Origin of the sequence: Staphylococcus sp. FSL W8-1268, assembly GCF_038003965.1 — a bacterium.
Lineage (GTDB): Bacteria > Bacillota > Bacilli > Staphylococcales > Staphylococcaceae > Staphylococcus > Staphylococcus hominis.
In genome coordinates, this window is sequence record NZ_JBBOQE010000001.1 from 115,343 (window position 1) to 346,028 (window position 230,686).

210 protein-coding genes, 10 pseudogenes and 5 riboswitches (2 of these 225 cut by a window edge) are annotated in these 230,686 nt (G+C 32.3%); of the genes and pseudogenes, 142 read left to right on the top strand and 78 right to left on the bottom strand.

Annotation, left to right across the window (positions count from 1 at the left end; genetic code table 11):
* Positions 1-372, top strand: the end of a protein-coding gene (locus NST64_RS00575) for a LysR family transcriptional regulator (protein WP_107622491.1). It extends 450 nt beyond the left edge of the window; 372 of the gene's 822 nt are visible here — the last part of the coding sequence; the start codon falls outside the window, past its left edge; the stop codon is at positions 370-372.
* 70 nt (positions 373-442) lie between these two features.
* Here the strand turns inward: NST64_RS00575 and NST64_RS00580 are convergent, their stop codons facing one another.
* Entirely contained in the window at positions 443-1,129 is a 687-nt protein-coding gene (locus NST64_RS00580) for a type 1 glutamine amidotransferase domain-containing protein (protein ID WP_049417476.1), read from the bottom strand.
* A 303-nt stretch (positions 1,130-1,432) separates the two neighbouring features.
* On the opposite strand from NST64_RS00580, the gene NST64_RS00585 reads away from it, so the two are divergent.
* The 3 genes from NST64_RS00585 (at position 1,433) to NST64_RS00595 (ending at position 3,743) form a co-directional block, all read left to right on the top strand.
* Entirely contained in the window at positions 1,433-1,945 is a 513-nt protein-coding gene (locus NST64_RS00585) for a DUF308 domain-containing protein (protein ID WP_002449269.1), read from the top strand.
* 177 nt (positions 1,946-2,122) lie between these two features.
* Positions 2,123-3,319, top strand: coding sequence for a 3M3SH-releasing C-S lyase (locus NST64_RS00590; protein ID WP_107632434.1), 1,197 nt, complete (start codon positions 2,123-2,125; stop codon positions 3,317-3,319).
* Between the two features lie 16 nt (positions 3,320-3,335).
* Complete coding sequence (locus NST64_RS00595; RefSeq protein ID WP_107632433.1) at positions 3,336-3,743, top strand: carboxymuconolactone decarboxylase family protein; 408 nt, start codon at positions 3,336-3,338, stop codon at positions 3,741-3,743.
* Positions 3,744-3,788: 45 nt separating this feature from the next.
* On the opposite strand, the gene NST64_RS00600 is transcribed toward NST64_RS00595, so the two are convergent.
* Positions 3,789-4,406, bottom strand: a complete 618-nt coding sequence (locus tag NST64_RS00600) for a CadD family cadmium resistance transporter (RefSeq protein WP_002454644.1) — start codon at positions 4,404-4,406, stop codon at positions 3,789-3,791.
* A gap of 260 nt (positions 4,407-4,666) precedes the next feature.
* Between NST64_RS00600 and lpdA the strand changes: the two genes are divergently transcribed.
* The 10 genes and pseudogenes from lpdA (at position 4,667) to rarD (ending at position 14,196) form a co-directional block, all read left to right on the top strand.
* Positions 4,667-6,019 carry a dihydrolipoyl dehydrogenase gene (gene lpdA / locus NST64_RS00605; RefSeq protein WP_107632453.1) on the top strand — a complete coding sequence of 451 codons (1,353 nt, stop codon included), beginning with the start codon at positions 4,667-4,669 and terminating at the stop codon, positions 6,017-6,019.
* A 41-nt stretch (positions 6,020-6,060) separates the two neighbouring features.
* Complete coding sequence (locus NST64_RS00610; RefSeq protein WP_002449327.1) at positions 6,061-7,014, top strand: thiamine pyrophosphate-dependent dehydrogenase E1 component subunit alpha; 954 nt, start codon at positions 6,061-6,063, stop codon at positions 7,012-7,014.
* A 69-nt stretch (positions 7,015-7,083) separates the two neighbouring features.
* On the top strand, positions 7,084-8,124 hold the full coding sequence (locus tag NST64_RS00615) for an alpha-ketoacid dehydrogenase subunit beta (protein WP_002454647.1): 1,041 nt from the start codon (positions 7,084-7,086) through the stop codon (positions 8,122-8,124).
* A 53-nt stretch (positions 8,125-8,177) separates the two neighbouring features.
* Positions 8,178-8,303, top strand: a pseudogene (locus tag NST64_RS11600) (biotin/lipoyl-containing protein); the annotation flags it as partial.
* 177 nt (positions 8,304-8,480) lie between these two features.
* Positions 8,481-9,422: pseudogene (locus NST64_RS00620) on the top strand (dihydrolipoamide acetyltransferase family protein); the annotation flags it as partial.
* Positions 9,423-9,575: 153 nt separating this feature from the next.
* Complete coding sequence (locus NST64_RS00625) at positions 9,576-9,914, top strand: PadR family transcriptional regulator (RefSeq protein WP_002449459.1); 339 nt, start codon at positions 9,576-9,578, stop codon at positions 9,912-9,914.
* Entirely contained in the window at positions 9,904-10,677 is a 774-nt protein-coding gene (locus NST64_RS00630; RefSeq protein ID WP_107632455.1) for a hypothetical protein, read from the top strand. The genes NST64_RS00625 and NST64_RS00630 overlap by 11 nt, the downstream gene beginning before the upstream one ends.
* Positions 10,678-10,683: 6 nt before the next feature.
* Positions 10,684-10,899, top strand: a complete 216-nt coding sequence (locus NST64_RS00635) for a zinc ribbon domain-containing protein (RefSeq protein ID WP_002449335.1) — start codon at positions 10,684-10,686, stop codon at positions 10,897-10,899.
* A gap of 188 nt (positions 10,900-11,087) precedes the next feature.
* Positions 11,088-11,191, top strand: a riboswitch (TPP riboswitch).
* Between the two features lie 204 nt (positions 11,192-11,395).
* Positions 11,396-13,138 carry a phosphomethylpyrimidine synthase ThiC gene (thiC, locus tag NST64_RS00640; RefSeq protein ID WP_107632456.1) on the top strand — a complete coding sequence of 581 codons (1,743 nt, stop codon included), beginning with the start codon at positions 11,396-11,398 and terminating at the stop codon, positions 13,136-13,138.
* 152 nt (positions 13,139-13,290) lie between these two features.
* Entirely contained in the window at positions 13,291-14,196 is a 906-nt protein-coding gene (gene rarD / locus NST64_RS00645) for an EamA family transporter RarD (RefSeq protein ID WP_002454651.1), read from the top strand.
* Between the two features lie 71 nt (positions 14,197-14,267).
* Here the strand turns inward: rarD and NST64_RS00650 are convergent, their stop codons facing one another.
* Complete coding sequence (locus NST64_RS00650) at positions 14,268-14,402, bottom strand: hypothetical protein (protein ID WP_260677455.1); 135 nt, start codon at positions 14,400-14,402, stop codon at positions 14,268-14,270.
* 754 nt (positions 14,403-15,156) lie between these two features.
* On the opposite strand from NST64_RS00650, the gene isaB (NST64_RS00655) reads away from it, so the two are divergent.
* Positions 15,157-15,675, top strand: a complete 519-nt coding sequence (isaB, locus tag NST64_RS00655) for an immunodominant staphylococcal antigen IsaB family protein (protein WP_002454653.1) — start codon at positions 15,157-15,159, stop codon at positions 15,673-15,675.
* Positions 15,676-15,723: 48 nt separating this feature from the next.
* Here isaB (NST64_RS00655) and NST64_RS00660 read toward each other — a convergent pair whose 3' ends face one another.
* Positions 15,724-15,888, bottom strand: coding sequence for a hypothetical protein (locus NST64_RS00660; RefSeq protein ID WP_002449328.1), 165 nt, complete (start codon positions 15,886-15,888; stop codon positions 15,724-15,726).
* A gap of 326 nt (positions 15,889-16,214) precedes the next feature.
* On the opposite strand from NST64_RS00660, the gene NST64_RS00665 reads away from it, so the two are divergent.
* Positions 16,215-16,403: a hypothetical protein gene (locus NST64_RS00665; protein ID WP_002454655.1), complete on the top strand. Its 189-nt coding sequence runs from the start codon at positions 16,215-16,217 to the stop codon at positions 16,401-16,403.
* A gap of 258 nt (positions 16,404-16,661) precedes the next feature.
* Positions 16,662-16,844, top strand: a complete 183-nt coding sequence (locus NST64_RS00670; protein ID WP_019835089.1) for a hypothetical protein — start codon at positions 16,662-16,664, stop codon at positions 16,842-16,844.
* 653 nt (positions 16,845-17,497) lie between these two features.
* Here the strand turns inward: NST64_RS00670 and NST64_RS00675 are convergent.
* Positions 17,498-18,106 carry a stage II sporulation protein M gene (locus NST64_RS00675; protein WP_002449494.1) on the bottom strand — a complete coding sequence of 203 codons (609 nt, stop codon included), beginning with the start codon at positions 18,104-18,106 and terminating at the stop codon, positions 17,498-17,500.
* A gap of 573 nt (positions 18,107-18,679) precedes the next feature.
* Between NST64_RS00675 and NST64_RS00680 the strand changes: the two genes are divergently transcribed.
* Positions 18,680-20,938, top strand: coding sequence for an ATP-binding cassette domain-containing protein (locus NST64_RS00680; protein WP_199184107.1), 2,259 nt, complete (start codon positions 18,680-18,682; stop codon positions 20,936-20,938).
* 80 nt (positions 20,939-21,018) lie between these two features.
* A pseudogene (locus NST64_RS00685) lies at positions 21,019-21,153 on the top strand (winged helix-turn-helix transcriptional regulator); the annotation flags it as partial.
* Positions 21,154-21,210: 57 nt separating this feature from the next.
* Here the strand turns inward: NST64_RS00685 and NST64_RS00690 are convergent.
* Positions 21,211-21,360 (bottom strand): annotated as a pseudogene (locus NST64_RS00690) (alcohol dehydrogenase); the annotation flags it as partial.
* A gap of 521 nt (positions 21,361-21,881) precedes the next feature.
* Here NST64_RS00690 and NST64_RS00695 point away from each other — a divergent pair.
* Positions 21,882-21,977 (top strand): type I toxin-antitoxin system Fst family toxin, encoded by a 96-nt coding sequence (locus NST64_RS00695; RefSeq protein ID WP_000493114.1) that lies wholly within the window; start codon positions 21,882-21,884, stop codon positions 21,975-21,977.
* A 310-nt stretch (positions 21,978-22,287) separates the two neighbouring features.
* Here NST64_RS00695 and NST64_RS00700 read toward each other — a convergent pair whose 3' ends face one another.
* Positions 22,288-23,109, bottom strand: a complete 822-nt coding sequence (locus NST64_RS00700; RefSeq protein ID WP_058714447.1) for a LysR family transcriptional regulator — start codon at positions 23,107-23,109, stop codon at positions 22,288-22,290.
* A gap of 124 nt (positions 23,110-23,233) precedes the next feature.
* Between NST64_RS00700 and NST64_RS00705 the strand changes: the two genes are divergently transcribed.
* Positions 23,234-24,229: a YeiH family protein gene (locus tag NST64_RS00705; RefSeq protein ID WP_070664406.1), complete on the top strand. Its 996-nt coding sequence runs from the start codon at positions 23,234-23,236 to the stop codon at positions 24,227-24,229.
* 81 nt (positions 24,230-24,310) lie between these two features.
* On the opposite strand, the gene NST64_RS00710 is transcribed toward NST64_RS00705, so the two are convergent.
* Positions 24,311-24,984 (bottom strand): IS6-like element IS257 family transposase gene (locus NST64_RS00710; protein ID WP_232164146.1). Its coding sequence is split into 2 segments (ribosomal slippage): positions 24,311-24,780 and positions 24,780-24,984, totalling 675 coding nucleotides; the frame shifts between segments, so codons are not numbered across the junction.
* A gap of 338 nt (positions 24,985-25,322) precedes the next feature.
* Here NST64_RS00710 and NST64_RS00715 point away from each other — a divergent pair.
* Complete coding sequence (locus tag NST64_RS00715; RefSeq protein ID WP_002470467.1) at positions 25,323-25,928, top strand: uracil-DNA glycosylase; 606 nt, start codon at positions 25,323-25,325, stop codon at positions 25,926-25,928.
* 543 nt (positions 25,929-26,471) lie between these two features.
* On the opposite strand, the gene NST64_RS00720 is transcribed toward NST64_RS00715, so the two are convergent.
* Entirely contained in the window at positions 26,472-27,146 is a 675-nt protein-coding gene (locus NST64_RS00720) for an IS6-like element IS257 family transposase (protein ID WP_340731012.1), read from the bottom strand.
* A 361-nt stretch (positions 27,147-27,507) separates the two neighbouring features.
* Here NST64_RS00720 and NST64_RS00725 point away from each other — a divergent pair.
* Positions 27,508-27,597: pseudogene (locus NST64_RS00725) on the top strand (recombinase family protein); the annotation flags it as partial.
* A 396-nt stretch (positions 27,598-27,993) separates the two neighbouring features.
* Here NST64_RS00725 and NST64_RS00730 read toward each other — a convergent pair.
* A complete protein-coding gene (locus NST64_RS00730) occupies positions 27,994-29,358 on the bottom strand; it encodes an FAD-dependent oxidoreductase (protein WP_145441975.1) in 1,365 nt (454 codons plus the stop codon).
* A gap of 610 nt (positions 29,359-29,968) precedes the next feature.
* On the opposite strand from NST64_RS00730, the gene NST64_RS00735 reads away from it, so the two are divergent.
* Entirely contained in the window at positions 29,969-33,160 is a 3,192-nt protein-coding gene (locus NST64_RS00735) for a choice-of-anchor I family protein (RefSeq protein ID WP_107632421.1), read from the top strand.
* A gap of 454 nt (positions 33,161-33,614) precedes the next feature.
* Here NST64_RS00735 and NST64_RS00740 read toward each other — a convergent pair.
* Positions 33,615-33,698 (bottom strand): annotated as a pseudogene (locus tag NST64_RS00740) (hypothetical protein); the annotation flags it as partial.
* Here NST64_RS00740 and NST64_RS00745 point away from each other — a divergent pair.
* From NST64_RS00745 to bioB, 4 genes are all read left to right on the top strand, one after another.
* On the top strand, positions 33,658-34,659 hold the full coding sequence (locus NST64_RS00745) for a PTS sugar transporter subunit IIC (protein ID WP_241961017.1): 1,002 nt from the start codon (positions 33,658-33,660) through the stop codon (positions 34,657-34,659). The pseudogene NST64_RS00740 and the gene NST64_RS00745 overlap by 41 nt on opposite strands.
* Positions 34,660-34,838: 179 nt before the next feature.
* A complete protein-coding gene (gene argF / locus NST64_RS00750; RefSeq protein ID WP_002454693.1) occupies positions 34,839-35,837 on the top strand; it encodes an ornithine carbamoyltransferase in 999 nt (332 codons plus the stop codon).
* Between the two features lie 20 nt (positions 35,838-35,857).
* On the top strand, positions 35,858-36,787 hold the full coding sequence (gene arcC, locus NST64_RS00755; RefSeq protein ID WP_049418097.1) for a carbamate kinase: 930 nt from the start codon (positions 35,858-35,860) through the stop codon (positions 36,785-36,787).
* Between the two features lie 249 nt (positions 36,788-37,036).
* Positions 37,037-38,002, top strand: coding sequence for a biotin synthase BioB (gene bioB / locus NST64_RS00760; protein ID WP_002454695.1), 966 nt, complete (start codon positions 37,037-37,039; stop codon positions 38,000-38,002).
* 116 nt (positions 38,003-38,118) lie between these two features.
* Here bioB and NST64_RS00765 read toward each other — a convergent pair whose 3' ends face one another.
* Positions 38,119-39,726, bottom strand: a complete 1,608-nt coding sequence (locus tag NST64_RS00765; RefSeq protein ID WP_049418096.1) for a BCCT family transporter — start codon at positions 39,724-39,726, stop codon at positions 38,119-38,121.
* Between the two features lie 220 nt (positions 39,727-39,946).
* On the opposite strand from NST64_RS00765, the gene nagA reads away from it, so the two are divergent.
* Together nagA and NST64_RS00775 are read left to right on the top strand one after the other, a co-directional pair.
* Positions 39,947-41,101, top strand: coding sequence for an N-acetylglucosamine-6-phosphate deacetylase (nagA, locus tag NST64_RS00770; protein WP_049418094.1), 1,155 nt, complete (start codon positions 39,947-39,949; stop codon positions 41,099-41,101).
* 131 nt (positions 41,102-41,232) lie between these two features.
* Positions 41,233-41,475 carry a hypothetical protein gene (locus NST64_RS00775; RefSeq protein WP_002449323.1) on the top strand — a complete coding sequence of 81 codons (243 nt, stop codon included), beginning with the start codon at positions 41,233-41,235 and terminating at the stop codon, positions 41,473-41,475.
* Between the two features lie 51 nt (positions 41,476-41,526).
* Here the strand turns inward: NST64_RS00775 and nagB are convergent, their stop codons facing one another.
* Together nagB and NST64_RS00785 are read right to left on the bottom strand one after the other, a co-directional pair.
* Entirely contained in the window at positions 41,527-42,258 is a 732-nt protein-coding gene (gene nagB / locus NST64_RS00780; protein WP_049418120.1) for a glucosamine-6-phosphate deaminase, read from the bottom strand.
* 21 nt (positions 42,259-42,279) lie between these two features.
* The gene (locus tag NST64_RS00785) at positions 42,280-42,954 is read right to left on the bottom strand and encodes an N-acetylmannosamine-6-phosphate 2-epimerase (RefSeq protein ID WP_002449363.1); all 675 of its coding nucleotides are present in this window, start codon (positions 42,952-42,954) and stop codon (positions 42,280-42,282) included.
* Positions 42,955-43,154: 200 nt separating this feature from the next.
* On the opposite strand from NST64_RS00785, the gene NST64_RS00790 reads away from it, so the two are divergent.
* Positions 43,155-43,961, top strand: a complete 807-nt coding sequence (locus NST64_RS00790; RefSeq protein WP_002449281.1) for a MurR/RpiR family transcriptional regulator — start codon at positions 43,155-43,157, stop codon at positions 43,959-43,961.
* A 41-nt stretch (positions 43,962-44,002) separates the two neighbouring features.
* Here NST64_RS00790 and NST64_RS00795 read toward each other — a convergent pair whose 3' ends face one another.
* Positions 44,003-44,863, bottom strand: coding sequence for an ROK family protein (locus NST64_RS00795; protein ID WP_049418091.1), 861 nt, complete (start codon positions 44,861-44,863; stop codon positions 44,003-44,005).
* Between the two features lie 229 nt (positions 44,864-45,092).
* On the opposite strand from NST64_RS00795, the gene NST64_RS00800 reads away from it, so the two are divergent.
* From NST64_RS00800 to NST64_RS00815, 4 genes are all read left to right on the top strand, one after another.
* Positions 45,093-45,974 carry an N-acetylneuraminate lyase gene (locus NST64_RS00800; RefSeq protein WP_340731015.1) on the top strand — a complete coding sequence of 294 codons (882 nt, stop codon included), beginning with the start codon at positions 45,093-45,095 and terminating at the stop codon, positions 45,972-45,974.
* Between the two features lie 46 nt (positions 45,975-46,020).
* Positions 46,021-47,553, top strand: coding sequence for a sodium:solute symporter (locus tag NST64_RS00805; RefSeq protein ID WP_002454702.1), 1,533 nt, complete (start codon positions 46,021-46,023; stop codon positions 47,551-47,553).
* 107 nt (positions 47,554-47,660) lie between these two features.
* A complete protein-coding gene (locus NST64_RS00810; protein ID WP_049418088.1) occupies positions 47,661-48,488 on the top strand; it encodes a CPBP family intramembrane glutamic endopeptidase in 828 nt (275 codons plus the stop codon).
* A 72-nt stretch (positions 48,489-48,560) separates the two neighbouring features.
* Positions 48,561-49,247, top strand: coding sequence for an NDxxF motif lipoprotein (locus tag NST64_RS00815; RefSeq protein ID WP_002449408.1), 687 nt, complete (start codon positions 48,561-48,563; stop codon positions 49,245-49,247).
* 104 nt (positions 49,248-49,351) lie between these two features.
* Here NST64_RS00815 and NST64_RS00820 read toward each other — a convergent pair whose 3' ends face one another.
* The 7 genes from NST64_RS00820 to pcp all read right to left on the bottom strand — a co-directional run bounded on the left by NST64_RS00820 (position 49,352) and on the right by pcp (position 55,734).
* Positions 49,352-50,155 (bottom strand): CPBP family intramembrane glutamic endopeptidase, encoded by an 804-nt coding sequence (locus NST64_RS00820; protein ID WP_002449357.1) that lies wholly within the window; start codon positions 50,153-50,155, stop codon positions 49,352-49,354.
* A 154-nt stretch (positions 50,156-50,309) separates the two neighbouring features.
* A complete protein-coding gene (locus tag NST64_RS00825; RefSeq protein WP_002449241.1) occupies positions 50,310-50,936 on the bottom strand; it encodes an ATP-binding cassette domain-containing protein in 627 nt (208 codons plus the stop codon).
* The gene (locus NST64_RS00830) at positions 50,923-51,696 is read right to left on the bottom strand and encodes an ATP-binding cassette domain-containing protein (RefSeq protein WP_017175528.1); all 774 of its coding nucleotides are present in this window, start codon (positions 51,694-51,696) and stop codon (positions 50,923-50,925) included. Before NST64_RS00830 ends, NST64_RS00825 begins: the two co-directional genes overlap by 14 nt.
* On the bottom strand, positions 51,663-52,430 hold the full coding sequence (locus NST64_RS00835; protein WP_002449346.1) for an ABC transporter permease: 768 nt from the start codon (positions 52,428-52,430) through the stop codon (positions 51,663-51,665). The genes NST64_RS00830 and NST64_RS00835 overlap by 34 nt, the downstream gene beginning before the upstream one ends.
* The gene (locus NST64_RS00840; RefSeq protein ID WP_340731016.1) at positions 52,420-53,379 is read right to left on the bottom strand and encodes an ABC transporter permease; all 960 of its coding nucleotides are present in this window, start codon (positions 53,377-53,379) and stop codon (positions 52,420-52,422) included. The genes NST64_RS00835 and NST64_RS00840 overlap by 11 nt, the downstream gene beginning before the upstream one ends.
* Positions 53,372-54,934 carry a nickel ABC transporter substrate-binding protein gene (locus NST64_RS00845; protein WP_039984114.1) on the bottom strand — a complete coding sequence of 521 codons (1,563 nt, stop codon included), beginning with the start codon at positions 54,932-54,934 and terminating at the stop codon, positions 53,372-53,374. Before NST64_RS00845 ends, NST64_RS00840 begins: the two co-directional genes overlap by 8 nt.
* A 161-nt stretch (positions 54,935-55,095) precedes the next feature.
* A complete protein-coding gene (gene pcp / locus NST64_RS00850; protein ID WP_002454706.1) occupies positions 55,096-55,734 on the bottom strand; it encodes a pyroglutamyl-peptidase I in 639 nt (212 codons plus the stop codon).
* Positions 55,735-55,916: 182 nt separating this feature from the next.
* On the opposite strand from pcp, the gene NST64_RS00855 reads away from it, so the two are divergent.
* On the top strand, positions 55,917-56,690 hold the full coding sequence (locus tag NST64_RS00855; RefSeq protein WP_002449443.1) for an acetoin reductase: 774 nt from the start codon (positions 55,917-55,919) through the stop codon (positions 56,688-56,690).
* 85 nt (positions 56,691-56,775) lie between these two features.
* Here the strand turns inward: NST64_RS00855 and NST64_RS00860 are convergent, their stop codons facing one another.
* From NST64_RS00860 to trhO, 3 genes are all read right to left on the bottom strand, one after another.
* On the bottom strand, positions 56,776-57,753 hold the full coding sequence (locus NST64_RS00860; protein WP_049415867.1) for a choloylglycine hydrolase family protein: 978 nt from the start codon (positions 57,751-57,753) through the stop codon (positions 56,776-56,778).
* Between the two features lie 19 nt (positions 57,754-57,772).
* Positions 57,773-58,963: an MFS transporter gene (locus NST64_RS00865; RefSeq protein WP_049418086.1), complete on the bottom strand. Its 1,191-nt coding sequence runs from the start codon at positions 58,961-58,963 to the stop codon at positions 57,773-57,775.
* 102 nt (positions 58,964-59,065) lie between these two features.
* Entirely contained in the window at positions 59,066-60,028 is a 963-nt protein-coding gene (trhO, locus tag NST64_RS00870; protein ID WP_019834741.1) for an oxygen-dependent tRNA uridine(34) hydroxylase TrhO, read from the bottom strand.
* A 259-nt stretch (positions 60,029-60,287) separates the two neighbouring features.
* Here trhO and NST64_RS00875 point away from each other — a divergent pair, with 259 nt between their 5' ends.
* Together NST64_RS00875 and NST64_RS00880 are read left to right on the top strand one after the other, a co-directional pair.
* Positions 60,288-61,268, top strand: coding sequence for an SMP-30/gluconolactonase/LRE family protein (locus NST64_RS00875; RefSeq protein WP_049418084.1), 981 nt, complete (start codon positions 60,288-60,290; stop codon positions 61,266-61,268).
* 179 nt (positions 61,269-61,447) lie between these two features.
* Positions 61,448-63,094, top strand: a complete 1,647-nt coding sequence (locus NST64_RS00880; protein ID WP_049418082.1) for a phospho-sugar mutase — start codon at positions 61,448-61,450, stop codon at positions 63,092-63,094.
* An 82-nt stretch (positions 63,095-63,176) separates the two neighbouring features.
* Here NST64_RS00880 and NST64_RS00885 read toward each other — a convergent pair whose 3' ends face one another.
* The 7 genes from NST64_RS00885 to NST64_RS00915 are packed head-to-tail and all read right to left on the bottom strand — an operon-like array spanning position 63,177 to position 68,242.
* Positions 63,177-64,031, bottom strand: a complete 855-nt coding sequence (locus tag NST64_RS00885; protein ID WP_049418080.1) for an urease accessory protein UreD — start codon at positions 64,029-64,031, stop codon at positions 63,177-63,179.
* A complete protein-coding gene (gene ureG, locus NST64_RS00890; protein WP_002449460.1) occupies positions 64,031-64,645 on the bottom strand; it encodes an urease accessory protein UreG in 615 nt (204 codons plus the stop codon). The genes NST64_RS00885 and ureG overlap by 1 nt, the downstream gene beginning before the upstream one ends.
* A gap of 12 nt (positions 64,646-64,657) precedes the next feature.
* Entirely contained in the window at positions 64,658-65,347 is a 690-nt protein-coding gene (locus NST64_RS00895) for an urease accessory protein UreF (protein ID WP_049418078.1), read from the bottom strand.
* Positions 65,340-65,792, bottom strand: a complete 453-nt coding sequence (gene ureE / locus NST64_RS00900) for an urease accessory protein UreE (RefSeq protein WP_002449547.1) — start codon at positions 65,790-65,792, stop codon at positions 65,340-65,342. Before ureE ends, NST64_RS00895 begins: the two co-directional genes overlap by 8 nt.
* A gap of 11 nt (positions 65,793-65,803) precedes the next feature.
* Positions 65,804-67,519, bottom strand: coding sequence for an urease subunit alpha (gene ureC, locus NST64_RS00905; RefSeq protein ID WP_002449517.1), 1,716 nt, complete (start codon positions 67,517-67,519; stop codon positions 65,804-65,806).
* A complete protein-coding gene (locus NST64_RS00910) occupies positions 67,519-67,926 on the bottom strand; it encodes an urease subunit beta (RefSeq protein ID WP_017175515.1) in 408 nt (135 codons plus the stop codon). The genes ureC and NST64_RS00910 overlap by 1 nt, the downstream gene beginning before the upstream one ends.
* Positions 67,927-67,939: 13 nt before the next feature.
* Positions 67,940-68,242, bottom strand: a complete 303-nt coding sequence (locus NST64_RS00915; RefSeq protein WP_002449337.1) for an urease subunit gamma — start codon at positions 68,240-68,242, stop codon at positions 67,940-67,942.
* A gap of 200 nt (positions 68,243-68,442) precedes the next feature.
* On the opposite strand from NST64_RS00915, the gene yut reads away from it, so the two are divergent.
* The 4 genes from yut (at position 68,443) to pbp4 (ending at position 72,937) form a co-directional block, all read left to right on the top strand.
* Complete coding sequence (gene yut, locus NST64_RS00920; protein ID WP_002449220.1) at positions 68,443-69,345, top strand: urea transporter; 903 nt, start codon at positions 68,443-68,445, stop codon at positions 69,343-69,345.
* A gap of 117 nt (positions 69,346-69,462) precedes the next feature.
* A complete protein-coding gene (locus NST64_RS00925) occupies positions 69,463-70,341 on the top strand; it encodes a ribokinase (RefSeq protein ID WP_049418076.1) in 879 nt (292 codons plus the stop codon).
* A 139-nt stretch (positions 70,342-70,480) separates the two neighbouring features.
* A complete protein-coding gene (locus tag NST64_RS00930) occupies positions 70,481-71,620 on the top strand; it encodes a polysaccharide deacetylase family protein (RefSeq protein ID WP_049418074.1) in 1,140 nt (379 codons plus the stop codon).
* A gap of 165 nt (positions 71,621-71,785) precedes the next feature.
* Positions 71,786-72,937 carry a penicillin-binding protein PBP4 gene (gene pbp4 / locus NST64_RS00935; protein WP_048683240.1) on the top strand — a complete coding sequence of 384 codons (1,152 nt, stop codon included), beginning with the start codon at positions 71,786-71,788 and terminating at the stop codon, positions 72,935-72,937.
* A 94-nt stretch (positions 72,938-73,031) separates the two neighbouring features.
* Here the strand turns inward: pbp4 and NST64_RS00940 are convergent, their stop codons facing one another.
* On the bottom strand, positions 73,032-73,616 hold the full coding sequence (locus NST64_RS00940) for a TetR/AcrR family transcriptional regulator (RefSeq protein ID WP_002449257.1): 585 nt from the start codon (positions 73,614-73,616) through the stop codon (positions 73,032-73,034).
* A gap of 192 nt (positions 73,617-73,808) precedes the next feature.
* Here NST64_RS00940 and NST64_RS00945 point away from each other — a divergent pair, with 192 nt between their 5' ends.
* Positions 73,809-75,584 (top strand): oleate hydratase, encoded by a 1,776-nt coding sequence (locus NST64_RS00945; protein ID WP_049418071.1) that lies wholly within the window; start codon positions 73,809-73,811, stop codon positions 75,582-75,584.
* A gap of 60 nt (positions 75,585-75,644) precedes the next feature.
* On the opposite strand, the pseudogene NST64_RS00950 reads toward NST64_RS00945, so the two are convergent.
* The 7 genes and pseudogenes from NST64_RS00950 to NST64_RS00980 all read right to left on the bottom strand — a co-directional run.
* A pseudogene (locus tag NST64_RS00950) lies at positions 75,645-75,914 on the bottom strand (ATP-binding cassette domain-containing protein); the annotation flags it as partial.
* Positions 75,915-76,004: 90 nt separating this feature from the next.
* Entirely contained in the window at positions 76,005-76,790 is a 786-nt protein-coding gene (locus NST64_RS00955; RefSeq protein ID WP_049418068.1) for an arylamine N-acetyltransferase, read from the bottom strand.
* An 80-nt stretch (positions 76,791-76,870) separates the two neighbouring features.
* Positions 76,871-77,506, bottom strand: coding sequence for an ABC-2 transporter permease (locus NST64_RS00960; protein ID WP_049418066.1), 636 nt, complete (start codon positions 77,504-77,506; stop codon positions 76,871-76,873).
* A complete protein-coding gene (locus tag NST64_RS00965) occupies positions 77,506-78,351 on the bottom strand; it encodes an ABC transporter ATP-binding protein (RefSeq protein WP_049418064.1) in 846 nt (281 codons plus the stop codon). The genes NST64_RS00960 and NST64_RS00965 overlap by 1 nt, the downstream gene beginning before the upstream one ends.
* A gap of 30 nt (positions 78,352-78,381) precedes the next feature.
* Positions 78,382-79,104: a DUF3169 family protein gene (locus NST64_RS00970; RefSeq protein WP_049418062.1), complete on the bottom strand. Its 723-nt coding sequence runs from the start codon at positions 79,102-79,104 to the stop codon at positions 78,382-78,384.
* Positions 79,101-79,304 (bottom strand): helix-turn-helix transcriptional regulator, encoded by a 204-nt coding sequence (locus tag NST64_RS00975; protein WP_002449521.1) that lies wholly within the window; start codon positions 79,302-79,304, stop codon positions 79,101-79,103. The genes NST64_RS00970 and NST64_RS00975 overlap by 4 nt, the downstream gene beginning before the upstream one ends.
* A 126-nt stretch (positions 79,305-79,430) precedes the next feature.
* On the bottom strand, positions 79,431-79,913 hold the full coding sequence (locus tag NST64_RS00980) for an RrF2 family transcriptional regulator (protein WP_002449396.1): 483 nt from the start codon (positions 79,911-79,913) through the stop codon (positions 79,431-79,433).
* Between the two features lie 135 nt (positions 79,914-80,048).
* Between NST64_RS00980 and NST64_RS00985 the strand changes: the two genes are divergently transcribed.
* Positions 80,049-80,969, top strand: a complete 921-nt coding sequence (locus NST64_RS00985; protein WP_049418060.1) for a DMT family transporter — start codon at positions 80,049-80,051, stop codon at positions 80,967-80,969.
* A gap of 237 nt (positions 80,970-81,206) precedes the next feature.
* Positions 81,207-82,376 (top strand): MFS transporter, encoded by a 1,170-nt coding sequence (locus tag NST64_RS00990; RefSeq protein WP_049418058.1) that lies wholly within the window; start codon positions 81,207-81,209, stop codon positions 82,374-82,376.
* 65 nt (positions 82,377-82,441) lie between these two features.
* Here the strand turns inward: NST64_RS00990 and NST64_RS00995 are convergent, their stop codons facing one another.
* Together NST64_RS00995 and NST64_RS01000 are read right to left on the bottom strand one after the other, a co-directional pair.
* Positions 82,442-83,983 carry a bifunctional metallophosphatase/5'-nucleotidase gene (locus NST64_RS00995; RefSeq protein WP_107632448.1) on the bottom strand — a complete coding sequence of 514 codons (1,542 nt, stop codon included), beginning with the start codon at positions 83,981-83,983 and terminating at the stop codon, positions 82,442-82,444.
* Between the two features lie 99 nt (positions 83,984-84,082).
* A complete protein-coding gene (locus NST64_RS01000; RefSeq protein ID WP_049418053.1) occupies positions 84,083-85,720 on the bottom strand; it encodes a DNA-binding protein in 1,638 nt (545 codons plus the stop codon).
* A 250-nt stretch (positions 85,721-85,970) separates the two neighbouring features.
* On the opposite strand from NST64_RS01000, the gene NST64_RS01005 reads away from it, so the two are divergent.
* From NST64_RS01005 to NST64_RS01030, 6 genes are all read left to right on the top strand, one after another.
* Positions 85,971-86,933 carry a phosphate/phosphite/phosphonate ABC transporter substrate-binding protein gene (locus NST64_RS01005; protein ID WP_002454719.1) on the top strand — a complete coding sequence of 321 codons (963 nt, stop codon included), beginning with the start codon at positions 85,971-85,973 and terminating at the stop codon, positions 86,931-86,933.
* 138 nt (positions 86,934-87,071) lie between these two features.
* Positions 87,072-87,845, top strand: a complete 774-nt coding sequence (phnC, locus tag NST64_RS01010; RefSeq protein WP_002454720.1) for a phosphonate ABC transporter ATP-binding protein — start codon at positions 87,072-87,074, stop codon at positions 87,843-87,845.
* A gap of 1 nt (position 87,846) precedes the next feature.
* Positions 87,847-88,647: a phosphonate ABC transporter, permease protein PhnE gene (gene phnE, locus NST64_RS01015; RefSeq protein WP_049418050.1), complete on the top strand. Its 801-nt coding sequence runs from the start codon at positions 87,847-87,849 to the stop codon at positions 88,645-88,647.
* Positions 88,644-89,471, top strand: coding sequence for a phosphonate ABC transporter, permease protein PhnE (gene phnE / locus NST64_RS01020; RefSeq protein WP_049418048.1), 828 nt, complete (start codon positions 88,644-88,646; stop codon positions 89,469-89,471). The genes phnE (NST64_RS01015) and phnE (NST64_RS01020) overlap by 4 nt, the downstream gene beginning before the upstream one ends.
* 1,072 nt (positions 89,472-90,543) lie before the next feature.
* On the top strand, positions 90,544-91,026 hold the full coding sequence (locus NST64_RS01025; protein ID WP_049418046.1) for a GNAT family N-acetyltransferase: 483 nt from the start codon (positions 90,544-90,546) through the stop codon (positions 91,024-91,026).
* A 16-nt stretch (positions 91,027-91,042) separates the two neighbouring features.
* Positions 91,043-91,519: a peptide-methionine (S)-S-oxide reductase gene (locus NST64_RS01030; protein WP_002449282.1), complete on the top strand. Its 477-nt coding sequence runs from the start codon at positions 91,043-91,045 to the stop codon at positions 91,517-91,519.
* A gap of 50 nt (positions 91,520-91,569) precedes the next feature.
* On the opposite strand, the gene NST64_RS01035 is transcribed toward NST64_RS01030, so the two are convergent.
* Both NST64_RS01035 and NST64_RS01040 read right to left on the bottom strand, forming a co-directional pair.
* Positions 91,570-91,923: a hypothetical protein gene (locus NST64_RS01035; RefSeq protein ID WP_049418044.1), complete on the bottom strand. Its 354-nt coding sequence runs from the start codon at positions 91,921-91,923 to the stop codon at positions 91,570-91,572.
* Between the two features lie 137 nt (positions 91,924-92,060).
* Positions 92,061-92,414 carry a DoxX family protein gene (locus NST64_RS01040; protein WP_107632447.1) on the bottom strand — a complete coding sequence of 118 codons (354 nt, stop codon included), beginning with the start codon at positions 92,412-92,414 and terminating at the stop codon, positions 92,061-92,063.
* Between the two features lie 212 nt (positions 92,415-92,626).
* Between NST64_RS01040 and NST64_RS01045 the strand changes: the two genes are divergently transcribed.
* Positions 92,627-93,805 (top strand): MFS transporter, encoded by a 1,179-nt coding sequence (locus NST64_RS01045; RefSeq protein ID WP_049418040.1) that lies wholly within the window; start codon positions 92,627-92,629, stop codon positions 93,803-93,805.
* A 321-nt stretch (positions 93,806-94,126) separates the two neighbouring features.
* Here the strand turns inward: NST64_RS01045 and NST64_RS01050 are convergent, their stop codons facing one another.
* The 5 genes and pseudogenes from NST64_RS01050 to NST64_RS01070 all read right to left on the bottom strand — a co-directional run bounded on the left by NST64_RS01050 (position 94,127) and on the right by NST64_RS01070 (position 99,902).
* Positions 94,127-94,687, bottom strand: coding sequence for a TetR/AcrR family transcriptional regulator (locus NST64_RS01050; RefSeq protein WP_107632363.1), 561 nt, complete (start codon positions 94,685-94,687; stop codon positions 94,127-94,129).
* Between the two features lie 183 nt (positions 94,688-94,870).
* On the bottom strand, positions 94,871-95,812 hold the full coding sequence (locus tag NST64_RS01055; protein WP_037554266.1) for a glycine betaine ABC transporter substrate-binding protein: 942 nt from the start codon (positions 95,810-95,812) through the stop codon (positions 94,871-94,873).
* A 397-nt stretch (positions 95,813-96,209) separates the two neighbouring features.
* A pseudogene (locus tag NST64_RS01060) lies at positions 96,210-98,355 on the bottom strand (MMPL family transporter); the annotation flags it as partial.
* A gap of 241 nt (positions 98,356-98,596) precedes the next feature.
* Positions 98,597-98,764, bottom strand: a complete 168-nt coding sequence (locus tag NST64_RS01065) for a hypothetical protein (RefSeq protein WP_002449294.1) — start codon at positions 98,762-98,764, stop codon at positions 98,597-98,599.
* 253 nt (positions 98,765-99,017) lie between these two features.
* Positions 99,018-99,902, bottom strand: a complete 885-nt coding sequence (locus NST64_RS01070; RefSeq protein WP_107632362.1) for a LysR family transcriptional regulator — start codon at positions 99,900-99,902, stop codon at positions 99,018-99,020.
* Between the two features lie 256 nt (positions 99,903-100,158).
* Here NST64_RS01070 and NST64_RS01075 point away from each other — a divergent pair, with 256 nt between their 5' ends.
* The 3 genes from NST64_RS01075 (at position 100,159) to NST64_RS01085 (ending at position 104,987) form a co-directional block, all read left to right on the top strand.
* Positions 100,159-100,770 (top strand): metallophosphoesterase, encoded by a 612-nt coding sequence (locus NST64_RS01075; RefSeq protein ID WP_019834763.1) that lies wholly within the window; start codon positions 100,159-100,161, stop codon positions 100,768-100,770.
* Positions 100,771-100,888: 118 nt separating this feature from the next.
* Positions 100,889-103,138: an LPXTG cell wall anchor domain-containing protein gene (locus NST64_RS01080; protein ID WP_049418034.1), complete on the top strand. Its 2,250-nt coding sequence runs from the start codon at positions 100,889-100,891 to the stop codon at positions 103,136-103,138.
* A gap of 271 nt (positions 103,139-103,409) precedes the next feature.
* Positions 103,410-104,987, top strand: a complete 1,578-nt coding sequence (locus NST64_RS01085; RefSeq protein WP_049415800.1) for a YfcC family protein — start codon at positions 103,410-103,412, stop codon at positions 104,985-104,987.
* Positions 104,988-105,039: 52 nt separating this feature from the next.
* Here the strand turns inward: NST64_RS01085 and NST64_RS01090 are convergent, their stop codons facing one another.
* A complete protein-coding gene (locus NST64_RS01090) occupies positions 105,040-107,241 on the bottom strand; it encodes an amidase domain-containing protein (RefSeq protein WP_049418032.1) in 2,202 nt (733 codons plus the stop codon).
* Between the two features lie 264 nt (positions 107,242-107,505).
* On the opposite strand from NST64_RS01090, the gene NST64_RS01095 reads away from it, so the two are divergent.
* Positions 107,506-110,334, top strand: coding sequence for a YhgE/Pip domain-containing protein (locus NST64_RS01095; RefSeq protein ID WP_002488243.1), 2,829 nt, complete (start codon positions 107,506-107,508; stop codon positions 110,332-110,334).
* A gap of 55 nt (positions 110,335-110,389) precedes the next feature.
* Here the strand turns inward: NST64_RS01095 and NST64_RS01100 are convergent, their stop codons facing one another.
* Entirely contained in the window at positions 110,390-110,890 is a 501-nt protein-coding gene (locus NST64_RS01100) for a hypothetical protein (RefSeq protein WP_049418028.1), read from the bottom strand.
* A 202-nt stretch (positions 110,891-111,092) separates the two neighbouring features.
* Between NST64_RS01100 and isaB (NST64_RS01105) the strand changes: the two genes are divergently transcribed.
* A complete protein-coding gene (isaB, locus tag NST64_RS01105) occupies positions 111,093-111,614 on the top strand; it encodes an immunodominant staphylococcal antigen IsaB family protein (RefSeq protein ID WP_107632359.1) in 522 nt (173 codons plus the stop codon).
* 45 nt (positions 111,615-111,659) lie between these two features.
* On the opposite strand, the gene NST64_RS01110 is transcribed toward isaB (NST64_RS01105), so the two are convergent.
* Positions 111,660-112,058 (bottom strand): YolD-like family protein, encoded by a 399-nt coding sequence (locus NST64_RS01110; RefSeq protein ID WP_049418024.1) that lies wholly within the window; start codon positions 112,056-112,058, stop codon positions 111,660-111,662.
* Between the two features lie 331 nt (positions 112,059-112,389).
* Between NST64_RS01110 and isaB (NST64_RS01115) the strand changes: the two genes are divergently transcribed.
* The 3 genes from isaB (NST64_RS01115) (at position 112,390) to NST64_RS01125 (ending at position 115,301) form a co-directional block, all read left to right on the top strand.
* A complete protein-coding gene (isaB, locus tag NST64_RS01115) occupies positions 112,390-112,914 on the top strand; it encodes an immunodominant staphylococcal antigen IsaB family protein (protein WP_049418022.1) in 525 nt (174 codons plus the stop codon).
* Positions 112,915-113,167: 253 nt separating this feature from the next.
* Positions 113,168-114,403 carry an arginine deiminase gene (gene arcA / locus NST64_RS01120; RefSeq protein ID WP_049418021.1) on the top strand — a complete coding sequence of 412 codons (1,236 nt, stop codon included), beginning with the start codon at positions 113,168-113,170 and terminating at the stop codon, positions 114,401-114,403.
* 136 nt (positions 114,404-114,539) lie between these two features.
* On the top strand, positions 114,540-115,301 hold the full coding sequence (locus NST64_RS01125) for an alpha/beta hydrolase (RefSeq protein ID WP_049418018.1): 762 nt from the start codon (positions 114,540-114,542) through the stop codon (positions 115,299-115,301).
* Between the two features lie 45 nt (positions 115,302-115,346).
* Here NST64_RS01125 and NST64_RS01130 read toward each other — a convergent pair.
* Positions 115,347-115,481, bottom strand: a pseudogene (locus tag NST64_RS01130) (DUF4870 domain-containing protein); the annotation flags it as partial.
* A 303-nt stretch (positions 115,482-115,784) separates the two neighbouring features.
* Between NST64_RS01130 and NST64_RS01135 the strand changes: the two are divergent.
* Positions 115,785-116,813 (top strand): CapA family protein, encoded by a 1,029-nt coding sequence (locus NST64_RS01135; protein ID WP_049418017.1) that lies wholly within the window; start codon positions 115,785-115,787, stop codon positions 116,811-116,813.
* Positions 116,814-116,915: 102 nt separating this feature from the next.
* Here the strand turns inward: NST64_RS01135 and NST64_RS01140 are convergent, their stop codons facing one another.
* Entirely contained in the window at positions 116,916-117,323 is a 408-nt protein-coding gene (locus tag NST64_RS01140; protein ID WP_049418119.1) for a serine O-acetyltransferase, read from the bottom strand.
* A gap of 221 nt (positions 117,324-117,544) precedes the next feature.
* Positions 117,545-119,185 carry an alpha-keto acid decarboxylase family protein gene (locus tag NST64_RS01145; protein ID WP_049418015.1) on the bottom strand — a complete coding sequence of 547 codons (1,641 nt, stop codon included), beginning with the start codon at positions 119,183-119,185 and terminating at the stop codon, positions 117,545-117,547.
* Positions 119,186-119,332: 147 nt separating this feature from the next.
* Between NST64_RS01145 and NST64_RS01150 the strand changes: the two genes are divergently transcribed.
* The 20 genes from NST64_RS01150 to NST64_RS01245 all read left to right on the top strand — a co-directional run bounded on the left by NST64_RS01150 (position 119,333) and on the right by NST64_RS01245 (position 137,957).
* Positions 119,333-119,788, top strand: a complete 456-nt coding sequence (locus NST64_RS01150) for a MarR family winged helix-turn-helix transcriptional regulator (protein WP_049418012.1) — start codon at positions 119,333-119,335, stop codon at positions 119,786-119,788.
* 465 nt (positions 119,789-120,253) lie between these two features.
* Positions 120,254-120,871: a DUF1361 domain-containing protein gene (locus NST64_RS01155; RefSeq protein WP_002449400.1), complete on the top strand. Its 618-nt coding sequence runs from the start codon at positions 120,254-120,256 to the stop codon at positions 120,869-120,871.
* Positions 120,868-121,146: a hypothetical protein gene (locus tag NST64_RS01160; protein WP_039984105.1), complete on the top strand. Its 279-nt coding sequence runs from the start codon at positions 120,868-120,870 to the stop codon at positions 121,144-121,146. Before NST64_RS01155 ends, NST64_RS01160 begins: the two co-directional genes overlap by 4 nt.
* Before the next feature lie 161 nt (positions 121,147-121,307).
* Positions 121,308-121,409 (top strand): SE2200 family small protein, encoded by a 102-nt coding sequence (locus NST64_RS01165; RefSeq protein ID WP_017175470.1) that lies wholly within the window; start codon positions 121,308-121,310, stop codon positions 121,407-121,409.
* A 366-nt stretch (positions 121,410-121,775) separates the two neighbouring features.
* The gene (locus NST64_RS01170) at positions 121,776-122,438 is read left to right on the top strand and encodes a Wzz/FepE/Etk N-terminal domain-containing protein (protein ID WP_049418009.1); all 663 of its coding nucleotides are present in this window, start codon (positions 121,776-121,778) and stop codon (positions 122,436-122,438) included.
* A gap of 12 nt (positions 122,439-122,450) precedes the next feature.
* Positions 122,451-123,161 carry a polysaccharide biosynthesis tyrosine autokinase gene (locus NST64_RS01175; RefSeq protein WP_049418007.1) on the top strand — a complete coding sequence of 237 codons (711 nt, stop codon included), beginning with the start codon at positions 122,451-122,453 and terminating at the stop codon, positions 123,159-123,161.
* Positions 123,158-123,925 (top strand): tyrosine-protein phosphatase, encoded by a 768-nt coding sequence (locus tag NST64_RS01180; RefSeq protein ID WP_049418005.1) that lies wholly within the window; start codon positions 123,158-123,160, stop codon positions 123,923-123,925. Before NST64_RS01175 ends, NST64_RS01180 begins: the two co-directional genes overlap by 4 nt.
* A 33-nt stretch (positions 123,926-123,958) precedes the next feature.
* The gene (locus NST64_RS01185) at positions 123,959-125,770 is read left to right on the top strand and encodes a polysaccharide biosynthesis protein (RefSeq protein WP_049418004.1); all 1,812 of its coding nucleotides are present in this window, start codon (positions 123,959-123,961) and stop codon (positions 125,768-125,770) included.
* Between the two features lie 155 nt (positions 125,771-125,925).
* Positions 125,926-127,143, top strand: coding sequence for an O-antigen polymerase (locus tag NST64_RS01190; RefSeq protein WP_198985414.1), 1,218 nt, complete (start codon positions 125,926-125,928; stop codon positions 127,141-127,143).
* Entirely contained in the window at positions 127,143-128,516 is a 1,374-nt protein-coding gene (gene wzx / locus NST64_RS01195) for an O-unit flippase-like protein (RefSeq protein ID WP_049418000.1), read from the top strand. The genes NST64_RS01190 and wzx overlap by 1 nt, the downstream gene beginning before the upstream one ends.
* A 69-nt stretch (positions 128,517-128,585) precedes the next feature.
* Positions 128,586-129,716, top strand: a complete 1,131-nt coding sequence (locus NST64_RS01200; RefSeq protein ID WP_340731018.1) for a glycosyltransferase — start codon at positions 128,586-128,588, stop codon at positions 129,714-129,716.
* A 4-nt stretch (positions 129,717-129,720) separates the two neighbouring features.
* A complete protein-coding gene (locus NST64_RS01205; protein WP_049417996.1) occupies positions 129,721-130,602 on the top strand; it encodes a glycosyltransferase family 2 protein in 882 nt (293 codons plus the stop codon).
* On the top strand, positions 130,595-131,155 hold the full coding sequence (locus tag NST64_RS01210; protein WP_049417994.1) for an acyltransferase: 561 nt from the start codon (positions 130,595-130,597) through the stop codon (positions 131,153-131,155). The genes NST64_RS01205 and NST64_RS01210 overlap by 8 nt, the downstream gene beginning before the upstream one ends.
* On the top strand, positions 131,155-132,159 hold the full coding sequence (locus NST64_RS01215; RefSeq protein WP_049417991.1) for an NAD-dependent epimerase: 1,005 nt from the start codon (positions 131,155-131,157) through the stop codon (positions 132,157-132,159). Before NST64_RS01210 ends, NST64_RS01215 begins: the two co-directional genes overlap by 1 nt.
* A gap of 37 nt (positions 132,160-132,196) precedes the next feature.
* Positions 132,197-133,468: a nucleotide sugar dehydrogenase gene (locus NST64_RS01220; protein WP_049417989.1), complete on the top strand. Its 1,272-nt coding sequence runs from the start codon at positions 132,197-132,199 to the stop codon at positions 133,466-133,468.
* Between the two features lie 28 nt (positions 133,469-133,496).
* Positions 133,497-134,633 (top strand): glycosyltransferase family 4 protein, encoded by a 1,137-nt coding sequence (locus tag NST64_RS01225; RefSeq protein WP_049334820.1) that lies wholly within the window; start codon positions 133,497-133,499, stop codon positions 134,631-134,633.
* A gap of 22 nt (positions 134,634-134,655) precedes the next feature.
* A complete protein-coding gene (locus NST64_RS01230) occupies positions 134,656-135,252 on the top strand; it encodes a sugar transferase (protein ID WP_049417987.1) in 597 nt (198 codons plus the stop codon).
* Entirely contained in the window at positions 135,249-135,869 is a 621-nt protein-coding gene (locus NST64_RS01235; RefSeq protein WP_049417985.1) for an acetyltransferase, read from the top strand. Before NST64_RS01230 ends, NST64_RS01235 begins: the two co-directional genes overlap by 4 nt.
* A 6-nt stretch (positions 135,870-135,875) precedes the next feature.
* Positions 135,876-137,015 (top strand): DegT/DnrJ/EryC1/StrS family aminotransferase, encoded by a 1,140-nt coding sequence (locus NST64_RS01240; protein ID WP_275043966.1) that lies wholly within the window; start codon positions 135,876-135,878, stop codon positions 137,013-137,015.
* A 6-nt stretch (positions 137,016-137,021) separates the two neighbouring features.
* The gene (locus NST64_RS01245; RefSeq protein ID WP_049417983.1) at positions 137,022-137,957 is read left to right on the top strand and encodes an LCP family protein; all 936 of its coding nucleotides are present in this window, start codon (positions 137,022-137,024) and stop codon (positions 137,955-137,957) included.
* Positions 137,958-138,066: 109 nt separating this feature from the next.
* Here NST64_RS01245 and NST64_RS01250 read toward each other — a convergent pair whose 3' ends face one another.
* Positions 138,067-139,542, bottom strand: coding sequence for an alkaline phosphatase (locus NST64_RS01250; RefSeq protein ID WP_049417981.1), 1,476 nt, complete (start codon positions 139,540-139,542; stop codon positions 138,067-138,069).
* 208 nt (positions 139,543-139,750) lie between these two features.
* A riboswitch (SAM riboswitch) is annotated at positions 139,751-139,852 on the top strand.
* Between the two features lie 70 nt (positions 139,853-139,922).
* On the opposite strand from NST64_RS01250, the gene NST64_RS01255 reads away from it, so the two are divergent.
* The 7 genes from NST64_RS01255 to NST64_RS01285 all read left to right on the top strand — a co-directional run bounded on the left by NST64_RS01255 (position 139,923) and on the right by NST64_RS01285 (position 145,706).
* Positions 139,923-140,096, top strand: a complete 174-nt coding sequence (locus NST64_RS01255; RefSeq protein WP_179108710.1) for a hypothetical protein — start codon at positions 139,923-139,925, stop codon at positions 140,094-140,096.
* A gap of 168 nt (positions 140,097-140,264) precedes the next feature.
* Positions 140,265-140,432 (top strand): hypothetical protein, encoded by a 168-nt coding sequence (locus tag NST64_RS01260; RefSeq protein ID WP_002454770.1) that lies wholly within the window; start codon positions 140,265-140,267, stop codon positions 140,430-140,432.
* Positions 140,433-140,444: 12 nt separating this feature from the next.
* Positions 140,445-141,110 (top strand): response regulator transcription factor, encoded by a 666-nt coding sequence (locus tag NST64_RS01265; RefSeq protein WP_002454771.1) that lies wholly within the window; start codon positions 140,445-140,447, stop codon positions 141,108-141,110.
* 5 nt (positions 141,111-141,115) lie between these two features.
* Complete coding sequence (locus NST64_RS01270; protein WP_049417980.1) at positions 141,116-142,012, top strand: sensor histidine kinase; 897 nt, start codon at positions 141,116-141,118, stop codon at positions 142,010-142,012.
* Between the two features lie 131 nt (positions 142,013-142,143).
* Positions 142,144-142,893: an ABC transporter ATP-binding protein gene (locus NST64_RS01275; protein WP_049417978.1), complete on the top strand. Its 750-nt coding sequence runs from the start codon at positions 142,144-142,146 to the stop codon at positions 142,891-142,893.
* A 1-nt stretch (position 142,894) separates the two neighbouring features.
* The gene (locus NST64_RS01280; protein WP_049417976.1) at positions 142,895-144,850 is read left to right on the top strand and encodes an FtsX-like permease family protein; all 1,956 of its coding nucleotides are present in this window, start codon (positions 142,895-142,897) and stop codon (positions 144,848-144,850) included.
* A 91-nt stretch (positions 144,851-144,941) separates the two neighbouring features.
* A complete protein-coding gene (locus tag NST64_RS01285) occupies positions 144,942-145,706 on the top strand; it encodes a DUF4064 domain-containing protein (protein ID WP_049417974.1) in 765 nt (254 codons plus the stop codon).
* 95 nt (positions 145,707-145,801) lie between these two features.
* Here NST64_RS01285 and NST64_RS01290 read toward each other — a convergent pair whose 3' ends face one another.
* Positions 145,802-147,094, bottom strand: a complete 1,293-nt coding sequence (locus NST64_RS01290; RefSeq protein WP_340731019.1) for an LLM class flavin-dependent oxidoreductase — start codon at positions 147,092-147,094, stop codon at positions 145,802-145,804.
* 63 nt (positions 147,095-147,157) lie between these two features.
* Positions 147,158-147,907 (bottom strand): 3-oxoacyl-ACP reductase, encoded by a 750-nt coding sequence (locus NST64_RS01295; RefSeq protein WP_049417970.1) that lies wholly within the window; start codon positions 147,905-147,907, stop codon positions 147,158-147,160.
* Between the two features lie 123 nt (positions 147,908-148,030).
* Positions 148,031-148,132, bottom strand: a riboswitch (TPP riboswitch).
* A gap of 285 nt (positions 148,133-148,417) precedes the next feature.
* Between NST64_RS01295 and NST64_RS01300 the strand changes: the two genes are divergently transcribed.
* The 3 genes from NST64_RS01300 to NST64_RS01310 all read left to right on the top strand — a co-directional run bounded on the left by NST64_RS01300 (position 148,418) and on the right by NST64_RS01310 (position 152,406).
* Entirely contained in the window at positions 148,418-150,010 is a 1,593-nt protein-coding gene (locus tag NST64_RS01300; protein WP_002454778.1) for a solute:sodium symporter family transporter, read from the top strand.
* Between the two features lie 90 nt (positions 150,011-150,100).
* Positions 150,101-151,303 (top strand): 5,10-methylene-tetrahydrofolate dehydrogenase, encoded by a 1,203-nt coding sequence (locus NST64_RS01305; RefSeq protein ID WP_002488245.1) that lies wholly within the window; start codon positions 150,101-150,103, stop codon positions 151,301-151,303.
* A complete protein-coding gene (locus NST64_RS01310) occupies positions 151,300-152,406 on the top strand; it encodes a hypothetical protein (RefSeq protein ID WP_049417968.1) in 1,107 nt (368 codons plus the stop codon). Before NST64_RS01305 ends, NST64_RS01310 begins: the two co-directional genes overlap by 4 nt.
* Before the next feature lie 412 nt (positions 152,407-152,818).
* On the opposite strand, the gene NST64_RS01315 is transcribed toward NST64_RS01310, so the two are convergent.
* Positions 152,819-154,504 carry a LysM peptidoglycan-binding domain-containing protein gene (locus NST64_RS01315; protein WP_340731020.1) on the bottom strand — a complete coding sequence of 562 codons (1,686 nt, stop codon included), beginning with the start codon at positions 154,502-154,504 and terminating at the stop codon, positions 152,819-152,821.
* A 423-nt stretch (positions 154,505-154,927) separates the two neighbouring features.
* Between NST64_RS01315 and NST64_RS01320 the strand changes: the two genes are divergently transcribed.
* The 12 genes from NST64_RS01320 (at position 154,928) to NST64_RS01375 (ending at position 168,783) form a co-directional block, all read left to right on the top strand.
* A complete protein-coding gene (locus NST64_RS01320) occupies positions 154,928-155,659 on the top strand; it encodes a phosphoadenylyl-sulfate reductase (RefSeq protein ID WP_049419102.1) in 732 nt (243 codons plus the stop codon).
* 163 nt (positions 155,660-155,822) lie between these two features.
* Complete coding sequence (locus NST64_RS01325; RefSeq protein ID WP_049419098.1) at positions 155,823-157,676, top strand: assimilatory sulfite reductase (NADPH) flavoprotein subunit; 1,854 nt, start codon at positions 155,823-155,825, stop codon at positions 157,674-157,676.
* Between the two features lie 18 nt (positions 157,677-157,694).
* Positions 157,695-159,416 carry an assimilatory sulfite reductase (NADPH) hemoprotein subunit gene (cysI, locus tag NST64_RS01330; RefSeq protein WP_049419096.1) on the top strand — a complete coding sequence of 574 codons (1,722 nt, stop codon included), beginning with the start codon at positions 157,695-157,697 and terminating at the stop codon, positions 159,414-159,416.
* Positions 159,417-159,451: 35 nt separating this feature from the next.
* Positions 159,452-160,216, top strand: a complete 765-nt coding sequence (gene cobA / locus NST64_RS01335; protein WP_019835187.1) for a uroporphyrinogen-III C-methyltransferase — start codon at positions 159,452-159,454, stop codon at positions 160,214-160,216.
* Between the two features lie 33 nt (positions 160,217-160,249).
* Positions 160,250-160,861, top strand: a complete 612-nt coding sequence (locus NST64_RS01340; protein WP_019835186.1) for an NAD(P)-binding protein — start codon at positions 160,250-160,252, stop codon at positions 160,859-160,861.
* Between the two features lie 21 nt (positions 160,862-160,882).
* A complete protein-coding gene (locus tag NST64_RS01345) occupies positions 160,883-161,758 on the top strand; it encodes a sulfite exporter TauE/SafE family protein (RefSeq protein ID WP_002449439.1) in 876 nt (291 codons plus the stop codon).
* Positions 161,759-161,803: 45 nt separating this feature from the next.
* Complete coding sequence (gene sat / locus NST64_RS01350) at positions 161,804-162,982, top strand: sulfate adenylyltransferase (protein ID WP_037555812.1); 1,179 nt, start codon at positions 161,804-161,806, stop codon at positions 162,980-162,982.
* A gap of 18 nt (positions 162,983-163,000) precedes the next feature.
* Positions 163,001-163,600, top strand: a complete 600-nt coding sequence (gene cysC / locus NST64_RS01355; protein WP_049419094.1) for an adenylyl-sulfate kinase — start codon at positions 163,001-163,003, stop codon at positions 163,598-163,600.
* A gap of 428 nt (positions 163,601-164,028) precedes the next feature.
* Complete coding sequence (locus NST64_RS01360; protein WP_002488240.1) at positions 164,029-164,811, top strand: CHAP domain-containing protein; 783 nt, start codon at positions 164,029-164,031, stop codon at positions 164,809-164,811.
* 220 nt (positions 164,812-165,031) lie between these two features.
* Complete coding sequence (locus tag NST64_RS01365; protein WP_002449304.1) at positions 165,032-165,274, top strand: hypothetical protein; 243 nt, start codon at positions 165,032-165,034, stop codon at positions 165,272-165,274.
* A gap of 165 nt (positions 165,275-165,439) precedes the next feature.
* On the top strand, positions 165,440-166,732 hold the full coding sequence (locus tag NST64_RS01370) for an anaerobic C4-dicarboxylate transporter family protein (RefSeq protein WP_002454790.1): 1,293 nt from the start codon (positions 165,440-165,442) through the stop codon (positions 166,730-166,732).
* 428 nt (positions 166,733-167,160) lie between these two features.
* Complete coding sequence (locus NST64_RS01375) at positions 167,161-168,783, top strand: BCCT family transporter (RefSeq protein WP_340731021.1); 1,623 nt, start codon at positions 167,161-167,163, stop codon at positions 168,781-168,783.
* Positions 168,784-168,875: 92 nt separating this feature from the next.
* On the opposite strand, the gene cudC is transcribed toward NST64_RS01375, so the two are convergent.
* Positions 168,876-169,430: a choline uptake/conversion transcriptional regulator CudC gene (gene cudC, locus NST64_RS01380; protein WP_049419091.1), complete on the bottom strand. Its 555-nt coding sequence runs from the start codon at positions 169,428-169,430 to the stop codon at positions 168,876-168,878.
* Between the two features lie 239 nt (positions 169,431-169,669).
* Here cudC and betB point away from each other — a divergent pair, with 239 nt between their 5' ends.
* The 9 genes from betB (at position 169,670) to lqo (ending at position 182,426) form a co-directional block, all read left to right on the top strand.
* Positions 169,670-171,160 carry a betaine-aldehyde dehydrogenase gene (gene betB, locus NST64_RS01385; protein ID WP_002449244.1) on the top strand — a complete coding sequence of 497 codons (1,491 nt, stop codon included), beginning with the start codon at positions 169,670-169,672 and terminating at the stop codon, positions 171,158-171,160.
* A 136-nt stretch (positions 171,161-171,296) separates the two neighbouring features.
* Positions 171,297-173,003, top strand: a complete 1,707-nt coding sequence (betA, locus tag NST64_RS01390; protein WP_002449442.1) for a choline dehydrogenase — start codon at positions 171,297-171,299, stop codon at positions 173,001-173,003.
* A gap of 174 nt (positions 173,004-173,177) precedes the next feature.
* Complete coding sequence (locus NST64_RS01395) at positions 173,178-174,314, top strand: amidohydrolase (RefSeq protein ID WP_423229175.1); 1,137 nt, start codon at positions 173,178-173,180, stop codon at positions 174,312-174,314.
* Positions 174,315-174,439: 125 nt separating this feature from the next.
* Positions 174,440-174,646 carry a YozE family protein gene (locus NST64_RS01400; RefSeq protein WP_002488219.1) on the top strand — a complete coding sequence of 69 codons (207 nt, stop codon included), beginning with the start codon at positions 174,440-174,442 and terminating at the stop codon, positions 174,644-174,646.
* Between the two features lie 63 nt (positions 174,647-174,709).
* Entirely contained in the window at positions 174,710-175,192 is a 483-nt protein-coding gene (locus tag NST64_RS01405; RefSeq protein ID WP_048762286.1) for an antibiotic biosynthesis monooxygenase family protein, read from the top strand.
* A 143-nt stretch (positions 175,193-175,335) separates the two neighbouring features.
* Complete coding sequence (gene mbcS, locus NST64_RS01410; protein ID WP_002449501.1) at positions 175,336-176,928, top strand: acyl-CoA synthetase MbcS; 1,593 nt, start codon at positions 175,336-175,338, stop codon at positions 176,926-176,928.
* A 213-nt stretch (positions 176,929-177,141) separates the two neighbouring features.
* The gene (gene ppdK / locus NST64_RS01415; protein WP_107632350.1) at positions 177,142-179,766 is read left to right on the top strand and encodes a pyruvate, phosphate dikinase; all 2,625 of its coding nucleotides are present in this window, start codon (positions 177,142-177,144) and stop codon (positions 179,764-179,766) included.
* A 6-nt stretch (positions 179,767-179,772) separates the two neighbouring features.
* A complete protein-coding gene (locus NST64_RS01420; RefSeq protein WP_002449455.1) occupies positions 179,773-180,603 on the top strand; it encodes a pyruvate, water dikinase regulatory protein in 831 nt (276 codons plus the stop codon).
* Positions 180,604-180,923: 320 nt separating this feature from the next.
* Positions 180,924-182,426, top strand: coding sequence for an L-lactate dehydrogenase (quinone) (lqo, locus tag NST64_RS01425; protein ID WP_002449218.1), 1,503 nt, complete (start codon positions 180,924-180,926; stop codon positions 182,424-182,426).
* Positions 182,427-182,567: 141 nt separating this feature from the next.
* Here the strand turns inward: lqo and NST64_RS01430 are convergent, their stop codons facing one another.
* Positions 182,568-183,458, bottom strand: a complete 891-nt coding sequence (locus NST64_RS01430) for a fructose bisphosphate aldolase (RefSeq protein ID WP_002454798.1) — start codon at positions 183,456-183,458, stop codon at positions 182,568-182,570.
* 176 nt (positions 183,459-183,634) lie between these two features.
* Here NST64_RS01430 and NST64_RS01435 point away from each other — a divergent pair, with 176 nt between their 5' ends.
* The gene (locus tag NST64_RS01435) at positions 183,635-184,126 is read left to right on the top strand and encodes a hypothetical protein (protein ID WP_002449448.1); all 492 of its coding nucleotides are present in this window, start codon (positions 183,635-183,637) and stop codon (positions 184,124-184,126) included.
* 215 nt (positions 184,127-184,341) lie between these two features.
* Entirely contained in the window at positions 184,342-185,676 is a 1,335-nt protein-coding gene (locus NST64_RS01440) for a putative glycoside hydrolase (RefSeq protein WP_002488281.1), read from the top strand.
* A gap of 122 nt (positions 185,677-185,798) precedes the next feature.
* On the opposite strand, the gene NST64_RS01445 is transcribed toward NST64_RS01440, so the two are convergent.
* Both NST64_RS01445 and NST64_RS01450 read right to left on the bottom strand, forming a co-directional pair.
* The gene (locus NST64_RS01445) at positions 185,799-186,437 is read right to left on the bottom strand and encodes an LPXTG cell wall anchor domain-containing protein (RefSeq protein ID WP_107632349.1); all 639 of its coding nucleotides are present in this window, start codon (positions 186,435-186,437) and stop codon (positions 185,799-185,801) included.
* 166 nt (positions 186,438-186,603) lie between these two features.
* A complete protein-coding gene (locus NST64_RS01450; protein ID WP_002449431.1) occupies positions 186,604-187,029 on the bottom strand; it encodes a hypothetical protein in 426 nt (141 codons plus the stop codon).
* A gap of 147 nt (positions 187,030-187,176) precedes the next feature.
* Positions 187,177-187,283, top strand: a riboswitch (SAM riboswitch).
* 108 nt (positions 187,284-187,391) lie between these two features.
* On the opposite strand from NST64_RS01450, the gene NST64_RS01455 reads away from it, so the two are divergent.
* Both NST64_RS01455 and NST64_RS01460 read left to right on the top strand, forming a co-directional pair.
* On the top strand, positions 187,392-188,207 hold the full coding sequence (locus tag NST64_RS01455) for a MetQ/NlpA family ABC transporter substrate-binding protein (RefSeq protein ID WP_002449288.1): 816 nt from the start codon (positions 187,392-187,394) through the stop codon (positions 188,205-188,207).
* Between the two features lie 201 nt (positions 188,208-188,408).
* The gene (locus NST64_RS01460; protein ID WP_002454801.1) at positions 188,409-189,746 is read left to right on the top strand and encodes an aspartate aminotransferase family protein; all 1,338 of its coding nucleotides are present in this window, start codon (positions 188,409-188,411) and stop codon (positions 189,744-189,746) included.
* Between the two features lie 128 nt (positions 189,747-189,874).
* On the opposite strand, the gene NST64_RS01465 is transcribed toward NST64_RS01460, so the two are convergent.
* On the bottom strand, positions 189,875-191,326 hold the full coding sequence (locus NST64_RS01465; RefSeq protein WP_002449465.1) for an APC family permease: 1,452 nt from the start codon (positions 191,324-191,326) through the stop codon (positions 189,875-189,877).
* Positions 191,327-192,065: 739 nt separating this feature from the next.
* On the opposite strand from NST64_RS01465, the gene alsS reads away from it, so the two are divergent.
* The 5 genes from alsS (at position 192,066) to NST64_RS01490 (ending at position 195,804) form a co-directional block, all read left to right on the top strand.
* Positions 192,066-193,730 carry an acetolactate synthase AlsS gene (gene alsS, locus NST64_RS01470; protein WP_002449412.1) on the top strand — a complete coding sequence of 555 codons (1,665 nt, stop codon included), beginning with the start codon at positions 192,066-192,068 and terminating at the stop codon, positions 193,728-193,730.
* A gap of 28 nt (positions 193,731-193,758) precedes the next feature.
* Complete coding sequence (budA, locus tag NST64_RS01475) at positions 193,759-194,463, top strand: acetolactate decarboxylase (protein ID WP_002449310.1); 705 nt, start codon at positions 193,759-193,761, stop codon at positions 194,461-194,463.
* A 126-nt stretch (positions 194,464-194,589) separates the two neighbouring features.
* Entirely contained in the window at positions 194,590-194,763 is a 174-nt protein-coding gene (locus NST64_RS01480; RefSeq protein ID WP_002449264.1) for a zinc ribbon domain-containing protein, read from the top strand.
* 50 nt (positions 194,764-194,813) lie between these two features.
* Positions 194,814-194,945, top strand: coding sequence for a hypothetical protein (locus tag NST64_RS01485; protein WP_275126703.1), 132 nt, complete (start codon positions 194,814-194,816; stop codon positions 194,943-194,945).
* A gap of 142 nt (positions 194,946-195,087) precedes the next feature.
* Positions 195,088-195,804, top strand: a complete 717-nt coding sequence (locus NST64_RS01490; protein WP_340731022.1) for an epoxyqueuosine reductase QueH — start codon at positions 195,088-195,090, stop codon at positions 195,802-195,804.
* Positions 195,805-195,857: 53 nt separating this feature from the next.
* Here the strand turns inward: NST64_RS01490 and NST64_RS01495 are convergent, their stop codons facing one another.
* Positions 195,858-196,133, bottom strand: coding sequence for a hypothetical protein (locus tag NST64_RS01495; protein ID WP_037554291.1), 276 nt, complete (start codon positions 196,131-196,133; stop codon positions 195,858-195,860).
* 73 nt (positions 196,134-196,206) lie between these two features.
* Entirely contained in the window at positions 196,207-197,277 is a 1,071-nt protein-coding gene (locus NST64_RS01500) for a quinone-dependent dihydroorotate dehydrogenase (RefSeq protein WP_002488261.1), read from the bottom strand.
* A 225-nt stretch (positions 197,278-197,502) separates the two neighbouring features.
* On the opposite strand from NST64_RS01500, the gene NST64_RS01505 reads away from it, so the two are divergent.
* Positions 197,503-198,357 carry a fructosamine kinase family protein gene (locus NST64_RS01505; RefSeq protein WP_107632451.1) on the top strand — a complete coding sequence of 285 codons (855 nt, stop codon included), beginning with the start codon at positions 197,503-197,505 and terminating at the stop codon, positions 198,355-198,357.
* A gap of 52 nt (positions 198,358-198,409) precedes the next feature.
* Positions 198,410-198,582: pseudogene (locus NST64_RS01510) on the top strand (VOC family protein); the annotation flags it as partial.
* 91 nt (positions 198,583-198,673) lie between these two features.
* On the opposite strand, the gene NST64_RS01515 reads toward NST64_RS01510, so the two are convergent.
* The 6 genes from NST64_RS01515 to NST64_RS01540 form a co-directional block, all read right to left on the bottom strand.
* Complete coding sequence (locus tag NST64_RS01515) at positions 198,674-199,543, bottom strand: DMT family transporter (RefSeq protein ID WP_107632450.1); 870 nt, start codon at positions 199,541-199,543, stop codon at positions 198,674-198,676.
* Positions 199,536-199,961 carry an NUDIX domain-containing protein gene (locus NST64_RS01520; RefSeq protein WP_049419063.1) on the bottom strand — a complete coding sequence of 142 codons (426 nt, stop codon included), beginning with the start codon at positions 199,959-199,961 and terminating at the stop codon, positions 199,536-199,538. Before NST64_RS01520 ends, NST64_RS01515 begins: the two co-directional genes overlap by 8 nt.
* Positions 199,930-200,697, bottom strand: a complete 768-nt coding sequence (locus NST64_RS01525; RefSeq protein ID WP_142805688.1) for a class I SAM-dependent methyltransferase — start codon at positions 200,695-200,697, stop codon at positions 199,930-199,932. Before NST64_RS01525 ends, NST64_RS01520 begins: the two co-directional genes overlap by 32 nt.
* A 391-nt stretch (positions 200,698-201,088) precedes the next feature.
* Complete coding sequence (locus NST64_RS01530) at positions 201,089-201,325, bottom strand: DUF896 domain-containing protein (protein ID WP_002449423.1); 237 nt, start codon at positions 201,323-201,325, stop codon at positions 201,089-201,091.
* A gap of 12 nt (positions 201,326-201,337) precedes the next feature.
* Positions 201,338-202,282, bottom strand: coding sequence for an LLM class oxidoreductase (locus NST64_RS01535; RefSeq protein ID WP_107632365.1), 945 nt, complete (start codon positions 202,280-202,282; stop codon positions 201,338-201,340).
* A 157-nt stretch (positions 202,283-202,439) separates the two neighbouring features.
* Positions 202,440-203,006, bottom strand: coding sequence for a TetR/AcrR family transcriptional regulator (locus tag NST64_RS01540; protein ID WP_107632366.1), 567 nt, complete (start codon positions 203,004-203,006; stop codon positions 202,440-202,442).
* Positions 203,007-203,295: 289 nt separating this feature from the next.
* On the opposite strand from NST64_RS01540, the gene NST64_RS01545 reads away from it, so the two are divergent.
* The 10 genes from NST64_RS01545 to NST64_RS01590 all read left to right on the top strand — a co-directional run bounded on the left by NST64_RS01545 (position 203,296) and on the right by NST64_RS01590 (position 215,220).
* Positions 203,296-204,354, top strand: a complete 1,059-nt coding sequence (locus NST64_RS01545) for a PTS transporter subunit IIC (RefSeq protein ID WP_049419053.1) — start codon at positions 203,296-203,298, stop codon at positions 204,352-204,354.
* 111 nt (positions 204,355-204,465) lie between these two features.
* Positions 204,466-205,890 carry a phosphate--AMP phosphotransferase gene (locus NST64_RS01550; protein ID WP_107632367.1) on the top strand — a complete coding sequence of 475 codons (1,425 nt, stop codon included), beginning with the start codon at positions 204,466-204,468 and terminating at the stop codon, positions 205,888-205,890.
* A 425-nt stretch (positions 205,891-206,315) separates the two neighbouring features.
* On the top strand, positions 206,316-207,044 hold the full coding sequence (locus tag NST64_RS01555; RefSeq protein WP_002449188.1) for a hypothetical protein: 729 nt from the start codon (positions 206,316-206,318) through the stop codon (positions 207,042-207,044).
* A 189-nt stretch (positions 207,045-207,233) separates the two neighbouring features.
* Entirely contained in the window at positions 207,234-207,731 is a 498-nt protein-coding gene (locus tag NST64_RS01560) for a glycosyl-4,4'-diaponeurosporenoate acyltransferase CrtO family protein (RefSeq protein ID WP_002449252.1), read from the top strand.
* Positions 207,721-209,229 (top strand): phytoene desaturase family protein, encoded by a 1,509-nt coding sequence (locus tag NST64_RS01565; protein ID WP_049437205.1) that lies wholly within the window; start codon positions 207,721-207,723, stop codon positions 209,227-209,229. Before NST64_RS01560 ends, NST64_RS01565 begins: the two co-directional genes overlap by 11 nt.
* Before the next feature lie 14 nt (positions 209,230-209,243).
* Positions 209,244-210,365: a glycosyltransferase family 2 protein gene (locus NST64_RS01570; RefSeq protein ID WP_186308215.1), complete on the top strand. Its 1,122-nt coding sequence runs from the start codon at positions 209,244-209,246 to the stop codon at positions 210,363-210,365.
* Positions 210,366-210,394: 29 nt separating this feature from the next.
* The gene (locus tag NST64_RS01575; protein ID WP_002449387.1) at positions 210,395-211,261 is read left to right on the top strand and encodes a phytoene/squalene synthase family protein; all 867 of its coding nucleotides are present in this window, start codon (positions 210,395-210,397) and stop codon (positions 211,259-211,261) included.
* Positions 211,262-211,272: 11 nt separating this feature from the next.
* Positions 211,273-212,778 carry a phytoene desaturase family protein gene (locus tag NST64_RS01580; RefSeq protein ID WP_049437208.1) on the top strand — a complete coding sequence of 502 codons (1,506 nt, stop codon included), beginning with the start codon at positions 211,273-211,275 and terminating at the stop codon, positions 212,776-212,778.
* 63 nt (positions 212,779-212,841) lie between these two features.
* A riboswitch (SAM riboswitch) is annotated at positions 212,842-212,956 on the top strand.
* Between the two features lie 68 nt (positions 212,957-213,024).
* Complete coding sequence (locus NST64_RS01585; protein ID WP_107632369.1) at positions 213,025-214,194, top strand: aminotransferase class I/II-fold pyridoxal phosphate-dependent enzyme; 1,170 nt, start codon at positions 213,025-213,027, stop codon at positions 214,192-214,194.
* 27 nt (positions 214,195-214,221) lie between these two features.
* On the top strand, positions 214,222-215,220 hold the full coding sequence (locus tag NST64_RS01590) for a D-lactate dehydrogenase (protein ID WP_002454817.1): 999 nt from the start codon (positions 214,222-214,224) through the stop codon (positions 215,218-215,220).
* A gap of 37 nt (positions 215,221-215,257) precedes the next feature.
* Here NST64_RS01590 and copZ read toward each other — a convergent pair whose 3' ends face one another.
* The 3 genes from copZ to NST64_RS01605 form a co-directional block, all read right to left on the bottom strand.
* Positions 215,258-215,467 carry a copper chaperone CopZ gene (gene copZ, locus NST64_RS01595; protein ID WP_002449345.1) on the bottom strand — a complete coding sequence of 70 codons (210 nt, stop codon included), beginning with the start codon at positions 215,465-215,467 and terminating at the stop codon, positions 215,258-215,260.
* Positions 215,468-215,555: 88 nt separating this feature from the next.
* A complete protein-coding gene (locus tag NST64_RS01600; protein WP_107632370.1) occupies positions 215,556-217,943 on the bottom strand; it encodes a heavy metal translocating P-type ATPase in 2,388 nt (795 codons plus the stop codon).
* A gap of 134 nt (positions 217,944-218,077) precedes the next feature.
* A complete protein-coding gene (locus tag NST64_RS01605) occupies positions 218,078-218,284 on the bottom strand; it encodes a hypothetical protein (RefSeq protein WP_049334771.1) in 207 nt (68 codons plus the stop codon).
* A gap of 196 nt (positions 218,285-218,480) precedes the next feature.
* On the opposite strand from NST64_RS01605, the gene NST64_RS01610 reads away from it, so the two are divergent.
* From NST64_RS01610 to NST64_RS01620, 3 genes are all read left to right on the top strand, one after another.
* Positions 218,481-219,350, top strand: a complete 870-nt coding sequence (locus NST64_RS01610; protein WP_002449495.1) for an SDR family oxidoreductase — start codon at positions 218,481-218,483, stop codon at positions 219,348-219,350.
* Positions 219,351-219,444: 94 nt separating this feature from the next.
* Positions 219,445-220,032 carry a sugar O-acetyltransferase gene (locus NST64_RS01615; protein WP_107632371.1) on the top strand — a complete coding sequence of 196 codons (588 nt, stop codon included), beginning with the start codon at positions 219,445-219,447 and terminating at the stop codon, positions 220,030-220,032.
* 220 nt (positions 220,033-220,252) lie between these two features.
* Positions 220,253-222,760, top strand: coding sequence for a glycosyltransferase (locus NST64_RS01620; RefSeq protein WP_340731023.1), 2,508 nt, complete (start codon positions 220,253-220,255; stop codon positions 222,758-222,760).
* Between the two features lie 43 nt (positions 222,761-222,803).
* Here NST64_RS01620 and NST64_RS01625 read toward each other — a convergent pair whose 3' ends face one another.
* Positions 222,804-223,754: an NAD-dependent epimerase/dehydratase family protein gene (locus tag NST64_RS01625; RefSeq protein WP_107632373.1), complete on the bottom strand. Its 951-nt coding sequence runs from the start codon at positions 223,752-223,754 to the stop codon at positions 222,804-222,806.
* A gap of 268 nt (positions 223,755-224,022) precedes the next feature.
* Between NST64_RS01625 and pruA the strand changes: the two genes are divergently transcribed.
* From pruA to NST64_RS01645, 4 genes are all read left to right on the top strand, one after another.
* The gene (pruA, locus tag NST64_RS01630; protein ID WP_049419029.1) at positions 224,023-225,567 is read left to right on the top strand and encodes an L-glutamate gamma-semialdehyde dehydrogenase; all 1,545 of its coding nucleotides are present in this window, start codon (positions 224,023-224,025) and stop codon (positions 225,565-225,567) included.
* A gap of 214 nt (positions 225,568-225,781) precedes the next feature.
* Positions 225,782-226,009, top strand: a complete 228-nt coding sequence (locus NST64_RS01635; protein ID WP_049414278.1) for a FeoA family protein — start codon at positions 225,782-225,784, stop codon at positions 226,007-226,009.
* A gap of 4 nt (positions 226,010-226,013) precedes the next feature.
* Entirely contained in the window at positions 226,014-228,008 is a 1,995-nt protein-coding gene (gene feoB, locus NST64_RS01640) for a ferrous iron transport protein B (RefSeq protein ID WP_049419026.1), read from the top strand.
* 11 nt (positions 228,009-228,019) lie between these two features.
* Positions 228,020-228,208 carry a FeoB-associated Cys-rich membrane protein gene (locus tag NST64_RS01645; protein ID WP_002449289.1) on the top strand — a complete coding sequence of 63 codons (189 nt, stop codon included), beginning with the start codon at positions 228,020-228,022 and terminating at the stop codon, positions 228,206-228,208.
* A 65-nt stretch (positions 228,209-228,273) separates the two neighbouring features.
* Here NST64_RS01645 and NST64_RS01650 read toward each other — a convergent pair whose 3' ends face one another.
* Complete coding sequence (locus tag NST64_RS01650) at positions 228,274-228,825, bottom strand: TetR/AcrR family transcriptional regulator (protein ID WP_107632374.1); 552 nt, start codon at positions 228,823-228,825, stop codon at positions 228,274-228,276.
* Between the two features lie 326 nt (positions 228,826-229,151).
* Here NST64_RS01650 and NST64_RS01655 point away from each other — a divergent pair, with 326 nt between their 5' ends.
* Both NST64_RS01655 and NST64_RS01660 read left to right on the top strand, forming a co-directional pair.
* A complete protein-coding gene (locus tag NST64_RS01655; protein ID WP_002449534.1) occupies positions 229,152-229,616 on the top strand; it encodes a hypothetical protein in 465 nt (154 codons plus the stop codon).
* Between the two features lie 152 nt (positions 229,617-229,768).
* A complete protein-coding gene (locus tag NST64_RS01660) occupies positions 229,769-230,290 on the top strand; it encodes a methylated-DNA--[protein]-cysteine S-methyltransferase (protein WP_107632480.1) in 522 nt (173 codons plus the stop codon).
* A gap of 120 nt (positions 230,291-230,410) precedes the next feature.
* Here the strand turns inward: NST64_RS01660 and NST64_RS01665 are convergent, their stop codons facing one another.
* A protein-coding gene (locus NST64_RS01665) for a hydroxymethylglutaryl-CoA synthase (protein ID WP_039984099.1) crosses the window boundary here: on the bottom strand, positions 230,411-230,686 show its 3' end. The gene runs 891 nt beyond the window's last position; the window shows 276 of its 1,167 coding nt (coding positions 892-1,167); its start codon lies beyond the right edge, outside the window; its stop codon occupies positions 230,411-230,413.

Consider the following 230,686-nt stretch of genomic DNA (forward strand, 5'->3'; position numbering starts at 1 on the left):
AATGCAATAGAATGTAAGAAAATAATGGAAGACGAAATGGTGTATATTTACAAAAAATCGGTTCAACCTAGAATGGATATATGTTTCGTTAGAGAAAAAGGGTCTGGAACAAGGTTTTATCAGGAAGTAGGTCTTTCTGAGTTAAAATTAAATCCATATTTGATAGAAATTAATAATATTAAGATTATCAAACAAATGGTAGAGGCTGGAAATGGGTTTGCGATTATTTCAAAATCAGCAATTCATCCCGAGGATTATGAAAAATTAATGATAACAACTTTAAATGTGAAACGTCACTATTACCTTGCTCAACATGTTGATAAATATATTGATAAAAATATTAGAGCTGTCATTGAAATGATTATGAAGTAGCGTATGTAAAAAAGCTGGATCTTTCTAAAGATTGAAAGGTCCAACTTTTTTATTAACACTGCGGGGTGTCTTATTTATTGTTTTTTAATTCAAAGAATTTTTCAGCTACAGCTTTACCAGATTGTGGGTTTTGACCTGTAATCACATGACCGTCAATAACAGCGAATTGACTCCAGTTGTCACCTTTTTCGTAATGTGCACCACGATTTTTAAGTTCATCTTCTGTTAAGTAAGGAACTTTATCTGCTAAGCCAACTGCTTCTTCTTCAGTATTAGAGAAACCAGTTACAGTTTTACCGTTAATAATAGAATTACCTTCACTATCTGTAACATTTAATAGGCCGATAGCACCATGACATACTGAAGAAACTGCACCATTATTTTCATAAATTTTACGTGTTAATTCTTGTAAATCTTTATTATCTTTGAAGTCCCAAATTGTTCCGTGACCACCTGCGTAATAGATAATATCATAATCTTCAGCACGTACGGCATCTGGTGTAAGTGTACTACCAAGACGTGTCATGAAGTCTTTATCTTGATAATATTTCCAATCTAATTCAGACATCATATCTTCTTGTAGACTTACAGGATCGATAGCTGTATAGCCACCTTCTGGACTAATATAGTCGATATCATAACCATTTTTGTATAATACATCTGCAAAGTGAACGACTTCACCCAACCATAATCCAGTTGGACGATTCATATCAGGATATTTTGAAATACTTGTAACTACAACTAATGCTTTACTCATTGTATACCTCCTAAATTGTTTACGTAATTCATACTTACCCATTTTTAAGGAAGAATAACACATACTAGGTATATTTTTTATATTAAAATTATAAATTAATGTGATTGAAAATAATTTTGCAAAAGTTGTTTGAAAAATCTTAATGGTGGTACATACTAATATACAATTTACCAATTCTATGAATTCGTAAAAGTATCCTCACTAGTCAATAGATTAGTGAGGTTTTTTGTGTTCTAATGATAGATAAATTATACTTGTAGTGATCTTTAAATATAATTTTAAGTATAAAAAGGAGAGATAATAATGGCCCAAGATAGTGGAAAATTAAATTGGTCAAGTTTAATCATTGGTACGCTATTACTGATTATTGCCGTGGTTATATTTAGTAATCCAGTTCAAAACTTCTATACACTTACTTGGCTGATTGGCTTACTCATTATGATAGGCGGTGTCATTCAACTTTTATTCCGTCGTACGGCAAAAAAACTCGTAGGTGTAAATACAAAATTAATTTTAATTAATGGTATTATCGATTTAATCTTTGGCATTCTAGTTGTATTTAATGTTGGAGCAAGTTCAGTATTCTTTGTATTTATGTTTGCGTTTTGGTTTATTTTCAGTTCGGTTATCGGTCTGTTTACACTATCACAACAACATCAATTACGTGGTTTATCAATTATCGTAAATATCCTAGGGATTATTTTAGGGATTATCTTATTATTTAATCCAATGATGGGTATGATTTTTGTTTCAACCTTAATCGCATTTACATTCGCAGTCCTAGGTGTGACATACGTCATTGATGGTCTAGCATAATATACGTATTCAAACATATTAAATTTTAAACTCTTCACTACTGTATTAGTGAGGAGTTTTTCGCTTAAAAAGCGTGTCTACTGCGTTGAATGAAAAGTAAAGTTAATATACAGAATATAGCGTAAGTATTAAAATGATAATTGATAAAACACATGAACATGTTTAGGAGGAAATCTTGTGAATTACAATTTTGATGAAATCATTGATCGTCGTTATACAAATGCAATGAATGTGGAAGGCTATAAAGGCTATCTTTTTAGTGATGCAGATACGTCAGATTTAAAAGATAATGATGAACTGATTCGTATGTGGGTAGCAGATATGGACTTTGGTACACCAGAAGTCGTATTAAATGCGATTCGTGAACGTTTAAATAAGAAAATTTTAGGTTACACAAACGTCTTCGGTTCTGAATATTATGAAGCTTTTGTATCTTGGACAAAGAAACGTTATGGTTTCACTTTCCCTCAAGAGCACCTCGTATTCTCTCACGGTATTGTAGCTGGATTAATTGAACTTGTAGGTTATATTTGTGATAAGGATGATAAAGCATTAATTGTTACGCCGAGTTATGGACCATTTAAAATGGCATGTGATAAAAATCATATTTCAACAGTATATTCTCCACTAATCAATCATCATGGATATTATGAGATTGATTTTGATGATGTACGTAAAAAAGTAGAAACAGAAAATATTAAATTATGCATTTTTGCGAATCCACATAATCCAACGGGACGTGTCTGGTCAGAAGAAGAGTTAGCCACATTAGGTCAAATTATGAAAGAGAATGATGTATGGCTCATTTCAGATGAAATCCATTGTGATATCAAACGTTCAGGTCAATCACATATCCCATTTGCCAAAGCTGTCCCGGATTACGACAAAATCATTACAACTATGTCTCAAAGTAAAGCCTTCAACATTGCAGGTTTAATGTTTTCAAATATCATTATTCAAAATGAATCACTTCTAAAAACTTGGAACACACATCACTTTGGTACGGAAAATCCTTTAAGTGTGGTTGCCACTCAAGCTGCTTATGAAAAAGGCGAAGGTTGGTTACAAGCAATGAATCATTATTTAGATGATAACTTTAACTATTTAGCAGATTTCCTAGAAAAAGAACTACCACATGCAGAGTTTAAAATTCCAGAGGCAACGTATTTAGCTTGGGTAGATTTAAGCTATTATATTAAAGAAAAAGATATTGATGAATCAATGGCGAAATTCTTTATTAAAAACGCTGGTGTTATCATTGAAGGCGCAGAGCAATTTGTTCATAACGCAGAGGGTCATATTAGAATTAATATTGCAGTTCCTAGAGAAGTGATGAAAAAGGGACTACAGAAAATAAAAGCGGTTTTAGTTTAAATAGGAGGGACATATCATGGCTATTATTGAACCCTCACACATAGGTCATACACCATTTCAACGATTATTAGGTCATCACGAAGACATTATGAAGACGTGGTCAGCATTGAGTGACACACTAGAAAATACTAGCGCGTTAAACGCAGAACTTAAAGAAGAGATACGCCGTATGCTAGCTCAGAAAAATGGTTGCCAATATTGTAAAGCAAAAGGCAAGCCTACCGGGAGTCTAACAGATGAAAAATTAGCAATATGTATAGGATTTACAGAAGTCTATATCAAACTGGGAGATCAAATACCTACAACGTACACAGAGATCTTAAAGTCTCATTTATCAGATAAAGAAATTATCGAACTTATTACATTCATTACATTTACAAATGCACAACAACAATTTGGTGCGATAATGAAATTACAACCCTAAATAAAAGGACTCTAGCTTAGGTTAGAGTCCTTTAATAATTTTCATTTAAAATAACATTCCCCAAATCGTCTGCAAGGTGTGGTTTTCGATAATAATAAATAAACCAAGTCCAATATAGACCACCGCCATAATCCAACGGCTGAACTTCTCTACTGTTTCTCCGATTTCAGGAATAGATGCAAGCTTCTGTGCAGTAAACACTAAGACATAGATTAAAACTAAAAAGACGATTAATGTCACAATGAGTTCAGAGACGCTTAATGTGACAAAGTAAGGGACAAATAATCCGATGTTATCTGCTCCGCAACTCGCGATCGTCACTAACGCAACCGTACCAATTAATTTAGTCAATCCGTGTTTGTCTAGTTCTTGTTTCGCTCTTTTTTCTCCTTCACAATCATCAAAAATAGCTACTTTTAATCCTAAATAGATAGGAATAAGACCAAGTAATCCTAAAATCCATTTTTCAGGCACATAATTTAAGACAAAGGCAAAGAATAAACTTACGACAATCAATGTCACAGATCCTACATATTGACCAATATAAATATTTCTATATTCTTTTTTTGTCTGTGCTCGCGCGAAAAAAATAAGCAAAATAACAAGTAAGTCGACTGCAGTTGCGATATACAATATCGCAGCAGTAATGATAGTTTGAATCATAGTTTAACTGTCCTTTTAAAAGTGATATTGAATTAAGTATAACGTATTTCAAATAAGAATTATATAGATTTTATTTTAAAATTTTCACCAAATTTTTAATGTCTACTTGCATGGAAAAAATAAAAAACAATAAATACTAAATAATTTGAAAATTTAAAATATAAGATGTAAAATAAATATAAAGAGATAAGAAAGCGCTTACAAATATCTCTTTGTATTAAAAATGATAAAAGTTCTCTTACGGAAGGAGGCGTTCATTCATGAGTGAATCATATGATTTGATTGTGATTGGTGCAGGACCTGGAGGGTATGTATCAGCCATTCGTGCCGCACAATTGGGTAAAAAGGTGGCAGTCATCGAAAAATTCAATGCTGGAGGCACTTGTTTAAATGTGGGTTGCATTCCATCTAAAACATTATTAGAACACGGGGAAAAAGCACATAGCATTCAAGTTGCTAATGACTGGGGAATGACGACGAAAGAATTAAATATCGATTTTCCTAAATTTGTACAACGTAAAAAGAAAGTGGTACAAACACTTACGGGTGGCGTTAAACAGTTACTAAAGAAAAATAAAGTAGCTTATATTGAGGGAGAAGCAAGCATTTCAAAAGACTTAAACGTAAAAGTAAATAATGAAACGTATCAAGGTAAAGATATTATTTTAGCGACAGGTAGTAAACCATTTGTACCACCTATTGATGGAATAGATAACGTCGATTATGAAACAACAGATACATTTTTCGATTTAAAACAACTACCTAAACAATTAGCAGTGATTGGCGGTGGTGTCATCGCAACAGAACTCGCTTCATCAATGGCTGATCTTGGCGTGAAAGTAACCATTGTTGAAGTGGCAGATGATATTTTACTTACTGAAATTGATGATACACGTGAGTTATTAAAAGCTCATTTAGAAAATCAAGGTATTAACATTATTACAAAGGCGAAAATTAAAACAGTAGATAAAACTAAAATTGTACTCGATGGTCAAGATGACGTCAGCTTTGACACGTTACTTGTCGCGACAGGTAGACAACCGAATACACAAGTGGCTAAAGATTTAAATTTAGAGATGGATGGCAAATTCTTTAAAGTGGATGACCATTATCAAACAAGTCAAAAACATGTCTATGCGATTGGTGATTTAGTCAAAGGTTATCAACTTGCACATGCTGCAAGTGCACATGGTATTCATGTAGCTGAAACACTTGCTGGAGAACACCCACCACTTGTTCGTCAAGAAAACATTACACGTTGTATTTATACACGACTTGAAGCGGCATCCATTGGCTTATCAGAAGAGCAAGCAAAAGAAGCTGGATATGATGTGAAAGTCACACAATCAGCGTTTCAAGGTAATGCGAAGGCGCTCATTAAAGGGGAAGACGAAGGATTTATAAAATTAGTTATTGATCAAACATATGGGGAAATACTCGGCGCCTTTATGGTAGGTCCTCATGTGACAGACTTAATTGGCGAAATCCTAGGAGTAAAAGCGTCAGAAGGTACCATCTATGAATTATCCGAAATAATTCAACCACATCCAGCATTATTAGAAGCGATTGGCGAAGGTGCGGATGCATACTTTGGTTCTGCAATTCACATGTAGTTATTACACTTATGCCCTATGAAAGATAGGAGGAATTGACAATGAAAATGGAAAAAGAACAAGCACGTTGGATTTATAAAACGATGAATGAAATTCGATTTTTTGAAGAGAAGGTACACAAAATTTTTAGTGATGGTCAAATCCCAGGATTTGTACATTTATATGTCGGTGAAGAAGCCGTTGCCACAGGTGTCATGTCACAACTGACTGACGATGATTATATTACAAGTACACACCGTGGTCATGGACATGCTATCGCAAAAGGGTGTGATTTAAACGGTATGATGGCAGAAATCATGGGTAAACGTGATGGTTTAGGTCATGGTAAAGGTGGCTCAATGCATGTTGCCGAAATTGACAAAGGGATGCTCGGTGCCAATGGTATCGTAGGTGGCGGTTTTGGTCTTGCGATTGGTGCAAGTATTTCAATTATTAACCAAGGTAAAGACAATGTCGCCGTATGCTTCTTTGGTGATGGTGCTGCAAATGAAGGGACATTCCATGAAGGTTTAAACTTCGCTTCAATTTTAAATTTGCCAGTTATCTTTGTCTGTGAGAATAACCAATTCGCTGAAGGTACGACACACGACTATGCAAGTGCATCTGAAACGATTGCTGAACGTGCTGCAGCTTATAATATGCCAGGCGTACGTGTAGATGGCATGGATGTCTTAGAGGTTTATAAAGCAACACAAGAAGCAGTAGACCGCGCTAAAAAAGGGGAAGGGCCTACATTAATCGAATGTGATACGTATCGTAAATATGGTCACTTTGAAGGTGACGAACAAAAAGTTAAATCACCAGATGATCGTAATGCAGATAAAAATGCCACTGTAGAATTCAGAAAACAAGCGATTGAAGAAGGTTGGTTAACTGAAGAAGAAGCAGATGATATTGAAAATACAGCTGAACAAGCCGTAGAAGATGCTGTGAAATTTGCGGACGAAAGTGAATTACCAGATGAAGATTCACTATACAAAGATGTTTTTGCATAACAAACCTTTAAAGCACTAAAACGAAGAAATAGATAAGAACGAACCTAACCAGACGAGGAGGTTTTTACAATGAGTGAAGAACGTAAACTAACATTTATGGGCGCGATTAATGAAGCGATTGATCAATCTATGGAGAAAGATGAAAATGTCATCTTAATTGGTACAGACGTTTCAGGTGGCGCAAAAGTAGAACATATTCAAGACGACGATACATTTGGTGGCGTATTCGGTGTTACAAAAGGACTGGCTAAAAAATATAGTCGTAAACGAGTGATTGATACACCTATTTCTGAACATATTACATTAAGTGCAGCTGTAGGATCAGCAGCTACCGGATTACGTCCAATCGCAGAACTCATGTTTAACGATTTTATTGGCTTTGGTTTAGACCCAATTTTAAACCAAGGTGCAAAAATGAGATATATGTTTGGTGGTAAAGCTAAAATTCCATTAGTGGTACGTACCGTTCATGGCGCTGGCGCAAGTGCGGCAGCACAACACTCTCAATCTCTATATAATATGTTCGCAACAATTCCAGGTGTTAAAGTAGTTGTACCATCAAATCCTTATGATGCAAAAGGATTATTAATGTCAGCGATTCAAGACGATAACTTAGTTGTCTTTTCAGAAGATAAAACATTACTTGGTCAAAAAAGTAATGTCCCTGAAGAACCTTATACGATTGAGATTGGTAAAGCCAATGTTACACGAGAAGGTGATGATTTAACTATTGTCGCAATTGGTAAAATGGTTGCAGTGGCTGAAGAAACAGCTGACCGACTTGAAGAAGATAACGTTTCAGTAGAAGTCATTGATTTACGTTCAGTGTCTCCATGGGATCAAGATACAGTGTTAGAATCAGTGAAAAAAACAGGTCGCTTAATTGTTATTGATGAATCAAGTCCACAATGTAACATTGCTGGCGACGTCGCTTCTGTCATCGGTGATATTGGATTCGATTATTTAGACGGTCCAATCAAAAAAGTAACAGCACCAGATACACCAGTACCATTTGCATCAAACTTAGAAGCGGCATATATTCCAAATGCAGATAAAGTATTAGACGTAGCATCTGAATTAGTTGATGACTTAAAAAAGGCTAACGCGTAGGGAGGTGTATCACAATGAGTGAAAATATTATTATGCCAAAGCTTGGTATGACAATGAAAGAAGGTACTGTAGAAGAGTGGTTTAAATCAGAAGGCGATACAGTAGAAGAAGGCGAAAGCATTGTCACAATTAGCTCTGAAAAATTAACAAACGATGTCGAAGCACCTACAAGTGGAACATTACTAAAAATCAAAGTACAAGCAGGCGAAGATGCAAAAGTAAAAGCAGTGCTTGGTATCATCGGAGAAGAAGGCGAAGACTTAGGAAGCGATGACGATGATTCTGGAGAAACTAACCAAGAGAATAAAGATAACGACACAACTTCTGAAAATCAACAAGCTTCTTCAAATGAAGAACAATCTGATAAAAAAGATACAGAAAAAGAAGCGAAGCCTGAACAACGAGAACGTATCTTTATCTCTCCATTAGCACGTAATATGGCTAAAGATAAGGACCTTGATATCACAAGAATTAAAGGTACAGGTGGAAATGATCGTATTACAAAATTAGATATTCAACGTGTAGACTCAGAAGGCTATGATTATGAAGGTGAAGCGGATACGTCTAACGAAAATGCATCTTCAACGCCACAAAACTTCGATGTGTCTAGCATTGGTGAAGGTCTGAATCCAATGCGTCAACGTATTGCTCAAAATATGCGACAAAGTCTTAATAATACTGCTCAATTAACATTACATCGCAAAGTCAATGCAGATCGCTTATTAGACTTTAAAGCTCGATTATCTGAAGAATTAAAAGATGCAGATCAAGATGTAAAATTGACAGTCACAGCTTTATTAGCTAAAGCAGTAGTCCTAGCACTTAAAGAATATGGCGCAATGAACGCTCGTTATGAAAACGGTGAATTAACAGAATATGATGATGTACATTTAGGTATTGCGACATCACTTGAAGATGGTCTTATGGTGCCAGTCATTGACAATGCAGATACTAAAAGTATTGGCACTTTAGCAAAAGAAATTAAAACATCAGCTGAAGCAGTACGGGAAGGAAATAAAGGTGACGTTCAACTTAGTGGCGCTACATTTACAATTACGAATATGGGTGCAAGTGGTATCGAATACTTCACACCAATTTTAAATTTAGGTGAAACAGGTATCTTAGGTGTCGGTGCTCTAGCTAAAGAACTTGTTCTTGAAGGAGATCATGTAAAACAAGTCTCTCGTATCCCATTAAGTTTAACATTCGATCATCAAATCTTAGATGGCGCAAGCGCAGCTGATTTCTTAAAAGTACTTGCTAAATATATTGAAAATCCATATCTATTGATGTTATAGATAATAAATAACTTTTTATCATGAAGACCCCCAGGAGTCTAAAGTACTTCTGGGGCTTTATTTATACTCAACTATCTTACATTATAAGTTAGTTGACGGAGCTATTATTTTATACTATCTTATATTATAAGATAGTTAGTAAAAGGTGAGCACATGACAATATCTAATCAAATAATGAAAGGACTTTTAGATGGAGCAATTTTAGGTCTTATTGCAAAAGGAGAAACGTATGGATATGAAATTCTTGAGAAATTAAAGGAACATCAATTTCCTGAAATTAGTGATGGCAGTATTTATCCAGTGCTCTTAAGACTAGATAAAAAAGGTTATGTACATACAACCATGCGTAAATCGGATAATGGTGGACCTAATCGTAAGTACTATACCATTTCAGAAAGTGGACTCAAAGAATTACAGCAATTTAAAGAAAAGTGGCAAGCGCTCAATAAAGGTATGAACCATATATTCAGGAGTGATAATGATGATAAGTAAAGAAAAAGAAGACTACTTATTTAAGTTAAAGGCTGAACTCTTATTTAGAGGTAAAGATGAACATGAGGTTAATGATATTATAGAAGAGTTAAGAGATCATTTCGAACTTGCCGAAAAGAATCATGATGATGTTAGTGATATTCTAAATACTCCAGTAAAAGATTATGCTGATCAGTTCTCAGAATATATAATTTTAACTAGGGGATTATTTAAATACTTAGCTTTATTTTCAGCATTTATGCTAGCTATTTTTATTATCCCAAACTTTTTTACAGAACAACTTAATGTAACAATTGGTTTTATTATTAATATTTTATTTATCTTTTGTATAACTACGATTTTACCTTTTTTCTTAATTAGAAAGGGTCTCGTAAAGTATGGAGAGCAACGACGAATATATATTTATGCTTTTATATGGGGAGCAGTTATTTTTGGTTTCATCCTATTAAGTACGTACCTTACAAAACACTATCCCATTTATTATATCATTACACTAACTGAATCAAAAAGTGTGATCATAGGACTGATTCTGTTGTTAATTGTAATGATTTTATGTTTTATTTTGAAACAACGTTTGTTCGCTTTAGTGATATTTATTGTTTGTTTGCCAGATATAATTGGATGGGTAGTTAAAATGTACAGTCGCTCAGAATCTCAATCTATTATTGTTTCACTGATCGTAGCCATTGCGTTATTGTTAATATTGAATATTGCGTTTTTCATCTCTACATTTAAAAAACGTAAAAATAAAGTGAAGGAGTGATTCATTATGTCAGAAAATCAAAATCAAGGTTGTATAAAATGTGGTCATACAGAAATAGAAGAAGGAACGTTATCTGCAACAGGATCAGGATTGTCTAAATTTTTAGATGTACAACATAATAATTTTAAGACGATAACTTGTAAAAATTGTGGATATACCGAATTTTATAAACAAGATAGAAACAGAAGTAGAGACTTTATTGATTTGTTCTTTGGAGGATAAGTCAAAAAAATAGGACAGCAGTAACCCTTGTGGTTGCTGCTTTTTCAATCTTTAAGTAAGACTTCGGGTTGTGTGAAGTTAGACTTTCGGATGTCTAAAAGTTATAAAAAATATTTAATATATTGACTTGATATTCTTGGAATTTTAAGTCATTGTATAAGTATAGGTTAAGTAACCTATAATTTAATAATCTCTGCTAGGGGTGCTTTATATTGCTGAAAGGAACATCATGTTCCAACCCTTTGAACCTGATCTAGTTAATACTAGCGTAGGGAAGCCAGTGAGTCACTTTACAATGACATATGGATGTTTTCATAATTTGATGAAAAGGTCAATTTAACGATGAATCATTTTCTTCATTATGATACTTACATATATTTTCGTATATATTCACTTATTCTTATGCATTCAGTATTAAGCTGAATGCTTTTTTTATGAATCATATAATCAGTGATATTTAGACCCTTCTAGTAACCTAACTTAGGAGGCATTGTTAATGAAACAAGAAAAAATCAATTTTAAAAGAACTTTTCCAGCAAGTAAACGTATTTTTAAAAAAGGCGAGGGTAAGGATAGTGATATCTTTGTGCCATTTCGAGAAATTGAACTTTCTGATACCCAATTAGAACAACGTAGTTTTCAAAATGAACCTGTCGTAGTGTACGATACAGCAGGTCCTTATCATGATGACAGTTATGAGGTTGATATCAATCACGGACTTCCAAAGGTTCGCGATGCATGGATTGAAGCACGTGAAGACGTTGAACATTATGAAGGTCGTCGTATTCAATCGATTGATAATGGTTTTTCAAAAGAAGGCCATAAAAACTATGTAGCTCATCCATTTGAATATCAACCAAGACGTAGCAGTAAAGAGACACCTGTGACACAAATGTACTACGCTAAACAAGGGATTATCACTAAAGAAATGAAATTTGTAGCAATTAGGGAACAAGTGGAACCAGAATTTGTAAGGGAAGAAATTGCGAGAGGACGCGCGATTATCCCTAATAATATCAATCATCCTGAATCTGAACCAATGATTATTGGTAAAAACTTCTCAGTAAAAATCAACGCAAACATTGGTAACTCTATTGTTTCATCATCTATTGAAGCAGAAATTGAAAAATTAGTTTGGGCCACACATTGGGGTGCAGATACGATTATGGATTTATCTACAGGAAAAAATATCCATACAACTCGTGAGTATCTCTTACGTAACTCACCTGTACCAGTAGGAACAGTGCCAATCTATCAAGCGTTAGAAAAAGTAAATGGGGTGGCAGAAGATTTAACATGGGAAGCGTATAGAGATACATTAATTGAACAAGCTGAACAAGGGGTCGATTATTTTACTATTCACGCAGGATTACGTCTTCATTATATTCCATTAACTGTTGATCGTTTGACTGGGATTGTTTCTCGTGGTGGCTCAATTATTGCACAATGGTGTCTTGCACATCACGAAGAAAGCTTTTTATATACACACTTCGATGAGATTTGTGAAATTTTAAGTAAGTATGATGTTGCTATTTCTCTAGGAGATGGTTTGCGTCCTGGTTCAATTTATGACGCTAACGATGAAAGTCAATTTGCGGAGTTGAAAACTTTAGGTGAGTTAACGGATATTGCTTGGAAATATAATGTGCAAGTTATGATTGAAGGTCCAGGGCATATTCCAATGCATAAAATTAAAGAAAACCAAGATTTAGCAGATTTCTATTGTAAAGAAGCACCATTTTATACATTAGGACCTCTTGTAACAGACATCGCACCAGCATATGACCATATTACGTCTGCCATTGGTGCTGCTCAAATTGCGAGCCATGGTACGGCAATGTTATGTTACGTGACACCTAAAGAACATTTAGGTTTACCAAATAAAGATGACGTACGTGAAGGTGTCGTCACTTATAAAATTGCTGCACATGCAGCAGATTTATCTAAAGGCTTACCAGGGGCAACAAAACGCGACGATGCAATTAGTAAAGCACGCTTTGAGTTTCGTTGGATTGATCAATTCAACCTTGCATTAGATCCTGATCGAGCAAGAGAATTTCACGATGAAACGTTACCCGCAGAATCAGCGAAAATTGCACATTTCTGTAGTATGTGCGGACCAAAATTCTGTTCAATGCGCTTATCACATGATATTCGCGATTCCTACAAAGAACAACTTGAAGGCATGAAAAAGAAAGCCGAAGAATTTAGAGAAGGCGGCAATAAAATTTATCATTAACTAGAAAATAGATAGATGATGAAGAAAGGTAGCGATTATATCTCGCTACCTTTTTAAATAGAAAAAACTCCTTAGATATACCCATTTCGTCTAACTACTGATACGATAGGGTTATACATATTTCCAGGGTAATATTGCTAGGAGGGTTTAGCATGGATAATCATGCAGAATTTAAAAAAGGAATTTTATTTGCGTTAGGGGCGCATTTATTATGGGGAATTCTACCTATTTATTGGAGATTCATTTACGGTATTAGCGCATTTGAAATTTTAGCGTATCGCATTATCCTTGCGATGGTTTTTATGATTCTAATGATTTTTGTATTAAAAAAATCACAAGCGCTTAAACATGATATCAATCAACTCGTAGCACATCCGATTCAACTGGTTGCGATTATCATTGCAGGTTATGTGATTACGATTAACTGGGGCACGTTCATTTGGGCAGTGTCTAATGGTCATGTGCTACAAACCAGTTTAGGTTATTACATTAATCCATTGGTGAGTGTCTTACTCGCATTTATTTTCTTAAAAGAGCGTTTCAATACATTTGAAACGTTAGCGATTGTATCAGCCGCAATTGGCGTCATTTACATGACAATGAAGATAGGAGAATTTCCAATTATTTCTTTAATGTTGGCATTCTCATTTGGAATTTATGGTTTACTAAAAAAATTGGTACGTGTTGAAGCGATGAGTGGGATTGCGATTGAATGTATTGTGACAGCACCAGCAGGACTGATTTATATCATTTATTTATGGCAAGCACACCAATCATCAGTCGGTTTGAATATGAGTACATTTTTACTCTTATTCTCTGGAGCGGTGACAGCTGTACCACTTATTTTATTCTCAGCGGGTGCTCGTCGCATTCCACTATCACTGACAGGATTTATTCAATACGTCAGTCCAACGATTATCTTTTTACTAGGGATCTTCGTATTTAAAGAGAAATTCGATATCCACCAATTCATTACATTTATCTTTATTTGGATTGGTATTGCGCTTTATAGTATCTCTCAATATATTAAAATGAAACGTAGTCCTAGACCAGAATAAAAAACAAGCCACCCCTCACTACTTAATGAGTGAAGGGTGGCTCTATTTATCATCTATAAAAATTATTTAAATTAGCCTAAAGAACCGTTACCAGTTTGGTTTTCATTTTTAAAATTTTTATAAAAAACGCTAGCAAATACTGCTACGATAGCAATAATGCCAATATATTCAGAAATTTTACGTCCTGGTGATTTATATCCAGCCATAATATGACCTCCATTTGTTAAGTTTTACGTAGTTAAAGCGTATAGTAAAGTATTCCCGTTTTTATAAAAAAAAAACATGTCCATCGTTAATTTTGATAAAGGTATTGTGGAGTGAACAAGATACATAGCTACACCAATGATCTTTATTATAGACAATACCTCCTTTACATCTAAGAAGTCTGCATATATCCATGCTACATATTTTTTATTATTTACATTTCTAGCAATTGATACCATGTCATGATGCTTTTTAATATTTCATAGGAATACTACTGATATAGAAAGAAGTACCGTTAATAGAATGAAGCAGAAGTATGATAAATAAACATAGGCATTATCTATTAAGTTTCTTCGCAAAGTAAGCAAAATAACTCATCATTATAGCGAAAATGACGGATGAAATGAAACAACGCACAATACCTAAATCTAATTTTAATAGTCGTTGTGCTAAGTAAAAGATTATAAAATAAACGATAAAAAAATATAGGAAATAACGTATTGTTTTCATTAGTAATCTCCTTATCAATTAAAATATGTATGATTTAAGGCTAACATGTATTAAATATAAATTAAAAATAATGAAAGAATAAAAAAGCAGAGTAATATTATAAGTATTATATAATTAATTAGTCTTTCAATTAATTATGTTTAAATAAAATTATATTTTAATTTATAAAAATTTTGAATGTATGAGTGTAATATTATATATTAAAGGTGGAAGTTCATTATAATTCTATAAGAGGAGTGATCCATAATGAAGAAATTTGCAAAAGCAATGGTCGTTGGTGGTATTACTTTAGGAACAGTATTAGGGTTTAATGTAACTGAGCATAACGGTGTATCAAATGAAGCACATGCACAAACACAAACGTCACAAGGTTATCATTATCATTATCAAGGTTATACAAAATCAGGTGGCGAATTCGTATTAAATCATACGTTCTATAATGCGTTAAAAGCTGGAAATGTGACATTTAACGGAATTAAAGTGAATGATCAGTATCAAAACGGTACATCAACAACAACGAAGTATGACCAAACATTTAATCAAGTCAAAGGCAACACAGCAGCAATGATTGATTTTAAGGTCGCACCTAAAAAAGTAAGCTTAGAACAAGTGAAAGACGTTTACGGAGATCATTATCAATATCAACAACCATTGTCTAAAAAACAAGCAGATAAAACAGAAGGATTATACGGTTACACAGTAGGTAAAGGTCATATTACATTCCATGTTACGGATGGCTACGTGGATCATGTTACTGTGTCATAATAGAAGATATAAAAGAGCAGCACCTCATTGTGAGGTGCTGTTTTTTTGTTAATCGAGTGTATTGATTAATGTCATAATGAAAGTCAATATACAAGCAATGATAATGACTAACTTTCCTTTTTCTGTTTTCTCATGTCCATGTTGGTATTCTCGTAAAACAAATAACCATGAAATGATAACTAGCAATCCTAAAACAATACTAATAAATTTCATGTAATGAACTCCTTGTACATCTAGAATTCTTGTTTCAAACATAACGTGATTTAAAATAACAATCAACTATCATTTTCGTGCAATTACAATAATGATAAAAGGCATTACGATTATTTATTATAGCTGAAATTTTAAAAGTATATTTAGAAAGCTACGTATATAATTTGTTAAAACTATAATTTAAACATACCTAAGACACTTATTTATATTCTAAATTTTTACATATGAGAATAAAATATAATGATACAAATAGTTTTAGAAATAGATTAATATAAAATGTTAACCTTAATATATGGATAAAAAAATATTATTAAAGGAGGATATTCATGAAAGATTCTATCTTTTGGAAAAAAGCATTTATTCCTGTGTATTTCATCGTGGCTTTCTTATTGTTTCTTCTTTTTAAATTTTACATACAGACTGATAACTTTTCTATATACATACTCATTTTTATTATAGCCAGTTTTGGAATAGCGTCTGTAATTTATAATTCTAAAAGTAAATATTGGAAATGATAAATAAAGAGATCATCTAAGAAGTTAAGTATCTTAGAAGGTTGGGATATTTTAATGATGAAAAAGTATTAAGTATAGCATTAATTAGTACTATATTATTAAGTGCATGGTCGATAAACATTAGTTGATGAAAATCGAGAGGATAAGAAACAGACACAAGAATCACATAATAATAAAAACCATAATCAAAATACTCTGCGAAAGGGATATTTAAAATTATGTTTGTGATAACGTTTTGTTGGAAAAGGAAGATTAATTTTGAAATTTGTTTTATATTTCGTATATTTCTTTGTTTCTTTTTTTATTTTAAATTTGCTACTTGATTTAGTGATACCCCTCCTTGATTTTGATGTATATCCAAGTCTTATTTCTGCATTGTTTTTTGCAATATTTATGACTTTATTTACTTATGTTTTAAAAGGAAATAAAAGTAAAAAATAAAATGCACATTTATGACAAGAAGATTTGTTTTGTGTTGAGAAGAACCCTTAACTAAACTTGCAAACGAATGTTGGCATAGCGTGACCTATTAAGTCGACCATTCGACAAGTTTTGGGTTTGTTATGGGTTCGGAGATTCAACGTCAATAAAGCAATTGGAATAAAGTAAAAATTTTGAAATAATATAAATATCAAGAGGTGATTTATTATTCAAAATAACAGAATTGATATTAATAAGCTCAGTACATTTCATCGTATTTCGTTTGTTATGAATATTTTCTTTTTAATTTTTATGGCTCCAATTTATAGTCTGGATAATGTCTACTTATCAGTTGCTTGGACTATTTTGGGTTTAATAAATGGTGTTTATTTATTAGTTAAACAAAGACATGGAAATACTAATAATCGTATGTGATGTACTGATAAAAAGAGCCTAAACACAGGCTCTTTTTTATTTTGAGCATTTTTCACATAAAACGTTTTGATTTTTAGCCCAACTTTTTAGATTTGTTACGCCATTAAGATTTTTTGAATTTGTGTGTATTGTTATATTTTCGTTTTTGTCGATTTCTTTTTCACAATGACTGCATTTTAATTTTTCAAGAAACATAAAATGACCTCACTTTTTGCGATTTTGTATTTTTTTGATTGTAGTTAATTCATTAAATTTGAGAGCATATCAGCTACATATGTTTCAGTAAATGCTGCTAATATAACCAATGGTAAACAGACGAATAAATATGCTTTTAATAAATTAATTAAACTTAATTTGAAAGAGTAGTTTTGCTTTTTTTCTTTTCTGAATAGATTGATTATTTTTCTTAAGATTGATTTATTTAGCATATAAAGACCACTAGTAAATATACAAAAACTCATAATTTCCAAAGTGTAATGGGGTATATAAGCGATTAAGCTAGTTAGACCTTTGTAAGTATCAAAATGGATGAAAAAACCGAATAGTATGCCAGGAATAATAAGTGATACTATTAAGTTTAGAGTATATAAAAATGGTATGGGTATTAAAGCTAACAAAAGCATTTGTATTGGTACATGAAAGCCATTATTTTGTATAAACCCCCAAACTTTTTTTAGACCTTGTGATTTACTAACGCTTTCAGGTGAATTGGATCCTAATTGTTTTATAAATTCTTCTGAAGGATGAAAAAATAAAGCGATTGGAATTGTCATTAGTAGTAGAATTGTTGATAGTATAAAGAAATTTAATGCTCTTTTAAAATAATTTTGGTCTTTAATATTTAGCATAATTAACCCTTTCTTTTTTGTTTTTTGAAACGAGTATCATGAGTTTCTTCCTGTCCAGATAATTAATAACTTTATAATAGAAAGTACTATATATTGAAGTGTATTTTATTTAAAAGTTCTATAAACATTTAAAGTACTGACATCTATCTTTTAATATTTGATATAACTCATTTTTACATAGCTCCTGTTTTTAAACAATACTGACAAATGAGTCATATTTTAAATTTTATAATTCTATTTATATCAATATGTTCGTAGATGACAAAAATTTCAGTATTAACAAAAATTAACGCTATTGATATAAATATAGTGTAATTGAATTTTGAAAACATTTTTATATTACTCGTTGATATTGTAAATGTATGAAAACAAGAACAGCCACAGTTTCCTAATTATGCCTCTGGAAGCTATGGACCTAAAGAAAGTGAAAAAATTATTTAGTGAAGACGGATTGAATTGGTGGAATAATTTGTAATATAAAAGACTTAAAGTTGTCGTCTTTTGAATGAGTAGTTAATCATTGATTAATATGCAATAATCAATGTTGTAAAGATTATAAAGGGAGGATACTTAATGGATTTTATTAATATTACAGGTGCTTCACAAAATAACTTGAAAAACATAGATGTAAATATCCCAAAACACTTAGTAACCGTATTTACAGGACGTTCTGGTTCAGGGAAATCATCTTTAGTGTTTAATACTATTGCTGCGGAATCTGAACAGCTACTAAATGAAAGTTATTCCAGTTATATCCAATTTCATTTAAATCAACAACCCAGACCGAAAGTGAAAAAAATTAAAAATCTTCCTGTAGCAATGACAATTAATCAGAAAAGATTCAATGGGAATTCTCGCTCTACGGTAGGAACAGTTTCGGATATATATGCCTCCGTTAGATTACTGTGGTCTAGAATAGGCGAACCGTTTGTTGGCTATTCAGATGCATATTCCTTCAATAGTCCTAAGGGCATGTGTAAAACTTGTGAAGGATTAGGATATATTGAAGACATTAACTTAGATGAATTGCTAGATTGGGATAAGTCTTTAAATGAAGGTGCAATAGACTTTCCTTCTTTTGGACCAGATAAAGAGCGTGGTAAAGCCTATCGAGATAGTGGTTTATTTGATAATAATAAAAAATTGAAAGACTATACAAAAGATGAATTAGAATTATTTTTATATCAAGAGCCAATGACGTTAAAAAATCCTCCTAAAGAATGGAGAAAGTCAGCTAAATATGTAGGACTAATACCTAGATTCAGTAGAATATTTTTAGGCGATAAAGAATTTAATAAGAAACGCTACGCCAAACATCTTAAAAATGTAGTAAATAATAAAATATGTCCCACATGTAAAGGTCAACGTTTAAACTCGAAAATATTAAGTTCTGAAATTATGAGTAAAAATATTTCTGATTTCACACAAATGACAATTAAAGAAAATTTAGAGTTTCTTAATAAATTAGAGGATCCAACAGCTAAATATATTATTGATCCTCTCAAAAAGCAGTTAGAAGCACTAGAATATATTGGATTAAGTTATTTAACGCTTAACCGTGTCACGACGACATTATCAGGCGGTGAAGCGCAACGTCTTAAATTAATACGTCATTTAAATAGTTCTTTATCGGATTTGGTTTACATTATAGATGAACCAAGTGTTGGCTTGCATCCGGAAGATATAGCTAAAATCAATGAAATTTTAAAATCTTTAAAAGACAAAGGCAATACTGTGTTAATTGTTGAACATGATCCCGATGTTATTAAAGAAGGAGACTATATCATAGATATGGGGCCAGGTTCAGGAAAAAATGGTGGTGAAATCACATTTGAAGGAACATATAATGAATTACTATCTTCAAATACTTCGACAGGTAACGCATTACGTAACAAACATAATTTAAAAGAGAATATTCGTGAATCGAACCATTTTTATAATATCGGTCCTGTGACACAAAACAATTTAAATAACGTAAAAACGTCTATACCTAAACACGTACTAACAGTCTTAACAGGCGTTGCTGGTTCAGGTAAGAGTACTCTTGTTAAAGCAGGTTTTGAAAATAATGACCATACCATCTTTATTGATCAAAAAGCAGTTCAAGGATCTAATAGATCTAATCTGTTAACGTATTTAGGTGTTTTTGATAGCGTAAGAAGCTTTTTCAGTAAAGAAACAGGCTTAAATAAAGCTATGTTTAGTTATAACTCAAAAGGTGCCTGTCCAAATTGTGGTGGAAAGGGCTATATTAAAACGGAACTTGCTTTTATGGGTGATTTTTCACAGACATGTGAAGTTTGTCATGGTAAACGTTATAAACAAGAAGTATTAGATGCTACCATAGATGGGTATTCAATCGCCGATGTTCTCGATTTGACGGTTGACGAAGGTATTATTTTCTTTGATAAAAAGAATGATATTAAGTCAAAATTACAATCTGTAAGTAAAACAGGTTTGAATTATATGTCACTTGGACAACCTTTATCGACTTTGTCTGGTGGAGAGATTCAACGTGTGAAACTAGCACAACATTTAGATGAAGAGATAAAAAATAGTATTTTTATTTTTGACGAACCAACCACAGGCCTACATGAATCGGATATCCCTATATTGATGGAGTGTTTTGATGATTTAATTGATCAAAACAATACAGTTATTTTGATTGAACATAATTTATCGATTATGTGTGAAGCAGATTGGATCATCGATGTCGGCCCAGGCCCTGGGTTGGATGGCGGAAAGGTCCAATTTAGTGGAACGCCTAAAAACTTTATTGATAGTTCAGAAACATTGACATCTAAACACTTGAAACGCTATATCAATCAATAGAAATAGAAGAGTTGGATGAGTTTATATTTATTATATTCATTCAACTCTTTTCTTATCATAGATTCTTTCAATATAGAAATATTGAAAGAATTGTCTATCCAGTAGTTCCACCAAAAGTTGAGTATAAGTTAACAAACATAGGAAAAACACTCGATAAAGTAGTTTATGCAATTTGTGATTGGGGGGATGAATTTCTGGAAGAAATTTCTAAATAGAAAAATATTAAAATTTAAATATATATGTAAAAAACGCCTCAACTTTGAACGAGTTATTCAAAGTAAGGCGTCTTTATCTATATGTTTTTGTGGTTTTAAAATAACTTTAATAGTATTATCTTTTTTCTGATCAAAGATATCATAAGCTTCTTTTACACCTTCTAACGGCATAGTATGAGTGATAATTTCTATTGGATCATTTACTTCACATACTTCCATATTTTTATATCCTTGATAAGTAACTGATTTCATACAATCATCCTCTTTTAGCCAATATGCTCCAGTTATTAAAATACAAACTCAAACGAGTAAATTAAGTAATTATTATTTTGCGTTAAATATACATATTTACATATAAATCACGTGAATTTATTGAATATAATCATCTTTTTAAAAAATAGTATCTATAACAAAAGGAGGATATTCCCCCATTCATTCCTCATCAATTTTATTTTCTTATACGCCACACTATCTCAGAATATCAATGTAACTTATTTTTCTATTACTTACCCCAAAATAAAGCTTAAAAGTAGATATATCAATATTACTCCAACAATGATTTTGAACCATATAGAAGAATTTGAAAAAATACAAGGAAAGAAAAAAACAGAAAATAATACATAATTTAACTTATCGGAAGTTATCTGTAACTCAATTATTAGAAATGATATAATACAAAAGTCGTCGTTCACTTCTGTGCTGTATTTAGCATGGAAGGAGGTGACATCATGTTCAGTACACTATTTGTAACTATTATAGCTCCTATCATAGTAGGAGTTATACTCACGTTATTTTCTCATTGGCTGAATAATCGTGAAAAGTAATTTAGCGACGACATATAGCTAATACACCAAAAAAGCCCGATAACTATTCGCAGTAGTTATCGGGCTCGGTGTTTATCATGTTAGTACACTATTTGTTAATCAAATTATAACACTGGTTAGTAGAGGAATGCAAAGCAAAGTGATATGTACGGTATTAGTTACAAGGTATCGTTTTAATATTTTTGACGCTAATTGTCAATAATTTAAAGGGTAAATTATGAATGTTATATATTGAGAATTTATCCTTTTTTAAATAGATTGTCATTAGAACATGCATTAAATTTAGAATAAATAATACAAAGATCAAAATTCATGAAACCAAATTTTTGATAACTTCATTAAGCTTCGTATCAATATACTTATCTTTATGTATGACTAAATAGAAATAGCGTGTGATGTCTAAGTTTGTTACTTCTAGCTTTTCTAAATCATAAGGTGTTAATGTTGATTTAGAAACAATAGAAAAGCCTTTATCAGCATGAACCATATTTTTAATTAGATTTGTGTTATTAATTTCTACTAAATAAGAGGATGAAGTCATTTGTGATAACGCATTTTCTTGATAGACTCTTGTACCTGATCCACGTTCTCTGATAAAACATATTGATTTATTTGAAGATGATGACTTTTTACGAATTAGTACTATTTCATCTTGAGCAATACGTCTACTGTGTATAATATTACTTTGAACCTCTTTTTCGATTATACCTAAATCGATAGTGTTATTCTTAATATGTTGTAATACTGTATCAGAATTATTTAAATACACATGAATGTATAATTCAGGATATTTTTTGGCTAAATCAGTAAGATGTTGTGACAATCGATATTCGCCATAAGTGTAACTACTCCCTATCGTTACATCTCCCGAAATTGTATCAGGTTGCATTTTCAAATCGTGTCTTAAGGTTTGTTCTAAACGCTCACGTTGTAAAGCATATTGAAATAGTTTCTCCCCATCACTTGTTAAAGACATTTTAGAATGTCTAAATTCGAAAATTTTTATATCATATTCCAGTTCTAATCGTTTAATATCACGACTTATTGATGGCTGTGAAGTATATAAATTTTCTGCAGCTTTAGTAAAACTTTGCGTTTTAACTACTTCATTTAGAACTTTTAATGAATCCATTAACTAGGTCTCCTAACATTTGAATACCTCTATTATAACAAAAATGTTATGAGTAATATACTAAATATTTATTTCACGTTATAACTATGCGATGCTAAGCTTTGGATAAAGGAGGAGTTAAAAAGTGAAGTCCTTAAAAAGCAAAGCCTTTATTTATGGTTTATTATTCACATTTATCATCGCAGTTATAAGTTTATTAGGATCAAAGTTACCATTTTTAGATAAGATAGGTGCTTTAACAATTGCTATACTGATTGCGATTTTATATAGACATTTTAAGGGTTATCCTGAAGCATATCGTTCAGGAATCGCATTTTCGTCTAAACGGTTACTGAAATTAGCTATTATATTATATGGATTAAAGTTAAATATTTATGATGTGATTGGAAAAGGTAGCGGTTTGTTATTAATCGATATTGGTGTCATCCTTTTTAGTATCGGGTTAATGTTGTTACTAAATAAATACATTAAAGGGGATAAACACCTCACGCTATTATTAGGTATTGGCACTGGGGTATGTGGCGCGGCGGCTATTGCAGCAATATCTCCAATATTAAAGTCCAGAGAAAAAGATTCTGCGATTAGTATCGGGATTGTCGCACTTATTGGCACTATATTTTCACTTGCATATACTGTGATATATTCTGTTTTTACAATATCTCCTGAAGTATTTGGAGTCTGGTCAGGCACAAGTTTACATGAAATTGCACATGTAATTCTTGCTGCGGATTTCTCAGGTCAAGCAGCTTTGAGTATTGGATTGTTAGGAAAACTGGGACGTGTGTTTTTATTAATACCTTTGAGTATTATTTTAATTCTAATTATGAGATTTAAATCACAGGGCGAGACCGAAAAAAAACGTATTGATGTACCTTACTTTTTACTTGGTTTTGTCATGATGGCACTGTTCCATACTTATGTGCCATTGCCACACATGGTTATGCAAATTATCGATAATGTCACGACTATATGCTTATTGATGGCAATGGTTGCATTAGGGTTAAATGTTTCATTTAAAGACTTAAAAGATCGTGCTTTCAAACCATTAATAGCTGTCATTATTGTATCTATTTGTTTATCAACTGTGACATTTATTGTTGCTAAGTACTTTTATAGTTAGACTATAAGTATATTAAAAAATTGGTTCTGTTGCAAAGTAAAAAAATATAGCTAACCACTAATTTATCATGTCAGTGTTCGCTTAACTTGCTAGCATGATGCTAATTTCGTGGCATAGCGAAAATCCGTAGATCTGAAGAGACCTGCGGTTCTTTTTATATAGAGCGTAAATACATTCAATACCTTTTAAAGTATTCTTTGCTGTATTGATACTTTGATACCTTGTCTTTCTTACTTTAATATGACGGTGATCTTGCTCAATGAGGTTATTCAGATATTTCGATGTACAATGACAGTCAGGTTTAAGTTTAAAAGCTTTAATTACTTTAGCCATTGCTACCTTCGTTGAAGGTGCCTGATCTGTAATTACCTTTTGAGGTTTACCAAATTGTTTAATGAGACGTTTGATAAACGCATATGCTGAATGATTATCTCGTTGCTTACGCAACCAAATATCTAATGTATGTCCCTCTGCATCAATGGCACGATATAAATAGCTCCATTTTCCTTTTATTTTGATGTACGTCTCATCAATACGCCATTTGTAATAAGCTTTTTATGCTTTTTCTTCCAAATTTGATACAAAATTGGGGCATATTCTTGAACCCAACGGTAGACCGTTGAATGATGAACGTTTACACCACGTTCCCTTAATATTTCAGATATATCACGATAACTCAATGCATATCTTAGATAGTAGCCAACGGCTACAGTGATAACATCCTTGTTAAATTGTTTATATCTGAAATAGTTCATACAGAAGACTCCTTTTTGTTAAAATTATACTATAAATTCAACTTTGCAACAGAACCGAGATACATTTGTTATATTATTTTCTGCTCCTTATTAATAATTACAGCAATTAATTTTGGTATTGGTGCTAGTACAACTAGCTAGCGTAGTTATTATTAGATAATGTAATAGGAATTTTTCAGTTTTGACAACTTACTTAGGACATCTATGATTAGGCTAGGGCTAAATGTCCTTTGTAAGTACTAAAATAAAGAGTATTCAAAGTTTTGTTAATTATGTTTGTTACTTCAATATTAGTTGCAATTATTTCTTTTATTATACTTTAAATTGGAGGGTTTAAAATGAGATATCCTAATGATATATTAAGATTGGTTAAACAAAGATCTAAGAACTTTGACCTAGAAGGGTTAGTAGAAGGATCAGGTGACAAAGAAGCAAATATTATGTTTATTGGTGAAGCTCCGGGAGTTAATGAAATAAAAACCAATGTACCTTTCTCTGGTAAATCTGGTCTAATATTAAATGAAAAGTTAAATGATGTAGGTTTGAAGAGGGAAAATATTTTTATATCGAGCATTGTAAGAAGTCGTCCTTACAATAGTAAAAATAAAAATAGAAAGCCTAATAAAAAAGAAATATTTGCTCAGGCTCCGCTAATAGATTGGGAAATCAAGAAAGTGGATCCTCGAATTATTGTGACTTTAGGTAAAACCTCATATGAAAGAATTACTGGTTTTTCAAAAAATTTAAGTGACTGTCATGGAAAAAAAATAATAACTAAAATAGTTGTTTTAGATAATAACTATAATAATTATACACGGTCAGAAAAAGAATATGTTGTTTTTCCTTTTTATCATCCTGCTTCAGTATTTTATAATAGTTCTTTAAAAAAAGTTATATTTGAAGATTGGCAAAATTTATTTAGATATATCCAATTTCAAGTATAAATATAATGTATGTAAATCATTTTTATTAAGATAGAATTTGATTTTTAAAATACTAAGAGACTCTTTATTGAATGAACTAATCTTAATTAGTGAGAATGAAAAAAGTAGCAAAATCAATAGAAATTTTAAAAGTAATAAAAATGGAAATTCAGGAGGAATGGAAATGAAATTTATAAGGTTTTTTAGAAAAGTGGTCGAACTATGTGAGATTCCTGATAAAAATGCAAGGTTAGCTAACCAATATACTTTATTAAGTTTATACGACCCATCTTCCAAGGTCGAAATCAATGAGAAGACTTTATGAAATTAGGTGAGAAGCGCAATAGTATGTTTTCTTTTCGTTCGGTAGGTTCTTTAATTATTTTAGTAGCTGTAGGAGTCTTCTTATTATGGATAAATTTCCATTTAAGTTTACCGTCACCTGCGGAAATGCGTAAGATTATACTTAGCTATGGATGGGCTGGTTGGTTGATATTTATAGGGGGGTTCTGTTGCAAAATAAAAAAATATAGCTAACCACTAATTTATCATGTCAGTGTTCGCTTAACTTGCTAGCATGATGCTAATTTCGTGGCATGGCGAAAATCCGTAGATCTGAAGAGACCTGCGGTTCTTTTTATATAGAGCGTAAATACATTCAATACCTTTTAAAGTATTCTTTGCTGTATTGATACTTTGATACCTTGTCTTTCTTACTTTAATATGACGGTGATCTTGCTCAATGAGGTTATTCAGATATTTCGATGTACAATGACAGTCAGGTTTAAGTTTAAAAGCTTTAATTACTTTAGCCATTGCTACCTTCGTTGAAGGTGCCTGATCTGTAATTACCTTTTGAGGTTTACCAAATTGTTTAATGAGACGTTTGATAAACGCATATGCTGAATGATTATCTCGTTGCTTACGCAACCAAATATCTAATGTATGTCCCTCTGCATCAATGGCACGATATAAATAGCTCCATTTTCCTTTTATTTTGATGTACGTCTCATCAATACGCCATTTGTAATAAGCTTTTTTATGCTTTTTCTTCCAAATTTGATACAAAATTGGGGCATATTCTTGAACCCAACGGTAGACCGTTGAATGATGAACGTTTACACCATGTTCCCTTAATATTTCAGATATATCACGATAACTCAATGCATATCTTAGATAGTAGCCAACGGCTACAGTGATAACATCCTTGTTAAATTGTTTATATCTGAAATAGTTCATACAGAAGACTTCTTTTTGTTAAAATTATACTATAAATTCAACTTTGCAACAGAACCAAAAAATTGATATAGATTCTCACAAACAAACACAACACATTGAAGGCATTCCATATTACTACGGTCAAAAAAAGATCAGCCTTTTTCTTACTAGGCCTATTCTTCTTTATTATTACTGACATATCAAGCTTTACAATGCATATTCCTACTTACCTTGACAGTTTAATTATAGTAAATTTCAATATTTCTATTAACTATGGAACAATATAATTTAGGGTACACCCTAATCATACAGATGTAGTTATTGAAGTTATAGTAACTAGAACGTATGGTTAGGGTGTATATTAATTTCGAGGTGGAAATCAATGATTGTTGGCTATGCGAGAGTATCATCACTTAATCAAAGTTTAGAAAAACAACTAGAAAATTTAAAAATATTTAGTGTTGAAAAAATTACTCACTGGTTTGTCTCAAATTTTAGTTGATGTACTTAAAATACATTTATTTGACTCATATTTGCGTTTTAAGAACTTATATAAAATTGCCTCTAAATCTTTAAAATACCCCTTAAATTTCAAAATAAAGGTATTTAAAATTTTAAAAATGAAAAAAGCTACTAGTGAAATCAAGCAAATCGTGAAGAATTGGAAAAAGAAAAGAAGGTTAATCAAACTCGCCACATTAAAGAAATGTATCTCTAAATAAAGTAAAAATCGATAAGTGGGTATGCAGACTTATCGATTCTTTTATATGCTTTCAAAGGGTTGGAGTCTCTTTAAAATGGTATTAAGCTCATTAAAAAGGTGCGTCTCTTCTCGAGGAGAGACGCACCTTTTTTTGTCCGTAAGGGTTTAGAAGAGTTGTTTGTCTTTAGGGAAGACATCGTCGCCTAATGCGCGTTGTGCTAGGATGTTCAAGTAGTTCCATGGACGGTTAAAGTCTGGTTGGAAGAAGAAGTCGACTAATGCGAGTTCTTCTAATGTCCAGCCTGCATTGATTGCAACCGATAGTGTATTGATAGATTCTACTAAGTCTTCCGTACTCATAATTTGTCCGCCTAGAATGCGATGTGTATCTTCATCGAACATGATTTTAAGGTGAACTGTTGTATCGTCTTGACGGAATTTAGGACGCACAGGCACTTCGATATATTTTGCTCCTAAGTTGCCGTCGTAACTGTCTTTTTCTGTTTCATGTACGCCTGTTTGCCCGAATTTGTAATCGAATAAAGAAAGACCAGATGTACCTGAAACGCGTGGCATCTTCATGTCTTTGCCTGCCATGTTGCGTGCTGCTACGTAACCTTGACGACGAGAGTTAGTTGCAAGTGCAATATAGCGGTCTTCGTTGATAGGCGCGAATGGAATAAGCGTTGCGTCGCCACTTGCATAAACGTCTTTTTCTGATGTTTCTAAGCGGTCGTTGATTTTGATAATGCCTTTTTTGCCGAGTTCAACTTTGCCGTCTAACCATTCTGTTGCAGGTTTAACGCCGACAGCAAATAATACTGTATCTGCTTCGTATTCGCCGTCATCTGTGACTACGGCTGTAACATTGTTGTTTTCGTCTGCTTTCAAGGCTTTAACGCTTGCATTTCCTTTAAATTTTAAACCGTGTTCGGCAATGTTTTTCTCTAGAATATCTGTAAATTCTTTATCTAAATAAGTGTTGATAATACGATCGTGGTCATCCATAAGTGTTGTATCAATGCCGGCTTTGGTAAAGGCTTCGGCTGCTTCGATACCGATATAACCGCCGCCGACTACAATGGCTTTCTTCGCATGTTGCATGCGTTCTTTGATTTTGCCAGCCCAATCTTCACCACGCATAAATAAGACATTATTGTAATCGTTGATGCCATTAATTGGTAGTTCGTTTGGTACAGCACCTGGGCTTAAGAATAATTTATCGTAAGAGACTTCTGAAGTATGGCCATCTTTTCTAATAGTCACGGTTTTATTTTGGGTATTTAAATCCGTTACCGTTGTTTGAAGATGCAAGTTCACGCCTTGTTCTTTTAATGATTCTGCATCTGCATAATGTAAGGATTGTAATGATGGTGCAACATCTTCTAAATAACTTTGAATACCGCAAGATAAGAATGAAGGTGCTTTGGCACTTTCAAATACTTCGATTTCCGCCTCTGGATCTGATATTAATAATGTTTCGATTACAGCATAACCAGCATGTGATGTTCCGACTACTACGTATTTCATAATAGTGAAGTCCTCCTTTGGTTGAGCATTTCCGCTTTTCTTTATCTATTTTAAAAGTTGATTTAATTTTCTTTATATTTGTATTTACCCTTCAGAAGGCATTTTATTCAATAGAGTAGGGTAATATGGGCAGTGTTAACAAAATTGTTATAATTGCGGTCGTTTTAGGATATTTGCTGTTTATTTTACTAACGGAATAACTATACAATATACTAAAGAATGAAAATAAATGAAAACGTGTCAAATCAATGATGTATAAAAAATGAATAAACGATAATCATAAGTAAAAGGCTTAAACGTTGATTTAAAAGTATTTAAGTTTTTTATCAGTATTAAACAAATATTTTTTGTAATAGTCCTTTAAATAATCATTTTTTCTAAAAAATCAATTTGAAGTAGACATTTTTATCAATATAATTATTAAAAAATTTAAAGTGTTTAGTTCTTATTAAAAAGATTGTTCAATATAATTATCATAAAAAATATTTTATGATAATTATATTGGCTATTTCTTATAGATTTACTCTATCTTAACTTTACACTTATATTTGTTAAACATTCTTTCTGTAAGATGAAAGTGTATTTATTTCATTTTACAGGGGGATTTTGTATGTCTAAGAAACAGTTATTTAATAAAAAAGAGTCGTTCTCGATTCGTAAATATTCTTTTGGGGCAGTGTCAATCTTAGTGGGAAGTTTATTATTTTTAGGTGGCGGTCATGCGTTTGCTGCTGAAACAACTGAAGCGACAACACATGAGACTACATCTATTGAACACATCCAATCAAAACAGGAATCAACGTCAACACAAGAAGGATCTAATACAAAAGAAATTTCTACTACACAGGAATCATTTACAACGGAAACAACTTCGAATACACAAGAGACGCCTTTAACACAAGAAGTAAAGTCAACAGAAGAAACACCTTCGTCTCAAGAAACTGCAAGCACAGAAGAGACGCCTTCATCGGAAGAAAGTCAATCTAATACTATGACAACAAGAGAAGAACTATCTACAGAACAAGCATCTTCAACAAAAGATATACATACTAAAGAAACATCCACAACTGAAACATCAAAAGCACCTGCAATACGACAAAGTATAAAAACTCAACCTGAAACGTCACAACAACAATCATCTTCAACAGACATTAAAGAACAATCATCTACGCCATCAAAATCAACAAGCACTAAAAAAGAAACAATACAATCTTCTACCAAAGAACCATCTACACAAGAACAACTTTCAACACAAGAAAATAAACCAACGTCACACAAGTCTGTTGTTCAAGATGCGAAAGAGGATAACGTAACGCCGGTACATGATAATATTTCAACTTACTCAAATCAAATATCTGTACACCCTGCTCCAAAAGTAGACACAACGTCTACAGTAGCGTCCACATCTGAAAGCAAAGTCAATATTCAAGACATCCCTAAGACGGAATTTAAGAACTTAACGTCTAATGAAAAAGAAGTATTGTATCAAGCGTTACAACAAGATGCGAATACACAAAATCAACAACCGAAAGCTTTTCTTTCAACAACACCAATGTGGACGTCTGCGCAACGTACAAAAAATGCATCTCGTACGGGACAAGATCAATTGAATGTGACACATACAGGACGTTATACAAGTGGTGCAGATTTCGGTAATGGTGGCACGGAAATTGTAAAATATAATCCTACAACGGGTGATGCATATTCAATTAATGGCGATAAAGAAGCGTTAGATATTATTGACGCAGCACATCCTAATGCGAACGGTACGATTAATCTGAAAAAACGTATTTACTTACAAGATAATGGCATTGAAGCTGGAGATGTGACAAGTGTAGCTGTTCATCCAAGTGGCGATTATTTTGCGGTGTCTGCGCCAGCAATTGATAAAACACAACCAGGTACCGTAGCATTCTATGATAAAAATGGAGCTTATCTAAATCATGTGACGGTAGGAAGTCTTCCCGACATGGTCACATTTTCTAAAGATGGTAAGTATGTACTTGTCGCAAATGAAGGTGAACCGAATGATGATTATACGGTAAATCCTGAAGGGTCTGTTTCTGTCATCGATGTGGCAAATGGCCCAAGTCATTTAAATACACAAGATATTCGTACAGTATCATTTACTAAAGAACATCAAAAAGGGCTACGTACATTAGGACCTAATGCAGAAGATACGTACTTAAATATTGAACCAGAATATATTGCAGTAGATAATCAAAGTAAATATGCGTATGTCACATTACAAGAAGTGAGTGCCATTGCGAAAATTGATATTGCGAATGCTTCCATTGTTGATGTAAAAGCGTTACCGTATAAAGATCATTCGTTCGTTCAAAATTCAATGGATACGTCTGATAAGGACGGTAAAACAGAATTACGTCGCGTACCGGTGTTAGGTTTACTGCAACCAGATGGTATCGAAACCTATGAATATAATGGTGAAACATATTTGGTAATTGCGAATGAAGGAGATTCACAAGATTATAAAGGATACTCTGAAGAAACACGTGTGAAGAAAATTAAAGATGATATTCAGTTAGATGCGACCTATTACCAAGGTTATACACAAGAAGAATTAGATAAGATGGTAAAAGATGGTTTATTTGATGATGACCAATTAGGTCGTTTAAAAGTGACAACCGATCAACCCTTTAAAGACGAAAATAGTACATACCACGCGTTAGTCTCTTATGGCGGTCGTTCGTTCTCAATTTTAAGAGGATCTGATTTAGAAATGATTTATGATAGTGGCAATGATATTGAACAACGTATTTTAGAATTATTACCTGAACGTTTTAATGCAGATTATAAAGATTACAATGATATTGAAGTTGATGGTCGTAGCGATGATAAAGGTCCAGAAGTTGAAAATGTGGTAGTTGGACAAGTAGGTCATCATTCATATGCGTTTGTTGGTTTAGAACGTGTGGGTGGTATTATGATTTATGATATTACTAACCCTTATGAACCATATTTTGTAAAATATTTATATGATCCAGATAATAAAGATATTTCACCAGAAGGCATTACTTTTGAAAGTGCAGAGGAAAGTCCAAATGGTAAACCATTGTTAATTGCCTCATTTGAAGTTTCTGGCACAACTTCAACTTGGGAATTAGATGATTTACTTAGTGAGAATGAAGATGAAACACCAAGTGATGATACAACAGATAATGACACGTCAAAAGAAAATGATGATACATCTAACATAGATGATAACCACGCAAGTAATGTAGATGGTAATCAGACCACAGGCGACACATCTTCAAAAGACAATGGCAAAACAGAAGATATGGCGTCTCCAGTTAAAAATGAGACAAATCAAAGCGACACAATAACTAAAGATAATACTCATTCACAAACATTAATTCATCATTCAGATGATATGAATCAAGGGATACATTCAAGTCGTCCACATGTAGAAGATAACACTCAACCTATGCGTCATCACGATATGAAATATGAATCAACTCAAAGTGGAGATACACATGAAATGAAAGGTGAATATGTTAACCGTCATATGAATAATGCTAAACATACGCATCATCATCAACATGAGTTACATCATGAACTTACACAACCTATGACAATACCTGGCCATACGATAGACGTAATAAATAACTCAACATCTGCAATGCATTCTATGAAACATGTAGCGCATAAAGATCATAAACATGTACAACACTTACCACAAACAGGGCAACACGATACAACAATGACATCATGGTCAGTATTAGTTGGTGGTTTAGGCTTAGCATTTTTAAGAAAACGTAAAACTTCAAAAATAGAAAAATAATATAGATGTCATTTAGCTGAGATGTTTAATCGTCTCAGCTTTTTGCATAATAAAAGAGTAGCTATAATCAATTGTTATTATGACAAATGTAATAGTTAAAGTCACACACATATTGTACTTAACACGTCATATTATAAAGAGTGGACACATATTTAAAAGAAAGTGAGTGACTTAATAAATATATTCAAAATAAGTTATAATTACAGATTATTTCATTTGTATATTTATATCATTTTGTCGATCATTTCATAATGTATAAGATAGATATATTTTGAAGTAATTAAGTAAAAAATAAACGGAATTTTCAATTTAATTTAAAAAATTAAAAAATTCCGTGAAATATATTTCGTTTTTTAGTAAACTGTCTACTAAGGAAGAAAGTAAGTAGTGAGATATTGTTCGATTTGAAGCCATACCTCACATCTAAATTAAATATAAGGGGATGACAGTAGATTATGGATTTATTAATTGGTACGTTGTTTTTAGTTTTAGTCTTAGTGATTTTTACGTTATTTACATATAAAGCACCTAGTGGTATGCGTGCAATGGGAGCTTTAGCCAACGCAGCTATTGCGACATTTTTAGTAGAAGCTTTTAACAAATATGTAGGTGGAGAAGTATTTGGTATTAAATTTTTAGAACAACTAGGTGACGCTGCGGGAGGTCTTGGTGGTGTCGCTGCTGCTGGGTTAACGGCCTTAGCTATTGGTGTTTCACCTGTGTATGCATTAGTTATCGGAGCTGCTTGTGGTGGTTTAGACTTACTTCCAGGCTTCTTTGCTGGTTATATTGTAGGTTATCTTATGAAATATACAGAAAAATATGTTCCAGATGGTGTAGATCTTATTGGTTCAATCGTTCTTCTTGCACCACTTGCACGTTTAATTGCGACGGGTTTAACGCCAGTAGTGAATAATACATTACTAAAAATTGGTGACATTATTAAAAGTAGTACGGACACAAATCCAATTATTATGGGGATTATTCTTGGAGGCATTATTACTGTTGTAGGTACAGCGCCGTTAAGTTCAATGGCTTTAACCGCCTTACTTGGTTTAACTGGCGTGCCAATGGCCATTGGTGCTATGGCTGCATTTAGTTCGGCATTTATGAATGGTACGATTTTCCATCGTTTAAAATTAGGAGATCGTAAGTCAACGATTTCAGTAAGTATTGAACCGTTATCTCAAGCTGATATTGTCTCTGCTAATCCGATACCAGTGTATGTGACAAACTTCTTTGGAGGAGCTGCTGCAGGTTTAATTATCGCTTTATCTGGTATGATCAATGATGCAACAGGGACAGCAACACCAATTGCAGGATTCTTAGTGATGTTTGGCTTTAATAGTCCAATGAAAGTGATTATCTATGGTGTTGTAATGGCCATTGTAGGTGGTTTAGCAGGCTTCCTTGGTTCTCTTGCATTCAAAAAATATCCAATTGTTACAAAACAAGATATGATAGATCGTGAAGCAAAAAGAAAAGTTAAAACAGCATAAATATGAGTGACTTCTTTGTCAAAATATGGCAAAGAAGTTTTTTTTGTTATATGTTTTGAATTTCTATCTTATATTTTTTATGTAATAATATAATAAAAAGTTACACATATTGTACTATCAATACACATTCTATGTATTGGGTTTTAAATGTTAAATCTCTGACAAAGGAGTGGCTCAAGATGCAAAATTTAAGAAATAGAAATTTTTTAACATTACTTGACTTTTCAAAAAAAGAAATGGAATTCTTACTTAATCTCTCTGAAGATTTAAAACGTGCAAAATATGCTGGTATTGAACAACAAAAACTTAAAGGTAAAACTATTGCTTTAATTTTCGAAAAAAATTCTACACGCACACGTTGTGCGTTTGAAACAGCCGCTTATGATCAAGGTGCTCATGTGACGTATCTTGGGCCGACAGGTACACAAATGGGAGTGAAAGAAACGGCTAAAGATACGGCTCGTGTTTTAGGTGGTATGTATGACGGTATCGAATATCGCGGATTTTCTCAACGTACTATTGAAGAAATTGCAGAATATGCGGGTGTGCCGGTTTGGAATGGTTTAACGAATGAAGATCATCCAACACAAGTGCTTGCTGATTTTTTAACTGCAAAAGAAGTATTAAAAAAACCTTATGAAGACATTCATTTCACATATATTGGTGATGGACGTAATAATATGGCAAATGCATTGATGCAAGGCGCAGCGATTATGGGGATGACTTTTCATCTTGTGTGTCCGAAAGAGTTAAGACCTAAAGATGAGTTACTAGAAACATGCCAGTCATTGGCTGATAAAAATGGCGGTACTATTTTAGTGACTGACAATATTGACCAAGGGGTGAAAGGATCGGATGTGATTGCTACAGATGTGTGGGTGTCGATGGGTGAGCCCGATGATATTTGGGAAGAACGTATTAAATTATTAGAACCTTATCGTGTAACAAAAGAATTAATAGAAAAAACAGGCAATCCACATACCATTTTTGAACACTGTTTACCTGCTTTCCATAATACAGAAACAGAAATTGGTAAACAAATTAAAGAAAAATATGGTTTGAATGAAATGGAAGTCACAGATGAGGTTTTCGAAAGTGATCGTTCTGTTGTCTTTCAAGAAGCCGAAAACAGAGCACATACGATTAAAGCAGTAATGGTGGCAACTTTAGGCGAATAGAGAAAAAGGGGGACCTATGGATGTCTAAAATCGTGGTCGCATTAGGTGGTAATGCTTTAGGAGAATCACCGAAAGAACAATTAGAGCTTGTAAAAGGAACAGCTCAATCATTAGTTGGTTTAATCAACAAAGGATATGAAGTTGTCATTAGTCATGGGAATGGACCACAAGTGGGAAGTATTAATTTAGGATTAAATTATGCAGCAGAACATGAACAAGGCCCGCCTTTTCCATTCCCTGAATGTGGCGCAATGAGTCAGGCGTATATCGGTTATCAAATGCAAGAAAGTTTACTTAACGAACTCCATACTTTAGGTATCAAGAAAGAAGTTGTAACACTCGTAACACAAGTCGAAGTCGCGAGTGATGATCCAGCGTTTCAATCACCAACAAAACCAATTGGACTATTCTATACTAAAGAACAAGCTGAAAAAACAAAAGAAGAAAAAGGATATACTTTTATGGAAGATGCAGGACGTGGGTACCGTCGCGTTGTGCCCTCTCCTCAACCTATTAATATTGTTGAACTTGATAGTATTGAAACACTCATTAAACATGGCACGCTTGTGATTGCAGCGGGTGGTGGCGGTATCCCAGTTGTTAAGGAACAAGATCGTTATCAAGGTGTCGATGCAGTCATTGATAAAGATAAGACAAGTGCATTACTTGCCGCTCATTTACAATCGGATCAATTAATTATTTTAACAGCCGTTGATTATGTTTATATTAATTACGGAAAAGACAATCAAGAAGGACTAGGTGACGTTACAGTCGATGATATGAAAGGATATATTGCCGATAATCAATTTGCGAAAGGCAGTATGTTGCCAAAAGTAGAAGCAGCCCTTCAATTTATTGAAAAGAATCCCAAAGGTAGTGTGTTGATTACTTCTTTATCAGGTTTAGATGATGCGTTAGAAGGTAAAATTGGTACACGTATTACAAAATAAATAGTTATATTAAATCGCTTGAGCCTAATATATGTATTTTACATATGTAGGCTCAAGTTTTTTTATGAGTTATTCAAATATCTAATAGTTACAAGTTCTACTTCGGATTGTCTGAGATTATATTCATAGACCATTTCATTTTAAAATATCCTTTGATTTAATCAAGGAATAATGTAAACTTATAATTATATAAAGTTTACAATTATGAGTTTTATTAGTGTATTTTAAAAGATAGGAGTGACAAACATCATGACATTAAATCTAGCAGAACGTGTATTGAATGGAGAAGCGTTAACTAAAGAAGAGTGTCTAAGTCTATTTCAAGACGAGACGATTGATACGTTTGAATTATTAAATGAAGCCTATATAGTAAGAAAGCATTATTATGGTAAAAAAGTAAAACTTAATATGATTCTCAATGCTAAAAGTGGCATTTGTCCGGAAGATTGTGGTTACTGTGGTCAATCTGTCAAAATGAAAGAAAAACAGCGTTATGCTTTGGTAGATCAAGAACAAATTAAAGCAGGGGCACAAGTCGCGACAGACCATAAAATTGGAACCTATTGTATTGTGATGAGTGGACGTGGTCCTTCGAATAAAGAAGTAAATCATATTTGTGATACGGTAGAAGATATTAAAGCTATTCATCCACAACTTAAAATTTGTGCGTGTTTAGGTTTGGTTGATGATGAACAAGCAACACAGTTAAAAGAAGCTGGTGTCGATCGGTATAATCATAATTTAAATACAAGTGAACGTTATCACGAGGAAGTTGTGACAACACATACATATGAAGACCGTGTGAATACAGTTGAAGTGATGAAAGCACATCACATTTCACCTTGTTCTGGCGTGATTTGTGGAATGGGAGAAACAGATGAAGATATTATCGATATGGCATTTGCGTTGAAAGAGATTGATGCAGATAGTATTCCAGTAAATTTCTTACATCCGATTAAAGGTACCAAGTTTGGTGGGTTAGACTTATTATCTCCAACAAAGTGTTTACGTATCTTAGCTCTGTTTAGACTGATTAATCCCACAAAAGAAATTCGAATTGCGGGTGGTCGTGAAGTCAATTTACGTTCACTTCAAGCAACTGCACTTCAAGCGGCTAACTCTATCTTTGTAGGCGATTACTTAGTGACAGGCGGACAGCCTAATGAACTCGATTACCAAATGATTGAAGATATGGGATTTGAGATAGATGGGTAATGATATATAGATAAAAGAAACGTTCTCACTAAAAAATAGGGAGAACGTTTTTATTTTTGTTATTAGAGTTTCATACTACATAGTAATGAGTCAATTAAATACATATAAATTTATGTTTATGATTTTTCCGAATGATCATTATTTAGAGTTTTACTATCCTTTTCGCGTTTTTCGAGTGGAATAGAGTAATCTTTATCATCCTTAACATATGACATTTGGAAATGTTTTGTATGTTCTCGTCGTAAGGCACGCATAATTGAAATAGTCATCAAAAGTAAAATGATTGAAAATGGTAAACCAGTAACGACAGAAGCTGTTTGTAAGCTTGTTAATCCCCCTGCTATAGTCATTGCTACTGAAATAGCCCCAATAAGTAAACCCCAAATGACTTTGTGTTTTATTTTTGGATTTTCACTGCCTCCAGTAGCCATTCCAGCAACAATATGCGTTGTTGAGTCAGCACTTGTGACAATGAATAAAAAGATTAACAAAATGGCAAGGCCACTTGTAATATCAGATAATGGAAATTTTGATAATAATTCAAATAAAGCAACCGTATAATCTTTATCTACAAGACTAGCAATTTTATCGCCACCCATAGCAATTTTGACAGCCATACCACCGAAGCCACAAATCCAAACGAATGAAATGAGTGGAGGTACTATAAGCACACACATAATAAATTCTCGAATGGTGCGACCGCGTGATACACGTGCAACGAAACCTCCAATAAATGGTGACCAAGAAATAACCCATGCCCAATAGAAGACAGTCCATTGTTGAATCCAAGCATTGTTATTTGTATACGGATCAATACGTAAACTATATTCGACAAAGTGTCTTATGTAGTCTCCGATAGCAAGTGTGTAAGATTCAAAGATAAATTTTAAATCCCCGAAGATAAGCATGAAAACAAGTAATAAAGCGCCTAATATAATATTAAGGTTACTCAGCCATTTTACGCCTCGTCCTAGACCTGTAATACCAGATCCAATGAAAATAATCATCATTAATACTGTAATCGAAATTTTAGTGATATTGTTATTTGGTACCTGGAAGACATGATTTAACCCCCCACTAATTTGCATAATACCCAGTCCAATTGATGTTGCTATCCCCATTACGGTAGCAATAATTGCTAAGATATCAATGATATTTCGAAAAGGACGTTTATAGGCTTCACCGAAGACAGGTTCCATAGCAGTAGAAATTAAACCATCTCGTTTTTTACGGAATTGAAAGTATGCGACGATAAGCCCAGCCATTGCAAAAATAGACCATTGTGAGATTCCCCAATGAAAAAAGGTATAACCCATAGCAAGACGTGCAGATTCTGGTGATTGATCTGGCACTTTTCCTGGGAAAGGAGAATGAAGATAGTGTGTCAGTGGTTCTGCAACTCCCCAAAAGACAATACCAACACCTAAGCCAGCAGAAAATAACATGCCAATCCATGACATGAAAGAAAATTCAGGTTCTTCATTATCGTCTCCTAATTTGAACCGACCATATCTAGAAGCAGCTAAAGAAATTAGAAAAATATCTAAAATAAATATAATAAGTAAGAAAAGCCAACCAAAAGTATTTGAAATAAAATCGTACATCGTTTGAGCGTGTGTACCAAATGTCTTAGGAAATATACCAGCAATTGCAGTGATAATAATAATAATAGACACTGAAATGATATAAACCAGTCTGTTATTTCTTTTACGTTTGTCATTCATGAATTAATTAAGTCATCCCTTTATAAAATAGTTGTTTTGATTATACATATAATTATGAATATTTTCAAAATTCATTTTAATCGTTTATAAATTAGTTTAAAGAAAGTTAACATTAAATTTGAAAATTTTTTCCAAAAGAAGAAATTGCCTAATGATGACAATATGAAATGATATAATATCTTTGAAATGATAAGAAATTTTATAGAAAAGAAGGGGTATCATGTCTCAATATGTCATTACAAATGGAAGAATTTATACGGAAGCACAAGTTATTGAAAAAGGGTATCTTGTCGTAGAAAATGGCAAAATTAGTGATATTCAAAAAGGTGATTATAAAGGTCATTTAAATCAAATAGATGTAGCAGGAAAGCATGTGTTACCAGGTTTTATCGATATTCATATTCATGGTGGCTATGGAGAAGATGCGATGGATGCATCGTATGACGGCTTAAATCATTTAGCTAAACAATTATTGTCTGAAGGGACAACAACATTTTTAGCAACAACGATGACGCAATCTGATGAGAATATTGAAAAAGCATTAAAAAATATTGTCGCATGTTATGAAAATCAAACGTTAGGTGAAGCAGCTGAAATCGGTGGTGTACATTTAGAAGGACCATTTATTTCTGAACATAAAGTGGGTGCTCAAAATCCTAAATATGTACAACGTCCCACTGTTGATAAAATTCGACATTTTCAAGAGGTAGCGAAAGGATTAATTAAAATCATTACTTTTGCGCCAGAAGTCGAAGGCGCTCATGACACGTTAAATGAATTGCGTGATGAGATTATTTTTTCAATGGGACATACTGTCGCCACATTTGAAGAAGCAAATGAAGCGGTAGAACGAGGTGCGAAACATGTAACGCATCTTTACAACGCTGCAACACCTTTTGAGCATCGTAATCCAGGTGTATTTGGTGCCGCTTGGACCAATCAAAGTTTAAACACTGAAATTATTGGTGATGGTATTCATTCACATCCTGCTGCTGTAGATATTGCATATAAGCAAAAAGGACCTACTCACATGTATTTAATTACAGATGCCATGCGTGCCAAAGGTATGAAAGATGGTGAGTATGATTTAGGTGGACAAAATGTGATTGTTAAAGGGAAAGAAGCACGTTTAGAAAATGGCGCACTTGCAGGCAGTATTTTAAAAATGAATGAAGGACTGCATAACTTAATTCAATTTACGCATGATAGTTTAGACCACTTATGGCGAGTGGCAAGTTTAAATCAAGCCATTGCGCTTAATATAGATAAGCAAAAAGGAAGCTTAAGCATAGGAAAAGATGCAGATATCGTAATTGTTGACGACCATATACAAGTGGATACAACAATTAAATCAGGTACCATTCATCATTTTTAAGACTCCCCGTATAGTGAAAAATGAATAATTTAGTATCTCTTTATCTTTTTAGGTTTATATATATGAAGTTTAGTGTATATACATAGTAAATCTACATAATATATGAAGTTGAAGTAAAGGAGGGATAGATAATGCAAAATGATTTGAGATTTCCAAGTGCAAAAAATTTCTTTACTACTTTAGGATGGTTATCGGTCATTGCTTTATTAGCAGTTGTGGTGGTCAATGCGCTTTATAATAGTTCTTTTAAAAGTTGGTCAGATATCAGTGTGAAATTCACTCAAACGGATTTAATTTTCTTAATTACTTTCGCAATTATTGCGATAGTTTGTATTATTATTTCATTGCTTTTAAAATTATTTAAACATCCATAGGAAGTAAAGTTATCATATTAAAAGGGACAGAACTCGAACGTTCTGTCCTTTTTAGTGGTTTAAATAATTAAATATGACATCATCAATGATAATATCTACATTCGGATGCGTTTGTAAAATAGAGGCAGGTAATGTTTCAGTTTTTGAACCATTCACTAAACGATCAATAGCTTCTTGTTTACGTTCTCCAAAAGCTAATAAAATGATACGTTTTGCGCGCATAATAGATTGTAATCCCATAGAAATGGCTTGTTTTGGAACATCATCAATCGTATCAAAATGAATACTATTTGCTTTAATCGTAGAATCAGTTAAATCTACAACTCGTGTTTGACTATCAAAAGATGTACCTGGTTCGTTGAAACCGATATGACCATTTTTTCCAATACCTAATAATTGAATATCGGGTTCTCCTATAGAGGATAGACGCTGTTCATAAGCATGTGCTTCGTCTTCAAGATCAGGTGCGTCTCCTCTTGGAATGTAGATATGATTTTCATTCCATTCGTTATGATTAAATAACAGCTCATGCATATATGTGTAGTAGCTTTGAGGGTGTGATGAATTAAGACCCACATACTCATCTAAGTTAAATGTTTTAATATCATTTAAATTCACACGATTTGCCGTTAATAATTCAGATAATCGTGGATAGATCTCTGTCATCGTATTACCTGTCGCTAATCCAAGAGTAGCTGTCGGCGTACTTTGTACTAACTTTAACAACTCAACTGCCACATAATCACTTGCGATAGATTTGTTTTTTAAATTGATCAATTTCATCATCTAAACGCCTCCATATGTTTATGAATGATTTTTTACTGCTTCAACAAATCGTTCGGTAATTTGTTTAGGTCGTGTAATCGCACCACCAACTACTGTACAATGAACACCAAGTTCGTTCACTTTTTTATACATGTCAGGTGTGATGACATTACCCTCTGCAATGACTTTTGTGTTTACTTGATTAAGTACTTCTTTTAAAAATTCAAAATCATTTTCATATAATATATGACCCTTTGTATAAGATGTATACCCTCTTAGAGTGGTTCCAATATAGTCAAAACCTAATTGATCTGCATAAATAGCTTCTTCAATCGTTGAGATATCAGCCATAATTTCAATATCAGGCGCTTTTTCTCTAATATATTTCACAAGTTCTTCAAGAGATTCTTTTGGACGTTTTTGTTTAGTAGCATCTAAAGCAATGACTTCACAACCGCTTTCAATGAGTTCATTTACCTCTTTTGAAGTTGCAGTTATAAATACACTTGAGTTAGTGTAATCTCGTTTAACAATTCCGATAACTGGTAAATTGATTTCCTTGCGAATAGCTACAATATCTTCTATAGAGTTAGCACGTATACCTACTGCACCGCCTTGATAAGCAGCTAAAGCCATTTTTGACATAATGAACGAAGAATGTAAAGGTTCTTCAGGTAAAGCTTGGCAAGAAACGATTAATCCTTGTGGTAACATATCATTCACTCCGTAACATTTATATTTATAAATAGAATATATCGAGTTTGTGGTTATTTATACAATACTGTTGAATTGATTTACTCATATCATAACATTAAGAAAATTATTATCAATTTAAAATTATAAATTGAAAAATATTTTCATTTATAATAAATTAGATATAAGCTATTTAATTGAGTAAAGAGGAGGATTGTAAAATGAAATTTGAAAATAGAGTTCAGCGTTGTCGTCATTTATTAACAAAAACAGATAAACGAATTATAGAATATATACAAAAGCATCCACTTGATGATAGTTTCTCAACAATTAATTCATTGGCTTATGCAATTGAAACATCGCCAGCTACAATAACGCGTTTCAGTAACAAATTAAATTACGATAATTTTCAAGATATGAAGTTTAGTTTGCAACATGAAAAATCAGAGAAATCTGTAGAAAATGCACCATTAATACAACTTATACATCGTTATCATCAAAATATTATTCAACAAACTGGAGAGTTTATTTCTGAGGAAAAAATTAAACGCTTAGCACATAATTTAAAAACATGTAGACAGGTGAATTTCGCAGGTTTAGGGAGTTCAGGTTTAACAGCAAGTGAATTTTATTATCGTGCCATGCGTATGGGTATAAAAGGTTTAGTATCCACAGATGCTCATCAAATGAAGATTTCTGCGTCATTATTATCATCGAATGATATGTTTGTAGCAATTTCAAATAGTGGGGAAACAAGTGAGCTTATCGATGCGACTAAAATAGCACGAAATCAAGGCGCTTATGTTGTTGTAATTACTAATTTTGAAGGAAGCACAATTACTAAAAATGCAGATTTAGTGCTGATTACGTCTGCGCAGTCCAATAATAATGATTCAAGATTTATTAATTCACAGATTGCAACTCACTTTTTATTAGATCTTGTGAGTTACATTCTTCTTGGAGATCCTTACATGCATAAACTCTATCAACAAACACGTCAAGTTGTTCTAAACCATGGGAGCAAATAAATAAGAGGACTAGAATGCGTAGTCCTCCATGTTTATAACTACTATTGTATTGCACCGTACAAAGCTGCATTATTACCACTTTGAGTTGTTTGAAGACGTGCTATTCCATAATGAGGCGGAAGGTAATAATGAATTTTAGGCTTAATATATTTTAATAGTGTATCTTTTTGAGAAGAGATACCTCCACCAATCAAGATAAGTTCAGGATCATAGATAATTTGTAATTGAGCGATACCTTCAGCTACTGAATGGCTCCACTCTTCTAAAATATTGATTGCTACAGTGTCATTTTCTTCAGCTAATTCAAATAATTTTGGTACGTTAGTGTCATACTTAAAGTGATGTAATAGCATTAAATCTTTTAGCGCTGAAGTTGAAGCTCTTTGTTCAAATGTTTTGTCATCGGAAGAACGATAAAGCAAATAACCAATTTCATTTGCTCGATGACGTGCACCTTGATAGATTCCAATAGATTTATTATAAAATGCACCGCCAATTCCTGTTCCTAAAGTAAGACAAAAGATGTTATTTTCTTCATAATTATGCAAAGAAAGCTCCCCAAGTAATGCTGCATCTACATCATTGTAAACAGTTATATTTGAGGACAATTCCTTGAAAACATTTAAAAAATTTGTGCCATCAAAATTTTGAATAGTTGGTCCAGTGTAAACAATTTCTCCACGAGTTGAATCTACAACGCCAGCACTTGAGATACCAATTTGAGGATTTTTAAGCTGATATTTTTTTATAAATGCATCAATGATTAAGTATATTTCGTTCGTTATTAAAATGTGAATATTGTCTGGAGTAGCAATAGTTTTATAATCAATAATGTTTAATTCATTGTTAATTACTGCAAGTTTTATATTAGTGCCCCCGATATCAACTGCAATTTTATACATATAAAAAACCTCCTTAGTTTTCTTTATAACTACTATAAATCATTTTTAGTCCTCTAGTTTTAATTTGAAAATTATTTTCATTAAATTTAGAATTATTTGTTAATATTTTTCATATAGTATTGTATAAAAATATGATAGCGTTTACAATTCGAAATATAAATAGAATATATTGCTGTTGAATTAATAATAAAATTATAAAAAATTCAGATCATATATTGGAGGATTTCGAATGGAAGAACAATTAAAAGGATTATATGCAGCATTACTTGTCCCATTTGATGAAAATGGTCAAGTTAAAGAAGAAGGATTAAAACAAATCGCAAAGAATGCAATAGAAGTTGAACAATTAGACGGTTTATATGTAAATGGAAGTTCTGGAGAAAATTTCTTAATTAGTAAAGAACAAAAGAAACAAATCTTTAAAGTTGTAAAAGAAGCGGTTGGAAATGATGTGAAATTAATTGCTCAAGTAGGTTCACTAGATTTAAATGAGGCCATCGAGCTTGGAAAGTATGCCACAAATTTAGGATATGATGCATTATCAGCAGTAACACCATTCTATTATCCGTTTTCTTTTGAAGAGATTAAGCAATATTACTTCGATATTATTGAAGCAACGCAAAATAAAATGATAATTTATGCCATTCCGGATTTGACTGGTGTAAATATTAGTATCAACCAATTTGAAGAATTGTTTAATAATGAAAAAATTGTAGGAGTAAAATATACTGCGCCAAATTTCTTCTTACTTGAAAGAATTAGAAAAGCATTTCCAGATAAGTTGATTTTGTCTGGATTTGATGAAATGTTAGTTCAAGCAGTTATTTCTGAAGTAGATGGTGCAATTGGTTCTACATATAATGTGAATGGCCGTCGTGCACGTCAAATTTATGATTTAGCTCGTGAAGGTAAAGTTGAAGAAGCTTATAAAATTCAACATGATACTAATAATATTATTGAAACAGTTTTAAGCATGGGTATTTACCCTACTTTAAAAGAAGTATTAAAAACACGAGGCATCGATGGTGGAGTACCTAAACGTCCATTTTCACCATTTAATGAAGCAAATCGTAAAGAATTAAATCAATTAATTGAAACTTATAACTTGTAATTACGACACAATTTAAACGACAGAATATAAACAAGGGGTGTTCCTTATGCAACATATAGGATTTGGGTTATGGAATTGGATAGCAGTTATCGTCTATCTTGTGGCAATGTTATTAGTAGGTGCCTATTTTACTAAACGTGCAAGCCAAGATACTGATAGTTTCTTTAAAGCAAGCGGACGTTTACCATCGTGGGCAATTGGTTTTTCTATTTATGCGACTACATTAAGTGCAATTACGTTTATGTCTACACCTGAAAAAGCTTTTTTAACTGATTGGGCCTATATAGCAGGAAATATTGCAATTGTAGCAATCATTCCAATATTAATTGCTTTTTATGTTCCATTCTTTAAAAAATTACATGTAACTTCAGCTTATGAGTATTTAGAAGCACGATTTGGACCAAGTATACGTTTAATTGGATCATTATTATTTATTATTTTTCACTTAGGACGTATTGCAATCGTTATTTATTTACCAACTTTAGCAATAACTGCTGTATCTGATATTAATCCATACATTGTAGCAAGTTTAGTAGGTATTTTATGTATTTTATATACATTTTTAGGTGGATTCGAAGGAGTCGTTTGGAGTGATTTTATCCAAGGTGTCATTTTACTTGGTGGAGCATTGCTTATCATTATCATCGGTGCTTTTGAAATAAAAGGTGGATTTGGCACAATTGTACATGATGCTATTGCGAATAAAAAAATTCTTAGCGCAGATAATTGGAAACTTAACTCAGCAGCAGCGGCGATCCCAATTATTTTCCTGGGAAATATTTTTAATAATTTACATCAATATACAGCGAGCCAAGATGTAGTACAACGTTATCAAGCATCAGAATCTATGGAAGAAACCAAAAAATCATTATGGACAAATGGTGTCTTAGCACTAATTTCAGCGCCTATTTTCTATGGCATGGGTACGATGATGTATTCATTTTATCAGCATCAAGAAACATTGCCTAAAGGTTTTAATACATCATCAATTGTTCCATATTTTATTTTGACTGAAATGCCCCCATTTATTGGTGGATTACTTATTGCAGCAATATTCGCTGCAGCACAATCAACAATTTCATCAAGTTTAAATTCAATTTCAGCATGTACTTCTGAAGATATTAAACATCGCTTCTTTGGAAAAAAGGATGATAAATCAGAAGTGAAATTTGCTCGATTAATTATTGTGATAGCAGGTTTATTAAGCTATGGTATTTCGATGTATTTAATTGCAGCAGATTCTAATAATTTATGGGATTTATTCTTACTTATTACTGGATTATTTGGTGTGCCGTTAGCTGGAATATTTGCAGTTGGGATATTCACAAGACGTGCAAATACATTTGGTGTCATTGTCGGACTATTTGCAGGAGTAATTATCGCTTATTTACTTCATGGAATAGGTGGAGGAAACTCACCATTTTACGTATCAATTATTTCATTTTTAGTTGCTTTTATTTTAGGTTATATCGTAAGCTTGCTTGTACCATCTAAAAATGTAAAAGATATTACTGGTTTAACGATTTACGACAAAAATAAAGCTTCTACATATATATCTAAAATAGCAAAAAGAAATTGATTTTTAATATTAAGAGAGTAGGAAAATGAATTCATTGTCAATTCAATCTTACTCTTTTTTCTATGCTATGATAAATTTATATACATCACTTATATTGGAGAATAACAATGAAAATAATAAAAATTATTGGTATGTTTCTTTTAGCGATAATCATTATGGGAATTTCTCAAATAATCTCGCTATTATTTGATATAATTATACCATTTTATGGAATCGGAACGATTTTATCGAGTATCACTTATATTTTACTTACATTTCTCGTCGTAAGATGGATAATTACTCATGTATTTAAAGAAACTCTATCTTCATATCGAATGACAAAACCTGTATTTCATCCGATTTATTTGATTTTAGGGATTGCATTACCGTGCGTAATATATGCGATTTATTTTATTTTTATACCGGGAGATTTTAAGGTACATCATTTTAATTCAATCAGTAAGACGATACACGACTTGAGTTACATTATTTTTATGCAAGCTGCAGCTGGTGCTATTGTCGAGGAAATGGTGTGTCGAGGTCTTTTAATGGGCTATATTGAAAAGAAAACAAACATTCGAATAGCAATCATCGTTACTTCACTGTTCTTTGGCGTCATTCATTTATTGAATGGTGCTCTAAATGTGACAAGTTTCTTTTTATTGTTAGTTAGTGGCACTTTAGTTGGTATGATGTTTGGTATAGCAACGTATCGATTTAACACCATTTGGGCGAGTATCACCTTGCATTTCTTTTGGAATGTCTTTCAAATCGTTTATATCACTACAAAAGAAACTGACTATAACGTCTTTCAATATGTTTTACGTTTTAAAAATATGGTGCTTACAGGAGGACAGTTTGGTTTTGAAACATCTATCGTCTCTACGATAGGCTATATCATTGTGATTATTGTTCTGTTAATGTGCCGTACGCCATATAAAGGTAGCAACTTATAACGCATTCAAAAGTAGTTGTAATTGTTCTATACTTAAAGTAAAGATAAATAAACGTCGTTAAGGAGAAAAGTTATGAAAAAGATAGTGATAGTGACACTTATTCTCATATTATCTATTGGCTTAGTGGGATGTCATCGATTGTCTAAAGAGGAGAGTGACCCTTCGGACAATGCGAAAACACAAGAAGAACATTCAACAGAAGAAAATAAGAGTTCTGATGATCAAGATATCAGTCTAGAACCAGATACAAAAATACCGGATCATGTTTTTGAAAAAACATCAGTACGACATGTACAGATTTCTGAAAAAACGATTAAAAAAGATATTAAAACGTATAGTAACATTGATAAAAAAATCAATGATACGATGAATACATATAAAATGAAATTATATTCCAATCAAAAGTTATCTAACACAGAAGCGAACAAATTAAAAAAGCTTGTTCAATTAGAGAATGAGAATGATACAAATTTTGCACAATACATTCAAAATAATCAGATGCCAAATAATGATTATGTGATCTATACTGATAAAATAAGTCGTTATATTTCAACAGCCAATCGCATAGAGCAAAAAAGTTTAGAAATCTCATTAAAATCGGATGATGATACATCTATTTTTAATGATATTGAGCAAGTGAATAAAGATCAAGACATTGTAAATGATCAAGAAAAACAAGATATTGCCAATTTCTTGGAAGATAAAAATATTAAAACTGAAACATTTAATGAGGATTCAAATCATATTGATATAGATTGATCGAATGAATTAAAAAAGGAGTGGACCGACGAATTCAAAATGAATTCCGTTCCACTCCTTTTTTGGCGAAATAGTTGTCGATTTCATTTAACAGGTATCCTTTTTTAGCTAAACATTGCGATAAAGTAACTCACAATAATCACAATACCCGTTACACCATTATGAATCATATGAACCATCATACTATCTCTAACGTTATGACGACGATGATAAGCGAGATAGAACACCATCCCCATTATGATATACATTAAGACCGCAACCCAATTTGAAATACCATGTTGGGAAGCAAAAATAAGTGAGGATAAAATAAATGGTAACCAGAAACTGCTACGTTTAAATAGCGTTTCTTTAAAGATACCTCGATAAATTAATTCTTCTAAATAGGGCGCTACAAACGTAAGGGTGAGTGCAAATACTATGACAGGAAACGCTTGTCCAAGTTGATCGGGAGAAGGTTTCGCGCCTTGAAAGTTACCCAGTAATGCCTTATCATTTTCTGTCTGTGCTTGACCTGTTATTGCCATCATTAGAAAACTCATTCCAATGACAATAACGCGAAGTAATAGTGCCCATCCGATATTAATCATAATATCTTTGCGTTTAAACGGTTTAATTGGCTCATATGTATGCCGTTGATAATAACGTCTAACCAGCCAAATAACGACAGCGGCTAACAGCATAAATAATAATGTTGCTAATGTTCCACTTGTAACATCCATTTTTGCAGAAAAATTAGTAATAAATAAAATAAGAACAATAGGAATCTGAGCAAGTAACATCCATCCTATAAAAATAAGAACATTTAAGAAGCGATTCCCTTTAGGATAATGTTCATCTTTTTTATGATAATGAGAGTCAAGATTTGAATCTGAATGCATACGTGTTTCTGTAATACCTTGTTGAGTCATGGTTGTATCACCTCTAATGTTTTTATTTGAACTACGTATACTGCAACTTGAACATAACATACTCTGATTTCAACCTACAACTTACTTTATAAAATATTTGAACTATTTATGAAAAGAGTGAGACAAAACTCGTTGTCCCACTCTTTATTTTGAATTAACCAATATTTAAATGTTTACCAGGTAAAGCTTTCAATAAATATGAATCATGTGTAATGATAATTAACTGTAAATGTTGAAATTCTCTTAACATTTGTAAGATGATATCTTCGTTCACCATATCTAAATTTGTTGTTGCTTCATCTAAAATCAAGACATCTGGTTCTACAAGCAAAGCTTTTGCTATCCATAGCCTTTGGAATTGGCCACCACTTAAAGTACTCACTTTTTTACCAAGTAATTGTGATTCTAACTTACATTGCGACATGACTTCTTTTATTCTGTCCTCATGTATAGCTTTAGGATAATGAAAATGAATTAAAGGTTGTTTTAATATCCAATGAACTGTTTTATTTGGATCAAGTGTACTCGAATGATATTGAGGCACATATTGGATATGTTTCATCCATTTGTGTTGTGAAATATGGCCAAGTTCTAAATCGTTATATATGAGTGTACCTTGATAATTTGAATCTAATCCTGCAATAATTTGAGCCAAAGTAGACTTTCCGCTTCCACTTACGCCACTTATCAATAAATGATCGTGTGTCTCTAATGTATAATTAAAATTTTTAAATATCTGTTTATTAGAAAAAGCTTTATTTAACTGTTTAATCTGTAACATATTGATATCTCCTATTAGCTAGTTCAATCAATTGCTTCGTGTAAGCATGCTGAGGATCACGTAAAATATCAGAAGCACGCCCTGTTTCTACAATGTTTCCGTTTAGCATGACACTGATATGTGTTGCATAGTTTAAGACTAAGTTTAAATCATGAGTTACAAATAGCACTGTCATATCATGTTCTGTCACTACATGATGCAGTAGAGCCATTAAACTATGACGATTGTGTTGATCTAGCGCACTAGTCGGTTCATCTGCAATTAAAAACTGTGCTTCTCTTACAATAGCCATGACAAGTGCAACTCGTTGTGCCATACCACCACTCAATTCAAAAGGATACTGATAATAAATGGATTCAGGTTGGTCCAATCCGAGATGTTTAAATTGACGTAATACAAATGCTTTTTGTTGATCACGTGTTAATGAAGATGACATAGAGTCAAACAATGCATCAAAGTGTCGCTTGATACGAACATTTTGGAAAAAATTACGATTCGCATCTTGGAACATTGCATCTGTTTGCGTTAAATCGAGATGAATCTCACCACGATAGGTTAAATCATCTTCTTTCATATTCAGTACAGTACGTGTAAGTAAAGATTTACCACTCCCACTTTCTCCAATTAAACAATGAAAGCTTCCTTTTTCAATCTTTAAATGTATCTGTTTAAGTAATGGTTCATGTTTGTGATAAACAGATACATCATTGATATAAAGGACTGTATCTAATGTAGGTGACGACGATTGAGTATTTGACATATGAGTGCGAACCCTCCTAATAAGACACCTGGAAAGATAAATAACCAGGGCGCAGAATAGAAATAACTTTTACCGTCATGTAAAATGGCGCCTAATTCAGGAATAGGGGGTTTTACTCCTAAACCAATAAAGGCGAGACCGGAAATACTTAACATTAACTTACCAAAATCTGCAGTAACAAGTGCCATAATGTCACTGATGAGATGTGGCACAATGTGATGTATTGTAACTTGGAACTTCGACATCCCACTAAGTGGCGCAAATTTAACGAACGGTTGTGTCATCGTGTCACGTGCTAAATTTCTGAAATACCGCAAATAGCGACCGAGCCAGCCGATGATGAGTGCAAGACATAATCCTACTACAGAATTATTAATAAAACCAAGGACGACAAGCGCGATAATGATAGCGGGTAAAGCGATTAACATATCTGCAAGTGCCATAATGATAGAATCTAACCATTTACCTACTATAGCTGAAATAAGACCAATGATCAGTCCAAGCACGATTGTCCCTATCATAATGAATGCAGTAAGACCAAGTGTAATCAAGCTACCTACAAATAGTCGTGTTAGAAAATCTCTACCCAAATCATCCGTACCAAGTAAATGATGTAAACTTGGGGGACGTAATGCTTGAGATTGATGAATTTGATTTGCTTTATCATATAGGGCATAAGCGAGTACAGCTAAAATGATTATTGCAATAGGCCATATGAAATGTTTAATCTTCATACGTTACTCGCCCTCCTAACGTTTTCGACATATTCAAACGAGGGTCACTTTTTTCTAGTAAAATATCACCCAGGAAATTCAATATCATAATGATTGTAATCATCATCATTAGAATACCTAGAATGAGTGGATAATCCCGAAGATTAATACTAATAATAAGCAATTTTCCTAACCCTGAAATACTAAAAATGACTTCTAAAATAATGACTCGACTGAATAAACGAATAAAATTATTAATTGTAATCGTAAGTAATGGCGCTAAGATGTCTTTAACTTGTACGTAAATACGATCTTTTAATTTAAACTGACGTAATGAGGCAAGTTGGTATGCTTCATTACGAAGTGTACGTTCAAATAGATGACTGCTGAGTAAAACCATATGACCCCCTTCAACTAAGACTAAAATAGCGATAGGTAGAATAAAGTATTCAAAGCTATAACTTCCAACAAATGGTAGAAGATGCCATTTCACACCGAAATAGTAAATAAAAATAATGGCTAACCAATATTCTGGTAGTGATGTCACCACTTGAGACGCACGTAATATGAATATAGACCACTTTTTCTTAGGATAATTCCCACAGAGATAGCCAATAATATAGCCAAGTGGAAATAAGATGATGGCTGAGATAAAAATAAGTTTCAAGGTAGGAGCAACGGCTTTAGCAATACGGTCAGTGACAGGCTCGCCGTTACTAAAGCTCGTGCCTAAATCGCCTGTAAATGCATGACCTAACCATTGTAAATAACGAATAGGCAATGCTTGGCTTAATCCAAGTTTATCTTGAGCCATCTTAATTCGTTCATCTGTGATTTGTGCGACACCATGTTCATGTAGATATTGAATCGCTGGATTTCCAGTTGTATGTTCAAGTAGCACAAATAAGATAAACGAAATAATAATGAAATATAATATAAGTTTAAGTAAATGTTTAATCATACTAATCATGATGAGATACCTTCAATTTATCGTAATTAATGGGTGCATCCGTTTGTCCTGAGAATTCGAATTGCTTAATTTTAGGACTTGTAACAAACACTTCGTTTGGATAAGCAATTGGCACTTCAAGATACTGTTGATTGATGCGATGTGAGATGTGATTAAATGCACGTTGTTGATCATCCTTATTGGTAATGGTTGAGAAGCGGTTAAGCATTGTTGTTAGCTGAACATCGTTTGCGAACATACCGGGCTTATCTCCGTCTTGCTTAAAGCGTGCATTTAAAAAGTTATATGGCATGAGCGCATTCGTATAAGAACGATAGAAAATAAGATCATAATCTTTTCGGATAGTGAGTGTTTCATAATACGTTTGGGCATCTAAAACGTTAATATCCAAATGAATACCTACGTTTTTCAAATCTTGTTGCATAATTTCTGCTTTTGTTTTCCATTCAGGAAATTCATCAGTTTGGAGCGCTAATTTTAAAGAAAGGTCACGTCCATTTTTTTCAAAGTAGCCCCGATCATTTTTTTTATAGCCTAATTGTTCTAATAAGCGTGTCGCTTGAGTAGGATTATATGAATGGGTGTGTTGATTTGTATCATTCACGAATTCTACGCCGTCTTGGAATAATCCTTTAAGCTGCTTATTTGATGATAAGTGATCAGTATTAATCGCTTTACTGATTGCTTCGCGCATCTTTTTATTTTGAAGTAATGAGACCTCTGGATTAAAGGCCATGAACTGTGTTTCTGTACTTGGATATTGTTTTACCTTTAAATCTTGATTACGGTATGATTCCTTGATTTGTTGAGGAGTCAAATGTCCTAGTGAACCCCCTGTAATATCAATAGAATGACTTTCCATTGCAAGATGTCTCGAATCGCTATCTTCAATTGTTTGAAAAATTAAATCGTAATCCAATGGATGATGGTTGTGATAATAAGGATTCGGTTTAAAAGTCACAGTCTCATTTGTTGAATCTGCTACTTTGAATGGTCCTGTACCAATCGCTTTTTCAAATTTTCCAGTGGTTTTACCATCTTTTACCGCATGTGGACTCATGATACGTAGCGGACGTATTTGTGACAATTCATTTAATACTTGATTTGATGGCATTTTCAAATGAATATCTACAGTATAGTTATCTTTAATAGTAACCGACTTCAGTTTATCTAATGTTTCCATAGGATTCGTTTTATCTGTCGCTTTCGCACGTTCAATTGAAAATTTGACTGCTTTCGCATCAAAGTTCGAACCATCATTAAATTTAATATGGTGTTTTAAGTGAAACGTATAATCTTTTCCGTTATTAGAGACTTTCCAAGATTTAGCCAAACCAGGCTCAATCTTTCCATTTTCTCCATATGTAACAAGAGGTTGGTATATTGCACTGTAGACAGGCATCGGAACATCAAACGCTTGTGCATCTAACTGGCTCGGGTTAAATTCTCGTGCAAGAGATACTTTCACCTCTTTGTGTTGATGATGATCATGTGTACATCCAGTTAATAGGAGAGACGCACACATCATGAATGACAAAAGCAGATGCTTTCTCAAATTTAAAACCTCTTTCAATTTATATTTGTCACTTATTAATAATACACGGTAATATTTATTTTGAAAATAAAAAACGTCTACAAAATTATATATTTTGTAGACAAAAAGAATCGTTTTAATTATAGAATTTGTATCTTATATATCACTAATTATCTTATTTTCTAATGTGTTTCTCCTAAAGCTACTTTAACATCAGGGAGGTCTGAAATCGCATTGATTGCTGCTGTAATTCCTTTTGTAATCGTATCTAAAGACAGCGAAGGTGTATTAGGTTTATCTATGACTTGTTCTGGAATAAAGGGAACATGGATAAAGCCAAATAGTAAGTTAGGATAAAACTTATCTGCAAGGTAGCCTAATTGATAAAGTACATGATTGCAGACAAATGTGCCTGCGGTATTCGATAAACTTGCTGGAACACCCGCTTTTTTAATCGCTTCTGTCATTGATTTTATAGGAAGATTTGAAAAGTAGGCTGGTGCACCATCTGGATGAATGGCAACATCAATGGGTTGATTTCCTTTATTATCCGCAATACGTGCATCATCAATATTAATGCCTACACGTTCAGGTGTAATATTAAAACGTCCCCCTGCTTGTCCAATCGATAATACCACGTCGTAATGATGATGTTCTAATTCATGTTGAATCACATCTTTTGATTTGTGAAATACAGTTGGGATTTCTAATGTTGTAATGGTATGTGCCCCAATAGTAGGGTCCAGTTGTCTAACCGCTTCTAATGCCGGATTTACCTTTTCTCCGCCAAACGGATCAAATGCAGTAACTAAAATATTCATAAGAAAACCTCTCCTTTAATTTTTTACAGTTTAATACGTAAGGTATAAACACTTATTTACATCATTAAACAGATGATGATATAAGGCAACGTAAAAGATATATGAACAGTTTGTGAATTATTTAAAATTAAGAATAAAATTAAACTAGAAGGGTAAAATAATTATGTAAAAGGAGTGGTATTATGACAAAAACAGCAGTCATTACAGGTTCAGCAGCAGGATTAGGAAAAGGAATTGCTCAACGTTTAGCCAATGATGGATTTAATATTGTGATTCAAGATATTAATCAAAAAGCTCTAGAAAAAACAGAACAAGAATTTAAAGAGAATGGATATAACGTGGTAGCATTTCATAGTGATGTTTCTAAGAAAAAAGAGCAAGAAGAATTAGTTCAATTTGCAGTGGCAGAATTTGGTCAAATTGATGTATTTGTAAATAATGCTGGTGTAGATGCGGTATCACCTATTTTAGATATTACAGAAGATGAATTGGATAAATTATTCCATATAAATGTATATGGCACGTTATTTGGAATTCAAGCGGCAGCAAAACAGTTTATTAAGCAAAATAGTAAAGGTAAAATCATTAACGCATGCAGTATTGCAGGACATGAATCTTATGAGGTATTAGGTACATACTGTGCTACTAAACATTCAGTACGTTCTCTCACTCAAACTGCAGCGAAAGAATTAGCTGAAAAAGGTATTACGGTGAATGCTTATTGTCCTGGAGTTGCTAAAACTGAAATGTGGGATCGTATTGATGCTGAAATGGTTAAACTAGACAGTAATCTAAAACCAGGTGAAGCATTTGAACAGTTCTCATCAGCAATTAAACTTGGACGTTATCAAGAACCACAAGATGTGGCTTCTTTAGTGTCATTCTTAGCATCATCAGATTCAGATTATATTACTGGACAAGCCATTTTAACTGATGGTGGACTAGTTTATAGATAAAATAAAGAATGATAAAAGTGAAAAAATAACAAGCCTCTCTTACAATTTAATGTAAGAGAGGTACTTTATTAGATTTAAAAATATGTTAGTCATTCACTTTTTCAGTATATAACCCTTTATTCTTTCTCGAAAAGACTACCAAATCGTCACGATTTATTAAGTCATCGGTAAGTTGTAATTCTGTAATGGTATTCGAGTCATAATATTTAATATAGAGTGTTTTTGTCGTTAAATTAAAAACAGTTTGATATAACGTATAATAAAATCCATTGTCTGAAGGGCGAACAGCGCCTTTTGGTACACTCACATGGTCTAAAATTCTAAATGCATCTAAGATAGGATGGTCATCGCTATTTGGTAATAAGTGATGAACAAGATAAGCTGCTCGAACAAAACGTTCGCCAGATGTATACCCTCCAGGTAAACCGAATGTGCCATTCGTATTCCCTAAGTTCAATTGTTTTGAAAATGTATTGTCAATGTTATATGGTGTCACATGCATATAGTGTTTCAAATTTTCATAATGCCAATTTAAATCTGGGTTATTTGTGAGTACGCCAATTGGATTATCAATCACGACGATACGTCCTTCAACAAATGTCACTTCCACAGTGCGCCCTGTCGCATCAGATAAATGATAATGTAATGGAGGAACTTCGTTAATATCACTATATGAATAGGCTACAACGTTAACTTGTTTCGCATTTTCAATAAGTTCTTCAATAGTTCTGTTATAGCCGAGCGCCCACACAAGGACTTCTGTTTGCGAAATATTGATATAGCCTTCACGAATGTCTGTCGCATATGACGCATATCCACGATCGTATTGATTTGACATGGCAAGTCCATGTTCATTGACGCCATCTCCAAAAACAAATCCCTCCATATCAGAACCAGCACCTGCAAAGGCATACAACGTTTCCCCTTCATAGTCGACATGCGATTTAAAGGAGTATCCTCGAGGTTGAACTGCAGGAAACCCGTTCAAAGGATAATCGTAATCCATCGTTCTTCCAAAAATAACATCTCCATTGCTGGCTTGAAATGTAATGCCTGTACACATATCGTCGTCTCCTCGTAAATTAATTTTTAATTGCTGTTTTAAAATATAAACCTAAAACAAATGTTAACACATAAGCAACGCTACTAATTACATATGCCCACATCACTCCTTGATTATCTACAACAAGAGAAATACCTAAAGTACCAAGTGAGAAAAATATACTGCTTAATAAATTATTCAGTATATAGGTGGATGTTAGGGCTTCTTTTGGTACTTCACGTTGTACAACTGAGTTTAAAGAAATATAGCGTGAATCTTCGAAAATTCCCATTAATAATGACATGAGTAAAGCAAGTAACACAGATTGATGTAGGATAAAGCTGGCATTAATAAAAGCTAATATGAGCGGAATATAAATAATAATAGGGTAACTTATTTTTGTGAAAAATTGATCTTTATCATTCATCCATAACCCAGCAATAATTGTCCCACTAAAGAAAGCAGCATTGATGAGTCCAAACCAAAAATCATCGACATGTAAAAATGTTCTCGTATATGTAAGAATAATTGCAGCAACCCAAATGGACGTTGCGACAGATTCGAAAATTATAGATAGATTTAGATATAAACTCAGTTTATTGGAATAGTTATGACGTAATACAGTTTTAAAGCTATTTAATATATTTTCTTTTTCATTATTATAAATATGCCGTTCTGAAAGTTGAATAATAAAGAAGTAGGATAGGATTTCTAGTACAAGCGCAAATAAAAATAAATATTTAGCGCCAATCAGACTCATCAGAAATCCACCTAATGCCCATGTCGACAATTGAACCATACTACTCATCATATTCATTAAAGCGTTCGCCGAAGTTATGTATTCTTTCTTTTCAATAAAAGGAATCATCGCGTTCTTAATTGGATTGGTAAATCCATCAAATAGAGCATTTATAAATAGTAGAATAAAAATAAATATTGGAGATTCCTCGAATATAAGTAGACTTGCGATGATGGATAGACTCACAAGTTTAAGCCCTTGGAAAATCCATAATACTTGTTTTTGAGTAAAATACTGATAAATATAATTTGAAATAAAGCTACTAACAAAGAGACCGGAAGTAAAAATAATTGGAATCATAGAAGCGGCAGTCGTTTTTGAGGTCATACTATATACTATCGAAATTAAGCCGACAACGGTTAACACGTCTCCAGTATTTGCGAATAGCTGACTATAAAAAAGATGGAAGTAATCTTTACTGTGCTTCTTCATAACAATCACCTTAGGTAAGTTTCAATTTAAGTTATTATAGCACAGTAATTATGTAAAAGTACCCTTTAAAAGTAGGTTGATACTTATAAAGGGTACATGTCATTATGCGTGAATATGTTCAGGAACATCTTTAAAGTTTTCTAAACGACGATTCCATTCCTCATCACTAATATGGTGTTTTGCAACGTAGCGATTACGTTCATGTTTGGCACAGTCATATGAACATGCGCCAAGATATTTTGCTTCATTTTTTTCGGATACTAAAATTTGTTTATTACATTCTGGATTTGCACAGTTAATATAACGTTCGCATGGAGTGCCATCAAAGTGTTCTTTACCAATCACTGTTTTATCTACATGGTTCACATCGACACTAATACGTTCATCGAAGACGTACATTTTGCCATCCCAGTACTCACCTTTTGTTTCTGGGTCTTTACCATACGTAGCAATACCGCCATGTAATTGTCCTACATTTTCAAAGCCTTCTTTTACAAGCCAGCCTGAGAATTTTTCACAACGGATGCCACCCGTACAATACGTCACAATGTTTTTACCATCTAATTTTTCTTTATTTTCACGAATCCAATCTGGTAAATCTCTGAAGCGTGTAATATCTGGGCGAATGGCGCCGCGGAAATGACCTAAGTCAAATTCATAATCATTACGTGCATCTAAAATAACAGTATCGTCATCTTCTAATGCAGCTTTAAACTCACTAGGTGAGTAATATTTACCAGTTGTCACACGTGGATCTACATCATCTTCTAAACCTAAAGCAACAATTTCTTTTCTAGGACGTACGTGCATTTTTTTGAATGCATGCCCCTCAGCTTCATCAATTTTGAAAGTCATATCTTTAAAACGTTCATCTGCATGCATATGTTCAATATATTGATCTGTATCTTCTTTTGTACCAGATAATGTACCGTTGATACCTTCTGTAGATACTAAGATTCTACCTTTTAAGTTATGCTCTTTACAAAATGCTAAATGTTCGGTAGCAAATGTGTCAGGGTCATCAATTGTTGTATATTTGTAATACAATAACACTCTATAATCCATTTTCTGATTCTCCTCTAAAAGTTAATTTATCTGTATGTTAAACGTATCTAAATTGTTATTTATATAAAAATCGACATTATAATATTTTAACAAAATTATAACTTCTTTCAATATTTGCGCTCATAAATCAGTCAATTGACCTATACAAGGAGAATCATTTTACTTATTGAAATCGATTACATATAGTAAGCTTAAGTTTAGAATGTTTCAAGCGTATAATAAACTATGTAAATGAATGACATAAGGAGGCTTATTTAATATGTTGGATAATAAATTACCTAAATTAACGTATAGTGGTAAATCTAAAAGTGTGGTTCCTATTGTTTCTGAAAGTGAATTACAAACAGTTACAGCTGAACCATGGTTAAAAATTTCAGATGAAGGACTTCAACTTGAAGGACTTATTTTTGATAGAGCACATAACTTATTTTTATGTGAAGTATTTGGTGGAAAGATTTTTAAAGTTAATCTGCCAAGTAAAGATATTTCTGTAGCGTTTCAATCAGAAAAACAAAATCCAGCCGCAGTAAAAATTCATAAAGATGGACGACTGTTTACATGTTACTTAGGTGACTTTGAATCTACAGGTGGTATTTTCGCAACAGATGAACATGGAGAACACTTTGAAGACATTATTTCAGACATCAATACAGATTATTGTATTGATGATATGGTATTTGATAGTAAAGGTGGTTTTTATTTCACCGACTTTAGAGGGTATTCAACGAATCCTAAAGGTGGCGTCTACTACGTTTCTCCTGATTTTAAAACGGTGACACCCGTGATACAAAATATTTCTGTTGCTAATGGTATCGCACTTAGTACCGATGAAAAAGTACTGTGGATAACTGAAACAACGACGAATCGACTTCACCGTATTCAATTAGAAGATGATGGTGTGACTATTGCACCGTTTGGAGCAACCATACCGTATTATTTCACTGGTCATGAAGGACCTGATTCTGTTTGTATTGATAGTGATGACAACTTATATGTTGCAATGTATGGACAGGGTCGTGTTCTGGTCTTTAATAAGAGAGGGTATCCTATTGGTCAAATCTTGATGCCAGGTCGTGATGAAGGGAAAATGTTGCGTTCTACACATCCACAATTTATTCCAGGTACAAATCAATTGTTAATATGTACCAATGATATTGAGAATAATTCAGAAGGTGGATCAATGATTTATACAGTTGAGGGATTCGCTAAAGGACATGAAAGCTATCAATTTCAATCGTAAATAGCTATAAATTACAATTAAAAACATCCTTACTTATCGTAGTGAGGGTGTTTTTGAATTGTATTATTGTGGATAGGATTTTAATTAAAAAAAAGATAAGTATCATGTGAAACATAAATAGATATCGATTATACTAAAGAAAAGAATATGACATACATCATGTATGAGAGGAGTATTGGATGAAAGACAATTGGATAAAACATAAAGCAGATAGTCTCGTAGGATCATTCTATGACCAACAATCATATCAATTTCAACAAGAAGGGTTTGAAACGACACTTTCCTTTGGAACAGCAGGTATTCGTGGTCAATTTGGTTTAGGTCCAGGACGTTTAAATCGATATACCATTCAACGTCTAGCTTTAGGAATTGCATATTATTTACAAGATAATATGACACAACCTTCCATTGTCATTCATTATGACATTCGTCATTTATCAGCAGAATTTGCAGACATTATTGCGCATATTTTAGCGTCTCATCATATTAAAGTATATGTATCGGATACATATCAAACGACTCCGCAGTTATCTTATGCAGTGAGATATCTTCAAACGTCTGCAGGCATTATGATTACAGCTAGTCACAATCCTAAAGATTATAATGGCATTAAAGTATATGGTGCTGATGGAGCACAGCTCGACGATGTCGCCTCACTTGAAGTGGCTAAGTATATTGAACAATTAGATGATCCACTTCATTTAGACATTGAATTAAATGAGACGTTAATTAAAGAAAATATTTTACCTTTACCAAAAGATATTAATCAGTACTATTTTGCGGAAATTAACCAATTGATTGGTGACATACCTCCATCAAACTTAAATGTGGTGTATACGAGTTTACATGGTACAGGAACACCTATTATTCCGAAGTTGCTAAGCCATCTTCACTTTAATAAGATTGAACTTGTTGACTCACAATGTAAAATTGATCCTGATTTTAGTTCTGTAAAAAGTGCCAATCCAGAAGAACATGAAGCGTTTGATTTAGCTATCAAACAAGCCCAATACTCTAAAGCGGATTTAATCATTGCGACAGACCCTGATGTGGATCGAATGGGATTCGTTGAACGAGATCATGATGGTCATATTCACTATTTTAATGGCAGTGAGATTGGTGCGTTAATGATTAAATATTTAGTCGATCATACGACGCTTCCTAAACATCCAATCATGATTCAATCCATTGTAAGTGGTGAACTAGGGAAACGTTTCGCAAAGCAACATGGGGTTACTGTGAAGGAAGTCTTAATTGGTTTTAAATTTATTGCTAAGGCGATTCGTGAATTACGTGAGGATGAAACATTTATTTTCGCTTATGAAGAAAGTTATGGTTACCTTGCGGGTGAATTTGTAAGAGATAAAGATGCGATTCAAGTTGTTCCGTTAGTCATTAAATATGCGTCTATTTTAAAAAATGAAGGTAAAACATTACACGATGCCTTAACGGATATATATGAGGAAGTAGGATATTATCGCGATCAACCTACATCTAAAATATTTGAAGGAAAAAAGGGGCAACAAGAAATTGCAACGTTAATGGAACACCTTCGTCAACACATTCCAGATACGTTGGGCGGATTAAAAGTGATCGCAGTTGAAGATTATCAAAGCCAAGAGAGAATAAATAAAGATGATGGTACTACTGAGTCGATAGCTTTACCAAAGTCAAATGTGATTCGGTTAATCTTTGATGAAGGATTTGTCGCATTACGTCCTTCAGGAACAGAGCCTAAACTCAAATTCTATCTTTCACTTAATGTTGATGATTTTGAACAAGTGTCGCATGATATCTATCAATATATATTTAATGATAATAAATAAAAATAGAAAAATAAGTGTAAAAGAATAACACCTTATATCGAGTCTTTATACTCAAGATATAAGGTGTATTTTAATTAATTTATTAATATTTTCTTAAAAAGTCGAGTTGGCGATGATACAATTTATCTGCAATATAAGCTTGGACGCGTGTAAGCACTTCTTCAATTTCTTGTGTCAGATTAGATAATACACGTACTGTAAAACCATGTGTAGGTAATTGTGTAATACCAATACGGCAATCGTATTGTTTTGTATAATCTTTAATTTCATCATACACATCTTCAATGAATTTTTGCGTTATATCAGGGTGTATACAATAAGCCGAACCAAGATGGGTATAATTTTCCATATAGCCAACCGAACTCATTTTTGTTTCACTTGGATGCATGCGTAAATTATCATAAGTGATAAGCGCATCGTCTACATAGATTTCATTAATTAAATGCATGTAGTCGTAAGTGAATGGTGTGTCTTTTTCAGAATAGCCTGGGGTTAAAATATCGGTATAGAACATGGATGCACATTTATCTAAATTAAAAATGTTATGTTGGAAAAACTTTGCTCTTTCATAAGCAATAATAGGGTCTCCTACATATTCCATATAACCATCTTTTGCTATATTGAATGTTTGATATTGTTTCACGCAATCGTTTAACGTCTTATAAATTTTAGTTGCACCTTGAGAGGTCAAAGTGACTTTAGCCTCTTCTTCGACATTAATATTCATACGATAACGATCGCCATCTAAATAACCACCGCCAACATTGACGATATAAAATGTTGGAATCTTAGAGAAATTTAAATAAACTGGACGAATAACCTTTAACGCTTTTTCGAAAAAGATATTACGGGCAACAGAACGCTCACCATTATTAAAAACAGTGAGATCCAATTGTCCAGTCCAAGAAGGTTTCGAATCGAATTGATGTTGTACCATTAAGCTAATCCTTTAAGTAATGCATCACGTTCAATCCATTCAATGACATTATCTAAACCATCGTCGGTTTTTAAATTTGTAAATGTGAAGGGACGATTGCCACGAAATGTTTTAGTATCTTCTGCCATTTGGTCAAGTGATGCGCCAACAAATTCTGCTAAATCTGTTTTATTAATGATAAAGTAATCAGATTTAATCATACCTTGTCCACCTTTACGTGGAATTTTTTCACCTTGAGCTACATCGATGATATAAATAGAGAAATCTACTAATTCAGGACTGAAAGTAGCAGCTAAGTTATCGCCACCTGATTCGATGAAAATAAGTTCAATATCCTCATGACGATCTAATAATTCATCGATTGCAGCAAAGTTCATTGATGCATCTTCACGAATTGCTGTATGTGGACAGCCACCCGTTTCCACACCGATAATTCTATCTTCTGGTAAAACACCAGTATTCACTAAGATTTTTTGGTCTTCTTTTGTGTAAATATCGTTTGTAATCACGCCAATACTCATATCTTTTGATAGACGACGTACAAGTTTTTCAATTAATTGTGTTTTACCTGCACCTACAGGACCGCCTACACCAATTTTAATTGGATTTGCCATGTATATTACCTCCTATGAAATAAAGATTCTCACGTTTACGTTTTCATGCTCCATTTGATTAAGCTCTAAACCAGGAGCTGTTAAACCAAAGTCTTCTTCGTTTAATGTGAGAATATGTTGTCGTGTACGCTCGATATATGGAATCATCTCCGTCACAACTTGTTGTCCTATTGTTTGACCTAAGGGAATTGCACGTACTGCATTTTGCGTTAAACTGGAAACGTTTTGATATAGATAGTAATCAATAATCGTTTCAATATTGACGTCTAAATAATGTCCTAGCATTGTAAAACAAATAGCTGGATGCAGTTTTGCACGTTTATCTTTCATCTGTTGATGGTACCATTTAATCCATGGACTATCATAAAGTTCCATGGCCAGTTTTACCATACGTGTACCCATTTGTTTTGCACCTATGCGTGTTTCTCTTGGTAAACTTTGGACATAAATTAATTGATCAAGTTGTAATACTTTTTCTGTATCACCATTATTTAAAGCGTTATAAACTAAACGCATTGCAAGTCCATCTGAATACGTTAATTGTTCATTTAAAAAGAGTTCTAACCATTCTTTAAATGAATTTGCATCGTGAACAGCTTGACGTTGAATATATGTTTCTAGTCCAAATGAATGACTAAATGCGCCAGTAGGGAATTGTGAATCACAGAACTGAAATAGTCGTAAATGTGAATGATCAATCATGTGAATGACCTATATGTCTGAAGGCTTTATTCACTTTTCGATCTTCATGGCTATAGGGAATACCTAGCGTTTTTAATAAATCTTCTACTAGGTAGTCATATTGTACAAGCATTTCAGTTTCTGTGAATTGCGCAGGTAAATGACGATTACCTAATTGATGCGCAATATCTCCCATTTCTTGTATGTTACGTGGCTTAATGACAAGTAAATCTTCCGAGTTTACATCTACTACAATCATATTGTTGTCATCTTGATATAAAATATCGCCATATTGTAAATCGATAGGTTGTTTTAAACGAATACCGATTTCATTACCGTGATCTGTTGTGACACGTTGAATACGTTTAACTAGATCAGAGTTTTCAAGATATACTTTTTCTACATGCTTTTGTTTTTCCTCTGCAGAAAGGTTAGCGATATTGCCTTGAATGTCTTCTACTATCATCTGAGTACCTCCTAGAATAAGAAGTATCTTTGTGCTAATGGTAATTCAGTTGCTGGTTCACTTGTGATTTTTTCACCATCTACAAATACTTCATATGTTTGTGGATCAACATCTAATTTAGGTGTTGCATCGTTATTTTTCATATCTTTTTTAGTAAGATTACGGATACCATGGACTGGTCGAACCATACGTTCTAAGTTTAGTTGGTTATAAATACCGTTTTCGTATGCTGTTTTAGAAACGAATGTAATCGCAGTGTGTTGTTTATTTGCACCATATTGACCATACATTTTACGATATTTCATAGGCTCTGATGTCGGAATAGAAGCATTTGCATCACCATTTACTGCTGAGTTAATCAATCCACCTTTAACAACAAGTTCAGGTTTTACACCGAAGAAAGCTGGATTCCATAGAACTAAGTCAGCTAATTTACCTTTTTCGATTGATCCAACATAGTCAGAAATACCATGTGTAATCGCAGGATTGATTGTGTATTTTGCGATATAACGTTTAATACGATTGTTATCGTTATAGTCAGTATCACCTTCTAAAGCACCACGTTGTTCTTTCATACGATGAGCTACTTGCCATGTACGTGTAATGACTTCACCCACACGTCCCATCGCTTGAGAGTCAGAACTTACCATGCTAAACACACCCATATCTTGTAATACGTCTTCAGCTGCAATTGTTTCTTTACGAATACGTGAGTCTGCGAAAGCAATATCTTCAGGGATAGATGCATTTAAATGGTGTGTAATCATAACCATATCTAAGTGTTCGTCTACAGTATTGTGTGTATAAGGTAAGGTTGGATTTGTAGATGACGGTAAAATATTAGGATATGAGGCAGATTTAATTAAATCTGGCGCATGTCCACCACCAGCACCTTCTGTATGGTACATGTGTAAAACACGGTCTTTTACAGCGGCCATTGTATCTTCCATGAACCCAGCTTCATTTAATGTATCAGCATGTAATGCAATTTGTACATCAAATTCATCTGCTACATCCAATGCATGACTTAACGCTGAAGGAGTTGCACCCCAGTCTTCATGTACTTTTAAACCGATCACACCAGCATGAATTTGTTCAATTAATGCAGTGTGGTTTACAGCTTGCCCTTTACCAGTGAAACCAACATTAATTGGTAAATCTTCAGCAGCTTCTAACATACGATGAATATACCATGGTCCAGGTGTAACGGTTGTAGCTTTAGCACCTTCTGATGCACCCGTACCACCACCGATATGTGTTGTCACACCACTTTCAAGCGCAACTTCTGCTTGTTCGGGGTTAATAAAGTGAACGTGTGTATCGATACCACCAGCTGTTACGATTTTACCTTCAGCAGAGATAATATCAGTTGTTGAACCAATAATAATATCTACGTTATCCATGATATCAGGGTTACCTGCTTTACCAATTGCAAAGATATAACCATTTTTAACACCGATATCTGCTTTAACAATTTTGTCATAATCTATAATTAATGCATTTGTTAATACTAAGTCAGCCACTTTGCGGTCATCACGTGTCACGTTAGGGTTTTGAGCCATGCCATCACGAATAGATTTACCGCCACCAAACGTTGCTTCTTCACCGTAATTTGCATAATCTTTTTCAACAGTTGCAAATAAGTTAGTGTCACCTAGTCGTACTGCATCGCCAACAGTTGGACCATATAAACTTGTATACTGAGATTGAGTCATTTTAAAGCTCATTACTGTTTACCTCCCATTTTGTTCACATTTTTTTCGCCATTATCACCTTTTGGCGCAGCATATTCATCATTTTCACCAGTTGGACGATAAACGCGATCTTCGTCAATTTCACCGTTAACTAAACCTCTGAAACCATAAATTTTACGGTTACCAGCATATTCAACGAGTTGAACTTTTTTCTCATCACCAGGTTCAAAACGAACAGCAGCACCAGCAGGAATATCTAAGTGTTTGCCATATGCTTTTTCCCGATCAAATTTTAAACCTTCATTGGCTTCAAAGAAATGAAAATGTGAACCAACTTGAATTGGACGATCTCCAGTATTTTTAACATTGATCACTGTTTCAAAATGACCTTGATTAATTTCAACTTCTGTATTTTTTATTTTAATTTCACCAGGTTTCATTTAAAAATCCTCCTTACACGATTGGATGATGAATAGTGATTAATTTAGTTCCATCTGGGAATGTTGCTTCAATTTCAATATCAGTCAACATGCTATCGACGCCTTCCATGACATCATCTTTATTTAAAATTTGTTTACCGTAACTCATTAAATCAGCTACAGTTTTACCATCACGTGCACCTTCTAGTAATTCATCACTAATAAGTGCTAATGCTTCTGGATAATTTAATTTTAAGCCACGTGCTTTGCGTCGACGCGCTACTTCAGCAGCTACGACAATCATTAATTTATCTTGTTCCCGTTGAGTAAAATGCACTGTTATTCCTTCTTTCTTTTAAAAATAAGTACTGCAACATTAATCATAAAACTGTAGAATATTTTTTACAAGTAGTTTATCTTTTAACTTTATTTAAAATTACTTTTTAAATTAAATTTCTATATATTTTTAATGTTACAAAAGTGTTTAAAAGGTATAATAATTAGAAAGGGAATGAATAAAATAATAAAGGTGAGCTTATGAAATATGTAGAGATTTTCTTAAAAAATATTGCTCAAGTCATATTTATGAATAATAAATGGTCAGGGCTGTGTATTCTGATAGGATTATTTATTGCAAATTGGAAGATTGGATTAGGAGCAACAGTGGGAAGTCTCATTGCACTTATTCTAGCGCCGCACTTTAATTATAGTGAGGATGAAGTCCATGATGGATTAGCTGGATACAATTCAGTATTAACAGCAATCGGGTTAGCGTTATTCTTAGAAGCATCTTTAGTGAATTGGATTGTACTTATTGTAGCGACCACTCTTACTTTACCAGTTGGAGCTGCAATCCGAGAAATTTTAAAACCATATGGTCTACCCATGTTAACTTTTCCATTTGTCTTTATGACTTGGTTAATTTTAGCAATGGGCATGCAATTTTCAAAAATGCATATCACAATAGATATTTTGCCTACTAAAATTAAACATCCAGACATCAGTCATTCACATGTGAATTTTATTAGCGGTATCATTACAAACTTTAGTGAAATTTTCTTAGTGACATCAATCATTGGTAGTCTGTTAATTATTATTGGTATTTTTATTGGTTCAGTAAAAGGCGGGATCTATGCAGTAGTATCAAGTATTTTAGCAGTGATATGTATCACATTACTAGGTGGAGACTATCCCACTATTACTGATGGATTGTACGGCTATAACTCAATATTAACGGGTATTGCGTTGGGTGCGACGTTTAAAACAAAATTCAATCCGATTCTTGCAGTGATTACTGGTTTATTATTAACAGTAGTGATGCATGGTGCATTAGCTACAACATTAGCCCCAATTGGTCTTCCTATTTTCACCGCTCCATTTATTTTTGCAACGTGGCTTGTGATGTTTGCAGGTAAAGAGCAACATGAAGTTAAAAGTTAGAACATATTAATGAGTGTGAGGCCGTATTTCTTTTTGAATATGTTGTCTCACTCTTTTTATATTATTTATGCTAATTTAGATATGATATAGATGAGAAAGAAGAAGGAGAGGGTTAATATGAAACGTATTTATGTTGTGGGAAGTATGTCGATGGATTTGGTTGTGTCGACTGACCAAGTGCCAAGTAAAGGTGAAACAGTATTAGGAAATACATTTTTCACTACACCAGGCGGTAAAGGCGCGAATCAAGCAGTGGCAGCAGCAAGATTAGGTGACCATGTTCACATGGTAGGGTGTATTGGCGATGATACGTTAGGTAAACAAATTCTTGAAAATCTAAAGCATAATCATGTAAATGTTGAATATGTAAAAAAAGTAAAAGGACCTTCAGGTACCGCACACATTACACTAGCTGATAATGACAATAGTATTATTGTTGTACCTTCAGCAAATCATAAAGTCACAGTCTCTTTGGTAGACTCAGCTTTATCAAAAGCAAATAAAGGAGATATTGTGTTACTTCAACAAGAGATTCCAGCTGATGTTGTTGCTCACACTGTTCATTATTGCTATGAACATGAACTTACTTCTATTTTAAATCCAGCTCCATATAGAGACATTTCAGATGATATATTGGAACAAGTAACATATTTAACACCAAATGAAACTGAAAGTGAAAATATGTTTGAAGGAGACATTGATCAAGCGTTAGAACGTTATCCTGATAAATTGATTGTGACACAAGGTGCATTAGGTGCTGTATTTTACGATGGTTTAGAACAAATTGAAATTCAAGGAATTGAACGAGAAGTAAAAGATACCACAGGCGCTGGAGATACATTTAATGGTGCACTTGCAGTCGGATTACAAAAAGACGATTCACTTGCTAAAGCTATTGCATTTGCTAATGTCGCCGCTAGTCATTCAGTTACAGCACTTGGCGCACAAGGTGGTATGCCCACAATAAATGATATAGCTCAAGATTTAGATATGTAGGTTTTGTATATAAACGTGTTAAGTCTATTTTAAAATAAGCGTATTCAAAAGTTGAAACACATCTATTATAAATAATATAAAATTATTATATAATGTTGGAAGGTATTATAATATTTCTATAACTTAAAGGAGTAACTATATGACTAAGACATATTTACTTAGCACGCTTATTGTTTTAATATCTATAGTTTTATGTGCATGTCAATTTTCAACATTGTCATCATCAAAGAAAGACACTAAAAAGGATAAAGAAAATATCGCAAATATATATGCGAAAAAAAGTACTCAGAATAAAAAAGATTGGCAAGTGTATCAAGGTGATATTGCACATGTATTTTATCATCCAGTGATTACTGAACCTAAAGTAGCTTTTACACAAGAGAAGAATCAAGCTAAGGGTAATTTTGATTGGATGATTACAGCTGATGAGTTTAAGCGTTCATTAAATGAACTCTATAAACACCATTACATATTAATAGATCCACATGAGGCTTATGATTTAAAAAGAAAGACAGTTACTAGAAAAGAATTAAAATTACCTAAAGGTAAGAAACCATTAATTTTATCCATTGATGATATGAATTATTATGAGTACATGAGAGGTCATGGATATGCAGATCGTTTAGTGTTAGATCAGAAACAACATGTCGTTTCTGAAACTAAAGATAAAAATGGTAAGGTAACAACAAGTGAAACAAATGATATTGTACCTATATTGAATCAATTCGTGAAAGACCATCCTGACTTTTCACTCAATGGTCAAAAAGGCGTCGTTGCGCTAACAGGATACAATGGCGTGTTAGGTTATCGAACAAATGAGTTAAATAATAAAGATTATCTAAAACGTAAAAGAGATGCTAAAAAAGTTGTCAAAGCAATGAAAAGAGATGGTTGGACATTTGCAAGTCATTCATGGGGACATATCGATTTTGCAAATAGTTCATATAATCAAATTATTCGTGATACGAAACGTTGGAAAAACGAAGTAGAGCCCATTATAGGCAAAACAGATGTATTTATCTATCCACACGGTGCTCAAGATAGAGGGTCTAAAGCATATCAATATCTTGTTCATGATGAAGGATTTAAATTTTTAGCAGGTGTAGGACCAAATAATTTTACAGATATCGGCAATGATAGTGTCTATCAAGATCGTGTTGCGATTGATGGATTAAATTTATATGATTTTAAGTATAAATTAAAACCATTTTTAGATCCGAGTAAGGTGTATAGTGAGAAAGATCGTCAATATTTTAAAGGAGATAAATCCTATCAATAGTATGCTATAAACAAAAGAGTTGGACAAAATTCATAAGACCATTTGTTCAACTCTTCTTTATTTTATAATTAAAGAATATATATTAGATACTTAGTTGTAATTCGCCTATAAAGTTGTTATAAAATATATTATACAATATTATAAAAATAAAAAGTAGGTAATATAATGTTTTTGAAAGTAACACAAAGTATTGGAATACTTAGTTTATTTACATTATTAGGAACTTCAATCTCTCATGCAGCAGAAACACCCGTTGATATTACAAATAAAGAAGGTAATGTCGCAGTAAGTTCAAATTATGAACCTGATGGTGTAACGCTTACGACACAACAAGGCCAAATATTATATAATTTCCAAGGAAATAAAGAAGCGGATCCTGCTTCTTTGTCTAAAATGATGACCCTCTATTTAACATTAGAAGCAGTTCATCAAGGAAAACTTAAGTTAGACGATAAAGTTAAAATCACGAGCGCGTATGATCAATTATCTAAAAAGCCAAATTTAACATCTGTCCCTTTAAATCAAGGTCAAATATATACTATTAAAGATTTATTAACACAGGCAGCCTTACCTTCAAGCAATTCAGCCGCAATGATTTTAGGAGAACAAGTGAGCGGCAATACGTCAACGTTCACAGACAAAATGAATGCACAAGCTAAGGCTTTTCATATGAAACATACACATTTTGTGAATCCAGCAGGTGCTGCTAATGATTTACTTGGACAACAAGCACCAAAGAAATATAGAAAAGATATTTATCCTAAAAGTACGTCAGAAGATATTGCGATATTATCTCATCACTTAATCGCCAAACATCCGAAAATTTTAAACATAACGCAACTTAGTCAAGATACTCAAAAAGGTTATACTTTTAACAATACTAATTTATCAATTAAACATGAGCCCCTTTACTTAAAAGGTACAGATGGATTGAAAACGGGTACGAGTGATAAAGGATATAATATTGCTTTAACTAACCAACAGAATCACCTTCGACTCAATGAAGTGGTTATGAATGTGGCACCGTATATGGATAATAATGCTAAATACAATCGTAATCGAATAGGGAATGCGATTTTTAAACATTATCGCAAAGAATATGAATACAAAAAAGTATTATCTAAAGGAGAACATAAGATTGGCGGTAAGACATATAAAGTAGATAAAAATTTATATGATACCGTTCCTAAAGATAATAAAAAATGGGATATACGAATCAATAAAGATGGAAAAGCCTATGTGCACTATAAACGTGATTTTTTACCAGAAACGACGTATCCACGAGTAAATGCTAAAAAAGTATGGAAATGGTTCTAAATAAAAGCGGGATACACTTTACCGTACTATTAAATGTGAGATGAATATCAAACAATTTAATAAATCATTACGATATTTGTTTCCCGCTCTCGTTTTATTTTAATAACTTTAAATGAACTTCTCTCGCTCCACAAATCATGGTAACGATATCTGAAGACACGTCATCAATGGATTGTTGACCATACTGAATCCAGTTTAGAATAACGCTTAAAATGCCTCCAGCTAGAAATTCTCCATAAATGAACTCATCTATGTAAAATTGTCCAATTTGTTTATCAAATTCAATTTGTCGTTTAACCACTGCATAAATTTGATTATATAAAATTTGATAAACTTCACTATAAATATTGATAGAAATGACACTTTTTACCATTGCTTTGTTATCACTAATGAAAAGTAAAATATCTTTCATAAATTTATTGAAAAATTGTCTCGGATCTTTTGGATCAATTTCAGGCAAATGTAACGTTCGAAAATATTCAATTAATGTACCAACAATATGATTAAGTAAATCATACTTATCATTGAAATGACGGTAAAATGTAGAACGACGTACATTTGCTTTTTCGCATAAATCTTGAATCGTGATATTGTCAAAAGATTTTGTTTCAAGCAAATCTGAGAATGTAGTAATGAGTGCTTTTTTTGTTCGTTGTACACGTAAATCTTGATTATTCATGTTGTTCACCTCTCATTTAGGACATTTTATCAAAAATGTCACTTAAGTTACATTTTCACTTAACTGACTCACAATAATATTTTATAAAATAACTATAATATAAGCGAAGGGTAGATTAATTTCTAAAGCATTTACTTATAGTTTACTACTTTTCATAGATAACTAAAAAATATAAATTGGGAAGTGAATCATATGTACTATAGTAATGGAAATTATGAAGCATTTGCACGTCCGAAGAAACCTGAACATGTAGAACAAAAGTCTGCTTATTTAATCGGCTCTGGATTGGCTTCTTTAGCTGCTGCATGTTTCTTGATTAGAGATGGGCAAATGGATGGGTCAAACATCCACATTTTAGAAGAATTACCTAAATCTGGTGGAAGTTTGGATGGAACTGAACTTCCAATGAAAGGCTATGTCATGCGTGGTGGCAGAGAAATGGAGAACCATTTCGAGTGTTTATGGGATTTATTTCGCTCCATCCCATCACTTGAAATTGAAGATGCTTCAGTTTTAGATGAGTTTTATTGGTTAAATAAAGAAGATCCAAACTACTCACGATGTCGTGTTATTGAAGAAAGGGGTCAACGCTTGCCTACAGACGGAGACTTTACTTTAACGAAACAAGCAATGAAAGACATACTTCAATTATGTTTGATGAAAGAAGAAGATTTAAATGATGTAACAATTTCAGATGTCTTGTCAGAGGATTTCATGAATTCGAACTTTTGGATTTATTGGAAAACGATGTTCGCATTTGAACCTTGGCATTCTGCGATGGAAATGCGTCGTTATTTAATGAGATTTGTGCATCACATTGGAGGATTAGCTGATTTTAGTGCTTTAAAATTTACTAAATATAATCAATACGAATCACTCGTACGCCCTATGGTTGCATACTTAACGTCCCATGGTGTGCAATTTGAATATAATGTCCAAGTGCTTGACGTTAAAGTAGATGTTACTACCAAAGACAAAGTTGCTAAAACAATTGAACTAAAACGAAATGGTAATAAAGAAACGATTCAGCTCACACCCGATAATCTCGTATTTATTACTAATGGTAGTATCACAGAAAGTTCAACATATGGTGATAATGACACACCCGCACCTCCTACAAAAGATATTGGCGGAAGTTGGAACTTATGGCGTAACTTAGCCAAACAAAGCCCTGAGTTTGGTAACCCTGAAAAGTTTTATAAAGATTTACCAGATAAAAGTTGGTTCGTCTCAGCAACGGTAACGACAAATAACAAGACGGTCATTGAAGCTATCGAACGTTTATGTAAACGGGATCCATTAGCTGGAAAAACAGTTACAGGTGGGATTATCACAGTGAACGATTCTAAATGGCAAATGAGTTTTACTGTGAATCGTCAACAACAATTCAAACAACAACCTAAAGATGAAGTGAGTGTATGGGTATACGCTTTATATTCAGATGAGAAGGGCGATTATATCCATAAACCGATTGTTGAATGTAGTGGTCATGAAATATGTCAAGAATGGTTATATCATATGGGATTACCTATTGATCAAATAGAATGCCTCGCAACACAACATTGTAATACGATTCCTGTATATATGCCTTATATTTGTTCATATTTCATGCCAAGAGCGATTGGCGATCGACCACTTGTTGTCCCTCAGCACTCTCGTAACTTAGCCTTCATTGGTAACTTCGCAGAGACAGAAAGAGATACAGTGTTTACTACAGAATATTCTGTAAGAACAGCGATGGAAGCAGTTTATCAATTACTGGACATAGATAGAGGTGTTCCAGAAGTCATGGCGACAGAATTTGATATTCGTGTCTTATTAGATGCGATGTATGAACTTAATGATCGTAAAGACTTGAAAACATTAGCCGAGCAAAATAAAATACAACAAGTTGCATTACACACGTTCTTGAAAAAAATAAAAGGTACGTTTGTAGAAGAACTCTTGACGCAACATAAATTATTATAATAGTGTGTAGGTAAATGTTAACCCCCGCGTGTTTGAGAGCATGCGGGGGTTAAATCATTATTATTCAATATATCGTCTTAAATGTTTTGCTGTAACAGAGTTGTTAATATCTAGGAGTCCTTTAGGTTCTCCAGCATACAATAATTGTCCTCCATGTTTACCAGCAAATGGTCCAATGTCAATAAACCCATCTGCTTCTGTCATCATTGTTAAATTATGTTCGATTAAAATGACAGTATTCCCTTCATCAATCAAATGATTAAAGTAGTCAACGAGAATAGGTAAATCGTCTTCATGAAGTTTTGTTGTAGGTTCATCAAAGATAAATATTTTTTAAGTTATTTTGTGTTGCTCAATAATTTCGATATCGGACATGGTTTTTACCTCATTGCTATTATTACGCGACAGTAGTAAATGTATTCACTTTTCTAAAGGAAGAATAGTAACGTCAAGATTAAAATAGGTTTTTAAAAAATCTTTATAATTTTCATGTGTGACAGCGAATTGCTCTTTTTTATATCTTTTAGTAAGGGTAAGGTGATGATAAGACATCGTAGCTCGACCAAAATTTTGTGGTTTTGTAATCATGAGTTGCTTTACAAATATAGATTCAGGATGTGAGGTATTGTAGTTAATCATTTCATCAAAATCATGAATATCATGAGAAATAAACTCTGCTTTGTAACGTGTTACCCACGTTGTTTCTTCCAGTTTTTGAAGAAGATACGTCGTAGGGGTTTCAAAAATGGCACGAAATTGACCTGTCTTTTCAAACACAATTTGTGTCGCTTCAATTGAAGTTATTGGGAGTGCTTGTAATGGTAAATCGCCAAATCCCACATCAGCAATATAGTAACCATTATTAATAAGCACAACTAGTGATAAATGAGAGCCTTTAGGGCTGTAGTTGCCATTAGGCTGATGAACGGTTGCTGACATTCGAAACACTTTAAAACCTTTAGCTTCTAAGTAGCTACCGAAGAAGTGATTCATTTCATAGCAAAACCCACCACGATGTTGATATATAAATTTATTAAATAAATAATCTAAATCAACTGAAATCTTTTCTTTATTTTGAACACTAATATTTTCAAAAGGAACGGTTAGCATAAAGCGTTCCATATAATAGTTAAGTGCATCTAAAGTAGGTTGAGGATAACGTTGAGACTCAATATTTAAATAATCTTCAATTGCTTTAATATCCATAGTTTCTCCTCCTTAATCAATATGTATCCAAAATATAAAATAGAGCAAACGTGTGTTCTTCAATGAACACACGTTGATGATTATAGTTCTTGTTTCTTAAAAATAGATAGTGATGAAAAATAAGAAATGACAAAAATAATAACACCAAGCAATGCATAACTACCAGTTGCTACTAAAACGAGGGGGTTTGAAGCGATTTTACTCATTGAACCTGCTTTTATGAGTATTGGCATAACTGCAAAGAACCACATGGATAAAAATAACGCAACAGCAACAACTGCTGTAGTAAGCATAATGACATTTGAATTCTCAGGACCAAATTTAAATGTGAGTGGAAACATTAATGCATACGTACAAGCCATCCCAATACCTATAAATGCTGAAAATAATGTAACCATAATATCTTGAGTCACGATAAGACAAATGATGGCGCCAATCATTAAACCAAGTAAAATGAGTAAACCATAAAAAGCAAAGTATGCTTTTACATAAGTATGTCTATGTGTAGGAAGGGTAGATACATAGTACATCCATTTAGAATCTTTTTCACGTTTTAAGTTATCTGATACGGGAGATAATAACATGACCATTAGCATGAAACAACACATCATTGGACTAAAAAACGCAAACACAATACTTAATACGATACCAATAATTAAATAGGTTATGAGCGGTTTTTTAGAAGCATAAAAACTACTAAGTATAAGTCCTTTCATTATTTGTCACCTCGCATAATTAATTTTGTAGCATCATCAATATTTTGAAGCGGGCGTGCTTGTTCAAAGTGTTGACGTTGCTTGACTAACGTTTGACGTTGACCATGACGTATTCGTGAAGCAATGATTACCTCTTGAGGTAAGTCTAAAGGGGATGTTTCATCTGTTTCGATAATGCCATAATCAGTTAGTAATATATGTTTGTCTTCTTGTAAAAGAATATGACCATCGCGCATAAAAATAAGTTTTGTAGCAAGTTGTTCCATATCCTCAGAAATATGAGATGAAAGTAAAATACCATGTCCTTTTGATACATAATCTTCGAGAATTTCTAACACTTCTTCTCGTCCTGAAACATCCATACCAGCTGTTGCTTCATCTAAGATTAATAATTTAGTATCATGCGAAAGGGCGATGGCTAATGCTGCTTTCATGCGCATCCCTCTAGAAAAAGTAGAAATTTGATTATTTTTAGGTAGTTCAAATGTTTGAATAAGATTGAAAAATTGATCACTATTCCAATGTTTAAAAATATTTAAAAATACTTTATCGATCTCTGTTATTGTCAATTTATTCGGTACACGTAAATCATCAAAAACTACACCTACGTGCTCTTTATAATTTTTATCTTTTTCGGAAATAATTTGATTAAAAAAAGAAATCTCTCCTGAATCTTTAAATCGATTACCCACTAATGTGTTAATAAGTGTGGATTTACCTGACCCATTTTTACCAATTAAGCCAATGACCTCTCCTGGATTTAAAGTGAATGAAATATCATTTAATTCGAAATTTGAATTCTTATACGATTTATTAAGTTGCTGTACTTGAAGTAAATGTGTCATCTAATGATCCTTTCTTTATAGAAGTGAAAACTATGAATGATAAAATTTATATGTTTTTAATAAATGACTAAATCCATTATAAATAAACAAAATGATTAAAATAAAGATTCCTAACGTTTGGGAATGACCAGTTTCTAACGAATAAAAACCTAAAAATATTGCACCAACCATAATTAAAGATAGGTTAATATAGAATGTTTTGAACAAGGAGTTAAAGTAAATATGTCGTTCTCCTTCATCTAAAATATTAATTAATTTCTCAGAATAATTTTTTTCCCCTAATTTGGGGTAGCGAGAATCAAATTTACGATAAAACAATCCTGTAATTACCGAGGAAATAATCGTTGTCATAAAAGGGAGTAAGGCCCAACTACTAGCACTAGAATTTCCATTTCCTAAGACAATGATAAAAAGAGCAATAAAGCTAATTGTTAATTCTAGATAATAAATAAATGAATTTTGCATATATGCTAAATTAGCTTTCTTATCATATGAATCTGCTTCATCTTCATCAATATGTGTTTCGGATAAACGTTTGTAATGAACGGCTTTTTTTTGAATCATAATTAAATACATACTTAAGACTAGGATAAGCGCCACACAGATTAATGAGATTAAAATGACATTTGAATGTGTAGCATAATGATAATTTCCAAAGAAGTGAAAGCTATGGTTGTAGTCAATGAATAAAGCTATACATCCTCCAATCAGTCCGCCAATTAACAAAGTGATTATAAAACGACCTATTTTCATAAATCTTCCTCCTCAATTATAAAGATAGATTCAACAGGTTCATTAAAAATACGAGCTATTTTTATAGCAGTTAAAATAGAAGGTGTAAAGTCATTTCTTTCAATGAGAGATACAGTTTGACGTGAGATGCCTGCTTTTTTAGCAAGTTGCGTTTGATTATAACCTTCTCTTGCTCGTAATTCTTTCAATCGATTTCGCAATCATCATCATCTCCTCACAATCAGTGTATATTATCATAGTCATTTTGACAAATATATTTGTCAAAAAGTATCTAAAGTAAATTATGGGTAAGACTAACGATTGTCTGATGTTAGACATCCGGATGTCTAAAGCGTCTTACTATTTAATCTTATCCACTGTGTAATGTCTTCAAGATTATAAAGCTTGATAATATCTTGATATATATCGTCTAAATTTATATTAGAAAGTGTAGAAATCAATGTATGTTCAATATGATTTAAAGCTATACTGATGTTACATTGTTGTGCTTTGTGTCCTTCTTTTTCTCCTAAAAAGTTGGTAAGTAAATGTTGACTTGAGAAGATATTGCCACGACCTTCAATAGCTAAAAAGACATCGTAAAAAGTAATATCTTTGAGTTTTTTTCTAAGTGTAAATCCTCCATTTTTACCAGTTGTTGAATATACCAAATTTTCTTTTACTAATGCTTTTACTATTTTTTTTAAGTAAGAATCAGAAACTTTAAGTCGCTTGCTTAAAGCGGTAGATGTCATTACTGACTGACGAGGGAGTTGGTTTAAAATTAATAAGACATATATTGCTTGTTCCCAACCGGTAGATAATTTCATATATAAGCCTCCTATCAAACCTATTATATAATATTTTTATATTATATTTAAAAAATAAAGTAGTTCCTATATAATTGTATTTAAAGACAAAATATATCTCAATTATCTTTAATTAAAAATAGGGAGACGACAGCAGTGAAAAAATATTTAAATACTTCAATAACATTTTATATGTCCATTCTTTTTACGACTATTTTTATGGGATCATCTTTTCCAACTGGCAAATATTTAATTTCAAATGAACATGTTCCACCTATGCTTCTTGGTGGATGGCGATTTGTTATCGCAGGATGTATGATGTTAATCCTTACATTTATGAGAAATGGGGAAAGGGGCATTCTACCCACAAGTAAAGGGAATAGTTATAAAGGATTTATATTAGTGTTCGTTATTGGATTTTTACAAACAGCAGGGACGATGGGATTATTAAATTTTGCAATGGCATTTGGCGTGTCTTCTTCTATATCATCTATTCTATTATTTACGAACCCGCTATGGCTGGCCTTTTTAGCACATTTTATTTTAGATGAAAGGTTAACAAAAATTAAAATTACTTCACTTATACTTGGTGTGTTTGGAGTAGGATTATGTCTCGGATTAGATGAAACATTATTTGGATGGGGGACGCTTTTTGCACTAGCTGGTTCATTATGTTGGTCAATCAATACAATAGTGACAAAAAAGGTAGTGTTTGATAAAGGGCCCTGGGTTTTAACAGGATGGCAACTATTATTCGGTGGTATGTTTATGCTGATAATGAGTCTCGTTTTAAAAGAACATTATACACTTAGTTCGCTTAATCATTGGGGATGGATATGGTTCTTTTGGCTTATTATTCCAGCTTCTGTAGGTTCATTTGGATTATGGTTTTATAGCTTAAGCCAACGAGGGGCAACTACGGCGAGTAGTTTCTTATTTTTAGTACCACTATTTTCGACACTATTTTCAATTATAGGATTAAGAGAGCCCTTCACGCTTCATTTAATTTTAGGAGGTTTATGCGTTGTTGTGGCATTAATGTTAATTCATCGTCAACCGAGGAAAAATGTTTTATAAAATACAATATTCAATACATTGAATATAAATACATATATTAATAGAAATTAGATTATATAAAACTTTAGTTAAGCCTTTTGAAATTGTCTTACTTTTAACATAATGAAAAAATATGAAAACTTGTCATTACTATATTTTTAAGAAATAAAAAATTTAAAAAAATCTCTTCACAGAGAATGTAATTTTGTGTAGTATATCTTTCATATGATTTTTAGAGAGAAAAAGGAGGAAACAATAATGAAAGATAACAGAATGATGTTCTTCATATTTATGTTAGGTACATTTACAGTTGGAATGGCAGAATATGTTGTTACTGGTTTATTAACTCAAATTGCAAGCGATATGAAAGTGCCTATTTCGAGTGCAGGGTTATTAATTAGTGTGTATGCAATTAGTGTTGCATTAATCGGTCCATTAATGCGTGTATTTACTTTAAAAGTGCGCGCACAACGTTTACTCCCAGTATTGATGGCCATTTTTATTATAAGTAATATAATAGGGATGTTAGCATCGAATTTTCCAATATTACTGTTATCTCGATTATTGTCAGCCTCTATGCACGCGCCTTTCTTTGGCGTATGTATGAGTGTGGCGGCAGCTGTTGCGCCTCGTGGTAAAAAACCACAAGCGATTGCTCTCGTTCAAGCCGGATTAACAATTGCAGTGATGATTGGCGTGCCATTCGGTTCATTTTTAGGTGGATTTGCGAATTGGCGCTTTGTCTTTGGCGTCATGATTTTGTTAGCTGTCATTACTATGTTAGGAATGATGAAGTTTGTACCTCATGTTGCATTGAGTACAGAAGCTAGTGTGAAAAAAGAATTAAAAGTATTTAAAAATCCACATATCTTAATTGTAATGGCAATTATTGTCTTTGGTTATTCAGGCGTATTCACAACTTATACGTTTATGGAACCAATGATTCATAAATATGCACCATTTGGAATTGTTGGTTTAACTGTATGTTTATTTATGTTTGGCCTTGGCGGTGTGGTTGGTAACTTGCTTACAGGTAATGTACCAGAACATAAACTTACACAGTACTTGTTCTATACCTTTGTGTTATTGTTTATAACGATTGTTTTATTTGTAACAGCAGTGCATAGTGCGATTTTAGCAATTATTATTTGTTTCTTATTTGGTTTCGGCACTTTCGGTACAACGCCTCTATTAAATAGTAAAGTGATTTTAAGTGCACATGAGGCACCGTTACTTGCAAGTACACTTGCAGCTTCAGTCTTTAATATTGCAAACTTTTTAGGTGCCATTGTGGGATCAATACTATTATCAATGGGATTCCCATATCTTACGATTACATTTGTATCAGGCGGGATCATTATCTTAGGAATTATAATTAATACAATTAATCATTTTTATGAAAAAAAGTATGTTACATTTGATCATTAATCAAAAGCGTTCTAAATTGAGTGAATTCAATTTAGAACGCTTTTTTACAAAATGTAAAATGAATGTTAAATAATTACCTTAAAATTGACAACTTGAGGAATATGAGATAAATCGTGTTGCGTCATATAATCAATTAATACTTGTGCGCCTTCCTCTTGAATATCTTTAACGACTGGCGCTTCTGCAAACATTTTATAATCTCCGCCTCCAACTGCACGATAGTTGTTCACACATATGGTATACGTTTTTGTGTCTTCTAAAGGTGAAGCGCCGACTTTAATATCTGAAACACGTTGTCCTACAGGTGCACCAGCATGAATGGTATAAGAGATTCCTCCATACATATCATAATTAAAATGTTGAGGTTTTGGAGATAAAAATGTGTCACTGACTGTGATTTCATTATTGTCATTTACACTAAAATAACTTGCTGATTTTTCTAAAGCGGCTTTAATTCCTTTGCCATTAAGTTCTAAAACTTGGAATGTGTTAGGAAAAGGATAGTTATTAATGATATCTCGCATTGTGACTTGTTGATTAAAGCCTTTAGCTGAATCAAATAGCGCAGTGCTTGCTATATCTGCACCACTTTTTTCTAACAAAATATAATTTATCAGATTAATAAGTGAATGAGGGTGTGTTCGAGCTTCGAACTGATGAGTGACTAGCATTGGTTCTGATAATGTTGTAATGTCCGTATCAAGCCAATCTTCAAGTTCATTTAAAAGTGAATGATCGTTGTTAGATAATGTTAATGAAAGATGAGAAGGTACAGATACAAGAGTGCTCTGTTTATCTGTAATTCGATGTTCATGATCTAAAGTTAATGTCACCTTACCAAATTCTGTACCTCGTGTACCTGGTTGGATAATGGCGGTGTCATTTTTTATCATTGCAATATCACGATGTTGGTGTCCTGTTATAAGCACGTCAATATCTTTATGGAAACGTTCTAGTATATCAGATCCTTCATTTTCTCCAATTAATTCTTCAGTAGGTATATCAGTATCAAGACTTCTTTCAAAACCGCCATGATAAGACACAACGACAACATCTGATTTTTTACGAACGTCTGGTAAAATACATTTTAATGTTTCAACTGCACTGTTGAACGTTAATCCTTTAATATGGGCAGGTTGTTCCCAATTTGGAATGAATTGTGTTGTTAATCCAATGACGCCAATAGTTATATCGCCACGTTTAAAATAATTTACGCCTTGACCAGTCAAAGGTGCGTTATTGTGATCAAAAATATTTGCACACAAGATAGGGTGATGAAGATGGTTTAAAGTATTTTGTAAATAAGGTAATCCATAATTAAATTCATGATTACCTAATGTACCAAAGTCAAAATTAAGACGATTATAAATATCAGTAAGAGGTTGACTTGATTGTTCTTCAGTTGCTAGGTAATGGCATAAAGGAGAACCTTGTAAAAAATCACCATTATCAATTTTAAAACTATAGTCATCGTGTTGACGTTCTTGTTCGATCAGTTGATTTACTTTTAATAATCCCATAGGAAGATTTTGATTTCTTTTTGAAAAATCAGTGGGAAAAATATAGCCATGTATATCACTTACGATATAAAAAGAGAGTTGTGTCATAAGTCATTTCCTTTCATAAATAAAGAGATAAAAAGGGAAGTAGTTTATTGAACGCCACATACCTTTATTATCTCTTACGTGTTGTATTACTATTATAAATTATTGAATTGAACCTGTAGCAAGCGTTTTACTACCTTGTTTTAAACGGATATTCGCACCTGAAATAGATTCAGATGTTTTAGCTGTAAAAGTTAATGTTGCGTTACCTTGGTCGTCAGTGGTTACACTTTGTTCTTGACTATAGCCTACCGTACCATAAGTTTGCCCATCTTGAGAAAAACGTGCAAGCTGTCTACCACCATCTTGATAAACACCTAATTTTAAATGATCAATAGTTGTATTTTTAGCCATGTTTGTTAATTCAACTTGAATATTAAATGGTTGATTTACTGATACATTATCTGGTAAATGGAATTGAACATTATTGCTAGAAATCATTGAATTAGAAGTAGTTGTATCTTGGGAAGACTGTGATGTATTCGTATCCTCTTGTGAATGATTGTTTTCAGTCGTATTGTCTTCTGTACTATTCGCTTTGTTATTATCATTATGGCTACCATGATTTCTATGTTTACTATTTAGTTGTGATGATGTACTGCCATAACTACCTAGTTTAAATGTTGAACGGTCATACCATTTATAACCAGTTGGAGGTTGTGACCATGGTTCTTTTTCAGGTTCAGTTGAATGTTGTGGTTGTTCGAAATTAAGAAGTGGCGTAGGTTGATCTAACTTAATACCTGTTTCTTTTAAATTCGGTGTATGATCTTGTTTTCCAAACCAAGTTGTAATATTTTCAAGTAATTTACTATTATCTTGTTCTTTAAACCCATCATACGTTTTCTTAGTTCTTCCATTATCTTCACGTACATATTTAGGTGTACTATCTTCGACTAATGATGAATCTCCAATGAAGGCTGCTTTTCCTTTGCCTACTTTTGAGATAGCAACATAAGGGCCCTCTGCTATACCACCGCCATTGTAAATACCTTGATCGACTGCATGAGACCAACGTTGTTTTTGAGATAAATGGTCTGGTAAGAAAATAATACCTTTTGCTTTTGTAGGATCTGTAATGGCAAGAGTTGAACCAGCATGCATTGATACAGAATGTACACCTTCAGTAATACCAAAGCTGTCACTAGATGACACAATATTTTGAGTGTTTAAATCACCTAAAGCGTTGTAACGGAAACGTACACCGAAGTGTTCAGAAAGCCAATCTGAACTTTTAACATTTCGCATAGCTTTAGAATGTTTTTCCTCATTTGTTAAATCTTTGGTGATATCTTGATATGCACCACGACGATAACCATTCATCACTTCTGAAGAATCGAAACGATTTAAGTTTCTGTCTGCATTATAATGATCAGCGATAAAGATGATATTGCCACCTTTTTCAACAAAATTAAGCATAGCTTGTTGTTCTCTCTTTTTAAAAGGAATATTGGCTTCTGGAAGAACGAGAATATTGATACCACGTAGTGTATTAGGTGTAATATTAGATTCTCCATCGATTTGTTTCACAGTATATCCTTGTTGACGCATTGAATCAGCATAATCAGAAAAGCCACCGTCAATGACCCAATCAGCAGCTCCTGCCGTTTGGCCGTGTGAAGCGTCAAAAGCGACAGTTTGAGTGGTAGTTTGATTTGGTGCAGCGTGACTGATTGGCGTTGCAGATAATGTAATTGCTGAAGCTAAAATAGTACTACTTAATACTTTTATCCATTTCATATTTTTATCTCCCAAATATATTTTTAAATGATTTATAGAAAAAGTATAATAAAAAAATAAGTTGATAATAGATTATTTAGAGAATGTTTAAATAAATTTTACAATTCTTTAACAGTGTAAAACAATTCTATAAAAAATTCACACATAATAAATGTTATTTTGGTTAATATTGTGCTACTCTTAATATTGTCAAATGAAATGCGTTGACAAATTACATGAATGTATACATAGCGAACGGGGGCAATAGGTTATGAAGCAATTGAAGTACCTTTTAGTATTAGCGCTATCAGTTATTATTTTTGCAGCAGCATGTGGAAATAATAGCTCGTTAGACAATAATAAAAGTAGTAATTCGGATGGTGGATCAGGTTCAAGTAAAGATGGCTATACACCTAAAGAATTAACTGTACAATTCGTACCATCACAAAATGCAGATACACTTGAAGCAAAAGCAAAACCGCTTGAAAAATTATTATCTAAGAAATTAGGTATCCCAGTAAAAGTGTCTGTATCAACAAATTACAATACAATTGTTGAAGCAATGAAATCTAAAAAAGTAGATGTTGGTTTCTTACCACCAACTGCATACACTTTAGCACATGATCAAAAAGCAGCTGATTTATTATTACAAGCACAACGTTATGGTGTGAATGAAGATGGTTCTAGTAACAAAAAACTTGTAAAAGATTATAAATCAGAAATCTTAGTTAAAAAGAATTCAGGTATTAATAGCTTAAAAGATTTAAAAGGTAAAAAAATCGCATTACAAGATGTAACTTCAACAGCAGGTTACACATTCCCAATTTCAACAATTAAAAAAGATACTGGTATTGACGCTACTAAAGATATGAAAATCGTAAACATGAAAGGTCATGACCAAGCTGTGATTTCATTATTAAATGGCGATGTTGACGCTGCAGCTGTATTCCAAGATGCACGTAACATTGTTAAAAAAGATCAACCCAACGTATTTAAAGATACTAAAATCCTTAAACTAACAAAACCAATTCCTAACGATACGATTTCAGTTCGTCCTGATATGAACAAAGACTTCCAAGATAAACTTAAAAAAGCATTTAAAGACATCTCTAAAACAAAAGAAGGACATAAAATTATTAGTGAAGTATACTCTCACGAAGGCTATACAGATGCTAAAGACTCAGACTTCGATATCGTAAGAAAATACGAAAAAGAAGTTCAAAATATGAAATAATTTTCACATAGACAGAACTAAATAAGTGATAAAGAGAAGAGGCTAGGGCAATTGAGTCATATAAGAAATGCATATATCATTTCTTATGATCTTGTCCCGACCTCTTTCTCTGTATTAAAAAGAAGGGTGTAAACATACATGAGTCAGATAGAGTTTAAAAATGTGAGCAAGATTTATCCTAATGGTCATGTGGGGTTAAAAGATATCAATTTAAACATTGAAAAAGGTGACTTTGCTGTTATCGTAGGTTTATCAGGTGCGGGGAAATCTACTTTATTAAGATCTGTCAATCGTCTACATGATATTACTTCGGGAGATATTACAATTGAAGGTAAATCGATTACTAAAGCTAAAGGTAAAGAATTATTAATGATGCGTCGTAATATAGGAATGATTTTCCAACATTTTAATTTAGTCAAACGATCTACTGTGTTGAGAAATGTATTAAGTGGTCGTGTCGGTTATCATCCAACTTGGAAAATGGTATTAGGATTATTTCCAAAAGAAGACAAAATTAAAGCAATGGATGCGTTAGAACGTGTGAATATTTTGGATAAATATGACCAACGTTCAGATGAACTGTCTGGAGGTCAACAGCAACGTATTTCAATTGCACGCGCCTTAGCACAAGAGCCAGCGATTATTTTAGCAGATGAGCCTGTTGCATCTTTAGACCCCCTCACTACTAAACAAGTTATGGATGACTTGAAAAAAATCAATGAAGAATTAGGTATTACCATTTTAATTAACCTACATTTTGTTGATTTAGCTTTAGAATATGGAACACGTATTATTGGTTTACGTGCAGGAGAACTGGTTTATGATGGTCCAGCAAGTGAAGCGAATGAAGATGTATTTAATGAAATTTATGGTCGTAAACTTAATGACGATGAGAAGCTAGGGGTGGAGTAATATGGCAACACCTACTACAGGTAAATATGATCAATATTTAAATAAAAAATTCTCTTTCAAAACTAGTTTAACCCTATTTTTAGTGATTGCGCTCGTAGTGTGGAGTTTTTTATATACGGGCTTTAACTTTAGTGACTTAATGGTAGGTATTCCACAAATCGGTTCTTTCTTTGGGCAAATGGTTCCACCAGATTGGAGTTACTTAAGTACCATTACAAAACCTATGTTAGACACAATTCGCATGGCGATTGTAGGAACATTCTTAGGATCCATCGCATCAATTCCAGTTGCATTGCTCTGTGCAAGTAATATTGTAAAAACAAAATGGATTACAGTTCCATCACGTTTTATTTTAAATATTGTACGTACCATTCCTGATTTATTATTAGCTGCTGTCTTTGTTGCAGTTTTTGGTATCGGACAAATTCCAGGGGTATTGGCATTATTTATTTTAACCATTTGTGTTATTGCGAAATTGTTCTATGAATCGCTTGAAACAATTGATCCAGGTCCAATGGAAGCGATGACGGCAGTAGGTGCAAATAAAACAAAATGGATTATGTTTGGAGTAGTTCCACAAACAATGTCTACATTTTTATCTTATGTATTATTTGCATTTGAGATTAATATTCGTGCCTCAGCAGTTCTTGGATTAGTAGGTGCTGGTGGTATCGGTTTATTCTACGATTCAACTTTAGGATTATTCCAATATCCAAAAACAGCGATGATTATTCTGTTCACTTTAGTCATTGTTGTCATTATTGACTATGTCAGCTCGAAAGTGAGGGAAAAACTCGCATGACACGAGAACAGCATCAGTTAGAAAAGAAATATCCAGTGAGATCAAAGGAACACAAACAAAGAATGATTAAACATTGGCTGATTGCCATTGTTGTTTTAGCTATCATTGTTTGGGGATTTGCAGGTATGCCTGCTTTAGAATTAAAATCTAAATCAATTGAAATTCTTAAATCTATTTTTAATGGATTATTCCATCCTGATTGGGGTTACGTTTATATTCCAGCTGGAGAAGACTTACTTCGTGGTTTACTTGAAACGTTTGCCATTGCTGTTATTGGTACATTTATTGCAGCAGTGATTTGCATACCATTCGTATTTTTAGGTGCCCGTAACTTAGTAAAAGTTCGACCAGTCACAGGGATTACTAAATTCATTCTTAGTGTCATTCGTGTATTCCCTGAAATTGTTATGGCGTTAATTTTTATAAAAGCAGTAGGTCCTGGTTCATTTTCAGGGGTACTTGCATTAGGTATTCATTCAGTAGGGATGTTAGGTAAATTATTTATAGAGGATATTGAAAGTTTAGACTTCTCTTCAGCCGAGGCTTTAAAAGCAAGTGGTGCGAATAAAACTAAAACACTTGTATTTGCGGTGATTCCTCAAATTTTACCTTCATTCTTATCCCTTATTTTATATCGTTTTGAATTAAACTTACGTTCAGCATCTATTTTAGGTTTAATCGGTGCTGGGGGTATTGGTACACCACTAATCTTTGCACTTCAAACACGTTCATGGGATCGAGTAGGGATTATCTTAATCGGCTTAGTGATTATGGTAGCCATTGTTGACTTTATCTCGGGAGCTATTCGTAAACGTATTGTGTAATAGAAAATATAATTTGAACATTTTTATAAACAAATAGAGCTATTGCCAGAACTTAGAAAACTGGACAATAGCTCTTTTATAATGCATGAAAGAAATGTTGTTACAGTATTAGTAACAGATACTTAGAAAAATACAGTTAATATTTTTTAGGAATAACGCGTCTAAAGCTAATACTTCTAAGGCTAGTATAAGAGTGAATATGCTAAAATCATTATATTTTGAAGTATTAGTGTCATATTCTTTAGTAAGGGGCGTTACTAAAGAATATGTAACGTTATTTAAGGGTTGTGAATGATGATAACTAAGTGTAGGTTCTGTTTTTAAATAATGCGGTGGTTCATGGATGTGTGATTCGATACATAAATCGTGTTGTCAGAATAACGTGTTGTTTGAATAGCATTTAATTTAGTATCATGGAGTTGAATCGTCGTTGTTCGCTGTTTCATTAAGTTCTGTTTTTCAACATAACTATTAAAATCGTTGTCATTATTTTCTAAGGTGTCTTTACTTCATCCATTTTCCTATGCAAGACTATTGAAACCGATACTTGTCTTCAGATAGATTTCACTGTGGGGCTGAAACATTATAAAAACATGTGTGTTGATTCTAACGGATGACGGGAATGTGATTCATGTTATAGTTAATACTCTGATTTATGTTGTAATCATTTCTAGGTGTAATGAGTCATTTGTTTTGGTCATGATTAATTAGTATTGTTCTTTGAAGCAATAAGCTGATGAGGTATATGATAATGATATTGTTAATCAATATTCTGCTAGGATGTGAAAAAATGAATGAAGTTGCTATAAGTGTTGTACCGAATACCTATTTAAAGTGATGTATAGTCAAAGGCAGTTAGTTCTTAGTAATGATCATTCTACATACATAAAGATAATGATTTTATTTTTCAAAAATAATCATACCTATGTACATTTATAAACTAACATATTCATAAAAAAACAACCTTAATATTCCCTATCATCTATATGACAGTTTTGTCATACACTTAAAAGTTGATAGGATAAATCGCTATTAAATAAAACTATATGATGATATTGAAAGGGTGTAGAACATGATTTTTCGAAATGTAGTGGCAGATGATTTAGAAAGTTTAATTCAATTAGAAAATGAAGGGTTTACTAAAGAAGAAGCAGCAACAACTCAAGCTTTAAAACAGCGTATTGAAATCATTCCAGATACGTTTATTGTTGCAGAAGAAAACAATCAAATCGTTGGCTATATTAATGGTCCAGCTATTTCGAATAAGTGTATTACAGATGATTTATTTGCATCGATTAGACCTAACCCCAATATGGGTGGTTATTTAAGTGTACTCGGTTTAGTTGTAGCGAAAGATTTTCAACATCAAGGCATTGCAGGACAACTGTTAAATGATTTTGAGAATATAGCAAGGCAACATGTACGTTTCGGAGTCACTCTCACTTGTCGTGATACTTTAGTAAGTTTTTATGAATCGCATGGATATATTAATAAAGGATTATCAGATTCTAATCATGCAAATGTAGCTTGGTATAATTTAGTAAAAGAATTATAAAAATAGGGGTGATACATTGGAAACAGTATATCTAGCTGGAGGGTGTTTGTGGGGTGTACAAGCATTTATTAAAACATTGCCAGGCGTTATAGCTACTGAAGCAGGACGTGCGAATGGAACGACGCAGCGACTTGATGATGAATATGATGGCTATGTAGAATGCGTTAAAACAGTTTTTAATCCTGACATCACTTCAATTCATGATTTAATGCATTATTTATTTGAAATCATAGACCCATACAGTCTGAATAAGCAAGGCGTAGATAAAGGACCTAAATATCGTACAGGTGTTTATAGTGAAAATGAGAACCATCTTAAAGAAGCACAACAATTCATTCAACAACGTTCAGATAGAGATAAAATCGTTGTGGAAGTACGTCCTTTAGAAAATTATGTTAAAAGTGCAGACGAACATCAAGATAGATTAGATAAACATCCTGAAGATATATCATTATGTCACATCTCTAAAAGTATATTAAATAAATACAACTAAAAGGAATGGGACAGCATTCATATCGTATTCGTTGTCCCATGTGCGCTTTATTATTTCTTAGAAAATGTATCGATAAGACTGAGTGCAGCTAAACCTAATAAATCTAAAGCATGTTGTGCGCCAACCTTACCATGACCTGCTTCCAGGCGTTTGTATACTGCAACACTTAATACACTAAACGTGACAAGTGATCCTAAGCGAGAGATATTTTTATGCAAGACACTTATGGCAAACAAACCCGATGCAATGAACTCAATCACACCTGCTAATTTCATTGCACGTTCCGATAATTTAAAATCTTGTGTAAATAGTTGTTTAGTATAAGGGTTACCGGTAAGTTTACGTTTTGAAGCGGCATACAAATCTTTAGCGAGTTTTAAATTGGTAGCATAACGTAATATCATTATCTAAACGCTCCTTTATATTATATTTTTTAGTTAAACTAAGTATAAAAGTCACGTTAAAAAAAGTTAAATAAAAACGTTCAGCATAAATGTGTAATGCATTCACGCTGAACGTTTTTATTTATATAGTTATTGAATTAGTTTTTACCGAATGTATCAGCAAAACTTAAAGCAGCTAAGCCAAGTAAATCTAAAGCGTGTTGTGCGCCTTCTTTACCGTGACCAGCTTCAAAGTGTTTGTAAACTGCAACGCCTAATACACCAAATGTTGCAATAGAACCTAAACGAGAAATATTTTTGTTTAAGAAACTTGCAGTAAATAATGCAGCAGCAGTAGCTTCTACTGTACCTGCTAATTTAACTGATTTTTCTGGTAAACCAAATACATTTTTAAATGTATCAATCATTTCTTGGCTACCTTGTAATTTTGGTTTTGATGAATCATATAATTCTTTTGCAAGTTTTAAATTTGCAGCATAACGTAAAATCATTAATAAGTACTCCTTTTTTAGTTAAATTATTTTATTATAAAATAAGTATAATTTTTATACTAGAAATTATATGCTGATTGGTACGTAAAGTCAATAAAAAGCGTTAGATAATTATCTTTTTATAAGAAAGTGTTAATCAGTACACTTTAGAAACTATATTGAACGTGTCATAATAATATTGTTGTGAAAAATTCTATGAAAGGAGTTATATTATGGAAACATCGATGAATTATAATCGAATGACTACAATTTTCTTTATTTCGGGTATTATTGTTATGGCAAGTTTATATACTGCTTTACCCCTTACCTCGGTATTCGCAAAAGATTTTGGCATTTCAAATGCTGTTGCCTCTCTAAATGGTGTGATCTTTTCAATTACGTATTCACTAAGTTGTCTATTTTATGGTACAATTTCTGAAAAATTTGGACGTATTCGTACGATTTTATTTGGACTTATTGGACTCGTCATCATATGTTTACTTATAGGCTTCATTCATTCGTTCACACTACTTATTATTCTTCGTGCAATTCAAGGTATATGCGCGGCAGCTTTTTCACCTGTATCTATTACTTATGTCACTGAAATGTATTCACCAGTAAAACGTGTGACTGCGATTAGTTTTATTAGTACAAGTTTTATGTTATCTGGTGTCATTGGCCAAAACTTGAGTGAAATTGTAGTGCGTTATTCTAATTGGCATATGGTTTATTTCATATTGACATTACTCTACATTCTTATAGCAATACTCATTTATAAATTCGTTCCAGAAAGTCCAGTGAAAAATCCTCAACTCAAACTAGTAGGTTTCTTCAAAAACTTTAAAGATTTTAAAGATAATAAAATAGTCATATTATGTTATCTTATTTCTTTATCCTTACTTACCATGTTCATTAGTATGTATACAATTTTTAATCATTATATTACTTCTGATATTGTGGGTGGCTCGGAAGCAACAGCAATTAATGCTAAACTCTTTGGTATTATTGGGATGTTACTTTCATTATTAGCAGGTCGTATGAGTGAGCGAATAGGAGTTAAACAAGTGATTGTAGGAGCATTAATTGTTAGTATCGTTTCTCTTATTTTAATGGGCTTCACTACAAACGTTATTTTATTGGTGATATGGAGTGTAATATTTGTAGGAGGTATTGCGTTTGCAATTCCATCGACGATTTCAAAAGTAGGCATGGTTGTTAATCGTAATCAAGGTTTCTTCTTATCCGTTAATACATTTATTCTGTTTTTAGGAACAGCCATTGCGCCATTATTGATGATTCTTATTCAACCATTATCTAATTTTACATTACAATTTATAATAATTGCGGCCATTGGAATCATCGCCCTTATAGTCGCTTTACTTTTACCACGTAGAAAAAATGTAATACGATGACATTGTGGGTGTCAAAAGCATTCAAATTCAAAATGAGTTTGGATGCTCATTTTTTATAAGTTGAGTTGTCAAATTAAGTGCAACAACTTAGAATTTAAAAGTTCATAGGACATCTTCCAATTAAGACACTTTCTAGGTCGATGGTTAATAGAGATGCCCACTATTCCTTTCCATTAAAAAATGAATTAAACAACGTGAAGCAACCTACTTGGCTAGATGTCTTCCATTGATAACTTATGTAGAAGTAGATGGACATGTGATGACAGGACAAAACACATAATCCGCTTTTCAAGTAGGACGCGAAGTCAAAGCATTATTAGACTATTTACAGTTTAAAGATATATCTAAAATGTCATGCAATGTAGCAAAAATCTCATCTACACTATAATTGTAATCATTTTCTACCCAACGTCTTAAGACCTCTATCATGCCACTGCTATAAAAATCTGCAATAATTTCAGGATGATGACTGTGTTTAATTTTTAAAGCAAGTGGATCATTTTGACTTTTTACGCTATCTAACATTAATTCACGACTTACATGCGTTAGATTACGAAAGACATCCGCTTGACGAGAAGAGGTCAGTAAATGTTTAAATACTTTCTTATGTTCTCCGATAAAATAGATGAATTGTTGAAAAGATTCTTCTGTAGAAAGAAAAGGTCGAGTATCTTCATGATGAAATTCAGTTGCCATATAGTCGGGTAAAGAGAATAGAAGGTCGTATTTATCTTGGAAATAACGATAAAATGTACTACGATTAATTTCTGCGTTATCACAAATTTTTTGAATTGTTATTTCGTCAAAATGATAATCATTTAATAATTTAAATACAGTTGCGTTTATATGTTTAATCATACGCTTTTGATTGGCAGTAGTCATAATCCGAAAATGCTCCTATTCATTTTTTCTAGTTCGAAAGTTTGACTTATTAAAAGTAAAGTATCATAAACTTTAGAATAATTCCAAATATATACCTTTAATATGATAGTAAAAAAGTGTGACGATAGAATATTTAATGTTCTTCGCCACACTTAATTGTCAAATAAAGTGTCAATTTAATATTTATTTAGTGTCGATATCTTTTAACCAATCATCGACGTTGTGATCATGATTGTCTACATAATCTTTTGCTACTTGTTCAGGATTTTTACTTTTAACAAAGATGTTTTTAGCTAAACGTTCCTCATCTTTTTGATCCCAATCTTTTGCCATACGTGTTGCAATGTCATATGCCGCTGGATGTTTTTCTTTAAAATTATGATTGAATACTAAATCAATATGTTGCTTATTATTTCCATAAATTTTGTCTGGATCTTTAAGCATTTTGACATCTAATTCTTTAGAGAACCAATTTGGTTCCATTGATGTGAAAAGAATAGGTTGTTGTTGTTGATATGCTTTTTGAATTTTTTTGAATTGTTCCTGATCGGAACTTTTATCTAGGCTATATTTACTCAAATCGTCTCTATCTAATTCATCATTCGTTTGTTGCATAACACCATTTCTGTTATCAGTACCTTGAATTGTCCAATCTACAGATTTACCAAAATCTTTATCATCTTTTAAATCTTTAATTGAATCAATGTTCTGAACATATTTAGGTACTGCTAATCCAACATTAACATGATCAATTAAATGTTTGTCATCATATAAAGTAAGTGTATCTTTAAATTTATCATAATATCTTTTATCTGTTTCTGGAAAAATACCTGAAGCATGAAATGCATCATCACTTGCAGACACTGTTGCATATAATGGTCCACTTGCTGGCACAGGTGTAGTTGTAACATCATAACCAGCTTTCTTTAATACTTCCGCAATCACAAGTGAACGTGCAGTTGAATTATCACTTGCAATATAAGGGATTTCAATCGTTTTGTCTCCTAATTCGGTTTTACTTTGTGTAGAGGAGTTGGATTGACTATTCCCACAGGCACTTAAAACTATGGCTAGTGTGAGTGTGGCTAATAGTACTAAAAATTTTGATACGCGTGATTTAAGCATCAATATCTTTCGCCTCCCTGATCATCTTTTCTATTGTCTGTATGACTCGTTTGATATTTATCGTAAACATGTTGATTATGTTCGCGGGCATAAAGCATCAATGCTTTAAATAATACATCCTGCTCCGTATTATTATCAGTTAAATTTTTGTATAGGTGTGTGGTTTTATCAAAATAAGTTGTAGTGTCATGCTGTTCTTGTCGCTTAGAATGAACCGTTTCAGGTGTACCTTCTTCGGTATATAAAGCTTCGTAATCAACATCATCATATGCATTATAATTATTAGAATGGGTAGCATAGCTGCGATTTTGATGTTGATAAGATACATCTTGTGTATCAACGAATTCTCTATAACGAGGGGTCTCTGAATGTTTGTAATTAGAAGTAGAAGATTCATGATGTTCTTCTAATGCTTTACCTTCAACATCAATTTTAGGTAATATAACACCTAACCATTTCGGTAAGTACCAAGATGCATTACCGAATAATTTAGTTAAAGCAGGAATTAATGTCATTCTGACAATAAAAGCATCAAATAATACACCAAATGCAAGAGAAAGACCCATTGATTTAATTGCAGTATCATCTTGGAAGATAAAGGCAATAAACACACTGAACATAATTAATGCAGCGGCAACGATAACTGGACCACTTTCTTTAATACCTACGCGAATAGAGTGATCATTATCTCCAGTTTTGCTGTATTCTTCATGAACACGTGTCATTAAGAATAATTCATAGTCAATGGCTAATCCGAATAATAAACCGATTGTAATAACAGGTAAAAAGGCAAGTAATGGACCTGTATTGTCTACACCAAATAGACTACTCATCACACCATCTTGCATGACTAAGGTTGTAAATCCAAGGGTTGCCATTAATGATAAGACAAATCCAAGTACTGCTTTTAATGGTACAAGGATAGATCTAAATACAATCATAAGTAAAATAAATGCTAGTATAACGATAACGCTAGCGAATACTGGGATAGCATCATTCAGTTTTTCTGACATATCGATATTAATGACGCTTTGACCAGAAATCTCAGTGTCATAATGATATTTATCTTCGGCATCTTTGTGATAATCTCTCAATTCATATATAAGATCTGTGGTAGATTTAGCGTTTGGACCTTCAGTTGGAATAATCGTAAAGATAGCATAGTGATTATTACCATTCAATTGTGCTTTAGATACTGTATCTACATTATCTAAATCTTCTATATCTCTACGCATATTACTTAAATCATTTTCAATTGATGTTTTACTTCCACCATCTTTAGTATTCACTAACATTACAATTTGTCCGTTATAGCCTTCACCAAAATTATCTGAAATCAGTTGATACGCTTTATGCTCAGAAGAATCGTTTGGTTTAAGACTATCATCAGGAATACCAAGACGCATGCCTGTGATTGGAATGATAGCTAGAATAAGAATCACTAAACTAATAATCGTTGCAAGCACAGGTTTACCTACAACGAATTTAGCCCATGGATGATGTTTAGGGTCTTTATTTTTAGTAGGCTTATTTTTAATTTTAATACTTTTATGGAAAATACTAATTAATGCAGGAAGTAATGTTAAGGCTGCTAAAACAGCGAATAACACACTAATAGCTGAAGCAAATCCCATAATTGCTAAGAAATCAATGCCTACTAGTGATAAACCACACACTGCCATCATTACTGTAATACCAGCAAAGATAACAGCACTACCTGCAGTACCTACTGCTTTACCAATTGCTTCTACCGTGGCAGTACCTGATTTTTTAATTTCTTTATATCTAAATAGAATAAATAAAGAATAGTCAATACCTACCGCTAAGCCAATCATTACAGCTAGTGTTAACGTGAAGTTTGGAATGTCAAACATAAATGTAAGTAATGAAATCATACCGACACTTGTTGCTAAACCAAGAATCGCACTAATAATTGGCATACCTGCTGCAATAAGAGAGCCAAATGTGATAAGTAAAATAATGAAAGCAACTATGATACCTACTATTTCAGAAACACCACCAGGTTCAGAGCCCATTGACATACCAGTTGTTTTTTCAATTTGAATGTTGTGATTATCTTTAATATCTTGAAGTGCTTTATTTACTATCTTTTTAGATGAATCTTGCATACTTGTTTGAGGAACAACATAGCTGATATTAGCAATAGCTGTATCGCCTTCACTATTGACCTGTCCCGACTCATATGGATTAGAAATGTTTTGTATATAATCATCATCTTGTTTAATATTATCTAAGGCATCCTCTATGTCTTTTTTCGTTGTTTTATCTTTCAATCCATCCTCTTTATTTGAATGAAAGACAATCTTCATGGACGCTTTTTCACTGTCTTGATGAAATTCTTTACTGATTTTATCATTCGTATCAATGGATTTTAATCCATTCATTTTGATATCACTATCAAATTTTGGTGAAGTAACTAATAGAGGCGCAATCACTACACCAAGTACGACTAACCATATAATAATACTTAGCCATTTATGCTTAGCGATAAATGTACCAAGTTTATATAATAGATTTGCCAATATAATACCTCCTTTTATTGTTAAAATAGCGTTGTTAGACAATGTACGTTAATAGAACGTATTTTATAATTTAACAAGAGTTTGATTATATGTGTACCATTAAAAAATTTAAGACGTTGGAAAATGCAACATTTTATTAAAATTGTTGTTTTTTTATAGAAGAAGTGAGGAGGAGCATAAAAAAGAGAAGGATAACATTCATTTAAAATTCGTTATCCTTCTCTTTATGATATGTATAAATTTAAGCTACGAAATATCCGATAAGACAAATTGCACCAATGAGTACAAATAAAACGCCAGGTAAATATATTTTTTCTCTAAGATCAATATCTTGTCTATATGCGACGAAGCTACTAATAGAGATGAGTATGATACCCACTACTAGTAAAATAATAGAAAGTATAAGCATCAACTCAGCCTCCTTCATATCAAAATTGATGAAAATGGTGTTCTCTTAATTTTATTATATTAGGAACAGACAAATTTTTATAGCGATTTATTAATATAATGTAAAAATGTTATCATTTTTATAGTTATTTATTAATAAAATTTATAATAAATTTACATTTAATAAAATAATTAAAAGGAGTAGAAAATGAATTCTACAAGAATTGTTTTCTACTCCTTTGGTTATATAAATGATCTTTTCATCTCATTGACGTCTAAATACTTTCATTTTTTAAAGAATAGATTAATGTCATAAAGTTTTGAATAAAAGCAGTGAGATGATGATCTGCCCGGTAAACGATAGAGATATAACTTGAAGGTGGGCCTTCTTTTAATGACTTGCCAATAATATTAGGATGATGGAATAAGGTGCTTTGACTTACAAGACTCAGATAATTAGAATCTTTAATAATGGTTAATATACTACTAATACTATTTGATTCCATATGAACATTTAAATCAATAAAATTGTTTTTTCGCCAATCATCAATACTTTCTCGTGTTGAACCACTACTATGAATAATGAAACGATACGCATTTAAATCTTCTAATGAAATATCTGTTTTTGAAGCCAAAGGATGTCTTTTATCCATTGCGATAACAAGTGGATTTTCTTGAAGACGTTTCACTTTCAATTCTTTTTCATTGAATCCTTTTTCTGAAATAACGCCGATATCAATCTCTCTATCTTTTATTTTCTTTAGTATCATAGGAGCAGTATCTACAATTAAATTCATATCAATATTTGGATAATCATGCATATATTTTTTTAAAGTGGTAGGAAGAATACTATAAATAGGTGCATGACTTGCTCCAACGCGTAAAGTCCCACGTTTAGATTGTTTGAATTCTTCAATCATATGTGTTGTTTCATCAATTAAATTTAGCATTTTATTAGAATTACGATAAAGTAAGTCTCCAGCATCTGTTAAATTGAAACATTTCCCTTTTTTAAAATATAAGGGTATTCCAAGTTCGTTATTTAAATTTTTTAGATGAAATGTTACAGTTGGTTGCGTTATCCCCAGTTTTTCAGCAACAGCATTTTCATTCTGCAATTCAACAAAATTTTTAAAAATCATCATTTGTTTTGTATTCATAAATTAATTCCCCAAAATATATAAATTTTTTCTATTCTATTGTTTATATTAAAGAAAGAATTTTGAGGTTACGTTAATAAATTGTTTAAAGTTAGTTAATGTTGATACATTATAATGGAATATACAGTATTATCAGTAGAGGATTGAATAAACATTTTGTTACGCTCTCATGTATTAAATTAAAAATTGAGGGTAATAACAATGTTGCTTAACAAATCTTACAACATAAAGCATTTACATTTAAGGAGAGATTTACATGTCAGAAAGGCTACTTGTGATTTCTGATATTCATGGACATCGAAAAGCCCTTTCCATACTTTTAAAACGAGCAAAATATAATCCCAAAAAAGATCAACTCGTACTTATGGGGGATTATGTCAATAATGGGCCGGATTCATTTGGAACATTAAAATTGGTTAAAAGGTTAAAACGACGTGGTGCGCTTGCTTTAGCAGGTAATCATGAAATGCGCTGGTTAAATAGTAAAGATAAAAAGATTAAGCGTTGGCATCCGTTCTTACGTGAATTATCTGCTGTTGAAGTGATTGGTAATTATATTTTTGCACATGCAGGAATAGATACCAATAAACCTTTGAATAAGCAGATTAAAGAATATACTACTGGACATTATTCACATTCGCTTAATCGTCAGATTCCTAAAAATAAATATTTAGTTCATGGTCATGTACCGAATGATCGCTATGGATTAAAGAAAGACGAGATTTATAAAAATAAAAATGAATTATCTATAGATACAGGCGCAGGACACAATAAGTTTTTATCGCTGATTGATTTAACAGGTCAATATCAGTATTCAGTAGAGGTAACGAATATTCGAAAAATGAATATAAAACGCTTAAAAATATAATAGTTAATGATGTTTAATCTTTGATTAAAACGAATAAATAAAAATATAATAAGACATTCAAGTTTTATGTAAAATGTTATATAATGAAATGGAATATCACTAAAAAAGGGTGGCATTAATGAATAAAAATACGCAAAACAAAAATCGTAAAATGTCGAAGCTAAGTTCGTATTTAAAAGTGTCATGTTCAGCTTTAATATTAAGTAGTTCACTTGTAGGTTACGGGTTTACTAAAGATGCATTTGCAGCAACACAAGATGCAGAAACAGCAACTTCTGAAACTACAACACATGTTCAAAAAGATTTACAAGATGCAATGAATAAAGCGAAAAAAGACATTAAGCAACTAAAACATTTAAGTGCAGTTGAGTTAAAAAGTTATAAAGAAGATATTGAAAGTGCTAAAAATCAGAATGAAATTAAAAATATAATCAAAGAAGCGAAAAAAGAAAATAAAGTAACAGCACAAGAAAACACAACTGACGTTTCAAACAAGGATAATAGCACTGAATCATCTAGCACTCAAGATGTTTCAACAGAAGAAGAAGAAAAGGCTACAACAAGTAACGACACTTCTGCTGATAATACATCTAATATATCAAATGAATTAGATAACATCGTATCAGATCTAGATACTTTATCTAATAAAGTTGATAGCGGTCAACAAAAAGATGCAACAACATCAAATGAATCTTCGTCTTCTGAATCAAATACTTCTGAAAACACAACTGATGAAGTAACGAAAGAGGAACCTACTACGGAAGAATCACCAAAAGAAATGCCAACAACAGAGAAACCTTCAAACCAAACAACCTCTTCTAAATCAGAAACGTCTATTGTTGATAAATTAGATAGTATTAAAAATGATATTGATAGTGCTAAAAAAGACATCGAAAGTTCAAAAGAAAACGATTCTAATCAATTACCAAGTGATGAAAATAGTACAGAAGAGGAGACAACTGAATCATCTAGTATTCAAGATGCGCCAACAACAGAAAATACAACACATTCTAATTCAAACCATCATATATTAGAGGGATTAGCTAAATTAAACGATACTCATAAAGATCAAGACTTAGATACAGATGCACGATATCATCAATTTGATAAAGTGAATCGCCAATTATCTGAAGCTGAAAAAATTAATCAAGCTATTGCTAAAATTGAAAATAATAAAGATGATGCCAGTCATTTATATATCAATCGTAAATTAGATCAATTATCTGATTTACGTGATAACATTCAACATCAAGCTGATTTAGCGAAAAAAGATAAACAAGCTATTGATAATGACATTGAAACCGTACGTAAAAATATAGAGAATAACCGTGATATTATTCTTAATCGCTTGCAACAAGTGTCTGACAAACAACGCGCAGCTGAAGATATATTAAACAGTGTGTTTAGTAAAAATGAAGCGCAACACATCTTGAAAAATATTAAAACAAAAGGGCAGTCTGACAAACAAATTGCAGATCAGATTATGAAACAAATTGATGGATTAACTTCAACAACAAGTGATGACATTTTAAAATCTATGTTAGAACAAGCTACTAATAAAGAGGATTTATTAAAAACAATTTTATCTACACGTTTAGGCCAAAATGAAGCGGCTACTATTGCGAAACGATTAGCCAATGACCATTTAACAAATTCACAAATTGTTGATCGCTTAAAACAAGCATTTAATCAACATGGGCTTGTGTCTAGTGATGATATTTTAAATGATATTTTAGATAAAACGTCTAATCGTAAACAAGCCATTGAAACAATGTTAGCAACAAAATTAAACCAAGCAAAAGCGAACGCTTTAGCTGATATTATTTCAAGAGTACAATCTGATAAAGCGAATGCTTTGGATTTAGTGAAAAGTACAATTAATGGTAAAGCCAATGACTTATTACAACTTCAAAATAGCTTAGGTCAAGCCAAAAATAGATTAAACTATATTCTTGATCCAATTGTAAATCGACCATCATTATTAGATCGTATTACGGGTAACACAAGTGGTTCCAATCTCGGTTCAAATCTATTAGGTAATGGATTAGATTTACTAGGTGGTTTAACTGGAAGTCATTTATTAGGCAATCTTCCTTCAGGTAGTAGTTTGCTTGATGGATTAACAAATGGAAACAGCTTACTTGACGGTATAAGTGATATTCCTAATCCAACACAAGGCTTATCATTAGGTCATTTAGGCGATGATGGTTTACTTAGCGGTTTATTTAATAGTGATGGAAATTTATCATTACCTGCAACAGGTGAAGCCATTAAGAAAAACTGGATTCCGATTGCAGCAGTGATTGCTATTGCAGGTGGGGCACTTGTATGGTTCAGTCGTCGTAAACATCACCAATCTAATAACTAAACCAAATAAATAGGAGTAAATAATTAATGCCATTGAACATTAATTATTTACTCTATTTTTATATGGTGAGTTGTTGCACTTAAATGGACAACTCAACATATGTAAAAGATGTATCCAAAGTATGAATAATAATCTATTTACTTTACATCATCATTGAATGTCATATGCATTAGACATAAACTTAAAGTATGAAAAAACAATTTGAAAATGACTCAATTGTAATTATGACGTAGTACATGTTGAAGTGATTAAGATTAAAGGGGTGGGGAGCATGGAACACAGTGAAGGTGTATCTCATACAGTATCTGATAACAAAGAGAAAAAACGGTTTCGATTAAAAATGCCTGGTGCATTTACAATTTTATTTATTTTAACCATTATTGCAGTGTTAGCAACTTGGATTGTGCCAGCAGGTGCGTATTCTAAGCTTTCTTATCATGCAGGAGCGCATGAATTTAAGATTGTCGATGCACATCATAAAACAACGACAGTCCCAGGGACACAAGATCAACTTGACAAATTAGGTGTCAAGATTGATGTGAACCAATTTAAATCAGGTGCTATCAATAAACCGGTATCGATTCCTGGAACTTACGAGCGCTTGAAACAAAAGCCAGCGGGTCCCGATCAAATTACGACAAGTATGGTAAATGGAACGATTGAAGCTGTCGATGTCATGGTATTTATTCTTGTGCTTGGTGGTTTAATAGGCGTCGTACAAACGAGTGGTGCTTTTGAATCGGGATTATTAGCATTAACTAAAAAAACTAAAGGACATGAATTTTTACTGGTCTTTATGGTATCCATCTTAATGATTTTAGGTGGAACGTTATGTGGCATTGAAGAAGAAGCGGTCGCTTTCTATCCAGTGTTGGTACCTATCTTTATAGCGATGGGCTATGATTCCATTATATGTGTAGGGTCTATTTTCCTGGCGAGTTCTATTGGGAGTACGTTTTCAACCGTTAACCCTTTTTCAGTAGTCATCGCCTCTAATGCTGCAGGAACAACCTTTGTAGATGGATTATATTGGCGTATTGCTGGACTTATTGTAGCAACCATCTTTACGATAGGATATTTATATTGGTATGCAAAACGCATTAAAAAAAATCCCAAACGATCATACACTTATGATGATAAAGTGAAGTTTGAACGACAATGGTCAGTGATTAAGAATAATAGTGAAGACAGTATCTTTACCTTACGTGAAAAAATTATTTTAATACTCTTTATCTTGCCATTCCCAATTATGGTTTGGGGCGTCATGACTCAGGGATGGTGGTTCCCGATTATGGCGTCTATGTTTTTAGCCTTTACCATTGTGATTATGCTTATTGTCGCATTAGGTAAGAATGGATTAGGTGAGAAAAAAGTGGTCGATGCATTTGTTAATGGTGCATCAAGCTTAGTAGGCGTATCATTAATCATTGGTCTTGCACGTGGTATTAATAGGATTATGAATGATGGACTGATTTCAGATACAGTGTTACATTTTTCATCATCACTCGTAAAACATGCGAATGGCCCACTGTTTATTCTTGTATTATTGATTATCTTTTTCTTCCTAGGATTTATTATTCCTTCATCATCAGGATTGGCTGTACTTGCCATGCCAATATTTGCACCACTTGCTGATACAGTAGGTATTCCTCGATTTGTGATTGTTACAGCGTATCAATTTGGACAATATGCGATGCTATTTTTAGCACCAACAGGATTGATTATGGCTACATTACAAATGTTGGATATGAAATATTCACATTGGTTTAAATTTGTATGGCCAATTGTCGTTTTTGTATTTATCTTTGGCGGTGGCTTATTAGTTGCCCAAGTATTAGTATATTCATAATAAAAAGCCATTGAGTTTCAAATTTTTGAAACTCAATGGCTTTTTTATGCATTTATTTAGGTTGAATGTAGTGTAAAGATGAGGCAGTATCCGCATCAATTTGACGATATGATACAATACCCAATCCTTTTACATTTGATTCTGAAATAATGATTGAGCCATCATCATTGACTTTTTCAACGAAAGCAACGTGGCCATATAACGCACTTGCTCCAGATTGGCCTGCTTCAAATACAACTGCTGTATGATTTTTAGGGGTTGTACTTACATTATACCCTGCGTCTTCAGCGCTATTATCCCAGTTATGTGCATCGCCCCAATGACCGCCTACATGTTTATCAAATTGTTGAACACGTTCGTACACATACCAAGTACATTGACCATATGGATACGGTGAAGCAACATCTGAAATTGAAAATGGCTTAAATGCACTTCCTGAAACATCTGTGCCACTACTTCCTGTTGATGTTGAGTATTTATCTAAATCAGGCATGTGTTTTTTATCAAAATCAGTTAAATTGTAATGTTCAATTAAGCTATTTAATTTCGTTGCATAGTTTGGATCAGTCGCATAAGTTTGGCTTAAATGACGTGTTGCTGAACGATAACTTGGTGCAATATTTTTCCAAGATGATTTATAAATTGTAGGATTACCGTCAATACCATGTTTGATTAAATCAGCATAATCTTTTAATGAAGCTTTAAGATTTGGATATTTACGGAAACTAGCATTAATACTAAAAATATTATTATTACTACTAGCTTCAAGTGTATTGAAGTTAACTGAAGCACCTTTATAACTACCTTTCATACCGAATAAATTGTAGTTTGGTGCTTGTGCAAGAGCGCTATTACCTGAACTTGATTCTAAAATAGCCTGCGCAATCATAACAGAAGCATAAATATCATTATCTTGCCCAATTTTATGCGCATCTTTGGCAATAGATGTAATAAATTCACGTGTTGCTTTATTTTCTACCACTGCCATGTTTCCATTAGTAACATTGTTCCCATCTAATTGTGGTACATCTTGGAATAAACTTATAGCGCGTGTATTACTTTGTTTAAAATCATTTTCAAATGATTGTGGTACTTCTTGTTTATGTTTTAGTTGTTTCTCCGTTGGCAATTGCGGATTGTCTTTATTTGTGTCTAGTTGGTCTTGAGTTGTTGATGTATCTTTTTTTGAATCTTCATTTTGTGATGCTTGAGATGTGCTGTCTTTTTTAGATGATGTATAGTCTTTATGTGTTTGTGTTGCTTTATCACTATATTTATCAAGAAGCGCATCTAGTACATCCTCTGATTGTTGACGATCTTTATTAGGTGTTGCTTGCTCTTCTTGAGAGGTTTGAGATGTTGTATTTTTTGTTGTTTGCTGTGATGTTGATTGATTGCCATTTTCAGATGTCGAGGACTCATTAGTATTAGAATCATTTAAATCTGAAGCTAATTGATTCAATGAATCTAAGGCTTTGCTTACGCTAGAATCATCAGTTGAATAATTGTTATTACTGTTACTATATTTAAATGATGACTCAGACGATTGATCTGACTGGTTATTTTCTGTTAGTACCTCAGATTGATTTGATGGTGTGGTATGACTATTTGACTTATCAGATGAGTCTTGAGGTGATGGATCAATTGTTGTGTGTTGATGTGATGATTCAGTACGATCTTCATCTGAAGAAGTTGTATTCGTTGCATTTTTGTCATCATTAGTATTAGATGAAGATGAATCACTTTCAACATGTTCATATTTAGAAATATCATCATCAAAATGGAATAAAGATGAAATCAAACTTGTTAAACTAAAGCCATTTTCAAAGTGACTAGGATCTAAAAAGTTTGATGAGAATGAATGATTTGAACCATTCATGTTAAATACAGATAATGGTGTATGATACGTGTCTTCATCTTTAGTATGAGATGAACGATTATTTTTCGAATGTGTTGATGATGGTTTAGAATGAGAAGCGGCATCTTCATTTGAAACTGTGTCTGATTGACTTTCTTTTGACTGAGAGTCTTGCTTTTTATTATTATCAGAGCTATCAGAAGTTGAATCTTCTGAAGATGGAGTTTCATTGCTTTCAGTACGTGTTGTTTCTGATGTAGAAGTTGAATCCTCATTATTTGATTCAGATGTTTTAGTTTGTTTTGTAGTCTCTTCAGCTTGAGCAACACTAGACGTAAATGTTGGTAAAACCAGAGTTGTAGTTAGCAAATATATCATGAATTTTTGCTTCGACATCAATAAACGCTCCTTACTTTTGTATAATATATTTTATAAATCCGTCTTAAGTCAGACGATTTCTATCGTATTTTAACGTAGCATTAGCTTTGTCGCTAAAATTATTTTCTGCTATAATGCATGAGTACCATTTTAATTGTTGATGTATATCAACTAATTATGGCATTCGTGATAAAAGTATTATACTAATTCTACGATATAAAAAACAATGTTTTAAATCATATTGATATAAATTCTTAATATTTCATTTTTAGGAGAGTGAAAATGAAGAACGCGTTTAAATTATTTTTGACAGACTTAAAGCGTGTCGCTAAAACACCTGCTGCTTGGGTAATTCTAGGCGGTTTGGCAATTTTACCTTCATTTTACGCATGGTTTAATTTATGGGCAATGTGGGATCCATATAGTAATACAGGTCATATTAAAGTGGCAGTTGTAAACGAAGACCAAGGCGATAAAATTCGAGGTAAGAAAATTAATGTAGGTAATACGCTCGAAGACACATTGAAGAACAATGATAAATTTGATTGGCAATTTGTCAGTCGGGAGAAAGCAGATCATGAAATACGAATGGGTAAATATTATGCAGGAATTTATATACCTAAGAAATTTACACATCAAATTACGGGAACACTTCGTAAACATCCAGAAAAAGCAGATATTACATATAAAGTGAACCAAAAAATTAATGCTGTCGCCCCTAAAATGACTGATACCGGTTCGACAATTATTGTTGATGAAGCCAATAAACAATTTAATACTACTGTAACGAAAGCATTATTGAAAGAAGCAAATAAAGTAGGTCTTCAAATTGAAGACGAAGTACCAACTATCGATAAAATTAAAAATGCAGTATATGCTGCCCATCAATCTTTACCTAAATTGAATAAAATTGCAGATAGAATTGTTTATCTTAATGATCATCAAGATCAGCTTGATCAATATGCGAATCAATTCCGTGATTTAGATAACTATAAAGATGATATTTTAAATGCTCAACAAAAATTAAATGATGTCAATGCAGCGATTCCTTCTTTAAATCAAAAAGCAAAACTAATTCTCGCATTGAATGAATATATGCCTAACATTCAGAAATTAGTGAATGTAGCAGCAGATGATATTCCTCAGACATTCCCTAAAATTAATAGAGGGGTAGAGATTGCGAGTCAAGGATTAGACTTAGCTAATCAACAACTTAATGATGCGCAAGGTTATTTAGGTATGGCTAAGCAACGTGTTGGTGATTATCAAGAGGCAACTAGGCGAGCACAAGCCGTTAATGGTAATGTGAATAATAATTTACGACAACAAAGTGCGACAACTAATGACAACGGTATGCCTCAATATACGATTCAAAAACTAAGTAATAGTTCGAATAATGATCAATTACCTAATGGTCAGATTCTTTCGAATGAAGATGTTAAATCAATGAATAGTGGACTTGCTGAAGCATTACTTGCATTATCTTCAAATGCGGATAAGCAAGCTAAGGCATCACAATCTGATGTAAAAGCATTAAGAGATATAACGTATGGTGTCATTGCCTCTAATCGTCCAACAGAATATAATGACATGCTTCGAAATATTAAAGGACGTTTAGAAAACACTTCAAAATACAATCAACAATTGATTGATGTATTAAAAGAATTACAACAACGTGAACATGTGAATTTAGCACCACAAATTAAACGAATCGAAAGTACCAATAACCGTATTAATGATACGTTACGTTCTACTAACCAATTGATTGATGCATTATCAAGTGGTGGTAAAGGTAGTGCGGAGTCTATTAATGTATTAAGAAGCTTGCCAGCTTTAAATTCTGGTTTAGGTAGTTATAGAGATTACATTAAAGATAATTTAAATCATCGTTTACTTGTAGTTTCTAATGATATTACAAAACAATTAAGTGAAGGCCAAGTTGTATTATCAGATGTGCAATCTAAATTAAATACGATTAATCAAGTGATTCAAGCAGGTCAAGATATTGTAGGTAATGGTCAAACTCGTATTGCAACACTTCAAAGTGAATTACCATCACTTGAAGCGGGATATATTGAAGCAACTCAAACTGCTAAAAATTACTTCCCAACAGTACGAAAAAATGTAGCAAAAGCTGCAGACTTTGTACGTAATGATTTACCTGATTTAGAACAACGTCTTGCGAATGCAACAGCTACTGTTAATGCTAACTTACCAACATTATTTGATAAGTATGATAATGCAGTAGATTTATTAGATGAGAATCAACCAAAAGCAAAAGAAGCTTTAGCGAATTTAGCGAACTTTGCACAAACAAAATTACCTGGTATCGAAAGAGATTTAAATAAGGCTAATGATATATTCAATCAATTGGACGATGACGATGCAGTAGATAAGCTTGTTAATAGTCTAAAAAATGATTTGAAAAAACAAGCAGATGTTATCGCAAACCCAATTAATAAGAAAACTGTGGATGTTTTCCCAGTCAGAGATTATGGTTCAGGGATGACACCATTCTATACAGCATTATCCATTTGGGTAGGCGCTTTATTATTAGTGAGTTTATTAACAGTGCATAACAAACATGAAGAATTAGCAGATCAGTTAACGAAACGGCAAGAATATCTTGGTAAAGGGATGTTCTTTATCTTGATGGGTGTATTACAAACCCTCATTGTTACAACAGGTGACTTATTCTTACTTCATGCGCAAGTAGAATCACCATTGCTCTTTGTACTCGTTGCATTATTTGGTGCAATTGTGTTTAATACCATTGTTTATACGTGTGTATCTATATTGGGTAACCCAGGTAAAGCGGTAGCCATCATTCTTTTAGTATTACAAATTGCAGGCGGTGGCGGTACCTTCCCAGTAGTTACACTACCTAAGTTCTTCCAAAACATTTCACCTTACTTACCATTTACGTACTTAATTGATTGTTTACGTGAAGTTGTAGGTGGTATTGTACCAGAAATTTTAATTACAAAATTAATTATATTTGGGCTCTTCGGTCTTGGTTTCTTCTTAATTGGATTTATTGCTAAACCATTCTTAGATCCAATTATGACTAAAATTGCAAAACGTGTAGAAGAAAGTAAAGTAACAGAATAGAAAATAAAATAGCCTGATTGATAATGAAACATCATTATCAGTCAGGCTATTATTTTTAATTAGATTTGTTATTAGATTCACTACTACGATGAGTGTGACTTTCAGTAGAAGACTGCGTACTTTGTTGCGATGAAGGTTTTTCTTCTGTTGAAGGTTGTTCAGTTGATGTTTGCTCTGAAGATGGTTTGTCTTCTGTGCTTTGAGATGTGGGTTGTTTTGATGTGTTACTTTCTGAACGATGTTGTGATGTGTTTGATGATTCACTTGTTTTTGGCTGTGTAGTCTGAACAGTAGAGGGACGTTGCGTCGTTTGTTGTTGTTCTTGTATTGATTGACTTGTTGACTCAGATTGCGCAGTGGTGCCATTGTCAGACTGACTTGTTTCATTAGATTGAACTGTATGACTTTCAGAAGTAGTTTCTTTTTTATCTTTCTTTTTAGTAGATTGTGTTTGATTTGGGTTAGATTGATTAGAATGAGTGGCTGCAAAAAAGACTGAAAATCCTAATGCCACAATAAGTAATATAATGACTATAGTTGCTAATATTTTTTTCAAATGATAGTCCTCCATTTTTAATTCATTTTTTTAGTTTATTATAATCAAAGTTCAACAAATAGGTAGTATGTATATAACCAAATCATATTACATTTTATTTACATAATTCTATGATAGATACATCTAAAGTACAGTGAATTAAGATAAAGAGTATGAGATAATAATAGTGAAATAAAAATCCATTAGAGAAAGAAGGACAATCATGAATAAAATAGTTAAATCTATAGCATCAGTTACTTTAGCATTTGGGACAGTATTAGGCGTAAGTACAGCTGTTTTACCAATCGAGGATACAGCGCATGCAGCTACAAAACCATATTATGTATATAACGGGTATGTAGATAAAGACGCAAAATTTGTAACCAATAAACATTTTATTAAAGCAGTTAAATATGGAAATGTAACAATGAATGGAATAAAATTTGAAAAAGTGCATAGTAATAAAAAACTTGAAAAATATAACCAAACATTTACTGGTGTAAGTAAAGATGGCAAAAAGGCGAATAAAGTTCAATTTAGTGTTAAAGGGGATCTGACATATAATCAATTGAAAAAAGCGTATGGCTCAGACTTTAAAAAAGTAAAGGGTACTCCAAGTGATAAAAAAAGTGGTATTTTCGAATATCAACCTAAGAAAGATGGATTAATTGTTTCTTTTGTTATCACACATGGAAGAACAGTAGAAGTAGATATTGGGTATGAAGGTGTCACAACAAGTAAATAAATGATAAATACGAGCGGAATTGAGTTCAATTTCCGCTCTTTTTTATTATTCAATGTGACATAATACTGCAAATTTGAGTTGCATTGTTTGTGAGCCATTTTCATTACTAATTGTAATATACCGCTTTAAAGTATCAATACGTTTAATATAAGCTGCAATAGAATGAATCGTACCATTTCTAAAATAACTAATCATAGCGAGTTGATGCGTTGTATATTTTTCAATTAATCGTCGATTCAGAATATTGAATTGATCATCCGACAAAGAGGGCATTGTTATTTTATTTTGATTTTTGATAAAAGCGTTTATGCGTTCATACTGTTCAGGCATCACTGCAAAAGGTGCCCACTTAATCATGCCACGTCCTTGTGGTATATTAGCGTCTAAATATTCTCTAGGAATGTTACGATAATCTGTTTCATGTTTGTATTGATCAGGAATCATTAAAATCACCTCGATAATATTATAGAACATATGTTCGTATTATTGAAGTGATTTCCTATAATATAAATAAATCTTATATTTAAAAATTAAAATAATGAATTTATATATCATAAGACCACAAGTTTAACAAAGGGGAAGTAAACTCGTGGCCTAGTATTGTTATGTAATATGACATTTTGTGAAGGAGTGAATAGGACTATTACTCCTAATTATAGTATACCACAATTTTATAAAAAAATATTTAAATAGATAGCTAATTACTATAAAGATTGTATAGATAAGAGTAATGAAGTATGATATGAGTAGTTTAAAGAGAAAGAGGAAGACGCATATGAAAAAGATAACAAAAGTATGTGTAGCTACGACAATAGCGTTTAGTACACTATTAGGTGCTAGCGTCACAGGTGCACTTGTTCAACAACCGACTGCCCACGCAGCAACGTCATCATATTACAACTATGATGGTTATGCTGGTCAAAATGCTTCATTCGTATTAGATAAACATTTTAAAAATGCGATTAAAGCTGAAAATGTTAAATTTAATGGCATTAAAATTAAATCGACAACATCAAATAAATCGGTATTGAAATATGATCAATACTTCAGAAATGTATCTAAAGATGGTAAAACTGCCTCGTTATTAGATATGGAAGTCAAAGGTCAACTTTCATTAACACAACTTAAAAAAGTATATAGTAAAGAGCTACAAAAAATTGATAATGGTAACAACAACACAACAGGTATTTATTACTATCAACCTAAACAAAATGGTATGACAGTTTGGTTTGATGTTAATAAAGGTAAAGTAGATAGAGTCGTATTAGGCTATAGTACAGTACAACAAGCAATGAATTAAATGGGTGATTGAAGTGAACGTATTCGCTTCAATCATTTTTTATACACATAGGCGAATAAATATTAAATGATTATATAAAGCTATTTCAAGTTGAAATTTTAAAATCCTCTTTTAATCAATAATTAAAAGGTTTTATTATTGGAAATTAACATTTAATGCTACGATAGAATTATATACATGAAATGTATATTTTGAATCGCTACTCCATGATAATGACATATCAATATACCATTTACTTGAAGGAGGAATACAAATGACAAAGGGGCCAATTCAAGTTAATAATGAAATCGGTACATTAAAAACAGTACTCTTAAAACGTCCAGGTAAAGAATTAGAAAATTTAGTGCCTGACCATTTAAGTGGACTATTATTCGATGATATTCCGTATTTAAAAGTGGCGCAAGAAGAGCATGATCAATTTGCAGAAACACTTAGAAATGAAGGGGTAGAAGTCGTTTATCTAGAACAACTTGCTGCTGAAGCAATTGAAAATGAAGATGTAAGACAGCAATTGATTGATGATATTTTATCAGAATCTCAAAAAACAATTTTAGGTCATGAGAAAGAAATTAAAACATATTTTTCAACATTATCAAATCAAGCATTAATTGAAACAATGATGTCTGGGATACGTAAAGAGGACATTCAACTTGAAACAACACATCTAGTGGAATATTTAGATGATCGTTATCCATTCTATTTAGATCCGATGCCCAATTTATATTTTACACGGGATCCACAAGCAAGTATTGGTAGAGGTATGTCGATCAATCGTATGTATTGGCGCGCAAGACGTCGTGAATCTATTTTTATGACATATATTCTAAAATATCATCCACGTTTTAAAGATGCAGATATACCGGTATGGCTTGATCGTACATCACCGTTTAACATCGAAGGTGGAGACGAGCTTGTGCTTTCTAAAGACGTATTAGCTATCGGTATTTCAGAACGTACATCAGCTGAAGCCATTGAGCGACTAGCAAGAAATATATTTAAAGACGACGATGCTACATTTAAAAAAGTACTTGCGATTGAAATACCCAATAGTCGTACATTTATGCATCTAGATACTGTATTTACAATGATTGATTATGATAAATTTACAGTGCATGCAGCTATTTTTAAAGAAGAGAATCATATGAATATCTTTACAATTGAGCAAGATGAAATGAAAGATGATATTAAAATTACACACTCTAGACAGCTACGAGAAACGTTAGCCAATGCATTAGGTGTAGATAACGTAGAATTTATACCTACTGGTAATGGAGATGTCATAGACGGCGCTAGAGAACAGTGGAACGATGGATCTAATACATTATGTATTCGCCCAGGCGTTGTGGTGACATACGATAGAAACTATGTCTCTAATCAATTATTACGTGATAAAGGTATTAAAGTGATTGAAATTAAAGGTAGTGAATTAGTACGTGGTCGTGGAGGTCCAAGATGTATGAGTCAACCTTTATTTAGAGAAGATATATAATGTTTTCACGTGAAACAATATATAGTCAAAAACGCTAGTCATTTGGCTAGCGTCTTTTTATATTAAAAAATATTCCATTAGTCTACAAAAAGTGTAAAATAGATATCATACTTATAAATTGGAAGGACGAAACAATATGGCATTTATGACTATTAATTATAAATCACCTACGATTGGGATGAATCAATCGTTTACAGCCATCGTTCCAGAAGACGATAGCTTTTTTAAACAACATGAACCTGTAAAACCTTTGAAAATGTTATTACTATTACATGGTTTATCAAGTGATGCGACATCGTATATGCGTTTCACAAGTATCGAACGTTATGCAGAAGCACATCAGTTGGCAGTGATTATGCCGAATGCAGATCACAGTGGTTATGCAAATATGGCTTTTGGTCATAACTACTATGACTATATATTAGAAATTTACAATTATGCACATCAAGTGTTACCAGTATCTAAAAAAAGAGAAGATAATTTTATTGCAGGTCATTCAATGGGAGGTTACGGAACCATAAAATTCGCTTTAACTCAAAGCCATTTATTCTCTAAAGCAGCGCCATTATCAGCAGTATTTGATGTACAATCATTACTCGATATTGAGTGGAATGACTTTGATCCCAAAGCCATTGCCGGTGAAGCTTTAAAAGTTAAAGGTACAGAGTTAGATACCTATCACTTAGTGGATGAAGCGGTTGATAAAGGCGCAACAGTTCCAGAACTCTTTATTCAATGTGGCACAGAAGACTTCTTATATGATGATAATCAACGATTTATGACATATTTAGATGAAAAAGGTATCAATTATAAATATGAAGAAAGACCTGGGGAACATGATTATGCTTTTTGGGACAAAGCAATTGAACGTACCATTGAATGGTTAGTAGAGGAATAAAAAAACATCCCTTTGTGATGAGACGTCGCAAAGGGATGTTTCGTTTTATTTAATGATTTCAATTGTAAATGGAACAACAAAATCTTCGCCCTTATTCATTGCAAGAATAGCTAAAATAGTATAGACAAAACCAGCAATACCTACAACGAATAAAGTTAAGTAACCAATTAACACTACAGTTAAAACTAAACTTTCAAATTAGCGAATGCCATCGATCAACCCATCAAACATGTTGATACATCTGGTAATAATAGATAACCAAAAATAAGAAATAGATACTTTTTCTATTTCTTATTTTTTAATTCATAAACTAATTTGAGTTATTATTTTGAGTATCTTAAAATAATGACAAGTATTAATTATTTTAGGTTTTTCGTAAATATAAAAGAAGCTACTCTAAATCAATAAGGAGCGTAAGTTTAGTGTACAGATAATTACATAACCTCGGTCGTTATTTTTCTAGTATTTTCGCTGATATGTGGCATGGCGCTTGTTGAGAACAATAGTACAAAAGTTTCCGTTGTGGCAGTAGGAGATAATTTAATTCATCCTGTGGTCTATCATGATGCACAACATTCTGATGGCACATTTAATTTTAAACCAATGTATTCTAATATAAAGAAAGACATAGCTAGGCCTGACTTAGCTTTTGTCAATCAAGAGTCTCCGCTTGGTGGGGATGATATTCCATTTTCAGGATTTAAACGATTCAACACACCTAGTCAAGTAGCAAGTGACATTGTTGCAACAGGGTTCGATGTGATTAATGGTGCAAATAATCACTCCTTAGATCAAGGGGATAGAGGGGTCACAAATCATATACAGACTTGGGAAAAATTTGATCATAACGTATTGTTTACAGGAATATACAATTCGAAAAAAAAGGCGAATCGTGTACATACCATTTCTAAAAATGGTGTGAAAATCAGTGTATTAAGTTATACATACGGAACAAATGATATGGTCTCAAACTATCCATATACAGTAAAAACGTTTGACGAGACTACTATTAAACATGATATACGAAAAGTCAAACAACAAAGTGACGTGGTCATGGTGTCGGCACATTGGGGAAATGAAAATCACCATACACCAAATAAAACACAGAAGAAGTACGCTCAATTATTTGCAAATGAGGGTGTAGACGTCGTCATTGGTACGCATCCACATGTGATTCAACCAGTAAAGTGGGTTAAAGCAAAAAACCATCATCATAAAACGTTGATAGCCTATTCTTTAGGTAATTTTTTAAATGGACAGTATAGTGGAGATGAAAATAATCAATTGTTAGGAAGGATAAACTTCGATGTAGTAAAAGAACCTAAAGGTGTACATTTAGAAAATGTTAAATGGACAAGCATGGTCAATCATTACGAACAAGCACGTCCTACCAACAAACAAACACGTCAACATTTTAATATTTACAATCTAGATGATTACACACCACAATTAGCACAGAAACATGGACTACAGTATGATTCAGACAGTGAATGGAATATCAAACATTTATAGGATATTACAAAAGATGTAATCGATCGAACATTTTTAAATGAAAAAAGTTTATAAAAAAGAGCGACTAAATATGTATTAATGACATATTTAGTCGCCTTTAACTCATTTATTCAAAATTGTCCCTTTTTGTGCGACAATTGTTTGATTATCTTGAACATCTTCCATTACTAAAGCTTGAGCACCAATTTTAACGTTATTACCTATTGTTATGCCACCTAATATTGTGGCTCCAGATCCTATAAGTACGTTATTACCAATTACAGGAGTACCATGTTTACTACGTCCACCAATTGTAACGTTTTGAAGAATTTTACAATTATCCCCAATTATAGCCCTCTCATGTATTACACATCCTAAACCACTATGTGCAAATTTTGTTCCTTTACCAATTTTAACTGTTCTAGGAACATCAGTAGCAAAAATTAAACGATTCATTTGTTGCATAAGTCTAGGAATAACTGGAATATTATGTTTTTGAAGCTTAGTCATTAGAAAAATAGATTTATTCATTAAAGACACAGTCTACGACCTCCTCTACTTTATGTAAATAATAAATAAATTTTCCAGAATAATCAATAATTAAAAAAAGAGTTTGAATAAAAATTAAACACGTGAAATTTAATTTTTATTTAAAATATTTATAATAGAACTTATTAAATAAAGCTACTATGTGTTTAATTATTGACATACATAGTAGCTTTCAATTTATTTAATTGTTCTCCCAATATCCATTATTTGTTTTGATTAGCGAATGATTTAGAGATATCACGTAGTGTTTGAGGTGCGTCATCCCATTTCATTGTGACTTCAGTGAAGTGCATGTGATTTGGATGGGTATTAATATCATCAAACGTTTCTTTTAAATCTTTTGAAGTTTTAACATCATGGACTTTCACGCTATCTCCACCAAATACGTTTGGTAATGCTTTGTAATCCCACATGTTGATATCATTATAGGGCTCTTCCATACCATGAATGAGACGTTCAACAGTATAACCATCATTATTAATTAAGAAAATCACAGGTTTAATATCTTGGCGAATCATTGTTGATAATTCTTGAACAGTCAATTGGAATGACCCATCACCAATTAATAAGATATGACGACGGTGTGGGTTAGCTAATTGGGAACCTAATGTAGCTGGTAATGTGTAACCAATTGAACCCCATAAAGGTTGACCGATAAATGACATATTTTTAGGTAAAGCTAAACTGTAAGCCCCAAAGAAGGATGATCCCTGTTCTGCGATTAATACATCATCGCCACCAATAAAGTCTTGCATCATTTTAAAGTAAATATCTTGAGTTAACGTATCATCAGTTAATTCATAGTCACCTGATTTTGGTTGTTGATAAGAAGGGAATGAATGTTTATTTGTATAATCTATCGTACTTAACGCTTCTAAGAATTCAGGCAATGCAATTTCTGTATCACTCGTATCGTTTAATTTAAATAGACGATGATTAATCATGACCACGTCGTTAATATCAAATTGATATGAAAAGCCTGCAGTAGCTGAGTCAGTTAATTTGGCACCAATATTTAGAATAGCATCGCTATGATTGACATAGTCTTTAATGTCATCTTTAGCAATTTCCCCATCATAAATACCCATATAGTGTGGGTTTTCTTCATTAAATGCCCCTTTACCTAACGATAATTGAACAACTGGAATATTCGTTTTATTGACAAATTGTTCTAATTCATCATGTAGATGAAAACTATTGATTTCATGACCTGCAATAATTAATGGTTGTTGAGCTGAACGTAATTTATCAGCCACCATATCTATATATTGAGATACATCTTGTTGAGGTGCGTTTTCAACTTTGAATGGTTGTTCAACTTCAATGTCTGACATAGCCACATCAATAGGTAAGTGAATGTGTACTGGACGACGTTCTTGAAGCGCTGCATTGATTACTCTAGGGATTTCAGTTGTTGCATTTTCAGGCGTGATATAGGCTTGTGCTGTTGTAATCGGTTCAAACATGTATCGATAGCTATCAAAGCGTCCTTCACCTAAAGAGTGATGCACATATTTGCCTGCCTTTTCAACAGCTCTTGTTGGTGCACCTGTGATAGCAATGACCGGAACACGTTCTGCATATGAGCCTGCAATACCATTGACGGCACTTAATTCTCCAACACCGAATGTTGTTACGAGTACGCCTAGTCCGTTCATACGTGCGTAACCATCAGCGGTATAAGCACCATTTAGTTCATTCGTTGTTCCAACCCATTCAACGCCTTCATGACTTACGATGTCATCTAAAAATGCTAGATTAAAATCTCCTGGTACACCAAATATTTTATTGACACCTGCTTCATGTACTGCATCCATTAAATATTGTCCTACACGTTGTTTCATATTCAATTCCACCTTTGTATTGCTTTTGTTTACATATATAGGATAAGCCTGGTTATAAATAAAGTCAACATTATTGACCTTTTGGTGAAAATCGTTAGAAAATTTACTATAATGATTAATAATGACTTTGAAAAGGAACGAATGAATATGGATCGAAATAAAAATGATTATGAGCACATGCTATTTTATTTCGCTTACAAAACGTTTGTGACGACTGCAGATGAAATTATCGAAAAATATGGTATGAGTCGACAACACCATCGCTTTTTATTTTTTATCAATAAATTGCCTGGTATTACGATTAAGCAGTTACTAAACATGTTAGAAATATCAAAGCAAGGGTCTCACGCAACATTGAAAAAGTTAAAAGAAGAAGCATTAATTATTGAACAGCAATCTGAAGAAGATCGAAGAGTAAAGCAATTATTTCCCACGCCTAAAGGAAGTAAACTAGTAGAGAAATTAAATAAAGCACAAGATGAATTAATGCAACAAACGTTCCAAAAAGTTGGAAAAGATTGGTATGCGATCATGGAAGAATTATCGAATTATCGTGAAGGGTTTCAAGATATTAAACATTTAAAAGATGAAAAAGAATCATAAAAAAGAAGCTAAACGGATGTACATCGACAGTTCAGCTGTTTCTATACAATTTTAAGGAAAAAATATACTGTCTATGATCAATAAAGATGAAAAGTTAATTCAACTTATTTCAAAAGAATTAAAGATATTTACATTTAATGTACAACGTACGATAGGATATTTGACTGTAATAAAACCAAATAATATTGCAGATTACAATATAAAATGTTAAGGGGTCAATTAGAATTAACACTAGATCTTCGAAAATCATTTTTTAGTAATGGTGATGATTCGTCAAAAGCACGTAAAAATGAAAAAATTGGACATCAACAATGGATCATTTTGCGATAGCCATAAATAATGCAATTCGAAAGTATATGTTTTAATATAGAAGAGGTTAGAGTAAAGTAGAATGTTAAGATATCACATGTTAGCGTTTTAATTTTCTAACCTTATTTCATTTATAGAAAGAAAGTAGTGTAAAATGTGGCACCACGTTATATCGCAAGAATTTATTTTATAGTGCTTTTTATTATTTCATTGTTTGTACCGCGAATACTTAACTTTATGACATTAAATCTATTCTTAGCCTATATTCCTCTAGAGCTTTGCTTGCTTTTAAAGTTATTTAAACCAAAGGAAACTAAAGAGTGGCCTTTATTTATTGTATTTGCACTTATTTTTATACTATTAGTTCCCAATACGTTCTATATGGTTACAGACTTAATCCATCTTAATAATTTTAAATTCAATTTCTTAGTCAGTTTAAATTTAATTGAATGGTTTGCGTTTGCGTATTTACTGGCAGGTGTCTTTTTTGCAATCTATTGTATGATCTTTATATTTATCAGCTTAGAACATTTTACTTCTAATATATGGCTTAATCGATGCTTAGTACTGAGTTTAATGTTTCTAAATGGGATAGGCATATATGTTGGACGTTTTTTAAGATTCCATACAGTTTATCTGATTACACGACCATTAACGATTACGCATCAAGTGTTTGATGCCATCGATTTAAAAAGTGTTATTTTTATTATGCTTATGGTATTATTACAAGCCATTCTTATATTATTTGTGAAAGGAGTACGATTAATAAAATGATTCGCATACTACTCCTCTTAGTCATTGTGATTATATTACAAGTAATAATTAAGCATTTTCTTAGTGACATAGAGTTAGATTCAAAGTATAAAAATATGATTACTTATGTACCATTAGGTTTAGGATTGTTTTTTGTTCAAAATGTATATTATGAACGTAAGTATCCACATTGGGAGGTACCACTTAAAGAAAAGCTAAATTTAAAATATATTTATCTTTTTACTTTCTTAGAGTTTGTTGCGATATATATTTGTTTATTTGTGATGAAAAATTAAATATTATTGTCAATACATTCTCTAAAATGACATAAATATAACGCAATTTGTTCGATTGACTTTAAAATTAATAGCAATTGAGTGTATAATAGATTTAGTCTAGACTTGTTTTTTGACAAAACAAATCTAATTTACGCTAAAAATTAAAAGGAGTGACAATAATGAAAAAACTTTTAGTTACAACTATTATTGGTTTTGTAGGCTATATTGCTTTCAAAAAATATCAAAACAAAGTAAACGAAATGCCAAATATTGAATATTAATAAATGCAGCCAAGAGGTTTTCTTCAAAGAAAATCTCTTGGCTTTTTATATGTCTTAAATATACATAACAATTATTAAATTTAAATAAATGAAGTTGAATATAATTTATTTAATGCGAAGCAAATCATTACTGAAGACAAATAATGTCTGATCTGTAATATATAATAGTTTTGATTGCCAAGAAAAATACAATCATTCATATGATACTTACATCATATTAAATATTTATTTAAATTAAAGTTATAATATGGAACGTAATGATTTATTTAAAAATTATGAAAAAATAGGAAAATACTTTTATATGATATTGTAAAAAGCTTTTTAAAAATATAAAATGATTAATGAATAAAAAAAATGGAGGATGTTATGGAAAATACATTAGATTTTACAAGAATATGGGAAATAATAAAAAAGAATTGGATGATATTTTTGATTTTACCAATAATTTTTTTGTTATTGAGTTTAACTTACACATTTTTGATAGCTCAACCGAAATATGAAGCTTCGACACAAGTACTTGTAAATCAAAAAGAAAAAGATAAAGATATAATGGCTCAACAAGTGCAAAGTAACATTCAATTAGTTAATACATATTCAGAAATTTTAAAAAGTCCAAGGATTCTAGATAAAGTTGCAAAAAAAGAAAAAGATTACTCGTCTACTAAATTAAGTAAGATGATTTCAGTTAATACGGAAGCAGAGTCGCAAATTTTAAATGTTAGTGTGAGAGCAAACAGTGAAAAGAAATCGGAAAAAATTGCTAATGATGTAGCTAATGTTTTCAAAAAAGAAATACCAAAAATTATGAGTGTTGATAATGTAACGATTCTTTCAAAAGCAAATGGAACTTCAAAGAAAGTATCTCCTAAAACGACTACTAATATAGTAGGTGGATTGTTATTAGGATTAGTTATAGCAATAGTAATAGTTATTTTAAAAGAAATATTAGATAAACGTATTAAATCTGAAGAAGATGTGGAAAAAGAATTGAATGTTCCTGTACTAGGTTCTATTCCAAAACTAAAATAAGGAGAAAGATTTATGGCTAAGCGAAAAGAAGAGAAAAGAAAGGCTTTAAATACACCTTTGTATGTTGAAGATAAACCTAAGTCGATTGTGAGTGAGAAATTAAGGGGTATACGTTCTAATATTATGTTCTCAAATGCTGAAGAAATAAAAAGTGTGCTGATTACTTCTGAAAAACCAGCAGCTGGGAAAAGTATTGTGACTACAAATATTGCGATTACTTATGCACAAGCGGGATATAAAACATTAATTATCGATGGAGATATGCGTAAACCTACGCAACATTATCACTTTCAAGAGTCAAATTATGATGGGTTATCAAATTTAATTATTGGCAACTCAGATTATGATAAATCAATTCGATCAACAAGGGTGAAGAATTTAGATTTATTGACATCTGGTCCTATTCCACCAAATCCTTCGGAGTTAATAGCTTCTGAAAGGTTTAAAAAGATTTTTGAACATTTACAAAAGGAATACGATTTTATTTTAATTGATACGCCACCAATCATTTCTGTTACAGATGCACAAGTATTTTTACAATATGTACCAAATTGTGTGTTAATTATTGATGCTCAGAAAAACAATCGAAATGAAGTTAAAAAGGCTAAACAACTCGTTGAACAGGCAGACGGACACGTTATTGGTGCAATTTTAAATAAAACCGCTCAAGAAAAATCTTCTAATTATTATTATTATTATTATGGAGAGGATTCTAAATCATGATTGATATACATAATCATATTCTTATAGGTTTAGATGATGGATCTCAAAGCAAAGAAGAGACACTTGCCTTATTAAAGCAGGCTAAAGATGAAGGGGTTACAGATATTATCGCAACTCCTCATCATTTAAGTCCACAATTTGATAATTATTATGAAGACATCGTACCTAAAATGGATGAAGTATTGAGTATCGATGAATTTAAAGATATAGGAATTAATATCTATCTTGGACAAGAGGTAAGAATAAGTGACCAAATTTTACCACAACTAGAGAATAACCAAATTATTGGTTTGAATCATTCTAAGTACGTACTCATCGAATTACCGTCAGGACATGTGCCTCATTATACTGGACGTTTATTCTTTGAATTACAATCGAAAGGCTATGTGCCAATCATTGCGCATCCTGAACGAAATAAAGAAATTAGTGCCAATTTAGATGTTCTTTACGAATTAATTAATGCAGGAGCGTTAAGTCAGTTAACAACGGCTTCACTAATGGGGCATCATGGGAAGAAGACGCAAAAAAAATGTATAGATATGATTGAAAATAACTTAACACATTTTGTTGCCTCAGATGCACACCATGTGGAAAAAAGACCTTTCATTATGAATCGTCTTTTTGAAGAAAGAAAGTTGAAAAAATATCATGAAGACATTCATAATTTAATGAATAATGCGAAATTTATTATAGATAATGAAGATGTACCAAAAAAACAGCCAACTCAAGAATATACACAGAAAAAATTTTTTAATTTATTTTAATCAAATTTCACATTCTAAGTGAGGAGAGTTAAGTTGGATAAATTAAGTGCAAGAGGACGGCTTTTAATTTTAATTATTATAGATTCAATTATTGTAACCCTGTCTGTATTTATTTGTTACAGCATATTAGAGCCATATTTTGAAGGCTATTCAAAGAAAATTTTAATATTCACTTCAATTATATTACTGATTTCACATCATGTATTTGCATACATATTTAACCTTTATCATCGTGCTTGGGAATATGCGAGCGTGAATGAATTATTGATTATTGTTGAAGCGGTAACGTGTTCTATTATTTCAACAATAATCATTGTACCTCTTTTTACAGGACATCCACCATTTTTTAGATTGTATTTAATTACATGGATGATGCATCTGATTCTTATAGGAGGATCAAGAATTTCATGGAGAATTGGGCGTGGTTTTTTAGTAGGAAAACGGAAAAAGAAAAAACCAACACTGATTGTAGGCGCAGGTCGCGGAGGATCACTATTAATAAGACAAATGTTACGAAGCCCAGATATGGGATTAGAACCTGTTTTAGCAGTAGATGATGATCCACAAAAGCGTAATTTAGCTATTACTGGAGGAGTTAAAGTCCAGGGCACAATTAAAGATATTCCTAATCTAGTAGAAAAGTATCGAATTAAAAGAATTATCATTGCTATACCTACACTTTCACCAGCTAGATTGAAAGAAATTACTGATTTATGTAACAGTACTGGGGTTGATATCTTCAAAATGCCAAGTATAGAGTCTGTATTATCTGGAGAATTAGAGGTTAACCAATTAAAACGTGTAGAAGTTGAAGATTTACTAGGAAGAGAACCAGTAGAGTTAGATATGGCCATGATTTCAAAAGAATTAACGCACAAAACCATATTAGTCACTGGAGCCGGAGGATCTATAGGATCTGAAATATGTCGTCAAGTATGTAAATTTGAACCAGAAAGAATCGTATTACTTGGACACGGCGAAAATAGTATCTATTTAATTCATCAAGAGTTAACGAAATTGTACAAGGATAAAATTGAAATTACTCCTGTTATTGCAGATGTACAAGATGGAGAACGTATTCAAGAAATAGTTAATAAATATCAACCATATGCAATCTATCATGCAGCTGCTCATAAACATGTACCACTTATGGAATATAATCCTACCGAAGCATTTAAAAATAATGTGCTTGGAACAAGAAATGTAGCAACAGCAGCTAAAAAAAATAGTGTAAGAAAGTTTGTAATGATTTCAACTGATAAAGCGGTTAACCCACCTAATGTCATGGGTGCATCTAAACGTATGGCTGAAATGGTCGTACAAAGTCTCAATGATGAAAATAGTAAGACAGATTTTGTAGCTGTACGATTTGGAAATGTTTTAGGTTCAAGAGGATCTGTTATTCCATTATTTAAAAAGCAAATTGCAGCAGGTGGACCTGTCACAGTGACGCATCCAGATATGACACGATACTTTATGACGATTCCTGAAGCCTCAAGACTGGTACTTCAAGCAGGAGCATTAGCACAAGGTGGAGAAGTATTTGTATTAGATATGGGAGAACCTGTTAAAATTGTTGATTTAGCACGTAATCTAATTAGGTTAAGTGGAAAAACTGAAGATGAGATTGGAATTAAATTTTCTGGAATTCGTCCAGGTGAAAAACTGTATGAAGAGTTATTAAATGACAATGAAATCCATTCAAAACAAGTTTATGAAAAAATTTATAGAGGGAAAACTACAATACCTCCTAAGGAAGAATTGGATAGAACTATTAATTATTTAAAATTTCATCATAGTGAAATTAAAGAAACTTTAATCCGTTTAGCGAATAGGAAATGTTAGTTATGATAAATATTTATAGAATAATAACTATAGTATTAGCCATTATAAGTATAACTGCAATATTAACCACTACAGTATCTATTCCAAACAATTTAATACTCATTCCTTTAGTTTTTTTATGTTTATTTATTGTTTTTCCGTCATTTAGTAAGTATATGTTTAATAATCTCGGTATTACAATAGTTAATTTAACTATGCTATTGCGATACGTTATTTCACCTTTACTTATATCGTTTTATGGATCAAATATTCAAATTGGAACAACTGTATTAAGATCTATACAAAATCAAGCAATAAATTTAATGTTATATGAAATGATTGTTTTATTTATAGTGTTCGCTGTATTTCATAAATACTTCTATTTTGAGAAGAGTTCATTTAATAAAATTAATGCAAAACCCAATTTGTTTGGCTGGATATTCGTGCTTTTAGCAATAGGTTTAGCGATACTTCAACCTTCATCTATAGGAAGATATTCATTTATTTGGTCTGCTTCTGAATTAAACAACAATGAGTTAGCTGATGTAAGCTTATTTGCTTTATTAGTTCAATTAGCTCAAGTTGTTCTAACAATTAATATATTAAATATAATTTTTAAATATTATAAAAAAAGACAAAGTATTTTTTATTTATATCTGTCAATAATAGTTATAGTCATATCTGCTTCATTTATTATAGGAACAAGTAGATCAAGTGTAATTTTGCCTTTAATTGCTGGGTTATTTACAATTTATATTTTATATAAAAACTATAGAAGGATTATTTCGTTTTTATCTACATGTTTAATTGTATTAATTATTGTAATTTCTACATTATTGAAACAAAACACAACTATATCTACTGGAAGAAGTTTATATCATTCAGCTGGTTTACTAGAAAATCTCAATACAGATATACAAATTTACTTGTCCGGAGTTACAAATATTGCACATTCAATTGAAACAGCCTATATGTATAAACCATTTCAATTTTATGGGATATTTGGAGAATTACTTCATTCGGTAGTATTTGTTAATCAATTATTTATTAACTATCAGAGTGCTATTGTTAGTTTTAATAATACATTTTATAAAAAAATAGGTGTTAATGATCAGATATTACCACTTCTTGGTCAAGGATATTTATACTTTGGAAGTATATTAGCACCAATATTTTCAGTTTTAGCTCTATTTATAGTAATGTTGCTAGATAAAAAAATTCACAAAAGTAGCTCTGTATTTAATTTGTATATATATATATATTTATGTGTGAAATTTTCATTATTCTTTATGTCAAATGCAACGATATTAATTTCATTCTTTACTAATTTCTTTATAGTATTATTTATTATTGCATTGTTAAATAGAAAATTTGTTATAAAAGGGAGAACATAATGAATATTGGAAAAAAAGATGTTTTGTGGGGATACATAAGTCTATTACTGGTGCAAGGTATTAATGTTATTTTACTACCAGTAATTGTGAGATATTTAAACTCTGCTGAATTAGGTGTTTGGTATACGTTTACTTCATTATATGGGTTAGCAATGCTTATCGATTTTGGTTTTCAAACGATTATAACTAGAAATATAAGTTATTTATGGTCGGGGGCACAGAGTATTAAAAGTACAGGTTTTGAAGTATTAGGAGATAAAAATGTTGAAGTAAATATTCCATATTTTATTAAAGTGATTTCAGCCGTAAGATTTATTTATACTTCAATGGGTACAATTATATTTACATTATTTATAACTGTTGGCACTTGGTATATGATTAGTATTAATAATGGAGAAATAAGTATGAAAACTATGCTTATTTCTTGGTTTTTTTACATGTTATCCATTGTTTTAAATATTAGCTTTTCATATTGGAATTCTGTTTTAAAAGGAATAGGTGCTATTAAAGTTTATAATCAAATATTAATAGCAACAAAAAGTACACAATTAGTATTATCAATAGTATTTTTAATACTTAATCTAGGATTGATAGGGGTTTCACTCGCGTATTTTGTTTCAGTCATAGTAAACCGTATATTACAATCAATAGCTTACTATAATTATTCAAAAGAGACGAAAAAAACAAAAAGAAAATTAAAAATCACATATGATAAAGAAATACTTAAAAATTTACTACCTAATACACTTAGAACGGGATCACTATCAATTTCTAATTATTTAATCATTAATTTCCCAATCATTTTAAGTTCGTACTTTTTATCTTTAAAAGTATCAGGGCAATTTGGGTTTATTAATCAAATTGTTACATTAATTATCATGTTATCTAATTCTTACTATAATACTTATCTAGCTAAGTTAAATTATCTAAGAGTTAAAAATAAATATGATGAGCTAATTCAACTATTCAAAAAAGCTATATTAACAAGTTCAATTTTTAATATTATTGCATTTACATTATTTATTTTACTTGGTAACTGGGCTCTTAGAATTATTGGCGCTGATTATAGATTACTAAGTTTAATACCATTGTTGATCATTATCATTTATAGATTTTTATATAATATCCAAATATTATTTACAAATTTCTTATCGACTAAGAATTTAATCCCACATCATAAGTCATTTTTGATTTCAGCGATTATAACCATATTAATACAAATTGTACTTTTAAAATTTATTGATAATAGATTAATTTATTTATTATTACCATTATTATTAGTCCAATTAATTCATAATAATTGGTACTGGATATGGTATGTAATAAAAGATATAAAAAAAGATAAAAAGCTATATCAATCAACTCAAATATAGATTAAGGAGTATATTATGAAAATATTATTTGTTGTCAATAACTTTAATTTTGGAGGTCCTCAAAAAAGTTTGTTGAACTTAATTTATGAATTGAAAGATACAAACACTGAAATTGACATAATTATATTAAACCAAGAAGACACCTTAACAAAATATTTACCTAAATATGTTAATGTAAAAACAATTAGTTCTAAATTTTCTATACTTATGTTGAACAAAAATAATTTAATTCAGAATATGCTTAAAAATTTAATTTCTCCTAAATTAGTTTTTAATGCTTTTATTTTTATGATTAAAAGTCAATTGAATTTGCATAATAATACGAAAGCCAAGCAAAAATTTTGGATAAATAATAAATGGCAAGAAATAGTTAATCAAGAGACTTATGATTATGCTATCGGCGTTTCAGGAGGTCATTCTGTCTACTTCATCGAAGACTATGTTAATGCAAAGAAAAAAATTGGTTGGATACGAACAGACTATAGAGTGCTAAAAAGAGATCTTTCAATTGATCGTTTTTATTTTAAAAAGATGAATGGTATGTTATCTGTTTCAAAAATGTGTTCTGATATTTTTGAAGATATATTTGATATAAAGCCAGTTACTTATTACAATAGTTTGCCAATAAAGCTGTATGAAAATATTCCAAGTGAAGAAATTAATTTAGATACTAATCACTTTAACTTATGCACTATTTGTCGATTGGATAATGGTAAAGGATTAGATTTAATGATTGAAGCCGCTAAAATTCTAAAATCTAAAAACTTAAATATTAAATGGTATTTAGTTGGCAAAGGTAAATTAGGTGAATGGTTACAAGATGAAATTATTAAAAATGACTTGCAAGATATGTTGATACCATTAGGATTTAAATTTAATACAGGAAGTATTGTGAAAAATATGGATGCATTAGTTCATCCATCAAGGTTTGAAGGTAAATCCAATACTATTGATGAAGCTTTACACTATAACATTCCAGTTGTTGCAACTAATTTTTCAACTGTATATGAACAGATAAAAGACAATGAAAATGGTTTTATTGTAAACATGAGTGGTAATGACATTGCTACTAAAATTGAGCATTTATATAACAATCGAGATGTTTATCATAAAATTCAAAAAAACTTAAAACGTGAGCATCAAGAAATAACAAATAAAGGTCAAGAATTTTTAGAAACTATACTAAATATTGGAGGTTAGTATAATGTTAACTATTTTTACTCCGACTTATAATAGAGCACATACATTACCGAGACTATATAACTCATTACTTGAACAAACTGATTATAATTTTGAGTGGCTTATTGTAGATGATGGATCCACTGATAATACATATCAAGTGATTGAAACATTTGATACAAAAAAATTTAATATCCGTTACATTAAACAAAAAAATGGCGGTAAGCATATAGCATCAAATGTAGGTTTAAAGGCAGCTAAAGGTGAGATATTTGTTGTTTTAGATAGTGATGATTGGTTTTATCCCAATGCTGTAGAAGTTTTTAATACAAAGTTTAAAGAAAACAAAGGTATGAAAGCTTTAATTACTTTAGATACATATGAAAATGGAGAAGTAATTGGAGAAAAATTACCAAATATTGAAAAGGTGAATTGGGTAGATTTAAGATATAAATATAAGGTTAGACACGATAAGTGTTATGTATTCTCAACAAGTATAATTAGAAATATGACTTTTCCACAATATGGTACATCAAAGCACATGCCTCCTTCATATCAGTGGTTTGAATTTAGTGAACTTTATGACTGCTACTTAGCTAATATTAATACTAAGTACGTAGAATACCAAGAGGATGGAATTAGTAGTAAAGTTAAAACTAATTACTTTAAATCTGCCGAGAATTATTGTGAGTATAGAAAATTAGCTCATAAACAATTACCGACTGTAAAAGATAAGTTAATTAATTATCTTTTATATGATATATCTTGGATTGATACAGGTCTAAATTCTAAATATAAATTTAAAAATATTGAAAATTTTTTAATTTCTGTAGTATTAACTCCTGTGGCTTCAATATTATATATATATTATAAATTGAAATTTAAAAGGAGGGGGTTAATTGAGTAATATAACGTTAAATAATTTTCTTAAACTTGTGCAAATTCCATATAAAATTGTACCTAAATCAATTTGTAATCTTATATGGGAAGTTTTCTCAGTAAGTGATTCTTTGTTAGCTATTATTTATAGAAGACTTTACATGCAAAAGTATGCGAAAAAAGTAGGATTAAATATTTATATTGGTAAATATGTTGTTATAAAAAATATTCACAATCTAATAATTGGAAATAATGTAAGTATTCATTCGTTTAGCTATGTTGATGCTCATGGTGAAATTGATATTGGCAATAATGTATCGATAGCAAATCATACTACGTTAATTTCTTCAGATCATACTTGGCAAGATAATGACAAACCTATCAAATATAATCAAGTGACACCTAAGAAAATTATAATAGAAGATGATATTTGGATAGCTGCTGGTGTTAGAGTGCTTGGTGGAAGTCATATTAGAAGACGTTGTGTTATTGGGGCAGGAGCAGTCGTTAATAAAGATACAGAAGCTAATAGTTTATATGTTGGTGTCCCAATAAAAAAAGTTAAGGAGGTAAATAGTTAATGAAAGTTTTAATCACAGGTGTTGCAGGATTTATTGGTTCAACATTAGCAAAGAAATTAATTAAGCAAGGTTATGAGGTAATAGGAATCGATAACATTAATGACTATTACTCTGTAGAATTAAAAGAAGATAGATTGAAATCAATTGATAAAGATCACTTTACTTTTTATAAAACAGACTTAGAAGATTATGAAAAAGTGAATCAAATTTTTGAAGATGAAAAACCAGAGGTTGTAGTCAATTTAGCTGCCCAAGCGGGCGTAAGATATAGTTTGGAAAATCCAAGAGCATACATTGACTCAAATATTGTTGGATTTATGAACATCTTAGAAGGTTGCCGTCACCATGAAGTAAAGCATTTAATTTATGCTTCTTCAAGTTCAGTCTATGGTGCAAATACAAATAAGCCATTTAAAACTTCAGATAATATTGACCATCCATTAAGCTTATATGCTGCCACTAAAAAATCAAACGAACTTATGGCGCATACTTATAGTCATCTTTATAATTTGCCAACAACGGGTTTACGTTTCTTTACAGTTTATGGTCCGTGGGGTAGACCAGACATGGCATTATTTAAATTCACTAAAGCAGTAGTAAATGATGAAACCATTGATGTATATAATCATGGTAACATGATGCGTGATTTCACGTATGTTGACGATATTGTAGAAGCAATTAGTCGCTTAATTCAAAAGCCAGCGCAACCAAATCCTGAATGGTCTGGTGCTAATCCAGATCCAAGTTCTTCATACGCACCATACAAAATTTATAACATTGGAAATAACAGTCCAGTTCGTCTAATGGAATTCGTAGAAGCAATTGAGAATAAACTTGGTAAAACAGCGAAGAAAAATTATATGGATTTACAACCTGGTGATGTACCAGAAACATATGCGAACGTAGATGATTTATTCAAAAATATTGATTTCAAACCCCAAACATCTATACAAGAGGGTGTGAATAAATTTATCGACTGGTATTTAGATTATTATAAACATTAAATTAATATAAAATTAAAATATAAAGGAGTAATTTACAATGGATAGAAATATAGCAGTTGTAGGTTTAGGATATGTAGGTTTACCAGTAGCAGTTACTTTTGGAAAAAAACATGAAGTCATTGGTTTTGATATTAATGAGAACAGAATTAAAGAATTAAAAGAACATCACGATAGAACAAATGAAGTTACATCAGAAGACTTAAAAGCAACACATATTAATTTCACTTCTAATTCAGAAGATTTGAAAAAAGCTGATTTTATCATCGTGGCAGTTCCAACACCAATTGATAAAAATAATAAGCCAGACTTAACACCACTACTTAAAGCGAGTGAAACGGTTGGTAAAGTGTTAACACCTGATACAATCATTGTATATGAATCAACTGTATATCCTGGAGCGACAGAAGAAGATTGTGTTCCAGTATTAGAAAGAGAGTCTGGCTTAACTTGTGGTAAGGATTTCTTCGTTGGTTATTCACCAGAAAGAATTAATCCAGGCGATAAAGTGCATACATTTGAAACGATAACTAAAGTTGTTTCAGGACAAACACCAGAAGTATTAGACATTGTTGCTGACGTATATGGTTCTGTAGTTACTGCAGGTGTGCATAAAGCATCATCAATTAAAGTAGCAGAAGCAGCTAAAGTAATTGAAAATACACAACGTGACGTAAATATCGCCCTAATGAATGAATTAGCATTAATTTTTGATAAATTAGATATCGATACAAATGAAGTATTACGTGCCTCAGGCACGAAATGGAATTTCTTGAATTTCAAACCAGGTTTAGTTGGTGGACACTGCATTGGTGTAGATCCATATTACTTAACACATAAAGCACAAGAAGTTGGTCATCATCCAGAAGTGATTTTAGCAGGTCGTCGTATTAATGATAATATGTCTAAATTTATTGCCTCTAATGTCATTAAAGGCTTACTAAAACAAGGTTTAGAAGTTCAAGGGGCAACAGTAAATGTATTAGGTTTAACATTTAAAGAAAATTGTCCAGATTTAAGAAATACAAAAGTAATTCATATCATTGAAGAACTAAAAGAGTATGGTTTAGATGTACACGTAAATGATGTAGAAGCAGATAAAGAAGAAGCGAAAAAATTCTATAATATCGACTTAGAAGATAAACAAAATTTACCTAAGGCTGATGCAATTATTTTTGCTGTAGCACATAAAGATTATGTAGAAAATAAAAAAGACTATCTAGATTTGGTGAAAGATAATGGTGTAGTACTTGATATTAAAGGTATTATTGAAGATGATGAAATCGGAAACAAAGGATTATGGAGACTATAAACTAAATGTGCTCTATAAATAAGGGTGAATGACATTGTCAAATAAAAAAATATTTCAATTAGTAACTGTTTCAAAGAGTATTCCATTAATGAAAGGGCAAATTGAATATTTAAGAAATAAGGGACTCGACGTGCATGTTGTATCTTCAGAGGGACCAGAACAAAACACATATTCTTCTGATATTACACATGTAGTTAACATGGAAAGAGAGATTTCTTTAAAGAATGATTTAAAATCATTAATGAATATGATTAGATTATTTAAAAAAGAAAAACCTCACATTGTTAACTCTGGAACTCCTAAAGCTGGATTAATAGGTACGTTAGCAGCTTTTATTACAAGAAGGCCGGTACGTATTTATACAGTAAGAGGTCTCAGATTAGAGACCGTTACTGGTCTCAAATACAAGATTCTATATGCTATGGAAAAATTAGCTATGTTTTGTGCTACAGATATAATAGCAATATCTGAAAGTTTAAAAGATAAAATTGTAGAATTAGGTTTAGAGAAAAAAGAACATATTAAAGTTCTAGGTCATGGAAGTTCTAACGGTATTAATCTTGATAATTTTACAAAAGACAAAACAATAATTCCCTATGAATTAAAAGAAAAACTGGCTGATCATTTTGTGATTGGTTATGTAGGACGAATTGTCAAAGATAAAGGGATTCATGAAATAATAGAAGCATTTAAAATAATACAAAAAAATTATAATAAAGTGAAATTATTAATTGTTGGTCCAATCGAAAAAGATGATTCAATTAGCGAAGAGGATTATCAATACTTACAAAATAATTTAAATATAATAATGACAGGTCATGTTAATGATACAGTAAATTATTATAATCATATGGATGTCTTAGTTTTTCCTACATATAGAGAAGGATTTGGAAATGTAAGTATCGAAGCACAAGCTGTTGAAGTACCAGTAATTGTCAATAATGTTACAGGTGCAAAAGATACTCTTATTAATAACGTTACTGGATATCTAGTCGAAAAAGGTAATTATAATCAAATTGCTCAAAAGTTAGAATTTTTGATTGATAATCCAGCGATAAAAAAACAACTCGGAATTAATGGTAGGGAAAATGTAGAAAGTAAATTTAGAAATGAAATTATTTGGAAACATTTAGAAACAATATATAAAAATAATCTTCCTATTTAAAAATAAAAAGGAGGGGTGTATAATGTTAAAACGCTTATTTGATATTGCAGTGAGCGCGACAGGATTAATTATTTCAGCGCCGATTACTTTAACTGCAGCCGCTGTTATTGCTAAAAGATTAGGCAAACCTGTACTTTTTAGACAAGTACGACCTGGTCAAGATGGTAAACCATTTGAAATCTATAAATTTCGGACAATGTCTGATAAAAGAGATGAAAATGGAGAGTTATTGCCAGATGATCAACGTATGACACCAGTAGGTACATTCATTAGAAAGTCTAGCATTGATGAATTACCGCAATTAATCAATGTATTAAAAGGTGATATCAGTTTAGTAGGGCCTAGACCATTATTAATGGAGTATTTACCTTTGTATAATGATGAACAGAAAAAAAGACATAACGTTAAACCAGGCATAACTGGATGGGCTCAAGTGAATGGACGTAATGCGATTAGTTGGGATGAAAAATTTAAATTAGATGTTTGGTATGCAGAGAATCAATCATTTAAATTAGATATGTATATTATCTATAAAACAATTATTAATATCTTACAACGTAAAGATATTAATGCGCCTAACCATGTCACAGCTGAGAAATTCAAGGGGAATGAAGTATGAGCTGCCCCATTGTTCTAATCGGAAAAGGCGGACATTCAAAAGTGATTAAAGATATTATAGAAGCGGATAAACAATACTATGTAGCTGGATATCTTGATCATGCAATTAATGAATATTACATGGATGAAGACAAATTTTATGATAATTTAGATAATATAGAGAAGTATAAAGATGAATGTTTCTTTGTCATTGCTATCGGTAACAATTATGTGCGCCAAAAATTATTTAACTCGCTAGATATTCCTGTTAATCAATACGCGACGTTAGTTCATCCATCGGCTATTGTAAGTTCTAGTGCAAAAATTGAATGTGGTACAGTTGTTATGCCACATGCAGTGATTAATGCCGATACCACAATAGGTAAACATGTCATTATTAACACAGGCGCAATTATTGAACATGATAATAACATTGCAGATTATGTTCATGTATCACCCAATGCCACTTTAGCGGGTGGCGTCACTGTAGGAGAAGCTTCTCATATTGCAATTAATGCTGGTGTATTACCATTAGTCGAAATAGGTAGTCATTGCATAGTAGGGGCAGGCGCTACAGTAATCAATCATGTAAAATCAGAATCAACAGTTATTGGAACACCAGCTAAAACTAAGGAGTGAATAAAAGTGGAAGAGGAAAGAATTTTCTTATCTAGACCACATATGGGCGGAACAGAATTGAATTATATTAATGATGCATTCGATAAGAACTGGATTGCACCATTAGGTGAAAATGTAACAGAGTTTGAGAATAGTATGAAAGATTATGTCGGCGTAGATGCAGCAGTTGCTGTCGGTAGTGGGACATCAGCAATACATTTAGCTTTAATTGAAAGTGGCGTTCAAAAAGATGATGTTGTTTTTTGTAGTTCATTAACATTCAGTGCTTCAGCCAATCCAATCATTTATCAAGGAGCAACTCCCGTTTTTATAGACTCAGAAATGAGCTCTTGGAATATGTCTCCAGATGCATTACGTAAAGCGTTCGAAACATATTCTGAAAAAGGTATTACACCTAAAGCAGTCGTGGCTGTTAATTTATATGGTCAATCAGCTAGAATGGATGAAATTAAAGACATTTGTGATCAATATGGTGTGACTTTAGTTGAAGATGCTGCAGAATCTTTAGGTGCTGAATATCATGGCCAAAAAAGTGGAACATTCGGTAAATTTGGAATCTTTTCATTTAATGGTAATAAAATTATTACTACCAGTGGTGGCGGTATGCTTATTTCTAATGATAAAGAACATATTGAACATGCCCTTTTCTTAGCAACACAAGCTCGAGATAAAGCGTTACATTATCAACATAGTCAATTAGGATATAATTATCGTTTGAGTAATATCTCTGCTGGTATTGGTAGAGGACAAATGGAAGTATTAGATCAACGTATTGAACGTCGCAGAGAAATCTTTGACCGATATAATCAAGAATTTGGTAATGTGGATGGATTTGATTTCCAACCAGAGCTACCAAATTCTAAATCAAATCGTTGGTTAACTGCTTTAACAATTGATGAAAATAAAACAGGCTTTACAGCATTAGATTTAATTGATGCACTACAAAAAAACAATATTGAAGCACGTCCAGTTTGGAAACCGATGCATTTACAACCGTTCTTTGAATCATATGATTATTTTAAAGAAAATGAAGATAATAGTGCTTATTTATTTGAACATGGTGTTTGCTTACCTTCTGGATCAGACATGACTGATGAACAACAAGCACGTGTAATCGAAATTATTAAAAGTTTACAGAATGAGTGATGATGAATGAAAAAGAAAAAATCAACGACATTTAAAATTATCATAACAATTTTAATTTTATTGTTAGTATTGATTATTGGGCTCGTTATCTTTGCATTTGCTAAATTCCATTCGCTGAACAATTCAATTAAAGAACCATTAGATAGAGATCACTCACAACTAAGACAAAAAAATTTAAAAGATGGCGATCCAATGACCGTTGTGTTATATGGTATTGACGATGATGCACAACGTCATCAAGAAAATTTAGGACAGCGTAGTGATTCGATTGTACTCATGTCGATTAATCCAAAAGATAACAAGACAGTAATGGTAAGTGTACCACGTGATACGAGAACTGAAATTGTGGGTCACGATTCAACGGAGAAAATCAATCATGCGTATGCGTATGGTGGCCCTAAAATGGCAGTGAATTCGCTTGAAAAATTAATGGATGTACCTGTTGATCACTATATTGCAATAAATATGGATGGGGTAAAAACCGTTGTAGATGAAATAGGTGGTGTAGATATTGTCAGTGATGCTACATTTAAATTCCATAATTATCAATTCGAAAAGGGTAAAAAATACCATATGGATGGAGATCAAGCTCTAACATATATGAGAAGTCGTAAAGAAGAAGGCGCTGGCGGTGATGGTGGACGTCAATTACGTCAGCAACAAGTCATTACTTCAGTTGCTAAAGAAGCCTTTTCAATGAATTCTGTTACAAAATTAAACGGCATATTCAAAGCAGCACAAGATAATCTAAAAACGGATTTAAGTTTCATGGAATTAAATAAATTTAGATCTGATTATAATAAAGCCGATAATAATGTAGAACGTTTAATCATTGATGGTCAAGATGACAAAGGTGACGACGGATTGTACTATTTCTATCCTAATAAAGATAGCTTAAATGAAGTAAAACAAAAAATTAAAGATAATTTAGAAATGAACTAATGATGTAATAAAAGCACTTTAGCAGGTCGTTACTTGCTAAAGTGCTTTTTCTGATCACAAAATAAGACGCTCTTCAATTATAGAGAGCGTCTTATCTATGAGCTACATATTATTGTTGATTTTGGTTAGACGTGACATCTTGACCAAAGAAATCGAAGATGTTTTTCGCACTATCCGTGTTATCAATGTTACCACGGAATTTATCAGATCCTGGACCATATGCATAAGTATTTACATCTTCACCAGTGTGACCATATGTTGTCCAACCAGTATGAGATGCATCGTTAATTGGTTTTTGAATTGCATCTTGTAATTGAGTTGTTGCTTCTGCAATTTTTGGATCATCGTCATTTTTAGCTTTATCTTTAACGTCTTTTAATTCTTTCGCTGCATCTTTAACTTTATCTAATTGTTTTTTAGGGAAGTCGACGCCATAACCTTCATTGATCACTGTTTCAGGGTCTTTACCTTTAGCAATTTGTTCAGTCATGTAACTGCCAGAATGTTTCATTTTATGAATAGCATCTGGATTCCATACATAATCTTTGCCTTTAGCGATGGATAAACCACCAGTTGAGTGGTCAGCAGTTGCTACAACTAATGTATCTTTATGATTTTTAGCATAGTCGATAGCGTTTTGGAATGCTTTATCGAAACCGCTCATTTCTGACATGACACCAGTGATATCATTAGGATGACCAGATTTATCAATTGAAGCGCCTTCTACCATTAAGAAGAATCCTTTATCATTTTTTTCTAATTTAGATAATGCACTCTCTTCCATATCCGCTAGTAATGGATTTTGTTGTGGTGCATCAATTTGTAACGGCATATTTTTCTCAGCGAATAAACCTAATACTTGGTCACTTTTTGAGTTAGCTAAGTCAGTCTTATTGGTTACATAGTCGTACCCATCTTTTTGAAATTTCTCAGTTAAATGACCATTTTCTTTACCGAAGTATTTAGAGCCTCCACCTAAGATAACGTCTACTTTATGTTGACCATTAATTTTATCATTATAAAATTGTTGGGCTATTTCATCTTTTTTATCACGATCATCTACATGTGCAGCATAAACAGCTGGTGTTGCATCAGTGACTTCTGCTGTTGTCACTAAACCAGTTGATTTACCTTGTTCTTTAGCATATTCTAATACTGATTTTAAAGGTTTTTTATCATTATCTACAGAGATTGAACCATTGTATGTTTTATGACCTGTAGCGAAAGCTGTGCCACCTGCAGCTGAGTCAGTGACATTTTCTTTAGGATCGTTAGGATTAGTACGGTTAGTCCCTTTTAAATATTTATCAAAAGCAGTTTGATCTAATTCTTTGGTATTAGGATTATCTGCATAATAACGGTAAGCTGAATTATAAGAAGGCCCCATACCATCTCCAACCATAAAAATCACATTTTTAGGATTTTTAGTGTTACCAATTGCCATATAATCGCCATCTTGGCCTTGTTGACCTTGAGCGCCTTGTCCTGCACCAGATGCAAATGACACGTGTGTTGTGCCTAATACTGAAGCAGCTAAAATTGAAGTTGCTACTGTCGTTTTTCCAAATTTATTGATGAAACTCATAATTAAAAAAGCCCCCTAATATGTAAAATATAGATTACTTACATGTTTATATTAAGAAACTTTATTTGATTTGAAGTAAGTATTTAGTAAACTTTAGTTTAAGGTATTGTAAAAAATTATTAACTTATCATATTCTATGATTTAATAAATTAATTTAATATAAAGAATTGAAAATGTATGCTATAATAGTATTAAATAAAATAGTTTAATCTTATTAAGAGTAAGTGGAGGGAATTGGCCCTATGAAACTTCAGCAACTGCGCTTTGCGTGAGGTGCTACATCCAACAGGATTTTCCTGAAAGATAAGAAGATGTCGACAAGCGCTTCTTATTTAAGGAGGGCTATTTTATTTATCCAAATTAAAAAAGGTGGTAAACATATGACAACATTACAAGAACTATTTAAAGAATTAGATAATTGGGAACAGCACAGTCCTAAAAGTTGGGCAGGAAGTATGGGAAGAACAGCAAAAATCAATGATATCCAAAGACAAATTAAAGAAGCAATTACCATAGAAGATATTAGAAAGTATATTTTAAATAAAGAAGATTAAAAGTAAAAGAAGTATAGGAGTGAGATGGTGTATTCAAAATGAATTCGAATCTCGCTCCTTATTTTTTTATGAAACAGTCAATCTCGAACATATTCAATTTAAAGAAAAAGCGTTAAAATAAAGTTAAAGAAATCATGTCATGAATAAATATATAGAGGTGAATCAATAATGATATTCGTAATGTTATCTCCTTTACTGATAATTGTATTTATCGCATTATCTATTATGGAAGAAAGAAAACGTAAGAAAGAAACGAAACATAAAGAAAATAAATTTGAACAAGAAAAAAATAAAATGTCTAATCCTAATGACAATAATGATCATGATGCAAAATAAAGGATGAAAAAAATGAAAGTATTGATTGTCGAAGATGATGTCGTCATTGCAGAAAGTCTAGGAAATGAACTCTCACATTGGAACTACGAGGTGAGTATTGCTAAGCAGTTTGATAATATTCTTGAAGAATTTAAAACTGCAGAACCTGAACTTGTGTTATTAGATATTAATTTACCTACATTTAATGGTTATCATTGGTGCCAAGAGATACGTAAAGTATCTAATGTCCCAATTATTTTCATTAGTTCGCGTACTGACAATATGGATCAAATTATGGCAATTCAAATGGGCGGAGATGACTTTATTGAAAAGCCATTTAATTTGTCACTTACTATAGCGAAAATTCAAGCATTGCTACGTAGAACATATGATTTAACGGTTTCAAATAATGAGATGACTGTTAAAGGGTGTAAACTCGTTGTTGATGAAGCCACACTATACTACAACAATGACTCTGTACAACTTTCGTTTACTGAACTACAAATTTTGAATAAATTATTTCAAAATGAAGGGAAATATGTCAATCGTACAGCAATCATCGAAAAATGTTGGGAATCAGAGAATTTTATTGATGATAATACGTTAGCAGTAAATATGACACGCCTACGTAAAAAGTTGCAATCTATCGGTATTGTTGATTTCATTGAGACAAAGAAAAATGTAGGATATAAGGTATAAATAGTATGTTAAAAGCGTTTATAAAATCGATACGTCATCAAATTATGATAGTAGCTTTATTTTTATTACTTTTCTTGGTGATTTTTTTTCTTTTTAATTTGCCTTTCAATGCCTTCTTTCTAGGTATGGCAATTATTCTTTTCATAATGATTATTTTTTGGTTGATTCAACTTAGTGGATTTCAAGAAGCAGTGTCTTTAAAAGAAGAAGTTGCTGACTTAGAAGATGAATTACAACGTGTAAAAAATGAACAAGCTGCATACCAAGTCAACGTTGAGAACTATTTTTTAACATGGGTGCATCAAATGAAGACACCTATTACCGCTTCAAAACTCCTTCTAGAAAGAAATGAAGATAATGTAGTAAATCGTGTGCGTCAAGAAATTATACAAATTGATAACTATACGAGTCTTGCACTCAGCTATTTAAAATTGATGAATCAAGAAACGGATATGTCCTTTTCAAAAGTGACCATTAACGATCTCGTTAAACCGCTTATTATGAAATATTCGATTCAATTCATCGATCAAAAAACAACTATTCATTACACACGTTGTGAAGATGAAGTACTGACTGATGTTCAATGGTGTACGATCATGATAGAACAAATTCTTAATAATGCTTTGAAATATGCAAGAGGTAAAGATATTTGGATTACGTTTAACAACGAAAATCATGTGCTATCTATACGAGATAACGGTGTAGGAATTAGTAAAGCCGATCTTCCCAAAATTTTCGATAAAGGGTACTCAGGCTATAACGGAAGACTTCATCAACATTCAAGTGGCATCGGATTATTTATTGTTAAACATATATCGGCACATTTACATCATAAAGTAGAAGTATCTTCAACGCTCCATGAAGGAACTACATTTGACATACATTTCCCAGAAAATAATTAAACTTTCAATAATGTAAGGATAGCTAGTAACATTTTTAAGAAATGATTAATGTTACTGGTTTCTTTTTGTTTTATGATAGAAGTAAGTGATAAATTAAAGAGTTTAATAAAAAGAAAGGAAGCATGGATATCATGTTGTTAGACGTGAATAATGTAAAAAAAATATTTGGAAGAGGCCTGAATGCTACTACCGCATTAAATGGCATTTCATTTAATGTGGATAGGGGTGAATTTGTAGCGATTATGGGTGAATCTGGATCTGGGAAGTCCACTTTACTTAATTTAATTGCAACTTATGATAAAGCTACTGAAGGTACGATAACGATTGACGCGCAAAATATCCGTCAATTGCGTAATAAAGAAATCGCTTATTTCCGTCGAGACCATTTAGGTTTTGTTTTTCAGGATTTTAACATTTTACCGACGATGACAAATAAAGATAATATCTTAATGCCACTTGTACTTGCGAATCGCTCACATCAAACGATGCGTCATCGTCTTTATCGCTTAAGTTATCAGTTACATATTGAACCACTTCTTAATAAATATCCTTTTGAAATATCAGGAGGCGAACAACAACGCGTGGCTATCTGTCGAGCACTGATTAATGAACCAGATTTGTTACTTGCAGATGAGCCTACAGGTGCACTTGATTCCAAAACTTCTAAAACGATTATGGAACTATTTAGAGACATTAATAAAAATAAGCAAACCATTTTAATGGTGACACATTCGGCTGTGGATGCTTCCTATGCCAAACGTATTTTATTCATTAAAGATGGCCGTTTATATCATGAAATTTATCGTGGGGAGGAACTACAATCAGAGTTTCAAAAACGTATTGCTGATAGTTTAGCAATGCTTCACGAAAGTGGTGATTAAAATGATTTTTCGCTTGGTTTGGACGTTAGTCATTCAGAATTTTAAGACACAGCGTCATATTATAATTCCATTTATTCTAGTAATCAGTATATTATTTGGTATTGAATTTATTTTATTATCCTTAAACATGAATACTTCGCTTCATAAGCATAGTGATGTTATTCCAGTTTTTATTAGTATAGGAAATTTTTTTATGTGTCTATTTGGACTCCTTTTTATTCTTTATGCTAATCGTTTTATTATGCGACATCGTCAAAAAGAGCTGGCCATGAATATGATTTTGGGTATGGAAAAAAAGCATTTTAGGTTAATGCTGTTTATAGAAGGAATATATCAATATATTATCATTGGGTGTCTAAGTATTATAGGTGGTTATTTATTTGGTGCATTAACTTATATGTCGTTAAATAGAATATTAGGTTATACGCATGTATCTTTAAAAAAATATCCATTTGATATAAGTGCAATGAAATACACCTTGTTGATGTTAGCAATAATGATGCTATTTTTATTTATTGTCAACAATATAAAAATCACTTTTCAAAGTCCTATTAAGTTAATACAACAACAACATCCAACGGAAAAACAATGGTCCAAACCTTTACTCTATATCTTATTGATTGTTGGGATCATAACTGTTGTTGACAGTTATATGATTGCCTTAAAAGATACACTCATTTTGGTTTCACTACGTAATATTTTTATTGCCCTTATTTTAGTGACAATAGGAACGTATTGCTTATTTATATCATTGAGTGTCTTAGTGATAGATTGGCTTCAAAAGATTCCAAGTATTTATTATCGACCTAAATATTTTTTTACTATTTCTGGATTACGTTCAAGAATGAATTCTAATTCTATTGGTTTGGCTAGTTTAACCATGCTATGTACTTTTCTTATTGTGACTCTAGGCATGAGCGTCGCTACATATCGTAGTGTAGACCAACGTGCGAATCATTTAATGCCAACACAATATCGTATTGAATTGAGTGGAGATGTGCATCATAGTACTACGAGCAAACACAAAGTACGTCAGCTAGAAAATGAGATTAAGAGACATACTGATATTGATGCTTTCAGAGAATATACAAGTGGAAGTGTTGCAGTCACTTATAAGAAGGGTTCATTTGTAAAGCGAGATAATGAAAACAGTCCATTGGATTTAAATAGTATATATTTAATTGTAATGAATCAGAAAGATTACAATACAATCAATCATACGCACCTGCGACTTAAACATAATGAAATGGGAATATTAGCGAATCATTTCATGTTTCAAAAATTAGACCATATCAAATTAATGAATCAAACATTTAAAACAAATCAGTTAAAAGGAGATCATTTTTCATTTCCAGTTCCAGGTGGGGTCACACTTGTTACTCATAATGTAAATCAACAACGTCAATTGATTCATTATTATCAAACAACAGCAAATATTAACTCATACATTGCTTTTAATCTTAAAACAAAAGATACACAGTCCATAGATCATATTAAGTCTAAATTGATGAAACAATATGATATTCAAATTGATAATAAAGATGAATTAAATAAGGATATGTTTGATATTTATGGTGGTCTCATTTTTGTTGGAACTATTGTTTCTTTAGTCTTAATGATTGGTACATTTACGATGATGTATTACAAAAATATTGCTGAGGGATATGAAGATCGGAAAAACTATCGAATTATGCGTCAAGTAGGTTTAGAAGAAGAACGGATTAGATCTGTTATTCATGACCAAGTAGTTATTATTTTTACTTTACCTATTATAGTATCTATGATACATGTACTATGTGCTTCTAAAATGATTTATACTTTGCTTGGTATTTTAGATGTTAATGATATAAAATTATTTTTAACAACTTATATTGGTGTCTTAGTGTTCGTAATGATAATCTATGCTTTGATGTATGTAATGACGTCTCGTGTATATTATCGTCTCATTCATCGTTGATATATTAGTAAAAAGAAATCCTCATTCTTATATATAAATGAGTGTAAGACTTTAGACAGTAGGGTATAAGGATAAAAAAGGAGGCGGAATAATGGCGAAACAATATGATGATGCAACAATTAGAAATAGTAACAATAACATTAAACGTACTGGGGAACACGTTCTTACTTGGATAGGTGTTGCGATTCAAGCATTAGTTGCAATTATGTTTTTAATGATTAAACCATTTATTGGTAATGCTGATTTTAAAGAACAAATTATTAACGAAACACAAAAGCAAGGCAATGAGGTTTCTATAACAGAAATAAATAATGGTATGGATGCATTAGGTGGTTTATTTAATTTCTTTACATGGGGCGCGTTCATTCCATTAATTCTTGCAATTATTGGTGGTATTTTAATTAATAAAAAACCTAAACTTGCAGGTATCTTATTAATTATTGCAGGTATTTTAGCGATTGCTACAAACTGGATTAGTTTAATTTTATGGTTAATTGCTGGTATTATGTTACTTGTTCGTAAACCTAAGTATGACGTGTATGGCAATGGCGGTTATAATGATCATTACAAAAGAGACCATCATGATGTAAATGCAAATAATAATGCATTCATTTTGAATGAAGAAGAAGAAAAACAGCAACAACGTTATATTAAAGATCATTATTCAAATAAAGATCAAGCAGCGGACAATAATAATGAAAGAGAGCACGATACACACGTAAATGATTCAAAGGATGACGACTATCGTGATCAACGTTATTCAAATCATAAAACGAATAAACGAAGTAATGATTTTATTCAAGATGAAGCAAGAAAGCTTCAAGAAGAAAAAGATAACGATCCATACAAATATTAATAATATGATATATAAAAGCGATGGTATTCCTAAGTTAATACCATCGCTTTTTACGTTAATTTCTACTATATGGTTTGGATAAAATATATTAGACATTAAATTAAATCTAAGTGTTCTCTTAGTGTAGAACCTTTATACTGATGTCGATATAAGCCACGACGTTGTAATTCAGGTACAATGAGTGTAACTACGTCGTTTAAACTATCTGGTAAAGAAGGTGGCATTAAGTTAAATCCATCTGCAACACCTGCATTAAACCAGCGTTCCATTTCATCTACAATTTCTTTTGGCGTACCTATGAGTGTCAGATGTCCACCACCCGCATTAAGGTAACTTAGCAGTTCTCTTACAGTAGGTTGCTTATCTTGAATAATTTCTAAGATGGTTTCATATCGACCGACGGGACCGTTAAACTCTTCTAAGGAAGGTAGTTTAGGCACAGGAGCATCTAATTCCCACTGACTACAGTCTTGTTGAATGAAAAAACTGAGTTGCTTTAAAGCGGCTTTGATAGGAAGTCGTTGATCAAGTTCTGCTTTCTTTTTCAATGCTTCTTCATGTGTATGACCCACATAAGTGACTAGTCCAGGAAACACTTTAATATAACGCTGATGGTCACGTTGTGCCATTTCACTATCTAAGCGCTCGCGATACCGTTTTGCTTGCTTCATATTCCAAGAAACGGAATATACTGCATCTGCATATTTTGTAGCTAATGCAATACCTTGTTTAGAGGCACCTGCTTGCATCGCCACAGGTTTTCCCTGAATGCTACTTGGTGTTGTCAATGGTCCATGAACTTGAAAATATTTGCCATTGTGGTGAAGCGGTTTGATGTTGCGATTGATCATTGTATGGTGATGCCGGTTGGGTTTGAAATCTTCAGTATGCCAAGAATCAAACAATCCATTCATGACTTGAGCAAACTCTTCAGCCTTCTTATAGCGTTCATCATGATTAGGTAGATGATCCATGCTGTGATTTTGAGCTTCGGCATCTGTCATGGAAGTGACTAAATTCCATCCCACTCGTCCACCACTAATATGATCTAAACTAAGTAACTGACGTGCTGCAGTGAATGGATTAGAAAATGTACTTGAAATCGTAGGAACTAATCCAATATGTTGTGTGACTTGAGATATAGCAGTTAAGTTAATCAGTGGATCAAACCAAAAACTTGGCATCGACGTATAGCTAGGGATAAAAGACTGGTTATCTGCGAAAAAAACTACCTCTAACAGTCCTTTTTCAGATAACTGGGCTAATTCTTGATAGTAATGAATATCACCGAGACGTTCAATACTTGAATTGGGAAGTTGCCAAGCAGCTTGATGATGACCACATCCATAGATTAATACACCGAGATGAAGTTGATGTTGATGAGTCAATTTAATTTCTCACTCCAATGTTCATTTTATTTCTATTCTAAGCTAAGGAAGACCAGACCTATATTAATTCATGGTTAAACCACCATCGACAGTAATATTTTGACCAGTCATACCATCTGCAGCTTCGCTACTTAAATAAGCAACCATATTAGCAACATCTTGTGGGGTAGTCACCTTACGTAATGGAGTCGTCTGTGCAATTAAATCAAAAACATCTGGTGTAGTGACAGCACTAGCATCAGTTGTTTTAAGCAATCCTCCTGACACTACATTAGCAGTAATACCATATTGCCCTAATTCGGCTGCAACATTACGCGTGAATCCAATCAACCCAGCTTTAGCTGTTGTGTATTCATGATATGGGACAACGGGATGTTGATACAAATTTGTGCCAATGCTTACAATGGCACCAGAACCACGCTCTATAAATTGTGGAATGACACTTTGAGTAACATTAAAAGCGCCTTTTAGGGTACCGTCAATTTGTTGTTGGTAGTCTTCCCATGCTAAGTCTTTAAAGGCCTTTTGCGCATTAGGATCGAATTTAAAATTAACTAATGCGTTATTGACCACAACGTCAATTTTTCCAAAATGATGTGTTGCCTCATTAACTAAACGATCAACTTCATCACGTTGTGTGACATCTGCTTGAATTGCGATAGCTTTGTCACCAAGCTCCTTTGCAAGTGCCTCAGCCGCTTCACGACTTTGATTGTAATTAATGATCACTTCAAATCCTTGTGTAGCTAATGTTTTCACAATGACCGCACCTAAACCACGGCTACTTCCAGTTACTAATACTGTTCTCGTCATAAATATCGTGCCTCCATTTACTTCATTTACAGCAAAAAAATATGCAACCTTCGCGTTAGGAAAGTTGCATTAAAATAGATCTATCATTATTGAGAACAGTTTGACACATCTCAACAGGTCATCTTATTTTATACGACACTTTCCTACGCTAGTATAAGCTAGTTCAGGTTCAAAGGGTTTGAGGTTACACCTCATCTCAGTTTTAAAACACCCCTAGTGCATATGATTTAACTATAGTTTCACTTTATGACTTCTATTATGAGAAGTCAAGCGCTTCCATTAAAGAATATATTGATTACTTTTTTATTTGAATATAAAAATAAAAATTTATATAATTTATTTTTATAATAATTTTCAATTATATGATTGAAAATCAGATATACCGTGGTTAAAATAGAAGTTACACTAAATAGGTGCTTTATAGGATAAGTAATAAACAGTTTAACGTTGAATGAAGATTTAACGTTTTTATTTTTTACAAATAAAATATTGAGGAGAGCGACACGTATTATGAATTGGCTAGCAATTATTTTATTTTTAGCCGTTGTTATGGGGGTCAGTCTTTATGCGTTTTGGCGTTCAAGAAAAATAAAGACTGATAGTGCAGATGGCTATTTTATGGGAGGCAATAGTTTAACAGGATTTACGATTGCCTCAACGATTATTATGACTAATCTATCTACAGAACAAATTGTAGGACAGAATGGTCAAAGTTATGGTAAGGGTATGGAAGTGATGGCTTGGGAAGTCACAGCTGCTGTAGCAGTTGTCTTACTTGCATGGATATTCTTACCAAAATATTTAAGGTACGGTGTGGATACCATTTCTGAATTACTTGAAATGCGTTATGGTACCTTTACTAAACGTTTCGTTTCTATATTATTTATTTTCACTTATGTTGTATCATTTTTACCAGTTGTCTTATACTCTGGTTCATTAGTATTTAATAAAATGTTTAATATTGGAAAATACTTAGGAGTAAGTGATGCAACAGCAACGATTATTATTGCATTTGTCATTGGTGCAGTAGGTGTTATCTATTTATTCATTGGTGGTTTATCACTGAGTGCATTTAGTGATTCAATCTATGGTGTTGGATTAATTATAGGTGGTTTGATTATTACAATTTTAGGTTTACATCATTTAGGTGATGGGAATTTTGTAAAAGGATTCGACCACATGATCCAACGTACGCCTGAAAAACTAAACGCTTTTGGAGCCATTGATTCAGATGTTGTTCCATGGCCAACATTATTCTTTGGTATGTTCTTTAATAATTTATTCTTTTGGTGTGCGAACCAAATGATTGTACAAAAAGCCTTAGCTGGTAAGAATTTAAAAGAAGCACAAAAAGGTGCGATATATTTAAGTTTATTCAAGGTATTTGGTCCTATTTTTACAGTGATTCCTGGTGTTATTGCATATAATTATTTCAATGGGGGTATAACATCTAATGATAATGCTTATCCTGCATTGATTCAGGCGATTTTACCTGATTGGGGCTATGGTCTATTCGGAGCAGTTATTTTTGGAGCCATATTAAGTTCATTTGTTGGATCATTAAACAGTACAACAACACTCTTTACTTTAGACTTTTATAAACCTATTTTTGGTAAGCGTGCTTCAGATCAACATATTGCACGTGTCGGTCATATCGCGACAGTTGTGATTGGCATTATTGTAGTAGGTATATCTCCACTTATTGCCCTTTTCCCAAGTGGATTATATGCGATTGTGCAACAGTTCAATGGTGTATATAGTATGCCAGTACTTGCATTGGTCTTAGTTGCATTTTATTCTAAGCACACATCTAAACTAGGCGCTAAAGTAGCTTTAGTTACACACATTGTGTTATATGCTGCAATTAGTTTTATGGTGCCACAATTAAATTATCTATATACTTTTAGTTTTATGTTCTTTATTGATTTAGCTATTATACTTGTCTTTAATAAATTTAAACCTTCCAATACGTTTGACTTAAATACTAATCAAGCTAAAGTGGATCTTACACCTTGGAAATATCGTTATGTTACAGGCGGTATTGTTCTAGGTTTAGTAGTACTTGCTTACATTATCTTTTCACCACTTGTACTTGCTAAATAATTATTTATAAATAGGTGTACGTTTGAAAAGAGTAGACTTTTTCAACGTACACCTTACTTTTTATATTTATAAAGAAAGGAGGATAACACAATGCACAAAATTGGTTTGATACCTTCACCGGGTGTGTCTCGTAAACACGTAGAAGCTGTTATTCCAGATATAAAAGAACAGCTGAATCAACGTGTGAATGATCAACAAGAATGGGTATTTCAACTACACGTTGATTTAATGATTGGCTCAGCTGAAGATGTACATGAAAGTATTGATAAAGCGGCAAAAATGAAAGATCAACATGATTGGGATTTTGTTGTATGTATTACAGATTTACCAAGTATTTCTGGAAATAAAGTAGTGATTAGTGATTTTAATAATGATAAACAAGTAGCGATGCTATCTTTACCTTCATTAGGTTGGATAGACCTACGACGAAAATTAAGAGATAGTTTAACTTCTATTATTGAACAATTGTATTATTCAACTTCAAGAGTGGCTCCCAAGATTCATCCTCTTATACATCCTAAAGCAGTAGAACCAAATGAAGATGAAACGCCAAAGCAACGTTATATTCATCGATGGTTTATTCTCAGTTGGATCCAACTTATTTTAGGGTTAACACGGGCAAATGAACCATGGAAAAATATTTTTAATTTCAAAAAGATTATTTCAGTTGCTTTTGCAACTGGGACTTATGTATCAATTTTCTCCATGCCTTGGGAACTGAGTATACAGTACTCCATAGTACGATTTATTATACTTATGCTTATTGCTATCCTAGGTATGACAGGCTGGTTACTCTATGCACATCAATTGATTGAACGTAAAACAACTAAATCACAGCGTGTGTATCGCTATATTTATAATTTTACTACCATATTCACATTATTCATTATTACACTTTTAAATTATATTATTTTATATCTTTTATTAGCGATAAGTGTATCATTGTTTGTTCCACCAAGCTTATTTAATCAATGGACTAGCGCACATCCTCATTTTACATTTATAAATTATGTAAAATTAGTATGGTTTGTATCTTCACTAGGTTTACTTGCTGGGGCAATGGGGTCTACTGTAGAGAATGAAGAAAAAATCCGTCAGATTACTTATTCGTATCGACAGTATCATCGTTATAAAGAAGCAGAACAAGAGAAGAAAGAAAAAGAACAAGCTCAATCATCTTCCCATGATGCATCAAATCAACAAGTTGAAGAAAGTGCATCCAATAAACAAAATAATGATAATCAACAAGATGAACATAAAAAACAAGATCATAGAGAGGAGGAGACAACATGAGTGAAGAAAAAATAATTGGTCTCGTTGTGGCGCCAGGAGTGACAGAGAAATTAGCCCAAAGTTTAATTAATGACATCCCCAATATATTATCAGAACAAGATAATCACCAACGTGACTGGAAAGTTGATCTCGTGGTGGATCCTCTTACTGGTTTTGCGGAAAGTGTGGAAGAAATATTCAAAAAGATTCAAGATTATCATAATAAAAGAGAATGGGATTATGTTATAGGAATTACAGACTTACCTATGTTCTATCATCAAAATGTACTTGCTTTAGATATTAATAAAAAAAATGGCGCTGCAATATTTTCGTATCCTGCTTTTGGATGGCGTCCTGTAAAGAATCGTTTTAAACATGCTATCGTAACCATTATTAATGAACTTCATTATTCTGAAAGAGAGCATGTGGGTTATGATGACAATAATAGGGTTAAGAAAGAAATCAATAAACAATTTCCTTTTTCACGTATTGAGAAAACAGAAGTACATTTAAAAGAAACAGGAAATAATCATTTAAGATATTTATCAAATTCACGTAGTCTTGGAATGATACGACTTGTCAGTGGGATGACCTTTGCGAATAACCCACTGAATATGATGGCAAGTTTAAGTAATATTGTAGCGATTGCTTTTACGACAGGCGCATTCGGATTGATTTTTTCAACCATGTGGAATATGGGGCTTGATTTTTCTGTATGGCGATTATTTGGAATTTCCGTCATGGCAATTTTAGGTATGCTCGTTTGGATAATGGTCTCCCATGGTCTATGGGAATCTACAAAAAAAGCTAAGCATAAAAGAATTGTAATGTTATATAATTTAACAACGATCATGACTTTATTGATAGCCATTGTGATATATTATATGATTTTATATTTATTATTCTTAATTGCAGAGCTTGTTTTATTACCTCCAGGATTCTTAGGACAACAAGTAGGTTTAAAAGGACCAGCCAGTGTCCAACTTTATTTAAGTATTCCTTGGTTTGCAACCTCAATATCTACTGTTGCAGGAGCAATAGGCGCAGGTTTGCTTAATGATCAATTAATTAAAGAAAGCACATATGGTTACCGTCAAAAAGTACGTTATGAAAAGAATAACTAGTTAGTAATAATGAAGTGAGAAACTCTTCATTATTATTTTTTTAATATAATATAATAAGTTTATATAAAACGTCTTTAAAGTCATTTAAAATAATGAATAAATATAAGTGTGAATGGATATATAGTTTTCCAAGTATAACTAAAAGGAAGTTAAAAGATAGTCGGAAAATATAAAATTCATATAGAGTGTATAGATTATGAATTAATTAATTATAAAGATTTAGTAGTTAATTATAATCCTAGTTTTAAAGAAAAGGTAGTAATTACAGATGGAGTTGATTCAAATAATGAAAAAATAATAAAGTAGGTACTTATTTAAATAGGAATAAAATAAAACTTATATTTGTAGTTCGAGAAAATTAATTAAAAAAAGGTGCGATTCCTTAATAGGAATTCGCACCTTTTTATTAAAATTATTTTTCTTCTTTTCTTCTATTAAATCCAACTAATACTGCACCAGCAGCTAAAGCTAAACCGCCTAATAAACCAGAATTAACATTTGATTCACTACCAGTTTCAGGTAATTCTTTATTATCAACAACATCTTGAGAAGTAGTAAAATTATTATTATGAGTAGTTGTTTGAGTCAGGTCTTCAGTATTAGTTACAGGGTGATTAACTAATAATTCTTGACCCGGAACGATGTAATTTGAATCTACAAGGCCATTATCTTTAACAATTTGTTCTACAGTAGTGTTATGTGCATTAGCAATTTTAGCTACAGTATCTCCAGGAACAACAGTATGAGTAGTTGTTTCATCTGTAGTATTGTCTACATAGTCAGCACCATTTTTACCTTCATCATCTTGTTCATCTTTTTGACCGAAGAAGCCATCAGGAGTAGCTGGTTTAGTAGTATCTACATAGTCGGCACCATTTTTACCTTCATCATCTTGTTCATCTTTTTGACCGAAGAAGTCACCAGGAGTAGCTGGTTTAGTAGTATCTACATAGTCAGCACCATTTTTACCTTCATCATCTTGTTCATCTTTTTGACCGAAGAAGTCATCAGGAGTAGCTGGTTTAGTAGTATCTACATAGTCAGCACCATTTTTACCTTCATCATCTTGTTCATCTTTTTGACCGAAGAAGTCACCAGGAGTAGCTGGTTTAGTAGTATCTACATAGTCAGCACCATTTTTACCTTCATCATCTTGTTCATCTTTTTGACCGAAGAAGTCACCAGGAGTAGCTGGTTTAGTGGTATCTACATAGTCAGCACCATTTTTACCTTCATCATCTTGTTCATCTTTTTGACCGAAGAAGTCACCAGGAGTAGCTGGTTTAGAAGTATCTACATAGTCAGCACCTTCTTCAACTACATCAGCTTTAAGGAAGAAATCTTCAGAAGTAGCTTCTTTAGAAGTATCTACATAGTCAGCACCTTCTTCAACTACATCAGTTTTAGGGAAGAAATCTTCAGAAGTAGCTTCTTTAGAAGTATCTACATAGTCAGCACCTTCTTCAACTACATTAGCTTTAGGGAAGAAGTCTTCAGAAGTAGCAGGTTGATCAGTGTTAGCATTAGTAGCACCTTCTTCAACTACATCAGCTTTAGGGAAGAAATCTTCAGAAGTAGCAGGTTGATCAGTGTTAGCATTAGTAGCACCTTCTTCAACTACATCAGCTTTAGGGAAGAAATCTTCAGAAGTAGCAGGTTGATCAGTGTTAGCGTTAGTAGCACCTTCTTCAACTACATTAGCTTTAGGGAAGAAGTCTTCAGAAGTAGCAGGTTGATCAGTGTTAGCGTTAGTAGCACCTTCTTCAACTACATCAGCTTTAGGGAAGAAATCTTCAGAAGTAGCAGGTTGATCAGTGTTAGCGTTAGTAGCACCTTCTTCAACTACATCAGCTTTAGGGAAGAAATCTTCAGAAGTAGCAGGTTGATCAGTGTTAGCATTAGTAGCACCTTCTTCAACTACAGATGCATTGTGAGAATTTAATAATTCAGTAGTAGCTTCAGTGTTAGTATCAGCATTTGTATTATATTCTGCGGCATCCGCATCGTGACCAGCAGATACGAATAATAATCCCCCAATTGCTACTGAAGCAATACCGACACTTAATTTTCTAATTGAAAATAATGTTTTTTTATTCATAAAATACGCTCCCTTAATTAAAATATTTAAATTATTTAATTAGTAACTAATTCTATGCAAAATGATTATAAATTGTAAAAAAATAAAAACAACTAGAACTTACGATGAATAGCAAAGAATATATTACTAATTACAATTTAATATAACATAAAAAAATGTTGTGTCATTAAAAAATTACATTTTTTTAATATTTTTTATATAAAATAAAGATTAAACAACAATATTTTTGATTTTGTATATTTTTAAAAGTAATATATTTAAAATTTTCAGAAGGCTTATGAGTGAATTTATAGGAATAGAATACATTTTAATTCCACTTGACTTTCTATATGAAACTCGTTAAAGTATTAGCATATTATTCTGACAATTCTGATAGGTATTAGATTAATAAATTTGTAAATACTGAGGAGGGACCATAGGTTTATGTCAGTATCAAAGATAACGTATGAGAGTTTTGATGGCGATCCATTTATTGACTCCATTTCTACTGACGACGCGACAAAGGGTGCCTATGAAATTTTAAAATGGGCTTATACTACGTATGGTGAAGATATCGTTTACTCATGTAGTTTTGGGGCAGAGAGCATGGTACTTATTCATTTGATTTATCAAATTAAACCAGATGCTCAAATTGTATTTTTAGATACAGATTTACATTTTCAAGAAACATACGATTTAATTGATAGAGTAAAAGAACGTTTTCCTAAGTTACGTATTGAAATGAAGAAACCAGAATTAACGCTTGAAGAACAAGCTGAGAAATACAATCCTGCATTATGGAAAAATAATCCAAATCAATGTTGTTATATTCGTAAAATTAAACCTTTAGAAGAGGTACTAGGTGGTGCGATTGCCTGGATTTCAGGACTACGAAGAGATCAATCTCCGACTCGTGCTAAAACGAATTTTATTAATAAAGATGAACGTTTTAAATCGATTAAAGTATGTCCTTTAATTTATTGGACGGAGGACGAAGTTTGGGATTATATTAAGGATCATGATTTACCGTATAATGAACTTCATGATCAGCATTATCCAAGTATTGGTTGTATCCCTTGTACAGCACCAGTATTCAATTCTGATGATTCCAGAGCAGGACGTTGGTCAAGTTTTGAAAAAACAGAATGCGGACTTCATGTTGCAGATAAACCGTGATGTAAGGTTTAAAATTTTTTATACCAAAAACATAGTATTCTGATAAGGATTTAAAAATATTCTATATTCGATTTTTACTGGAAAGTCGAATATAGATTACATAATATAAAGATAGTAAGTATTTTAAATAAAATAAAGATTGAAATGATAAGAGGTGGATGAATTGAATCTAAGTGTTACCAATAGTCCTTTTACTGAAGGACAAGCCACACAAATTAATGAATTATTACAAACACTTACACCAGAACAAAAAGTATGGTTAAGTGGCTATTTAGTTGCAAATCAACAACTTACATCGGGAACATCCGAAACACAAGGTACACAAGTAGGAGCTGTTTCACAGGATACTGAAGCAATGCTTCAACAAAATGAACCAACAATTCAACCTGAAAAACGTGCGATTACATTATTATATGGATCAGAAACAGGAAATGCGCAAGGTCTAGCAGAAATATTTGAAGAACGTCTTTCAAACATTGGGCATAATGTAACGTTAAAAGCAATGGATGAATTTAAACCGAAAAATCTTAAAAATGTCGAAGATTTATTTATTATTACTTCCACACAAGGTGAAGGAGATCCACCGGATAATGCAGCCGAATTACATGAATTTATTCATGGTAGAAAAGCACCTAAATTAGAGGGTGTAAGATTCTCAGTACTTGCATTAGGTGATCAAACCTATGAATTCTTCTGCCAAACAGGTAGAGATTTTGATAAAAAACTTGAAGAACTTGGGGCCGAACGATTATATGAACGTGTTGATTGTGATGTTGATTATGAAGAAGATGCCGAAAAGTGGATGGCTAATGTCATTAATACTATTGACTCAGCACCTGAAGGTACACAAAGTGAACAAGTTGTAAGTGAATCAATCAAATCTGCAAAAGAAAAAAAATACTCAAAGGCGAATCCATATCAAGCTGAAGTATTAGAAAATATTAATTTAAATGGTAGAGGATCTAATAAAGAAACACGTCATATTGAATTCTTATTAGATAACTTTGGTGAAGAATATGAAGTAGGAGATTGCTTAGTCGTTTTACCACAAAATGATCCAGCTTTAGTTGAATTACTGATGAGTACGTTAGGATGGGATCCGGGCGATCAAATTCAAATCTCAGAAGATGGAGATACGATTTCATTAGAAGAAGCATTATCCTCTTACTTTGAAATTACAAAATTAACGAAACCATTACTTCAAAATGCAGCAGCATATTTTGATAATGAAGCGTTAGAAGACAAAGTTCAAGATAGTGAGTGGATACAAAATTATATTGAAGGTAGAGATTTTATTGATTTACTCAATGATTTCCCACCTGAAGAATTAGAACCTGAAGATTTATATCAAATCCTTAGAAAATTACCTCCTAGAGAATATTCTATATCAAGTAGTTATCAATCATTACCTGATGAAGTTCACATTACGGTTGGTGCAGTAAGATATAACACACACGGTAGAGATCGTTCAGGTGTATGTTCTGTTCAATTTGCTGAACGTATTCAACCAGGAGATACTGTTCCAATTTATCTTAAACGTAATCCAAACTTTAAATTCCCTAAAGATGGAGATACACCTGTCATTATGATAGGACCTGGTACAGGAATTGCACCATTTAGAGCACATATGCAAGAACGTGAAGAATATGGTTATAAAGGTAATACGTGGTTATTCTTCGGCGATCAACACTTTACTACTGATTTCTTATATCAAACAGAATGGCAAGAATGGTTAAAAGATGGTGTTCTTGAAAAAATGAATGTCGCTTTCTCACGTGATACAGATCAAAAAGTATATGTACAACATCGCATTGCTGAACATAGTAAAGAATTTAATGAGTGGCTAGAAAAAGGTGCATCGATCTATATTTGTGGTGATGAAAAAAATATGGCTAAAGATGTACATCAAGCGATTCGCAATGTATTAGTGAAAGAACAAAATTTAACTGAAGAAGATGCTGAAAGCTACTTAAAACAAATGAAAAAAGATAAACGTTATCAACGTGACGTGTACTAAAGAAAGGGTGGAGAGTGAATGGCTAAAACGATTAAACAAATTGCTGATGAGTTAAATGAAAACCTTGATGCGTTAGAACATTTAAAAACTGAAAGTAATTATTTACGCGGTACGATTGAAGAAGGCTTAGCAGATCCTTTAACTGGTGCCATTTCTGATGACGATACTAAATTACTTAAGTTTCATGGGAGTTATCAACAAGATGACCGAGATGTACGTGATGAACGTCGTAAACAAAAATTAGAACCTGCATATGCTTTCATGATTCGTGTGCGACTACCTGGAGGTAAAGCAACACCTGAGCAATGGATTGCAATGGATGATATTTCTAATAATTATGCGAATCATACATTGAAACTCACAACACGTCAAACTTTCCAATTTCATGGTATTTTAAAACGAAATTTAAAATCATCTATGAAAAAAATTAATGAATCAGTGTTAGATACGATTGCAGCATGTGGGGATGTCAATCGTAATACAATGTGTAACCCAAATCCATATCAATCAAATATTAATAAAGAAATACTTGATTATGCTACAGCCATTAGTGATCATTTATTACCTAAAACGAATGCCTATCATGAAATTTGGTTAGATGGAGAGAAAGTGCTTGATTCTAAAGAAGAAGTAGAGCCAATGTACGGGGAAAAATATTTACCACGTAAATTTAAAATTGGTATTGCCGTACCACCATCAAACGATATTGATGTATTTTCACAAGATATTGGTTTAATTGCAATTGTAGAAAATGATGAACTCGTTGGATTTAATGTGGCTATTGGTGGTGGCATGGGTATGACGCATGGTAATCCAGATACATACCCTCAAGTAGGACGCATTGCTGGATTTATTCCTAAAGATAAAGTCATAGATGTATGTGAAGCATTACTTACAATTCAACGTGATCTTGGTAATCGTTCAAATCGTAAAAATGCACGTTTTAAATATACAGTAGATCGTTTTGGTGTAGATAATATTGTTAAAGAATTAAATACACGTCTAGGCTGGGAAATCAGTGAAGCTCGCGAATTTAAATTTGAACATAATGGCGATCGTTTAGGTTGGATTGAAGGTGAAAAAGGTGTATGGAATTATACATTATTCATTCAAAATGGACGTGTAAAAGATACAGAAGACTATAAGTTAAAAACGGCGTTAAGAGAAATTGCAGAAACACATACTGGTGATTTTAGATTATCTCCAAACCAAAATTTAATTATTGCTAATGTAACTGAAGAGAAAAAAGCAGATATTCAATCTCTTATTGATAAATACGGTTTAACTGATGGTAAAAATTATAGTGGTTTAAGACGTAATTCAATGGCTTGTGTAGCATTTCCAACTTGTGGTTTAGCAATGGCTGAATCAGAACGTTATTTACCAACGCTATTATCTAAAATTGAAAATTTATTAGATGAAGCTGGTGTTAGTGAAGAAGAGATTACTATACGTATGACAGGTTGTCCTAATGGATGTGCACGACCTGCATTAGCTGAGATTGCATTTATTGGTAAAGCACCTGGCAAATATAATATGTATTTAGGTGGAAGCTTTAACGGTGATCGCTTAAATAAACTATATAAAGAAAACATCGATGAAAAAGAAATTCTCGAAAGCTTACGTCCAATTTTAATGGATTATGGAAAATCACGTCTCGAAGGTGAACATTTCGGAGACTTCGTTATTCGTTCGGGTGTAGTAGCTAAAGTTCATGATGGTAGAGATTTTCACAGCTAATGTTTAAAGAAATAGAAGGCGAACGGGGTGATAAGATGGGAAAGGTTTATCTTGTAGGTGCAGGACCTGGTGATCCTGATTTAATAACTGTAAAAGGTATGAAAGCGATTCAAGCGTCAGATGTGATTTTATATGACCGCTTAGTGAATAAGGAAATTTTAGATTTTGCAAAACCTCACACAAAGTTCTTCTATTGTGGTAAAGATCCAAATAAGCATTCATTGCCACAAGAGGAAACAAATCGTATGTTAGTGAATTTAGCGAAAAAAGGGCACACCATTACACGATTAAAGGGTGGTGATCCTTTCGTTTTTGGACGTGGTGGCGAAGAAGCAGAAATATTAGCGGATAATCAAATTCCATTTGAAATTGTTCCTGGGATTACATCAGGAATTGCAGCTCCTGCTTATGCAGGAATTCCTGTTACTCACAGAGATTATAGTTCATCCGTTGCGTTTGTTACAGCTGTGAATAAACCAGGTATGACGAAAGAAGCATATTGGGAACATTTAGCCCATGGTCCTGAAACATTGTGTATTTATATGGGTGTAAAACGTTTGCCTGAAATTTGTGAACTGTTAGTGCGTCATGGTAAGTCAGTAGATACACCTGTAGCGCTAGTACATTTAGGGACAACAGTTTCTCAAAAAACAGTCACTGGAACATTAGGTAGCATTGTACAATGTGCGTCTGAAATCAAAAATCCTGCAATGATTGTGATTGGTGATGTGGTAAATATGCGTCAAAAAATTAGCTGGTTCAAAGAACAAGTATCAGATGTTGAAATGACATTACCATAATTTGAAAAATATCTAATATAGGAGGACGACAATATGAACCATATGCCGCTCATGATTGATTTAAGCCAGAAATCGATTGTCATAGTAGGTGGCGGAAAAGTTGCAACGAAACGAGCTTCAACTTTAATCGAATATTGTGATGATGTTCATATTGTTAGTCCTATTATTTCAACAACTTTAAAAGAACTATTAGATAACGAAATGATCACTTGGAGCCAAAAAGAATTTGAGCCACAAGATGTTGAACATGCCGATCTTGTAGTGATTGCCACAAATAATAACGACGTCAATACAAAGGTGTTAGAAAGTGTTCCTCATTATGCATTATGTAATCATGCTTCGAAAGCCCAAGTTGGAAATGTTACGATTCCAAGTATTTTAAAACGTGGAAAACTTTCTATTAGCGTGTCAACCAATGGGGCAAGTCCTAAATTGAATAAAAAGATTATTTCAAGAATAAGCGATATGTACGATGAATCATATGAAATGTATATTGATTTTTTATATGAAAGTAGACAACTAATTAAACGATTATCAATCGAGCCATCTAGGAAACAGGATTTATTACAACACATTTTATCTGATGAGTATTTAGATGAGGTTAAGCAACGAGAATTCACACGATGGCTTCATTTACAAGTTTAGGTATGAAGGGATATGTGATATATGAGAAAATTGTTTATATTTGCATTAGCTGGATTTTTAGCACAACTTGTTGATGGATCACTCGGAATGGGATTCGGTGCCTCCTCATCATCCATATTATTAACATATGGAATAGCACCTGCGATTGTTTCAGCAACGGTACATTTTTCAGAAATAGCAACGACTGCTGCATCTGGTACATCACATTGGAAATTTGAAAATGTACATAAGCCAACCATGTTGAAACTTGCAATACCAGGATCGATCAGTGGATTTATCGGTGCAGCATTATTAACTCAAATACATGGTGACTATATTAAACCTTATATAGCACTATTCTTACTTTCAATGGGTTTTTATATTTTATATCAGTTCTTATTTAAACGTCACAAAGACTTTCATACACACGTAGGAACACTTAGTAGTGTGAAACTTGTTCCACAAGGAGCCGTTGCTGGTTTTCTAGATGCTATTGGTGGTGGAGGCTGGGGACCAGTCAATACACCGTTGTTACTTGCAAGCCATAAAATTCAACCACGCTATGCCATTGGTACAGTGTCTGCAAGTGAATTTTTTGTAACACTTTCAACATCATTAAGTTTTATTATCTTTTTAGGATTTACTCAAATTAATTGGTGGTTTGTCATTGCATTAAGTATAGGCGGTATGATTGCCGCACCAATTTCAGCCTATTTAACTAAAATATTACCCATTAATATTTTAGCAATTTGTGTAGGTGGCCTTATTATTTTTACAAATAGTAATGCTTTAATGACGTATTTCATCAAAGACACTACAGTGATAAATGTTATTCGATTCGCAATTATTTGTGCGATTATTGTATTAGTTATTATTACTATTATTCGTAACAAAAAATTGTCTTTTTCTTATAAATAAAGCCGAGTAAACTAATCAAAATAATTAGAAAAGAGGTTATCAATAATGACAACAAATGAAGATATTATCAATTATACAATTAAGCCACATGGTGGAGAGTTAATTAATCGAGTTGTAGAAGGAAAGGAAAGAGAAGCATTAATTGAAAAAGCGAATGCTTTTAAATCCTTAACTTTAAATCCTTGGTCAATTTCAGATTTAGAATTAATCGCTATTGGTGGTTTTAGTCCACTTACTGGATTTATGGGAGAAGCGGATTATAAAAAAGTTGTTGAAGATACACATCTTGAAAATGGACTAGTATGGAGTATTCCTATCACTTTACCTGTCACTGAGACACAAGCGAATGAATTTAATATTGGTGATGATATTGCTTTATATGGTGAAGATGGAGTACTTTATGGTACTTTAAAACTTGAAGAAAAATATACGTATGATAAAGAAAAAGAAGCTCAAAATGTCTACGGTACGACTGAAGAAGCGCATCCAGGTGTCAAAAAAGTATATGAAAAAGGGAACGTTTATTTAGCAGGTCCTATTCAATTAGTAAATCGTCCTAAACATGATGAATTTTCAGATTATCATTTAGATCCTGCTGAAACACGCCAATTGTTCAAAGACTTAGGGTGGAAAACAGTAGTCGGATTTCAAACACGTAATCCTGTCCACCGCGCACATGAATATATTCAAAAATCTGCATTAGAAATTGTAGATGGTTTATTATTAAATCCTTTAGTTGGTGAAACTAAAGCGGATGATATCCCAGCAGATGTACGTATGGAAAGTTATCAAGCTATCTTGAAAAATTACTTCCCACAAGATAGAGCACGTTTAGTTATCTATCCCGCAGCGATGCGTTATGCAGGTCCCCGTGAAGCAATTTTACATGCTACAGTTCGTAAAAATTATGGTTGTACACACTTTATTGTTGGACGTGATCACGCAGGTGTGGGTGATTATTATGGTACTTATGAAGCACAAGAACTTATCTCTCAATTTGAAGATGAATTAGATATTCATATTTTAAAATTTGAACATGCATTTTACTGCAAAAAATGTAGCAATATGGCTACAGCTAAAACGTGTCCACATGATGCATCAGACCATGTACATTTAAGTGGTACAAAAGTAAGAGAAAAATTACGTAATGGCGAATCATTACCAAAAGAATTCTCAAGACCTGAAGTTGCAGAAGTATTAATTAAAGGATTAAGACAAAAGTAATTTGGGGGAGTATATAAAATGAGTCAATCAACAAATATTACATGGCATGATTCAGAAGTAACTAAAGAAGATAGACAACACCAAAATGGTCATAAAAGTGCTGTCATTTGGTTTACAGGGTTATCTGGTTCTGGTAAGTCCACAATCTCTGTGGTACTTGAAAAGGCTCTATTTGAAAAAGGTAAACATTCATATCGATTAGATGGCGATAATGTCCGTCACGGTTTAAATAAAAATTTAGGTTTTAGTCCAGAAGACCGTAAAGAAAATATTCGTCGTATCGGTGAAGTAAGTAAATTGCTTGTAGATGCGGGAACAATTGCAATTACTGCATTTATTTCTCCATATAGAGAAGATCGTGATGAAGTACGTGATATTCTAGAAGACGGAGAATTCATTGAAGTATATACGAAGTGTAGTGTAGAAGAATGTGAGAAACGAGACCCTAAAAGTTTATATGAAAAAGCACGTTCAGGTGAAATTAAAGAATTTACAGGAATTAGTGCGCCTTATGAAGCGCCAAAACACCCTGAAATAACTATTAATACTGAAACACAAAGTATAGATGAATCAGTTGAACATATTCTTAATTACTTAAAAGAACACAAATATATTTAATGAATAACCAAACGAGTGAGATAACGAATTTAAAATGAATGTTGTCTCACTCGTTTTTTTGCTATAAATTCTTGAAAATAATAGTTAATATTCCCTTATTTTATGAAATAAAACATATTTAAAATAATCAGATATATTACACCATCTGTAATGACACTGTTGATTAAGTTGATAAAAAGACTGATAATAAAGCATTTTGAGTGATGTAACAAAAGAGAGATTTAATTACAAAAACCATCCTATTATTATGATTCAATTACAAGGTATTAACAACGCCCACAAACGCTTGTTTATCTGATAAAGTATGTCTTGTCGTTAATTAACGAGAAAAAATAATTCGAAGTAATTTAATATTGAGATGTCATTTGAAAGTAGCCACGTGATAAATAAAGGAAGAATGTTTTAAATTTCTAGGAGGATATTTAATTATGAAAAAAATCGCTACAGTAACTATCGCCACAGCCGGAATCGCTACAGTTGGATTTGCGCATCATGACGCACATGCAGCGGAAAATAATGGATATAACCCTAATGACCCAACTTCATATAGCTACTCTTATACAATTGATCAACAAGGTAACTATCATTACACATGGAAAGGTAATTGGAGTCCTGATCGTTTAAATCACACTAATGACTCAAATCATAGTCAATCTAACTATAATAATTACAACAATAATAGCTATAACTACAATAGCAATTATTCATATACAACAAACAATAACCAAACATCTACTAACAATAATCAATCTTATACAACTAATAATACGACAGGTGGATTAGGCGCTAACACTGCATCAACATCAAATAGTAATGTAAAAGTTACAACTCAAAGTGCACCAAGAACACAATCAACTGCTTCGACTCAAGCATTTTCAGGTAAAACAAATTCAGGTGCGAATTACTATACTTGGGGTCAATGTACGTATTATGTATATGATAAAGTTGGTGGTTCAATCGGTAACACTTGGGGTAATGCAAATAACTGGGCTAACGCAGCAGCGCAATCTGGTTATACTGTAAACAATACACCTAAAGCAGGTGCTGTGATGCAAACAACTCAAGGTGGTTATGGTCACGTTGCATATGTTGAAAATGTAAATAGTGATGGTTCTGTTACAGTATCTGAAATGAACTATCAAGGCGTAGGTGTAGTATCTACACGTACAATTTCAGCAAGTCAAGCAAGTTCATACAATTACATTTCATAATTTAAGGAAATAAATGGTTTAAACATTAATGTAAAATAAAGACTAAGATATTAAAACAATAACGTTGTTTAAAAGAGCAAGTATATGAATTCAAAACGAATTTTAACTTGCTCTTTTTTTATTTTTAAAAATTATATTTAATATGATTTAAATCGCTTTATAAAGGGAATATATAACTACTAGTTCTTATAGTGTTCAAATATAAAGGTGGTGATTCACAATGGCGTTAGGAGTACTTCAATGGATCCTAGTGATCGCAATTGTGGTAATTACGATTGGCGTCATATTTGGTCTCATTTGGGGTTCGCTTTTTGAGGAACGCTTTTATAGAAGTCGTTCTAAAAAAGAAGAAGAAGCACGTATTGAGAAAAATCTTAAAATGGCAAAAGGCCATACCGATGATGACGTAGCATATGATGAAGAAGGTCGTGCATCACTCAACGAAGATGATAAAAAACAATAAATATTCATAAACCTTTAAGAATCCGTTTGATTTTTAAAGGTTTTTTCTTATCAAAATATTTATATTAATTAACTTTATGCAATTATATACTTTTAACAAATAAAAGTGATAAAATAGATATGTTAAAAAATTCACATGAATTATTTAAAGTTAGGAGTTATTATAATGCTACTGTTTATAGTAGAAATTATCATAATGATTGTAGCCATTATGCTAGGATTGCGCACAGCAGGTGCTTTAGGCTGTGGTATTTTTGCTATTGTGGCCCAACTGATTATGATATTTGGTTTTCAACTTCCTCCTGGTTCTGCCCCTGTTACAGCAGTCCTAATTATTCTGGCAATTGGTATAGCTGGAGGAACGTTACAAGCTACAGGCGGAATTGATTATCTTGTCTATCTTGCTTCGAAAATCATTGAACGGTTTCCAAAATCAATTATTTTTATTGCACCGATGATTGTATTTGTCTTCGTATTTGGAGTAGGGACTGCAAACATTGCTTTATCACTAGAACCTATTATTGCTCAAACCGCAGTAAAAGCTAAAATCCAACCTAAGCGACCACTCATTGCTTCAGTATTAACTGCTAATTTGGCTTTACTTTGTAGTCCAGCTGCATCCGCAACAGCCTATGTCATTTCAGTACTTGCAGGTCATGACATTTCAATGGGTCAATATTTGAGTATCGTCTTACCTACATCATTAATCACTATGTTTATGTTAAGTATATTTTGTACGTTTGTAGGACGTAAAAATACAATTACTGAAAGTGAAATTGCCCATACACCTGACGTTGAAGTAAATCATGCTTTTTCTACTAGAGTAAAGATAGGTGTTTTAGCATTTATTTTATGTGTGTTTGGTATTCTTACATTTGGTATTTTTCCTCAATTCATGCCTTCGTTTAATGTCAATGGAAAAGATGTCACTGTATCAATGACAGAGATTGTACAATTCTTTATGTATTTAAGTGCAGCAATTAATTTATTGATGTTAAAAGTGAATACGAGTGATATTCTCTCTTCAAATATTACACAATCTGCTATTGGTGCATTATTTGCAGTACTCGGACCTGGTTGGTTAGGTGCGACAGTATTTAACGCACCTCATAATTTACATATCATACAAAATGATGTTGGCAAAACGATTCAACATATGCCCTGGCTTGTGATTATTCTTGTAGCTGTAGTAGCGATGATTGTTATTTCACAAACAGCAACAGCATCGATTATGGTGCCTATCGTCATGAGTATGGGAATTCCACCCATGTATTTTGTAGCAATGGTACAAACATTAAATGTTAACTTTGTTATACCTGCGCAACCAACGTTATTATTCGCAGTTAATTTAGATGAAACAGGACGTACACGACCTACAAGCTTTATTATTCCAGGATTCTTTGCAATAGGTGTTTCAGTTATTGTTGGTTTTATAATAAAAATAATATTAGGATATTAGTTTATAATAGGGTATTAGTCATATAAATGATTTAAAGTTTCATGAAAATTTAATCGATTGAGAAGACCTTTTGTGCCTTTTTGAATATTGAAGAGAAGAATGTGAATTCTATTATGAATTGCATTTTTCTCTTATTTTTAATTTAAAACAGAAAATGTCAAAAAAATATATATTCATTAAAAGTGAATAAAAATTCAATATTTATAATTTAAGATTTGTTTAAAACGTTTATTTTTAATTTAACACTACTGATATAGTTAATTTTTCGATAGTTTAAATGGGATGAAATATATAAATATTCAGTTTTGCTCAAATAATTTTATGAATGTAATTTGCATTTTTATTTAATTTTAGATATTGTCATTACGTGGATCATTCACTTAAATACATTATAAGTCGTACATATAATATTCAAAGGAGGATCTTAGTTGAAAAAAGAAAAAATAATGGATTGGCCCACCTTTATAGGTACTGTGATTGTCTTGCTTGCAGCAGTTATACCTATGATGGTCTTTCCAAGTGCAAGTGAGAAAGTTATTACTGATATAAATAGTGCTATTTCTAACTCGATAGGATCTGTTTACTTATTTATAGGTTTAGCTGTTTTATCCTTTGTACTCTATATTGCTTTCGGCCGATATGGTAATGTGACTTTAGGAAAAGCAAGTGATAAACCTGAATTTAATAATTTTAGTTGGGCTGCAATGCTATTTTGTGCAGGTATTGGTTCAGATATTCTTTATTGGGGTGTTATCGAATGGGCTTTCTATTATCAGGTACCTCCAAATGGGGCTAAAGGAATGACTGATGAGGCGCTTACATATGCAACGCAATATGGTATGTTTCATTGGGGACCTATTGCATGGGCAATTTATGTATTACCAGCTTTGCCTATTGGCTATTTAGTATTTGTAAAGAAACAACCAGTATATAAAATTAGTCAAGCTTGTCGTCCAGTACTGAAAGGACAAACTGATAAATTTTTAGGTAAATTAGTAGATATCTTATTTATATTTGGACTATTAGGAGGAGCGGCAACCTCTTTAGCATTAGGTGTGCCATTAATTTCTTCTGGAATTGAACGATTAACAGGTATAGATGGAGACAATATGGTTATTCGCTCAATTATACTTTTCACAATCACAGTCATTTTTGCAATTAGTTCTTATACTGGTTTAAAAAAAGGAATACAAAAATTAAGTGATATTAACGTATGGTTATCATTCTTACTACTTGCATTTGTATTTATTGTAGGTCCAACCATCTTTATTATGGAAACAACGTTAACTGGTTTTGGGAATATGATGCGAGATTTCTTCCATATGGCAACATGGATGGAGCCATTTGGTGGAATTAGAAACCGTAAAGAAACAAATTTCCCTCAAGATTGGACGATATTTTATTGGTCATGGTGGCTTGTATATGCGCCATTTATTGGTTTATTTATTGCTCGAATTTCAAAAGGTCGTCGTCTCAAAGAAGTCATATTAGGAACAATTGCTTATGGTACATTGGGATGTGTCTTATTCTTTGGTATTTTTGGTAACTATGCCGTTTATTTACAAATTAGTGGACAGTTTAATGTGGTTGATTTTTTAAATAAACATAGTACTGAAGCAACAATTATAGAAGTTATGCACCAATTGCCAATGGGTTCTTTAATTATAGTGTTGTTCTTAATATCTGCATTTTTATTCTTAGCAACGACTTTTGATTCAGGTTCTTATATTTTAGCAGCTGCTTCTCAGAAGAAGGTAATAGGGGAACCATTAAAAGCGAATCGTTTATTCTGGGCTTTCGCTTTATGTCTATTACCTTTCTCCCTTATGTTAGTTGGTGGAGAACGAGCTCTTGAAGTGTTAAAGACTGCTTCATTATTAGCAAGTGTACCACTTCTATTTATATTTACGTTTATGATGATATCCTTTATTATCACACTTAATAAAGATCGGATTAAACTGGAAACAAGACCAGATAAACTAAAAGAAGTAGAACGACGTTCACTTCGTATTGTTCAAGTTAAATCAGACCCTGAAGACGATAATTTATAATGTAAAAATGATAATACATTTAAAAATCCTCAGAAATTAGATAATAAATCTAATTTCTGAGGATTTTTGAATCATATTGATATTGAATTAAGTTATAAATCTTCTTCTTTTGGTATAGGATAATGTTCGAAAATGTCTCCAGATTCAATCGCAGAAATTAAATTTTCTAACCATTTATAATATAATTTTGTGTGGTTCAATTGGGATTGTATACTATCTATTTTTTCTTTTTCTTCTTCACTTAAATTATTAGTTTGTATTATGTTTTGAAGAATGTTTTCTGCTTTTTTCGTCGCTTCTAAATTTGTATCGATTTCACGTTCCCATTTTTGTGTGAAAAAGTTTCGAAAAAAATTAAAGAAATCTTTCTCGGCTATAAAATGTTGTTTCCGACTGCCACGGGTAAATTGTTGCTTAACGATATCGTATTCTTGCAATTTTTTTACACCCGCACTCATACTAGGTTTGCTCATTTGCAAATGTTCACGCATTTCATCAAGCGTCATACTACCTTCAAAAACCATCGTACCGTAAAGATTACCAACACTACGGTTTGTACCATATAAATCCATGGTTTCACCAATTGAGTTAATAACTAAATCTTTCGCTTCCTCTATTTTTTGATTAATATTATTAGAATTGCTCATATTGCACCTCACTTATTTTCATCTTCATAAGATGTGAAATATTAACACAAATTTTACATTCTCACTCATTATATGATTTTTTCTTAAGAGTTTCAAAAGTCAATTTTAATCCCTACAATATTAAAAATAATATAAAAAAATATATAAAGATGATTTTTGCAATGACTTAAGAAATATGATAAGCTACTTTTGTAAAATTCGTTAAATAAAAATTTAACAAACTTAACGGAGGTAGTATGATGGAACTTGTAAAAGCATTGTCTAATCGCCAATATATCAATGGTGAATGGGTAGAGAGCGCTAACAAAAATACTAGAGATATTATTAATCCATATAATCAAGAAGTGATTTTTACTGTTACTGAAGGGACTAAGGAAGATGCAGAACAGGCTATTTTAGCAGCACGTCGTTCATTTGAAAATGGTGAGTGGTCACAAGAAACAAGTGAAGTCAGAGGTAAAAAAGTAAGAGCAATTGCTGATAAAATTACAGAAAATCGTGACGAATTAGCCAAATTAGAAACGTTAGATACCGGTAAAACATTAGAGGAATCTTATGCAGATATGGATGATATTGCAAATGTGTTTAATTATTTTGCAGGTTTGGCGGATAAAGACGGAGGAGAAATTATTGATTCTCCAATACCTAACACTGAAAGTAAACTTGTCAAAGAACCTGTAGGTGTAGTTACACAAATTACGCCTTGGAATTATCCATTATTACAAGCTTCATGGAAAATTGCACCTGCATTAGCAACTGGTTGCTCATTAGTAATGAAACCAAGTGAAATTACGCCATTAACAACAATTCGTGTATTTGAATTAATGGAAGAAGTTGGATTCCCTAAAGGGGTTATCAACCTAATATTAAGTAGTGGTGAAGAAGTAGGAGATACATTATCAGGTCATAAAGAAGTTGATTTAGTATCATTTACGGGTGGAATTGAAACTGGTAAACACATTATGAAGAATGCTGCAAATCATGTAACTAATATTGCATTAGAGCTTGGCGGAAAGAATCCAAATATTATTTTTGATGATGCTGATTTTGAATTAGCTGTAGATCAAGCATTAAATGGCGGATATTTCCATGCAGGTCAAGTTTGTTCAGCAGGTTCAAGAATTTTAGTGCATAACGATATTAAAGATAAATTTGAAAAAGCATTAATTGAACGTGTTGGAAAAATTAAATTAGGTAATGGATTTGATAGTGATACAGAAATGGGTCCAGTGATTTCTCCAGAACATCGAGATAAAATTGAAAAATATATGAAAGTTGCTAAAGATGATGGTGCAACCATTGCTATCGGTGGGAAACGTCCAGACGATGAAGATTTAAAAGATGGTTTATTCTTTGAACCAACTGTAATCACTAATTGCGATACTCATATGAGAATTGTTCAAGAAGAAGTATTTGGTCCTGTTGTTACAGTAGAAGGGTTCGATAATGAAGAAGAAGCGATTGCACTCGCTAATGATTCAATTTATGGTTTAGCAGGTGCAGTATTTTCTAAAGATATAGGAAAAGCACAACGTGTAGCTAATAAATTAAAACTAGGCACAGTTTGGATTAATGACTTCCATCCTTACTTCGCTCAAGCGCCATGGGGTGGTTATAAACAATCTGGTATTGGACGTGAGTTAGGTAAAGAAGGATTAGAAGAATATTTAATCTCTAAACATATTCTTACAAATAGAAATCCAGAACCTGTAAATTTCTTTAGTAAATAACTTTTACAATTTAACTATAAAGGACCGTAGGCGTATTATTTTACGGTCCATTTATTTTGAAGTATAAAGATGTATCAAATCAAACTAAATTGTATTTAAATAGAAGATTTATATTTTTACGGGAGGACGGCAATATATGAGTAAAAATCAATCATATGATTACGTAATTATTGGTGGAGGAAGCGCTGGATCAGTATTAGGAAATCGTTTGTCAGAAGATAAAAATAAAGAAGTACTTGTACTAGAGGCAGGACGTAGTGATTATCCATGGGATTTATTTATACAAATGCCTGCAGCATTGATGTTTCCTTCAGGAAATCCATTTTACGATTGGAGATACCAAACTGAAGAAGAACCGCATATGGGACGTAAGGTAGACCATGCTCGAGGTAAAGTATTAGGTGGTTCAAGTTCAATTAATGGCATGATTTATCAACGTGGTAATCCAATGGATTATGAAGGCTGGGCTGAACCAGAAGGAATGGAAACTTGGGACTTTGCACATTGTTTACCTTATTTTAAAAAACTAGAAAAAACATTTGGAGCTGCGCCATATGATAAATATAGAGGACATGATGGTCCGATTAAATTAAAACGTGGGCCAGCCACAAATCCATTATTTAAATCATTCTTCGATGCAGGTGTTGAAGCAGGTTATCATAAAACAAACGACGTCAATGGATATAGACAAGAAGGCTTTGGTCCATTTGATAGCCAAGTACATAATGGTCGTCGTGTTTCAGCTTCACGTGCCTATTTACGTCCTGCAATGAAGCGTAAAAATTTAACAGTTAAAACACGTGCATTTGTTACTAAAATACATTTTGAAGGTAAGAAAGCTACTGGTGTAACGTTTAAACGTAATGGTAAACTTCATACTGTGAATGCCGGTGAAGTGATTCTTTCAGGTGGTGCATTTAATACACCTCAGTTATTGCAATTGTCTGGTATCGGTGATTCTGAATTCTTAAAATCTAAAGGTATAGAACCACGCATGCACTTACCTGGTGTTGGAGAAAACTTCGAAGACCATTTAGAAGTATATATTCAACATAAATGTAAGCAGCCAGTTTCACTACAACCAAGCTTAGATGTAAAACGTATGCCTTGGATTGGATTACAATGGATATTTGCACGTAAAGGTGCAGCAGCTTCAAACCACTTTGAAGGTGGCGCTTTTGTTAGATCTAACAATCAAGTTGCATATCCAAATTTAATGTTCCATTTCTTACCGATTGCTGTAAGATATGATGGTCAAAAAGCACCAGTGGCGCATGGGTATCAAGTACATGTTGGTCCTATGTATTCAAATTCACGTGGTAGTTTAAAAATTAAATCAAAAGATCCATTTGAAAAACCAAGTATTGTATTCAATTATTTATCAACAAAAGAAGATAAACAAGAATGGGTTGAAGCAATTCGAGTAGCACGTAATATTCTATCTCAACCTGCGATGGATCCATATAATGGCGGTGAAATCTCACCAGGACCATCTGTACAAACAGATGAAGAAATTCTTGATTGGGTACGTAAAGATGGTGAAACTGCTTTACATCCTTCTTGTAGTGCTAAAATGGGGCCAGCGTCAGATCCAATGGCAGTTGTAGATCCATTAACTATGAAAGTACATGGTATGGAAAATTTACGTGTTGTTGATGCGTCTGCTATGCCTCGCACTACTAATGGTAATATTCATGCACCAGTTTTAATGCTCGCTGAAAAAGCAGCTGATATCATTCGTGGTAAAAAACCATTAGAACCACAATATGTTGATTACTATAAACATGGTGTTAGTGATGAAAACGCTGGAGCAATGGAATTCGATCCATACTATAAACATTAATAAAATAGTTATATGAAATAAGGGTTGGAATCAAAGATGATTCTGACCTTTTTATTTTAAATATCCCCTTCTACAACATTTTTAATACGTAAAGGCATATAATGAATGAAAGAGAAGGAGTGAAATGAAATAATTAAAGATTTAGTGCAACGTTTACAAGATAAGGAAAAACGTATGATCGAGGTTCGCAGACATTTACATGAATATCCTGAGCTATCATTTCATGAAACTGAGACACCCAAATATATTGCTAATTTTTATAAAGATAAAGATTGTAAGGTAGAAACAAATATAGGACAACATGGTGTAAAAGTGACGATAGATAGTGGTAAACCTGGGAAAACGATTGCTATTCGAGCAGATTTTGATGCGCTTCCCATTCAAGAAGATACTGGTTTATCATTTGTTTCTAAAAACGAGGGAGTCATGCATGCGTGTGGACATGATGCACATACAGCATATATGCTTATTTTGGCAGAAACATTGATAGAAATGAAATCTCAGTTCAGTGGCAAAGTAATTGTTATTCATCAACCCGCTGAAGAAATGCCACCTGGTGGAGCTAAAGGTATGATTGAAGATGGCGTATTGGATGGCGTGGACCATGTTTTAGGTACCCATGTGATGACTAATATGGCGCCTGGTAAAGTCTATTATCATAAGGGTAACGTTCAAACAGGACGTTCTTACTTTAAATTAATTGTAAAAGGTGAAGGAGGACATGGTTCTTCTCCGCATACTGCAAATGATGCGATTGTAGCGAGAGCTCATTTCGTTACTACTGCTCAAACAGTGGTCTCACGTCGTCTTAATCCATTTGAAACGGGTGTCGTCACAATTGGATCATTTGATGGTAAAGGTCAATTTAATATGATTAAAGATAAAGTAACCATTGAAGGTGACGTTCGCGCTTTGACAGATGCTACACGTGATCGTATTGAAACGGCTTTAAAACAAATAGTTCACGGTTTGGAAGAAACGTTTGGTGTAAATTGTGAGTTTACATTTAGTAAAGATTATCCTGCATTGTATAATGATCCTGATTTTACTGAATATGTTGCAGAAACAATTAAACAGTCAAAATTAGCTGATGTTAAAGGCGTAGAAATATGTGAACCTCAACCGCCATCTGAAGACTTCGCTTTTTATGCTAAAACATTGCCAAGTACTTTTATATATTCTGGAGCAAAACCTAGAAAGGGTAAAGCATATCCACATCATCATCCTAAATTTACGATTGATGAATCAAGTATGTTAGTTGCAGCAGAAGCAGTAGGTGCTGTGGTATTAAACTATCTAACTATTGAATAAGCAGTCATACTATATATTTATAAGAAATCAATTTACATTTTTAAAGTAGAAGTCGAGTTGATATTCTAGTATTAAAGAATGTGTCATGATAGTATTATTCTATATCTAGATATTGGGGTGAGTTGATGAGTTTCTATGATTTTATGCAAGGATTTATTGATGATAAGACCCCATTAGGTGAACTTGCATCATGGATAAATCAAGACCAAGATTTTCCAAAACATGAATATCTTGCTGAAAATATACTTGATTACTTTTCTAAGATGTCGATGTTAGATCATGAATTCTTAGAAATTGTTAAACGTTCCCTTTCGTTATATGAAAAAAGATAGATGTGAATAGCAAAAATAAAAAATGATAGCTTAAAGCTAGTTAAGAAATGAAGGAACAAAGAAATGACTTTAACTGATAATTATAAAACATATGTCATAGAAGAAAAAGAAGATCAAACGATGTCTATCGAAAAAAATAATGATGTTCAATTATATACAGTACTTGAGTCAATAAATGAGTTAACAAACGATTCAATGTGTGTTTTAAATCACTTGTTTGTTAATGAAGGTAATGAACCTCAATTTGAATCTAAATTTTTAAAGCGCACTAAATATTTACAAGATGTGCCAGGATTCAAAGCTTTACGTTTTTTACGTCCTCAAACTAAGCATCGTCATTATATTATTTTGACGTTATGGAAAGATCGACAATCGTTCTATGATTGGCAAAGTTCAGACGCTTATGGTAAAACGCATAAAAAAAGAGGCACTAAACAAGGTGTCGATAATAAAATAGTTAATCGCGATTTATCTTATAATGTAAGAATAGAACTTGCTAATTTAGAAACGAGTATTGATATAGATAATATGTTTAATATTCAATGATTAAGTTTCTAAAAAAGTAATATACTGGTATAGAAACTTAATCTTTTTTATATTTAAAACAAATACCGCGTAGAATTGCATGAAATTAAGATGTATGATTTTATGAACGATGAAGATTTAAAAATTGGAAGGAAAGTAAAGTAATGAATCATTTAAATTTATTAGCACCAGAAACATATAATATTGTATCTGAAATAGAAAAACATGCTTCAAATCAAAATAAACAAGCAATTATTTATGAAAATGGTGTAGAAGAACCCATTAGTGTGACATACTCTGAATTAATTAAAAACGCTAATAAAGTAGGACATGTATTATTAAACCATGGACTAAAAAAAGGCGATAAAGTGTTAATCATGATGCCACGTGCTATCATCACGTATGAACTTTATATTGCAGCATTAAAATTAGGTATTGCAATTATCCCGAGTTCTGAAATGTTAAGAACAAAAGATTTACAATATCGTATTACGCATGGAGAAATTAATGCAGTTATTGCGTTAGCTGATTTTATAGAAGAATTTAGAGACATTAAAGAATATCATGAATTAACAAAATTTGTTATTAATGGAAATGAAGAGAATTGGATTAGTATTGAAGAGGAAAAAGTAAAGCAAAGTGATGAATTAGACACAGCAAATACAACAAGAGATGATGTTGCTATTTTATCTTATACTTCTGGAACTACAGGTAATCCAAAAGCTGTTACACATTCTCATGGTTGGGGATATGCTCATATGAAAATGGCACCTGAACATTGGTTAGCTATAAAAGAAGATGACTTGGTGTGGGCAACAGCTGCACCTGGTTGGCAAAAATGGGTATGGAGTCCATTCCTATCTATTATGGGATCAGGAGCGACAGCATTTGTGTATAATGGTAAATTTAATCCTTCTCGTTATTTATCATTATTACAAAAATTTAAAATTAATGTGCTTTGTTGTACACCAACAGAATACCGTATGATGGCAAAATTAGATAACTTAGATAAATACAATTTAGATCATTTACACAGTGCAGTATCTGCAGGAGAACCATTAAATAGAGAAGTCGTTGAACAATTCCGTAAACATTTTAATTTAACAGTGCGTGACGGATATGGACAAACAGAAAGTACGCTATTAATTGGTTTCTTAAAAGATACAGAACAACGTCCTGGTTCTATGGGTAAAGCTATTCCTGGTAGTCGTGTAGCAGTTGTTGATGATGAGGGAAACAAAGTGGATACAAATGTAAAAGGTAATATAGCATTACCACTTGATTTCCCTGGATTATTTAAAGGTTACTTTAAAGATGAGAAACGTACAAAAGATGCACATGCAGGAGATTATTATATTACTGGAGATTTAGCACATATCGATGAAGATGGTTATTTCTGGTTTGAAGGTCGCCGTGACGATATTATTATTAGTTCTGGCTATACTATTGGACCTTTCGAAGTTGAAGATGCACTCACAAATCATGAAGCGGTAAAAGAATGTGCAGTTGTAGCAAGTCCACATCCAATTCGTGGCAATATTGTTAAAGCATTTATTATTTTAAAAGAGGGTTATAAACCAAGTGATGATTTAGTGAAAGAGTTACAAACTTTCTCTAAAAAAGTAGTCGCACCATATAAATATCCACGGGCGATTGAATTTGTAGAAGATTTACCCAAAACAAACTCTGGCAAAATTCGTCGTGTTGAATTACGCGAAGCAGAACGCACAAAACATAACAACGCTCAAAATAAATAATCATATGCATCACACTGATAAATTAGTATGTCACTAATTTATCAGTGTTTTTTTATGATGAGCATACTGATGTATCAGATAACATCAATGTTGGAAATATGTCTATATTTAAAAAAATTGAAAATAAAGATAATTTTAATTGTATTTCATGCATTATTATGACATACTTTTAAATAATTAGTATGACATAATAAAAATTTGAGGTGATTTATAATGACTAAATATATTTATGCATTTGATGAAGGACAAAAATCAATGAGAGATTTATTGGGAGGTAAAGGAGCTAATCTATCTGAAATGAAACGCTTAGGTTTACCTGTACCAGATGGTTTCACCATTACCACAACAGCATGTATTGAGTATTTAAAACAAGGGAAGTCATTATCTACTGACATCAAAACAGAATTAATTGATCACTTGGCTTCATTTTCAGAGAGAACCGGAAAAATCTTCTCTTCTGATACGAATTTATTGCTTGTTTCTGTAAGAAGTGGGGCAAAAATTTCTATGCCAGGAATGATGGATACAATATTAAACTTGGGTTTAAATGATGAAAATGTAGAAAAATTGGCTAAAAAAACTGGGGATAAACGTTTTGCTTATGACTGTTATCGTCGTTTATTACAAATGTTTGGTGAAGTCGTATATAGTGTGCCTATGCAAGCATTTGATACATATTTCGAACAGTATAAAAAACAACACCATTTTGAGAATGACGCTGCCATTAGTGCAGATGGTTTAAAAGAAATTTGTAAGCGCTTTAAAGAGATATATGTAGAAGAAGTACATCAACCTTTCCCGCAAGAGCCTTTGAAACAACTGGAAGAAGCTATAGAAGCTGTATTTAAATCTTGGGATAATGATCGTGCTCGTATTTACCGAGATTTAAATGATATTCCACACGACATTGGTACAGCAGTAAATATCCAAGAAATGGTTTTCGGTAATAGTGGAGATAATAGTGGGACAGGCGTTGCTTTTACACGTAATCCAGTGACTGGCGAAAATAAATTATTTGGTGAATATTTGCTTAATGCGCAAGGAGAAGATGTTGTTGCAGGTATTCGTACACCTAAAGATATCTCAACATTACACGATCAAATGCCAGAGGTTCATCAAGAATTTGTAGATGTGACAAAACAATTAGAAAAACATTATAAAGATATGCAAGATATTGAATTTACAATTGAAAATGGACAATTATATTTACTCCAAACTCGTAATGGTAAACGTACAGCACGTGCGGCTATTCAAATTGCTGTAGATTTAGTGAATGAAGACATTATTACTAAAAAAGAAGCAATGAAAAAAGTTGAAGTAAAATCAATTGATCAACTTTTACATCCTAATTTCGATGAGTCTTCATTAAAAGAAGCAATAGTTGTATCTAAAATGGGATTGCCAGCGAGCCCAGGTGCTGCAACAGGTCAAATTGTATTTACTGCTGAAGAGGCGAAAGCACAATCAGAGCAAGGTAAAAAGGTGATCTTGATGAGACCAGAAACGTCTCCTGAAGATATTGAAGGTATGATTGCAAGTGAAGCGATTGTAACCACACATGGTGGCATGACGTCTCATGCAGCAGTTGTAGCTCGTGGAATGGGTAAATGTTGTGTGACAGGATGTTCTGATTTAGAAATTAATACGAGTGCTAAGACGGTATACTATGGCGATCAAACACTACATGAAGGAGATATGGTTTCAGTTGATGGTTCAGAAGGTGACATTTATTTAGGTGAGATTAAAACAGTCAATGCTGAGCATAGTGAGTCATTCAATCAATTTATGGAGTGGTCAGAAAAAACAGCTCGTTTAAAAGTACGTATGAATGCAGAAACACCTCAAGATATTAAAGTAGGTTACCAATTTGGCGCTAAAGGCATCGGATTAGTACGTACAGAGCATATGTTCTTTGGGGCTGAGCGACTAGTAGAGATGAGACGTTTCATTCTATCATCCTCTCGTGAAGATCGTCTCGAAGCACTTAATCATATTAAACAATATCAAGTAGAAGACTTTAAAGAAATTTTTAAATTATCAGGTGAACATCCTACCATAGTGCGTTTACTTGATCCGCCATTGCATGAGTTCTTACCACATTCTGAGGAAGATATTGCGAATGTTGCGAAGCAATTAAATATACCGAAGGAAACATTAGATAAACGCATTGTGGATTTAAACGAAGTGAACCCAATGCTTGGACACCGTGGTTGTCGTTTAGCAATCACATACCCTGAGTTATATGAAATGCAAGTAGAAGCGATTATTGAAAGTGTATTTAAATTAAAAGAAGAAGGCATTCAGTGTAAACCAGAAATTATGATTCCGTTAGTGTCTACAGTAGAAGAATTTACCACTTTAAAAGAAAACCTTGTTAAGACGATTACCCAAATAGAAAAACAACATCAGAAAAGCGTAGATTATTTAATGGGAACAATGATCGAAACGCCTCGTGCATGTCTTATTTCAGACGAATTAGCAAAACATTGTGATTTCTTCAGCTTTGGTACGAACGATTTAACACAATTGTCATTTGGTTTTTCTAGAGATGATGCAGGGAAGTTTATAAATGTGTATACTGAAAGAAATATATTGAAACTTGACCCGTTCCAAACATTAGATAAAGATGGCGTTGGAAAACTAATTGAAGTGGCAGTTAAACAGGCAAAGAAAGTGAACGAAAATATTAAGATTGGTGTATGTGGTGAATTAGGTGGAGATGCGAAATCTATTCATTATTTCAATCACTTATCAATTGATTATGTATCATGTTCACCATTCCGAATTCCAGGAGCAATTTTAGCGACTGCTCAAAGTCAAGTGGAGGAAAGTGAGTAATCAAAAATGAATGAAGTCGAGTCACAAGCGCATAATTTAAAATTGTTTATTGTTTCAGATTCAATTGGAGAAACTGCTCAACGTATGATTCATGCAACCTTAACCCAGTTTCCAGATTTAAATAATGTAGAAATAAAAAAATTTCCTTATATTAAAGATGAGGAAGAATTTTTAAATATATTAAATTTAGCGAAAGAACACAACGCAATAGTAGCTACGACATTAGTAAGTGAATCATTTAATGCACTTGGTCACGAATTTGCTAGAGAACATGATATCCCATATGTAGATTATATGTCTGATTTAATTAGCATTGTTGAACACGTGACAGGTGAAAAACCATTGATGGAAAGTGGTGCATTAAGAAAGTTAAATGAAGCTTATTTTAAGCGTATTGAAGCCATTGAATATTCAGTTAAATATGATGATGGTAAGCATTTTTCTGATATAGGTGAAGCAGATGCATTGATTGTAGGGGTATCACGTACTTCAAAGACACCATTAAGTATGTATTTAGCGAATAAAGGCTACAAAATAGCAAACATTCCTTTAGTACCTGAAGTTAGTATTCCAGACAGTGTTTTTAAGCAAAAAGGGTTACAAGTATTTGGATTAACTGCAAGTCCACAGTATATTGCAAATATACGAAAAAGTCGTGCTGAAACATTAGGTTTGTCAAAAGCGTCTCAATATAATAATTTAAATCGTATAAAAGAAGAACTCAGTTATGCAGAAGAAGTATTTAAAAAATTAAATGCTACAGTGATTAATACTGAGTATAAATCAATTGAAGAATCAGCTTTTTATATTGAAAAGTTTTTACAAAATAATAAATAATCATCATATAAGGTTGTAAGTAAATCATTAAGTGATTGTAATGACATCATGTTATAATAAAACTTTGATCATTCAACTAAACATTCTTACTGTTTAGCTTATATTGATAAATCTTTCTGCTTAATTTAATGATAATGAATTCATTAATTCAAATAATTAAGTTTTTCTGATTTACAATTGACAATATTTGTTTTAACATAGTAATGAAAGACTTAACACATTACTAAAAACAATATATTGATTACTAGATATTAGGGAAACAAGAGCAACAGGTAATTATATTATATTGTGAAACATAATTTTTGGAGAGGTGTACAAAAATGACAGAATCAAAAGATATGATTATTGTCGGTGCTGGTGTAATTAGTACAACAGTTGCATCTATGTTCAATGAACTTGTACCTAACTGGAACATCGATCTTTATGAACGTTTAGATCGTCCAGGTATTGAAAGTTCAAATGAACGTAACAATGCTGGTACTGGTCACGCTGCATTATGTGAATTAAACTATACTGTAAGACAACCAGATGGTACGATTGACATTGAAAAAGCAAAAGAAATTAATGAACAATTTGAAATTTCTAAACAATTTTGGGGTCATTTAGTAGAATCAGGACAAATTAAAGATCCTAGAGATTTCATTCATCCTTTACCACATATCAGTTTCGTACGTGGTAAAAACAACGTTCAATTCCTAAAAGAACGTTACGAAAAAATGAAAGATTTCCCAATGTTCGATGATATCGAATATACTGAAGACATCGAAGTAATGAGAAAATGGATTCCATTAATGATGCAAGGTCGTTTCGATGATGGCTTAATGGCTGCTAGTAAAATCGACGAAGGTACTGACGTTAACTACGGTGAATTAACTCGTAAAATGGCACATAACTTACAAAACGACGATTCAAACGTAAACGTCAACTATAATCATGAAGTACAAGACTTCAAACGTTTATCTAACGGTAAATGGCAAGTTAAAATTAAAGACTTAGCTAACAATAAAGTCTTTACTAAAGAAGCTGACCATGTATTCATCGGTGCTGGTGGTGGATCTATTCCATTATTACAAAAAACTGGTATCGAAGAAGGTAAACATATCGGTGGTTTCCCAATCATTGGTCAATTTATCGCTTGTACAAATCCAGAAGTTATCGAACAACATGATGCGAAAGTTTATGGTAAAGAGCCACCTGGCACACCACCAATGACTGTTCCTCACTTAGATACTCGTTATATCGATGGTGAAAGAACATTATTATTCGGACCATTCGCAAATGTTGGTCCTAAATTCTTAATTCACGGTTCTAACTTAGATTTATTCAAATCAGTTAAACCACACAATATCACTACGTTATTAGCTGCAGCAGTTAAGAATATGTCATTACTTAAATATTCATTTGACCAAATCATCATGACTAAAGAAGGTTGTATGAACCACTTACGTACGTTCTACCCTGAAGCTCGTGATGAAGATTGGCAAGTATATACTGCTGGTACACGTGTACAAGTTATTAAAGATGATGAAAAAGAAGGTAAAGGATTCATCCAATTCGGTACAGAAGTGGTTGACTCTAAAGACCACTCTATCATTGCTTTACTTGGTGAATCACCAGGGGCTTCTACATCAGTTTCAGTAGCGTTAGAAGTTATCGAAAGAAACTTCGAACAATATTTAGATGAATGGAAACCAAAAATCAAAAAAATGATTCCTTCATATGGTGAATCATTAATTCATGATGTTGACTTAATGAGAAAAACTCGTCGTTTAACATCTAAACAATTAGAATTAGGTTTCTATGAAAATACTAATGCTAAATAAGAAAAATTAGAAAACTGTTAACAGGACATCACGTTCTGTTAACAGTTTTTTTATTAAATAAATTTAATGGTTATAACTGCTTAAAAACATGAAAAAAGTGATGAGCACGTTACTCATCACTTTTGAATAAAAATCTGACTATTAATTTTTATTTACTGAAGCATCGTAGATTGAATCTACTGCATCGCCTAAAGCTTTATCAAATTCTTCTTTTGATTGGCCTGCACGTAAATCACTTGCTAATGCACGTGAGAAGCTTGCAATTAATTCATCATTGTCTTTTAATAATTTGTTTGCTTCGTCTCTGCTGTAACCACCAGATAATACAACAACACGAACAACATTTGGATGATCAGCTAATTCTTTGTATAAGTTAGCTTTAGTAGGGATAGTTAATTTTAACATTACTAATTGATCATCATTTAAAGAATCTAAGCCTTTTTTAAGTTCAGCTTTTAATACTTCTTCGATTTCAGCTTTGTCTTTAGCGTTAATGTTTACTTCAGGTTCAATGATAGGTACTAAACCTTTAGCAATAATTTTTTTAGCAATTTCAAATTGTTGTTCAACAACGTCTTTGATACCTTGTTCATTTAATTCTAAGATGTTAGAACGCATTTTAGTACCGAAGATATGACGTTCAACTGCACGGTCTAAAGTTTCATCTAAGTTGTCGATAGGTTTCATTAATTGGACACCATTTTGCTCTTCAGCTAAACCTTTGTCGACTTTTAAGAAAGGAACGACACCTTTATCAGCTAAGTAGTCACCAGTATATTTACCTTCAACTTCACGATCCATAGTTTGTTCAAATAGAATCGCACCTAAAATTTTATCTGAAGTAAATGAAGGTGAAGTGACAACACGTGTACGCATATCATGTACAAGTTGGAACATTTCGTCATCATTGCTGTATTGATCTTCGTTTATACCATATTCTTTTAATGCTTTTGGAGTACTACCACCACTTTGGTCTAATGCAGCGATGAATCCTTTCCCATGACTTACTTTTTCTAATTGTTCTTTATTCATTATGCCTTTCACTCCTTTAATAAACTTTCAATATTATTATCGTAAAAAATAATAATATTCTCAAGTATAAAGTAATTAATTATTGAAATTTCTTAATTAACAATTTACAATTTTATGAAATTACCGTATTTTATACATTTAATGTAAACATTCAAACATATTCAAAGGGGATTGTTATGAAACAACGTATATTAATTATTGGTAGCCCTGGTTCTGGAAAATCAACATTGGCATATCAACTACACTTAAAATATCAACTGCCACTTTACCATATTGATCAAATTCAATGGCTTAATAATAAAAACGTCATTACTTTTGAAGAATTAAAACAAAAACTTGAATCTATTGTAGTAAAAGAGGAATGGATTATTGATGGAAATTATTCTAGTACACTTAGTATGAGATTAAAATATGCAACTAAAGTCATATGGATTAAAGAACCAAAAGTAAAATGTATATTTAGAGTAATCAAGCGTTACATATATTCACTATTTAAAAGAGAACATATCGGAGGAAATCCTAAAACATTAAGTTTTGAATTTATTAAGTATATTTGGGATTTTCCTAAAAATAATGAGCAATTTATCATGCAACAAATGAAAAGATCAATACCAAATGTTCAGTGGATCATCGATGATTCTAAAGCATTATCTTTACGTTTTCTTTAAAAAATATAAACTAATTTCTTTAAAATTTTAATATATGTAATTATTAAATAGAATATTTTATAAAACTTTAGTGTATTGTATATTTTTTGTTGAAATATGCTATTCTAAAATAAGTTAAGTTCTTATTAATTGAAGTTAGTCTTTATTTTTAAATCGTTTATATATGATAACTAAGTTCTTAATTAATACGTATATACTTTCTTGGAGGAACAGTAATGAAGAAAAATAAAATTTTTGCTGTATTAACAACAAGTGCTCTATTACTGGCTGCTTGTAGTAATGGAGATAATGCATCTGATAGTGGACAAAAAGATGGAAATCAGAAAAATGAGCAATCTAGTAATAAAAGTGGTAATAGTCAAAGTGATGCATTGAAAAAGAATAATGATAAAAATACAAATGAAAATAAAGTAGATTATCCTAAAGATGGTGTTAAAGGGATTTATGTAACAAGTAATTCTACACAGGGCAAAAAAATGGATGAGTTAGTTAAATTCATCAAAGATTCTAATTTAAATACCATGGTTATTGATGTGAAAGATGATACAGGTAACATTACTATGAAATTAAATACTGGCAATAAACAAGTGGATAAAAATACGCTTGATATTGTAGATGGTAAAAAATTATTAAAAAAACTGCATGATAATAATATTTACCCAATTGCACGTATTGTAACATTTAAAGATACAAAATTAGCAAATGAACACCCTGAATGGACATTCAAAAATAGTGATGGTTCTGTTTGGACAAATGGTAAAGGGGATAGCTTTGTTAATCCATTTATGAAGGAAGTATGGAAGTATGATATTGATGTTGCAAAAGCAGCTGCAAAAGCAGGCTTCCAAGATATTCAATTTGACTATGTACGCTTCCCTGAAGGATTTGAAAATCAAGCGGATAGCTTAACGTATAATAAAGGGGAATATAAAAATAGTCAGATGAGTTCAGGCGACCAACGTGTAGATACAATTACTAAATTCTTAGAATATGCAAATAAAGAATTAAAACCAATGGGCGTCAATGTGTCAGCTGATGTATTTGGTTATTCTGCATTAGTTGAAAATGCACCTGGTATTGGTCAAAGTTTCCCTAAAATCTCTAAAAATGTAGATGCCATTTCATCAATGATTTATCCATCTCATTGGAGCAATGGAGATTTCGGTTTACAAGCACCAGATACGGAACCATATAAAACAGTTAATCGTTATATTCAAAAAGAAAATAGTTTATTAGATACATTAGGTAAAGATAAGCCTATTTCAAGACCATGGATTCAAGACTTTACCGCTTCATATTTAGGTGCTGGCAATTATATTGATTATGATACAAGAGCGATATCTGAAGAAGTTCAAGCTTTAAAAGATAACGGGGTTAATGAATTCTTATTATGGAATGCAGGTAATGATTATACAGAAGGTGTTAATTATAATCCTAAAAAAGGTAATGCTAAAGAACAAGACCCTGAAGGTGTAGAACAAACTAATGACAAAGAAGATCAACATTCTGATAGTCAAGATAATGAACAAGCGGATAATAAAAATAAATAATATGGAGACAATTTCTCGTATATTCATTTAGTATGGAAATGATTTATCTTGTAGACTATTTAAACGAAAGGAATGCGTCAGAATTCATTTTGAATTCCTTGACGCATTCCTTTTTTTATTTATTAGAAATGTTCAGTAGATAAATAAGAATGACTATGATGTTTTTGTTTTAGTAATAATGAAGTTCCCATAACTAATAGAAGTGAGGCTAAAAGTTGAATTGAGTGTTGTTGTGTATCGTCACCAGTACTTGGGAGTGTTTTAACAGAAGATTGTGAGGTTTGAGTATCTTTAAATGACTTAGATGATGGCACCTCAGAAGAAGCAACCGTCCCTACATAATAACGGTTGAGTTCACGTGCACAATCAACAGAATTAACTTGTTTATGATTAGAAGAGGTTGTTTTAGCGGCTTTAGCGATACCTGATTCTGCATGAATGCGTGTATCTTGAAGTTGATTAAAGTCACTATATCTACCATTTTTGTACTCAACTTCGCCATTTTTATGAACTTTATACATTCCATTGCCTTCATTTAATCTATTATGACTTATAATTTCAAAGTAGTCTCCTTTGTCAACAGTACGACCCAATCGTTGTAGGTTTGGATTACCTCCACTATTAGATAATGCATCTGTAGCAATTTGTTTAGCATTTTCTTTAGTCACTAAGTTAGTAGTATGTGCTTCTACAGATTGAGTCGTTGTAAGTAGCATTGTACTTGTTAAAAGTGTAGATGCAACGAAAGATACTTTCTTCATAATGAAAACCCCATTTCATTCATGATCAATTACAACTAGAGTGTAGCATTTGAATAGATCAGAAACAGGGATTTTAAAAAAAACATAATAAATCTTTAACTTAACTTAAAGAATAAATAATTTGTAAACATTAAATCAATATTTATCACATGATTTATATAGGACATTAATACTTCTTTTTAGAAAAATATGGAATGGAACAAGCCATTAAAATCATAAAAATAATATGAGCAATCATCCATAAACCGTATTCATTCCAGCTAAAGTGAAAGAATGAACGCTTTGCCATAACGACGAGTGACGGATAAAGAGAGGCAAAAACAATCATTAATAAGACATAACTTATTTTATATAATGGTTTAAAGACGTGATAAATAAGTAAGAAAATAAAATATATTAACCATCCTATAAAAACATGAATGGCTAGTTCTAATAATAACGGCGTTTTGCTTGGATCAATTAAGAAATCGATGTTAATTAACAATAAAGTAAGATGAGTCGATTGAACTATGCCATCCATGATAGTCATTGTAATTAATAAGATAATACTTATAACTAAAGCACTAAGACAATGATAAAAATAACGGATCATAATTTTCCTTCCTTCTTATATACATACTATAAGAATATTCCCTGAAATATTCGATTTAACACTTTTTAAATTTTTAGAATATTGAAAAAACATGTTGACCAAAGTTTAAATCAATGATAAGTTATTAATAATTCAATAATCTATTAACTCTTATCAAGAGTGGTGGAGGGATGTGCCCTACGAAACCCAGCAACCGTCATTGTATGACATGGTGCTAATTCACATAAAGTTAATCATACTTTAGAAGATGAGAGAAAGTGTGTCGATGCTTTCTCTTAATAGTTGAAAGTATTTTTTTATGTCTTTACATATCTAGTAAGAGGAAATGAGAATTGAAAATTTATAAAAAGGTGTCAATACATATGAAAAAATTAATAGGTATGATCAGTATTTTGTTAGTAACGATAACGCTAGCAGCTTGTGGAAATCAGAAAGAAGATAATAAAAAAATTACCGTAGCAGCGTCGCCAGCACCTCATGGTGATGTGTTAAAAAAAGCTAAGGAAGAAATGAAGAAAAAAGGATATGATTTAGAAGTCAAAGAAGTTAATGATTATAAGGTGCCTAATAAATTATTAGATAAAGGCGATGTTGATGCGAACTTCTTCCAACATGTCCCATATTTGAATGCTGAAAAGAAAAGTCATGGTTATAAAATTGAAGAATTAGGTAAAGTGTTTACGACGCCTATGGGTGTATATAGTAAAAAATATAAAAATTTAAAAGACATTCCAGATGGATCGACGATTTACGTTTCTAATAATCCTGCAGAAGAAGGACGTTTTTTATCTTTCTTTGTTAATGAAGGATTAATTAAATTAAAAAAAGGCGTTAAAATTGAAAATGCAAAATTTGAGGATATTGCTGAAAATAAAAAACACTTGAAATTTAACCATCAACAAGGTGCAGAGTTTTTACCAAAAACATATAAGAATGGTGAAGGAGCTGCAGTCATTATAAATTCAAACTATGCGCTTGATAATGGTTTAAAACCGTCTAAAGATGCTATTGTTATGGAAGGTAAATCATCACCATTTGCGAATACGATTGCCGTTCAAGAAGGTCATAAAAATGATGAAAAATTCCAAACATTATTAAAAGTTATGCAATCTAAAGAAATCAAAGCGTATATTAAAAAAGAATATGGCGATGATGTTATTCCATACGAAAACAAATAAATCACAAAAGGTCTCTATTAGAGACCTTTTGTGATTTATATTTATCATTGTTTAAAAGATAGAAAAATATATTTTAATTTTTCTGAAAATATTTACAAATCTGACAATTATTAGTAAGATATTGATTATTATCACAAGAATTGAAGTCAATAAAGAAAGTTAGATATAAGTTATTCATACTTTGGGAGAGGATGAGTCACCTTGAGTAAAGCAGAGGACATGATAAAAGAAGATAGTAAGTATTTTGCTACTTCAGGACGTATAAAATATTATCCATTAGTGATTGATCATGGATATGGAGCAACTTTAGTAGATATAGATGGAAAAGAATACATCGATTTGTTAGCTAGTGCAAGCTCACAAAATGTGGGTCATGCACCAAAACAGGTAACAGAGGCGATTAAAAAGCAAGTAGATAAATTTATTCATTATACCCCCGCATATATGTATCACGAGCCTTTAGTGAAACTGTCTAAAAAGTTATGCGATATTGCGCCAGGTGATTATGAAAAACGTGTCACATTTGGTTTGAGTGGTTCGGATGCGAATGATGGTATTATCAAATTTGCACGTGCTTATACAGGACGACCCTATATTATCAGCTTTACAAATGCTTATCATGGCTCTACATTTGGAGCGTTATCAATGTCGGCTATCAGTTTAAATATGCGTAAACATTATGGCCCTTTATTAAATGGTTTTTATCATATTCCATTTCCAGATAAATACAGAGGGATGTTTGAACAATCTAAATCAAACACTGTTGAAGAGTATTTAGCGCCATTGAAAGAGATGTTTGTTAAATATGTTCCAGCTGAGGAAGTAGCTTGTATTGTGTTAGAAACGATTCAAGGAGATGGTGGATTATTAGAACCAGTAGAAGGCTATTTTGAAGCACTTGAAGCGTTATGTCGAGAATACGGTATTTTAATTGCTGTTGATGATATCCAACAAGGATTAGGTCGTACAGGTTCTTGGAGCTCTGTGGACCACTTTAACTTTACGCCAGATCTCATTACATTTGGTAAATCATTAGCAGGTGGATTACCAATGTCAGCGATTGTGGGTCGAAAAGAAATCATTGAAAGTCTTGAAGCACCAGCACATCTATTTACAACAGGAGCAAATCCAGTAAGTTGTGAAGCAGCTCTTGCTACGATTGAAATGATAGAAAATGACGACTTACTAACAGTTAGTTCTAAAAAAGGAAACTACGTGCGTCAACGTATGAATCAATGGGTAGATCAATACGATTACGTAGGAGATGTGCGCGGTATTGGGTTATCTATTGGAATTGATATTGTTAAAGACAAACAGTCAAAAGAAAGAGCTGCTGAAGAAGCATTGAAAATTTGTAATTACTGTTTTGAACATGGTGTAGTGATTATTGCAGTTGCTGGGAACGTCTTACGTTTTCAACCGCCACTCGTGATTACTTATGAACAGTTAGATAAAGCGTTAGATGTTATTGAAGAAGCGCTTCAAGCACTACAAGATGGCGATTTAAATGAATATAGTATAGAAGGACAAGGTTGGTAAAATATATTAAAATAGCAAGAAAAGACGTTAAGTGAATGTCTTTTCTTGCTCTTTTTCAGTATACTTCCCTTAAAAAACAAATGAATGTTTCTAAAGGGGGTATGAGAAATATAAGTGAGTTCATTATTTTAATCTTTTGGTACGACATAATCATCTTCATCATTCTTTTTAGAATGTTTAATACCATAGAATACATAAATCACAATACCAACTAAGAACCAGATTAATGTATAAAGTTTAGCTTCAAAACTTAATCCCCAGAATACAAGCAAGACTAATAAAAAGGTAATGACAGGTAATACAGGGAAGAACGGTACTTTAAATGCTGGAACTGGTAAATCTTTGCCTTCACGTTTTCTTAAACTATACATTGCAATAGATACAAACATAAATGCGATTAATGTACCTGCTGAAATTAATTGAGCTAAGAAAGCAAATGGGAACATTGAACCAATTAAAACACCGATAATAGTGAGAATAACAAGCGCTCTATTAGGTAAATGTTTATCATTTAATTTGGCTAACCAAGAAGGTAATAATCCGTCACGACCAAATGAATAAAGTAAACGTGAACCAGCTAACATCATACCGATTAATGCTGTAAACATACCGATGACTGAAATAGATTGAACTACTGCTGCTACTACACCATGTCCACTTTGACGAAGTGCCCAACCAACAGGTTCAGCATTCCCAGCATATTTTGAATAATGGAACATACCAACTAATACTAAAGCTACAGCTACGAATAAAACAATCGCAATGATTAATGAACCTAAAATACCACGTGGCATCGTTTTTTGCGGATTAATAGCTTCAGCTGAGTTAGCAGCAATTGAATCAAATCCTATGTATGCCAAGAAAATCATTGATACACCTGCATAAATACCTTGCCATCCACCAAAATCACCAGTTGCAGTGACTTTATGCTCAGGAATAAATGGAACATAGTTACTTGCTTGAATTGCTGTTAATCCAACAATAACGAATAAAACAATCGCTAGAACTTTTAAAATAACAAGAATATTTTCGATACGAGCAGCTTCACTCATACCACGAGATAATAATAATGCAGTTAAAATAATAACAATTGCTGCAACTAAGTCTATAATTCCTCCATTTGCACCAAAAGGGTTAGATAAAGACTTAGGTAACGCAATACCTAAAGGAGACACAAGTCCTCTTAAATTGGCTGAAAAACCAGAAGCTACAAAGGCAACGGCAATAAAGTATTCGGCAAGTAATGCCCAACCAGCTACCCATCCAAAGAATTCACCAAATAAAACGTTAATCCAAGAATATGCAGAACCAGCAAAAGGCATGGCTGCAGCCATTTCGGCATATGAAAATGCAACTAAACCAGCAACAATTGCAGCTAATAAGAAAGATAAAGCTACGGCTGGACCAGCATGCTCTGCTGCTACTACACCAGGTAGTGTGAAAATAGATGTTGATACAATAGTACCTACACCTAATGCAAGAAAATCTTTAACACGTAAAGTACGTTTTAAATGTCCATCTTTACTTTGATAGATAGTGGGATCTTCTTTTCTAGTAAAATTTTTGAAAAAATTGGCCATAATTATGAACCTCCACTAATAAGTTTAAAATTTAATTAATTAGCTTGTTAGCTATATAACATTTATTATCATAGCATAAAAGAGCGGTATTTTGTCTAAAATTTCTGAAAATTTAAAGTTTTCTTACTTTTGATTAAACAAGAATACATGACTAGAAAATTTAAATGATAGATTTGATTATATCAGATAAATCTAAAATAAAAACAACAAAAAAGAATATATTTACTCTAAAAATATAAAAAGTAGTAATTATATCAATATTAGCACTATAATTATAGAAGACAAGTCAAGTCATTAGACCTTTTTAATTGTGTCATTTTACAATGGTTAAAGTATATTGACCTATTCCAATATGGAATGGTTACTATCGAAAATATGTATTTTATTAATGTTTCGATGCGTACTATAATAAGAAACGTAATAAAGTTACAACGTATTCAAATGTTCTAATAAGTATGTCTTACTATCATTCCCTTAAACATGACATATATAATAGAAAACTCCCATCTCATATTTGAATATGTCTAATTAACTGAGATTACACTTCAACTTTAAAAATTGAAGTTATTTAAATATAAAGAAGCCGCAATTAACATGTGACTAAGTCTTTCCCTCTTTTTCCCTAAAAAAATAGACATGTGTGTGGCTTCTTTTTAATTGGGTATAAAAAAATAGAAAAGTAATTTTGAAATAAAAACTTTAAATTACAAATGTAAACTTGAAAGGATATGAATATAAAATGACTAAAGAAAACTATTCTGCCGCAGATATGGTCATTGATACTTTAAAAAATAATAATGTGGATTATGTATTTGGTATTCCAGGTGCAAAAATCGACTATTTATTCAATGCATTAGAAGATGATGGTCCAGAACTTATCGTTACACGTCATGAACAAAATGCTGCAATGATGGCACAAGGCATTGGACGTTTAACAGGTAAACCTGGTGTTGCATTAGTAACAAGTGGTCCAGGGGTAAGTAACTTAACAACTGGATTATTAACAGCTACTTCAGAAGGTGACCCTGTATTAGCAATCGGTGGTCAAGTTAAACGAAATGATTTATTACGTCTTACTCACCAAGCTATAGATAACGCTGCGTTACTAAAATCATCAACTAAATATAGTGCAGAGGTTCAAGATCCTGAATCATTATCTGAAGTTATGACAAATGCAATCCGCACTGCAACTTCTGGTAAAAATGGTGCAAGTTTCATTAGTATTCCACAAGACGTTATTTCATCTCAAGTGCAAAATAAAGCAATCGACTTACCAGAAAAACCTCATTTAGGGGTACCAGCAGATGAAGAAGTGAATGAAGTGCTTCAAGCGATTAAGGATGCTAAATTCCCTGTATTACTTGCAGGTATGAGAAGTTCTAGTGAAAAAGAAACAGAAGCAATTCGTAAATTTGTTGAAAAAACAAGCTTACCTGTTGTAGAAACTTTCCAAGGTGCTGGTGTGATTAGTCGTGAATTAGAAGATCATTTCTTTGGTCGTGTTGGTTTATTCCGTAACCAAGTGGGTGACGAATTACTAAGAAAAGCTGACTTAGTAGTTGCAATCGGTTATGATCCAATTGAATACGAAGCAAGTAACTGGAATAAAGAATTAGATACTGAAATTATCTCAATTGACGAAGTGCATGCTGAAATTACAAATTACTTACGTCCTAAAAAAGAAATAGTAGGTAATATTGCAGGTACAATTCAAATGATGTCAGAAAAAGTATCTGAACCAATTATTGATCAAAAACATTTAGATGACTTAGAAGAATTAAGAGCAAATATTATCGAAGCTACTGGTATTAAATATGAACATGAAGATGGTATTTTACATCCAGTAGAAATTATTAATACAATGCAAAAAACGTTAACTGATGATACAACTGTTACAGTAGACGTAGGTAGTCATTATATTTGGATGGCTCGTAAATTTAGAAGTTACAATCCAAGACACTTATTATTCAGTAACGGTATGCAAACTTTAGGTGTTGCGTTACCATGGGCTATAGCAGCTGCATTAGTACGTCCAAACACACAAGTTGTGTCAGTTGCTGGTGATGGTGGTTTCTTATTCTCAGGTCAAGATTTAGAAACTGCTGTACGTAAAAAATTAAATATCATTCAATTAATTTGGAATGATGGTAAATACAACATGGTTGAATTCCAAGAAGAAATGAAATATAAACGTGCAGCTGGCGTAGCATTTGGTCCAGTAGATTATGTTAAATATGCAGAGTCATTTGGTGCGAAAGGTATCCGAGTAACAAGCCCAGAAGAACTTGAAGCTGCAATTAAAGAAGGTTACGAAACAGAAGGACCTGTTTTAATTGATATTCCAGTAAATTATAAAGATAATATTAAATTATCAACAAATATGTTACCAGATTCTTTAAATTAATTTTCTAAAAATAGGAGTGAATATTAATATGGGTCATGTATTATATCAACATGGTACATTAGGTACATTGATGGCAGGTTTATTAGAAGGAACTGCCACAATCGATGAATTATTAAAACATGGTGATTCAGGACTAGCAACACTTACAGGTTCAGACGGTGAAGTTATCTTCATTAATGGAGAAGCGTACCATGCAAATGAAAAAAAAGAATTCGTTAAACTTAAAGGTGATGAATTAACACCTTTTGCAACAATTACTAAATTTGAAGCAGATGAATCTTATGAAACTTCTAATAAAGATTCTGAAACAGTGTTAAATGAAGTAAAAGAACATATGTTAAGTGATAATTTATTCTCAGCAGTAAAAATCACTGGTAAATTTAAAAAAATGCATGTTCGTATGATGCCAAAACAAGAACCACCATATACAAGATTAATTGATTCAGCACGTAGACAACCTGAAGAAACTCAGGAAGATGTTAACGGTACAGTGATTGGCTTCTTTACACCTGAATTATTCCATGGCATTGGTTCTGGTGGTTTCCATATTCATTTCGCCAACGATGATCGTAATTTCGGTGGACACATTTTAGATTTTGAAGTAGATGATGTAAAAGTTGAAATTCAAAACTTTGAAACATTTGAACAACACTTCCCAATCGATAATAAAACGTTCACTAATACTGAAATTGATTATGCAGATATCGATGCAGAAATCAGAGAAGCTGAATAATATATTATCATTAGAGTTCGAATCTTTTAAGATTCGAACTTTTTTTATTTTTCTAAAATAATATTTTAAGCAATTCAATTTAATGGTATAATAATTTCGAATTTTATGTTTATGGAGGTATATAGGATGCAATGTCCAAATTGTGGTCAGTTATATCAACAAGGAGATTTATTTTGTGGAGAATGTGGGACAAAATTAGATCAGATTACACTATCTACAACAGCAACATCAGAATCATTAAACTTGGATAGTCATGTAAACAAAAGTATAAATCACTCTACTTCAAATTCTGTTAATTAGTCAATTCGATGATTTTGGAGTACTACGTAGATTATTTGGAAGTCGTTTTAGTGGCTTATCGTAAGCATTGTGGAAGTAAATTCGTTCCAGTTCAAAATGTATGTACTCAATATGGTACGTGTGTCATTAATGAATTTAAGCAATCACCATCTTTAAGAAATAATATAAAAAAATACAGATAGCAATAAAAATTTTCAAAGAAATAGAAGAATATGCTACTAAAAAAGTTCAAGATATAGTGAATCGATAGTAGCTGATATATCCTTATTGTATAAGTCCTAAACTAACAATAATATATAATAATTTTATAAGGAGAATTGAGAAATGTTAAATGCTGAACCTATAATTAAGAAGATGAAAAATCAAAAAATCAATTATGATAGGGTATTGAAAAAACTGATTAGTCAATGGGAGCGTGAAGGCGTTCGCCCTAAAATTTTATTACATAGCTGTTGTGCACCTTGTAGCACATATACATTAGAATATCTATCTCAGTATGCAGATATTGCTATTTATTTCGCTAATCCTAATATTCATCCTAAAAATGAATACTTAAGACGTGCCAAAGTCCAAGCACAATTTGTAAAAGATTTTAATGAGAAGACTGGACATTCGGTAAAATATATTGAAGCTGATTATCAGCCATATGAATTTATGAAGATGGCGAAATCACGTGGTCTTACTGATGAACCTGAAGGTGGAAAACGTTGTACAGCGTGTTTTGAGATGCGTTTAGAGCTTGTCGCAGAAGCAGCAGTGAAGTATGGATATGATTATTTTGGTAGTGCATTAACATTATCTCCTAAAAAGAATGCTCAATTAATTAACGAACTCGGCATGGAAATTCAACGATTATACAATACATATTATTTACCTAGTGATTTTAAGAAAAATAAAGGTTATGAACGATCTATAGAAATGTGTAATGATTATAATATATTTAGACAATGTTATTGCGGATGTGTATTTGCAGCAATGGAGCAAGGTATTGATTTTAAAAAAATTAATCGAGAAGCTAAAACATTTTTAGAACAATGTTAAAAAGGAGTAAGAGAGAATGAGTTAAACATTCTTTCTTACTCCTTCGCTTTTATTTATAACATACGATGGATAAAACGCACAATAGCTAAAATAGCAATAACAAGGGCAGATAGTAGTCCAGCAATTTTTATACCTTTCTTCTCTTTTTCAGGTTCAGGATCTTTATTTTCCATCATTTCTAATAGTTCACGTTCAATTTCAAGATCCAAAGCTGTTTTCTTTTCACCATTGTAACCGATACTATTATCGTATTCTTGAGAAGATTTGGTGTCTTCAATGTTATGCTTATCTTTAGTTTGTGACTCTGTTTGTTTATTTTCTATAGTCATCAACATACCCTCCAATAGTACGTGCTACGAGTAATATTAGTATAGCGCACTACATATCGTTTAGTGAAATGTTTTAACGTCTAGCATCTAGTCCAATAATCTCACTGATATTACTATAATGATTTGCTTTTAAATATTTAGCAATATCTCGATTAATCTTTTTAGTTAAACCAGGGCCTTCTATCACGAGGGATGAGTAGATTTGTACAAGTGACGCACCATTTCGCATCATTTGAATAGTATCTTGTGCACTAAAAATACCACCTGTACCAATGATTAAAAATTCGCCATTCGTTTGTTGATAAGCCCATTTTACAAGTTCTAAATTACGTTTAAATAAAGGTCGACCACTTAAACCTCCGTCTTCTACTTTATTTGGAGAAGATAATCCACCACGTTGACGTGTGGTATTGGCTAAAATCATACCATCAAAGGTTTCTGTAATTTGAGGTAAAATAGTTTTAAAACCTTCAAGTTCTAAATCTGAAGTGAGCTTTAAAAAAATTGGGACATTCACTTCATGTTGTGCTTTATAATCTGTTAAAGCATGACATAACATTGAAAATTCATCTTTATCATGGAAACTTTGTAAATTTTCAGTATTAGGTGAGCTAATATTCACAGTGAAAAATGATACATCTGCTTTAAATGCATCGATGACTTTAATATAATCTTGATAACGTTCTTCGTAAGGTGTCGTTTTATTAACGCCCACATTTAAACCTACAGGAATCGTGTAAGCATGACGTCTTAAATTCCATAAAGCTTTATTCATACCTATATTATTAAAGCCCATACGATTGATTAAGGCATCATCTTCAAGTAAGCGATACATCCGTGGTTTAGGATTGCCGTCTTGGGGTTTAGGTGTGATGCCGCCAAGTTCAAGAGCACCGAAACCAGCATTTTCAAGTGCTTTAGGCACTTCACATGATTTATCAAAACCAGCAGCTAAACCAACTGGATTTTTAAATGTTATCCCTTTAATGTTTTGTGAAAGAGAGGGGTGTTCATATGTAAATAATTTATTTACAAAAGGTAGTAAAAAAGCATTTTTCTGAGTGAATTTTAAGGCATCTACTGTCAATCCATGTGCCTTTTCAGGTTCGATTTTGAATAAAAGAGGTTTAATTAATTTGTACATAATAATGCTCCATTTCATTGTATTTGAGGCTTACGATCCTCATTTAATATCATTGAAAAAACATTCCTTTAATAGACTAGCACGTTCGCTTAAAAATGAATAGTCTAATTTGAAAGTGTTTGAAAAATTGCCTAACTTTATATCATTTTGGAATGACAAAGGTTAAAGAACCTCTATTTAGGTAATAGAATAGTAGATAAAGAATTGGACTAAGGAGGATAATTAATGAAATCAGAATGGAAAAATCAATTGCCTTTAGAGAGTATTCAAGATATTTCACCAGTAAGCGGTGGAGATGTAAATGAAGCATTTAAAATTACAACAAACGATGATATATATTTTTTATTAATTCAAAGAAATCGTAAATCCTCTTTCTACGCTGCCGAAATGGCTGGATTAGAAGCATTTGAAAAAGCAGATATTACAGCACCAAGAGTGATTGAAAATGGCGAAATTAATGGCGATGCGTATCTATTACTCAGTTATTTAGAAGAAGGCAGTAAAGGAAGTCAAAAAGAATTAGGACAACTTGTAGCCAAAATGCATAGTCATCAACAGTCAGAAGGTAAGTTTGGATTCGAGTTACCCTATGAAGGTGCTGATGTCTCATTTGATAATACATGGTCAGAGTCTTGGAGTGAAATTTTCGTAGAACGTCGTATGGACCATTTAAGAGATGAACTATTACGTAAAAATTTATGGAACGAAGAAGATAATAAAGTATACGAACAAGTACGTTCTGTTATGATTCATGAATTAGAAAATCATAACAGTAAACCGTCTCTTTTACACGGTGATTTATGGGGCGGTAATTATATGTTTTTAAAAGATGGACGTCCTGCTTTATTTGATCCAGCACCGTTATATGGAGATAGAGAATTTGACCTAGGTATCACTACTGTCTTCGGTGGATTTACACAAGAATTTTATAATGAATATGAAAAACATTATCCTTTAGGAAAAGGAGCAGAAAAACGTTTAGAGTTTTATAGATTATATTTATTCATGGTGCATTTAGTTAAATTTGGTGGTATGTATGCAAGTAGTGTGAATCGCTCAATGGATCAAATATTAGCCTAATAGAAAACTTCGGGTTAAGTCTTCTTAATCTGAAGTTTTTTATTTCGTCTTTAATGAAGTCATCATATCATTAGTGTTAAAACTAATAATGAAGTGGATGAATTAATGCATAAAGTGGAAGCATTAGGTGGTAAGGTGATTGATGAACCTAAGATTTCTCAAGGATATTATGGTGCAACATTTGCTGATCCAGATGGACATAAATATAATTTCTTAGTTTGTTAGTTCAATTAATTTTATAAAATACGCCAATCAATATACGCCCCAAAGTTAGAATGAGATCTAATGGTGGGGCGCATTTTTAATGAAAAAGTTATCATGAAGACGTTTTTTTATCTTTATATAGATTCATATAAATGATAGAAATAATGATTAAAATCGCGCCAGTTATGAATTTAGGCGTTAATGGTAAAGGGAAAAACGGGAGAGAAAATATAAACACAAATATAGGATTGAGGGTTCTTATAATATTCGCTTCACGAAACGAAATGTATTTCAAACCTTCATAAAATAATAAAAGTCCTATTACGCCACTACACAAAGCAGAAAGTAAAATAGAGAACAAGCCTATGCTTATATGTATGGTATGTAAATGATTAGTCACAATTAATATGATACCTAGCAACAAAGTAGAAGTCGCCTGATTGTATAGTAAGATGGTTTTAGAATCAATGTCTTTGACGGTCTTTTTAGCTAACATATTCGTTAGCGCAAAAAAGAATGTATAAGATAGGGTGGCAATCACACCTAATATACTGTTAAAATCACCTGAAAAATGAGTAATCAAGAATGAACCTATAACAGCAAAAATTATAGGAAGGGTATCGTTTTTGCACAACGTTTCATTTAGAAAGAGCACTGAAAGAAACAACGCAAATATAATATAAAATCTTCCTAATAATCCAACACTAACTGGATCTAACAAACTTAAACTTACATATTGGAGTAAAATACCTATTGTATTAGTAATACCTAAGAGCCATATAAATTTGTTATGATAGATTTTTATTTTACTTTTATCGAGTAATACAGTTATTAATAATATTAAAGTTGAAAACAAAGCATTAAAAAAACTTGCTTGAATAGGTGATAAATCAGTGAGTGAAAGTTTGTTTAATATTGGGGTTAAAGACATGATTGCTACGGAAATAATATTAAATAAATACCCTTTTTTAACATTATTCATGGTATGCCCCTAAATATTTAAAAATTTCTTCATATAACCCATCTTGAAATGATAATAACTTTTTGTCTAATGGTTCTTTCGTAAGTATTCTTTCAGTAGTTTCTGAATATTTCGGTATATCTTTAAAATAGCTTACTTCAGCTTTTGTAATTGTAGTGGTATGGCCATTTGGTAGTATATAGTAACCTAAATAGTTTATATCACTTTCATTGATGACAGCGCCAGACTCTTCATAAGCCTCTCTGATAGCTGTCTCATTCATCGTTTCATTATGGTTTACCTTACCTCCTGTTAATTCCCATGCTCTTTTTTTATTTTTAACAAACACAAGATGTCCTTGATAGGTTAAAACAATTAAAACAGAATCATATTTTGTAACTGTCTCATTAAATTGAAGTTTGATATGATTTATAATCATTTATATCTACCTCCTTTATGAGGTAGATATAACTGTAGAATCCAAAATTTTTATTAAAAACATTTAATATTTGATCAATTGATGAAATCAGTTTAAAACTGATTGAGTCGTTCTTAAAAGTCTTTCGTAGTTCAGTATTTCGTGAGACTACTTTAAAACCATATTTATTAGCTATCTTTTCTAAATCATTTACGCTATATTCCGTTTGATAACCAAATTTCCAAACTTTTAATAAAATTTTTATTTTCTTATCTAAAATACCAAACGAATATTTATTTGGTGTCATTAATATAAGGTGTCCATTAGTTTTCAATACTCTATACATTTCATTCATGACTTTATAAGGGTTTAGAAAATGTTCTATAACACCTAATGAAATAACTGTATCAAATGTATTTTGAGGGTAAGGTAATTTTTGAACATCTCCAATAACATACTTAAATTTGATTCCAGTTTTAATCATATACTCAGTTGCAATACTTTTTGCATTTTCAGAAATATCAATACCATGTCCTTCAATTTTATATTTCTCAATAAGTTTGAATAGGATGGCCCCATCCCCGCATCCAGCTTCTAATACTTTATCGCCTGGACTAAAATAATATTCATTATAAATAAATGTTTTTAATTTATCTTTTGCTCTTTCAATTCTTGATGGTGGGAAATTATATGATTCTTTGTTGTTAGAAAACTTCCATACATTTTCCCAATGGTGTTTACTTGATACTTTATTCATAGATGCACCTTCTTAGTTGTTTTATATATTATTATATATTTATTTTATATAATATCATAATTATTATCGTGATAAGTTATGATGTTTGATTCTATACCTGAATATATCTTATAAATAAACATTTGTGGCTTGAACTATTCTACGATAGACTATGAAATATATTTGTTGAGTGGTATATAGAATCAGTTGCATAAACGAACATAAATGAGAAATCACTTCATTAAGTAGTTTTAATTATTAAAATCAAAGAATTACTTTATAGTTTCCCTAGGAAAGGGTTTCAACAAAATGAGCTGTGATTCAATTAAGAACTTTACTCAAAATATGGACATAAAAAATCTGCCCTCAAAGTCAGAACTTTGAAGGCAGTCTAAGTCTTGATAATAAAATTTTAGTTTTCTTGAATGTTGCCGTATTCTTCTCTTAAGGCATACACTTTATCTGGTGTAACGTCTTGGCCAAGTGGATCGACAACTTTCATCGTTGAGAACGTATGAAGTACTTGACCTCTTATCATACCTAAATATTCTTGTCTTAATTGATGTTGTTCTTGTTTTTCTTCAACGCTCAAACTTTCAACTTTTTCTTTATTTGCTAATTGATTAATTCTTTCTAATAATTCTCTCATTATTTCTTCCTCCTAATTGGTATGAGCTGGAAAATGGGGTGTAATATATGTTCCAACTTCTTCTATAAGTGCTTCGATATCACGATCATTATTTGTAAATCTTAAGATAATATGATTTGTATTAATGGATTCATAAGCTTTTAATATTTGTAGTAAATTTTTACGTCCAGTACGGAAACCACCTTTGATTGGTTTAACGGTTTCGTTTGGATTTTGGGATAAATCAATCATTAGGATATTCATAAACGGTTTGAATCGGTCAGTCCCACTGTGCCAAGCTTCAACTAATTTCTTTTGATCTTGAAAAGGTTGAGCGTAAAATAGCCAACCATCCATATGCTGTTGTAACCAGGAGATGGACTGTCTTGAGTAGCCTGTACCAAACATCGGAATCGTACGATGTTTAGGCAATACTTGTAACCCAGAATCTTCATATAATTCAAAAATCGAATTTGAAATTTGGGGTGAATGTGATTGCCAAAGCGCTCTTAATGATTGAACGGTTGTTTGATAACGTTCTGTTAATGCACTTTCATCTACTTTAAATGCAGGGAATTCAAAAGCGCGATCACCGGTAGCCATACCGAGTAATAAACGTTGATTGGAAATAAGATCAAGCGAGGCTGCTGATTTAGCTAAATGGATAGGATGACGTAGTGTTGCCACAATACTGCTGGTCCCAAGTGCAATTTTTGAGGTAAACGCACTTAAATACGTTAGGAAAACAAATGGGTCATAATTTTCAGTTACGGGTCCTAAATGAGGACTATAAAGTGGATTATCTCTCACGAATAAACTTGTAAATCCTAATCGTTCAGCTTGTTGTGCAAACTTCACTTGTTCATTAAAATCAATATGCTCTTTATTTTTACTATCAAATGGTATGGATAGACCTAATGTTAATTTATGATTTTTAAAGGTACGTTTAAAACTCTCATGATTTTCTATCTTGGACATATCACCCCTCCTAACTAAACTTTATCTAAACAACACTCATCATCTAAACAACAAGTGTTGTTTATAATATAACGTAAATAATCATTTTATGCAAGTCGCATGCTTTTCTATAAAATAACACTTACAATCATTAAGACTGTAAGTGTTGTTTATAGAATTATAGATTTGTAATATGGTGAAGTAAAAACGGTAAGTTTTGATCAATAAATTGCTCAGCACTTAGTTCGCTTGTATCTAACCAATGTCTTGCCAACCCGCATAAACCAGCGGCTAAAAAACTTGCGCTATTTTCAATAATACTAGAATCGTGCTCGGGATATTTATGTTGTAACATAAGGGTAAAAATAGCTTCCAACTCGTTGTTAATGCATTTATGAGCATGGTTACAAAATGTCTCACGATTGAGTTTGCAAGCATTTTGTACATTTTCCAAATAATATGCTATCGAGACAAATAATTTAGAGATAATCTGACCATTGAGCGTTTCTGAAATAGACAACGTTTCTTTAATATCTTTAAGAATAGTCATTGATAATGAATAATCTAATATTTCATATTTATCATTAAAGTGTGCATAAAATGTAGCCCGATTAACAGTAGCACGGTCAGTAATATTTTTTACTGTAATTTGGGTCATTTCTTTTTCTTGTGACACATTTAGAAATGCTTCTACGAGTAATTGTTTTGTACGTATGACTCTTGGATCAACTTTATTGCTTGGCACAAAGACACCCCTTTCATTTTAAAATGTGATTACTTTAAATTATTAAACGAACAAAGAAGGTTGTCAAAGAGTATGATTAATCGTTCTGTTTTAAACTATTATAATAGAAGAAACTCATTTTTTCTTTTTAAATTACATACATATTATTGGTCAAAATTCTTAAAATATCCATAAAACCAGAAAAATTTAAGAAAATGATAAAATAAATATTCTGAAAATTTAGAAAATGTGTTATAGTATTTTTTATCATTACTTAATACAACAACAAAATATTATAGGAGGTATAAGAATGACAACAGAACTTAGAAAAATAAGCGTTGGAGATTTTATTTTTAGAGTACTTTCCGGAGTGGCTATTGGGATTGTGGTAGGTTTAGTACCGAATGCCATTTTAGGTGAAATCTTTAAAGCACTTATGCATCACCATCCTATTTTTGCAACATTACTACATGTTGTTCAAGCATTACAATTTACTGTACCAGCATTAGTAGGTGCGTTAATTGCAATTAAATTTAATATGACTCCTCTTGCGATTGCAGTCGTATCAAGTGCAGCTTATGTAGGAAGTGGCGCTGCTCAATTTAAGAATGGGGCTTGGATTATTGCAGGTATTGGTGACCTCATCAATACGATGATTACTGCAGCAATTGCAGTTTTATTTATTTTACTTATTGAAAAACGCGTAGGAAGTATGGCATTGATTGTTTATCCAACAATTGTTGGAGGTATCTCAGCTACAATTGGTGTGCTCATCCTACCATATGTACATACTATAAATATTGCGATTGGTAATATGATTAATAGTTTCACTGAATTACAACCTGTATTGATGTGTATGTTAATCTCAATGGTATTTAGTTTTATTATTATTTCCCCATTATCAACAGTAGCTATCGCTATTGCTATTGGTATCACAGGTTTGGCAGCAGGTTCAGCTTCAATTGGTATTTCAGCTACCGAAGCTGTCTTACTTATTGGCACAAGTCAAGTGAATCGTGTTGCAGTACCAATTTCTATTTTCTTTGGTGGCGTGAAAATGATGATGCCAAATATGGTGAAATATCCAATTATTATGTTACCTATTTTGATTACCGCAGCGATTTCTGGTGTAGTGGGTAGTCTTATCGGTATTGCTGGAACAAAAGAATCTGCAGGATTTGGATTTATTGGCATGATTGGGCCGATTAGTGCATTTAAATTTTTACATGTCGATTCAGCCGTTATGAGTATCATCCTAATTATTATTGGTTTTTTTGTTGTACCTTTAGTAACAGCATTTATACTAGATGTTATTTTACGCAGAGTCTTAAAATTATTTACAAATGATATTTACAAATTTATGGGATAAACGTATTAAGCCTGGGACATGATGAATTGTCTCAGGCATTTTTAAATTTAAATGATAAACGTCAATAATGTTACAATAAAATAGAAAAAAGATTAAAAGGATGAAGGGTTAATGGCGAAAAAAATTAAAGCTTTAGCATTAAAAACAGCAGAATTAACACGACGTACACATGAACTAGGCATTCCAGTGATGATATTATTTGAAGGTGTACCTGCATCTGGGAAGACGCGCTTATCTAATGAGTTATTATTAAATTTAGATGCGAAGTATACACAATTTATTGCGACACAGTCACCTAAACAGGATGATTTAAGATATCAATTTTTACAAAAATATTGGAATACCTTACCTAAAAAAGGTGATATAAATATTTATTTTAGAAGCTGGTATTCTCATTATCTAGATTATAGAGAAAATAAAATTAAACACGACAAATATAAAAACTATGATGTACTCAAACAACAAATTTCTTCTTTTGAAAATATGCTTAAACAAGATCACTATGAAATCATTAAGTTTTTCATAGAAATTAATGAAGAAAAGCGTCAAGAACATATTCAACAAACCAAAGATAACCCATTGACGCGTTGGAAAGTTCAAGAATATAGTAATGTACTTCCAACAGATATTTACCTTAAAGATATGCGTCAATTTATAAAAAATGATAAAGCATGGGAAATCATTGATTATACCGAAAGAGAAAAAGCAATCGAAACAATGTATGAACATATTATCAAACATCTTGAAACAGCGATTGAGAAGCATGAGCAAAAAGAAGAACAGCGAGACGGTAAATTTCATTCTAATTTTAAAACACACCTTTTTGATAGAAAGGTGGATAAAGTAAAAAAAGATGAATATAAACAGCTCATTGAGGAATTGCAAAATCGTATGAGAGAAATTCAATTCGCTTTATATGATAGAAAGATTCCACTTATTTTAGTATTTGAAGGTATGGATGCAGCTGGTAAAGGTGGAAATATTAAACGAATTAGAGAAAAATTAGATCCAACGGGTTATCGAGTGAATGGCATTAGTGCTCCTACAGATGTTGAATTAAAACATCATTATTTATGGCGATTTGCGAAAGAAATGCCAAGAACAGGGCACATCGAATTATTCGATAGAAGTTGGTATGGTCGTGTATTAGTAGAGCGTGTCGAAGGATTTGCTACTATCGATGAATGGCAACGTGCATATGATGAAATTAATGCATTTGAGAAAATGTGGACAGATGAAGGAGCGATTATTTTAAAATTCTTCCTTACATTAGATAAAGAAGAACAATTAAAACGTTTTAAAGATCGTCAAGAAAATGTTAATAAACAATGGAAAATTACAGATGAAGACTGGCGAAATAGAGAAAAATGGGATTTATACGTGGAATCAAGTCATGATATGGTTGAGAAAACAAATACATCCTATGCACCATGGCTTGTTGTCCCTGCTGATCATAAAAAAACCTCTCGTATTGAAATACTAAAATATATTATTCGTAATTGTGAAAAGGTACTTTGGGGAGTAAAAGATTATTAAAAGTAAATAAGGAAACTTATTACGCACAAGCTCTTGTTTTTTATCAAAAGTAAAGAATTTAAATAACCAATTACATTTTAAAAATATTACAGTAATGTAACAAAATATTAATTTGTAATATGACTAATGGCGTTAAAGTATTGTAAATTTTGTAAGAAAGTATTGTAAAACGTTAATTTATAATAAAAATAAACTCCATATTGATAGATTTTATATATTACAAGAAGTATTTAATATATTTCAATATTACAAAATGATAGGTTAATTGTAATTTTTTGTAAAATAAGCGTAATACTATTCTACAAATTTTGTGTTATAGTAGCTATTGTCAAAAGTTAAACAATAAATCAAAACAGAAATTAATCTTAAATAAAGAATGAAACATAACGAAAATATATATTTCAATTTTGGAGGAATTATTTATTATGAAAAAGACAGTAATCGCTTCGTCATTAGCAGTAACTTTAGGTTTAACAGGATATGCTTTAACAAACGATCACAGTGCACATGCATCTGAACAAACAACTAACTATTCTCATTTAGCTGACTTAGCTCAAAATAACCCATCTGAATTAAATGCTCACCCAGTACAAGCTGGAGCATATAACATTTCATTCGTACAAGATGGTTTCAAATATACTTTCACTTCAAATGGTAACACTTGGTCTTGGAACTACACTTACACTGGTGGTGCTGACACAGCTCAATCAACTACTGACTACACTGATTCTTATAATCAAGCTTCAACTCAATCAGTAAGTGCAAATAACCAAGCTAGTACTTCAAATGTAAAAGCTGTTTCAGCTCCAGTACAAAAAACGTCTAGCTACAGTAACTACAGTGCTCGTACAACTTCATACTCAGCACCAAAAACTACTTCATACTCAACTGCTTCAACTGGTGGATCAGTTAAAGCTCAATTCTTAGCTAACGGTGGTACTGAAGCTGCTTGGAATGCTATCGTAATGCCTGAATCAGGTGGTAATCCAAATGCTGTTAATCCAATTGGTTACAGAGGTTTAGGTCAAACTAAAGAAGCATGGGGTACTGGTTCAGTAGCTACACAAACTCAAGGTATGGTTAACTATGCTAAATCACGTTATGGTTCATGGGATGCGGCAATTGCTTTCCGCCAAGGTCACGGTTGGTGGTAAGATTTAAGTAGATAACTGGATAGGACATCGAGTTATCAAAAAAGGAGGACGACAATGTCGTCCTCCTTTTTTTATTTTTTAATATAATATTTTTAATTTCTTGCTTAGTACATATCAAACTACTTTCTTTTAATGATTAATTATTTTAATTATAATTAATATAACTATATTGAAAGAGGGTGATATGAATTGAGTATAAACAAAATAGTGAAATTAGGATTATATCATAGTGTATATTGGTCGGTTACTCAAATGTCGCTATCTCACTTATTTACAAAAGTGCCTAGTTCTTTTTTTGATACATATCATCATTGGTTTAAAACATTTCCATTTGAACAAGGTGGGCAGTTATGGAATCGTCTTTTTCTTATTAATAGATGGAAAGGGTATATTCCAGAAGGAGAATGCCTAAATAAAAATGTTTATAATAAGCATGTTTTGAAACCACTAACTCAAGAAAGTGTTTATAAAATGATTATCGAAATGAGACGAGCTGAATTAGTACATTGGCTTTCTATATTGCCAGTTATTGTCTTTGTAAAAGCACCTAAATGTATTAAAACAATAAACATACTATATGCTTTATTAGCAAATGTACCGATTATATTGACACAACGTTATAATCGACCAAGATTAGAAAGATATTACCAATTAAAGTACAAGAGAGGTATCGATGATGGCGAATAAAACAATTGTCGTTATTGGCGGTGGATTAGGAGGTATATCAGCTGCTATACGTTTAGCGCAAAGTGGTTATCACGTAGATTTATTTGAAAAAAATACACATATAGGTGGTAAAGTGAATCGATTAGAAACCGAAGGATTTGGTTTCGATTTAGGCCCTTCTATCCTAACTATGCCTCATATTTTTGAAAATTTATTTTACCATAGTAATAAAGAAATGGCAGATTATGTGACAATTGAACGCTTACCACTTCAATGGCGTAGTTTTTTTACAAATGGTAAAGTGATTGACTTATATGAAGATTTAGAACAGACGGAAAATAAGAATAGCCATTTAACAGACTATGATATTCAGCAATTATCTAATTTTCTAAATTATGCAGAAAAAATACATCGATTTACTGAAGATGGATACTTCGCTTTAGGTTTAGATACGGTAACGGACATTCTTAAATATCAGGGTCCTTTTAAATCTTTAAAAGGTGTAGATTATTTTTCAACAATGCAACAAGCGATTAATCGATATATAAACAAACCTGAACTTCAAGATATGTTAGGATATTTTATCAAATATGTTGGATCGTCTTCATATGATGCACCTGCTGTATTAACTATGTTAGTACATATGCAGTATGAACAAGGATTATGGTATGTCAAAGGTGGTATTCATCATTTAGCCAATGCTTTAGAACGACTTGCTGAAGAAGCAGGGGTTCAGATTCATAAAGGTATTGACGTAACAAGCATTGATACCTATTTCAATCAAGTCATAGGAGTAAGACTTGATAATGGTCAGCACATTCATGCTGATTACATTGTCTCTAATAGAGAAGTCATACCAACGTATCGAGATCTACTTCATTTTTCCGATAAAAAGTTGGAAAAGTTAGAAAAAACATTTGAACCCGCTAGTTCTGGTTATGTGATGCATTTAGGTGTTAATACATCTTATCCTCAATTGGCTCATCACAACTTCTTATTTTCAAATAATTCTAAACAAAATTATCATGAAGTTTTTCATGAGAAAGTGTTACCACAAGACCCTACCATTTATCTCGTTAATAGTAATAAAACAGACAAAGCACAAGCTCCTAAGGGATACGAAAATTTAAAAGTACTACCGCATATTCCGTATATCCAAGATCAACCGTTTACTAAAAAACAATATGATGAATTTCGAGAAAGAGTTTTAGATAAACTAGAACACATGGGTTTAACCAATTTAAGAGAACATATTATTTATGAAGATGTATGGACACCTCATGATATTGAGAGCAATTACGCATCGAATAGAGGTGCCATTTATGGAGTAGTGGCAGATAAAAAGAAAAACAAAGGTTTTAAATTTCCTAAACAAAGTCAATATTTTGATAATTTATTCTTTGTTGGCGGTTCTGTCAACCCAGGTGGAGGTATGCCAATGGTAACACTGAGTGGACAACAAGTAGCAGATAAAATTAATGCCATAGAAGAGGCGAAATTATTAAAATATCAGCCTTAAGGAGACACTCAATGATGAAACGATTAGCTAAACTATTATACCCATTACTCGGTGCTTCAATAGCGAGCGGATACTTTATGTATAATCGTCAACGACTACTTCAATATAATAAAAAAACAACTAAGAAAAATTATCCATCTATCAGTATTATTATTCCGGCTAGAGATGAAGAAATTCGATTACCACGCTTATTGACGAGCTTAAATCAACAGTCTATCTCTCCAGAAATTATTGTGATGAATGATGGATCTAAAGATAATACTAGAGTAGTAGCATTATCTTACGGTGCTAAAGTAATAGATGTCGTAGAAGGTGACGATGCACGATGGTATGGTAAATCGTTTGCTTGTTATCAAGGTGTTCAGTATGCAACGTCAGATATTTTTATCTTTATAGATGCTGATGTACAGCTATTAGATTCACATGCTTTAGAATCTATATTACAAGCTTATGAAAAACAATCATATCGTGGACTATTAAGTATTCAACCCTATCATCTCGTCAAAAAAGCATATGAACAGTTTTCAGCTTTATTTAATTTGATGACAGTTGTTGGAATGAATCAATTTTCAAGTTTATCTCATCATAAGCAAACATTAGCATTTGGTCCAGTTACAGTAATGAAGAAAGAGGATTACGTTTTAACCCAAGGTCATAAAAATGCTGAATGTCATATTATTGAAGGATTTGCTCTTGCTCAAGCTTTCTCGAAATATAATCTACCTGTATCCTGTTATGAAGGTAAAGGTTTTGTAGGATTTAGAATGTATGAGGAAGGGGCTAAATCACTGATACAAGGTTGGACAAAACATTTTGCGACTGGTGCTTCTGGAACTGAAGGTACGATAATGTTGATGATTATGACATGGATGATGGGAATAACATTTAGTCACACCTTATTGTTGCTCAGTTTTATTACGAAAACCGTATCAAAAAAATGGGGAGGATTATCTTACTTCTTATATCTTATTCAATTTATAAGATTGCATAAGCGTGTAGGGAGTTTTTCGATAGTATTTTTAATCATGAATCCATTATTATTTGTGGTGTTTGTATTTGTATTTATAAATTCATATTGTCAGACACATTTTACTAAAAACGTAAGATGGAAAGGGCGTACTTTTAAAATTAATTAAACATGTAAAGTATAACAGGGGGACGCTTCATGAGTTTTGTAGAAGAAAGTTATCAGTACTGTCATAAAATAATGAAAGATTATTCTAAAAGTTTTTCATTTGCATTTGATTTATTACCAGAGCGACAACGACGAGCTATCTGGGCGATTTATTCCGTGTGTCGGATTATTGACGATAGTATTGATATTCACCAAGATGTCGATTATTTATATAAAATTAAACAGGATGTACAACGTATCGAGCATCAATCAGATATTCAAAAATCGTTTGAAAGTGATCAACATATTATGACTGCTTTTGCAGATACAGCTCAAACATTTCCAATGAATTACTATGCATTATATGAATTAATAGATACTGTTATGAATGATCAATCCTTTACAATGTTTGATACTGATGATGCCTTAATGGAGTATTGTTACGGCGTCGCTGGAACAGTTGGTGTATTACTTATACCTGTATTATCTACTTCTCCTACAAAAGAAACATATGAAAATGGAAAACAACTAGGGGAAGCTTTACAACTAACAAATATACTTCGAGATGTAGGTGAAGATTATCACAACGGACGTGTTTATTTAAGTATCGAACGATTAGAACAATGTGGCGTATCAATGGATGATGAAATGAATAGTGGCCCTTCTGAAAAATATAAAAAATTGTGGGAATATTATGCAACGATTGCGGAGAATGACTATGAAGCGGTACTTAATCATCTAGATGTGTATGACAAAGAAGCACGTTTTATTATAGAATTAGCAGCTCGCGTATATAAAAGCATTCTTGATGAGACAAGGAAAGCGAATTACACATTTAGTCAGCGTGTTTACGTTTCCAAATGGAAAAAGAATCATATTTATCGTGAATTAATGAAAGAATATAAAGTAAAAGAATAGGTGGGAAGTTTATGGATATTGCCGTTATAGGCGCAGGAATCACTGGATTGGCGTCAGCAGCACGATTAGCTTCACAAGGACATCATGTGACAATATTTGAGAAGAATGGAAAAGTTGGAGGAAGAATGAACCAACTTAAAAAAGATGGTTTTACTTTTGACTTAGGTCCAACTATTGTTATGGTACCTGATGTATATAAAGCTATATTTGAGGAGTGCGGCAAACACTTTGAAAATTATATTGATATGCACCAATTGTCACATATTTTTGATATCTATTTTTCAGATAAAGATAAAGTAAGTGTCTCTACAGATTTACCTCAATTAAGTCAGACTTTAGAAGCGATTGAACCAGGTTCTACACATGGATTTATGTCATTTTTAACAGATGTCTATAAACGTTATGACATTGCACGTAAGTATTTCTTAGAGCGCACTTTCCGCAAACCAAGTGAATTTTATAATCCGATTGCTTTATATAGAGGCATGAAATTAAGAACACTTGGTAAAGCAAATCATCTTATTGATAGCTATGTTAAAAATGAAAAGATTCGTAAATTACTTGCTTTTCAAACACTATATATAGGGATCGATCCAAAGCAAGGTCCTTCAATTTATTCAATTATCCCAATGATAGAAATGATGCATGGCGTATATTATATCAAAGGTGGTATGTATAGCTTTGCTAAAGGTCTTCATCGTCTTACACAAGATTTAGGAGTCAGTATTGAATTAAATTCAGACGTTCAAGAAATTATTATAGACCCTAAATTTAAACGTGCGGATGGTTTAAGAGTGAACGGAGATATTCGTCGTTTTGATAAAGTATTATGTACGGCAGACTTCCCATATGCAGCGCAACATCTTATGCCAAGTCATTCTCCACTTAAGAAATATACACCTGCTAAGATAGATAAAATGGATTATTCATGTTCTGCATTTTTAATTTATGCAGGAATAAACAGAGATTTGAAAGATAAAGTTCATTTGCATAATGTGATTTTTGCTGAAGATTTTAGAGGGAATATTGACGATATCTTTGAAGGAAGATTGCCGAAAGACCCTTCTATATATCTTTATTTCCCCTCCGTTGAAGATGAGGAATTGGCTCCTGAAGGAAAAACAAGTATGTACATTTTAATGCCAGTACCTGAGCTTAAAACAGGTCAAATCGATTGGAACAATCCAGCCATAATTGAACAGGTTAAAAATGAAATTTACAAAAAAACAGAAACAATTGAATCACTTAAAGGATTACGTAACGATATCGTATCCGAAACTATTTTTACACCCTTAGATTTTGAAACACATTATAATGCTAAATTCGGTACAGCCTTTGGATTAATGCCTACTTTAGCACAAAGCAATTATTACCGTCCGCCTAATGTGTCCCGTGATTATAAAGATTTATATTTTGCAGGCGCAAGTACACATCCAGGCGCAGGCGTACCCATTGTATTAACAAGTGCTAAAATAACAGCAGAGGCTATGTTAGAAGATATAAAAAATATGAAATAGAATAAATAAATCTGAAAATTGACAATTATCAGTGTAATGTTAAAATAAGACTTAATACGTAAGAACTTATCGAGAGAAGTGAAGGGATTTGGCCCAATGAAACTTCAGCAACAGGCTTCATAAATATAAAGTACTGTGCTAATTCCAAGAGGATAATAAATAACCTCAAAGATAAGTGACATATATCTTATGAAGCTATATGCCACACAAAAGTGGTATATAGCTTTTTATTTAAGGAGGAATAACATGGTTATTTCAAAAAGATTAGCAGCCATTCCTGATAGCTATTTTGGAAAAACGATGGGCCGTAAAGTAGAACATGGCCCTTTACCACTTATTAATATGGCAGTAGGCATTCCCGATGGTGAAACACCAGAAGGTATTATTGAGCATTTTTCTGAAGCGATTCGCATTCCTGAAAATCAAAAATATGGTGCCTTTCATGGTAAAGAATCATTTAAAGAGGCCATTGTTAATTTTTACCAACGTCAGTACAATGTGACATTAGATAAGGAAGATGAAGTATGTATTTTATATGGTACAAAAAATGGATTAGTAGCGTTACCTACATGTGTTGTTAATCCTGGAGAAAATGTGCTACTTCCAGATCCTGGATATACAGATTATTTAGCAGGAGTGATGCTTGCAGATGCCAATCCTGTTCCATTAAATTTAGATCCTCCAGATTATTTGCCAAATTGGGATAATGTAGATAAGAGAGTACTAGACAACACAACGCTTGTTTATTTAACGTATCCCAATAATCCAACAGGATCAACGGCTACAAAAGAAGTATTTGATGAAGCAATTGAACGATTCAAAGGTACAAAGACAAAAATCGTGCACGACTTTGCTTATAGTGCTTTTGGCTTTGATGCTAAAAATCCAAGCATACTTGCTTCAGAACACGGTAAAGATGTCGCCATTGAAATTTTCTCACTTTCAAAAGGATATAATATGTCAGGTTTCAGAGTAGGGTTTGCAGTAGGAAATAAAGACATGATTCAAGCATTAAAGAAATATCAAACGCATACAAATGCTGGAATGTTTGGTGCGTTACAAGATGCAGCGACGTATGCACTTAATCATTATGATGAATTTTTAGAAGAACAGAATGAAACATTTAAACGGCGTCGAGACAAGTTTGAAGCAAAATTAAGTGAAGCCCATCTACCATTTGTGCATTCTAAAGGCGGTATCTATTCATGGTTACGTACACCTCCAGATTATGATAGTGAAACCTTTGAACAATATTTATTAAAAGAGAAATCTATTTTAGTTGCTCCAGGTATACCATTTGGTGAAAATGGAAAACATTACGTGCGTATCTCACTTGCATTAGACGATAAATGGTTAGAAGAAGCAGCTAGTAGATTAATGGACCTAGCTGATATGTATAAAGCAAAGCATAGTTAAAAAATTATGAAGGAAGATGATCAATATATGACCAAAATTAAAATTATGAGTGTAAGAGATGAAGATATACCATATATTAACGAGTGGGCGAAACAAAACAATGTTGATGTTGATTTAACCAAAGAAATGTTAACAGAGACAACAGTTGATACTGTAAAAGGATTTGATGGTCTATCGTTATCTCAACAACATCCAATTTCAGAAGAGGTTTTTGCGAAATTGAAACAATATGGAATTAAGCAAATTGCACAACGTAGTGCAGGATTTGACACGTATGACTTAGATTTAGCTACTAAATACGACATCATTATCTCAAATGTACCCTCGTATTCTCCAAGTTCAATTGCTGAATTTGCTGTTACACAAGCTATCAATATTGTAAGGTATCAAAAACGTATTCAACATAAAGTGCGCAATTATGATTTTCGTTGGGAACCTTCTATATTATCACAATCTATCCGAGATTTAACTGTGGCAGTAATTGGTACTGGACGCATCGGTTCGATTGTGGCAGAAATTTTTGGAAAAGGTTATAACAGCAAGGTTGTTGCTTATGATCCATTTCCAAATACCGCTTTAGCAAAATTTGTTGATTATAAAGATACATTAGAAGCAGCAATTAAAGAAGCTGATATTGTTACCGTGCATATTCCAGCTACGAAATATAATCATCATTTGTTTAATAATGTTGTTTTTTCAAACTTTAAAAAAGGTGCCGTATTTGTGAATGCGGCAAGGGGATCAATTGTAGATACACAAGCTTTACTTTCTGTTATAGATAGTGGTCGAATTAAAGGGGCTGCATTAGATACATATGAATATGAAAGAGGGTTATTCCCAGGTGATTATCGTGGAAAAGAGATAGATGATGTATTGTTAAAGCAACTTATCAAAAGAGAAGATATTATTTTAACACCACATATTGCTTTCTATACAGAAGCGGCCGTCAAAAATCTCATAGTAGATGCACTTGATGCAACTATGGATGTTTTAACTAGTGGTACGACTAAACTAAGAGTAAATTAAAATAAAAAAAGTTGGAGCGTTACCTCCAACTTTTTTATTATTCTTTAACATCATAGCCTTGATCTTCAATAGTATCATGTAAATCTTTCGTTGAAACGAGTTCATCATTATAATCTACACGAACTTCGTTTTTATCAAGGTCTACTTCAGCAGTTCTTACACCATTAATTTTAGCTAATGCTGATTCGATTGTATTTTTACAATGGTCACAACTCATACCATCTACTTTAATGACTTTATTAATCATTGATTGTCACCTCCGAGTACTTCATAATGACTATACCCATATTTTACGCTTTTTAAATTTTTATGAAAGTATAAAGCTTAAAATTCATTTATAATTTCATTCGTTTTAGACGTAATGCATTAGTTACAACGCTTACAGAACTTAATGCCATCGCTGCACCAGCAATCCATGGAGCGAGTAAGCCCATTGCAGCAATAGGAATACCAGCAGCATTATAACCGAACGCCCAAAAAAGATTCTGTTTGATATTTCGAATGGTTTTATGACTTGCGTGAATCGCTTTAGGAACTAAAGCAATGTCTCCACCTAAGATAGTAATATCAGCCGCTTCAATTGCGACTTCAGTACCTGTTCCCATGGCAATACCAATATCTGCTTGAACTAAAGCAGGTGCATCATTAATACCATCGCCAACCATCGCAACGTTCTCATCTTTATCTTGAAAATGAGCAACATGTTTAGCTTTATCTTCCGGAAGAACATTGGCGATCACATGATCAATACCAACTTCATTTGCGATAGCTTGAGCTGTAGAGTGGTTATCACCTGTAATCATTACCGTACGTAAATTCATGTCTTTTAGTTCTTGAACCGCAACTTTGGCTTCAGATTTAACAGTGTCTGCTACAGCAATATAACCACGTAATATCTGATCATATGCAATCAACATGACAGTTTGTCCTTTTTGTTCAATTTGGGTGATTTCATCTAATAAAGATGTTGTATCAATATGATGATTTGACATTAATGACCGGTTGCCTATGAATAATGTCTTATTATTGATTATAGCTTTAATACCATGACCTGGTAATGTTTCATAGTGCTCTATATTTGTTAAAGTAAGCTGTTTTGTTTTAGCGTACTTAACAATCGCGGTTGCTAAAGGATGTTCAGAATTATTTTCAGCAGAAGCTACATATTGTAATAAAGTATCATCACCTTTAAAGTAAGTCACTTCTGGTGTACCATGTGTCAACGTACCCGTTTTATCAAATACCACTGTATCAATTTGATGAGTACGTTCTACATATTCGCCACCTTTAAACAAGATACCTTCTTCTGCTGCACGTCCTGTACCAACCATAATAGAAGTTGGCGTTGCAAGTCCTAATGCGCATGGACAAGCAATCACTAATACAGAGATCATGGCAACGAGTGCATCTTCAAATTGACCAGGATGAACGAAAATAATCCATATGATAAAGACGAGTACGGCAATACCAATAACAATAGGTACGAAATAGCCAGAAATCATATCTGCTAAACGTTGAATAGGTGCCTTTGAACTCTGGGCTTCTTCAACTACTTTAATAATATTAGATAAAGCGGTATCTTGACCTACTTTTGTTGCTTGAACGGTAATGACACCATTTTTATTTAGTGTTGCACCAATCACTTCATTATCAACTGTTTTATCTATAGGCATGGATTCTCCAGTTAGCATGGATTCATCTACGGTTGTTGTCCCTTTAATGACTTTTGCATCTACTGGAATTTTTTCTCCTGGTTTAACAAGTAAGGTGTCTCCAACTTGAACATTTTGAAGCGGAACCATTGTTTCTGTTCCATCATCTTTAATGAGACGTGCTTCTTTGGCTTGTAAATTTAATAATTGATTTAAAGCATGTGTTGTTTGTGATTTTGCACGTGCTTCTAAATACTTGCCAAATAAAATTAAAGTGATTAAAACAGCACTGGTTTCAAAATAAAGGTGGGGCTGTGCGTTTGAGTCTAATAACCATTTACTCATTTCATAAATACTATAGAAATAAGCTGCACTAGTACCAAGTGCTACAAGAACATCCATATTGGCACCACCATTACGTAAATTCTTGTATGCGCCAACATAAAATTGCCATCCTATAATAAATTGAATGGGAGTGGCTAAGATAAATTGAAACCAAGGATTCATAAATATTTTAGGTAATGGTACATTAAATAAATGAACAAGCATCGTTAAAAGTAATGGAAAAGCTAATATTGCTGAAATAATGAGTTTATTACGTTTTCTTTTTAATTCTTGAACTTTACGAGAAGCTTGTTCTTTTTTTGATTGTTTAGGTTTAGCATCATAGCCGAGATGTTGTATTCGTCCAATGAGCGTATCAACATCAGTTTGACCTGGATAATAATCAATTGTTGCTTGTTCTGTGGTTAGATTGACTGTTGCTTGCTTAACGCCTGTTGTTTTATTTAATACTTTTTCAATACGATTAGAACAAGCAGCACACGTCATACCTATAACGTCTAGTTCACTTTTATCTGTTTCAACGTCATATCCTAATTTTTGAATCGTTTCAATAAAATCGCTTACTTCATATTGATCGTTAGGATAATCAATGGTTGCTTTTTCAGTTGCCAGATTCACTTGAGCATGAACGCCATCTATTTTATTCAATCGTTTTTCAATACGATTAGAACAAGCGGCACATGTCATGCCAATGATATTCAAGGTGATCTGATGATTTTGAGTCATATGTTCATCCTCCTATCATCTTCAATATACCCCCTTAGGGTATGTTAGTCAATGACCTTGCTTAATAAAAAAAGAACAACGTTACTCTAAATAAAATGAGTACATTGTTCTCTTATTCATGATAGCTATGAATACTAAAAGAAATCAGATGGTTTAAAATGACTTAAATCTAAATCTTTAAAATTATTGAAGTTTGGATGAGTGATAGATCGTATAAGTTCACCACTTTTAGCTTCATTATAGTATTGGTTGGCTTCATTCATTAAATCATGATCTTGAACTGTTTTTACAAGCCCTAAAATGATAAGAATGGTAATGATACCCTTTAGAATACCTTTCATGTTGTAACACTCCTTTTTATCTTTATCTCTATATGAGTCGTTGTTTAGATTAATTATATTATAAAGACTCTATGTTAAAATTTCATGCATCTCTAGTACGGACTTTGTATCATTCAAAAGTAGTAAGCATAGTCATTTTGTTTTAAAAATCAAAGAAATGGGAACGGTTAAGTAAATAAAGAAGGAGTGAAGAGGTATGGACTTATTAGATTTTCATAAAAAAATTAAAGGTTATACACAAGAAAAACAACCAGGTTCTGAAAAAGATATGGATCCTAGACCTATTGCTGAAATGGAAGAATACAAGGCAGGCGGTAAACTAAAAGGAAAAGTCGCATTAATCACTGGTGGTGACTCCGGTATTGGTCGTTCAGTAGCTATTTTATACGCCAAAGAAGGCGCTGATGTCGCTATTGGTTATTATAATGAACATGAAGATGCTGAAGATACCATCAATCGTTTAAAAGAAATCGGCGTTAAAGCAAAAGCATATTCTCATGATTTAAAAGATGCTGATCAATCAAAAAAACTTGTTGAAACTGTTGTTAACGATTTTGGCGGTCTTAATATATTAGTAAATAATGGTGGCGTGCAATTTCCTAATGAAGACTTTTTAGATATTAAACCAGAACATTTCAATGAAACATTTAAAACAAATATTTTTGGTATGTTCTTCTTAACACAAGCTGCAGTACCTCATTTAAGTAAAGGTGATGCAATTGTTAATACAACAAGTGTAACGGCTTATCGTGGTTCTGGTCACCTTATTGATTACTCAGCAACTAAAGGTGCTATTGTGTCGTTCACACGTTCTATTGCAACATCATTGATGGAAAAAGGAATTCGTGTTAATGGTGTAGCGCCAGGTCCAATTTATACTCCATTAATTCCATCAACATTTGATGAAGATAAGGTAGAAAATCAAGGTGGAGATACACCAATGGGTCGACGTGGTCAACCTGCTGAACTTGCGCCAGCTTATGTATTCTTAGCAAGTTATGCAGATAGTTCTTATATTACAGGTCAAATTATCCATGTTAATGGTGGCGATTATATTACGTCTTAGTATGTAGTACTTATGAAGATAATAAAGTATTCTGTCTACGTATAGCGTAGGGAGAATACTTTTTATATTTATAGAAAGAAAAGAGGAAAAGACAATGACTGAAAAAGAAAAAATGTTAGCACACGAATGGTATGATGCAAACTTTGATAAGGAATTAAGAATGGACAGACAGCGTGCTAAAGACTTATGCTTTGAATATAATCATACACGACCTAGTGATATAGAAAAACGCCAAGCGATTTTAAAAGAATTACTTGGCTATGAAGCGAAACAACTTTCAATCAGCAGTCCATTTGACACAGATTATGGTTGGAATATAAAAGTTGGAGAAAACGTGTTTATCAATAGCAATAGTTATTTGATGGATGGTGGTAGCATTACGATCGGCGATAACGTCTTTATAGGACCATCATGTGGACTATATACAGCACATCATCCACTCAATTATCAAGATCGTAATAAAGGATGGGAATTGGCAAAACCTATTCATATAGGAAGTAATATTTGGTTTGGTGCGAGTGTGACAGTGACACCAGGTGTTTCAATTGGTGATGGCTCAGTTATTGCAGCAGGTAGTGTTGTAACAAACGATATTCCACCGAATAGTTTAGCTGCTGGAGTGCCAGCAAAAGTGATAAGAACGATTGATCAAAATGAAACGATAAATATACCTAATCACTAGTAACCAACCTTTAAGCAGTAACACGTATGCTTAAAGGTTGATTTTTATGTAAAATAACAATTTTTATTGAAATTAAATATTTATTATATAATATAATTAAATGATATAATTGTAGAGTGCTGAATGTGTGTATTACTATATGTGCATCATTGAAATAGTTCAATTCATTTTAATGAAACAACTTAAGAGAAATAAAAGCAACTTAGAAAGGATAATGAATATGACACTTAAGACATGTCTTACAAATCAATTAAGACGTAAATTGAATTTTTTATTTAAGCCAATACAAAGAAAAAATAAATCTGCTTATACAAGTAAAGTAATGACTTACGCTAAATATTATAAAAAAAATAACGTTAAGGAATATCAGATACTATATCAAGTGAGAGATGGAAAAAGTATCACAGATAGTCCATATGCAATATTTAAAAGTTTAATTCAACAACCTCGTTATCGTAAATATAAACACATATGGGTAGTAGATCATCACGAAACATTGCTATTTTATAAAGCAAGGTTTAAGTACTATAAAAATGTAGAGTTTGTTATTAAAGAATCAAGAGAATATTTGAAAGCATTAACGGAGAGTAAGTATTTAATTAATAATTCTACTTTTCCATACTATTTCATTAAAAAGCCAAAACAAATGTATATCAATACATGGCATGGGACACCTTTAAAATATATGGGATTAGACATTGAAAATAGTCTTTATGGTTCTCAAAATATTATTAAAAACTTTTTAAGCAGCGATTACTTAATTAGTCCTAATCACCATACGACGACGATTTTTAAACGAGCCTTTAGACTTGAAAATATTTATGGTGGAGAATTTTTGGAAATTGGATATCCTAGAATCGATTTAACTTTAAATTCAAATCGAAAAGACATGATTAGCGAGTTGAATCATTATCTTCATATTAGTAAAGAACAAAGTATTTTATTGTATTGTCCAACTTGGAGAGGCGAGGATGTCAATGCACCAGAGGCAAGTTTAAATCATATCGTTGAAGAAGTTGAAAAACTTAAACATCATCTAGATTATCAAGTGTTAGTCAAAGTCCATCCTTATTTATATAAAGACGCGCTTAAAATAAAACGTTTAAAACCTTATTTAATTCCTGATTATTTTGATACCAATGAAATATTAGCGATCGTCGATTTAATGATTACAGATTATTCAAGTATCTTCTTTGACTATTTAGTAACCAATAAACCGATTGTCTTCTATACTCCAGATTTGGATGAATATCAATCATCACGAGGTATGTATATTGCTAATCGTGACCTACCTGGTCCTGTCGTTCATCATATTGAAGATGTGATTACAGCGATCAAGCAAAAAGTATATGATGATGATTCAGTAAAGAAAAAATATCAATATTTTAAACGTCAATATACCTATCTAGATGATGGAACTGTTACTGAAACACTTATTAACATACTGTTTGAGGGTAAACGTAAGCGTCCTAAACGTAAGATCTGTGCTAAGAAAAGAGTGTTAATTTATCCTGGTGGTATGAAAAATAATGGTATTACAACGTCTATCATTAATTTATTAGAAAATGTCGATTATGAAAAATACGACATTACATTGTTTACTAATAAAAGTAAAAATCTTGAAGTTTTAAATAACTTAAATCGTATTAATAAGAACGTTAGAATTATTTTGAGAGTACCTCCATTAGCAGCATCATTGAAAGAAATGTATAGTATCGATTTCGTAAGACAGAGAGGATTAAAAAGTACGTTAGAACATTTGATATATCCGAAGAAAGTATACGAAAGAGAAATGCGAAAAGTATTTGGTCATAGCCAATTCGACTATGCGATTGATTTTAGTGGGTATTCTATGTTTTGGGCTAATTTAATTTTAGCAACAAAAGTAAAACGTAAATTGATTTATTTACATAGTGATATTAAAGCAGATATGGAAAGAAAAGTTAACGGTGTTAAAATACATTATCAAAATTTAAAAGGTGTACTCTCGCTGTATAGTCAATTTGATCAATTAGTATGTGTATCCGATGCTTCTAAAGATCAAAATAAACAGAAGATCAATGATAAATCATTGAATAAGAAATTTGTTACTTCCAGAAATACGATTAATTTGAATAAAATCAATCAACTAAAATTAGATGACTCTGAAAAATTTGAAAAACAACACCAATCCGTACTCGTACGCATCAATAATAGGGATATAAGTTCAGTACCATTTAAGGAAGACGATTTCAAAATTGTAACTGCAGGACGATTATCACCTGAAAAAGGTTTTGACTTACTTATTGATGCATTTAGTAAAGTACATGTCAGTCATCCGCATACAAAGTTATATATTATGGGGGAAGGTCCTATCCGTGTTCAATTAGAACAACAAATAAAAAGGTTGAAATTAGAAAAACATGTCTTTTTATTAGGCCAAAGGAAGAATCCATACTATATCATGAAACAAGCAGACGTCTTCTGCTTAACGTCTCATTATGAAGGACAATCAATGGTATTACTTGAAGCATTAACTTTAAAAGTTCATATTATCGCGTCAGATATTATAGCAAACCGCTATGTACTCGGTAATGGTAAATATGGTACTCTTGTGAGTCATGATATTGATGATATCACAGTGGCATTAGAACAGTGTATTCAAAAACGACCATCTCAATATGAAGTATTTAATGCACAAGAATATAATCAATTAGCACTTAAAGAGTTTTATAAACTACTCAAATAGTAAAAAACGGTTAGCATATTAATAAAAGCTAACCGTTTTTCTATTAAATAGTGATGTTGTTATGTTTATTATAAGTCAAATAAGCTGTAATACCTTCTTCAATACTATATCTAGGATTGTAACCTAATGCTTTGAGCGGGGTAATGTCAGCACAAGAATGTTTAATATCTCCAAGACGTGGGGCTTCAAATTGATAAGGTATATGATAATCAAAGCCATGTTCGAACGATTGAAAAACAGCTTTCAAATTTGTTTGTGTTCCTGTGCCTACGTTATAGATAAAACCATCCGTTAGAGTAGTATTAAGAACAATTGATAGAGCATTGATTAAATCATCGATATAAACAAAATCACGTGTTTGTTCACCATCTCCATAAAATGTAAAGGTTGAATGATTTAAAAACTTAGTATTCATAATAGAAATGACTCCTGAATAATCAGATGTTGGATTTTGTCTAGGACCGTAAATATTAAAGAATCTTAAACAAGTACAAGGAATTTGATATAAATGATTATAAATCTTAGTATATTGTTCTCCGGTGTACTTTTGAATAGCATATGGAGATAATGGAAATGGTTTCGATTGTTCTACAGATTTAGGTAAATCGGGTAGATGACCATAAATAGCTGCAGAAGAAGCAAATATGACTTTTTTAATATTTGGATTATATATTCGAATTGCTTCTAATATATTGACAGTAGCATCTATATTAATACGATTGGATAATTCTGGTTTTTCAATAGTTTTTACTACACTTACCATAGCAGCTAAATGAATGACAAAATCAAATTGTTCTTTTTGTATTAACTGTGTTACAAATTCAAAATCGGTGATGTCTTTGATATAAATATGTTCATTGTTCACAAAAGGTATATTCTTTAAAAAGCCGGAACTTAAGTTGTCAATAATATGTACTTCTGTGTCATGTTTCATAAAATATTCTGCTACATGGGAGCCAATAAAACCTGCTCCCCCAGTGATAAGTACTTTCATATAAATACTTCCTTTTCTAGATGTCGGTTAATTATGTTGTGATTATTATACTTTATTTTATTTAAATTATAAATTATTTATATAAAAATGTACTGATAGGGCTATATTGGTATTTGAAGAAAAGTTTAAACAAACAATTTTGTAAGCGGTTGCAAATAAAGGAGTAAGCATAGTAAAATGAAGTTAATGATAGAAAATATCATGATTAAGAAACAAAGGGTTAGAGAATGAATTTAAATATTTAAAAACATATAGGGGGTAATGAAGTATGGTAGTACCTTTCAAAAATGAACCTGGTATTGATTTTTCTGTACAAGAAAATGTTGAAAGATTTCAAAAAACGTTAGAAAAAGTAAAACATAGCTTAGGCCAAACGCTTCCTATTGTCATTGATGGTGAACATATCATTAAGGATGATACATTCGATTCAATTAATCCAGCGAATACATCTGAATTAGTAGCTAAAGTGTCAAAAGCGACAAAAGACGATGTAGATAACGCATTTGAATCTTCAAACAAGGCTTATGACGCATGGCGTAAATGGTCACACAAAGATCGTGCTGAATTAATGCTTCGTGTCGCAGCAATCATTCGTCGTCGTAAAGAAGAAATTTCAGCAGTCATGGTATATGAAGCGGGTAAACCTTGGGATGAAGCAGTTGGAGATGCGGCTGAAGGTATTGATTTTATAGAATATTATGCTCGTTCAATGATGGAACTTGCAGATGGTAAACCGGTCTTAGATCGTGAAGGTGAACACAATCAATATTTCTATAAACCGATTGGTACAGGTGTAACCATTCCACCTTGGAACTTCCCATTTGCAATTATGGCGGGTACAACATTAGCACCAGTGGTTGCAGGTAATACGGTGTTATTGAAACCTGCTGAAGACACAGTGCTTACTGCATATAAACTGATTGAAATTTTAGAAGAAGCAGGCTTACCTAAAGGTGTGGTAAACTTTGTGCCTGGTGATCCTAAAGACATTGGTGATTACTTAGTTGATTCTGTGCATACACATTTTGTGACATTCACGGGGTCTCGTGCAACAGGAACACGCATTTACGAGCGTAGTGCAGTTGTACAAGAAGGTCAAACTTTCTTAAAACGTGTGATTGCTGAAATGGGTGGTAAAGATGCGATTGTAGTAGATGAAGGTGTAGATACAGACTTAGCTGCACACTCTATTGTAACGTCAGCGTTTGGATTCTCCGGTCAAAAGTGTTCAGCATGTTCACGTGCCATTGTGCATAGCGCTGTTTATGATGAAGTCTTAGAAAAGGCAATTGAGTTAACAAAAGATTTAACAGTAGGTAATACTGTTGATAATACATTTATGGGACCTGTTATTAATAAAAAACAATTCGATAAAATTAAAAAATATATTGAAATTGGTAGTAAAGAAGGAAAAATTGAAATTGGTGGAGAAGCGGATGATTCAACAGGTTACTTTATCCATCCAACAATCATTTCAGGATTAACATCTTCTGATCAAGTGATGCAAGAAGAAATCTTTGGCCCTGTAGTTGGCTTCACCAAATTCGATAACTTTAATGAAGCCATTGATATTGCAAATGATACAGATTATGGCTTAACAGGCGCGGTCATCACAAACAATCGTGAACATTGGATTCAAGCTGTAAATGAATTTGATGTAGGTAACTTATATCTAAATCGTGGATGTACTGCAGCTGTTGTAGGTTACCACCCATTTGGTGGTTTCAAAATGTCAGGTACAGACGCTAAAACAGGCAGTCCTGACTATTTATTAAACTTTTTAGAACAAAAAGTGGTATCAGAGATGTTTTAACATCACTAAGTGGTAGGTGCTGTGGAAAGTCGAATTCGTTCGATTTTCCACAGCTTTTTTATACTCTCAAAAAAATAAATACGCTAAACAATGTATGAATCATATCTAAAATTTATGAAAAATGAATAAATAAATGATTGTAAAAGTAAGTGAAAAAGGTTATCATTTAAGTGTTGAGAATGATTATTAATTACAAATAGAAAGTGTGACTGGAATGATAAATGTAAACACTGCATCAAAAGATAAAAAGTATGTAGTTAAACAAATTGATATTCAAAATAAAAATATGCTATATCGTTTAGGTGCCTTTGGCTTAAATGTAGGTAGTAAAATCAGTATTAAACAAAAGTGCTTGTTAAATGGACCAAGTGTTGTTGAAATTAATGGCCAATGTGTAAGCATTCGTCAACGTGATGCACGTTTAATTATGTTAGAGGAGTAAGCCTATGCACGAAAGCTTCTGTATATTAGGTAATCCAAATGTAGGAAAGACATCATTGTTTAATGCACTAACCGGTTCGTATGAATACATTGGAAACTGGAGTGGCGTTACAGTTGAAAAGAAAGTTGGACAATTAAAGAAAGATATTGGCAATTTAATCGATTTACCGGGTATTTATGATTTATCACCTATTTCTAAAGATGAAACAGTTGTCACAGACTATCTGATGACAAATACATTTACAGGTATGATTAACATTATTGATGCCAGTCAATTAAAGAGAAACCTTCAACTGACAATACAATTAATGGAATTAAATGAACCTATTATCATTGGATTAAACATGGTAGATGTGGCAACGCAAAGAGGTATTAAAATTAAATATGAAGATCTAATGAGAAAACTGAAAGTACCTGTATTTCCCATCGTTGCTCGTAAAGGAAAAGGTACGGAGGAATTGCTAAATGAATTGTCTTTTTTACATCCAAAAGAAAAACGACACTTCAAAATCAGTTATGGTAAAGAAACTGAAGATGCGATTAAGCAAATGACTTCTATCATTCAAGCACATACTGAATATCCTTCAAAACGTTTACGCTTTATAGCAATTCAGTATTTATTAGACAATCCGGAAATCGAGCGAGAACTACCTTCAGTCATTTCCGAACAAATTGAACCTATTAAAGAGAAGTTAAGTCAACACTTAGATGTATCAATACGACAACATATTGAAATCATTCGAAATCAATACATTGATCGTCTATTAGATGGTGTCGTTGAATATCCGAATGAAGAACAGCAATTTTTAACTGAAAAACTCGATAAAATGATAATGAATAGATACTTAGGTATTCCAATATTTCTAGTCATTATGTGGCTGATTTTTCAAACGACATTTACTTGGATAGGAACACCATTATCAGATCAGCTAGATGCTTTCTTTAGCGGACCACTCACAGATTGGTTAAAGGCAGGCATGCATTATATACATGTTGCGCCATTTCTACAAAATTTGATTACAGATGGTATTGTAGCTGGAGTAGGTTCAGTCTTAGTATTTGTGCCACAAATTATTGTATTATTCTTCTTTATTTCACTTTTAGAAGATTCAGGATATATGGCACGAATTGCAGTTTTAATGGATAGAACAATGGAATCAATAGGATTAAGTGGAAAATCATTTATTCCCATGATTATTGGATTTGGTTGTAATGTACCCAGTATTATGGCAACACGGAGTATTGAAAATGAAAAAGAAAGACTAATTACTATTTTAATTGCACCTTTCATGTCATGTTCGGCGCGATTGCCAGTATATGCTATTTTTGTAGGAGTATTTTTTGAAAAGTATCAATCTCTTGTAGTCCTAAGTTTATATGTATTAGGAATTGTAGTGGCATTAATTGTAAGTACATTACTTAACAAGTTTATTCTTAAAAGTGAGAATTCCGTATTTATTGTGGAACTACCTACATATAGAGTTCCATCAATTAAAACGTTATGGAGAAGTACTTGGGAAAAAGCAAAAGGATTTGTAAAAAAAGCAGGAACATTTATTTTTGGTGGTTCTGTAGTCATTTGGGCATTGAGTTACATCGGTCCTCATGGAGTGAATGTACAGATTGATGAAAGCTTCATGCACAGTATTGGAGAATTCTTTGGACATCTCATTGCTCCATTAGGATTTGGTAGTTGGCAAGCAGGCGCTACGTTAATTCCAGGATTCTTAGCTAAAGAAGTCATTGTAAGTTCTATGGCTATCTTGTATTCTTCTAGTGAAGGTGGTTTAGTCAATGTCATTCAACAACAGTTCACACCGTTATCTGCATATGCCTTTATGATTTTTATATTATTATATGTGCCATGTATTTCAACTGTTGCAACAATTCGTAAAGAAACAACATCATGGAAATGGACACTTACAGCATTAATTTATCCAATTTTTACAGCGTATATATTAACATTTGCATTTTATCAAATAACAAAATTACTTATATAAGGATGATGACAATGACTTTATTAATAAACGTAATCATTTTTGTTGCTATTTTTGGTTACGCTGCGTATACATTATATAAATTCTTTAATCGCTCTACTCAAGGAAAATGTGGTAGTTGCGATACAGATTGTAATTGTGATATTAATGCATCTAGCGAGTTAAATGAATTAAAATTAAATCATATAAAAAACAATAATTAATAATAAATAACCCCCGTCGAATTAAGACGGGGGTTATTTATTAAAACGATATAACGATGGTTTGATCAGTAATTAATCGTTTTAATATTAACTAATTTATGAAAAACGTCATCCATTTCTTTAGGCGTAAGTGTTGTCTCCTCATTTTTTTGCCACTCTAAAAAACCACCTATAATTGAACCAAAAACATAGAAAACTAAGCTTTTAGGAATGGTTTCTTCAAGTGCTATCCGATCCATATTTTCATAAACATCATTTTTGATAATATCTATAAGAAACTGATTTCTAACTTTGTTGTATTCATTATCCTCTTTTTGCATGTGTTCGATTCTAGACAATGTTTCACGATTTAATGAATTAGACAAAACTTGAAACGGACGATTAATACGTTCCTTAATATCAATTGCAAAGTAATTTTTCCCAATGACTTCAAGTAAATAGACGAGTAGTTCATATTTATCATAAAAGTGTTTATAAAATGTAGTACGATGAATACCAGCATTTTCACAAATTTTATGAACTGTAATAGAAGAGAAGGGTTCTATTTCTAGTAAAGCATATAAACTACTCGTTAACGCTTTCTTAGTCTTTATCACTCTTAAATCTTTATCATTCATGTCTTTCTCCCCTAACATGTAAACTATAAAATATTTATATAGAGATACATAATATATGATTATAGAATAGAAATATCTATAAATAAATAGAGAATAACTAATAAATTACAATTTAATAAAAGAAATGATTTTTTATGTTTAGCGTTAAATAATTTATAATATAGAAAAGTTTTAACTAGGATGAATAGGGTATACAAATTTTAAAGAAATTAATTAGAATTATAAATAAAAATTAAAAAATTATAGAAAAATAGTATTCTTTATAGAATGATTCAATGATAATTCTATAAAATATAAAAATACTCTATACTGGAGGATGGTAAAATATGAAAGGTAGTAAAAGATTAAATCAAATTAAAGAAGATAATAAAAAACAACTTAAAAAATTATTTAAGTATGACAAAAATAATGCTTTATCATTTAGTAAACCAGATCGTGAAAAAGTTCAAGATAAATTTGGTGTATATGTTATTTTTGATAAAAAAACACCAATATTTGTAGGTCAAACTGGAGGATATTCAACAGGTTATCAACCTATTACGAAAGACTTATTTAACAAAATGGGACAATATAACTTAAAATCTGGTGTAGGCACAACAAAATTTAAAAAAGGCTTAGCTCAACAAAAAGGCTTGAACGAAGACGATATTAAATCAATCACTGCTGAAGATTATGGATTAAAATTCCAATATGTAAATGTTAAAGATGAGCCAGCATTTATCAATATATTAGAAATTTTAGCATTAGAATATGCTAAAGATAAAGGCTATGAATTATATAACTTCAATTAAGAACGATTGTATTCTTAAAATAAACTTAGTATTAAACAGTTATAAATCAATGTGTCAGAATTGATTAATGGAAGCGAGAAGAGGAATTCAAATGAATTCAGTCTCGCTTCTTATTTTTTATTACAATACAATAGAGTAAGGAGGAAGCTATTATGTTCTATTCAATGCTTTATCACTCTCCAGTAGGTAATTTAGAAATCGTTACAGACGGAGAAGTAGTGACGCAATTAGAATATTTATATCAATACACGCATTTACGTTTTCCTACAGATTATGAACTATATATTTTAAAAAAAGTAAAGCGATGGCTTGATGACTATTTCTTAGGAAATAATCCAGAGATTGATTTTCCTTTACAACCTCATGGTACATCTTTTCAACAAGAAGTATGGGCTTATCTTAATACGATCCCATATGGAGAGCTTACTACTTACGGAACCATTGCAAAACATATTGGTCAAGTATTAAACAAACCAAAAATGTCTGCACAAGCTGTAGGTGGAGCTGTAGGAAAAAATCCAATTTCTATCATCATTCCTTGTCATCGCGTTGTAGGAAAAGATGGTAGTTTAACAGGATATGGTGGAACAATTGATAATAAAATTAAATTGTTAGAAATTGAAAATGTGAATATGAGTCAATTATATCGACCATTATACACAACTAAACCATAAATAAAAGGCGCCTAAGACATAATGAGTTGTCTTAGGCGTTTATAATGTTTTGGGGAGATGGGATGACGAATTCATTTTGAGTACATCGTCCCACCTTTTTTAATATCGGATTGATATACATTATTCAGGAGAATGATAATATCTAATATCATCTTCAATGTTTTCTAAATAAAAGATATTTTTATCGTTTTCTACGTTTTCAATCTCATGATTAAAAGATAAATCATCAAAACGTCTGAAGAACGATTCGTATTCTTTTACAGATACTTCTTGACGCTCATTTAATAAAGCTTGATGTGCTTTTTTATCTAAGTGTTGTTCAAAACCTTCCACTACTGTGGCGCTAAAGAATTCTCCCACTGACCCAGAACCATAACTAAATAATCCAATTGTTTG

What these genes read in the sequence shown, in the direction of transcription:
- NST64_RS00580 (WP_049417476.1), bottom strand. Translation starts at nt 1,129, where the DNA reads ATGAGTAAAGCATTAGTTGTAGTTACAAGTATTTCAAAATATCCTGAT.
- NST64_RS00585 (WP_002449269.1), top strand. Translation starts at nt 1,433, where the DNA reads ATGGCCCAAGATAGTGGAAAATTAAATTGGTCAAGTTTAATCATTGGT.
- NST64_RS00595 (WP_107632433.1), top strand. Translation starts at nt 3,336, where the DNA reads ATGGCTATTATTGAACCCTCACACATAGGTCATACACCATTTCAACGA.
- NST64_RS00600 (WP_002454644.1), bottom strand. Translation starts at nt 4,406, where the DNA reads ATGATTCAAACTATCATTACTGCTGCGATATTGTATATCGCAACTGCA.
- lpdA (WP_107632453.1), top strand. Translation starts at nt 4,667, where the DNA reads ATGAGTGAATCATATGATTTGATTGTGATTGGTGCAGGACCTGGAGGG.
- NST64_RS00610 (WP_002449327.1), top strand. Translation starts at nt 6,061, where the DNA reads ATGAAAATGGAAAAAGAACAAGCACGTTGGATTTATAAAACGATGAAT.
- NST64_RS00615 (WP_002454647.1), top strand. Translation starts at nt 7,084, where the DNA reads ATGAGTGAAGAACGTAAACTAACATTTATGGGCGCGATTAATGAAGCG.
- NST64_RS00625 (WP_002449459.1), top strand. Translation starts at nt 9,576, where the DNA reads ATGACAATATCTAATCAAATAATGAAAGGACTTTTAGATGGAGCAATT.
- NST64_RS00630 (WP_107632455.1), top strand. Translation starts at nt 9,904, where the DNA reads ATGATAAGTAAAGAAAAAGAAGACTACTTATTTAAGTTAAAGGCTGAA.
- NST64_RS00635 (WP_002449335.1), top strand. Translation starts at nt 10,684, where the DNA reads ATGTCAGAAAATCAAAATCAAGGTTGTATAAAATGTGGTCATACAGAA.
- thiC (WP_107632456.1), top strand. Translation starts at nt 11,396, where the DNA reads ATGAAACAAGAAAAAATCAATTTTAAAAGAACTTTTCCAGCAAGTAAA.
- rarD (WP_002454651.1), top strand. Translation starts at nt 13,291, where the DNA reads ATGGATAATCATGCAGAATTTAAAAAAGGAATTTTATTTGCGTTAGGG.
- NST64_RS00650 (WP_260677455.1), bottom strand. Translation starts at nt 14,402, where the DNA reads ATGGCTGGATATAAATCACCAGGACGTAAAATTTCTGAATATATTGGC.
- isaB (WP_002454653.1), top strand. Translation starts at nt 15,157, where the DNA reads ATGAAGAAATTTGCAAAAGCAATGGTCGTTGGTGGTATTACTTTAGGA.
- NST64_RS00660 (WP_002449328.1), bottom strand. Translation starts at nt 15,888, where the DNA reads ATGAAATTTATTAGTATTGTTTTAGGATTGCTAGTTATCATTTCATGG.
- NST64_RS00665 (WP_002454655.1), top strand. Translation starts at nt 16,215, where the DNA reads ATGAAAGATTCTATCTTTTGGAAAAAAGCATTTATTCCTGTGTATTTC.
- NST64_RS00675 (WP_002449494.1), bottom strand. Translation starts at nt 18,106, where the DNA reads ATGCTAAATATTAAAGACCAAAATTATTTTAAAAGAGCATTAAATTTC.
- NST64_RS00680 (WP_199184107.1), top strand. Translation starts at nt 18,680, where the DNA reads ATGGATTTTATTAATATTACAGGTGCTTCACAAAATAACTTGAAAAAC.
- NST64_RS00695 (WP_000493114.1), top strand. Translation starts at nt 21,882, where the DNA reads ATGTTCAGTACACTATTTGTAACTATTATAGCTCCTATCATAGTAGGA.
- NST64_RS00700 (WP_058714447.1), bottom strand. Translation starts at nt 23,109, where the DNA reads ATGGATTCATTAAAAGTTCTAAATGAAGTAGTTAAAACGCAAAGTTTT.
- NST64_RS00715 (WP_002470467.1), top strand. Translation starts at nt 25,323, where the DNA reads ATGAGATATCCTAATGATATATTAAGATTGGTTAAACAAAGATCTAAG.
- NST64_RS00720 (WP_340731012.1), bottom strand. Translation starts at nt 27,146, where the DNA reads ATGAACTATTTCAGATATAAACAATTTAACAAGGATGTTATCACTGTA.
- NST64_RS00730 (WP_145441975.1), bottom strand. Translation starts at nt 29,358, where the DNA reads ATGAAATACGTAGTAGTCGGAACATCACATGCTGGTTATGCTGTAATC.
- NST64_RS00735 (WP_107632421.1), top strand. Translation starts at nt 29,969, where the DNA reads ATGTCTAAGAAACAGTTATTTAATAAAAAAGAGTCGTTCTCGATTCGT.
- argF (WP_002454693.1), top strand. Translation starts at nt 34,839, where the DNA reads ATGCAAAATTTAAGAAATAGAAATTTTTTAACATTACTTGACTTTTCA.
- arcC (WP_049418097.1), top strand. Translation starts at nt 35,858, where the DNA reads ATGTCTAAAATCGTGGTCGCATTAGGTGGTAATGCTTTAGGAGAATCA.
- bioB (WP_002454695.1), top strand. Translation starts at nt 37,037, where the DNA reads ATGACATTAAATCTAGCAGAACGTGTATTGAATGGAGAAGCGTTAACT.
- NST64_RS00765 (WP_049418096.1), bottom strand. Translation starts at nt 39,726, where the DNA reads ATGAATGACAAACGTAAAAGAAATAACAGACTGGTTTATATCATTTCA.
- nagA (WP_049418094.1), top strand. Translation starts at nt 39,947, where the DNA reads ATGTCTCAATATGTCATTACAAATGGAAGAATTTATACGGAAGCACAA.
- NST64_RS00775 (WP_002449323.1), top strand. Translation starts at nt 41,233, where the DNA reads ATGCAAAATGATTTGAGATTTCCAAGTGCAAAAAATTTCTTTACTACT.
- nagB (WP_049418120.1), bottom strand. Translation starts at nt 42,258, where the DNA reads ATGAAATTGATCAATTTAAAAAACAAATCTATCGCAAGTGATTATGTG.
- NST64_RS00785 (WP_002449363.1), bottom strand. Translation starts at nt 42,954, where the DNA reads ATGTTACCACAAGGATTAATCGTTTCTTGCCAAGCTTTACCTGAAGAA.
- NST64_RS00790 (WP_002449281.1), top strand. Translation starts at nt 43,155, where the DNA reads ATGAAATTTGAAAATAGAGTTCAGCGTTGTCGTCATTTATTAACAAAA.
- NST64_RS00795 (WP_049418091.1), bottom strand. Translation starts at nt 44,863, where the DNA reads ATGTATAAAATTGCAGTTGATATCGGGGGCACTAATATAAAACTTGCA.
- NST64_RS00800 (WP_340731015.1), top strand. Translation starts at nt 45,093, where the DNA reads ATGGAAGAACAATTAAAAGGATTATATGCAGCATTACTTGTCCCATTT.
- NST64_RS00805 (WP_002454702.1), top strand. Translation starts at nt 46,021, where the DNA reads ATGCAACATATAGGATTTGGGTTATGGAATTGGATAGCAGTTATCGTC.
- NST64_RS00810 (WP_049418088.1), top strand. Translation starts at nt 47,661, where the DNA reads ATGAAAATAATAAAAATTATTGGTATGTTTCTTTTAGCGATAATCATT.
- NST64_RS00815 (WP_002449408.1), top strand. Translation starts at nt 48,561, where the DNA reads ATGAAAAAGATAGTGATAGTGACACTTATTCTCATATTATCTATTGGC.
- NST64_RS00820 (WP_002449357.1), bottom strand. Translation starts at nt 50,155, where the DNA reads ATGACTCAACAAGGTATTACAGAAACACGTATGCATTCAGATTCAAAT.
- NST64_RS00825 (WP_002449241.1), bottom strand. Translation starts at nt 50,936, where the DNA reads ATGTTACAGATTAAACAGTTAAATAAAGCTTTTTCTAATAAACAGATA.
- NST64_RS00830 (WP_017175528.1), bottom strand. Translation starts at nt 51,696, where the DNA reads ATGTCAAATACTCAATCGTCGTCACCTACATTAGATACAGTCCTTTAT.
- NST64_RS00835 (WP_002449346.1), bottom strand. Translation starts at nt 52,430, where the DNA reads ATGAAGATTAAACATTTCATATGGCCTATTGCAATAATCATTTTAGCT.
- NST64_RS00840 (WP_340731016.1), bottom strand. Translation starts at nt 53,379, where the DNA reads ATGATTAGTATGATTAAACATTTACTTAAACTTATATTATATTTCATT.
- pcp (WP_002454706.1), bottom strand. Translation starts at nt 55,734, where the DNA reads ATGAATATTTTAGTTACTGCATTTGATCCGTTTGGCGGAGAAAAGGTA.
- NST64_RS00855 (WP_002449443.1), top strand. Translation starts at nt 55,917, where the DNA reads ATGACAAAAACAGCAGTCATTACAGGTTCAGCAGCAGGATTAGGAAAA.
- NST64_RS00860 (WP_049415867.1), bottom strand. Translation starts at nt 57,753, where the DNA reads ATGTGTACAGGCATTACATTTCAAGCCAGCAATGGAGATGTTATTTTT.
- NST64_RS00865 (WP_049418086.1), bottom strand. Translation starts at nt 58,963, where the DNA reads ATGAAGAAGCACAGTAAAGATTACTTCCATCTTTTTTATAGTCAGCTA.
- trhO (WP_019834741.1), bottom strand. Translation starts at nt 60,028, where the DNA reads ATGGATTATAGAGTGTTATTGTATTACAAATATACAACAATTGATGAC.
- NST64_RS00875 (WP_049418084.1), top strand. Translation starts at nt 60,288, where the DNA reads ATGTTGGATAATAAATTACCTAAATTAACGTATAGTGGTAAATCTAAA.
- NST64_RS00880 (WP_049418082.1), top strand. Translation starts at nt 61,448, where the DNA reads ATGAAAGACAATTGGATAAAACATAAAGCAGATAGTCTCGTAGGATCA.
- NST64_RS00885 (WP_049418080.1), bottom strand. Translation starts at nt 64,031, where the DNA reads ATGGTACAACATCAATTCGATTCGAAACCTTCTTGGACTGGACAATTG.
- ureG (WP_002449460.1), bottom strand. Translation starts at nt 64,645, where the DNA reads ATGGCAAATCCAATTAAAATTGGTGTAGGCGGTCCTGTAGGTGCAGGT.
- NST64_RS00895 (WP_049418078.1), bottom strand. Translation starts at nt 65,347, where the DNA reads ATGATTGATCATTCACATTTACGACTATTTCAGTTCTGTGATTCACAA.
- ureE (WP_002449547.1), bottom strand. Translation starts at nt 65,792, where the DNA reads ATGATAGTAGAAGACATTCAAGGCAATATCGCTAACCTTTCTGCAGAG.
- ureC (WP_002449517.1), bottom strand. Translation starts at nt 67,519, where the DNA reads ATGAGCTTTAAAATGACTCAATCTCAGTATACAAGTTTATATGGTCCA.
- NST64_RS00910 (WP_017175515.1), bottom strand. Translation starts at nt 67,926, where the DNA reads ATGAAACCTGGTGAAATTAAAATAAAAAATACAGAAGTTGAAATTAAT.
- yut (WP_002449220.1), top strand. Translation starts at nt 68,443, where the DNA reads ATGAAATATGTAGAGATTTTCTTAAAAAATATTGCTCAAGTCATATTT.
- NST64_RS00925 (WP_049418076.1), top strand. Translation starts at nt 69,463, where the DNA reads ATGAAACGTATTTATGTTGTGGGAAGTATGTCGATGGATTTGGTTGTG.
- NST64_RS00930 (WP_049418074.1), top strand. Translation starts at nt 70,481, where the DNA reads ATGACTAAGACATATTTACTTAGCACGCTTATTGTTTTAATATCTATA.
- pbp4 (WP_048683240.1), top strand. Translation starts at nt 71,786, where the DNA reads ATGTTTTTGAAAGTAACACAAAGTATTGGAATACTTAGTTTATTTACA.
- NST64_RS00940 (WP_002449257.1), bottom strand. Translation starts at nt 73,616, where the DNA reads ATGAATAATCAAGATTTACGTGTACAACGAACAAAAAAAGCACTCATT.
- NST64_RS00945 (WP_049418071.1), top strand. Translation starts at nt 73,809, where the DNA reads ATGTACTATAGTAATGGAAATTATGAAGCATTTGCACGTCCGAAGAAA.
- NST64_RS00955 (WP_049418068.1), bottom strand. Translation starts at nt 76,790, where the DNA reads ATGGATATTAAAGCAATTGAAGATTATTTAAATATTGAGTCTCAACGT.
- NST64_RS00960 (WP_049418066.1), bottom strand. Translation starts at nt 77,506, where the DNA reads ATGAAAGGACTTATACTTAGTAGTTTTTATGCTTCTAAAAAACCGCTC.
- NST64_RS00965 (WP_049418064.1), bottom strand. Translation starts at nt 78,351, where the DNA reads ATGACACATTTACTTCAAGTACAGCAACTTAATAAATCGTATAAGAAT.
- NST64_RS00970 (WP_049418062.1), bottom strand. Translation starts at nt 79,104, where the DNA reads ATGAAAATAGGTCGTTTTATAATCACTTTGTTAATTGGCGGACTGATT.
- NST64_RS00980 (WP_002449396.1), bottom strand. Translation starts at nt 79,913, where the DNA reads ATGAAATTATCTACCGGTTGGGAACAAGCAATATATGTCTTATTAATT.
- NST64_RS00990 (WP_049418058.1), top strand. Translation starts at nt 81,207, where the DNA reads ATGAAAGATAACAGAATGATGTTCTTCATATTTATGTTAGGTACATTT.
- NST64_RS00995 (WP_107632448.1), bottom strand. Translation starts at nt 83,983, where the DNA reads ATGACACAACTCTCTTTTTATATCGTAAGTGATATACATGGCTATATT.
- NST64_RS01000 (WP_049418053.1), bottom strand. Translation starts at nt 85,720, where the DNA reads ATGAAATGGATAAAAGTATTAAGTAGTACTATTTTAGCTTCAGCAATT.
- NST64_RS01005 (WP_002454719.1), top strand. Translation starts at nt 85,971, where the DNA reads ATGAAGCAATTGAAGTACCTTTTAGTATTAGCGCTATCAGTTATTATT.
- phnC (WP_002454720.1), top strand. Translation starts at nt 87,072, where the DNA reads ATGAGTCAGATAGAGTTTAAAAATGTGAGCAAGATTTATCCTAATGGT.
- phnE (WP_049418050.1), top strand. Translation starts at nt 87,847, where the DNA reads ATGGCAACACCTACTACAGGTAAATATGATCAATATTTAAATAAAAAA.
- phnE (WP_049418048.1), top strand. Translation starts at nt 88,644, where the DNA reads ATGACACGAGAACAGCATCAGTTAGAAAAGAAATATCCAGTGAGATCA.
- NST64_RS01025 (WP_049418046.1), top strand. Translation starts at nt 90,544, where the DNA reads ATGATTTTTCGAAATGTAGTGGCAGATGATTTAGAAAGTTTAATTCAA.
- NST64_RS01035 (WP_049418044.1), bottom strand. Translation starts at nt 91,923, where the DNA reads ATGATATTACGTTATGCTACCAATTTAAAACTCGCTAAAGATTTGTAT.
- NST64_RS01040 (WP_107632447.1), bottom strand. Translation starts at nt 92,414, where the DNA reads ATGATTTTACGTTATGCTGCAAATTTAAAACTTGCAAAAGAATTATAT.
- NST64_RS01045 (WP_049418040.1), top strand. Translation starts at nt 92,627, where the DNA reads ATGGAAACATCGATGAATTATAATCGAATGACTACAATTTTCTTTATT.
- NST64_RS01050 (WP_107632363.1), bottom strand. Translation starts at nt 94,687, where the DNA reads ATGACTACTGCCAATCAAAAGCGTATGATTAAACATATAAACGCAACT.
- NST64_RS01055 (WP_037554266.1), bottom strand. Translation starts at nt 95,812, where the DNA reads ATGCTTAAATCACGCGTATCAAAATTTTTAGTACTATTAGCCACACTC.
- NST64_RS01065 (WP_002449294.1), bottom strand. Translation starts at nt 98,764, where the DNA reads ATGCTTATACTTTCTATTATTTTACTAGTAGTGGGTATCATACTCATC.
- NST64_RS01070 (WP_107632362.1), bottom strand. Translation starts at nt 99,902, where the DNA reads ATGAATACAAAACAAATGATGATTTTTAAAAATTTTGTTGAATTGCAG.
- NST64_RS01075 (WP_019834763.1), top strand. Translation starts at nt 100,159, where the DNA reads ATGTCAGAAAGGCTACTTGTGATTTCTGATATTCATGGACATCGAAAA.
- NST64_RS01080 (WP_049418034.1), top strand. Translation starts at nt 100,889, where the DNA reads ATGAATAAAAATACGCAAAACAAAAATCGTAAAATGTCGAAGCTAAGT.
- NST64_RS01085 (WP_049415800.1), top strand. Translation starts at nt 103,410, where the DNA reads ATGGAACACAGTGAAGGTGTATCTCATACAGTATCTGATAACAAAGAG.
- NST64_RS01090 (WP_049418032.1), bottom strand. Translation starts at nt 107,241, where the DNA reads ATGTCGAAGCAAAAATTCATGATATATTTGCTAACTACAACTCTGGTT.
- NST64_RS01095 (WP_002488243.1), top strand. Translation starts at nt 107,506, where the DNA reads ATGAAGAACGCGTTTAAATTATTTTTGACAGACTTAAAGCGTGTCGCT.
- isaB (WP_107632359.1), top strand. Translation starts at nt 111,093, where the DNA reads ATGAATAAAATAGTTAAATCTATAGCATCAGTTACTTTAGCATTTGGG.
- NST64_RS01110 (WP_049418024.1), bottom strand. Translation starts at nt 112,058, where the DNA reads ATGATTCCTGATCAATACAAACATGAAACAGATTATCGTAACATTCCT.
- isaB (WP_049418022.1), top strand. Translation starts at nt 112,390, where the DNA reads ATGAAAAAGATAACAAAAGTATGTGTAGCTACGACAATAGCGTTTAGT.
- arcA (WP_049418021.1), top strand. Translation starts at nt 113,168, where the DNA reads ATGACAAAGGGGCCAATTCAAGTTAATAATGAAATCGGTACATTAAAA.
- NST64_RS01125 (WP_049418018.1), top strand. Translation starts at nt 114,540, where the DNA reads ATGGCATTTATGACTATTAATTATAAATCACCTACGATTGGGATGAAT.
- NST64_RS01135 (WP_049418017.1), top strand. Translation starts at nt 115,785, where the DNA reads ATGGCGCTTGTTGAGAACAATAGTACAAAAGTTTCCGTTGTGGCAGTA.
- NST64_RS01140 (WP_049418119.1), bottom strand. Translation starts at nt 117,323, where the DNA reads ATGAATAAATCTATTTTTCTAATGACTAAGCTTCAAAAACATAATATT.
- NST64_RS01145 (WP_049418015.1), bottom strand. Translation starts at nt 119,185, where the DNA reads ATGAAACAACGTGTAGGACAATATTTAATGGATGCAGTACATGAAGCA.
- NST64_RS01150 (WP_049418012.1), top strand. Translation starts at nt 119,333, where the DNA reads ATGGATCGAAATAAAAATGATTATGAGCACATGCTATTTTATTTCGCT.
- NST64_RS01160 (WP_039984105.1), top strand. Translation starts at nt 120,868, where the DNA reads ATGATTCGCATACTACTCCTCTTAGTCATTGTGATTATATTACAAGTA.
- NST64_RS01165 (WP_017175470.1), top strand. Translation starts at nt 121,308, where the DNA reads ATGAAAAAACTTTTAGTTACAACTATTATTGGTTTTGTAGGCTATATT.
- NST64_RS01170 (WP_049418009.1), top strand. Translation starts at nt 121,776, where the DNA reads ATGGAAAATACATTAGATTTTACAAGAATATGGGAAATAATAAAAAAG.
- NST64_RS01175 (WP_049418007.1), top strand. Translation starts at nt 122,451, where the DNA reads ATGGCTAAGCGAAAAGAAGAGAAAAGAAAGGCTTTAAATACACCTTTG.
- NST64_RS01180 (WP_049418005.1), top strand. Translation starts at nt 123,158, where the DNA reads ATGATTGATATACATAATCATATTCTTATAGGTTTAGATGATGGATCT.
- NST64_RS01190 (WP_198985414.1), top strand. Translation starts at nt 125,926, where the DNA reads ATGTTTAATAATCTCGGTATTACAATAGTTAATTTAACTATGCTATTG.
- wzx (WP_049418000.1), top strand. Translation starts at nt 127,143, where the DNA reads ATGAATATTGGAAAAAAAGATGTTTTGTGGGGATACATAAGTCTATTA.
- NST64_RS01205 (WP_049417996.1), top strand. Translation starts at nt 129,721, where the DNA reads ATGTTAACTATTTTTACTCCGACTTATAATAGAGCACATACATTACCG.
- NST64_RS01215 (WP_049417991.1), top strand. Translation starts at nt 131,155, where the DNA reads ATGAAAGTTTTAATCACAGGTGTTGCAGGATTTATTGGTTCAACATTA.
- NST64_RS01220 (WP_049417989.1), top strand. Translation starts at nt 132,197, where the DNA reads ATGGATAGAAATATAGCAGTTGTAGGTTTAGGATATGTAGGTTTACCA.
- NST64_RS01225 (WP_049334820.1), top strand. Translation starts at nt 133,497, where the DNA reads ATGACATTGTCAAATAAAAAAATATTTCAATTAGTAACTGTTTCAAAG.
- NST64_RS01230 (WP_049417987.1), top strand. Translation starts at nt 134,656, where the DNA reads ATGTTAAAACGCTTATTTGATATTGCAGTGAGCGCGACAGGATTAATT.
- NST64_RS01235 (WP_049417985.1), top strand. Translation starts at nt 135,249, where the DNA reads ATGAGCTGCCCCATTGTTCTAATCGGAAAAGGCGGACATTCAAAAGTG.
- NST64_RS01245 (WP_049417983.1), top strand. Translation starts at nt 137,022, where the DNA reads ATGAAAAAGAAAAAATCAACGACATTTAAAATTATCATAACAATTTTA.
- NST64_RS01250 (WP_049417981.1), bottom strand. Translation starts at nt 139,542, where the DNA reads ATGAGTTTCATCAATAAATTTGGAAAAACGACAGTAGCAACTTCAATT.
- NST64_RS01255 (WP_179108710.1), top strand. Translation starts at nt 139,923, where the DNA reads ATGACAACATTACAAGAACTATTTAAAGAATTAGATAATTGGGAACAG.
- NST64_RS01260 (WP_002454770.1), top strand. Translation starts at nt 140,265, where the DNA reads ATGATATTCGTAATGTTATCTCCTTTACTGATAATTGTATTTATCGCA.
- NST64_RS01265 (WP_002454771.1), top strand. Translation starts at nt 140,445, where the DNA reads ATGAAAGTATTGATTGTCGAAGATGATGTCGTCATTGCAGAAAGTCTA.
- NST64_RS01270 (WP_049417980.1), top strand. Translation starts at nt 141,116, where the DNA reads ATGTTAAAAGCGTTTATAAAATCGATACGTCATCAAATTATGATAGTA.
- NST64_RS01275 (WP_049417978.1), top strand. Translation starts at nt 142,144, where the DNA reads ATGTTGTTAGACGTGAATAATGTAAAAAAAATATTTGGAAGAGGCCTG.
- NST64_RS01280 (WP_049417976.1), top strand. Translation starts at nt 142,895, where the DNA reads ATGATTTTTCGCTTGGTTTGGACGTTAGTCATTCAGAATTTTAAGACA.
- NST64_RS01285 (WP_049417974.1), top strand. Translation starts at nt 144,942, where the DNA reads ATGGCGAAACAATATGATGATGCAACAATTAGAAATAGTAACAATAAC.
- NST64_RS01295 (WP_049417970.1), bottom strand. Translation starts at nt 147,907, where the DNA reads ATGACGAGAACAGTATTAGTAACTGGAAGTAGCCGTGGTTTAGGTGCG.
- NST64_RS01300 (WP_002454778.1), top strand. Translation starts at nt 148,418, where the DNA reads ATGAATTGGCTAGCAATTATTTTATTTTTAGCCGTTGTTATGGGGGTC.
- NST64_RS01305 (WP_002488245.1), top strand. Translation starts at nt 150,101, where the DNA reads ATGCACAAAATTGGTTTGATACCTTCACCGGGTGTGTCTCGTAAACAC.
- NST64_RS01310 (WP_049417968.1), top strand. Translation starts at nt 151,300, where the DNA reads ATGAGTGAAGAAAAAATAATTGGTCTCGTTGTGGCGCCAGGAGTGACA.
- NST64_RS01315 (WP_340731020.1), bottom strand. Translation starts at nt 154,504, where the DNA reads ATGAATAAAAAAACATTATTTTCAATTAGAAAATTAAGTGTCGGTATT.
- NST64_RS01320 (WP_049419102.1), top strand. Translation starts at nt 154,928, where the DNA reads ATGTCAGTATCAAAGATAACGTATGAGAGTTTTGATGGCGATCCATTT.
- cysI (WP_049419096.1), top strand. Translation starts at nt 157,695, where the DNA reads ATGGCTAAAACGATTAAACAAATTGCTGATGAGTTAAATGAAAACCTT.
- cobA (WP_019835187.1), top strand. Translation starts at nt 159,452, where the DNA reads ATGGGAAAGGTTTATCTTGTAGGTGCAGGACCTGGTGATCCTGATTTA.
- NST64_RS01340 (WP_019835186.1), top strand. Translation starts at nt 160,250, where the DNA reads ATGAACCATATGCCGCTCATGATTGATTTAAGCCAGAAATCGATTGTC.
- NST64_RS01345 (WP_002449439.1), top strand. Translation starts at nt 160,883, where the DNA reads ATGAGAAAATTGTTTATATTTGCATTAGCTGGATTTTTAGCACAACTT.
- sat (WP_037555812.1), top strand. Translation starts at nt 161,804, where the DNA reads ATGACAACAAATGAAGATATTATCAATTATACAATTAAGCCACATGGT.
- cysC (WP_049419094.1), top strand. Translation starts at nt 163,001, where the DNA reads ATGAGTCAATCAACAAATATTACATGGCATGATTCAGAAGTAACTAAA.
- NST64_RS01360 (WP_002488240.1), top strand. Translation starts at nt 164,029, where the DNA reads ATGAAAAAAATCGCTACAGTAACTATCGCCACAGCCGGAATCGCTACA.
- NST64_RS01365 (WP_002449304.1), top strand. Translation starts at nt 165,032, where the DNA reads ATGGCGTTAGGAGTACTTCAATGGATCCTAGTGATCGCAATTGTGGTA.
- NST64_RS01370 (WP_002454790.1), top strand. Translation starts at nt 165,440, where the DNA reads ATGCTACTGTTTATAGTAGAAATTATCATAATGATTGTAGCCATTATG.
- cudC (WP_049419091.1), bottom strand. Translation starts at nt 169,430, where the DNA reads ATGAGCAATTCTAATAATATTAATCAAAAAATAGAGGAAGCGAAAGAT.
- betB (WP_002449244.1), top strand. Translation starts at nt 169,670, where the DNA reads ATGGAACTTGTAAAAGCATTGTCTAATCGCCAATATATCAATGGTGAA.
- betA (WP_002449442.1), top strand. Translation starts at nt 171,297, where the DNA reads ATGAGTAAAAATCAATCATATGATTACGTAATTATTGGTGGAGGAAGC.
- NST64_RS01395 (WP_423229175.1), top strand. Translation starts at nt 173,178, where the DNA reads ATGATCGAGGTTCGCAGACATTTACATGAATATCCTGAGCTATCATTT.
- NST64_RS01400 (WP_002488219.1), top strand. Translation starts at nt 174,440, where the DNA reads ATGAGTTTCTATGATTTTATGCAAGGATTTATTGATGATAAGACCCCA.
- NST64_RS01405 (WP_048762286.1), top strand. Translation starts at nt 174,710, where the DNA reads ATGACTTTAACTGATAATTATAAAACATATGTCATAGAAGAAAAAGAA.
- mbcS (WP_002449501.1), top strand. Translation starts at nt 175,336, where the DNA reads ATGAATCATTTAAATTTATTAGCACCAGAAACATATAATATTGTATCT.
- ppdK (WP_107632350.1), top strand. Translation starts at nt 177,142, where the DNA reads ATGACTAAATATATTTATGCATTTGATGAAGGACAAAAATCAATGAGA.
- NST64_RS01420 (WP_002449455.1), top strand. Translation starts at nt 179,773, where the DNA reads ATGAATGAAGTCGAGTCACAAGCGCATAATTTAAAATTGTTTATTGTT.
- lqo (WP_002449218.1), top strand. Translation starts at nt 180,924, where the DNA reads ATGACAGAATCAAAAGATATGATTATTGTCGGTGCTGGTGTAATTAGT.
- NST64_RS01430 (WP_002454798.1), bottom strand. Translation starts at nt 183,458, where the DNA reads ATGAATAAAGAACAATTAGAAAAAGTAAGTCATGGGAAAGGATTCATC.
- NST64_RS01435 (WP_002449448.1), top strand. Translation starts at nt 183,635, where the DNA reads ATGAAACAACGTATATTAATTATTGGTAGCCCTGGTTCTGGAAAATCA.
- NST64_RS01440 (WP_002488281.1), top strand. Translation starts at nt 184,342, where the DNA reads ATGAAGAAAAATAAAATTTTTGCTGTATTAACAACAAGTGCTCTATTA.
- NST64_RS01445 (WP_107632349.1), bottom strand. Translation starts at nt 186,437, where the DNA reads ATGAAGAAAGTATCTTTCGTTGCATCTACACTTTTAACAAGTACAATG.
- NST64_RS01450 (WP_002449431.1), bottom strand. Translation starts at nt 187,029, where the DNA reads ATGATCCGTTATTTTTATCATTGTCTTAGTGCTTTAGTTATAAGTATT.
- NST64_RS01455 (WP_002449288.1), top strand. Translation starts at nt 187,392, where the DNA reads ATGAAAAAATTAATAGGTATGATCAGTATTTTGTTAGTAACGATAACG.
- NST64_RS01465 (WP_002449465.1), bottom strand. Translation starts at nt 191,326, where the DNA reads ATGGCCAATTTTTTCAAAAATTTTACTAGAAAAGAAGATCCCACTATC.
- alsS (WP_002449412.1), top strand. Translation starts at nt 192,066, where the DNA reads ATGACTAAAGAAAACTATTCTGCCGCAGATATGGTCATTGATACTTTA.
- budA (WP_002449310.1), top strand. Translation starts at nt 193,759, where the DNA reads ATGGGTCATGTATTATATCAACATGGTACATTAGGTACATTGATGGCA.
- NST64_RS01480 (WP_002449264.1), top strand. Translation starts at nt 194,590, where the DNA reads ATGCAATGTCCAAATTGTGGTCAGTTATATCAACAAGGAGATTTATTT.
- NST64_RS01490 (WP_340731022.1), top strand. Translation starts at nt 195,088, where the DNA reads ATGTTAAATGCTGAACCTATAATTAAGAAGATGAAAAATCAAAAAATC.
- NST64_RS01495 (WP_037554291.1), bottom strand. Translation starts at nt 196,133, where the DNA reads ATGACTATAGAAAATAAACAAACAGAGTCACAAACTAAAGATAAGCAT.
- NST64_RS01500 (WP_002488261.1), bottom strand. Translation starts at nt 197,277, where the DNA reads ATGTACAAATTAATTAAACCTCTTTTATTCAAAATCGAACCTGAAAAG.
- NST64_RS01505 (WP_107632451.1), top strand. Translation starts at nt 197,503, where the DNA reads ATGAAATCAGAATGGAAAAATCAATTGCCTTTAGAGAGTATTCAAGAT.
- NST64_RS01515 (WP_107632450.1), bottom strand. Translation starts at nt 199,543, where the DNA reads ATGAATAATGTTAAAAAAGGGTATTTATTTAATATTATTTCCGTAGCA.
- NST64_RS01520 (WP_049419063.1), bottom strand. Translation starts at nt 199,961, where the DNA reads ATGATTATAAATCATATCAAACTTCAATTTAATGAGACAGTTACAAAA.
- NST64_RS01525 (WP_142805688.1), bottom strand. Translation starts at nt 200,697, where the DNA reads ATGAATAAAGTATCAAGTAAACACCATTGGGAAAATGTATGGAAGTTT.
- NST64_RS01530 (WP_002449423.1), bottom strand. Translation starts at nt 201,325, where the DNA reads ATGAGAGAATTATTAGAAAGAATTAATCAATTAGCAAATAAAGAAAAA.
- NST64_RS01535 (WP_107632365.1), bottom strand. Translation starts at nt 202,282, where the DNA reads ATGTCCAAGATAGAAAATCATGAGAGTTTTAAACGTACCTTTAAAAAT.
- NST64_RS01545 (WP_049419053.1), top strand. Translation starts at nt 203,296, where the DNA reads ATGACAACAGAACTTAGAAAAATAAGCGTTGGAGATTTTATTTTTAGA.
- NST64_RS01550 (WP_107632367.1), top strand. Translation starts at nt 204,466, where the DNA reads ATGGCGAAAAAAATTAAAGCTTTAGCATTAAAAACAGCAGAATTAACA.
- NST64_RS01555 (WP_002449188.1), top strand. Translation starts at nt 206,316, where the DNA reads ATGAAAAAGACAGTAATCGCTTCGTCATTAGCAGTAACTTTAGGTTTA.
- NST64_RS01565 (WP_049437205.1), top strand. Translation starts at nt 207,721, where the DNA reads ATGGCGAATAAAACAATTGTCGTTATTGGCGGTGGATTAGGAGGTATA.
- NST64_RS01570 (WP_186308215.1), top strand. Translation starts at nt 209,244, where the DNA reads ATGAAACGATTAGCTAAACTATTATACCCATTACTCGGTGCTTCAATA.
- NST64_RS01575 (WP_002449387.1), top strand. Translation starts at nt 210,395, where the DNA reads ATGAGTTTTGTAGAAGAAAGTTATCAGTACTGTCATAAAATAATGAAA.
- NST64_RS01580 (WP_049437208.1), top strand. Translation starts at nt 211,273, where the DNA reads ATGGATATTGCCGTTATAGGCGCAGGAATCACTGGATTGGCGTCAGCA.
- NST64_RS01585 (WP_107632369.1), top strand. Translation starts at nt 213,025, where the DNA reads ATGGTTATTTCAAAAAGATTAGCAGCCATTCCTGATAGCTATTTTGGA.
- NST64_RS01590 (WP_002454817.1), top strand. Translation starts at nt 214,222, where the DNA reads ATGACCAAAATTAAAATTATGAGTGTAAGAGATGAAGATATACCATAT.
- copZ (WP_002449345.1), bottom strand. Translation starts at nt 215,467, where the DNA reads ATGATTAATAAAGTCATTAAAGTAGATGGTATGAGTTGTGACCATTGT.
- NST64_RS01600 (WP_107632370.1), bottom strand. Translation starts at nt 217,943, where the DNA reads ATGACTCAAAATCATCAGATCACCTTGAATATCATTGGCATGACATGT.
- NST64_RS01605 (WP_049334771.1), bottom strand. Translation starts at nt 218,284, where the DNA reads ATGAAAGGTATTCTAAAGGGTATCATTACCATTCTTATCATTTTAGGG.
- NST64_RS01610 (WP_002449495.1), top strand. Translation starts at nt 218,481, where the DNA reads ATGGACTTATTAGATTTTCATAAAAAAATTAAAGGTTATACACAAGAA.
- NST64_RS01615 (WP_107632371.1), top strand. Translation starts at nt 219,445, where the DNA reads ATGACTGAAAAAGAAAAAATGTTAGCACACGAATGGTATGATGCAAAC.
- NST64_RS01620 (WP_340731023.1), top strand. Translation starts at nt 220,253, where the DNA reads ATGACACTTAAGACATGTCTTACAAATCAATTAAGACGTAAATTGAAT.
- NST64_RS01625 (WP_107632373.1), bottom strand. Translation starts at nt 223,754, where the DNA reads ATGAAAGTACTTATCACTGGGGGAGCAGGTTTTATTGGCTCCCATGTA.
- pruA (WP_049419029.1), top strand. Translation starts at nt 224,023, where the DNA reads ATGGTAGTACCTTTCAAAAATGAACCTGGTATTGATTTTTCTGTACAA.
- NST64_RS01635 (WP_049414278.1), top strand. Translation starts at nt 225,782, where the DNA reads ATGATAAATGTAAACACTGCATCAAAAGATAAAAAGTATGTAGTTAAA.
- feoB (WP_049419026.1), top strand. Translation starts at nt 226,014, where the DNA reads ATGCACGAAAGCTTCTGTATATTAGGTAATCCAAATGTAGGAAAGACA.
- NST64_RS01645 (WP_002449289.1), top strand. Translation starts at nt 228,020, where the DNA reads ATGACTTTATTAATAAACGTAATCATTTTTGTTGCTATTTTTGGTTAC.
- NST64_RS01650 (WP_107632374.1), bottom strand. Translation starts at nt 228,825, where the DNA reads ATGAATGATAAAGATTTAAGAGTGATAAAGACTAAGAAAGCGTTAACG.
- NST64_RS01655 (WP_002449534.1), top strand. Translation starts at nt 229,152, where the DNA reads ATGAAAGGTAGTAAAAGATTAAATCAAATTAAAGAAGATAATAAAAAA.
- NST64_RS01660 (WP_107632480.1), top strand. Translation starts at nt 229,769, where the DNA reads ATGTTCTATTCAATGCTTTATCACTCTCCAGTAGGTAATTTAGAAATC.